The sequence below is a fragment of the Caulobacter sp. GW456-12-1-14-TSB4 genome, assembly GCF_059424195.1.
Map to the genome: position 1 here is coordinate 112468 of NZ_JBWKZF010000002.1, position 206877 is coordinate 319344.

Below are 206877 nucleotides of genomic sequence, written 5' to 3' on the forward strand. Positions count from 1 at the left end.
GATCGGTCCGAGGACCCTTTGGTGCGGGCGTTCTTCGCCTCGGCCCGCAAGGCGGTGGCGCGCTACATCGAGGACCTGGGTCCGGGCGACGATCCGATCCGCGCGCGCCGCTCGGCCGACTTCGACTTCGCTGGCGGCTGGTCGGTGCGACTGCGGTCCGACGGCTTCCACGCCGATCACGTCCATCCCAAGGGCTGGATCTCGTCGGCCTTCTATCTGGACCTGCCGGCGGCGGTCGATGACAGCGAGGCCCGCGAGGGCTGGCTGCAGTTCGGCCGGCCAGGAGCGCCGACATCCCCTGCCCTGGTCGCCCAGCACATGGTCAAGCCCGAGCGCGGAATGCTGGTGCTGTTCCCGTCGTGCTTCTGGCACGGCACGCGGCCGTTCTCCGATCCCGGCCATCGGCTGACCATGGCCTTCGACGTCGCGCCACGCTGAGCTGTCAGCAATAAAGCCCTGAAATAAATACAAAAAGGCCCGCCCCGAGCGATCGAGGCGGGCCTTTTCGTAAGAGGTCCCCCTCCCCGACGTCGAAACGCCGGAGAGGGTCGTATCTCCTAGTAGCGCAGGCGGGCGTTGATGAAGAACATCCGGCCCAGGACGTCGTAGGCGGCGGGATAGCCGCTGTTCGACGGCGAGGCGTTGCCGCCCAGGATCGGATAGGATTCTTGCGTCAGGTTGCGCACGCCGGCCGTGAAGGCGACGTGATCGTTGACGCTCCAGTCGCCCGACAGATCCCAGTAGTTCTTAGCGCCGATACGCTCGACGGTGTAGACCGTGGCCGGAGCGTCGTCGAGCACGTCGTCCAGGTGGCTCCAAACGATGTTCACGCCGAACTGATCCTTGGTCCAGTTCATCGTCGAACGCAGCTTGTGGCGCGGGGTCGGGTTGCCGCAACGCGTGCCGAACTTGTCGGCGCACTTGACCGGCGACGAGATTTCGTCCGGCGTCGTCGTCGAGTCCCAGGTGTTGGTGTACAGCGAGCGGAAGGTCAGCGCGCCCCAATCCGGCAGACCCAGGTTTTCCATGGTCGTGCGGTAGGTCACGCCAACGTCGAAGCCGGCCGTGGTGATCGTGGCGACGTTCTGCGCGGTGAGCGAGACGAAGTCGATCGAGCCGTTGGCGAGGCGACGGATCGCCTGGCAGTACGGCGAGTTCGGGTTGCCGTTGACCAGCGTGCCGTAGCAGACATTCATGACGTTCGAAGCGCTGCCGCCGAAGGAGGCGATGGCGTCGTTGATCTTGATGTCGAAGTAGTCGGCGGTCATCGAGAAGCCCGGCAGCCACGACGGCGTGTAGGCGAAGCCGGCCGTGAAGGTCTTGCCTTCTTCCGGACGCAGGTTCGGGTTGCCGCCCGACAGGGTCTGGGTCTGCTGGTTGGCGTTGATCAGGCCGACGACGCTGGCGGCGACGCCCGAGTTGATGCAGGCCTGACGGATGGCGGCCGTGGGCGCGGCGCGAGCCGAGCACGGGTCGGTGGCGGTCGGGAAGCCGTTCGACTGCGGCGCGTACAGGTCGCCGATCGACGGAGCGCGGATCGCCTTGTTGTACGAAGCGCGCAGCATCAGGTCGTCGAACACCTTCCACGAACCGGCGACCTTCCAGGTCTTAACCGGGTGCGGTTGGCCCGTGTAGTCCGAGGTACGGCCGGCCAGTTCCAGGTCCAGCGCCTTGATCAGCGGCAGGTCCTTCAGCAGCGGAACCAGGACTTCGGCGTAACCTTCGTAGACGTCGAAGCGACCCGAGACCGGCGGGCTGGCGTTGAAGCCCGTCAGGTTGCCGGTGGCCAGATCCTGGCTGGGCAGGAAGGCGAACTCTTCAGCACGGTATTCGGCGCCGACGGCGAAGCCGATCGGGCCGGCCGGCAGCGAGAACATGTTCGCCGTGTCGCCGTTGATGCTGAAGCCGCCGTACTGCTGCTCATAGTCTTGCGACGAGTTGATACGGGTCTTGATGAAGTCCGCGGCGGCCTTCGAGATGTTGCCTTGGCCGAACAGGTTGATCGGCACGCAGCCGCCCGACGGATCCAAGCAGCCGGTGCCGGCGGCGTTCAGCAGCAGGGCCTGCTGGATGCGAGCCAGGCTGGTGTCGCCGATCAGCGAGTTGCTGCCGTGGGTGTTGCCGTACTGGTAGTAGATGTCGAAGCCACCGTTGATGGCCGAGATATCGCCCTTCAGGCCCAGTTGCATCTGGTAGCCGAAGAAGTTGAACTTCGAGATACGCGGGCCGACTTCGCTCAGACGACGGTTGAACACGCCGGTGACGGTGTCGAAGATGCCGTTGCCGTTGGCGTCCTGGTCGGTGAACGTACCAGCCGTCCACGAGCTCGAGGCCGGGATGGTGTAGGCGGTCGACGAACCCAGGCTGTTCAGCGCGGCCTTGGCGGCCGGCGTCAGGAACGGGTTGTTGTCCAGCGAGAAGCGGAACGTACGGCTGCCGACCGGGGTCGCCGCCAGCTGGGTCACGACCTGGCTGTTGACGAAGTTACCCTTGGCGTAGGCCGTCAGGCCCGGCTTGATTTCGTAGCTGGCCATCGACGTGACCGAGAAGCGCTCTTGCGGCGTCTGGACGTAGTTGGTCGGCGCGAAGTTGTAGGTGTCGGTGGCCGAGTTGTAGAGGCGGACGTTGCCGTCCGTCAGGAACAGCGCGGCGTTCGCGGCGTTGTTGGCCACGCCCGGCAGGGTGATGAACTTGCCGGCGACGAAGGCGCCGACCTGGCCCGGTTCGTTCGAACCCGAACCCGACGGCACGAGGCCGGTCTTGGTCGCGTTGTCGCCCCAGGCCGTGCTCAGCATGCCGCCGCGCTTGGCTTGGGTCAGGGCTTCACGCTTGTTGTAGCCCAGGCTCAGGACGACGTTGCCCTTACGATCGGCGAAGTTGGCGCCGATGGTCAGGTCCGACGAATAGATCGGGGCTTCGCCCTTGTCGGTGTCCTGATAGCCGGCCGTGAATTCCATGCCTTCGAAGTCGTTCTTCAGCACGAAGTTCACGACGCCGGCGACGGCGTCCGAACCGTAAACGGCCGAGCCGCCGCCCGACACGACGTCGATGCGCTTGATCAGGGCCGGCGGGATCAGGTTCAGGTCGACGCTGCCGCCCTGGGTGGTCGGGGTCTGGCGCTTGCCATCCACCAGAACCAGGGTGCGGTTCGAGCCGAGGCCGCGCAGGTTGACCGTGGCCGTACCGTTGCTGCCGTTGTTGACCGTCGAGGTGATGCCCGGGACGGCCTGCGGCAGGGTGTTCAGCAGGTTTTCGGTGTTCACCACGCCCGATTGCTTGAGCTCCTGGGCGCCGACTTGGGCGACCGGGCTCGAGGAGGTCAGGTCAGGACGCGCGATGCGCGAACCCGTGACGACGATTTCCTCGACCTGGGCCGACTCATCCGGAGTCGCTTGTTGCGCCCAGGCGCCGGCGGCCGGCAGCATGAAACCGCAAAGGATCGAGGACGCCAGCAGGCGCTTTCTACGGGTCGCTACACTAAACAAATTCCACCTCCAAAACTTACACGCCGCGCCCTGCGGATGGGCATACGACGCTCCCCCCGTCCCCCCTGGAACCGGGCTTTGGGAGCAAGAGTGGAATTCGACGACCCTTGGTCAATTAGTCCCAAGGGCAAAATGCCCAGGAAATTTCCACCTGTGACCCAAATGTGACGCACCTGACACAGGCCCGAACGGCCGGTTGGTCAAGTTTGTGTATTTTCAACGAGATGGAGGTGGGCGACTTCGTTACGATTTTGCAATGTCGTATAACGTCTACGAAGTAATGGACCTTCGATCCATGTTTTCGCCTTAATCAAACGACGGTGCCGTTACAGATCATCCGCCATGAACAGGACGGAAAAAGTTACTTCCGAAACTCAATTCGAGGCGATGGTATGCTAGCCCGCGACGCTTGAGAACGTCGTTTTGCCGACAATATTCGCACTTCGACTTGAAGTGCGCGCATCCCTGCGACAACTCGCCCCAGGTCGTTGGCGATTGCGCCACAGGGGCAGTTGCGCGGGGACGAAAAGCACCTCTTGAATAAAATCCGAGCAAATCCATGCTCGCGAAGCTGTACCGACGAGTCCGACATGCCCACGCACCCTCCCCTCAGAATCAACGGCGATCTGCCGGTCGAGACGTTCGCGACGCGGTTCGCGCGGGATGGGTTCGTGCAGATCCCGCTCTTCCTGGTCCCGGCCGACGCCGACGACGTCGCCAAGACGATGGAGGGCCTGACCTGGAGCATCGTGGCGCCCGACGAGACCTCGGAAACGCTGGTGATCACGCCCGAGGTCATCAAGAAGTTCGGCGAGGCCCAGGTCCGCCAGTTCCTGCAAAGCGCGCTCAAGCGCGCCGCGAAGGGCTTTTCCTTCGTGCACATGTCCTATGCCCTGCAAGATGAGTATCTGCGCGGCAGTGAGGCCCCGATCCACCGCGCGACGCAGTTCCTGCAGAGCGAGGACTTCCTGGACTTCGGTCGCCGCGTGATCGGCGCGCCGGCCGTGGCGGGCGTCCGAGCCCAGGCGTCCTACTATCGCGCCGGCGACTTCCTGACCCTGCACGACGACAGCCATCGCAAGGACACGCGCCTGGCCGCCTTTACCCTGGGCTTTACCCGCCAGTGGCGCGCCGACTGGGGCGGCCAGCTGCTGTTCCATGACGCCGAAGGCAATGTGACGCGCGGCTTCAGGCCGGAGTTCAACGTGCTGACCCTGTTCAAGGTGCCCACGGCCCACTCGGTGGCGCAGGTCGCCTCCTATGCCGACGCCAAGCGACTGTCGCTGACGGGATGGCTGCTGGGCGACGCCGCAAAAGCCGCCTAAGCTTCGCCGCGTAAGGAGTTCCAATGACCAAGCTGCTGCTCGCCGCCGCCCTGACCCTGGCGGCCGCCCCCGCCTTCGCCGCCGAACCCGCCGAGCCGGCGGTTATCGCCGCGCTGAAGGCCTGCCGCGCCATCACCGCCGACGCCGACCGCTTGGCCTGTTACGACAAGGCCACGCAGTCGGTGACCAAGGCCCAGGAAAGCGGCGAGGTCATCATCATCGACAAGCAGACCGCTCGCGCCGCCCGGCGCCAGGCGTTCGGCCTGGAGCTGCCGACGCTTTCGATTTTCGAAAAGGGCGTCGACAAGGCCGAGACCGAGACGCTGCAGTCCGTGGTCAAGAGCGCCCGTATCGACGCCGAGCAGCGGCTGGTCGTCACCCTGGAGGACGGCGCGGTCTGGCGCCAGATCGACGACACGCCCGTGGGCAAGCCGCCCAAGGCCGGCGACACGATCGAGGTCCGCAAGGCGTCGATGGGCAGCTACATGATGAAGATCGGCAGCCAGCCGGCCATCCGCGTCCGCCGCAGCTAGGCCCCGTCGTCGACGAAGCGGTAGCCGACGCCCGGCTCGGTCTGCAGCAGCCTGGGGTTGGCCGGGTCGGCCTCCAGCTTCTGGCGTAGCTGGCCGACGAAGACGCGCAGATACTGGGTGTCGTGCGCGTGCGCGGGACCCCAGACCGCCGTCAGCAACTCCTTGTGGGTCAGCACCTTGCCGTGGCCTTGGGCCAGGCGAACCAGGACGTCGTATTCGCGCGGCGACAGCTTCACGGCCTCGCCGGCGCGGGTGACGCGGCGCTTCTCCAGGTCGATCTCGACATCGCCGGCGCGGATGGGGCCGCTGGGCGCCTGGGCGCGGCCGGCCTGGCGCATGGCGGCGCGCAGGCGGGCCAGCAGCTCGCCGACCCCGAACGGCTTTTCGACATAGTCGTTGGCGCCCCGATCCAGGGCCTCGATCTTCTCGATCTCGCGATCGCGGGCCGACAGGATCAGGATCGGGCCGTCATAGAACGCCCTCGCCTTCTCCAGCACCTCCTTGCCATCCATGTCGGGCAGGCCGAGATCGAGCACGACCGCGTCGGGCGACCACAGGGCGATGCCGCGCAGGCCTTCCTGGCCGCCGTCGGCGCGCAGCGGCTCGTAGCCGGCCGCGTCCAGGGCGGGACCCAGGAAGCGGTGGATTTGCGGCTCGTCGTCGATGACCAGGATGCGCTGTCGCGAACTCATGGGACCGGTCATAGCAGATCACGTGGCGTGGCGATGGCCTTGGGCAGGCTGATCAGCATCCGCGTACCGCGCCCATCGTGGATCGGACTGGCCGCGGCGATCCGACCGCCCATGGCGTCGACGAAGCCCTTGGCGATGGCCAGGCCCAGCCCAGCGCCTTGATGGCGGTCGCTGGGCTCCTCCATGCGGCGGAACTTGTCGAAGATCCGCTCCAGTTCGGCCGGCGGCACGCCCCTGCCCTCGTCCTCGATGCCGATCACGACATTGCCGCGGTCCTCGTAGGCCGCCAGCTCGATACGGCTGCCGGCTTCGCTATAGGTGATGGCGTTTTCCAGAATATTGACAATGACTTGTTCCAAAAGGCTCGCATCCGCCTGGACCAGGGTCAGCGTCGCCGGGTAGTCGCGCGTCAGGGTACGGCCACCCAGGCGACGAGTGACGCGCTCGGCGGCGGCGTTGAGCACGTCGCGCACGTCTGTCCAGTCGCTGCGCAGCTTCAGCCCGCCGCCCTCCAACCGGGTCATGTCCAGCAGATTGGCGACGTAACGGCTGAGCCGTTCGGCCTCCTCGCGGATGCTGACCAGCAGGTCGTCGCGCACGGCCTTCTTCATCTTGTCGCCGTAGTCGAGCAGCGTGCTGGAGGCGCCCAGCACCGTCGACAACGGCGTGCGCAGGTCGTGGCTGACGGAGTTCATCAGGGCCGAGCGGAAACGGTCGGCGCGGCGCAGGGTCTCGGTCTCCAACGCTTCGGAGGCCAGCTGCGAGCGCTCCAGCGCCACGGCGCCCTGCTCCAGCAAGGCCAGGACCAGTCGCTCCAGGTCCGAGCCCGGCGGGGCGACCCCGGCCTCGACCCCAGCCACGCCGGTGCGAGCGCGCACGCCCTGCAGCGGCCAGAAGGTCCAGCGGGCCTGAGGCAGGGTGCCGGTGCCAAAACCGGCCGCCTCCCCCTTCTCCCAGGCCCAACGTGCTGCGGCCATCTGGGCGGCGTCGAGGGCCTCCAGGCTGGGCGCGCCGGCGACGGGGGCGAGCTCCTCGCCTTGCGGCAGCAACACCAGCGATCGCCCGCCGGCCGCGGCGGCGACCTGCTCGGCCAGGGCGCGGGCGACGGCGTCCCTGCCCGAGGCCGCGGAGAGCGTCCGGCTGGCGGCCAGCAAGGTGGCGACGGCGGCGGCGCGGCGTTGCGAGCCCAGGGCCTGGTCGCGGACCCGGCCCGCCAGGCCGCCGGACGCCAAGGCCACGGCCCAGAACACCACCAGGGTGATGAAGTCCGTCGGCGCCCCGATCGCCAGGCTGTAGCGCGGCTCCAGGAACAGGTAGTTGTAGATGAAGAACGCCACGGTCGCGGCGACCAGCGCTGGCCTCAGGCCATGCAGCACGCCCGCAGCCAGCACGGCGGCCAGGAAGATCATCCCCAGATCCACGTGGTCGAAGACGACGTCCAGACCCCAGGCGCTCAGCGTCGCGGCCAGGACGAACAGCGCCCCGACGGCGTAGCCCTGCCAGGCGCCCAGCCCGAACGGCTTGGCGGGCTTGGGCTCGCGCTCGTGGCTGGCCTCGGTGACCACGTGCACCGCCACGCCGCGCGCCTCGCGCAGCAGGGCCGAGGCCAGCGACCGGCCCAGGCGCTCGCGCCAGTAGCTCTCGACCGTCTTGCCGATGACGATCTGGGTGACGTTGCTGCGCCGGGCATAGGCCATGACGGTCGCGACGATGTCGCCGCCGGTCAGGGCCACGGTCGTCCCGCCCAGCTGCTCGGCCAGGCGATAGGCTTCGCCGAGCCGCGCGGCGCTGCCCGCCCCGGCCACCGGCCGGTCGGTGCGCTCGACGTGGGCGACGATCCACGGCGCGTCCATCATCATGTCTGACAGCCGCCGTCCGGCGCGGACCAGCGAGCCGGCCATGGCGTCGCCGCTGACCAGGACGAGGATCCGCTCGCCCGCCGCCCAGGGGCCCTCGACACCCTTCTCGCGCATGGCGGCGACCAGCTGGTCGTCGACGGTCTGAGCGGCGCGGCGCAGGGCCAATTCGCGCAGGGCGGTGAGGTTCTCGACCTTGAAGAAGTTGTCCGCCGCCAGCCGCGCGGTCTCGGGGACATAGACCTTGCCGGCCGCCATCCGCTCGCGCAGTTCCTCGGGCGTGATGTCGACCAGCTCGATGGAGTCGGCGCGCGACAGGGCGCTGTCGGGCACCGTCTCGCGCTGGCGCACGCCGGTGATGCGCAGGATGACCTCGACCAGGCTCTCCAGGTGCTGGACGTTCAGGGTGGTCCAGACGTCGACGCCGGCGTCCAGCAACTCCTCGACGTCCTGCCAGCGCTTGGGGTGGCGCGAACCCGGCGCGTTGGAGTGGGCGTATTCGTCGACCAGCAGCACCTTGGGCTTGCGCGCCAGGGCCTCGTCGATGTCGAACTCCATCAGCACGTTGCCGCGATGCTCGATCGACTTGCGCGGCAGGACCTCCATGCCGCGCAGCAGGCTCTCGGTCTCGCGGCGGCCGTGGGTCTCGACCACGCCGATCAGGACGTCGACGCCCTCGGCCTTGCGACGGCGGGCGGCGCGCAGCATTTCGTAGGTCTTGCCCACGCCCGGGGCCATGCCCAGAAACACCTTGAGGCGCCCCCGGCGCGCCTTGTTGGCGGCGGCCAGGAGCGCTTCCGGGTCTGGACGGATCGGTTCGTCAGACGCCAACTAGCCGTCCTTCGGGAAACGCGCGTCGAGCGCCCGGTTGACGGCCAGGACGTTCACCGCCGGCTGGCCGATGAAGCCCAGTAGCGGCGCCTTGGTCTGGGCGTCAATCACGGCCTGGACCTCGCCCACAGACACGCTGCGCGCCTTGGCGATGCGCGGCGCCTGGAAGCGGGCATTGGCCGGCGAGACGTCCGGATCCAGGCCCGAGCCCGACGTGGTCACCGCGTCGGCCGGGATGGCTGCGCCGGGGTTTTCGGCCCGCAGCGCCTTGGCGTCGGTGGTCTCACGCTCGATCAGCTTGTCGTTCAGCGGACCCATGTTCGAGCCGCTGGAAGCGCTGGCGTCGTAGCCATTGCCGGCCGCCGACGGACGCGGGTGCAGGTATTCCGGCTTGCTGAAGCCCTGGGCGATCAGGGACGAGCCAATGACCGTCCCCTTGGCGTCGCGGACGAGGCTGCCATTAGCCTTCCCCGAGAACGCCGCCTGGGCGACCCCGGTGACGGCCAGCGGATAGGCCACGCCCAGGAGGGCGGTGAACAGACCCATGGAAACCAGGGCCGGACGAAGATGCGAAAGCATGGCGGCGTCTCCTTAGAAGGCGGCCTTGAGCGAGATGACGCCTCGGCTGCCGTACAGCTTGCCGAAGGCGTGCTCGCCGGTGTCGTGGTAGCGCAGGTCCAGGGTCAGCTTGTCGCTGAGGGCGTAGGCCGCGCCGAGGTTCCAGGTCGTGTAGTCGCCCGAGCCCGAATAGGTCTGGCGGCCGACGGCGGCGGAGACCGACAGCTTGTCGATCACGGGGTAGCTGCCGTTCAGCTCGTAATAGACGGCCTCGTCGGCGGCGCCAAAACTGTCGGGGCTGTAGAACACCGCGGCCCCCAGGGCGCCCTTGCCGGCCGGGATCGAGCCGGCGGCCTTGAACTCGACATTGCCGTAGTCGGCGCCCTTCGGCGCGTTGACATAGCCGTAGTAGATCACGCCGAAGTCCAGCGAGGCCGGGCCCAGGGTCGGCTTGTAGCCGGCATAGAAATCGATCTCGGCGTCGGTCTTGTCGCCGAAGTCGACGTTCGAGGCCCAGGTCCCGGCGTAGAATTTACCGGCGGCCAGATCGACGCCGCCGAACAGCTGGGCGTTCTCGTTGGTCTGCGAAACGCCACGGAAAACGTAGTCCGAAGCGACGCCGACATTGTAGCTCAGCTTCGGCCCGTCCTGCGCCTGGGCGACGCCGGCCGAAAGGGCCAGAGCCGAGGCGGCGGCGAGAACACGGAAAGCGAACTGGGAGGTCATTGGAGGGGTTCTTTCAGGAGAAGATAGTTAGGCGGACCAGGCCGCCAGGAAGAGGATCCCGATCGCCACGACGGCGAACACGGCGTCCTTGACGATCGGGGCCCGCATCAGGCCAGGCCCAGGGCCGAGATGATCATGTCGATCAGCTTGATGCCGACGAACGGGGCGATCAGGCCGCCCAGGCCGTAGACGGTCAGGTTGCGCGACAGCAGCTTGCCGGCGCCGATGGCGCGGTACTTCACGCCCTTCAGGGCCAGCGGGATCAGCGCCGCGATGATCAGGGCGTTGAAGATCACCGCCGACAGGATGGCGCTCTGCGGGCTGTGCAGACGCATCACGTTCAGGGCTCCCAGCGCCGGCAGAGCGACCACGAACATCGCCGGGATGATGGCGAAATACTTGGCCACGTCGTTGGCGATCGAGAAGGTCGTGAGAGCCCCACGGGTGATCAGCATCTGCTTGCCGACCTCGACGATCTCGATGACCTTGGTCGGGTCGCTGTCGAGATCGACCATGTTGCCGGCCTCGCGGGCGGCCTGGGCGCCGGTCTGCATGGCCACGCCGACATCGGCCTGAGCCAGCGCCGGCGCGTCGTTGGCGCCGTCGCCGCACATGGCCACCAGCCGGCCCTTGGCCTGCTCGTCGCGCATCAGGCGCAGCTTGTCCTCGGGCGTGGCTTCCGCGAGGAAGTCGTCGACGCCGGCTTCCGAAGCGATGGCCGCGGCGGTCACCGGGTTGTCGCCGGTGATCATCACGGTGCGCAGGCCCATGCGGCGCAGGTCGGCGAAGCGGGCCTTCACGCCGGGCTTCACGACGTCCTTCAGGTGGATGACGCCGACCAGGGCGCCGTTCTCGCTGACCGCCAGGGGCGTGCCGCCCGAGCGGGCGATACGGTCCACAGCGGCGGCGACCTCGGCCGGCACGGTCTTGGGATCGAGAGCCAGCGAGCGATAGACGGCGTCCACCGCGCCCTTGCGCCAGCTGTGACCATCGGCGTCCAGGCCCGACTGGCGGGTCGTGGCGCTGAAGGCGATGGCGGTGGCGCCGGCCGGAACCTCGACCACGACGCCCTGGTTGCGGCCCAGCTCGATGATCGAGCGGCCTTCCGGGGTCTCGTCGGCCATGGAGGCCATCAGGGCGGCGCGCAGGGCGACGTCGGGACGGACGCCCGGGGCTGGGATCACCTCGGTAGCCATGCGGTTGCCGAAGGTGATGGTGCCGGTCTTGTCGAGCAGCAGGGTGTCGACGTCGCCGGCCGCTTCCACGGCGCGGCCCGAGGTGGCCAGGACGTTGACCTTCAGCAGGCGGTCCATGCCGGCGATGCCGACGGCGGACAGAAGGCCGCCGATGGTCGTCGGGATCAGCGTGATGAACAGGGCGCCCAGCACGATCGGGTCGAGGTTGACGCCCGAGAACTTGCCCAGGCCCAGCAGGGTGACGACCGCGATCAGGAAGATCAGGGTCAGGCCCGCCAGCAGCACGGCGAGAGCGATCTCGTTCGGCGTCTTGCGACGGTCCGCGCCCTCGACCATGGCGATCATGCGGTCGAGGAAGGTCGAGCCCGGCGCGGCGGTGACGCGGATCTTCAGCCAATCCGAGACCACAGTCGTACCGCCGGTGACGGCCGAGCGGTCGCCGCCGCTCTCGCGGATGACGGGGGCGCTCTCACCGGTGATGGCGGCCTCGTTGACGCTGGCCACGCCCTCGATGATCTCGCCGTCGGTGGGGATGACGTCGCCGGCCTCGACCAGGACGATCTCCCCTACCCCCAGCTTGTGGGCCGGGGTCGGGACCCAGGTCCCGGTCTTGGGATCGACGATCAGCTTGGCCTTCGTCGTGACGCGGGCGGCGCGAAGGCTGTCGGCCGCGGCCTTGCCCCGCCCTTCGGCGACGCTTTCGGCCAGGTTGGCGAAGAGGACGGTCGCCCAGAGCCACAGGGCGACCTGGATGGCGAAGCCCGCCGGTTGGTGGGCGGCGACGGCCGCGACCGCCGAGACGGTCGACAGCAGGGCCACGATCCAGGTGGCGAAGATCACCGGATTGCCGGTCAGCTTGCGCGGATCCAGCTTCACGAAGCTGTCCTTGGCCGCGCGGGCCAGGACCGCCCCGGAGAGGCCGCCGGCGATGGCGCGCCCAGTCTTCTTGGGCCCCTCGCCGGCATGGGTTTCAACGGTTGTCATGTCTTGATCCCTTTGGATCAGTGGCCGGCCACGAAGGCGAGCGCTTGGAAGTGCTCGACGATCGGACCCAGGGCCAGAGCGGGGAAGAATTGCAGGCCGCCGAGGATCAGGATCACCCCGATCAGGAGGCCGACGAAGAGACCGCCGTGCGTGGGCAGCGTACCGGCCGACGGCGCCAGCTTGGGCTTGGCCGCGAGGGCGCCGGCGATGGCCAGCACCGCGACGATCGGCAGGAAGCGGCCCATGGCCATGGAGATGGCCAGGGTGGTGTCCCACCACGGTGCGTTGGCGGTCAGGCCGGCGAAGGCCGAGCCGTTGTTGGCCGTGGCCGAGGTGTAGGCGTAGAGGATTTCCGACAGGCCGTGCGGCCCGGCGTGCATCAGCCCCTTCAGCGCCTCGGGCAGCACCGCGGCGATCGCCGAGAAGCCCAGGACGCAGATCGGGATCGCCAGCACCGCCAGGATCGACAGCTTGACCTCGCGGGCCTCGATCTTCTTGCCCAGGTATTCGGGCGTGCGGCCCACCATCAGGCCGGCGACGAACACGGCCAGGATGGCCATGACCACCATCAGCGCGATGCCCGAGCCGATGCCACCAGGCAGGATCTCGCCCAGATGCATCAGGAACATCGTCATGGCGCCGCCGATCGGCATCAGGCTGGAGTGCATGCCGTTGACCGAACCGTTCGAGGCGCCGGTCGTGGCGGCGGCCCAGGCGGCGGTGGCGGGCGCGCCGAAGCGGACCTCCTTGCCTTCCATGTTCACGGCCGTCTCGACGCCGGCGACCTTCTGGGCCGGGGCGGTCATGGTCTCGGAGGCGTAGATGGTCGCCGCGCCGGCGAACAGCAGCACGAAGGCGGCCATGACCAAGGCGCGGACGTCCTTCTTGGCCAGGACCGAGCGGCCGAAGGCGAAGAAGGCGGCCCAGCCCAGCACGTTCAGCGACACGGCCGTGATCAGGTTGGTCAGGGCGGTCGGGTTCTCGAACGGGTGGGCGGAGTTGGCGTTGAAGATGCCGCCGCCGTTGATGCCCAGCATCTTGATGGCTTCCTGCGAGGCCACGGCGTAGAGCGAGATCTTCTGCTCGGCGCCTTCCATCGTGTGGGCGACGACGCCGGCCGACAGGGTCTGGGGCAGGCCCAGGGCGACCAGGACGACCGCGACCACGAACGACAGCGGGACCAGCACGTACAGGGTCGTGCGGATCAGGTCGGCCCAGAAGTTGCCCACGCCCTCGCCGCGATTGGCGGTGAAGCCGCGCGCCAGGGCGGCGGCGATCGTCGCGCCGGTCGACGCCGAGACGAAGTTCTGGGTGGTCAGCACCAGCATCTGGCTGAGCGTCGACATGGTCGTCTCGCCCGCATAGCTCTGCCAGTTGGTGTTGGTGATGAAGCTGATGGCGGTGTTGAACGCCAGGTGGCCCGACAGGCCCGGGAAGCCTTGCGGGTTCAACGGCAGCACGCCCTGCAGGCGCAGGACAGCGTAGGTGATCGCGAAACCGACCAGGTTGAAGGCCAGCAGCGCGAAGGCGTAGGCGTGCCAGCTCTGGCTCTTCTTGGGATCGACGCCGCAGGCCGCGTAGAAGAAGGCCTCGAACGGTTTCATCACCGGATCGAGCCAGGTGCGCTCGCCATTCCAGACGCGCGACATGAAGACGCCCAGCGGCCAGCCGATCGCGACCGCCAGGCCAAGCGTGAGGGCGATCTCCGCCCACCCTTGCCAATTCATAGGAGTATGTCCGTCAGAACTTGTCGGGTCGCAGCATCGCCGCGACCATGTAGCCGGCGACGACGATCGCCCCGGCGGCCCATAGGAAGTTCACGAGCATGGCTAGACGCGCCTCAGCGCGGCGGCGAAAGCGCCGAACAGGGCGAACAGGCCAAGCGCCAGCGCCCCAAAGATAAGATCAGCCATAAGGGCCTCCTTTGTTGGAGGCCTTGGACCATGCCCGCGCGTAAGGGCTCTATGTCGAAGCTGAGCCGCCACATAAGGGCGGCATAAAGACCGGAGCGCGCCGGCGAAAGCGCAGGCGGTTTCGCCCAGAAGCGCTCCGCCCTTAAGAGCTAGAGTTGGCCTCGGCCAACTTTAGGCGGCGACGCTCTTGGCGGCTGTCCGGGCGTCAAGCGCGGCCAGCTTGGTCAGGATACGATCCAGCGTCGAGCGCTTCACGGGCTTGCCGTCGCGCAGCTTGGTCCAGGTGGTTTCGCTGATGGCGTAGCAATCGAACAGATGCTCGCGCGTCACCGCCGGCAGGCGCGAGCGCAGGCTCTGGAAGATCTCTCGGGAAATGGTGACGGTTTCAGCCATGGGATGGTCTGGTCAGTGACGCTCGGGAAGGAGACCCTACCGCGCCCCTATGACGGTGTTGTTGAACAAGCTTATTTCAACGCTGTTACGTAGAGCCAAGTTTTCGCCAAACTCGGCAAAAGTTGCGACGAAGGGCACGCGTCGGCGCCCAAAAATGCGCAGGGGACTTCCAAGCGGCGCAGTGGAGAACTCCGGAGTGGTCCGGAAAGTTGCCTAGAGGGTGAAGCGCCGGCCGTCATAGGCCGCCTCGACGCCAGCCGGCAGCCGCGCGGTCAGGGCGTTGTAGTCCAGGTCGATGTGCAGGTTGGTCAAGATGGCGCGCCTGGGCTTGGCCTTGGCGATCCACTCCAGCGCCAGTTCGACATGGGCGTGGGTCGGGTGCGGCGTCCAGCGCAGGGCGTCGACGATCCAGACGTCGAGATCGGCAAGGTCCGCCCAGCTGCCATCGGGAATGGCGCGGACGTCGGGCGTGTAGGCCACGCCGCCGAAGCGGTAGCCGACCGCGCGGATTTCGCCGTGATCCACGTCGAAGGTGTGCACCGGGATCGATCCGCTGGGGCCGTCGATCTGGAAGTCCTCGCCCAGCGGCGGGATCAGGCGCGGCTCCATGATGGCCGGGTAGCCGCCCCGGGTCTTGAAGATGTATTCGAACCGCGTCAGCAGGCCATCGTGCGTGGCCTGGTCCATGTACGTCGGGATACGCTGGCGCTGGTTCAGGAAGAACGGCCGCAGGTCGTCGATGCCGTGGGCCTGGTCGGCGTGATCGTGGGTGTAGAGCGCCGCATCGACCCGCTTCACGCCGGCCGCGGCCGTCTGCAGGCGCAGGTCCGGCGACGTATCGACGACGACAGTGGTCTCGTTCAGAGCCCCCTGCCCCAATCTTCGTACCAGCATCGAACAGCGCGAGCGGTGGTTCTTGGGCTCCGCCGGATCGCAGTCGCCCCAGTTGCCATCGGCGCGCGGGACGCCGCCCGAGGAGCCGGAGCCCAGGATCGTGAACTCCAGCGGTCCGGTCATGGACGAGGGATCCGGTCGAACAGGTTGAAGAAGGCGTCCTCGGTCCGCTGTTCGGTATCGGCCCGGCTCCAGCCTCGAATCTCGGCCAGCTTGTCGTAGATATGCGGCAGATATGACGGCTCGTTGCGGCGGCCGCGCATCGGGATCGGGGCCAGGTACGGGCAATCGGTCTCGACGATGATCTTGTCGGCCGGCATGTCGCGGATCACTTCACGCACGTCCTCGGCCTGCTTGAACGTGGCGATGCCCGAGACCGAGAACCAGGCGCCCAGCGCCATGGCGCGGGCCGCCAGGGCCGGGCCACTGGTGTAGCAGTGCATCAGGATCTTGAACGGGCCCGCCGCATGCTCCTCCTCGAGGATCTGGCCCATGACGTCGTCGGCCTCGCGAGTGTGGACCACCAGCGGCAGGCCGCTCTCACGGGCGGCGATGCAGTGCTGGCGGAACACCTTGGCCTGCACGTCGCGCGGCGACAGGTCGTAGTGGAAGTCCAGGCCGCACTCGCCGATGCCGATGACGCGCGGACGCTGGGCCAGCTCGACCAGGCGAGCAGCGGTCAGCTCCGGGTCTTCCTTGGATTCGTGCGGGTGGGTGCCGACCGTGCACCAGATGTCGGGTTCGGCCATGGCGATGGCGTGCACCGCCTCGAAGGACGAGACCTTGTCGCAGATGGTGACCATCAGGCCGATGCCGGCCTCGCGAGCGCGGGCGATGACGGCGTCCTTGTCCTCGGCGAACTGGGGCGCGTGCAGATTCACATGGCTGTCGATGAGCATGCCGCTCAAATCGCCGTCTTGGCCGCCGCGCGCAAGTCCGAGATGACGCTCCAGAACACATCGGCGCGATCCAGGTTCACCGCCTCGGCCTCGCCGGGCACATTGGTGAGCCGCTCCCAGACCGCCGCCCAGCGATCCAGGCCCGGCGAGTTCTTGCCGTCGGCGACCACCTGGGTGGCGAAGATGCGCACCTGGTCGGCCATGCGCTCCATCAGGAGCTCGAACCGGGCCGCGCCCTCGGCGCCCCGGAAGGTGTCGGTCAGGGCCAGCAGCGCGCCTTCGTCCAGCTTGGGCAGCATCCGCAGGATGTCGTTGGCCGCGTCGTCCATCTCCAGGGCCTTGGCGGCGGCCAGTTGCAGCGCCTTGCCCGGCGCGCCGTGGGCCATGCGGGCCAGACGCTCGGCGTCGCGGCCGGAGACGTCCGCCACGCGCTCGACCATCTCGGCGGCGGCCGGCACGCCCGGCGCGGGTACGGAGAGGCGACGGCAACGCGAGCGGATGGTCGGCAGCAGCTTGCCCGGCGCGTGACTGATCAGCAGGATCACCCCGCGCGGCGGCGGCTCCTCCAGCGTCTTCAGCACGGCGTTGGCGGCGTTGACGTTCAGATCGTCGGCCGCGTCGATGATCGCCACGCGATAGGGCGAGACGGCCGGCGTCGTGGAGAAGAACTCCGGCAGCTGGCGGGCCTCGTCCACCGGAATCGACTTGCGGGCTTTGCCGTCGTCGGTCAGGCGCTCCAGCACCATCAGGTCCGGATGCGAACGGGCGGCGACCTGACGGCTGACGGGATCGGACGGCGCCGCGCCCAGCAGGCCCATCGACGGATCGGGCCGCGCGCCCAGCAGGCGACGCGCCATGCGGTAGGCCAGGGTCGCCTTGCCCACGCCCTCCGGGCCGGTCAGCAGCCAGGCATGGTGCAACCGGCCGCGATCCAGGGCGTCGAGGAACGAGGCCTCGGCGGCCGATTGCCCATCCAGGCCGTAGACGTCGCGTGGATGGGCCGGCATCAGAGCGCCAGCCGCTCGGCGACGGCCTCGATGATCGCGGCGGTCACGGCGTCCAGCTCGGCGTCGGCGTTGATGACGACGCAGCGCTCGGGCTCCTGGCGGGCGATCTCCAGATAACCGGCGCGCAGGCGCTGGTGGAAGTCCAGGCCCTTGGACTCGAACCGCGCCGCCCCGCCGCGCGCCTCGGCGCGGCTCAGGCCCACCTCGGCGGGCAGGTCCAGGATCAGGGTCAGGGTCGGGATCGTGCCGTTCAGCACGTGCTCTTCCATGGCCGCGATCAGGCTGGCCGGCGTGCCGCCGCCTGCGCCCTGATAGGCCCGGGTGGAATCGGCGAAGCGGTCGCACAGCACGACCTTGCCCTGCGCCAGCGCCGGACGGATCACCCGTTCCAGGTGGTCTCGGCGCGAGGCGTACATCAGCAAGGTCTCGGTGACCGGCGACCAGCGGTCGGCCGCACCGTTGACCAGCAGCTCGCGGATGGCCTCGGCTCCGGGACTGCCGCCCGGCTCGCGGGTGACGACGACGTCATGGCCGGCCGCGCTCAGGCGCTCGGCCAGGCGGCGGATCTGGGTGGACTTGCCCGCCCCCTCCCCGCCTTCGAAACTAATGAAAGAACCCTGGGTCACCCGGCCTCATTCGACCGGTTTACGCACCTTGTCTAGGGGGCCTTGTCTAGGGTCGAAGGACGGTCGCGCCCTGATAGCCCAGCGACTCGACCCGCTGGCGCAGGCTCCAGGCCTCGCCCTCGCTCTGGCCGGCCGAGACCGTGACGCGATACAGGGTCCCGCTGGCCCGCTCGATCACATCCATCTGGGCGTCACCGGCGCTACCAAGCTGGCGCACGGCCTTCTCGGCGTTCTCTCGGCTGGAGAACGAGCCGGCCTGGACCCGGAAGCCGGACTTGGCGGCCGAGGCGTACACGCGTTCGGGGACTCGGTCAGGCGGATTGATCGGCGGGGCCGAACCCCAGTCGGGAGCCGGCTCGCGCGACGGGATGATCTGCACCCGCTGGGTCGGTTCCTTGATGTCATCGAAGCTGCGCTCACGCGGCGGCGCGGGCGCAGGCGGCGGGACGGCCGTCTGCTGCACGGCGTACTGGCGCGGACCGTCGAAGGCGTTCTTCGGGGCCGGGCCGACATATTTCACCCGCACCCGGGCCACGCCCTGGCGGTAGTAGCCGAGCTGCTGGGCCGCGGCCTTGGACAGGTCGATGATACGGCTGTCGACGAACGGCCCGCGGTCGTTGACCCGCACGATCATCTTCTTGCCGTTGTCCAGGTTGGTCACCTCGACCAGGCTCGGCAGCGGCAAGGTCTTATGGGCCGCCGACGGGATGTCCATGTCGAAGACTTCGCCATTGGACGTGCGACGGTTGTGGAACTGCTCGCCGTACCACGAGCCGACGCCCACGACGTTGTAGTCCTTGTCGGCGCGCGGATAGTACCAGATGCCGTTGATCTGATAGGGTTTTTCGGTGCCGCGCAGCGCCTTGCCATCGCGGCCGACCGTCGAACCGGCGCGCGGGGCCGAGCCACGCGTGGTCTCGTTGCGGGCCGAGGCCGTGTAGCCGGACTTGCCGACGTCGTACTTGGGCGTGGCGCAGGCGGCCAGGCTCACGGTGGCCAGGGCCATGAGGCCGAGGTTGCGCGCAATCTTCCAAACCTGATCGATACGCTGGTTCATCCGATGGTCGTCCAGGCGGGCCCACACCCCTTCCGAGCTCACATCGTCGCCCCTTTGTTTTGAAGTCTGGTTAAGGACCTAGAGCACTGATATAGCCGCCTGCTCCGGGCAGGTGGCCGAGTGGTTTAAGGCAGCGGTCTTGAAAACCGCCGTAGGTGAAAGTCTACCGTGGGTTCGAATCCCACCCTGCCCGCCAGAGCTCTTGGCGACCGGAAAACCCTTTCAGGACAAGCATGTCGGCTTCCAATACCGCGATCTATGGCCAGGCCGATCATGACCTGGCGCCGTCCGCGGCGGACGCCGTGCAGCTGTCGCCGCTGATCGTCGGGTCCAGCGACATCGCCTCGGTTCCGGACGAATCCTTTAACGCCGTGACCGTCCGCGCCCCTGCCGGCGCGGTGGAGCGACGATTTGTCCTCGCCCAGGCGTTGCGGGTTCTGACGCCCGGCGGCCGCATGACCGCCTTCGCCCCGAAGGATCGCGGCGGCCTGCGCCTGAAGAAGGAGCTTGAGGCCCTGGGCTGCGAGGTCGGCGAGAGCGCCCGTCGCCACAACCGCATCTGCCTGGTCGTCCGCCCTGCCGTGATCAAGGGCCTGGACGAAGCGATCAAGGCCGGTGCACCGCGCCAGATTTCCGAGAACGGCCTGTGGACCCAGCCGGGCGTGTTCAGCTGGGACCGCCTGGACGCCGGCACCAACGCCCTGCTCCAGGTGCTGCCCGAGTTCGCGGGCGCGGGCGCCGACTTCGGCAGCGGCATCGGCCTGCTGGCGCTGAACGTGCTGGCCGCGCCCAAGGTCACCAAGCTGGCGCTCGTCGAGCTGGACCATCGCGCCCTCGAGGTCTCCAAGCGCAACGTCACCGATCCCCGCGCGGACTTCATCTGGGGCGATGCGCGCCAGACGGCGTTGAAGGACCTGGACTTTATCGTCAGCAACCCGCCGTTCCACGAGGGCGGCGGCGAGGACAAGACCCTGGGTCAGGCGTTCATCACCTCGGCCGCCGGCGCCCTGCGCAAGAGCGGCGTGCTGTGGATGGTCGCCAACCGTCACCTGCCCTACGAGGCGATCCTGGGCGAGAGCTTCAGCAAGGTGCGCCTGGTCGCCGAGGGCGGCGGCTACAAGGTGTTCGAGGCCCGCAAGTAATGGCCCCAATTCCATGACAAAGGCGCTGATGGCCCGGCTGGACCGGTTGCTGGCCAATCTCGGCTACGGCAGTCGCAAGGACGTCCAGGCCCTGGTCGCTGCTGGCAAGGTCGTGCTGGATGGCAAGGTCTTGAAAGACTCCGGGACCAAGGTCGCCGTCGACGCCACCTTGCCCGAGCGCATGACCATCCGAGGCGTCGCGGTCGATCCGCCGGCGCCGCTGGTGCTGCTGATGCACAAGCCGCTGGGCGTGACCTGCTCGCACAAGGAAGACGGCCAGAAGATCTACGACCTGCTGCCGCGTCGCTGGCAGATCCGGGATCCGGGCCTGTCGACGGTTGGCCGCCTGGACAAGGACACCAGCGGCCTGATCCTGATCACCGACGATGGCGACTACCTGCACCGGGTCATTTCGCCTAAGCGCCACGTGCCCAAGACCTATCTGGCCACGCTGGACCGCGCGCTGAAGGGTTCGGAAGGCGAGGTCTTCGCCGCCGGGACGCTGATGCTGGACGGCGAGGAAAAGCCGCTGCTTCCGGCTCGGCTGGACGTGGTCGATGAGAAGACCGCGCGCCTGACGATCACCGAGGGCCGCTACCATCAGGTCCGCCGGATGTTCGCCGCCGTCGGCAATCATGTGGTCACGCTGCATCGCGAGCGGATCGGCGGACTGGCCTTGCCCGCCGACCTCGAGCCCGGCCAGCATCGCATCCTGCCCGCCGCCGACGCCGAGAGGGTGTTCGATGCCTGAAACACCCCTCGAGCCGATCCTGGTCGATGCGCGTGGCCACCACTGCCCCGTCCCGACCCTGAAGCTGCGCAAGGCCCACGAGGCCGCGCCGGCCGGCGCCGAGCTCGTTTTGCTGGCCACCGACCCGATGGCCAGGATCGACGCCCCGCACTTCGCGGCTCAGGTCGGCGCGACCGTGCTGGACGTCTCCGACCTCGACGGCGGCGTGATCAGGCTTCGTATTCGGAAGGCGCTTTAAGCGGGATCGGTCGAGGCCCTTGCAGCAGGGCCTGAGGCCGCTCGTCCAGGGCGATCTCGACCTCGGTGGCCAGGGCGCCGCCGAAGAAGATGGCGTTCACGCTCCACGACAGCCAGATCAGGAAGATGATCACGGCCGAGATCGAGCCATAGGTCGCGCCCAGGTGGACGATGCGCTCGACATAGAAGGCGCTGGCCCACGACATGAACACGCACAGGGCCGCCGCCGCGACGCCGCCCGAGATCGAGGCGCGCCAGCCGACGATCTCGCGCGACATGGCGTAGCGGTAGATGAGGCTCATGCCGAACACGATGCCGAAGCTGGCCCAGGTCCATTCCGACTGGATCCACGACACCCCCGCCAACGGCTTCAGGTCCAGGGCCGAGCCCAGCAGGCGCAGGGTCAGGAACACGCCCGACATGAAGAACAACATGCCGAAGGCGGCGATCAGCACAAGCAGGGCCATCAGGTTGAAACCGAAGAAGCCGCGCTGATCCTCCTCGTCATGGATGAATGACAGTCCGGCCAGCAACGCCTTGAAGCCGCGATGGGCGGCGTAGGCGCCGACGATCAGCACCACGCCGCTTTGCAGAGAGATGGTCTGGCCGGATGCGTGGGCCAGGCGCGACAGCTCGTCCTGGAACATCGAGCGGGCCCCGGAGGGAATCAGCTCGGCCAGCTTGGTCGCCTGGCGAGCGGCGCTCTCGGGCGTCAGGAAGAAGCTGTAGAGGCCGATCAGAATCGCCAGGCCCGGGAACACCGCCAGCAGGGCGAAAAACGAGACGCCGCCGACGTAGAGCATGACATCGCGGCCCCACAGGCGCGACAGGGCCAGGCCCAGAACGCGGAGGATTTCGCGAGCCCAATGGATCGGATCAAGCTGAAGGTCGCGCCAACGAATGTGGTGCTGCGGGTCTTGCATCCGGCGGACCATGGCGACCGGAGCCCCCAGAGTCAAAGAAAGGGGCGGAGTCAAAGACGCGCCGCCTTTGGGAAGGCGACGCGTCTCCGCAGGAAGTACCTGTGAACCGGACGCCGCATCGAGGGACGGATGGCGCGACGGCCGGTCGACACACGCAACTTGAGGCCCGACGCCTGAACCGCACCTGAACGCGATCAGCAGGTTTCAGAGAGCTCCGGCCGTCTTCAATCCGGCGATCGCCTCGGCCGAGAAGCCCCAGTCGGCCAGGGCCTCGTCATTGTGCGCGCCGATCTTCGGCGGCGGCCCCTGGATGACGCCCGGCGTGGCCGAAAAGCGCGGCGCGGGCGCGGGCTGCACGACGCCGGCCACCTCGACGAAGGTCTCGCGGGCGGCGTTGTGGGCGTGCTTGGGGGCCTCGTCCATGGAGAGGACCGGCGCGAAGCAGACATCGGTGGCGTCCATGATCTCGCACCATTCGTCGCGGCTCTTGGTCTTGATGACGGCGGCCAGCTTCTCGCGCAGCTCCGGCCACTCCTCGCGGCTCATCTGATGCTGGAACTGCGGATCGGTGATGCCGGTCTTCTCCAGCAGCAGCAGATAGAACTGCGGCTCGATCGAGCCGATCGAGATCCACTCGCCATCGGCGCACTCGTAGGTGTCGTAGAAGTGCGCGCCGCCGTCGAGCAGGTTGGTCCGCCGCCGCTCGTTCCACATGCCGCCGGCCTTGAAGCCGTAGAACATGGCCATCAGCGAGGCCGCGCCGTCGCTCATGGCGCAGTCGATGACTTGGCCCTGCCCTGTTTCGCGGGCGTGGATCACCCCGGCCAGCAGGCCGAACGCCAGATAGAGCGCCCCGCCCCCGAAATCGCCGACCAGGTTCAGCGGCGGCGTCGGCTTGTCGTGGGCGCCGATCGCGTGCAACGCGCCGGTGATGGCGATGTAGTTCATGTCGTGACCGGCGGCCTTGGCGTAGGGCCCGGTCTGGCCCCAGCCGGTCATGCGGCCGTAGACCAGCTTGGGATTGCGGGCCAGGGCGACGTCGGGGCCCAGGCCCAGCCGCTCCATGACGCCGGGCCGGAAGCCCTCGATCAGGCCGTCGGCGCTTTCCAGCAGCTTCAGGCAGGTCTCGATCGCTTCAGGATGCTTGAGGTCCAGCGCCACCGAGCGGCGGCCGCGCGCGGTGACGTCGGCCGGCGAGCCCCGCCCCTGGCCCTTGCGGTCGATGCGCACCACGTCGGCCCCGAGGTCCGACAGCAACATGCCGCAGAATGGTCCTGGACCGATGCCGGCGAACTCGACGATCTTCAGTCCCGAAAGCGGCCCCTGGCCCATGACGCGTCTCCCATTCGGCGCTCTTTCGACACCGGTTTCGCCCACTAGAACGACCCTGACGTTCGGTCAGGCAAGCCCCAACGGGAGCGGTATCGAAAACACCCCCAGCCTGCGGCGTTCCGTACCTTTGACCGCGCAAAGCCTCTGCTATGTTGCAGCGTCGAATCTCAGGGTTGGTTGTGGGACTGGCCACACGGGATTTCGGGCGGAGGTTGGTTTGGCGGTTGACGCCCGGATCCTGATCGTGGCGCGCGACGATGTTCGCGCCGGACCGCTGGCCGAAGGGCTGGACCGGTTGGGCTGGCGTACGATCACCGCTCGCGGCCCCTATGCCGCCCTCGCCGCGCTTGGCGACCTGCCGATCGAAGCGGTTATCGTCGACCTGGCCAGCGCCGGTCCCGAGACCCAGACCCTGGCCCGTAGGCTGAAGGCCGCCGTGGCCCCGCGCCGCCTGCCGGTCATCGCCATCGGCGAGCCGGACGGCGACTATCGCAACCAGGCCTTCGACCTCACCCTGTCTCCGCCCCTGCACCCGTCCCAGGCCGCCCTGCGCCTGGAGAGCCTGGTGCGCACGGCCATCGCCGAGGAAGAGTTCGAGCTGCGGCTGGAGACCTTTGGCGAGCGCGGCCGACGCCTGGACCTGCCCGAGCCGCCGGACACCCCGTTCCGCATCCTGGCGGTCGGCGAGCCGGCCCCACAGTTCCTGGCCCTGTCCAACGCCCTGCAAGCCAGCGGCGCGGAAGTGGTCGGCGCCTTCACCGCCTATACGGCCTTCGACTACCTGCACGAGCGGGCCTTCGACTCCGTGGTGCTTTGGGCTGGCGACAGCCAGCAGGAAGCCCTGTCGATCGCCGCCGGCATGCGCCGCAACACCCGCCTGTTCCACATCCCGGCCCTGCTCTATCTGAAGGCCGAGAGCTATGTGACCATGTCCGAGGCGTTCCATCGCGGCGTGTCCGACGTGGCCTCGCCCGAGACGCCCGAGGTCGAGACGGCCATGCGCGTCATGGAGCTGGCCCGCAGCTTCCGGCGCGGCGAGTCGATTCGCGGTGCGCTGGAGAAGGCCCGCAGCTCGGGCCTGATGGACGCCGCCACCGGCCTCTTCACCCGCGACCTGTTCGCCGCCCACCTGGCCCGCCTGGCCAAGGCCGCCACCGAGCGCGCCCGGCCGCTGTCGATCTGCGTGCTGCGCGTCGCCGACAAACCCGAGACCGTCTGGGCGCGTCAGAACGGCTGGCTGGACCGCGCCATCCCGCAGATCGGCTCGATGATCGGCCGCCTGGTCCGCGTCGAGGACACCTCGGCCCGCCTGTCGACCGAGGTCTTCGCCCTGGCCCTGCCGGCGACCAACCTCGGCGCCGCCAAGGCCGCCGCCGAGCGGATCGCCGCCGTCATCGGCTGCACCGCCTTCGACGCCGGCGAGGATCGTCCGCCGTTCGTCTGCGAGTTCGACATCGGCGTGGCCGAGGTCCAGCGCGGCGAAGGCGCCGTCCGGGCCCTGGAACGCGCCGCCGCCAGCGCCCTGCGCCGCGACGCCAGCTAAGCTTCGAGCCCAAAAGCAAAGGTTGGGCGCCGTAACGGCACCTCCTATATGGAACATGTCCTGTAGCGGACATCAGTTGCCGAGGAGTACGCCGTGGCCCAGCCCCAGACCGCCCCGCTGATCATCGACGTCGTCGCCGACGTGGTCTGCCCCTGGTGCTATCTCGGCTGGCGACGCCTGAAGTCGGCCCTGGCCCTGCGCCCCGACGTCGAGGCCAAGTTGATCTGGCGTCCGTACCAGCTGGACCCGACGCTTCCCGAGGAAGGCGTCGATCGCAAGCAGTACATGGCCGCCAAGTTCAAGGACCCCGAGAAGCTGAAGACCGTCCACGCGGCCCTGGTCGAGGGCGGCGCCGAGGAAGGCATCAGCTTCGACTTCGACGCCATCGAATTCTCGCCCAACACCAACGCCGCCCATCGCCTGATCCGCTGGGCCCTGACCGCCGGCGCCCAGGACGAGGTCGTCGAGGCGCTGTTCAAGGCCTATTTCACCGACGGTCTCGACATCGGCGATCCTATGGTGCTGGGCGACATCGCCGAGGCCGCCGGCATGGAGCGCCTGGTGGTGCTGCAACTGCTCTCCGAAGGCGCCGACAAGGAAGCCGTGGCCCGCGAGCACGCCATGGCCGTCCAGGGCGGCGTCACCGGCGTGCCGTTCGCCATCTTCGCGGGCAAGGTCGCCGTGGTCGGCGCTGAGTCCCCGGAACGCATCACCCAGGCGATCGATCAGGCCCTGGCTTCGGTGAACTGACGCAAAGCTGCCTCTCTCAAAGAGAGAGGGACAAAAGCGTATTCCATCACCGCGCTTGCTTTTTGCAGCGCAACAAGCGCATAAGGGTCCTCGTCGAGCCCCCATCCCGTCGCGGAGGGGGCTATTTTCGTTGGAATTCGACCAATAAGCGGGTCCGAGGGAAGCGTTACTGGCTTCAGGGGTCCGATTTGGTCATTGGCGCGAGCCGCGCGTTTTTTGTGTGCGCGGCCGCAAATGAACTGGACCCATATGCCCTTCCCCGCCTCCCACCCCGCTCTCGAGCGGGCTCTCGCCGCTCAAGGTTATCTCGAGCCCACCCCCGTCCAGGCCGCCGTGCTGGAAGCCGACGCCGAAGGCCGCGACCTGCTGGTCAGCGCCCAGACCGGCTCGGGCAAGACCGTCGCCTTCGGCCTGGCCGCCGCCCCCACCCTGCTGGGTGAGGAAGAGATCTTCGGCCGCGCCGGCGCCCCGCTGGCCCTGGTGATCGCCCCGACCCGCGAACTGGCCATCCAGGTCAATCGCGAGCTGACCTGGCTGTACGCCCAGGCCATGGCCGTGGTCGTCAACTGCGTCGGCGGCATGGATGCTCGCCGCGAGCAGCGCGCCCTGAACTACGGCGCCCACATCGTCGTCGGCACCCCGGGCCGTCTGCGCGACCACATCGAACGCGGTCACCTGGACCTGTCGGAGCTGAAGGTCGCCGTCCTCGACGAGGCCGACGAGATGCTCGACATGGGCTTCCGCGAGGACCTGGAATTCATCCTCGACGCCGCCCCGGCCGAGCGCCGCACCCTGCTGTTCTCGGCCACCCTGGCGCGCGACATCGTGCAGCTGGCCAAGAGCTACCAGAACGACGCCATCCGCATCGACACGATCGGCCGCAACGAGCCGCACCGCGACATCGAATATCGCGCTGTCCGCGTCGCGCCGAACGAGGTCGAGCACGCGGTCGTCAACCTGCTGCGCTACTTCGAAAGCCCCGGCGCGCTGGTGTTCGCCAACACCCGTGAAAGCGTCCGGTCGCTACACTCCAAGCTGCGCGAGCGCGGCTTCGACGTCGTCGGCCTGTCGGGCGAGCTGTCGCAACGCGAACGCGCCGACGCCCTGCAAGCCCTGCGCGACGGCCACGCCCGCGTCTGCGTCGCCACCGACGTCGCCGCGCGTGGCCTCGACCTACCGGACCTGGGCCTGGTCATCCACGCCGAACTGCCGGTCAACAAGGCCACCCTCCTGCACCGTTCGGGCCGTACGGGCCGCGCGGGCAAGAAGGGCGTCTCGGCCCTCGTCGTCCCCTACACCCGCCGCCGCAAGGCCGAGCAGCTGCTGATGGCCGCTGGCGTCGAAGGCCAGTGGGGCGGCGCCCCGACCGCCGACGAGATCCGCGCCAAGGATCAGGAACGCCTGCTGGACGATCCGATCTTCTCCGAAGCCACCAACGAGGACGACGCCGGCCTGGTCGCCGCCATGCTGGAAAAGCGCACGCCGGAAGAGCTGGCCTCGGCCCTGATCCGCGCCCGCCGCGCCAAGCTGCCGGCTCCGGAAGAGATCTACGAAGACCCGCGCCACGGCGCCGATCCGGGCCCACGTTCGCGCGAGCCGCGTGACTTCGGTGATCGCGGCGACTTCGGCGGCGAGCGTCCGCCGCGCGAACCGCGCGCGGACATGGAAGGCTCGGAGTGGTTCCGCCTCAACACCGGCCGCCGCAACAACGCCGACCCCAAGTGGCTGATCCCGCTGATCTGCCGCCTGGGCCACATCACCAAGAAGGACATCGGGTCGATCCGGATCTTCGACTACGACACCAAGTTCGAGATCTCGGCCGAAGCGGCCGTGAAGTTCGGCGCGGCGGTCCAGCAGACGGTGCGCGACGACGTCTCGATCACCCCGACCACGGCTCCGGCTGCCCGTGAAGCCGGTCCGCGTCGCGAGTTCACCCCGCGTCCCCCTCGCGAACATGGGCCGCGTGGTGAGAACGACGGTCCGCGCGAGTTCAAGCCGCGCGCCCCGCGTGAAGATCGCCCCTACGCCCCGCGCGCCAACGCTCCGGGCTCGCGGGATCACACGCCGCGTCCGTCCAGCTACGGCGACGACGGCGTCAGCAACGCCAAGCCGTACGGCCGTGGCGAAGAGCCGAAGGCCGACTACAAGCCGCGCCGCGCCCCGCGTGACAACGATGCGCCGCGTGACTTCAAGCCGCGCGACGAAGCTCCGCGCCCGTACTCGCCGCAGGACTCCGAAGGCGCCCCCAAGCGCGCCTTCAAGCCGCGCCACGAGGCCGGCGCCGACGGTCCGAAGAAGCCCTTCAAGAAGGCCTTCGCCGACAACGCCGCCGGTCCGAAGCCTTACGCCAAGCCCTATGCCGGCAAGCGCGACGACGCCGGCCCCGGCAAGCCGTTCAAGGGCCCCAAGCCCTTCAAGGCCAAGAGCTTCGACGCCAAGCCCGGCGGCAAGCCGGCCGGTAAGCCGTTCAAGAAGAAGTAGTTAGACGAAGAGCCCCTCCCTCACCGGAGGGGCTTTTTTCTTAGGCGCCCATTCTAAGCGCTCTGTCCGGCCGACCAGCCCGACGCCCAGGCCCACTGGAAGTTATAGCCGCCCAGCCAGCCGGTGACGTCGACCACCTCGCCGATGAAGAAGAGGCCCGGTACGGCCTTGGCCTCCAGGGTGCGCGAGTCCAGGGCGTCGGTATCGACCCCGCCCAGCGTCACTTCCGCCGTGCGATAGCCTTCCGAGCCGACCGGCTTGAAGGTCCAGGCGTTGACCGCCGCGGCCAGCGGTCCCAGCACCTTGTCAGAACAGTCGGCGATGTTGCCCTTGCCCGGCGCTTCCTCGTCCGCGATCAGCTGGGCCACGCGCTTGGGCACCAGGGTCGACAACACCGTCGCCACCGCCTGGCGCGGCGAGGCCGTGCGGGCCGCTTTCAGCGCCGCCAGGGCGTCGACGCCCGGCGCCATGTCGACCCGGATTTCGTCGCCCTCGCGCCAGTAAGACGAAATCTGCAGGATCGAGGGGCCCGACAGGCCCCGGTGCGTAAACAGCATGCCTTCGCGGAACCTGGTCTTGCCATGGGCGACCACGGCGTCCAGCGCCACGCCCGACAGTGGCGTCAGGCGGGCGAGCATGCCGGCCTCGAAGGTCAGCGGCACGAGCGCCGGACGGGTCTCGACAAGACCGATGTCGAACTGCTTGGCGATCTCGTAGCCCAGACCTGTCGCGCCCATCTTCGGGATCGACTTGCCGCCGCTGGCCACCACGAGCGAGGCGCAGGTCACCTTGCCCGATGACAGTTCGACCTCGAAGCCGGCCTCGGTCTTGGCCACGTCCTGGAAGCTCGTCTCCAGCCGCAGCTTGACGCCAGCGGCCTTCATCTCGGTCAGCAGCATGTCGATGATCTGCTTGGCCGAGCCGTCGCAGAAAAGCTGCCCAAGAGTCTTCTCGTGATAGGCGATGCCGTACCGCTCGACGAGGGCGATGAAGTCCTTCGGCCGATAACGGCGCAGGGCCGACAGGGCGAACTTCGGGTTGGCCGACAGGAAGTTATGGATCGACGCGCCGGTGTTGGTGAAGTTGCATCGCCCGCCGCCGCTGATGCGGATCTTCTCGCCCGGGGCCTTGGCGTGATCGACGATCAGCACCGAGCGCCCGCGCTTGCCGGCCTCGATGGCGCACATCATGCCGGCCGCGCCCGCGCCGATCACCAGGACGTCGAAGTTTTCCAAGGTCTTCCTACGATTTGCTCAAGGCCTCTTCGACCGGAGCAGACCGTGGAAGTCAATCAGCCCGCGTGGCGATAGCCCGGCCGCGAAGCCGGCTGGCGCTGGGCCGGAGCCTTGGCGCTGACCTCGAAGCGGCCGATCATGCGCACCAGGCCGCTGATGTCCGACTTCAGGGCGTGGCTGACGGCCGTGGCCTGCTCGACCATGGCCGCGTTCTGCTGCACGCCCTGGTCCATCTGGTTGACGGCGGCGTTGACCTCGTTGAGGCCCGTTGCCTGCTCCTTGGCCGAGGCCGCCAGCTCCGACACCAGGGCGTCGATCTCGCCGACCTTCAGCACGATGCCGTCCAGGGCCTCGCCGGTCTGGCCGACCAGGCGCACGCCCTCGTCGACCTGGGCCGTCGAGGCGCTGATCAGGCCTTTGATCTCCTTGGCCGCTTCGGCCGAGCGCTGGGCCAGGGCCCGCACTTCCTGCGCCACGACCGCGAAGCCCTTGCCGCTCTCGCCCGCGCGCGCGGCCTCGACGCCGGCATTCAGCGCCAGGAGGTTGGTCTGGAACGCGATCTCGTCGATGACGCCGACGATGTTGCCGATCTTGGCCGAGGACTGTTCGATGCCGTTCATGGCCGCCACGGCGCCGCGCACGACCTCGCCCGAGCGCTCGGCGTCCGAGCGGGTCGAGGTGACGACGCGGCTGGCCTCGCCGGCGCCCTGGGAGGCGCGGCGGACGGTGGCGGTGATCTCGTCGAGCGCGGCGGCGGTCTCTTCCAGGCTGGCGGCCTGCTGTTCGCTGCGGCGAGCGGTGTTGTCGGCGGCGGCGGCGATCTCGTCGGCGCTGGAGCCCACGGTCCCGGCCACGGCGACGATGCCGCCCACGGCCTCGTCCAGCTGGGCGATGGCGGCGTTGAAGTCGTCGCGGATGGCCTCATAGCCGCGCGGGAAGGCGTCGGTCAGGCGCACGGTCAGGTCGCCGTTCGACAGGCGCGACAGGGCGTTGGCCAGCCGTTCCATGGCGAAGGCCTGATCCTTGGCGGCGGCCGAGGACGACGCCTCGTTGCGCGCCCGCTCGCTCTCATTGGCGGCCGAGGCGCGGGCCTGCTCGGTCTCGGCCGAGCGCAGGGCGACGGCGTTGTCCTTGAACACCTGGACGGCGCGGGCCATCAGCCCGACCTCGTCCTTGCGGCCGGCGCCGACCACGTCGACGTCCAACTTGCCGTCGGCCAGGTCGGTCATGCTGCGCGACAGCGACCGCACCGGGCGCGAGATCTTCGACGAGCCGATCCACAGGGCGAACAGCATGCCGCAGGCGGCCGCGCCCAGGCCGAACAGCAGAGTCAGCCACGAGCCGGCGGCGGCCGACTTGCTGGCGCTGGCGACCATGGCCGCCGTCTCCTTATTGTAGACGTCGCCCCAAGCCTTGCCTTCCTTGGCCATGGCGTCGATGGCCGGATCGACCTTGGTCAGGCCCGCGACGGCGCCGGGGTCGTCGTTCTTCAAGGCGAGGTCGGCGGCCGAGCGAGCGTCGGCATAGGCCGCGTCCAGCTTGGTCTTCATGCCGGCCGTGTAGTCGGCGGTGGCCGGGTCGGCGGCGGTGATCTTGTCGAGGCTCTCCTTGCCCTCGCCATAGACCTTGTCGAGCTCCTTGGAAGCCGATGCGGCCTGGTCAGACGCGCCTTCATAGGTCGCCGTGCGGTGGGCCGCGTAGCCCATCATGCTGATGCGGCGCAGGAAGCGGGCCGATTGGACCTCGGCGGGCGAGCGGTGCTTGACCAGCACCTCGGTCGCCGCGTCGGCGCGCTTCTGCTGCCAGACGCCCAGGCCCGCGCAGGCCACGGTGGCGACGGCCAGCACGGCGGCGGGCAGCAGGACCTTGGTCGAGACCTTCAGATCGTCGAGCTTCACGGCGTTCCCCCAAATGCACGCGGCGCCGGTACTGAGGCGCCCGCAGAGTGTTCCCGTTGGCGACACCGGTGTCAGACGAATCGTCATGCGCCGGGTTCAATTATGCGAGAGGGTCCGGCGCCGACCGTAAACGAGCACTTAAAAGTGGCCTGACCGCTTGACCTTCTCACAAGAGACGTTACGACGCACGCCCCTCCCCGTTCTTACATCCCGAGCCATATCATGACGGCCGCTTCCCCCGCGCCGAATGCTGGCGCGCCGACCATTGGCGTCGACTTCGGCACCACCAACACGGTCATCTCGCTGACGCACGGCGATGATCACGCGCATCTGGTCCGCTTCTCGATCGACAACCGCGACCTGTTCGCGTTCCGCTCGGCGCTCAGCTTCCATAGCGTGCAAGGCCAGAACGGCGCGGTGAACGAGCGCGTGGTCGAGGCCGGCCCGTGGGCGATCGAGTCCTATCTGGAAGACCCGCTGGAGACGCGGTTCATCCAGTCGTTCAAGACCTTCGCCGCCTCGCAGGCCTTCACCGAGACGCGGATCCTCAACAAGCGCTATCTGTTCGAGGACCTGCTGGCCGCCTTCCTGCTGCGCCTCCAGGAGCACGCCGCGGGCCAGCTGGACGTCCTGCCCCCGCGCGTCATCGTCGGCCGCCCGGTGACCTTCGCCGGCGGCTCGCCGAACGAGACCCTAGCCCTGACCCGCTATGAAGAAGCGTTCAAGCGTCTGGGCTTCACCGACATCCGCTACGCCTATGAGCCCGTTGGCGCGGCCTTCTTCTTCGCCCGCCAGCTGAAGCAGGACGCCACCGTGCTGGTGGCCGACTTCGGCGGCGGCACGAGTGACTTCTCGCTGGTCCGCTTCGAGCGCGATCCCGACGGCACGCTGCGCTCGACGCCGCTGTCGCGCTCGGGCGTCGGCATCGCCGGCGACGCCTTCGACTACCGGATCATCGACCAGCTGGTCTCGCCGGAGCTGGGCAAGGGCTCGGACTACAAGTCGTTCTCCAACAAGCTGCCGATCCCGCAGCGCTACTACGCCGCCTTCGCCCGCTGGGACCAGCTGGCCCTGCTGCGCGCCTCCAAGGACATGCGCGACATCCGCGCCCTGGAGCGCACGGCCGTCGAGCCCGAGAAGATCGCCGCGCTGATCGAGGTGCTGGACGGCAATCACGGCTACGCCCTCTACAAGTCGGTCTCGGCGCTGAAGGAAGCGCTGTCGAGCGAGACCCAGGCCAGGTTCCACTTCGCCGCCGGCTCGGTCGAGATCGAGAAGCAGGTCCAGCGCAGCGAGTTCGAGGCCTGGATCAATCCCGAACTGACCGCCATCGAGACCGCCGTCGGCGAGGCCTTGGAGCGCGCCAACCTGACCGAGGCCGGCGTCGACCGCGTCTTCCTCACTGGCGGCAGCTCGTTCGTGCCGGCCGTGCGCGAGATTTTCCTGCGTCGCTTCGGCGCTGAGAAGATCGAGAGCGGCGGCGAGTTCGAGTCCATCGCCTCGGGCCTGGCCTTGATCGGCCGCGAGAAGGACCTCGATCTCTGGACCATGCGCGCCCAATAGGGCGCCCGACGTAGGTCCTTTCGGTCGCATGGCCCCGTTCTGGGGTTTCGCTTAAGGTTAACGCGATCGATTCGCGTCGCCGCCGTGGGCGGGGCGACCATATGGGGCAACGAGTCCAGTGCCGATTTCGTACCTGTCCACCGCCCAGATCGCCGCGCTGACGCCGGAGACGATCACCAACCTCTCGGCGACCAAGCTGGCTACCCTGGCCAGCACCCAGGTCGGCGCCCTGTCCAACACGGCGCTGGGCAGCCTGTCGGCCACCCAGGTCTCGGCCCTGACCAACACCGCCGTGAAGGGGCTGACGGCCACCCAGATCCCGGCCTTCGCCCCGAACCTGATCTTCGACGCCACCCAGCTGTCGGCGTTCAGCGGCGGGCAACTGAACGCCCTGACCTCGACCCAACTGGCCAAGCTGGACGCCGATCGTCTCGAGAAGCTGACCGCCGCCCAGATCGGCGCGCTGGACGCCACCCACTTCACGGGCCTGACCGGGGCCCAGATCACGGCGCTGAGCACCACCCAGGTCAAGAGCCTGACGGCCGTCCAGATCGGGGCCATGAGCACCGAAGACCTGGGCGAGATGTGGCCCGAGCAGCTGCAGGTCCTGTCGCCGACCCAGCTGGCCGCCCTGCCCGCCACCCTGATCCCGGCCCTGGACGACCTGCAGTTCGCGGCGATCTCCACCACCCAGCTCAAGGGCCTGACCGCCACCCAGGTCGGGTCGCTGTCGCTGGATCAGCTGACCGATCTCGACACCGACTTCAACGTGTTCTCGGCCGCGCAGCTGGCCGGCCTGACCAGCACCCAGACCAACGGCCTGTCCGACACCCAGTTCAAGGCCCTGACGGCGACGCAGCTGGCCGGTCTTTCCAGCAGCGGCTTCGCCGGCCTGTCGGCCACCCGGGTCGCCAGCATGACCGCCACCCAGATCGGCGGCCTGAGCGCGGCCCAGGTCCGAACGCTGAGCTCGACCGACTTCGTCAAGCTGACCCCGACCCAGGTGGCGGGCTTCACCGCCACCCAGCTGTCGGCGCTGTCGACCGAGAACTTCAACGCCCTGTCGGCCACGCAGGTCGCGGCCCTGACCTCGACTCAGCTGGCGGGCCTGCCGGCGACGCAGATCGGCGGCCTGACTAAGACCGACTTCGCCGAGCTGTCGGCCACCCAGTTCAAGAGCCTGAGCTCCAGCCAGATCGGCGGCCTGTCGGTCGAGAACCTGTCGGGCCTGGACGCCACCGCCTTCCAGGCGCTGACCACCACCCAGATCACCGGCCTGACGGCCACGCAACTGGCCGGCCTGACGACCACGGACATGGCCGAGTTCTCCACGACCCAAATCGGCGCCCTGAGCAGCGCCCAGCTCGGCGCGATCTCGATCACGGACGTGGCCGCCCTGTCGGCGACCCAGGTCACCGCCTTGACCACCAGCGCCCTGCGGGGCCTGTCGCCCTACCAGATGCGCAGCTTCTCGCACGCCGAGTTCAGCCAGTTCACCGGCACGCAGATCCAGTCCTTGAGCGCGACCCAGCTTGGCTCGCTGGCCACATCGGTGATCGCCAGCCTGACCACGACCCAGGTCGGCTATCTGCTGCCGGCCCAGATTCCGGGCCTGACCGTGACCCAGCTGGACTGGCTGTCGACGACCAACCTCTCGGCCATGACCCCGCTGCAGGTCGGCGCCCTGACCCCGACCCAGGTCGCCAGCCTCTAGGTGAGAAAGCTTCTAGACGGCCCGGCCCAGGCGGGCGTCTGATAGCGTCGCCGCAAGGAGCCGCCGCATGATCCGATCCGCTCTCGTCGCCCTCTGCCTGCTGAGCGCCACGCCCGCCCTCGCCCAGAGTGGCCCGCTGGGCGCGATCGGCCTCTGGAAGATCGACTTGGCCGCCTCGCGCTTCAACGAGGCCCTGACCGGGCCCGCGCCGCTGAGCGCCGAGATCGACATCACCAAGGATGACGGCAAGGCGCTGGCCTGGACCCTGATCGAGGAGGACGGGAGCGGCCTCGCCGCCATCCAGTTCGCCGACGCGCCGCTGGACGGCTCCCCGACCAAGGCCGTGGTCAACACCCAGATCGTGATGATCAGCGTGCGCCGCGACGGGCCAAGCGGCATCACCGCCGTGACCAGCAACAAGACCGGCCGCAAGCAGTCGATGAAGGTCTGGCTGGCCGATGCCAACACGCTGAAGGTCGAGCAGGACGTCGACGGCCAGCCCGGCCCGCCGGACCAGAGCCTGGTCTTCAAGCGGGTGCGTTAGCGCCCGAGGGCCTTGGCCAGATAGTTGGCCAGCGCCTCGACCCGAGCCGGACGCGGGCCGCCGGGCGGCATGACCAGGTGCAGCGCGATCGGGGCGGCGGTCCAATCGACCAGGATCTCCTCCAGCCGACCATCGGCCACGGCCGGGCCGACGATGAAGTCCGGCAGCACCGCCACGCCGGAGCCGGCGATCAGCGACGGGACCAGCACGTCGCCGTTGTTGGCGCGGATCACAGAACGCGGCCGCACAGAGGCCTCTTCCGCGCCTTTCTGGAAGCGCCAGGTCTCCGGCGCGGCCTGGTGGCCATAGGTCAGGCCGCGATGCTCGGCCAGGCCCGCCGGGTGGCCGGGGCGGCCGTGCTTGTCCCAATAGGCCGGCGAGGCCACGACGTGGCGCTTCACCGCCCGCAGGCGGCGGGCGACCAGCGAGCTGTCCGGCAAGGAGGCCACGCGCAAGGCCAGATCGAAGCCCATGCCGACCAGGTCGACCGTGGCGTCCGACAGGTGCAGATCGACCGAGACGTCCGGATAGGCCTCGAAGAAGCCCGGCAGTACGGGGCCTAGGGTGGTGATGCCGAGCGACATCGGCACGGCCATGCGCACGACACCCCGCGGGGCTGCCGATTGGCTGGAGGTCTCTTCTTCAGCGGCCTCGGCCTCGGCCAGCATGCGGGCGGCGCGCTCGACCAGGGACTGGCCGGCGTCGGTCAAAGCGAGGCGTCGCGAGGTGCGGTTGAACAGGCGCGCGCCCAGGCGCTCCTCCAGCCGGGTGACGGCCTTGGAGACCGTGGCCTTGGACATGGCCAGTTCCTCGGCGGCGGCGGCGAACGAGCGCAGCTCCACCACCTTGGCGAACACGGCGAGGCCTTCGAGATCGGGCAGCTTGGACATGTCGAGAGCTTAGTTTTGGAAACGATGAGTTTCAACAGTTTCCATTTCGGATCCCGCCGAGAAGCCTATCTTCTCCTCAACAGGACGCGCCGACGCGGCGCACTCCAGAGGGTACAGAAAGGTTAGAGCCATGATCGACCGCAGACCGTTCGACAAGCTTGGCGGCGCCAACCACGGTTGGCTCAATGCCAAGCACCACTTCTCGTTCGCCAGCTACTACGACCCCAAGAACATGAACTGGGGTGCGCTGCGGGTCTGGAACGACGACGAGATCGCTCCGAACACCGGCTTCCCGCCGCACCCGCACAGCGACATGGAGATCATCACCTATGTCCGCGATGGCGCGATCACCCACCAGGACAACCTGGGCAACAAGGGCCGCACCGAGGCCGGCGACGTCCAGGTGATGAGCGCGGGCACCGGCATCCGTCACTCGGAATACAACCTCGAGCCGGAAACCACCCGGATCTTCCAGATCTGGATCGAGCCCAAGACCTTCGGCGCGGCTCCCTCGTGGGGCGCCAAGCCGTTCCCGAAGGGCGACCGCTCGGGCAAGTTCGTGACCCTGGCCTCGGGCTTCGCCGATGACGCCGACGCCCTGCCGATCCGCACCGACGCCCGCGTTCTGGGCGCGACGCTGAAGGCGGGCGAAAGCACCACCTACGCCCTGGGCAAGGACCGCAGCGGTTACCTGGTCCCGGCCGTCGGGGTCGTCGAGGTCAACGGCGTCAAGCTGAACGCCCGCGACGGCGCCGGCATCAAGGACGAGGACGTGATCACCGTCACGGCGCTCGAAGACGCCGAGCTGGTCCTGGTCGACGCCGCCTAACCGCGACGGGACCGTTCAAGAAACCGGCGCGAGGAACCGCGATACCTCGCGCCGACCTTCTTCACCGAAACACTTCTCCCAAGACACCCAAGCTCAAGGAGGCCGTGATGGCCAAGGTTCTCGTTCTCTACTACTCGTCGTACGGACATATCGAGACCATGGCCAAGGCCGTGGCCGAAGGCGCCCGCGAAGCCGGCGCGACCGTCGATATCAAGCGCGTGCCGGAAACCGTTCCGGAAGCGATCGCCAAGGGCGCGCACTTCAAGCTCGACCAGGAAGCCCCGGTCGCCAATATCGCCGACCTGGCCGACTACGACGCGATCATCGTCGGCACGGGCACGCGCTTTGGCCGCATGAGCTCGCAGCTGGCCGCGTTCCTCGACCAAGCCGGCGGCCTGTGGGCCCGCGGCGCGCTGCACGGCAAGGTCGGCGGGGCCTTCACCTCGACCGCCACCCAGCACGGCGGTCAGGAGACCACCCTGTTCTCGATCATCACCAACCTGCTGCACTTCGGCATGGTGATCGTCGGCATGGACTATGGCCACGCCGGTCAGATGACCCTGGATGAAGTCACCGGCGGCAGCCCCTACGGCGCCACCACCATCGCCGGCGGCGACGGCTCGCGTCAGCCCAGCGAGAACGAGTTGGTCGGCGCCCGCTACCAAGGCCGCAAGGTCGCCGAGACCGCCATCAAACTGCACGGCTAACTTCCCCCATTAGCCGCAGCCGGTCGCTCGCATCCCTCCCCCCAGGCGGGCGACCCACGAACCGCTCCGAGGCTCCCCTCCGCCTCGGGGCGGTTTTCGTTTGGGTCACCCCCCCAACATCCGTTTTCCCGGCGAAAGCCGGGACCCAGCTGGAAGAACGCTGGGGTGAATGCCTTGAACGCAGCACTAATCCCATCATCCCCAGCGCTTTGGGATCTGGGCCCCGGCTTTCGCCGGGGAGACGGGGTGAGTGACGTCAGTGCTTCGGATCGAAATCCGGAGCTTGCGACGTCACATACGCGTCCCACTCGGCCGGCGTATGGAAGTCCAGGCCCTTATCCCAGGCCGCGCCCATGTAGTAGACGAACGGCTTGCCGGGCTCGACCTTGATCAGGACGAGGTAGTTGTCGAAGTCCTGGCGCACCTCGACGACGGACTTGGGATCGACCATCAGGGCGATGGCCATCGAGCCCTTTTCCGGATCGGCCGGCTCCCAGAAGGTCACGCGGCCGGGGGCCAGGTCCTTCTTGAACACGCCCGAGCTGGCGCCGCGCTTGCGCTTGGTGATGCCGATGCCGACCACCAGCGGGCCCGGCTTGTCGGAGCTGATGGTCGAGACCATCCGCGTGAAGTTGGTGCCCAGCGGCAGGGTGAACGTCCGCGTCTCCCAGACCTTGCGATCCACATCGACCGGCCATGGCGCGTAGTCGACGCTGAACCTGGCCACGTCCGGGCCATTCTGGATCAGCTTCCAGCTGGACCAGTTGCGCGAGGTCCACAGCTTATTGTCCTGCCAGATCCCCAGGCCGCCGGCGCCACGGCCAGTGCCGACGTCGTAGAAGTCCAGGCCCTCGCCGTGGTTCTGGTGCTGGTCGCCGGTCTTCAGCTGGCGGTCCATATACGGCCAGCGCTCGCTCTTGCCCCAGGCGTCGATGCCCGAGGTCGAGGGCGGTTCGGCCTTCTCCAGGTCACGGCTGTAGATCCGGTGGGCCGTGCGGTCGTTCTCCCACAGGATGTCGTTGAAGCGATACGGGGCCAGGACGACGGCGGCCTTGGGCTTCTGGCCCTCGGCGTCGGGCTTGGGCAACGGCGTGGCCGGGCCGTGCTCTTGCGCATGGGCGGCGCCCAGCGACAGGGTCAGGGCGGCGGCGAGGGCCAGGGTCTTCTTCATGTCGGAAGCCTCAGTGGAACTGCGGGAACTTGGCCAAAGCAGCGCGAACGCACAGGTCGGCGGTCTCGTGCGTGGTGTCGGCGATCGCCAGGCCGCCGACGACAGCGGTCCCGACATGCAACGGCAGCGAGCCGGCGTGCGGGTTCAGGTGGTCGGGATCGGCCTTGATCTTGGCGGCGAAGTCCGGATCGGCCTTCTCGCGCGGCTCCATGACGCTGCCGGGCTGGTCGAAGACCACGGCGGCGTTGGCCTTGCGCGGAGCGGCGATCGGCGGCTTGGGGCTCTGCTCGTCGCGCAGGACCACGAGCGGGTTGCCCTGGGCGTCCACGACAGCGGCCGAAACATGCGCGCCCTTGGTGGCGCAGGCGTCGATCGCGGCCTTGGCCAGATCGATCGCCGTGGGAAGGCTCAAGGGCTGCGCCGCTACGCTCGCCGTGAAAGCCAGGATCGCCAGCATCGTGCTTCCTCCCAGAAGTCTGCCTTCCGGATATAGCGCGCGCCGAAAATTGGTCTAGCCAAAATATCAAATTGGATAATGCGGATTACGACCCCTTCGGCCGGACCACGGCGACCAGCCAGCCGCCGCCCCAGGGGGTGTTGATCACCGCCTCGTCCAGCACCTCGCCCATGGCTTTCAGGCGATGCCACAGCCGCAGCGGCTTCAGGGCGAGCCACATGGTCAGGCCAACCGCGCCGCCGACCTTCAGGTTCGGGGCGTAGTGGGCGACGAGGTCCTCGACTTCGCCCAGATGCTCGATGCACTCGGAAAACACCACGATGTCGAAGGTCTCGTCGGTCTGGAACGTGCGACCGTCGCCCAGCAGCATCTTGACCTCGCCGATGGCGATCTCGGGCGCCAGGCGCATCTCGCCGCGCTCGATCGCGGGCTTGGAGAAATCGACGCCGACATAGCGGGACGGCCGGTGGGCGCGCAGGGCCTCGTAGAACACCCCCTCGCCCGCCCCGATCTCCAGCACGCGCGGATTGGGCCAGCGGTCGGCGATCATGGCGGCCAGCAGGCGGTGATGGTGGCGCTGCTCGGAGCGGTTCAGGCGGTCATAGATTCCGTCCTGATACTCGGCGTCCCACTTCTCGACCGGCGCGGCGACGATCGGCTTGTGTCGCTTGCGCATGAAGAGCTCGCCCAGTGCGGGGCGATCGAGCGAAAGCAGCTCCGTGAACCGGCGCCAGCGCATATAGGCCATTATAGTCCCCCGAAGTCCCGAGACCCCGGATAGGAAAAGGGCCCGGCGCTGTCCAGCGCCGAGCCCCTCAAATCAGGCCTTATCGGCTGATCCCTACTTCTTGTTGGCGAGAGCAGCCTGGGCCGCCGCCAGTCGCGCGATCGGCACCCGGTAGGGCGAGCACGACACGTAGTCGAGGCCGACCGTCTCGCAGAAGCTGATCGAGGCCGGGTCGCCGCCGTGTTCGCCGCAGATGCCCAGCTTGACGTCCGGACGGGCCGCGCGGCCGCGCTCGGCGGCGATGCGGATCAGGTCGCCGACGCCTTCCTGGTCGAGGCTGACGAAGGGGTCCTTTTCGAAGATGCCCTTGTCGATATAGGCGCCCAGGAACTTGCCGGCGTCGTCGCGGCTGATGCCGAACGTCGTCTGGGTCAGGTCGTTGGTGCCGAAGCTGAAGAACTCGGCGTTGGCGGCCAGGTCACCGGCCCGCAGGGCGGCGCGCGGCAGCTCGATCATGGTGCCGACCGTGTACTTCAGGTCGACGCCCTGCTCTTCCAGCACCGCCTTGGCGACGCGGTCGGTCAGGTCGCGCAGATACTTCATCTCCTCGCCCTTGGCGACCAGCGGGTGCATGATCTCCGGCACGGGAGCGGCCTTGCCCGACTTGGCGATCTCGCAGGCGGCTTCCAGGATGGCGCGGACCTGCATCTCGTAGATCTCGGGATACGACACACCCAGGCGGCAGCCCCGGTGACCCAACATCGGGTTGGTCTCGTGCAGCTCCTTGGCGCGGCGCAGCAGCTTGGCGGCGTCCAGGCCGGTGGCCTCGGCCACCGCCTGCACGTCTTCCTCGGTGTGCGGCAGGAACTCGTGCAGCGGCGGATCCAGCAGGCGGATCGTGACCGGCAGGCCTTCCATGATCGTGAAGAGCTCGACGAAGTCGGCCTTCTGGAACGGTGCGATCTTGGCCAGGGCCGTGCGGCGGCCCTTCTCGTCGTCGGCCAGGATCATCTCGCGCACGGCGGCGATCCGGGTGTCGTCGAAGAACATGTGCTCGGTGCGGCACAGGCCGATGCCTTCCGCGCCGAACTGACGGGCGGTCTTGGCGTCCAGCGGCGTCTCGGCGTTGGCGCGCACTTTCAGGCGGCGGACCTGGTCGGCCCAGCCCATCAGGGTGGCGAAGTCGCCGGTCAGCTCGGGCTCGATCATCTTGGGCGAACCGGCCAGGATTTCACCGGTCGAGCCGTCGATGGTGATGATCTCACCGGCCTTGAACTCACGCCCACGGACCCGGAACAGGCCTTCCTTCGGGAAGATCGACACATCGCCCGCGCCGGAGACGCAGGGACGGCCCATGCCGCGCGCCACGACGGCGGCGTGGCTGGTCATGCCGCCCCGAGCGGTGATGATGCCGCGCGCGGCGTGCATGCCGTGGATGTCTTCCGGCGAGGTTTCCTCGCGCACCAGGATGACGCTCTCGCCGGCGGCATTGGCCTTTTCGGCCGCATCGCTGTCGAACACGATCTTGCCGGTGGCCGCGCCGGGCGAGGCCGGCAGGCCCGTGGTGATCACGTCGCGGTGGGCGGCCGGATCGATGGTCGGGTGCAGCAGCTGGTCCAGCGAGGCCGGCTCGACGCGGCCGACGGCCTCTTCCTTGCTGATCACGCCCTCGGCGGCCATGTCGACGGCCGTCTTCAGCGCGGCCTTGGCGGTGCGCTTGCCGTTGCGGGTCTGCAGCATGTAGAGCACGCCGCGCTCGACGGTGAACTCGATGTCCTGCATGTCGCGGTAGTGACGCTCCAGCGTCTCCACCACCGACTTGAACTGGGCGAACACCTCCGGCATCGCCTCTTCCATCGAGGGGGCGACGTCGCCCATCTCCTCGCGGGCGGCCAACGTCAGGGACTGCGGCGTGCGGATGCCCGCCACCACGTCCTCGCCCTGGGCGTTGATCAGGAACTCGCCATAGAGGCGGTTGTCGCCGTTCGACGGGTTGCGGGTGAAGGCCACGCCCGTCGCCGAGGTGTCGCCCATGTTGCCGAACACCATCGACTGGATGTTCACCGCCGTGCCCCAGCTCTCGGGGATGTCGTGCATGCGGCGATAGAACTTGGCGCGGTCGTTCATCCAGCTGGCGAACACGGCGCCGACGGCGCCCCACAGCTGTTCCTGGGCGTCCTGCGGGAACGGCTTGCCCAGCTGGTCGCTGACGGCGGCCTTGTAGTCCTTGATCACCGCGGCCCAGTCGTCGGCCGTCAGGCCGGTGTCGACATGGACGTCCAGGCGATCCTTGTGGTCGTCCAGGATCTCCTCGAACATGTGGTGCTCCAGATTGAGCACGACGTTCGAGTACATCTGGATGAAGCGGCGATAGCTGTCATAGGCGAAGCGCCGGTCGCCCGACAGCTTGGCCAGGCCCTCGACGGTCTGGTCGTTGAGGCCCAGGTTCAGCACCGTGTCCATCATGCCCGGCATCGAGGCCCGGGCGCCCGAGCGCACCGAGACCAGCAGCGGGTTGGCGACGTCGCCGAACTTTTTGCCGGTCAGCTCCTCGACCTTGGCCAGGCCCGTGGCGACCTGTTCGGTCAGCTCGGCGGGGTACTGCTTGCCGTTCGAATAGTAGTGGACGCACGCTTCCGTGGTGATCGTGAAGCCCGGCGGCACCGGCAGGCCCAGGGACGACATCTCCGCGAGATTGGCCCCCTTCCCGCCGAGCAGGTTCTTCATCGAAGCGTCGCCATCCGCGCCGCCCCCACCGAATGCGTACACCCAACGGGCCTTGGTCAAAGTATCAACCGGCATATGTTCTCACCCTGCGATCAGTGAAGAAGGTCGCGCCTCTCTTTGGAGGTCGTCTCACCCTGGAACAGCGCTGCTTTATCGTGATCCCGCAGTGCAATATCCGGGCGTCTCAGTAGCACTGTGTCCAAGAACGCGTCCACTGGCGCTTCGCGTTCCCGGCGCTAACAAGAGAATTCGGCAAATATTTCCAATGACAACGTTGTCCATCTGGGCGACTTGGCGAGGTTTCGGGCAATCGCGCCGCAAATCCGCGACTTGCGTCGAAACCGGATGATTGGAGCGGCTTGTCTTCGCGCCGCGAGATGTTTCCCTGTTGTGCATGGAACCGCACATCGTCCGACTCGGCCTCTCTCCGGGAATGTCCCAGAATGACGCGGACGCCATCGCCGATCTGCACACCCGCAGCCGCCAGGTCGCCTATCGCGGCCTCTATGGCGACGCCTATCTGGACCACGCGCTGTTCGCCGTCTCGCTGGCGACCTGGCGAGCGCGGTTCGAGGATTTCGACCCTGCCGCCGACCTGATCCTGGCGGCGATGGACGGCGGCGAGCCGATCGGACTGGCCTATGCCTCGTTCCGGCTGAACCCGGCGGTCGGCCTGCTGATCGACAACCTGCATGTCGCGCCCGAGCGCAAGGGCGGCGGCCTCGGCACGGCCCTGCTAGCCGAGGTGGCGCGATGGCTGGTCGATGAGCACGAGGGCGCGCCGCTGCACTTGGAGGTCTACGCCCCGAACGCGGACGCGCTGGAGTTCTACGAACGGAAAGGCGGCGTCGAGGTGGCGCGATACGCCGAGGTCGTGCCCGGCGGGCGCCAGGTGGATACGGTTCGCTACCGATGGGAGCGGCCGAGCGTGCTGCTGAGCTAGCCCACCTGGCGCGCCCTCAGAGTTGCGATTTATAAAAAGCAACTATTAGGTGCATTATCGCACATCCTCCCCCAGGTTGTGCAATTACACTCAAAATTGCTTCGAAAAGCGACGCAATCAAAGATTGCGCCCATAACGATATAGGGAGAAGGCAAATGGCTGCTCGTCCGCTCACCATCACCGTCGTCAATCAGACCGGGACCACGCTGCAATTTGGCAACGTCGTCACGATCCATGGCGAAGCGATCAAGATCACTTCGGGCCCCAACCCGCTGCCCAACCAGGGTCAGGACGTCCTCTACACGGAGAACAGCGGCCTGGTCGGTCCGCAAGGCAGCTTCAGCTACACCTTCCAGGATGGCTCGGGGAAGGCCTTCAACTTCGACTACAACCACCCCTACGGCACCGGCACGACCTATGTGAACGTGACCTCGCCCGGCGGCTACACCTCGAACATGTCGATCAACAACCTGCCGCACCACGACGCCTCCTGCACGATCAACCTGCAGAAACTGGCCTGATCACGCGGCCGGAGGGCCTTGATGGCCCTCCGGTTCTCTCGAGGAGAACGCCATGCCCGTCGTGCCGATCAATGCGGACTTCACGAACCTTCCGCAGTTCATCGACAGCCTGTTCGATACGGACGTCCGCTCGCCCAGCGTCATCACGAACGCCATCGCGGCCGGCGGCCTGACCGCCGCCTTCTCCGACCAGCTGCCGGTGATCCTGCCGGTCTGGCTGGCCGCCTGGCGACAGTCGCAAGGCCTGCCCTACGACCAGACCGATTTCGACCATTGCCCGCCCAGCGACGCGGCGGCGTTGGGTTTCCTGGCGGGCTATCTCGGCGACAACGCGCTGTCGCTCTACGTTCCGACGCTGAACGCGGTCAGCGCGCCGACCGGGCAGCCGCCGATCTACGGCGTCTCCGGCTATCAGCAAAGCGTGTTCAAGCCGAGCGACGCCTGGGACATGGACGTGGTCTCAGGCTTCCTGGAGTTGCTCTATCACGGGGCGCATTTCGTGGCCGTCCACGCGGCCTATGACCTGGCCTATGGGCAGTCGATCGGCGCTCTGTGGTCGCTGTTCAAGAGCAGCTCGGCGCTGGCGCCCTATCGACGGCACGATCCCGGCAATTCGCACTATACCAGCCTGACCAATATCTGCGGCCAATACGTGCCGGACATCACCAGCAACAGCGCGCCGCCGAACTGCCCGCTGCTGGTGGCGTTGCTGTGCTGCCCGACCGTGGCCGAGATCACCTGTAACCCCAGCATGTACAACTCCTTCCTGCAGTTGGAAGGCTGGGAGGCCACCTATGCCCGGCACAACGCCGACTACGCGGTCTACAAGCAGACGCTGTGGAACATCTCGACCTTCGGGGCCTGCGCCTACAGCGAGAAGCGGGGCACGGCGGTGTTCCTGGCGCCCGGCGACTGGGCGCCCCAGCCGTCGCTCGGCACCATCATGCCGCCCTACTATGGCGCCGAGCCGGCGCAGCCCTGGTTGAACACCTCGCTGGTCCAGCTGCCCGCCGGCTACCCGACCACGGTCGTGCGCGGCTCGACCACCAAGCTCGACAAGCGCAGCGGCCGCTACAGCGTGGCCTTCCCGCTGATCCAGCCCAACGCGAGCGGGACCCTGGCGTGGTCCATCCCGAACCCGCCGCCCGGCGCGGACATCGTGTTCGACTTGGTCAGCGGCTCGACGACGGTGATGCGCGGCGTCCGCAATGGCGCGATCACGCCCAGCGTGGCGGCCGGCGACGACTACGCCATCGCCAACGTCACGGGCGACAATGGCTATGCGGCCTATTTCGAGGTCTCGGTGACGTACCGTCCGCCGGACGCCTGATCCAGCCTAGCGCTCAAGCTCAGTGGCCATGCCCTCGGACAGAGCGACCACCTGGTCAGGCGCGAGCCGGTCCATCTTCAGCTTGTAGAGGGCGCGCAGATAGGCCCGGTCGGAGGCCGTCATCCGCTTGGGCCCGTCCGGTTCGGCGAACAGGTTCAGGATCGAGGCCTGGTCCACCTGGGTGACGTCGGGGCGAATGTCGGCCAGCGCGATCATGCTGACATAGTCCGCGAGGGCCCCGATCTCGACGCCCTCGGTCTTGCGCGCGTCGATCACCACCAGACTGTAGTACAGGCGGCTGGCGCTGGTCTGGACGATACGGCTGTCCGGCGCCCGCATCGACTGGACGCTGCTGCTGCTGTCCGAGAGCGCGCCATAGGCCGGGACGTCGTCGGTATAGCTCACCCAGCGCACGGGACTGGAAGTGGCCTTGAAGCGGTCGATGCGAGGCATCGCGATCCGGTCGTAGCGGATCTTGCCGCGACGGCGCGCCTGTTCGAGCATGGCCCTGGGCTCACGCGAGAACAGGATCATCAGGTTGGGATAGCAAGTCTCGGCCGCGAATTGCAGGCCGACCTCGCTCGCCACCTCGCGCAGGCGTGAGCGGACATAGCGGTCCACGTCCTTGCCGGCGCCGGCCACGATCGGACACAACACCTGCAAGCGTCGGCTGATCATGCCATCCGACAGCGCGGTCGCGGCGCGGACATAACTCAGCGTCCGGTCGCGGTTGGCGCCCTTGACCACCAAGGTTTCGGAAACCAGCGGCGGAACATCCTGCGCCACCGCTGGCGTCGTCATCGGGATCGACGCGGCCAGGATCAGACCGACAAGCCAGGACCGCATCGTATTCTGCCCCTATCGCACGCTGTAGACGGCGCGGAGATAGGCCCGGTCTGCCTCCGTCATCGTCTGGGGCGCGGCCTTGGCGTCATCGAACAGGTTCAGGATCGTGCCGTCGGCCGGGGCCGAACGGGTGTGGGTGTCGGCCAGCGAGACCATGGTCACATAGTCGGCCAGGGCCGAAACCTTGACGTTGGCGGCCTTGTTGGCGTCGATCACGACCAGCGAGTTGTAGGGCCGCGCGTCCCGCGTCTTCATGCTGGGCGCGGCCGTGCCGTGCATCCAGCGGACCGGCTGAGTGCTGGTCTTGAACGCCTCGGCCTTCTGGGGCGTGACGCCGCGATAGTTGAACCGCCCCGCGCGCGAGGCCTCATCGACCAGTTGCTGAGGCTCGGACGAGAACAGCACGACCATGTTGGGTTCGCACCGCGTGTGGGCGTATTGCGCGCCGACGTCGTTGGCGACCTGACGCAGGCGCGCGGAGACATAGGCGTTGACCTCGGCCGAAGCCCCTCGGACCAGAGGGCAGATGCCCTGCCGCGCGCCGCCGGTCGGGCGATCCCGCAGCCGCCCCATTTCGATCTGAAGGCCATTCTCGCGGGCCGCATCGCCCATCATGGTGCCGGTGAAGTTCCCGTACAGCGGCTGTGCGGAAACAGCCGACGCGCTCGCCAGCAGAGCCAGCACGCCCATACCCAGAAGCACTTGTCGCATCGCGCATCCTCCTAAGATGTGGGAAGGAGAACACAACCTCCGACTGAGGACAAGCTTGTAACATCGCCGAAAACGAAAGCGGCGGGCGACCGTCCCCGGATCGCCCGCCGCTGCCCCCGTGGAGGGGCCGTCGTCGGCTCTAGATGGCTCGTCGTACGGCCTTCCACATCGCTTGGCCTTTAGGCCTAGAACGGGATTTCGTCGTCCAGGTCGGCCGAGAAGCTCTCGCGCGGACCGCTGGGCTGGCTGCGCTGACCGCCGCCGCCGAAGTTGCCGCCGCCGCCCGAATAGCCGCCGCCACCGCCGTACTCGTCACCGCCGCCCGACGAAGCGCCGGCGCCGTCGCCGCGGCCGCCCAGCATGGTCAGCTCGCCGCGGAACTTCTGCAGCACGATTTCCGTCGAATACTTCTCGACGCCGGTGTTGTCGGTCCACTTGCGGGTCTGGATCGCGCCCTCGATGTAGACGGTCGAGCCCTTGCGCAGGTACTGCTCGGCGACCTTCACCAGGTTGTCGTTGAAGATCACGACGCGGTGCCACTCGGTCTTTTCCTTGCGCTCGCCGCTGGTGCGGTCGCGCCAGGTCTCGGACGTCGCGATGCGGAGATTGGCGACGCGGTCGCCCGAACCGAGGCTGCGGATCTCGGGATCGGCCCCGAGATTGCCCACCAGAATGACCTTGTTGACGCTGCCCGCCATCACTTGACCTTGCTCTCGCCCGGCGACCCTCGCGCCGGAATCTGGAGCGAGACGTTAACGACAGCTTACGATGCGCGCAAGTTTTGTTCTTGGAACGTTCTTGTGGACGGGAAAGACGGCTGTGGACGGAGGAACCGCCCTACCCGCCTCTCGCAAGTCTATTGCCGGCGGATGGCGCCCGGCACGGCCAGGCGGCCGTCGCCCGTGCGGACCAGCGACATGAAGCGCGGCCCCTCATAGGTCTGGCCGACATAGATGCCTTCCTTCTCGAGGAAGATGAACGAGCCCTGGTAGGCGCCGACCATGCCGACGCTGTTGGACTGACCCATGCGCACGAAGCGGATGCGCACGCCTTCCAGCGTGGCCGCGCACTCTTCCATCTGCGGCACGTTCCGGGCGACCGGATTGTAGCGCAGCGTGCCGTCCTTGTTGGTCGCCACCTGGAAGCAGACGCCCTGCTCGAACGGCGCCTTGGTCTGCTTCTCGCAGCCCGACAGGGCGAGGCTGGAAACGGCCAGGACGGCGGCGACGGCGAGGACGGTCTTGCTCATGGATTACACTTATAAACCTATCAGCCGTTCGGGATAGAGCAGTTGGGGCCCTGATCGAACGCGGTGTGGAAGCTGCGGTTGTCCGACGAGATCTCGACGCGGCCCGGCACCAGGCGCAGCGTCTCCTCGCCCCAGCGGCCATAGGTGGCGCCGCCGGTCTTCTCGCAACGGCCGCCGTACAGCTGCTGGGCGCAGGCGTTCAGGGTGATGTCGCCCGGCAGGCGGCGCCACTCGTTGCCGGCATAGCGCCAGCAGGCGGCCAGCGGCGTGTTGGTCGAGGCGCTGGTCGTCGCGCTGGGCGTCGTGGCCGGGGTCGGCGTCGTCGCGGCGGGCGCGGTGACGGTCGGGGTCGGCGGCAGCGGGGTCAGGACGGTGCCGGCCTGGTCGGCGGCGGCCAGGGCGCCCGTCTCGTCGACGCCGACGTCCAGGGCCCCGGTGGCGACGCCGTTCTTCTTGGCGCACTCGGCCAGGGTGATCTCGCCGACGAAGGTCCCGCTGACGAAGCAGCGCAGCGGCCGCGCGGGGTCCAGCTTGCTGTCGTCGTCGCGTCCGGTCTCGACGATCAGGCCGCCGCGCGAGGCCGGAGGAGCCTCGTCCGGCTTCTTGTCGTGGCCCGACATCAGGGCCACGGCGATGCCAAGACCCGCCAGCAACGCGAGCGCCGCGCCGCCGCCGAGGATGATCCGTCGATCTTTCAGAAAGTCCATGGCCCCTGGCTACGACGCGTCGATGACGCTTTCAAGCTCAGTGGGCCAGAAATGGGGCCGCAGCCTGCCTGTTCCAGATGAAACATCTGGAACAGAGAAGTAGGCTCGCGCCTCTAGGAAGTAGAGCGTGATGGCCGCCGAAACCGGCGACCACTTTCGGCTATCACGCTCTAGCCGCCCCCTGTCAGGCGGCTGAGGGCGGCCTGGTAGTTCGCCAGCTGGCTGGTCAGATAGGCCGGCACCGTGCCGTTGGTCTTGCCTGGCTTGCTCGGGTCGTCACTCTTGATGCCCATGGCCGTGTCGGCGATCTCGCGATAGGCGCTGCGCACCGACGACATGGCGCGCTGGATGACCATGGTGGCGTTCTTGCGCCCCGCCTCGGAGGTCAGGTCCAGCTCCGCCGGCAGGCTGAGGCCGTAGACCGGACCGCCGCCGTCGGCCGAGACCTGCTTGCCGTGGTCGTCCTTGGTGGCGCGCACGACGCCGCCGGCCAGGCCAAGGGCGCTCAGCACGTCGGTGCCGCCCTTGCCCGCCACGATCTCGATCGTCGAGGTGTTGGAGGCCGGGCTGATCTTCAGCACCCGGCTGTTGCCGCTGGTGGCGGTCTCGACCTTGGCGCGCGAGCCCGACGCCTTCTTGATCTTGTCGGCCAGGGTCTCGAGCGTGTCGTTGGCCTCGATGGTGATCGTGGTCAGGTTGCCGCGCTCGCGGGTGCGGATCTGGAAGGTGTCGCCGGCCCGGGCCGCCGTCGACGAGACGATACGGTCGGACTGGGTGAAGCTCATGGTTCCGGCTGGCAGGCCCAGGGCGTCCAGCGACGAGGCGCCGGTCTTGGCCACCGACACCGAGGTCGGGGTCGCATAGCCGTCCTTGCCGGTCAGGTGCTGGCTCCAGTCGACATTACCCGTGCCGACATTGACCTGGGCGACATAGCCGTCCTTGGTCCCGATCGTCGACACGCCGTCCAGGTTCTTGCCCGCCGAGCCGACCAGCCAGGCCGTGCCGTTCGAGACGTCGAACCCGGTCATCGTGTCGTCGCCCGCGCCGCCGTAGTAGGTCACCGCGTCATTGCTGTTGTTGGACAGATCCAGCGACATACGGCCGACGAAGGCGTCCATGCCGCCCGCGGCCGCACCCGTGGAACCGCCGATCGACAGGCCGCCATTGGCCGTGGAGCCGCCGACATAGAGCTGGCCGCCGTCGATCTTCAGGCCGACCAGGTCGCCGCCCCCCAGCGAGCCCAGGTCGCGCGCGGCCCCGGCCGTGACCGTGGCGTTCTTGGTGTAGGTCACCGGCACGTTCTGATAGGCGCCGTACTGGTCCATCTGCCGGACGGTCTCGGTCACGACATTGGACGAGACGTCGAAGCTGCGCAGCTTGGCCGCGCCGTTCTCCTTGGAACCGACGATGACCTGGGAACCGTTGACGACGATGTCCGAGACGCTGTCGTTCTCGGTCGTGCCGAATTTCTGGGTGAACAGCGCCTGGGGCTTGCCGGCCGAGTCTGTGGCGAAGGCCGTCAGATAGGCGTCGTAGCCGCCGCTGGGGTCGGTTCCGACCGCGCCAGGCAGGTCCGACTTGCTGCGGCCGCCGACATAGAGAACGCCGTCCGAGCCGAACGCCAGGGCCGTGGCCTCGTCGTCCTGCATGCCGCCGCGACGCACCGTCCACTGCTCGTCGCCCTTGGCGTCGTAGCGGGTGACGAAGCTGTCGCTGGTCGTGGCGGTGTCGCCGCTATTGATCGGGCCGTTGACCGCGCCGTTCAGGCGGCCGGTGACCGAACCGGCCACAGCGACGCTGCCGTCGTCGCCGACGGCCAGGGACAGGCCCTTGGCCTCGTCGGTCGCGCCCAGGGTGCGGGCGTAAAGCAGATGGCCAGCGCTGTCGTACTTCAGCAACGCGACGTCGCTCTCGCCCTTGATCGGCTGGCCGTTGAGGTCGAGCTTGCCGTCGACCTCGGTATCGACGTCGGCCAGCATGTAGACCGAGCCGTCCGCGCCGGTCACCGACTTGCGGACGCTGTTGATCGTGCCCTGCAGGGTCTCGCTGAACACCTTGCCGCCCGGCGCGCCGGCGTTGGCGCCGCCGCCGGTCCCGGCCGCGCTGTACTTGGTCAGGGTGTTTTCGTACTTGGCGTCGTCGGTCGCCGCGTTCTTGTCCGGGTCCGGATCGCCGGCCTTGGTCGTGACATAGACCGCCGGGGCCGTCGTCGGGGCGCTGAAGGTCACCTGCTCGGCGATGTCGCCGTTGACCTTCAGGGCGAAGTCGTCGCCGGTGGCCGGCAGGGTCACGGGCTTGCCGCCGACCTGGACCGTCTGGGCCTGCCCCGCCGTGCGTTGCACCTGGAAGCTGGTGCTCAGCCCAGCCGCCTTCATCTTGCCGTTCATGTAGGTGACGACATTGGACATGGTCCGGGGCGTCGAGCCCATCTCGGACAGGTCCATGGTGATGTTCGAGGTGACGCCGAAGCTCTTGACCGCGACATTGAACGACACGTCGCCCTTGAACTTCGGGACCTCGTCGTCGGCCTGGCCGGTATAGAGCTTGTCGGTCGTATAGGTGGTGGTGTTCTTCGGGACGCCGACCGTGGCCTTGTCGCTGGTCATCACCGCGCCGGTCGTAAGGCGCAACTGGTCCAGCGACAGCCCCTGGACATAGGTGCTGACCTCGCCCAGGCCGCGGGTCAGGGCGGTCTGCATGCGCTTGATCTCGCCGTCCGTCTCGCCCTTCTGCCCTGCCTGGGTGATCAGGGCCGACATGGTGGACAGCGCCTGGTACGAGGCGAACAGCTTCTTGTAGTCGGGGCTGACGCCCTTGAGGCTGGAGGCGCTGGCGTCTTCGTCGATGAACTTGCGGCCGTTCAGGGCGGTGCGGACCTGCTCGCTGGCCTTGGGCGCGTCGCCCAGCCAGGGCGCGTTCGGCACGACGGCCTTCTTGCCGCCCGAGGCCGTGGTCGCCGTTCCAGACGCAGCCGCTCCCGTCACGCCCGCGCGGGCCTGATAGTAGTTGAGCAAGAGGCTGGAATCGAAGCTGATCACGACCTGTTCCGATCGAGGCGCAAATGTCCCCTCCGGCACCTTTGCCAGAGGATCGCTGACGACTCGTTAATACTTGACCTTAAGCTGCGATAAGGTTTGCGTCGGACAGCGCCCGGCGAGCGCCTTCGCGCAGTTGCGCCCACTCCGAAGCCAGAATGCCCAGCAGCACGACGTCGCGCGCTTCGCCGCTCTTCAGCACGTGGCCGCGCAGATAGCCCTCGCGGCGGAAACCGGCTGTGGACTGCGCCTTCAGCGCCGCGTCGTTGTCGGCCATGACCTCGGCGAACACCTTGTGCAAGCCAAGCTCTCCGAAGGCGAGATCCAGGCCCAGCACCTGGGCGGCGCGACCAACGCCCCTGCCCCGCGCCTCGGCCGAGCCGAGGAACCAGTGCAGGCTGGCGCGGCGGTGATGGCTGGTCAGGCCCGTCAGGGTGATCAGGCCCATCGGCGCGTCGGCGCGGGTGATCATCCAGCCACGCATGTTGGGATTGGAACGCAAGGCCTCGAACCAGGCCGCGTGGGCCTCGCGGCTCGGCAGCTCGGCGTCCGACATCCAGCGGTCGACCTCCGGCTCGGAGCGCCACTGAAAGAGGATCGCTTCGTCCTCGTCCCGCAAGTCGCGAAGTTCGATCATGCCCGCCGCCGAATCCCCAATTTACCCCGCGTGAGCTTAGCCCGCGCGTACGACAGGACCTAGCGCCAGGACGGCGCTTAGCCGCCCTTGAACAGCGACAGGATGATCTGCGGCGCGCCGTTGGCGATCGACAGGGCCTGAGCGCCGAGCTGCTGCTTGACCTGCAAGGCCTGCAGGCGGGCGCTTTCCTTGGCGAGGTCGGCGTCCACCAGATTGCCCACGCCCGTCTCCAGCACATCGTTCAACCGGCCCACGAAGGTGTTGTGGGCGTCGATCTGCTTGGCCTGGGTGCCGATATTGCCGACGGCCTGGTTGATCGCCGTCATCGACGTCTCGAGGCGCTGGAACACCGCGTCGGCATTGGCCGGCGTCAGGATGTCGTCGCTGGTCGTCAGGGTGTTGATCGTGCCGCCCAGCGACAGGTTCTGCAGCGACAGCGTGATGGCCTGGGCCGCGTCGGCGTCGGCCAGGAACTGCATGTCGGCCGCCTGGCTGCCGTCCAGCAGATTGGCGCCGTCGAAGACCGCGCTCTTGACCACCTGGTCCAGGTTCTTCAGCAGCCCCTGGAAGTCGGCGTTCAGCGAGGTCCGCGAGCTGGTGGTCAGCGAGGTGTCCTTGGCGGCCACCACCTTTTCGCGCAGCAGCTTCAAGAGGTCCGAGATCGAGTCGCCAGCGGCCAGGGCCACGTCGGCGATCGAGGTCGCGCGATCCAGGCTCATCTTGACGGCGCCGAGCGCGCTCATGTCGCCGCGCTGTTCCTGCGCGATCGACCAGATGGCCGCGTTGTCCTTGGCGGTCGAGATCGCTTCACCCGTGTTGATACGGGTCTGCACCGACTGCATGTCGTCGTTGGTGCGGTTCAGGTTCTGCAGCGCGATCAGCGCGGGCTGGTTCGTGTTGACGCTCAGCGTCATGCGCGGCCTCCGGTCGGCTTTTGCCGTTGGTTGCGATCGCGCGTGATTCGACGAGCGATCTGGTCGCCGTCGAAATTGGGGTCAGAAGGTAAGATTATGGTTAACGCAAATAAACCATATCCATTTACACCTGCGACCCGCCGTCACACCCCACCCCAGAGGCTTAACTCCAGGGTGGTTCGGACTAGGCCTGGCCGTCGTAGACGTCGCCCGACGCGTAGGTGGCTTCCTGACGCAGCTTCAGGATCTGCTCGCGCGGATACTGATTCAGCGTCTCGCCGGTTCTGCGGTCCACGGTCTTGTAGACATAATCACCGGAGTCGTCGTCCTGCTCGATCACCAGGCGCAGATCGCCAGGTTGCGGGCCGTCGTCGACCGGCGGGGCCGGCGCGTGCTCGATCGGCTGAACAGCCGGAGCCACAACGACATTCGCGCCCTCGGACGGGTCCGGGGCGGGCGAAGCGGGAGCGGTTGAAGCGGCGAAATCTCTGATCGCCGACAATGCGGCCTTGGGTTCCATTTTTCTAACTACCGGCTTTGCGGGCCGGCCCTCCTCCTATGGTTCTTGTTGGCCCTCGATCATGAGGAAAGAAGGAGGCGGGCCACGCGGACCCGCCTCCTCCCTGTTCCTTAGCGGAACAGGCTCAGGATCGAGGACGACGATTGGTTCGCGATCGACAGCGCTTGCACGCCCAGTTGCTGCTTGGTTTGCAGCGACTGCAGCTTGGCGCTTTCCTTGGCCAGGTCGGCGTCCACCAGGTTGCCGACGCCGGCGTCCAGGCTGTCTTGCAGCTTGCCGATGAAGGTCAGGTGGGTGTCGAGGCCGGTCGCGGACGTACCCAGCGAAGCCAGCTTGTTGGTGGCCGTGCCGATGGCCTTATCGACCTCCGCGATCATCGTCTTGGCCGACGAGACCGAGGTGAAGGTGTTGTTGCCGGTTCCCAGGCCGAGACCGTCCAGGGTCAGGGTCTGAGAGTCCACGGTGAAGCCCGTACCGTCCGAGTTGGCCAGGAAGGTCATCTTGGTGGTGCTGCCGTTGGCGAGGCTGGCGCCATTGAACTTGGCGTTGTCGGCGGCCTTCTGGACTTGCTGGCGCAGCGAGTCGAAGTCCGACTTCAGCGCGTTGAACGAAGCCGTGTTCAGCGAGGTGTCGGAAGCGGCCAGGGCCTTTTCCTTCATCTTCGACAGCAGGTCGGTGATGGTGTCGCCGGCGGCCAGGGCCACGTCGATGGTCGACTGGCCGCGCTGCAGCGAGTCCTTCACCGAGTTCAGGGACGACGAGGTGGCGTTCTGGATCTTGGACATGGCCCAGATGGCGCCGTTGTCCTTGGCGTTACCGACCTTCTTGCCGGTATTGATGCGCTGCTGGACGACGCCCAGTTCGCTGTTCGTGGTGTTGAGGTTTTGCAGGGCGATCTGAGCGCCAGCGTTCGTATTGATGCTATTCAGCGGCATACGAGTAGGTTCCTTTTCAAGGTATCCGACGCCATTTTGGCTGCCGGGAGCGTTTTGCTCGAAAAGGTCTGTAGCAATTGCCGGGCCAAAACTTCCTAGCGGCAACGCTTAGCCTAAATCACTGAAATTACTGCGTTATAGGTCTGTTAATGACGAACGCCCCCGGCAATTTCTGCCGGGGGCGTTCGGTCATGGGCAATTGTTGCCGGGCACATAATGCGCACCCAGCAGAAAAGAGGCGCCGGACGGCTTTTGACGGCCGTCCGGCGTATCGGGCTCACCCCTTGAACAGCGACAGGATCGTCTGCGGGCTCTGATTGGCGATCGAGAGCGCTTGGACGCCCAGTTGCTGCTTGGTTTGCAGCGACTGCAGCTTGGCGCTTTCCTTCGCCAGGTCCGCGTCGACGAGGTTGCCCACGCCGGCGTCCAGGCTGTCCTGCAGCTTGCCCACGAAGGTCAGGTGAGTATCCAGACCGGTCGAGGCAGTGCCCAGGGAAGACAGTTTGTTCGTCGCCGTCTGCAACGCGTTGGTCATGACCGTGATCATGTCCTTCGCCGTTGAGGCCGACGTGAAGGTGTTGCTACCGGTCACCAGACCAAGACCCACGAGACCCAGGTTTTGCGCCTGGACCGTGAAGTTGCCCCCGTCCGCATTGGCCAGGAAGCTGATCTGGGCCGTCGAACCGTCTGCCAGGCTGACGCCGTTGAACTTCGCGTTTGCCGCAGCCTTTTCGATTTGGCCACGGAGAGACTCGAAGTCCGACTTCAGCGAGTTGAACGAGGCGGTGTTCAGCGAAGTGTCGGAAGCGGCCAGGGCCTTTTCCTTCATCTTCGAGAGCAGATCGGTGATGGTGTCGCCTGCCGCGAGAGCAACATCGATCGTCGACTGACCGCGTTGGAGCGAATCCTTCACGGCATTCAACGAGCTCGAGCTCGCGCTTTGCATCTTGGCCATCGACCAGATCGCGCCATTGTCCTTGGCGGTTCCAACCTTCTTGCCGGTGTTGATACGGCTCTGGGTGGTGGCGAGCTCCGTGTTGGTTGCGTTCAGGTTTTGGAGCGCGATCATCGCGCTCGGGTTCGTATTGATCGAGTTCAGCATTTGATACCTACCGTTTTGGTGGGATTTATCCGGCGTATTGCCAGGCGGGCGTTTTGCCCTGCGCGTGTCATCGCAAGCGGCGGGCCAACCGAACCGAACTCGGGGCCATACGCTATAGTGCTGATTTTATTGGATTTTGTTTGCCGCTAGGGCCAAAAACGAAACCGCCCGGCGAATGCAGGATTCGCCGGGCGGCAGGTTTTTCCGGAGCTGGTAGGCAAGACCTTCAGTCTTGCGAAAGCCGAAGAATCAGGCGGCGTCGGCGCGCCCGTCTTCAAGAGAACGTCAGGCCGCGTCGGCGCGGCTGGCCAGCCCCTGCATCATCATGCGGTTGATCTCGATCAGGGGCTCGAAGTCCTCCTCCTTGCGCATCACGGCGCTGGAGTGACGACCGACCCACAGGCTCAGCGAAATGATGCCGGCCCGGAGATCCTTGGGCAACTGGTTGTCAGGCAAGGAACAGTCGGTCGCCAAGGCCGACCAGACCTTGCGATTCCAATCCAATGCGTCGATCCGCGTGGAAATGTCGTCCGCCGGGGCCTGCGACGCGTCCATCAAGGCGCGCGTCACCTGACCGAACAGGCGGTACTCCATTTCACGGGGATTCTCAGCCCGCGTCGCCGCCTGCTGATACGCCCGAAGAGACATGCCCCAACCTCTCGTCTTCGTATTCAATCAACTTACGGCTCAACATCAGAGCCTTGTAGTACTCACGCGCCATCACGTGCTTCGAAATGGCGATGCAGTCCTGCAGAACCGCAGGATTGCGTACAACTCCCATGAATTCGTTAAGGCGGCCCGCGAAGTCCTCGAAGAACTTCTCGGCTACGGCCTCATCGAGGTACATCATCATCACCGGAAAATAGATCCGACGCGCGGGCGTCGTGACCTGGTCCGGCTGCATGATGTCCTTCTCGCGGAGGACAGAGGCCTTGTTCTGGAGCACCAGAACCCCGCGCCGATCCCCATTCTGGACCACGGCGCCGTTGAGAACGAATTTTTCGCCGGGCTTCAGCGACAACTTCAAAGGCACTTAAGGCCGCTCCTGGGTTGACGCCGCTTCGCCCGACTCCGTCATGACGACGGGTTGGACGCGAAGCTAGGCGAACATCTGTTAACGCCGTCTTGCCGCAATTCACGCCGCCTTGCGACCTTAAGACGCGGCTTAGGACTCAATTAAACTTAGCCCCTCAAAACATGGTTAATAGCAAAGTCCCAAGATCGGTCCGCCATGTCCAACGAAAGCGTCCTCGAAGCGTCCGCTAGCGCCGCCGGCCAGACCGATATCGGCGCCCTCCCCGTCCAGCCGGGCCAGATCGTCAGGGCCATGGGCGATTCGGCCTCGGCCGACTCCCTGGAGCGGTTGAAGCAGGCGGCGCAGCAACTGAAGAGCACCGAGAACGCCAAGGCTGTTAAGACGGCGATCCTGGCGGTGCATGCGCAGGACTACGCCAAGGCCGAGAAACTGGCCCTGAAGATGCTCAAGAAGGACGATCAGTTCGGCTTGGCGTGGCACATCCTGGCCATCTCGCGCGAGAAACAAGGCGACTTCGGTTCCTCGCTGCGCTGCTACGAGGCCGCGCTGACCCTGCTGACCGACCACGCCTCGGTCGCCGGCGATCTCGGGCGCCTGGCCTTCCGCATGAACATGGTCGACTTCGCGGCCAAGTTCTTCGCGCACTACCGCCTGGCCCGCCCCAACGACATCGAGGCGGCCAACAACTTGGCCTGCGCCCTGCGGGAGCTGAACCGCGAAACCGAAGCCATCGAGGTGCTGAAGGTCGCCCTCGCCATCAATCCCGAGGCCGCCGGCCTCTGGAACACCCTGGGCACGGTGCTCTGCAATCTGGGCGACCCCGGCGGCTCGATCGTCTTCTTCGACGAGGCCCTGCGCCTGATCCCCACGCACAGCAAGGCGCTCCACAACCGCGCCTACGCCAAGTCGGATCTCGGCGATATCGAAGACGCCCTGATCGACTGCGAGGCCGCGATGCGGTCATCCCAGGATGCCGCCGACCTGGTGCTCATGGAATTCGCCCGCGCCACGCTGCTGCTGGCTCTCGGCCGCGTCGCGGAGGGCTGGAAGGCGTACGAGACCCGTTTCTCGCCGGACGTCACCGACGCCCCGATGTTCCACATCCCCGCCACCCGCTGGGCGGGCGAGGACCTCAAGGGCAAGACCTTGATGGTCATCACCGAGCAGGGCCTGGGCGACGAGGTGATGCTCTCCAACATGCTGCCCGACATCCTCGAGATGCTGGGACCGGACGGCAAATTGACCCTGGTGGCCGAGCGCCGCCTGAGGCCGCTGTTCGAGCGCACCTATCCTGGCGTCGAGGTCAGCGCCCACCGGACGATGAAGCACGAAGGTCGCGTCTACCGCACCGCGCCGGAAATCGAGAATTGGGAGCGCTTCGATTGCTGGGCCGTGCTGGGCGATTTCCTGCGCGTCACCCGCAACTCGGTCGAGGCCTTCCCGAAGGACCGCAAGCCCTTCCTGACGCCTGATCCGGAACGGGTCGCCTACTGGAAGGCCGAGCTCGACAAGCTGGGCCCGGGCCTCAAGGTCGGCCTGCTGTGGAAGAGCCTGAGCCTGAAGGGCGACCGGGCCCGCCAGTTCTCGCCGTTCGAGCTGTGGGAACCGGTGCTGAAGACGCCGGGCGTCACGTTCATCAACCTGCAGTACGGCGACTGCGAGGAAGAGCTGGCCCTGGCCAAGGACAAGTTCGGCGTCGAGATCTGGCGGCCGCCGGGCCTGGACCTGAAGATGGACCTGGACGACCTGACCGCCCTGTGCGCCGCGGTCGACCTGATCATCGGCTTCTCCAACGCCACCACCAACCTGGCCGGCGCGGCGGGCGCGCCGCTCTGGATGCTGACCGCCCCGTCGGTGTGGACCAAGCTCGGGACCGACGCCTATCCCTGGTATCCGCAGGCGCGGGTGTTCTCGCCGCCGGAACTGGGCCAATGGGCGCCCGCGATGGCGGAAGTCGCCGAAGCCCTGGCTCAGAAGGTCGCCGGCTAGGCCATGGCCCTCGCCGTCCTGCAAGCCCGGATGTCCTCCACGCGCCTGCCCGGCAAGGTGCTGGCGCCGGTGGCGGGGGCGCCGATGATCCTGCGCCAGATCGAGCGTCTGCGCCGCGCCCGCAGGCTGGAGCGCATCGTGGTGGCGACCTCGATCCGGGCCGACGACGATCCTCTGGCGCAGGCGCTGGCGGCGGCGGGCGTGCCCGTCCATCGCGGCGATCTCGACGATGTGCTGGGCCGTTTCATCGGCACCCTGGACGCCTTTGAGCCAGCGCAGACCGTTGTCCGCCTGACAGCAGACTGCCCGCTGGCCGATCCCGAGGTGATCGACGCGACGATAGCCAAGTTCGAGGCCAGCGGCGCGGACTATGCCTCCAATGTCGCCGAGCCGCGCAGCTTTCCCAAGGGGCTGGACGTCGAGGTGATGACCTCTGCGGCGCTGCGCCGCGCCGCCGCCGAGACGGCCGATCCCTATGATCGCGAGCACGTGACGCCCTATCTCTACCGCAACCCCGACCGCTTCCGCCTGGCCCACCACGCCCAGGCGGCCGACGAGGGCGAGGTGCGCTGGACGGTCGATCGCCCCGACGATCTGGAGTTCGTCCGCGCGGTCTATGACGGGCTCTACGCCGACGATCCGGACTTCACCTCCGAGGCCATCCGCACCTTCGTCCGGGGGCGTCCTGACCTCCTGATGCTGGGAGGCGATCGTCGTGCCTGACGTCGCGCTCCGGCTGGTCGATGAAGGCGATCGCGACCGGCTGCTGGCCTGGCGCAACAGCCCCCAGGTCGCGGCCTTCATGTATTCCGACCACCTGATCGCGCGCGAGGAGCACGATCGCTGGTTCGACGGCCTGGTCGGCCATCCGCGTCGTCGCGACTGGATCGTGCTGCTGGACGGCGCGCCCGTGGGCCTGACCAGCCTGGTCGATATCGACGCCGGTCACGGACGCGGCACGATCGCCCGCTACCTGGCCGAGGAAGCCGCGCGGGGCCTCGGCCTGGGCGCCTTCACCGAGTTCAAGGTCGCCGACCACGCCTTCGGGGTCATGGGCCTGCGCAAGCTGTGGTCCGAGGTGCTGGCGACCAACCAGGCCGCCCTCGCCTCCCACCTCTCCAGCGGCTTCCAGCGCGAGGCCCTCTTCCGCGCCCATGTCGTCAAGCAGGGCCAGCCGACCGACGTCATCGGCCTGGGCCTGCTGGCCGAGGAGTGGCGCGACCATCGGCCACGCGTCCGCGCTCGTCTGGCCGCCAAGGGCTTCGCCGAAGCCGCCCTCGACGCCCCGCTCTGACAGGCTTCTGCCAGGGGCGCTTGCCAAACGCGTAAGCGCCGGTAGTTTGATCAGCTCGTTTTGAACAACTGTTCGAACCGGACTCGATTCCGGGCGGAGATGGGCATGAGCCAGCGCTTCGAAGGCACTTCCGATTACGTGGCCACCGACGACCTGAAGGTCGCGGTCAACGCCGCCGTGGCCCTGGAGCGTCCCCTGCTGATCAAGGGCGAACCCGGCACCGGCAAGACCGTGCTGGCCTACGAGGTCGCCAAGGCTATGGGCGCGCCGCTGATCACCTGGCACATCAAGTCGACGACCAAGGCCCAGCAGGGTCTCTACGAATACGACGCCGTCACCCGCCTGCGCGACAGCCAGCTGGGCGACGAGCGCGTCAAGGACGTCAAGAACTACATCAAGAAGGGCAAGCTCTGGGAGGCGTTCGAGAGCGAGCAGCGCCCGGTGTTGCTGATCGACGAGATCGACAAGGCCGACATCGAGTTCCCCAACGACCTGCTGCAGGAACTCGATCGCAACGAGTTCTACGTCTACGAGACCAACGAGACGATCAAGGCCAAGGTCCGGCCGATCATCATCATCACTTCGAACAACGAGAAGGAGCTGCCGGACGCCTTCCTGCGCCGCTGCTTCTTCCACTATATCCGCTTCCCCGAGGAAGCGACGATGCAGGCCATCGTCGATGTCCACTTCCCGGGCATCAAGCAGAAGCTGGTCTCCGAGGCGCTGCGCATCTTCTACGACATGCGCAAGGTCCCGGGCCTGAAGAAGAAGCCCTCGACGTCCGAGCTGTTGGACTGGCTGAAGCTGCTGCTGGTCGAGGACATCGATGACCAGGTGCTGCGCGAGAAGGACCCGACCAAGCTCATCCCGCCCCTGCACGGCGCCCTGCTCAAGAACGAACAGGACGTGCACCTCTTCGAACGCCTGGCCTTCCTGGCGCGTCGTGAGGGTTCGAGCACGCGTCCCGGCCAATAATACTTGGCCGCGCTTGCCCGCGACCAATTGGCCGTTACCTGGATTTCACTGGACGCGCGCCCGGCGCGCGCCCAACTTCCCGCCAAATCAGGGAAGACCCACAACCCATGCGTCATTCTAAATGGCTGGCCACGGCGCTGATGATCGGAATGGGCGCGACCGCCCTCACCGCTTGCCATCGCACCGAGGCCAACAAGACCGAGCACGCCGAGCGCAAGCTGGGCCGCCGTGAACCGATCCGCGTCATCGCCAATCTGGATTGCCCCGACAAGCAGGGCGAGCTGAAGCTGGTGTCCAAGGCCGCCGATGGCCAGTCCTGCGCCTATGCCTCGAACGAGGCCACGGTCGATCTGCGCCTGATCAAGCTGAACGGCGGCGACGCCGAGGCCGCCCTGGCGCCGATCGAGACCGAGCTGAAAGGCATCATGCCGCTGCCGCCGGCTCCGCCCAAGCCGCCCGAGCACAAGGGCGGCGGCAAGAACCGCACCAGCATCAACCTGCCGGGCGTGAAGATCGACGCCAGCGACAACGGCGCCGACATCCGCATCGGCCACCTGACCATCAACAGCGACGGCGGCGCCGCCGAGGTGAAGGTCAACAAGAACGTCAACTTCAAGGGCGACGACGCCCACGGCTCGGTCAATGTCCAGGCCGAGGACGAGCACGAGGGCGACGTCACCATCAAGGCTGACAATCATGGCGCCGAGATCCGCGCCAAGAAGGGCGGCAACGACTCCGTTCGCTCGACCCTGATCCTGGCCAACGACAAGGCGCCAAAGGGTTATCGCCTGGCCGGCTACGAGGCCCGCGGTCCCAAGGGCGGCCCGCTGGCCGTCGCCGTCGTCAAGGCCAAGACCCGCGACACCGACGACCATGACCTGTTCAAGGACATGAAGGCCCTCGTCCGTCACAACGTGGGGGGCTAGCGCCCCCTACTGCGTGAGCGGTTCGACCTGCATCACCTTGTAGGTCAGCGGCCGCCCGTCCTCGTCTGTAACGGTGACGTATTCGCCCAGCGCGAACCGGTGCTCGCCCAGGCGGTGCAGCGGTTCGTCGTCGGCGACATCCTCGTCGTCATAGTCGAAGAACCAGCGCGCGCCGCGCTTGTTCAGGCGACCATCCACCGCGTCCTCGTCCGGCGCGAAACGGCGCACACTGCATGAGCCCTTCACCTTGGCGTAGGCGCCTTCGTCGATGTGGCCGTCCTCGGTCAGCGGCGCGGTCAGGGCGTAGCCCCGGTGGTCGTCGCCACCGGCGAACTCAGTGCCCGGATTGCGCGCAAGGCGCATGACGATGCGGGACAGAGACATTCGAGGTCTCCCTTCTTCTTGAGTTTCAGCCTGTTAGTGCGACAGGAACAGGGAGGGACCGTCGCTGTTCAGCAGCGTTCGGGTCGTGCCCCCGAAGATGAATTCCTGCAGCCTGGGATGGCCAAACGCGCCGGCCACCAGGAGGTTCGCCCCGGTGTCCTTGGCGGCGCCCAGCAGCAGTCCGGCCGCGTCACCGCTACCGTCCAGCGTCTTCACCGTCGCTTTCACACCGCGCGCGGCCAGGAACTCGATCAGCCGCTCCAACTCGAAGGCCCGCGACGAAGCGGCGGGCGCGCCGGCCACGATCACCGAGCCGGCCTTCTGTAGCAACGGCAAGGCCGTGCGCATGGCGCGGCTGGCTTCCTTGCCGCCGTCCCAGGCCACCAGGGCCACGCCGTCCACTCGGAAGCCCGGACGGGCCACCAGGGTCGGTCGTTGCTCGTCGGCGACCAGTTGCTGGAACGACTCCGCCAACGGCCCCTTGCCGCGCGCCGAGGCGTCGTCGAACACGATGACGTCCGACAGGCGGCCTTCCATGGCCAGACCCGCCCAGACCGGCGAGTCCAGCGTGACCAGCCGTGTGCGCGTATAGCCCGTCTCGGCCGCCAGCTTGCCGCAGGCCCGCGCGCCTTCCTGAGCGGCTTCCTTCAGGCTTTCCAGAGCGGTGACCTGGACACCGCCCATGAATCCCTCGCCCATCCAGGGCATCAGGTCGGCCATGTCGGCCGGGGCGTGGACACAGGCCAGTTCGGCCTGGAACGCGCCCGCCAGGGCCGCGGCGGAGGTGATGACGCCCTTGTCGTTCGGGGTCCCGGCCAGCGGAACCATAATTCTCGCCCAACTCATGATCGAACTCCCTTTCAGGGCATTTCCACAGATGACGGCGACGGCCACATTGATCTTTCTCAATCGATGGGCCAGTCAACCACCTTCACCGTGAGGAACGATCTCGTGGCCAAAGGGCTGCATAGGGGCGCACCGCCCCGCGCGTGGCAAAGAATGCTCTCCGGACGTCGGCTCGACTTGCTCGATCCGTCGCCGATGGACATCGAGATCGAGGACATCGCCCACGGCCTTGCCCGCGTCGCGCGCTGGAATGGCCAGACGGTCGGCGATCACGGCTTCTCGGTCGCTCAGCACAGCATGGTAGTCGAGGAGATCGCCGCGCACATCAAGCCCGACCTGGAGCCGCGCTGGCGCCTGGCCGCGCTGCTGCACGACGCCAGCGAATATGTGATCGGCGACATGATCAGCCCGTTCAAGGCGGCGCTGGGCGTCAGCTACAAGGACTTCGAGGCCAGGCTGGAGGACGCGATCCACATCCGCTTCGGCTTGCCGGTCAAGACTCCTGCCCCGATCAAGAAGCTAATCAAGCAGGCGGACCGCGCCTGCGCCTTCTTCGAGGCCACCCAACTGGCGGGCTTCGAGCATGCCGAGTCACTGCAGATTTTCGGCGCGCCGCCGGCCGGCTACGACCTGAAGATCATCCCGCAGCCGCCGTTCGAGGCCCAGGCCCGCTACGTCCAGCGCTTCCACGTGCTGTCGAAGGCGGCGGGTTTCGAGTCGTCCCCCAGCGCTGCGTTCGAGACGGAATGAGCGCTTCCGTCGTCATCGGCCTGTCGGCGGTTGTCGTCGCGATCCGCGACGGCGAGGCCGTCGTGCTGACCGTGCGACCACACGATGCGATCACCGACATCGCCTCGCCCCTTTCCGGCTTGCCGTTCGGCCCGTTCGATCCCGAGGCGCACCGCACCTTCGAGCTGGGCCTGCGGGCGTTCGTGGCCGAGCAGACCCGGTTCCAGCTAGGCTATGTCGAGCAGCTCTACACCTTCGGCGACAAGGGCCGCGACGCACCGCGCGCCGAGGTCGGGGCTGGCGCGGCGCGCGTGGTCTCGGTCGGCTATCTGGGCCTGACGCCCAAGGCCGTCGACACCGACGCCCCCGACACCGCCTGGGCGCCGTGGACGCGGTTCTTCCCCTGGGAGGACTGGCGCGCCGGTCGCCCTGCTCTCCTCGACGAGGCCATCGCCCCGGCCCTCACGCGCTGGGCCGGCGACGACTCGGCCAAGTGGTCGCGCGCGCGCCTGGCCTTCGCCCTGGACGGCGCGCCGTGGAACGAGGAACGGGTGCTGGAGCGCTACGAGCTGCTCTACGAAGCCGGCCTAGCCCCAGAGGCCGCCCGTGACCGCGACCGCGCCGACGGGCATGACCCGGCCGAACCCGAGGCCCTGTCGGCGGCGCTGGGCGAGCCGATGATCTCCGACCACCGGCGGATCCTGGCCACGGGCCTGTCGCGCCTGCGCGGCAAGATCAAGTACCGCCCGGTGGTGTTCGAGCTGACGCCCGAGGAGTTCACCCTCTCGACCTTGCAGCGCACGGTCGAGGCCATCGCCGGCGTCCAGCTGCACAAGCAGAACTTCCGCCGCGTGGTCGAGCGCGAGGAACTGGTCGAGGGCCTGGGCCGCCTGGACGCCGAGACCGGCGGCCGCCCGGCCGAGCTGTTCCGCTTCCGCCGCGAGATGCTGGCCACGCGCCAGGCCACCGGGCTTTCGCTGCCACTCCTGCGGGATTGAACGTAGAGGGAAATCCCGCCTAAGCTCGCCTCAAGATGGCGAACAAGAAACTCATGATGATCGCGGGTGGCGTCGCCGCCCTCGTGCTGGCCGCCGTGGGCGTGGGCCTCAGCGTCTACGTCCTGCGCGACGCGGGCGCCGAGGAGAGCGGTCAGGCCCATGACGATCCTCTGCAGATCGCTGGCGCCAAGATCGCCCTGGAGAGCCACTTCCCCGACGCCCAGCTGAATTTCGGCGAGCAGTTCGTGCATTGGGACGGCGACATGCCCTCGGTCTGCGGCCATGTCGACATCGTCGAGCAGCAGGATTCGTTCGACGGCGAGGAGCGCTATGTCTTCTCGCAAGGCGCCCTGGTCGTCGAGGAGGTCGACGGCACCGACGTCGTGAACCAGAAGTGGTCCGACGTCTGCCAGTGAGGTTGCGGATCGCGCGGCGGGCGTCGATGGTGGCGCTGTCCTGAGGGGGAGCGTCGCGTGTCCAAGAACCTGTACCTGATCGCCAGCGCCACGGCGGCGCTGCTGGCCGCCGCCAGCGCAGGGGCTGAACCCCGCACCGCCGGCATCAAGGACGCCGACACCCGCGAATGGTGGAAGATCACCGAGGCCCTGAGCTCGGACGCCATGGAGGGCCGCGACATCGGCTCGCCGGGCCATGATCGCGCCAACCAGTGGGTCGCCGCCCGCCTGAAGACCGCGGGCCTGAAGCCGGCAGGCGACAACGGGACCTTCTTCCAGAGCTTCCCTGTGCACGAGTCGAAGGTCGAGAGCGCCGAGGTCTCGGTGGTCCGCGACGGCGCCAGCACGCCGCTGAAGTTCCTGCACCAATATACCGTCCGCGCGGCCGACGATCTGCCGGCCAGCCTGGACGCGCCGCTGATGTTCGGCGGCTATTGCCGGCCCGAGGATCTTGTCGCCGCCAAGGGCAAGGCGGTGATCTGCTTCGACACCCGACGCACGGGCATGACCAGCTCGGCCCAGCGCATCGCGGCGGTCCAGGCCGCTGGCGGCGTGGCGATCATCCAGGTGGCCGATCCCTACTTCACCATCGAGCCGGCGCGTTGGCCGTTCGCCTATGCCCGCTCGGTCAATATCGCCGACGCCCCGCCGCCCAAGACCGGCGGCCTCGTGGCCATGTCGCTGCACGCCGACGCCCTGGCGCTGCTGATCGCCGGCTCGGGCCAGGACGCGGCGTCCCTGCTGAAGGCCGGCGGGACCAAGGCCCCGCTGGCGGCGTTCGACGCGCCGGGTCGGCTGAAGGCGACGTTCAAGGCCTCGACCCGCGACTACAAGGCCACCAACGTCCTGGCGTTGCTTCCGGGCTCGGACCCGAAACTGGCGGCCGAGCACCTGGTGCTGTCGGCCCACCTGGACGGCTATGGGCCGGGAGAACCGGTCAAGGGCGACGGGCTCTACAACGGGACCCTGGACGACGCGGCCTATGTCGGCCTGCTGATCCGCTTCGCCGAGAACCATAAGGGCAAGCCGCTGAAGCGCAGCGTGCTGCTGGCCTCGTTCACCGGCGAGGAAAAGGGCTTGCTGGGCGCCAAGTGGTTCACCCGCCATCCCACCGTGGCCAAGAGCAGCATCGTGGCCAACATCAATCTCGACCAACTGCGGCCGCTGTTCCCGCTGAAGCTGATGACGGTGATGGGGATGGCCGAGAGCGACCTGGGCGCGACCGCCCACGATGTCGCCGCCGCGCAAGGCATCCGCGTCCAGGCAGATCCCGAACCCGAACGCCGCCTGCTCAGCCGCGCCGATAGCTGGGAGTTCATCCAGATCGGCGTGCCGGCCGTGGGCTTCGTGTTCGGCTACGAGCCCGGAACCGAGGCCGAGCGCCGCTATCGCGAATGGTACGAGGTCCGCTACCACCGGCCCCAGGACGACATCAACCAGCCGATGGACTTCGAGGCGGCGCGCGACTTCAACCGGTTCTTCTACACGCTGTCCGAGACGGTCGCGAACGCGCCGGAGCGGCCGCGCTGGAACCCGGCCAGCGCCTACGCACCCAAGCCCTAGGAGCCGCCCTTCTCCGCCTCCACCCGCGCGCGCCATTTGGCCTTCAGCGTGTGGGAGGTGTCGCGCGAACCGTCATGGCTCCAGCCCGGCGGGCCGAAGATGTAGCCCAGGGCGTGACGCGGCGAGGCGGCCACGTCCTTGGCGATGCCGATCCACTCGTGGAACACGTTGTGGAAGAGGTTGAAGCTGCCCAGGTTCTTGACCGTGCCATAGCGGCAGGGCTCCTCGTCGACCTCGGGGATGAAGGTGCCGAACAGCCGGTCCCAGATGATCAGGATGCCGGCGTAGTTGGCGTCCAGGTAGCGGGCGTTGCGGGCGTGGTGCACGCGGTGATGCGACGGCGTGTTGAACACCGCCTCGAACCAGCGCGGCATGCGCTTGATCGCCTCGGTGTGGATCCAGAACTGGTAGACGAGGCTGACGCCCTTCTGGATCGCCACCATGGCCGGCGGGAAGCCCAGGAACGACAACGGCAGCCACAGCAGCCAGGTGCCCGCGACGCCGCCGGTCCAGGTCTGACGCAGGGCGGTCGACAGGTTGTAGTGGGTCGAGGTGTGGTGGTTGACGTGGCTGGCCCACCAGACGCGGCGCTCATGCGCCAGGCGGTGGAACCAATAGTAGGTCAGGTCCTCCAGCAGGAAGACGGCGATCCAGGCCCAGACGGCGGTCATCGGGATCGTGAAGATGCGGTGATGCCAGACCCACACCGTCACGGCGAAGATCACCCCGCCCAGCAGCAGGCCGGCGATGGTGCTGCCGAAACCCATCGACAGCGACATGGCGGTGTCGCGGGTCTCGTAATTGGCCTTGGCCTTGCCGAAGCGGCCGATCAGGATTTCCAGGATGATGGCCAGCACGAAGAACGGGATGGCCATCTGGACGGGATCGAACGGGGCTTTCAGCATCAGGCGAGCTCTTTCGGCGGCCAGGCGTCGTCGTTGACGGCGAACACGGGACGGGCGTCGGACAGTTTCAGGGCCAGCCGGCCATTGGTCGGCTTCAAGGCGGCGACCGCGCTCCATGGCAGGTCGCGGGCGACATAGCTGTCGCCGCGCCGGTAGAGCACCAGGGCCAGCGCGCCTTCGCGGGCGATGATCCCCGCGCCATCGGCGGTGACCCAGACAGCGTCTGGTGTGTGATCCGGAAATTCGATCGCGAGCAGTGCGCGGGCGGTCGCCGGATCGAGCGGCGGGGTCGCTCTCGCCACCCCCATCCACGCCGCGAACGCCACAAGCAGAGCCACGGCGGCCACCGAGCCGCCCAACTGAATCAACAGCGTCTTGTCCAAGACCGACGCATCCCCCCGTAACTTATTGCTGTTCAGATTGCTGAACACGGGCCTGTCGTCAAGCGCCGCCGCTTTACGGTGGAGTACTCGCCTGCTTACTGTGCCGGAGGTTGAAGCGCGTCGTCGCGCCTGTGAGGGGAACTCCGCATGTCGTTGATGTTCGCGCCGTTGCGCAAATACGCCCAGTTCGAAGGCCGTGCGCGCCGCTCGGAGTACTGGCTGTTCTCGCTGTTCATTTTCCTGTCGGGCATCCCGGCCGGCATCCTGTTCTTGGTGGCGGGACTTGCCGGCGCAAGCGTGGGCTCGAGCAATTCCGACTCGGCCAATGCCGGCGCCGCTGGCTTCACCCTGCTGATCGTCCTGGCTCTGGGCGCGTTCTACCTGGCCATGTTCCTGCCGAGCCTGGCCGTCAGCGTTCGCCGCCTGCACGACAGCGACAAGTCCGGCTGGTTCCTGCTGCTGAGCCTGATCCCGTTCGGCGGCTTCGTGGTCTTCATCTTCACCGTGCTGGACGGCACGCCCGGCCCGAACCGCTACGGCGAGGATCCCAAGGGCCGCGCTGGCCCGCCCGGAACCGGTCCGGTGGTCCACAACCACTATTACGGGACGGAGCCGCCCAAGCCCGCGGCCAGCATCGTCGAGTAACCTCGACCTCTGAAACGACGAACGGCGCGCCCCGCGAGAGGCGCGCCGTTTTTCATGTCCGGAAGGCCGAACCTAGAACTTGCGGACGTAACCCACGGCCACAGTGTTCGAGCTCAGATCGCTCTTGGTGTATTCGGACTTCGTCCAGTCGGCGCGGATGCCGTTCTTGTCGTCGAACTTGTACTGGGCGCCGACGCCGTAGTTCCAGCTGTCATGGCTGCCGTCGAAGTTCGTGGCGGCCGGATTGTTGGTCTTGAACTTGGTCGTGCCGTAGCCGGCGCGGGCCAACAGGTCGATATTGGGGGTCACCGGCAGATAGCCAACGGCGTAGCCCGCGACCTGGTGCTCCATCTTCACGGTGGCCGGACCGCCCGGCGTGTAGACCTTGTCGCCATCGACGCCGCCAGCCGCCTCGGCCTCGACACCGAAATTAGGCGTAAGCTTGGCGCCGACGCGTCCTTGAATAGCGCCGGTGTCAGCGCCGCGCGTCCGAGTTTGACCATAGTTCAGCGAACCATAGACCTCGGTCGAATTCTGAGCCTGTGCGAACATCGGGATCGCGAGAACCGAACCGGCGATCAGGGTGGCGGTGATGAGAGTCTTCATTCTTGTACTCCAATTCTACTCGTAGTCTTCAGCTCCCACAGCCAGCTTGTGCTAGGCGGATAACGCGGCGGCCATGCGGCGGTTCACGGTCGCGTTCGAGACCATTCCGTGTCGTTGCCCAAAAGCCGCAGTGATGACGGCCGCGCCATCCGTGCTATCTACGAGTCAAACAAGCGTCAGAACGCGGCCCCGTCGCCATCCAGGACGAGGGCCGCGCGTATCATCGGGACCGCCGTCTTGCCGCAAGCCGTCATCGCCGCCACGGGGCTGTACACCCCGCCCTTCTCCATTTCGAACGCCGAGCTGGTCGAGGCCTTCAACACCTTCGTCGAGCGCTTCAACGCCGCCAACGCCGAGGCCATCGCGGCCGGCGACGTGGTCGCCCTGGCCCCGTCCTCGCCCGAATTCATCGAGAAGGCTTCCGGCATCAAGTCGCGCTTCGTGATGAACAAGGACGGCATCATCGATCCCGACCTGATGCGTCCGGTGCTGCCGGAGCGCGGCAATGACGAGCTGTCGATCCTGGCCGAGATGGCGGTCGAGGCCGCCAAGCAGGCGATCGCGCGCTGGGGCAAGCCGGTCAGCGAGATCGGCGCGGTGATCTGCGCCGCCTCGAACATGCAGCGCCCCTACCCGGCCATGGCCATCGAGATCCAGCAGGCCCTGGGCATCGAGGGCTTCGCCTTCGACATGAACGTGGCGTGCTCGTCGGCCACCTTCGGCATCAAGACCGCCGCCGACTTCGTGACGACCGGCAGCGCCAAGGCGGTGCTGATGGTCAATCCGGAGATCTGCTCGGGCCACCTGAACTTCAAGGACCGCGACAGCCACTTCATCTTCGGCGACGTGGCCACGGCCGTGATCGTCGAGGACGCGTCGCAGGCCTCGGGTGGCTGGGAGATCCTGGGCACGCGCCTGAAGACCCAGTTCTCCAACAACATCCGCAACAACTTCGGCTTCCTCAACCGCGCCGCCCCGGAAGGCGAAGGCGCGCGCGACAAGCTGTTCGTGCAGGAAGGCCGCAAGGTGTTCCGCGAGGTGGTGCCGATGGTCAGCGAGATGATTGTCGAACACGCCAGCGACCTGGGCATCGACCCGACAGGGCTAAAGCGCCTGTGGCTGCACCAGGCCAACATCAACATGAACGAGATGATCGGCCGCAAGGTGCTAGGCCGCGATCCGGCTCCGGGCGAGAACGTCATCATCCTGGACGAGTACGCCAACACCAGCTCGGCCGGCTCGATCATTGCCTTCCACACCGCCAATGACGACTTCGCGGCGGGCGAGACGGGCCTGATCTGCAGCTTCGGCGCAGGCTACTCGGCCGGCACGGTGTTCGTGCGGAAGCGTTGATCTAACACCCAAGCGAAAGCCGGCCCCGCGCCCGAAAGCGCGGGGCTTTTTCGTGCGCCCTACTTCGGATGCGTCGCCTTCCAGTCCATGGCGCGGCGGACGCGGACGCTGACCGCCGGGTGGTCGTAGAACAGCACCTCTTCCAGCTTCGACGGCGTGGCGGCGCGGTACTCGATCGTCTTGACGAGGGCCTTGGCCAGGCCGTCCGGCTCGTTGAAGTTCACCAGGCTGTAGCGGTCGGCGTCGCTCTCGACCTCGCGGACCAGGGTGTTGGTGATCGGCCCGCCGATGAGGCCCAGCACCGCCAGAATCACCGCCAGCACCGGCAGGCCGGCCGGATCGGCGATGCCCGTCACGCCCTTGGCGTTCAGCGCTTGCGCGAACCACGGGAACGTCCTGTCGACGATGAAGAAGGCGGCGACCGCCAGGACAGCGAAGATGCCGGTGATCCACAGGCTGTGCTGGTGGGCGTAGTGGCCCATCTCGTGACCGACGACGCCGCGCACCTCGGCGATGTCGGCGCCCTTCTTGAACATCACGTCGCTCATCGCCACGCGGGCCGAACCGCCCAGGCCCGAGACGTTGGCGGTATAGGCGTTGGACTGTTTGGAGCCGTTGTAGACGAAGATCTTGTCGCTCGGGATGCCGACCGACTTGGCCATGGCCACAACCTCGTCACGCACCGGTCCGGCCGGCGCGGGCGTGTACTTGTTGAACAGCGGCTCGATGAAGACCGGCGCGATCAGCATGCTGAAGACGATGAAGCCTGCCGTCAGGCCACCGGCCCACAGCCACCACAGGCGGCGCGCGCGGCGGATCAGCAGGTACAGCAGCGCCAGGAACAGCGAGGTGAACACCAGCGAGATCGCCGCGCCCATCAGGTTCTCGGTCAGCCAGCCGCCGAACGCCTGGCTGGTCAGGCCGTACTGCTTCTGCCGCCACCAGTTCGAATAGACCGCCCACGGCAGGCCCAGCACCCAGCTGATCGCCGTGAACACCGCGGCGACCAGGAAGCTGGCCAGGAACGGCCGGCCCTTCTTGCGCTCGACGCCCTGTTCCACCTTGGTCAGCACGCCCGAGCGGATGACGATCCACGAGATCAGCACCGAGACGATGAAGCCCCACAACAGCAGCCAGTGGCCACCTTGCGTGTAATGCTGCGCCTTGACGTGCGCTTCGGGCGGCAGCTGCGCCAGATAGGCGGCCGTGGCGGCCGCCGGATCGAATTGAGCCATGAGATCTCCCCTCCCAAGGATGAACCGAGCAGCAGGCCCCGAGTCCGCCCCGCCGTCAGCTTAATTCGCGGTCAGGTCGAGCCAGCTTCGCCATGTTCGGGCTGGCGAACCGCGTCCGCCCGTATAGAACTGCGACAGATTGTTTCGCCCAAAGGTTCGTCCGATGCGATTCCCTGCCCGCCGCGCCGTTCTTTCCGGCCTCGGCCTTGCCGCCCTGCTCGCCGCCTGCGGCAAGAAGCCGGAAGCCGGTACGAACGCCTGGGACAGGATCAAGGCGTCCGGGGCCCTGCGCGTGGGCCTGGAGGGCACCTATCCGCCCTTCAACTTCCAGGACAAGAGCGGCCAGTTGGCCGGCTTCGAGGTCGATTTCGCCAAGGCCCTGGCCGCCCAGCTGGGCCTTAAGCCGCAGTTCAGCCCCGCCCCGTTCGCGGGCCTGCTGGGCGCGCTGGAATCGGGCCGCGTCGATGTCGTGATCAACCAGATCACCATCACGCCCGAGCGCCAGGCCAAGTACGACTTCTCCGAGCCCTACACGGTCTCAGGCATCCAGATCATCAAGCTGAAGGCCACGCCGGGCCTGGAAAAGCCCGAGGACCTGGCCGGCAAGAAGGTCGGTGTGGGCCTGGGCACCAACTACGAGCAATGGGCGCGGGCCAACGTGCCCAAGGCCGACATCCGCACCTATGACGACGATCCGACCAAGTACCAGGACCTGCGCGCCGGCCGCATCGACGCGGTGCTGAACGACCGCCTCGTCGCCGCCGACTTCGTCAAGAGCTCGCCGGAGTTCGTCGCATCCGGCATGCCGTTCGCGGCCCAGGGCTCGGGCGTGGCCATGAAGAAAGATCCGGGCCTGAAGGTCGTCATCGACCAGGCCATCGACGCCCTGCGCGCCAGCGGCAAGCTGACGGCGATCTCGCAGCAGTGGTTCGCCATGGACGTGACGCACTAGGACCATGGACACCGGCCTGGATCTGCTGCGCCAGTCCGCGCCCCTGCTGCTGAAGGGCGCCGGCTATACCGTTCTGCTCAGCGTCATCGGCATGGGCATCGGCGTCGTGCTGGGCTTTGGCCTGGCCTTGATGCGCCTGTCGCGCTCGCCGCTGCTGCGCTGGCCGGCGGCGGTCTATGTCTCGGCGTTCCGGGGCACGCCGCTCTTGGTGCAGCTGTTCCTGATCTATTACGGCCTGCCGCAGTTCGGGATCGAGATGCCCGCCCTGGCCGCCGCCGGCATCGGCTTTTCGTTGAACGTCGCCGCCTATTCCTGCGAGATCCTGCGCAGCGCCATCGACGCCGTCGACAAGGGCCAGTGGGAGGCCGCCAGCGTGCTGGGCATGAGCCGGGGCCAGACCCTGCGTCGGGTGATCCTGCCGCAAGCCGCCCGCACCGCCGTGGCGCCGTTGTCCAACAGCTTCATCGGCCTCGTGAAGGACACCTCCCTGGCCGCCACGATCCAGGTGCCGGAGCTGTTCCGCCAGGCCCAGTTGATCACCGCCCGGACCTACGAGATCTTCACGATGTACCTGGCCGCGGCAGCCATCTACTGGATCCTGTCCACCGTGCTCGCCGCCGTGCAGAGCCGCCTCGAACGCCGTGCTTCGGAGGGCCGCCGATGAGCGCGATCGACGCCAAGGGCCTGAAGAAAAGCTTCGGCGACACATCCGTCCTGGCCGGCGTCGACCTGACCGTCTCGCCGGGCGAGGTCGTGGCCATCATTGGCCCCAGCGGCTCGGGCAAGAGCACCCTGCTCCGCTGCCTGGCCGGCCTGGAGCTGCTGAACGGCGGCGACCTGACCATCGCGGGGGTCACCAGCGGCGGCAAGGTCCCGCTGGCCAAGGCCCTGGACGGTCGTGTCGGCTTCGTCTTCCAGAGCTTCAACCTGTTCCCGCACAAGACGGCGCTGGAGAACGTGATCGAGGGCCCGGTGGTCGTCCGCAAGGAAGACCCCGCCAAGGCCCGCGCGCGCGGCTTGGCTTTGCTGGAGAAGGTCGGCCTCGGTGGCCGCGCCGACGCCTATCCCGCCGCGCTGTCGGGCGGTCAGCAGCAGCGCTGCGCCATCGCCCGGGCGCTGGCCATGGACCCCGAAGTGATTCTGTTCGACGAGCCGACCTCGGCCCTCGACCCCGAACTGGTCGGCGAGGTGCTGGCCGTGATCCGCGACCTGGCGGCTGAAAAACGCACCATGGTGATCGTCACCCACCAGATGGATTTCGCACGAGACGTCGCTGACCGGACGATTTTCATGGACGGCGGCGTCATCGTGGAGCAAGGACCGTCACGTCAGTTGCTTGCCTCCCCGCGCGAAGAGCGGACCCGCAAGTTCCTGGCCAGGTCGGGTGTTCTCCAGCCATAATTTGGCCCACGGGACGCTTCACGTCCTGCTAGCGCGTCAGGCGAATTGCGTAGGCGGCCTCGCTGCTCAGGCGCGCGTTTAACGATTGAATCCAAAGCCCTACGCCGGGTGGCTTTTATGGCGAGGACAGCGTGAAGCCTTATATCGAACTCAAGGGCGCCTCGGGCGCCGTCTATCGCTACAAGCTGGCCGAGAACGGCGACCCGGCGACCACGATCGCCGGCAACTACGTCTATGTCGACGCCAAGGGCGCGGTGGTTTTCGCCGGTGAGGCCAACAACCTGATCGACGCCAAGGCCCGCTGGTCGGAAGCCTATTCGCGCCACGGCGCGACCTGGCTCTACACGCGCCTGAACGTCTCGGGCGCCTCGCGCGCGGACGAGTACGCCGACATCGTGGTGGCCCTCACCCCGATCATGAATCAGGCCGACTAAGGCTGCGACCGGGCGCGGAGGCGGTTAAGCTCGCGCCAAATGCGCCCGGAGATTCTCTTCCCCCTGTTCAGCTCGGTGTCCACGCTCAAGGGCGTGGGCCCGCGCGTTGCGCCGCTGGTCGAAAAACTGGCTGGCCCGATCGTGCGCGACGTGCTGTTCACCGCGCCGGCCGGCCTGATCCGTCGGTCGGTGACCACGGTCGACCAGGCCGTCGAGGGCCAGGTCCAGACGTTCGTCGTCACCATCGACCAGCACCAGCAGCCGGGCCGCCTGGGCCAGCCCTGGAAGATCCGCGCCTGGGACGGCACGGGCTTTCTGACCCTGATCTGGTTCAAGGGCCACGGCCCGCACCTGGAGCGCCAGCATCCCAAGGGCGCCCAACGCGCCGTCAGCGGCAAGGTCGAACGGCCGGACGGCTACGCCTCCGAACTGCAGATCGCCCATCCGGACTACATCGTCGACGCCGAACGGGTCGGCGACATCCCCGAGATCGAGACCGTCTATCCGGCGACTCACGGCCTGCCCTCGCGCACCTTCCGCAAGTTCGCCCTGGAGGCTCTGGATCGCGCGCCCGAGCTGCAGGAATGGCAGGACCCCGCCTGGCAAGAGCGCGAGAAACTCCCAGGCTGGCGCGAGGCCTTTACCGCCCTACACGCCCCCGCCAGCGAGGCTGACCTTTCTCCCCTGGCCCGTCCCCGCCGGCGCCTGGCCTATGACGAACTGCTGGCTCACCAGCTGGCCCTGGCCCAGCGCAAGGCCTCGCGCCGCGCGACGCCGGGTCCGCGCATCCCGTCCAGTCCGCTGTCGGACGCGGCCGAGAAGGCCCTGCCCTTCAAGCTGACCGGCGCCCAGATCCGCAGCCTCTCGGAGATTCGCGGCGACCTGGCCTCGGGCGAACGGATGAGCCGGCTGCTGCAAGGCGACGTCGGCTCGGGCAAGACGGTGGTGGCCATGCTGGCCATGGCCGACGCCGCCAATGCCGGTTTGCAGTCGGCCCTCATGGCCCCCACCGAAATCCTGGCCCGCCAGCACTTCGAGACCATCGCCGCGCCGCTGCAGGCGCTGGGCCTGTCGGTGGTGCTGCTGACCGGCCGTGACAAGGGCGCCGGCCGCTCGGCCAAGCTGCTGGGCCTGGCGGACGGAACCCACCACGTCGCCGTCGGCACCCACGCGCTGTTCCAGGACGATGTCGTCTTCAACGCCCTCGCGCTGACGATCATCGACGAACAGCACCGCTTCGGCGTCAACGAGCGCCGACGCCTGCAAGACAAGGGCGAAGGCGTCCACCTGCTGGCCATGTCGGCCACGCCGATCCCGCGCACCCTGGAGCTGACCGTCTTCGGCGACCTTGACGTCTCGCGCATCGACGAGAAGCCGCCGGGCCGCACGCCGGTCGCCACCCGCGCCGCGCCGACCCCGCGCGTGCCCGAGATCGTCGAGCGCCTGCGCAGCGCCATCACCAGCGGCGCCCAGGCCTTCTGGATCTGCCCGCTGGTCTCGGAGTCCGACAAGATCGACCTGCGCGCCGCCGAGGATCGCGCCGCGGACCTCGCCAAGCACCTGCCCGGCGTCGGCCTGGTCCACGGCCAGATGCCACCGGCCGAGAAGGACGCGGTCATGCAGCGCTTCGTCGATGGCGAGGTCAGCGTGCTGGTCGCCACGACGGTGGTCGAGGTCGGGGTCAATGTCCCCAACGCCAGCATCATGGTCATCGAGCACGCCGACCGCTTCGGCCTGGCCCAGCTGCACCAACTGCGCGGCCGTGTCGGCCGAGGCACGCGCGAGAGCTCCTGCGTACTGCTCTACGACCCGCCGCTGTCGGAAGTGGCCCAGCAGCGCCTCGACATCCTGCGCCGCAGCGACGATGGCTTCGAGATCGCCGAGAAGGACCTTGAGCTGCGCGGCGGCGGCGACCCGCTTGGCCTCAAGCAGAGCGGCTTCCCGGCCTATCGCCTGGCCGATCCCGTCGCGCACCGCGACCTGATCGCGGTGGCGGCCGACGACGCCAGGCTGATCCTGGCCCGCGACCCGCAGCTGACCTCGCCGCGCGGCCAGGCCCTGCGGACGATGCAGGAACTCTTCGACTGGAAACCGGCCTCGCCGCTCAACGAGGCGGGCTGACAAGGAGCACCATGGCGATGGCGGATATCTATGACCCGGCCTTCGTCAAAGGCGTCTTCGACCGCTGCTCGGGCAAGTACATCACCTTCAGCGCGATATGCTCGTTCGGCTTCACCGAGCGCTGGCGCAAGCAATGCGTCGCCGCCCTGCCCGACACGCTGACGGCCAGCCAAACCGGCTATGACCTTATGGCCGGCACCGGCGAGGTCTGGCCGCACCTGTTACGCCGCTTTCCGAACCTGGCGTCGATCACCGCCGTCGACATCTCGTCGGGCATGCACCAGCGGGCCCTGGAACGCCTGCACCATCATCGCGCCCATCGGATCGCCTTCGTCGAGGACGATATCCTGGCCAGCGCCCTGCCGGACGCCAGCGCGGACTTCGTCGTCTCGACCTTCGGCCTGAAGACCTTCAATGCCGAGCAGCACGCCAAGCTGGCCAGGCTGATCGCCCGCAGCCTGCGCCCTGGCGGCGTGTTCTCGCTGATCGAGGCGTCGGATCCCAAGGGCTGGATCCTGCGCCCGCTCTACCTTTTCCACCTGAAGGTCGTGCTGCCGCTGATCGAGCGCCTGTTCCTGGCCGGCGCCCAGGACTTCACGATGATCGGGACGTACAGCACCAATTTCGGCGACGCCTCGGCCTTCGGCGACATGCTGCGCGCCGAAGGCCTGGAGGTCGAATTCAAGCGCTGCTTCTTCGGCTGCGCGACGCTGGTGGCGGGCCGCAAGCCTCGCTAGTGCGCCGCCGCGCCCTTGCGGTGATGCCAGAGGTGCATGAGGCCGGCCAGGACACCGCCGATCACCAGGCCGACCACGGCCGAGCCCAGGGCGAAAGCGAACCAGCCGGTCAGGGCGCCGACGCCCGGCGCCTGCTCGGCCCAGCGCTTGAAGCCCTCGACCCAGGTCGGGATCGGCGTCAGGTGGAAGTGCTCCAGGCCGTGGACGATGATGCCGCCGCCGACCCACAACATGGCCGCGGTGCCGATCACGGTCAGGGCCTCCATGGTCACCGGCATGGCCTTGACCAGGCCGCGGCCGAAGCTCTGCACGCCCTTGGCGTCGCGGCGCGACAGGTTCAGGCCGATGTCGTCCATCTTCACGATCAGCGCCACGGCGCCATAGACCACGACGGTCAGCAGGATGCCGACGATGGCCAAGGCTGCCGCCTGCATGCCCAGGTTCAGATGCGCGACCTCCGCCAGGGCGATGGCCATGATCTCGCCGGACAGGATCAGGTCGGTGCGGATCGCGCCGTCGACCTTCTGCTTCTCAAGCTCGGGGCCGCTGAGCGCCAACTCCTCGATCGCCTCGCCCTCGGCGTGAGGCGTGAAGGCCTCCAGGATTTTTTCGGTGGCCTCGAAGGCCAGATAGGCCCCGCCGACCATCAGGATCGGCGTCACGGCCCACGGCGCGAAGGCCGACAGCAGCAAGGCGCCGGGCAGCAGGAACAGCAGCTTGTTGCGCAAGCTGCCCATGGCGATCTTCCAGACGATCGGCAGCTCGCGGTCGGGCGTGAAGCCCATGGCGTAGCCCGGCGTCACCGCCGCGTCATCGACCACCACGCCCACGGCCTTGGTCCCGGCCTTGCCGGCGGCCGCGCCCACGTCGTCCAGCGAAGCGGCGGCGAGCTTGGTGATGGCCGCGACGTCATCGAGCAGCGCGGCGAGACCGGAGGGCATGGCAAGTCCTGGCGTTGGTTGAGGCTCCACGCCTAAGGCGCGCCGGGCTCGCCGTAAAGATGCGGACCTCTTGCGTGACGTAAGGTGAAAGCTGGAAGCTCGCTTCATGGACGTCGCCGCCGCTCTCGATCGCCTCGCCGCCCGCCTGTCGCCGACCGCGACGGGGGCCGTGAACGTCCGCCGCTTGTCGGGCGGCGCCAGCCTGGAGACCTGGGCCTTCGATCTGGACGACGGGACGCCGCTGATCCTACGCCGCCGGCCGGACGGCGCGGCGATGCGCGAGACCGCCCTGCCCCTGGCGGCTGAGGCCGGCCTGATCCGCGCGGCCGATCAGGCGGGCGCGCCAGCGCCCAGCGTGGTCCATGTCTGCGAACCGGCCGACGGCCTCCGCGAGGCCTATGTCATGCGCCGACTGGAGGGCGAGACCCTGGGCCGGCGGATCGTCCGCGACGAGGCCTTCGCCGGCGTCCGGCCCAGGCTCGCGCACCGTTGCGGTGAAGTGCTGGCGCGAATCCATGCCGTGTCGACCGACGGCCTACCGGAACTGGCCACATCCGATGCGCGGGGTGAACTGGCGCGCTACGAGGACATCTACCGCCAACTGGGCGCCCAGCGGCCGATCCTGGAAGCGGCGTTCCGCTGGCTGGAGGAGATCGCTCCGCCGCCGCCCGAACGGCCGGTGCTGGTGCACGGCGACTTCCGCAATGGCAACCTGATGATCCATCCGACGGGCGGCCTCGTCGGCGTTCTGGACTGGGAACTGGCCCATCTGGGCGACCCTGCCGAGGACCTGGGCTGGATCTGCGTCAACTCCTGGCGCTTCGGCGAGTGGCGCAGGCCCGTCGGCGGCTTTGGCGACTATGCCGACCTGCTGGCCGGCTATGGCGGCGGGATCGACCTGGAGCGCGTGAAGTTCTGGCAGGCCCTCGGCTCGCTGAAGTGGGGCGTCATGTGCCTGATGATGTATTCCAGCTTCGCCACCGGCCAGGACCGCTCGATCGAGCGCGCCATGATCGGCCGGCGGACCAGCGAAACCGAGATCGACCTCGTCAAGCTGATGGAGACGGTATGATCTCCCATCCGACCGCCGCCGAACTGGCCGAGGGCGTCGCCGCCTTCGACGCCGACCCCGTGATCCCGGGAGACGCCCGCCAGACCTTCCTGGCCCGTGTCGCCGACAACGCCCGCGCCACCCTCGCCCGCGAGGCCGAGCACGGAGCGCGACTGGAGGCCGAGGCGGTCGAGCGGCTCTCGAAGCTGATGGGCGAAACCGGCGACTTCGCCACGCTCAACGGCAAGCTCTGTCAGGCTCTGCGCGAGGGCGCGATCGACCCACGCGATCCGGCCCTGCTGGCGCACCTGCGCGCCACGGCCATCGGCCAGATCGCCATCGACCAGCCGACCTACGGCGGCCTAGCGGCTTTGCGGGATGGCTAGCGGCCGGCCAATCATGGTCACCGAGCGCGCCAGGGCGTCGGCCTCGAGATCGGCGTAGAACAGGTTGTAGGCGTCGACCTTGCGGCGGTCGGCCCAGGAACCGCTGTCGCGCAGGGCGCTGGACTTGGGCTTGCTGGTGCGCAGCAGACCGTTCTCGCAATGGGCCGAGACCTGCCGCTGCAGGAAGGCCGGGCGAGCGCCCCATTCCAGCCCCGTGGCGTTGGCCGCGCCCAGGTTCAGCTTGGCCGGCGCCCGCTCGGCGCTCACTCCGCCCAGCAGCGGATTGAAGCACAGCGGCGCGCGGTGCTCGAGATTGACCAGCTGGTCGGTCCCGTCCCAGACCAGCGAGCGGCCTAGCAGCTCCTGCACGGCCTGGAAGTCGCCCTCCTGAGCCGAGGCCCAGGCCGCGACACAGCTGGTCTCGCCCTTGTGCTCGCAGGCTGGGATCGTCGCCTTGGGCCCGTATTCGTCGGCCGGGGCCACAGTCTCGATCAGATAGGCGGCGACCAGGCGGCGCTTGAGATCGGGATCGGTGGCGATCTCCTCGCGCACCAGGCGCGCGGCGAGGGAGCCGCCCTGCTCCACCCCGACGACGATGAACGGCCGCGCCTCGCCGTAGCGCGACAGATAGGTCTTGAAGGCCTGGCGGACGTCGCCATAGGCGAAGCGTCGCGCGTCGCGGGCGTCGTCGCGCAGGGTCAGATAGGTGTAAAGGCTGGCCTGGCGGTAGCGCGGTGCGAACACCCGGCCGACGCGGTCGAACGGCCCGGCATAGTTGGGGATCACCACCCGCGACAGGAACCGCTGGGCCTTGGGCTGCTCGATGCCGCCGTTCCAGTCCCGCCCGCCGTCGAAGGTGGTCGGATGGACGAAGAACACGTCGACCGGCTGGTTGGCCCGGGCCGCGCCCGGCAGCAGCGCCCACGACGTCCGCTTGCCGTAGTCCGGAGCCGGCGGCGGGTGATAGGTCAGGAACGGGACCTTGGGGTCCAGAGCGTTGCTGAGGATGTCGTATCGGAAGACGAAGGCGGCCGCGAGGAACAGCGCGACGAACAGCGCCAGCCCTCCGAAAACCCAGCGCTTGAAGCCTTTGAACGAACCGCCCATGAGCCTGGGTTACACCAAGGCCAAGGCGGCTTTAAGCCTCTTTTCCGCTATGCCCCGTCTTGGCCGATGATCGCCACCGAACAGACATTGCTGGCCGGCGCGCCGCCCAGATTGTGGGTCATGCCGAACACCGGATTGGCCAGCTGCCGCTCGCCCGCGCGGCCCTGCAGTTGCAGGTACATCTCGTAGAGCATCCGCAAGCCCGAGGCCCCGATCGGGTGGCCGAAGCACTTGAGGCCGCCGTCGATCTGGCACGGCACCCCGCCGTCGGCGTCGTAGAAGCCGTCCAGCACGTCGCGCCAGCCCTGGCCCTCGGGCGAGATGAACAGGTCCTCCATCGTCACCAGCTCGGTGATCGAGAAGCAGTCATGCACCTCCATCATCGAGATCTGCTCGCGCGGCCGCTCGATGCCGGCCTCGCGATAGGCCTTGCCGGCAGCGATGCGGGCGGTGTGGAAGTGGCTGCCATCCCAGCCGTTGTACTGGCTCTCGTAGCCGTTCGAGACCGACAGCTGCAGGGCCTTCACGGTGACGAGGTCGTGCTTGCCCAGGCTGCGAGCGATCTCAGGCGTGGTGACGATCGCCGCGGCCGCGCCGTCCGAGACGCCGCAGCAGTCGAACAGGCCCAGCGGCTCGGCGATCATCGGCGCGGCCAGGGCCTGCTCGGCGGTGATCGGCTTGCGCAGGTGGGCCTTGGGGTTCTTGGCGCCGTTGGCGTGGCTCTTGACCGAGACATGGGCGATGGCGCGCTTCAGGTCGTCCTTGGAGACGCCGTGCTTGGCGCGATAGGCGCTGGCCAGCTGGGCAAAGTTGCCCGGCGCCGAGCCGTTCGGCATCACCTGCGGATTGAGCGTGCCGGGATTGGCGACCGGCAAACCGCCATAGCCGGTGTCCTTCAGCTTCTCGACGCCAACCGCAAGCGCGATATCGGCCGCCCCAGCCGCCACGGCGTAGACCGCGCCCCGGAAGGCCTCCGAACCCGAGGCGCAGAAGTTCTCGACCCGGGTGACGGCGATATTGGGCAGGCGCAGGGCGATAGACAGCGGCGTGCCGCCCTTGCCCGAACCGATCTCGTCGATGTGGGTCGAGAACCAGGCCGCGTCCAGCTGGGTCTGGTCGATGCCGGCGTCCTGCATGGCCTCCAGATAAGCCTCGACCATCAGGTCGTCGGGACCGGCGTCCCAGCGCTCGCCGAACTTCGAACAGCCCATCCCGAGGATGGCGACCTTGTCGCGGATGCCCTGAGGCATGACGATCTCCCTATTCGGCGGCTTGAGGGGTTTGGACGGAGATCGCCGCACGGTCCGGCGTGGCCTTCCAGAAGTAGCGGACGAAGCCGCGCTTCTCGTCGACCTCCTTGATGCGGAACACCATCCGCACCGGCAGGCCGGTCTCGACATCGCCGGGCGCGACGTCGGTGATGTCCATCATGATCCGCCCACCGCCCTCGAACACGATCATGCCGTAGTGGTTCGGCGGTGCCATGGAAAAGGTAAGGTAATCAGCCGAATAGCTCAGGACGTTCGCACGACGCTCGGCGAAGCGGTACGGCTCCTGGGTGTCGACGGCCGGGTTGTTCGGCGCGACCGAGATGCGGGTGCGCGGGAACTGCACGACGCCCGTCTCGCGACAGCGCCCACCGACCAGCCCTAGGATCATGTCCTCGTTGCGATAGAGCGTGGTCAGGGCCGTCTTGTTGTCCTTCTCGGCCCGCATGCCCTTGTCCCATCAATGAGGCCATTGAAGGTCAGGAATTTCAGGTAGTTGGTCTCGACTTCTCGATCAGCCAACGAGCCGGTGACGCCGCGCGCGGGGCGCTGGCCCTGGCCCTGGCCCGTGGCGCGGAACACCAGGGCCTCGGCGCCCTGGCCGAACTGGGCGACCAGGATGACCTCGCCCGCCTTGGCGTGTTCCAAGGCGTGGGCCAGCATGATCGGCCCGTGCGCGCAGCCGGCCTCGCCCATCACCGCGGCGAGGTTGTCGCGGACGGCCTCGGGCTTGATCCCGACGTTCTTGGCTACGGTAGCGGCCATGCCAGAGAAGGTCGATGGAAAGCAGAAATGATCGACATCAGAAGCGCTTAGGCCGGAAACCTCCAGCGCCTTGCGGATCGCCGGCGGGACCAGCTTGACGATACCCTCGTCGCGGATCCAGCGTTCTTCCCAATAGTAGTCGAAGCCGCCGTCGTCGCCGCGAAAGTGGTCGACGAAGTCGTCGGTGACGCTGCCGCGCCCCAGCAGCTCGGCGGCGCCGGGACCATCAGTGACCACGAAGGCCGCCGCCCCGTCGCCGAAGTCCAGCTCCTGGGCCGAGACCGCGCGGGCCTTGCGGTGCTCGCCGACAGCCACCAGCGCCGTCCCGCCAGCCGCCAAGGCCTGGCCCAGCGCCGTCAAGCCGCAGCGCTGCGAGCCGGTGACGTCGCTGGCGGCGATCGACTTCTCCAGGGTCAGGGCCGCCGAGACGATGCCCGCGTTCAGCCGATCGGCGAACGGCGCGGTCGTCGAGGCGAAGTAGAGGCTGTCGATGTGGCTGCGGTCGTCGCTGGGACCCAGGGCGTCGCGGGCCGCCTCGACCGCCATGGTCAGGGCGTCCTCGTCCCAGTTGGCCATCGAGCGCTCGCCCTTGCCCTTGGCCTTCAGGTTCGGGGCGACCCAGGCATTGGCCTCGGTCACCGCCTTGCGGCTCAGACGCAGACGCGGCGCATAGGCGCCCCAGGCGGCGATGCCGGCCATGACGTACTCCCTGACGTCGAGGTTCGAAGCCTCGATCTCAGGGGTCAGCCTACGCCGACGACACCGCCTCGCAACCGTGCCCTGACGTCAGCGGAAAGGGTCTTCGGTATTGAGATAGCCGGCCACGTAGTCGGCCACGCCATCCTCCAGCGCGGTCATCGGCGCGTTGTAGCCGGCGGCCCGCAGGCGGCTCATGTCGGCCTGGGTGTAGTACTGGTACTTGCCGCGCAGCACCTCGGGCATGTCGATATAGGTGATGTCCGGTTCGCGATTCACGGCCTCGAAGGTCGCCACGGCCAGGTCGCGGAACGAGCGCGCATGGCCCGAGCCCAGGTTGAAGACGCCGTTCACGGCCGGGCTCTTGCTCAGCCAGGCGATGACGTCGACCACGTCGCGGACATAGACGAAGTCGCGCAGCTGGCCGCCGTCCTCGTAGTCCGGATGGTGCGACTTGAAGAGCTTGACGCCCTCGCCGGCGGCGATGCGCGGCCAGATCTGGGCCACGACCGACTTCATGCCGCCCTTGTGGTCCTCGTTGGGGCCATAAACGTTGAAGAACTTCAGGCCCGCCCACTGGGCCGGAGCATGGCCGCGATGGGCCTCGCGCACGGCGTAGATGTCGAACAGCGCCTTGGACCAGCCATAGGCGTTCAAAGGCCGCAGGGCCCGCAAGGACTCCAGATCGTCCTTGCCCTCAAAGCCGAGCGTCCCGTCGCCATAGGTCGCCGCCGACGAGGCGTAGATCAACCGCTTGCCGGCTTGCGCGCACCAGTCCCACAGGTCGCGCGACAGCACGAAGTTGGACTGCACGATCTTGTCGGCGTCCTGCTCGGTCGTCGAGGACACCGCACCCATGTGGACGACAAGCTCGACCTCGGCGCCGCGCTTGGCCAGCCAGTCGTTGAGCTGCTCGGGCGCCACGAAGTCGGCGATCGGATGCTTGGCGATATTGCGCCACTTGCCGGAGGCCGCGTCGCGCAGACGATCGCAGACCACGACGTCGAGCGCCGGATCCTCGCAGAGGCGCGCGACGATATTAGACCCGATGAAACCCGCGCCGCCGGTGACCAGAACGATGCGACGGCTCATCGGGTGACTTTCAGGGCTACGGCTTTCGGCTGACTCAAGGCAACTCTTCCGGCGGACAGGGATTTCAGGCGCCCAAGAGGTGACCTTTCGGGCGGGACGAGGCAAGTGCGGACAGATCAGAACCAGGAACCCATCGTCGTCTGGTTCCGCAACGACCTGCGCTTAGCCGACAATCCGGCCCTGCGCCATGCCGCCGAAAGCGGCCGGCCGGTGATCGCGCTCTACATCCTCGACGAGACCAAGGGCGTCCGTCCCATGGGCGCGGCCTCGCTGTGGTGGCTGGACAAATCGCTCAAGAGCCTGGCCGAAAGCCTTGAGAAGCTTGGCAATAAGCTGGTGCTGCGCAAGGGCGTCGCCGCCGAGGTGCTGGACGACGTGCTGGCCCATAGCGGCGCGACCTGCGTGCTGTGGAACCGTCTCTACGACAAGGCCAGCATCGACCGCGACACCGAGATCAAGGCCCGATTGAAAGACGCCGGCGTCGATTGCCAGAGCTTCAACGCCGGCCTGCTGAACGAGCCCTGGACTGTGCAGAACGGCTCCAAACAGCCCTACAAGGTCTTCACGCCCTACTGGCGGGCGGTGCGCGAGCACCTGACCCACGTCACCGTAGAACCCGCGCCGAAGCATCTGAAATCGCCCGAACATTTCGCGCGCAGCGAAAGCTTGGCCGGCTGGAAACTGCACCCCAGCAAGCCCGATTGGTCGAAGGGCTTCAATGCATGGACACCGGGCGAAGCCGGAGCGCTGGAGCGGCTGGACGACTTCCTGTCGGGACCAGTCGATGGCTATGGCGATGCGCGCGACATCCCTGGCGTGGAGGCCACCTCGCGCCTGGCCCCGCACCTGCACTTCGGCGAGATCGGCCCGCGCCAGGTCTGGCTGGCCGCCCGCAACGCCGCCGAGCATGGCGATGCGCCCGCCGGCGAGGTCGAGAAGTTCCTGTCCGAGGTCGGCTGGCGCGAGTTCAACCATTCGATCCTGTTCCATTGGCCGGAGCTGCCGACCAAGAGCTTCCGGCCCGAATTCGACGCCTTCCCCTGGAAGAGCAACCACGCCTTCTTCGTGGCCTGGACCAAGGGCGAGACCGGCTATCCGATCGTCGACGCCGGGATGCGCGAGCTGTGGGTCACCGGCTTCATGCACAACCGCGTGCGCATGATCGTCGCCTCGTTCCTGATCAAGCACCTGCTGATCGACTGGCGCGAGGGCGAGGCCTGGTTCTGGGACACGCTGCTCGACGCCGACCTGCCCAACAATGTCGGCAACTGGCAGTGGGTGGCCGGCAGCGGCGCCGACGCCTCGCCCTACTTCCGGATCTTCAACCCCATCGCGCAGGGCGAGAAGTTCGACCCGAAAGGCGTCTATGTCCGCCACTGGGTGCCGGAGCTCAAGCACGTTCCCAACGAAGTTATCCACAAGCCGTGGGAGCGGGCCTTGCATCTTCCGGCCGAAGCCAAACGTCTCTATTCGAGACCAATCGTCGATCACGCCCAGGCGCGCGAGAAAGCCATGGAGGCCTATCGCAGCCTTTAGCCCAGGCGTGATTTTGCGATCCGGTCGCCAACGGCGTTAATAACGCGCAACCGGATGCGAGGCCTCGCCTTGGATACGACGCTCTGGAACCATCCCGATCTGAAGGCCGCTCCGGCCGCCTTCCGCACCGCGCTGCGCGTGGCGGCGACGAACTGGGAGCGTGGCTCCGTCACCTTCATCCTGCCCACCGGCAAGGCGCTGACCGTCACCGGCCGCCAGCTCGGTCCAAACGCGACGATCCGCATCCGCGACTACAATTTCGTCCGCCGCGCCTTCTCGTCCGGCGACATCGGTTTCGCAGAGGGCTTCATGGCCGGCGAGTGGGAGACGCCCGACCTGTCGGCGGTGCTGGAGGCGTTCTCGCTGAACTTCGACAAGCTGTCGGCGCTGGTCGATGGCAACCCGGTGATGCGGGTCGTCAACGTCCTCTACCACCTGTTCCACCGTAACAGCCGCGACGGCTCGAAGAAGAACATCCACGCCCACTACGATCTGGGCAATGCGTTCTATTCGCGCTGGCTGGACCCCAGCATGACCTATTCCTCGGCCCTGTATGAGCGGCCGAACCAGTCGCTGCCCGAGGCCCAGACCGCCAAGTACGCGGCCCTGGCCAGGACCATCGATCTGTCGCCCGGCAAGCACGTGCTGGAAATCGGCTGCGGCTGGGGCGGCTTCGCCGAGTTCGCCGCCAAGGAGGTCGGGGCCAAGGTCACCGGCATCACCATCTCCCAGGCCCAGTACGACTTCGCCAGGAAGCGCCTGTTCGAGCAGGGCCTGGCCGAGAAGGCCGACATCCAGCTGATCGACTATCGCGACGTCCAGGGCCAGTTCGACGCCGTGGCCTCGATCGAGATGTTCGAGGCGGTCGGCGAGGAATACTGGCCGTCCTATTTCGGCAAAATCCGCGAGGTGCTGGCGCCCGGCGGCCGCGCCGGGCTGCAGATCATCACCATCCGCGACGAGCTGTTCGCCGACTATCGCGGGCGCACGGACTTCATCCAGCGCTACATCTTCCCGGGCGGCATGCTGCCCAGCGAAGCGCGCCTGAAGGAAGAGACCGAGCGCGCGGCCCTTGAATGGAGCGATCTCAAGCGCTTCGGCCAAAATTATGCGGACACGCTGGCCGAATGGGCCCGACGGTTCGAGGCGGCTTGGAGCGACATCTGCAAGGACGGCTTCGACGAGCGCTTTCGGCGATTGTGGCGGTTCTATCTCAGCTATTGCGAAGCCGGCTTTCGCACCGAGCGGACCAATGTCATTCAGTTGGGCTTGAGCCGCAGCTAGCGAGGGCGCCGTGACGAACCTCTACACCCTGGTCCTCGACTTCCATGGCGGCACCTATATCAGCCAGTTCGATGCTGACTCGGCGGTCGACGCGGTGACAGCCTGGTGCGGCGAACTCCAGGAGGAACAGCTGCTTGGCGAGGTTTCCTCGGACGTCGCCGAAGGGATCATGATCGACGCGGTCGAAAACCGCCTGGTCGAGGTCGAGGGCCTGCACGGAGCCTGGTGCGCTGCGACCACCGTGTCGGGCGCCCTGGCGCTGCTGAACGTCATCATCACCCAGCGGCTGGACTAACGCCTTCTGGATCGCTGAAGCCGCCGGCAGGGTCTTCAGGAAAACTGGCCTTGCTTGTCGAGCCTGGGTCACGATCTAAGGCGCTCGAACACCGACCGGACCCTAGATCATGACCGCCCTGCCCAGCGTTTTAGACGCCATCGGAAACACCCCGCTGATCCGCCTGAACCAGGCCAGCGAGGCCACCGGCTGTGAGATCCTGGGCAAGGCCGAGTTCATGAACCCCGGCCAGTCGGTCAAGGACCGCGCGGCGCTGGGCATCATCCGCGACGCCGAAGCACGAGGATTGCTGAAGCCCGGCGGCCGCATCGTCGAGGGCACGGCCGGCAACACCGGCATCGGCCTGGCCATGGTCGCCTCGGCGCTGGGCTACAAGACGACGATCGTCATCCCGCGCACCCAGAGCCAGGAGAAGAAGGACGCCATCCGCCTGCTGGGCGCGGAACTGGTCGAGGTGGACGCCGCCCCCTATTCCAACCCCGACAATTACGTCCGCTATTCCGGGCGTTTGGCGCAGGAACTTGGCGCGGTGTGGGCCAACCAGTTCGACAATGTCGCCAACCGCGAAGCCCACTACCGCACCACGGGCCCGGAGATCTTCGAGCAGACCGGCGGCAAGGTCGACGGCTTCATCTGCGCGGTCGGCTCGGGCGGCACCCTGGCCGGCGTTGCAGCGGCCCTGCGCGAGCGCAAGCCCGGCGTGAAGATCGGCCTGGCCGACCCCTACGGCGCCTCGCTCTACGCCTGGTACAAGGACGGCGAGCTGAAGTCCGAAGGGACCTCGATCAGCGAGGGCATCGGCCAAGGCCGGGTCACCGCCAACCTCGAGGACTTGGCCGTCGACTTCCCGTTCCGCGTCACCGACGAGGAGATGCTGGACGTGCTCTATGACCTCGTGCAGCACGAGGGCCTGTGCCTGGGCGGCTCGTCGGGCATCAACATCGCCGGCGCCATCAAGCTGGCCCGCGAACTGGGCCCTGGCCACACGATCGTGACCATTCTGTGCGACCACGGCTCGCGCTATCAATCCAAGCTCTTCAACCCGGAATTCCTCGCGGAAAAGGGCTTGCCGACGCCGCCTTGGATGTAAGGTCCGGGCCAGTCAGATTCCGAGAGGCGCTCCCATGGCCACCCCGTCCGATCCCCTGGTCTCCACCGCCTGGCTGGCAGAGCATCTCGACGCGCCGGACGTGCGCGTGGTGGACGCCTCGTGGCACATGCCGGCCGCCCAGCGCGATCCTGGCGCGGAGTTCCTGAAGGTCCACATCCCCGGCGCGGTGTTCTTCGACATCGACGACATCTCCGACGAGACGTCCGACCTGCCGCACATGATCCCGACGGCGGTGAAGTTCGCCTCGCGGGTCAAGAAGCTGGGCCTGGGCGACGGTTCGCGGATCGTCGTCTACGACAGCAGCGGCATCCTGCCGGCGGCTCGCGCCTGGTGGCACTTCCGCGCCATGGGCCACGAGGACGTGGTGGTGCTGGACGGCGGCCTGCCCAAGTGGGTCGCCGAGGGCCGTCCGGTCGAAGACGGCCCGGCCGCGCCGCAGGAGCGCCACTTCACCCCGCGCTACCAGGCCGACATCTATCGCTCGCTGGAGCAGATGCGGAGCGTCGTCGAGACCGGCCGCGAGCAGATCATCGACGCCCGCGCCGCCGGCCGCTTCGAGGGTCGCGATCCCGAGCCCCGCGCTGGCCTACGCGGCGGCCACATGCCCGGCGCCCGCAACATCCCGCTGTCGGCCCTGCTGGGTCCCGACGCCACCATGCTGCCGACCGAGCAGTTGAAGACGGTGTTCGAGACCGCCGGCGTCGATATCGCCAAGCCGATCGTCTCGACCTGCGGCTCGGGGATCACCGCCTCGGTCGTGGCCTTGGCCCTGGCGCGCCTCGGCAAGCCGCGCTCGGCGGTCTATGATGGCTCGTGGACGGAATGGGGCGGCCTCGCGGACGTCCCTGTCGCGACGGGTCCGGCGACCTAACGCATCGGCGGGGCGTAAAGCAGGCCGGGCTTGGGCGCGTTCCACAGCGCGTTCAGGCCACGGTCCAGCTTCAGCGCCGAGCCGCCGCCGATCTCCTTGTCGAAGATTTCGCCGTAGTTGCCGCCGGCCGTGATGGCGCGCGCCGCCCAGTCGGCGTCCAGGCCCAGAATCGCACCGAAACCGCCCTCGCCCAACAGCCGGCGCGCCTCGGGATCGGCGCCGGTCGCCATCTCCTTGGCGTTGGCCTTGGTCACCCCGTGCTCCTCGGCCAGGATCAGGGCGTAGAGCGTCCAGCGGACGATGTCGGTCCAGGCCGGATCGTCCTGGCGCACCAGCGGGCCCAGCGGCTCCTTGGAGATGGCGTCGGGCAGGATGACATGGTCGCCGGGGCTGTTCAGCACCGATCGCGCCGCCGCCAGGGCCGAGATGTCGGCGGTGAAGGCGTCACACTTGTCGGCCTGGTAGGCGGCGCGAGCCTGCTCCTCGCTGTCGAACATCATGGCCGTGTAGGCGATGCCGCGCGCCCGGAAGAAGTCCTCCAGGTTCTGGGCCGAGGTCGCGCCGGTCTGGACACAGATCTTGGCCGTGTTCAGCTCGACCGCGCTGGTCAGGTTCAGGCTGCGGCGAACGAGAAAGCCCTGGCCGTCGAAATACGAGATCGCCGCCATGTCCAGCTGGTCGCCGGCGTCGCGCGAGAAGGTCCACGAGGTGTTGCGCCACAGGACGTCGACCTTGCCGGTTCGCAGGGCCGTGATCCGCTCCTCATTGCCGAGCGGGACAAAGGTCACCTGATCGGGCTTGCCCAGAACGGCGGCGGCCAAGGCGCGGCAGAAATCGACATTGAAGCCGCGCCAGCGCCCGCTGTTGTCCTGGAAGGCGAAGCCCGGCAGCTCAGGGTTCACCCCACAGCGCAGCTCGCCGCGCGCCTTGATCGCCTTCAAGGTCTTGCTGGGCGCGGCCGACTTGATCGCCAGCGGGGCGGCCGTGTCGGCCGGCTTGGGATCGGGCGCAGGCTTGCGCTGGCCGCACGCTGTGAGGGCCAGCACCGACAAGACCACTAAGCCAAAACGCACCGACAACCGATCGCTCCTTGAACCGCGCGCGTGGGGCCTTAAACCACAACCGTTAGGTCGCGTCGCGAGAGTCCCCCGCCATGGATGAAGAAACCCGTCTGGTCCGTACAGGCTCCGAGCCGACCGCGATGGCGCGTACGGTCAATCCGCCGATCCAGCGCGGTTCGACGGTGCTGCTGCCCAATGCCGCGTCACTGTATGACGACGACCAGATCACCTACGGCATCACCGGCCTCTCCTCGCCCGCCGCCTTGCAGAAGGCCCTGGCCGAGCTGGAGGGCTCGCCGGACGTCACACTCTATCCGTCGGGCCTGGCGGCGATCACAGGCGCCATGCTGGCGGTGCTGAAGGCCGGCGACGAAATCCTGGTGGTCGACAGCGCCTACAAGCCCACGCGGCGCTTCTGCGACCGCGTCCTGACCCGCTTTGGCGTGACGACCACCTACTATGATCCCGCCTTGGACGCCGACGCGCTGATGGCGCTGGTCACGCCAACGACCCGGATGATCCTGCTGGAGGCCCCGGGCTCCCTGACCTTCGAGATGCAGGACGTGCCGGCCATCGCCAAGGCGGCCAACGACCGGGGGATCATCACCCTGATCGACAACACCTGGGCGGCCGGTCTCTATTTCAAGCCGCTGGCCCATGGCGTGACCATCAGCGTCCAGGCCCTGACCAAATATGTCGGCGGCCACTCGGACTGTTTCATGGGCTCGGCCACGACCATGGATGTCGATATCGGCAACGAACTGGGCAACGCCATGTGGGACATCGGCTGGTCGGTATCGCCCGACGACGCCTACACCATGCTGCGGGGCCTGCGGACCCTGACCACCCGCCTGCCGCGCCACCACGAGAACGGCCTGGTCATCGCCCGCTGGCTGCAGGACCGGCCCGAGGTGGCCCGCGTGCTGCACCCCGCCCTGCCCGGCGATCCGGGCCACGCGCTCTGGAAGCGCGACTTCACCGGCGCCTGCGGCCTGTTCGGCGTGGTGCTGAAGCCTTGCAGCCAACGCGCCGTCCACGCCTTCCTCGACGCGCTGCGGTTGTTCGGCCTGGGCTTCTCATGGGGCGGCTATGAGAGCCTGGCCATCCACTGCGATCCGCAGCTGAAGAACCGCTCGGTCCCGGTCAGCCTGGAAGGCCCGCTGCTGCGCCTGCATATCGGCCTGGAGGCGATCGACGACCTGAAGGCGGACCTGGATCGCGGCTTCGACGCCCTGCGCGCGGCCTAGACGACCGCGCCGTCCTTCCAGTCGCGGGCCATGAACCGGCCCGGCGCGCCGCCTAGCACGGCCAGGGCCGCCTCGATGTTGCGGGCCTTGGCCGCGTCGGACTTGACGCTATCGAAGCGGCGCAGCGTCTCTTTCTGCAGGCTGGGCGTCAGCGCCTCCCAAGCCTTGGCGGCGGCCGGATCACGCTTGAGCCCCTCGGCGAAGGCGTCCGGCATCGGATGGGCCGGACCGCCGCGATAGGCCTCGTCGAAGACCACCGACACCTCGACCGTGTCACCCACCCCGACCCCGGCCGCCTCGCGCACCTCGCCATGCAGGTAGAGGCAGAAGCCGCCATCGCCGCGCGGCATCATGTTGATCCGCCAAGGCTCGGCGGGCGCGCCATTGACCTGCACGCAGACCGGCATCGGCTTGCGCCAGCCCTCCCGCAGGCGCGCGGCCTGCTCGGCGTCGATCGGCACGAACGGGTTGATGCCGTTGATCTCGATCCGGGCTGTGAAGCGAAGCTGGGTCATGAGGCTCGAATTCGCACGCTGAAGCTGGTCCGGAAATTGCGGCGGTCGCAGCCAGCGATCCCAATGCGAGACACCGCCATGACGTCGATGATCGATTTCCAAGGCCGCGACACCGCCAAGATCAAGGAAGAGATCGTCCTCTTCAATCATCGCCTGGCCGAGACGGGCCTGTTCACCGACGAAGCCCTGGCCCAACTGCTGGACGAATATCCGCGCGACCAGGTCACCATCTGCACCATGCGTGAGAACCCGCCGCCGGCCGAGCGCTGGACCGCCGGCGACGCCACCGGCCTCTCGGGCGCCGAACTGGTCGAGGCCACGCGTCGCGGCCGCCTGTGGGTCAGCCCGCGCACGGCGATGATCGATCACCCCAAGTACCGTCCGGTCTACGATCAGGTCATGGCCGACTTCACCAAAGCGACGGGCGTCCAGGTGCTGCGTGGCAGCGCCGCGATCCTGATCTCCAGCGCCCGCATGGGCGTCTTCCTGCATGTCGACGCGGCCGAAACCATGCTGTGGCACGTGCGCGGCAACAAGACGATGTACGTCTACCCAACCAAGGAAGAGCTGATCTCGGAGCGCTCGCTGGAGGCCATCCTGCTGAAGGAGACGCTCAGCGACCTGCCCTACCAGCCCTGGATGGAGGCCGAGGCCGTCGCCGTGCCGCTGGCCCCGGGCGAGGCCGTCTCGTGGCCGATCCATGCCCCGCATCGGGTGGTGAACGGCGACAACACCAATGTCTCGGTCTCGGTCGAGTACACTACCCGCCGCTCGATGCTGAAGAACGGCGTCCACTGCGTGAACGGCCGCCTGCGCCGTGAGCTGGGCCTGAACCCGAAGGCAGCGAACGTGCCCGAAGCCCTGAAACCGGCCTACTGGGCCGCCAGCAAGGCCTGGCAGAAGCTGTCGCCGCCCAAGCAGAACGCCCTGGCCAGCCATGGCCGTCAGTTCGACGTCGATCTCTCGGCGCCGAACTGCGTGCGCTGGCGCCCGGGCTTTGGTCCCGAAGCGATGAAGCAGGCCGCCTAGAGGTACTTCATCTCGGCCGCGCTGGGCTGCTCCCACCACAGATTGTCGCGGCCGTTGCCATAGTTGATGGGGACGGCCGCCAGTTCTTCCGGCGTGACGTCGTCCAGCGTCGCGACCTGGATCGAGACGACCTTGCCGCCCAGCTGCTCGACATCGGCCTCGCCATAGACCCGCACACCGCAGGTCGTGCAGAAGCGGTGATCGCCGCTCATCGTGCCGAACTGGTAGGCGCCCAGGCGGTCCTCGCCCGCCAGCAGCCGGAAGGCTTCGGGCTTCATCAGCATGCCCCAGCTGCGGGTCTTGGCGCAGATCGAGCAGTTGCAGCGGCCCGTGCCGGCGTCCAGATCGACATCGGCCTCGTAGCGGACGGCGCCGCAGTGGCAGCTGCCGGTGTGGGTCTTGAGCATGAGATGTTCCCTCTCGGTGTTTCGTTGGACACCGTTCTAGGGAACCCCTGCTGCCACCCTACTGTCAGTATGGATGCGCCGATCGCGCTAAAGACGATTGGAAGATGCAATAGCCGCGTTCGCTCTTGCGGTCTGGTTGCAAGGCAAGCCAGTGTCCCAGCCTCAATGTAAGGGGGAGTCTTCCATGTTGCTCTACGTGCTCGCGTTGCTGATCGGCGTGATCGCCGGCCTGCGCGCCATGACCGCGCCCGCCGCCGCCGCTTGGGCCGCCCGCCTGGGCTGGCTGCCGCTGGCGGGCTATCCGCTGGCCTGGCTGGGCGGCATGGTCTCGGTCCTGGTGTTCAGCGCCCTGGCCGCGCTGGAGCTGATCGCCGACCAGCATCCCAAGACGCCCAGCCGCAAGGTTCCGCACCAGTTCATCGCGCGCGTGATCAGCGGCGCCTTCGCCGGCGCGGCCCTGATGATGCCCGGCACCCACTGGCTGCGCGGCATGGTCGTCGGCGCGATCGGCGCGGTGATCGGCACCTTCGTCGGCGCCGAGTTCCGAGGTCGCCTGGCCGCCAAGTTCGGCAAGGACCAGCCCGCCGCGATCATCGAGGACGTCATCGCCGTTGGCGGCGCGTTCGCGATCTTCTTCCTGGCCAAGAGCGCGATCTGACCATGGCCGCCGCCGAAGCCTTTGACGCCATCATCATCGGGGCCGGCCAAGCCGGTCCCTCTCTCGCAGGCCGCCTCAGCGCCGCCGGCTGGACCGTGGCGATGGTCGAGCGCAAGGATTTCGGCGGCACCTGCGTCAACACCGGCTGCATGCCGACCAAGACCCTGGTCGCCAGCGCCTACGCCGCGCACCTTGCTCGCCGCGCGGCGGACTACGGCGTCGTCCTCCAGGGCGAGGTCGGCGTCGACATGAAGCGGGTCAAGGAGCGCCAGCAGACGGTGGTCCGCAACGCCCGCGGCAATGTCGAAAAATGGCTGCGCGGCATGAAGGGCGTCACGGTCATCCAGGGCCATGCCCGCTTCGAGAGCGCCGACACCGTGCGCGTCGGCGAGCGCCTGCTGACCGCGCCCAAGATCTTCCTGAACACCGGCGGCCGGGCCAACGTCCCGGACATGCCGGGCGTCAACGACATCGAATTCCTGACCAATGTCGGGATGATGCAGCTGGATACGCTGCCCGAGCACCTGGTCATCGTTGGCGGCAGCTACATCGGGCTGGAGTTCGCCCAAATGTTCCGCCGCTTCGGCAGCCAGGTCACCGTGGTCGAGATGGGCCCGCGCCTGATCGGCCGCGAGGACCCGGAGATCTCCGATACGGTCCGCGAGATCCTGGAGGCCGAGGGGATCACCGTCCGCCTCAACGCCGAATGCATCAGCTTCAGCACCTGCCCCGAGGGCTACTGCGTCCACGTCACCTGCGAGGCCGGCGCGCCGCAGGTCACCGGCTCGCACGTGCTGCTGGCCGTGGGCCGCAAACCCAATACCGACGACCTGGGCCTGGAGGCGGCCGGGATCGCCACCGACAAGCGCGGCTATGTCACGGTCGACGATCAGCTGAGGACCAATATCCCGGGCATCTGGGCGATGGGCGACTGCAACGGCAAGGGCGCCTTCACCCACACAGCCTATAACGACTTCGAGATCATCGCCGCCAACCTGCTCGACGATGATCCGCGCAAGGTCAGCGACCGCATCACCTGCTATGGCCTTTTCATCGACCCGCCGCTGGGCCGCGTGGGCATGACCGAAGCCGAGGCCAGAGCCACCGGCCGCAAGCTACTGGTCGGCCAGCGCCCGATGACCCGCGTCGGCCGCGCCGTCGAGAAGGGCGAGACCCAAGGCTTCATGAAGGCGATCATCGACGCCGAGACCCACGAGATCCTCGGCGCGGCGATCCTGGGCCTGAACGGCGACGAGGTCGTCCACGGCATGCTGGACGTCATGTACGCCAAGGCCCCCTACACGACGATTTCGCGGGCGGTGCACATCCACCCGACCGTGTCGGAGCTGGTTCCGACCATGCTCCAGGAGCTGAAGCCGCTTTAGATTTTCACCGCGTCGCTTTCAGACGAAATCGATCCTGTTGCGGTTGCGATACGAAACCCAGTCCCCACCTAGCTTCGCAGACGCCGACGGAGGGTCGGCGCCCGTACCTTACGGATACCGCGATGACCAACCTGTTCGACCCGCTGCGCGTCGGAGACCTGACCCTTCCCAATCGCGTCGTCATGGCGCCGCTGACCCGCCTGCGGGCCGGTTCGACCCACACCCCCAACGCCCTGATGGCCGAATATTACGGCCAGCGCGCTTCGGCGGGCCTGCTGATCACCGAGGGCGTGCCGGTCACGCCGCAAGGCGTCGGCTATGCCGGCGTCCCCGGCATCTGGTCGAAGGACCAGACCGAGGCCTGGAAGCAGGTGACCAAGGCCGTGCACGACAAGGGCGGCCGTATCTTCATGCAGATCTGGCACGTTGGCCGGATCTCCGATCCCGAGCACCTGAACGGCGACCTGCCGGTCGGTCCCAGCGAAATCGCCGCCAAGGGCCATGTCAGCCTGCTGCGCCCCGAGCGCCCCTACCCGACCCCGCGCGCCCTCACCACCGAGGAAGTCGCCGGCGTGGTCGAGGCCTTCCGCCAAGGCGCTCAGAACGCCAAGGACGCCGGCTTCGACGGCGTGCAGATCCACGGCGCCAATGGCTACCTGCTCGACCAGTTCCTGCAGGACGGCTCCAACCAGCGCACCGACCAGTACGGCGGCCCGATCGAGAACCGCGCCCGTCTGCTGCTGGAAGTCACCGACGCCGTGGTCTCGGTGTTCGGCGCCGGTCGCGTCGGCGTCCACCTGGCCCCGCGCGCCGACAGCCACGGCATCAGCGACAGCGACCTGCCCACCACCTTCGGCTACGTCGCCAAGGCCCTGGGCGAGCGCAAGATCGCCTTCATCTCGACCCGTGAACACGCGGCGACCGACAGCCTGGGTCCGGCGCTGAAGGCGGCCTTCGGCGGCGTCTATTTCGCCAATGAGAAGTTCGACCTGGCCAGCGCCAACGCCGCGATCGACGCCGGCACGGCAGACGCTGTGATGTTCGGCAAAGCCTATATCGCCAACCCGGACCTGGTGGAGCGCCTGCAACAGAACGCCCCGCTGAACGCCCCGGTCCCCGCGACCTTCTACGCCCCGGGCGCGGAAGGCTACACGGACTACCCGACGCTGGCCCAGGTCAGCGAACCGGCCGAGTAAGCGATGCGGTCCCCGTGATGGCTCAGGCCGTCGCGGGGATCAGCCCTTCGGCGATGTAGGCTTGGGCCACCGCCTCGGCGACCTTGATGCCATCCACCGCCGCCGAGAGGATGCCGCCGGCATAGCCCGCGCCTTCGCCGGCCGGGAACAGGCCGGCGGTGTTGAGGCTCTGGAAATCCTTGCCGCGGGTGATGCGGATCGGCGACGAGGTCCGGGTCTCGACCCCGGTCAGCAGCACGTCGGGATGGTCGTAGCCGGCGATCTGACGGCCGAAGACCGGCAGGGCCTCGCGCATGGCCTCGATCACGAAGTCCGGCAGGCAGGCCGACAGGTCCGTCAGGGTGACGCCCGGCTTGTAGGACGGCGCAACCTCGCCCAGCGCCGTCGAGGGCTTGCCGGCCATGAAGTCGCCGACCTTTTGGCCCGGCGCCTGGTAGGTCGAGCCGCCCGCCACATAGGCCAGGCTCTCCCACTTGCGCTGGAATTCGATGCCGGCCAGCGGGTGGCCCGGATAGTCGCGCTCGGGATCGATGCCGACCACGAAACCGGAATTGGCATTCCGCTCGTTGCGCGAATACTGGCTCATGCCGTTGGTCACGACCCGGCCGGGCTCCGACGTCGCCGCCACCACCGTGCCGCCTGGGCACATGCAGAAACTGTAGACCGTGCGGCCGTTCTTGCAGTGATGCGACAGGCTGTAATCGGCCGCGCCCAGGTCCGGATGGCCAGCGCAGGTCCCGAACCGCGCCTTGTCCATCCACGACTGCGGATGCTCGATCCGCACGCCGATCGAGAATGGCTTGGCCTCGATATGGACGCCGCGATCATAGAGAACCTCGAAGGTGTCGCGGGCGCTGTGGCCCAGGGCCATGACCACGTGGCTCGCCGGCAGATAGTCCTGGCCGGCGATGTGCAGGCCCTTCAGCCGGCGCGAACCATCGGTACGTACCTCGATGTCGAAGTCCTCGACCTTGTGCTGCCAGCGATACTCGCCGCCCAGGCTCTCGATCAGCGCGCGCATCTGCTCGACCATGTGGACGAGGCGGAAGGTGCCGATGTGCGGGTGAGCCTCGGTCAGGATCTCTTCCGGCGCGCCGGCCGCGACGAACTCCTCCAGCACCTTGCGACCCAGGAACCGCGGGTCCTTGATCTGGCTGTAGAGCTTGCCGTCCGAGAAGGTCCCCGCCCCGCCCTCGCCGAACTGGACGTTGGACTCCGGGTTCAGCTCGCTCTTGCGCCACAGGCCCCAGGTGTCCTTGGTCCGCTCGCGCACGACCTTGCCGCGATCGACGATGATGGGTTTCAGGCCCATCTGGGCCAGGATCAGGCCGGCGAACAGGCCGCAGGGCCCGGCGCCGATGACCACTGGACGCGGGCCATCGAAGCCCTCCGGCGCCTTGGCCACGAACTTGTAGTCGGTGTCGGGCGTGACGCGGACATGGTGGTCGCCCTGGAAGCGCGCCAGCACGGCGGCCTCGTCGCGCAGGACCACGTCGACCGAATACACCATCAGGATCGCCGCCTTGCGCCGCGCGTCGTGGGCGCGACGCGCGACCGCGAAGCTCACCAGGTCAGCCTCCGGGATTCCCAGGCGCTCGACGATGGCGGGCTTCATCGCTTCCGGCGGGTGGCCGAGCGGCAGCTTCAGTTCCGAAATACGCAGCATGGCGGGGGTCTTAGCCAAAACCACGCGCCCGCGCCATCGCGATGCGCATCGTCAGAGCGCCGAGAAAAGTCGTCCGTTCAAGGACATTGAACCCTAACCGTCGCAAACACTTCACAAAATCACCTGTCCCCGCGAAGGCCTTTCGCCGCCTCTCCCGCCTGACGACCGGCGGGGAAGCCTCCCCGCTCCGTCATCGCTCAAGCGGAAACCGCAAGGGATCGGGGCCATGCAAACCAAGTTCAAACTTCTGACCACGACGGCTCTGACCGTCGCAGCGCTTCTGGGCGCGGCCCAGGCGCACGCCGCCGAGACGCCGGCCGCCGATGCGGCCGCTCCCGTGGCTTCCGGCGACGTCTCGGAAGTCGACGCCATCGTCGTCACCGGCTTCCGCGACAGCCTGATGCACGCCCGCGACCTGAAGCGTAAGGCCGTCGGCGCCGTCGACGTCATCGTCTCGGAAGACATCGCCGCGTTCCCCGACCTGAACCTGGCGGAATCGCTGCAGCGCATCCCGGGCGTCACCATCGGCCGTGACAGCGGCGAAGGCCGCCAGATCACCCTGCGGGGCCTGGGTCCGGACTTCACCCGCACCCAGCTGAACGGCATGGAAGTACTGGGCAACACCGCCTCGGGCATGGACAATCGCGGTGGCGTCAGCCGCTCGCGCGCCTTCGACTTCAGCCTGTTCGCCTCGGAACTGTTCAACCGCGTGACGGTGCAGAAGTCCTATGCGGCCGAGCAGGACGAAGGCGGCATCGGCGGCACCGTGCAGCTGCAGACCGCCAAGCCGTTCGACTATGCCGGCTTCAAGGCCGTGCTGTCGGCCAAGGCCCAGCGCAACAGCAACGCCGACGACAAGGTCACCCCGCGCGTGGTCGGCCTGATCTCGAACCGCTGGGGCAATTTCGGCGCCCTGGCCTCGATCGCCTACGGTGAGAACGACTCCAACGAGTTCGGCTATCGCAGCTTCAACTGGGGCGCCATCCGCGGCAACGCCGCCAACATCGGCCCGGGCGTCAGCGCCGCCGACGCCGCCAAGCTGACGGCCGCCACCCCGACCATCTTCGCCCCGCAGGCCAACACCTATTCGACCTGGTTCGACCATCGCAAGCGCCTGGGCGCGACCGTGGCCCTGCAATACAAGGGCGACAAGCTGAACGTCGATTTCGACGGCCTGTACAGCCAGCTGGAAAACAGCCGCCAGAACTTCTCGCTGGCCACCTCGGGCATCAACAGCCTGACCGGCAACATCACCGGCACCCAGGTGATGCAGAGCGCCGTGATCCAGGGCAACACCATGGTCGCCGCCAGCTACACCGGCGTCGACATCCGCAGCGAATTCAATCGCGAGGAAGACAAGACCAAGTTCTACCAGCTGGGTCTGAGCGGCACCTACCAGGTCACCGACAAGCTGCTGCTGTCGGGCCTGATCGGCTATTCGAAGTCGGACTACGCCCTGCCGGTCTTCGACAAGGTGTTCCTGGAATCCAAGAACTACGCCTTCAGCTTCGACGATCGTCCGAGCATGCCGGTCAACACCTATGGTCCTGGCGTCACCGACCCGGCCAAGTGGGACCTGATGCGGATGGACACCCAGGAGAACAAGATCTCCTCGGAATACACCAACGCCAAGTTCGACGGCGAGTACGCTCTGAACGAGACCTCCAGCTTCAAGGGCGGTGTCTCGTACAAGAAGTTCGAGAACTTCGGCGCGCAGTGGGGCGACAAGCAGTTCAAGAACGTCCCGGCCAACACCGTCATCCCCAACGACCTGAAGATGACCGTGCCCTACAAGACGCTCGGCCAGTACGTCGTTGGCGACGTTGACCGCGTCTACGCCCTGATCGGCCAGACGCGCAACCTGGAAGCCCAGGGCGCCAAGTTCGCCACCCCGGGCACCAACTACACGGTGACCGAGGAAACAAAGGCCGCCTATCTGCAGTACAACCTGAACACCGAGATCCTCGGCAAGGGCGTCCGCGCCAATGCCGGCGTCCGCTACTACTCGACGGACCTGACCTCGGACGGCACCCTGAACACCGGGACCAGCCTCCAGCCGGTGTCGATCAAGCACAAGTACAACGGCTGGCTGCCGGCGTTTAACCTGGCCGTCGATGTCAACGAAGGCCTGGTCGCCCGCTTCAGCGCCAACCGCGACATCAGCCGCCCTGCCCTGGGCGACCTGGCCGCCGCCGGCTCGCTGACGACCGCCCCCTTCGGCGGCACGATCAGCACGGGCAATCCGAACCTGACGCCGTTCACCTCGGACTCGATCGAAGGTTCGCTGGAGTTCTACGACGGCAAGGTCGGCTCGTTCACGATCGGCCTGTTCTACAAGAACCTGAAGTCGTTCATCACGTCGCAGACCAGCATCATGCCGTACTCGCAGACGGGCTTCCCGCTGTCGTTCCTGCTGCCGGGCCAAGACGGTACGATCCTGTACAATGTCAGCCATCCGGTGAACGGCCCGGGCGCCGACATCCAGGGCGTCGAGATCGCGTTCCAGCGTGACTTCACGTTCCTGCCGGCCCCGTTCGACCACCTGGGCGTCGTGGCCAACGGCACCTATGCCGACGGTTCGACCCCGGTGATCATCAGCGGCCAGTCGATCACCCTGCCGCTGTCGCAACTCTCGAAGTACTCGGCCAACGCCACGATCTACTACGAGACCGACACCTGGGGCATGCGCCTTTCGACGGCCTATCGCGACCAGTTCCTGGACGGCGCTGGCGGCAACGGCAACATCGGCAGCGGCTACAAGGCGACCAACAACATCGACTTCGCCGCCCACTACAACGTCCTGCCGGGCCTGAAGCTGACCCTGGAAGGCATCAACCTCTCCAACCAGCACAGCGTCCAATGGACCGACATCGCCACCAAGCGGACGCAGGTGAACGTCAGCAGCGGTCGCACCTTCCTCGTCGGCGCGACCTACGAGTTCTAATCCTCCCTGTTTCTTGAGACCCCTTGAACTGGCCGCCGTTCTCTCCCGAACGGCGGCCTCTTTTTTGCGAGCCGCCCATGCGCCCCGATCGTCGAAACCTGCTGGTCGCCGGCGCGGCGGTCTTTGCCGCCCCAGCCTTCGCCGGGACCAAGCCTCCGCGCCTTGGCCTGATCGCCGACTGCCAGTACGCCGACGAGGACGACAACGGCCAGCGGATGTACCGCCTCTCGCCCGGCAAGCTGAAGGCAGCCGTGAACGACCTCAACGCCCGCAAGGTCGACGCCATCGTCCAGTTGGGCGACTTCATCGACAAGGACTGGAAAAGCCTCGACACCCTCCAGCCGATAATCGACACCGCCCATGCGCCCTGGCGCTTCGTGCTGGGAAATCACGACTTCGCTGTCGATGACGCGCTGAAGGCCAAGGTGGCCCCGCGTCTGAAGATGCCGGCTCGCTACTACGCCTTCGACCTGGGCGACTGGACCTTCCTGGCGATCGACGGCAACGACCTCTCCGAATACGGCTGGCCCGAAGGCAGTCCGGAGCTGACCGAGAGCCGGCGCGCGCATCGCGAACTCTATGCCGGCAAGCCCGACTGGGACGGCGGCGTCGGCCCCGCCCAGATGGCCTGGATCGACCAGCGCCTGACCGCCGCCGATCGCGCCGGCCGCAAGGTGGCGCTCTTCTGCCACTTCTCGGTCTGGCCGGTGAACCCGCACAATCTGTGGAATGCTCCCGATATGATCGCCCTCTTGGAGCGCCATCCTTGCGTGAAGGCCTGGATCAACGGCCACAATCACGACGGCGACCAGGGCTTCAAGGCCGGGATCCACTATCTGAACCTCAAGGCCATGCTGGATACGCCCCAGACCGCCTACGCGGTCGCCGATTTCCATCCCGACCGCATCGAAATCCAGGGCGTCGGCAAGCAAGCCAGCCAGACGTTGCGCCTGGGCCACGCTCCGGCGACGGAATAAATCCGTCCACAGCACCTTCAAATTACTGACATGCGCCGTTTGTAGGGGTTCGCCTAGGCGCCGGAAGCTTTGCCGGTCGCCGCTGTGAGGACCCTGATGGCGGTACGGCGCGCCTGGCTGTCGCGATCCGGCTCCGTGCTGAGCCTGGTCGCCGGCCTCTCGGCGACGGTGGCCATCGCCCCGGCGCGGGCCGAGGCGCCGCGCCGCTTCGAGATCCGGGGCGGCGATCTCTCCCAGGTCCTCAACACCTTTTCGCACCAGGCCGACGTGCCAGTCATGACCCTGGCCGACATCCGCCATCGCACCAGCCGGGGCGTGCGCGGCCTGCTGACCCCGCACGACGCGCTGAACCGGCTGATCGACGGCCAGAACCTGCGCGTGGTGGCGGCCGGCGGCGGTTATGTCCTGCGCGAGGCGGTGACCGCGCCCTCCCCGCCGCCCGCGGCCGCGCCCCACGTCGCGCCGACGCCTGACGTCCCGACCGAGGTCGACCAGGTCGTGGTCACCGGCTTTCGCGAGACCATGCTGCACGCCCGTGACCTGAAGCGCCACGTCGCCGGGAGCCAGGAGGTGATCCTGGCGGAAGACATCGCCGCCTTCCCCGACCTCAATCTGGCCGAGTCCCTGCAGCGCGTGCCCGGCATGACCATTTCGCGCGACACCGGCGAGGGCCGCCAGATCGCCTTGCGCGGCCTTGGCCCTGATTTCACCCGCGCCCAGCTGAACGGCATGGAGGTCTCGGCCTCGACCGCCTCGGGCATGGACAACCGGGGCTCGGTCAGTCGCACCCGGGCCTTCGACTATTCGATCTTCGCCAGCGAGTTGTTCAACAAGGTCACGGTCTGGAAGTCCTACGCCGTCGACCAGGACGAAGGCGGCATCGGCGGCACGGTCGAGCTGCGCACGGCCAAGCCGTTCGACTATGCCGACGACAAGCTGGCCTTTTCGGCCAAGGCGCTGACCAACAGCGCCACCGACGCGGTCAGCCCGCGCTTCGCCGCCCTGGCGTCGCATCGCAAAGGCGACTTCGGGGTTCTGGTCTCGGTGGCCTACAGCGAAAACGACGCCAACGAGTACGGCTATCGCAACTGGGGCTGGACGCCGGTCAATTTCGGCGTCGCCAATGTCGGGCCGGGCATCGATCCCAAGCTGGCCGATCGACTGATCAACGCCACCGGCGCCAAGCGGATCGTCGCGCCGATCGCCGAGAGCTACTCCACCTGGTTCGATCACCGCACGCGGCTGGGCGTGACCCTGGCCCTGCAATACGAACCCGGAAACCGGCTGAAGCTGGGCGCCGACATCCTCTATGGTCGCCTGTCGAACGGCCGCGACGAGTTCTCGCTGGCCTCCGCCGGCGACAACCCGCTGACCGGCGACGTCAAGGGAACCCAGCGCCTGCGGGCCGCAGAGGTACGAGGCTCCACGCTCGTCTATGCCGACTATTCCGGCGGGGTCGATCTGCGCAGCGAGCATAAGCGCTCGGAGGACACCACGGTCTTCCTGCAAGGCGCCATCAATGCCGAATGGCAGGCTGCCGATCGCCTGCGCCTGCGCGCCATGACGGGCTATTCGAAGTCCGACTTCGAGGGGCCGGTCTTCGACAAGATCTTCCTGCAGGCCAACAACAAGGCCTTCAGCTACGATCTGCGGGGCGGCGACGCGGCGGCCGGCAACACCTATGGCTTCGACCCGGCCGATCCGGCCCAATGGAACCTGATGCGGGCCGACACCCGCGAGGACCAGGTCGTCAACGAGTTCACCACCGGCCGGCTCGACTTCGATTATCAGGCCGCTCCCGCGCTCGTGATCGAGGGCGGCGCCCAGTACAAGGCGTTCCGCAACAACGGCTATTCCCGGCGCGGCCGCACCGACTATCCGACCGGCGGCCCCAACCCGGTGGCGGTCAAGCAACTGATCTTCGAGACCTCGCTAAGGCCCTATGTTGTCGGCGACATCGACGCCACCTTCGAGCGCCTGGGCGTGCCGCGCAACCTCAGCGCCGCCGACGACCAGCCCGGCACCGACTATTCGATCACCGAGAAGACCTGGGCCGCCTATCTGATGGCGCGGGCCAACGGGCTGATCGGCGAGCGGACCTGGCGCGGGGACCTGGGCCTGCGCTGGTACGCCACCGACCTGACCTCGGCCGGCATGGTCAATACCGGCGCCAAGCTGGAGCCGGCCACGATCCACAGCACCTATGACGGCGTGTTGCCCGCCGTGAACCTGGCGATCGACCTGTCGCCCAAGGTCGTCGCGCGCGTCTCGGCCAACCGCAACATCAGCCGGCCCAGCCTCTCGGACCTGCGCGCGGCTGGCAATGTCAACTCCGCGCCGTTCGGCGGCACCATCTCGGCCGGCAACCCGAACCTGCGACCGTTCCTGGCCGATGCCGTCGAGGGCGCGCTGGAGGTCTATCAGGGCCGCACGGGCTATTTCGCGCTCAGCCTGTTCTACAAGCGGATGGACTCGTTCATCACCACGGCGACCAACTCGGTGACCTACGGCTCGACGGGTTATCCGCTCGAGTTCCTGTCTCCGGGCAATGGTCCCAACACGATCTACAGTTTCGTGCGGCCGGTGAACGGAAACGGCGCCTCGATCCGCGGGGTCGAGCTGGCCATGCAGCGGGACTTCGACTTCCTGCCCGCGCCGTTCGACAAGCTGGGTTTCGTCGGCAACGTCACCCGCGCGTCAGGCCGATCCAACGTGCTGATCGACGACGCCTCGGTGATGCTGGACCTGTTCCAGCTGTCCAAATGGACCTCGAACGCCACGCTCTATTACGAGACGCCACGCTGGGGCGCCCGCGTCTCGTCGGCCTATCGCGCGGGCTATCTGGACGGCGCTGGCGGTCAGGGCTCGACGGGCTCGGGCTACAAGGCCAGCAACAATATCGACTTCGCCGCCCACTACAACACGGCCGGCGGTCTTCGGATCGTGGTGGAAGGCGTCAACCTGACCAACGCGCCGATCACCCAGTACAACGACATCACCGAGAAGCGCCTGACCGCCCGCACCGTCAGCGGCCGCACGTTCACCCTTGGCGTCACCTACGAGTTCTGACGCACGATGGCCAAAAACATAGATTTCCTGTCCCCGTTCGCGCGGTTCGCGCCTCTACCCACCATGGACGCGTGCACGACCATGCCGACTGGAAGCGCCATGAAGGACGTCCTCGCGGAGCTGCGGCCCCACGAGCGCAAGCTCGCGGCCTATATCGTGCGCCGGTCCAAGGACCCCGCACGGGCCGAGGATATCCTGCAGGAGACCTTGTTGACGGTGCTGCGCCAGGCGCGAAAGCAGGAGATCACCCAGCCGCTGGCCTATGCCTATCGGGTGGCGGACTCGCTGATCTACGCCCAGGCCCGCCGCGACCGGCGCGAGGAGCCGATCGGCGACGAGGACTTCGGCTGCGACATGCCGTTGCCCGACGCGGTCCTGGAGCACAAGCAACGCGCCGCGGTGTTCGAGAAGGCGTTGAAGCGTCTTTCGCCCCTGCGCCGCGACATCTTCATCCGCCGTCACATCGACGGCCAATCCAGACAAGCCATCGCCGACGATCTTCGGATCAATGTGGAGGCCGTCAAGAAACACCTCGTGCGGGCCATGACCGAACTGGCCGGCGTGATGCAGGACGCGGCGGTCAACGCCGCGCGAGAAGGGAGCCGCCAGGATGCGCGCTAACGACAACTGGCGACTGCCCTCCGACGAGGACCTGGAGATCGCCGCCGACTGGGCCGATCGTCTGGCCGAGCTGACCACCGACGAGCGCGCGGACCTGGAAGCCTGGCTGGCCGGCGCGCCCGGTCGCGCCGCCGCCTTCGCCCTGATGCGCGACACCCAGCGCGACGTCGCCCTGCTGGAGGCCGCCGAGCGCGTGCGCGCCATCCCGGCCGGCAAGCGCCAGCTGCGCATGGGCCTGATCGCCGCCGGCGTCGCCATGGTCGCGGGTCTGTCGGCCGCGGTCCTGGTGCGTCCGTACCTGACCGAGAAGCCGTTCGAGCTGGCGACCCCGGTGGGCGCGCGCGCCGAGCACCAGCTTAGCGACAAGTCCGTCATCACCCTGGCCGCCGACACCGGCGTCTCGGTGCGCTACAGCCGCGGCGCCCGCGACGTGGCCCTGAACAAGGGCGATGCGATGTTCGAGGTGGCCAAGGACAAGACCCGCCCCTTCCGCGTGCAGGCCGGCGACACCCAGGTCACCGCCGTCGGCACCACCTTCGAGGTCGAGCGCGTCAGCGACGCCGTGCAGGTCCGCGTCTTCGACGGCGTGGTCCGCGTCAATCGCGACGGGACCGAGCGCCGCCTGGGCAAGGGCGAGTGGCTGATGCTGGTCGCCGACCGCGCGCCGGTCCAGGGCCGCCTGGGCGCCGACAGCTATCAGGCCTGGCGCTCGGACTGGCTGGACGCCGACGCCCTGCCGCTGAAGTACGTGATCGCCCGCCTGAACCGCTACACGGCCCAGAGCGTGGCCCTGCACGATCCGTCGCTGGGCGAGCTGAAGGTCAGCGGTCGCTTCAAGCTGGACCGCCCCGCCGAGTCCCTGGCCATGATCGCCGCCCTGCTGGACATGCGGACCGATCCGGACGGCCGGAAGGTCTATCTCTCGCCCCGGCAGCAGGCGCGACGTCCAGCGGCCTAGCGCCGGACGGTCCCAAAGGTCCGTGCGTTCGTCGAGTTCGCCGCTCCGCGCCTGCGGGCCGTGTTCGAAGACTTGAGCTAAGTCAGCAGCACGGCGGCCTGCGCAGCGATCCGCCGGACCAGATCGCCCGCCGGCGGCAAGTCATGGATCAGCCCCACGGACTCGCCCGCGCCGATATTGGCGATGTCGAAATCGGCCGCGGCGACGGCGGCCTTGTAGATGGGTCGCAGCGCGGTCCTCTCAGCCTTCAGTCCCTGCGAGTCTCCCTCCCAACGATCGAGGAAGCCGTTGCGCAGGAACCGCGCCCGGTAGCCCGCAGGCCAATCGCGCTCGCGCAGGATGTCATAGACGCTGGTGCGGGCGGTTTCGTCGCCAGCAGCCGCGACCAGCCGCGCTTTGGCGGCGGGGTGGGTCAAGGCCTCCCGGGTAGCCGAGAAGCGTGTCCCCATCATCACTCCGTCCGCGCCCAGCATCAGGGCGGCGGCCAGGCCTCGGCCGTCGGCGATCCCGCCGGCCGCGAGCAGCAGGGCGTCGTAGCTGCCGCGCGAGATCAGATCGGCGACCTGGGGCGAGAAGGCCATCGTCCCCTGACCCGCGCCGCTGTGGCCGCCGGCCTCGGTCCCTTGCGCCACCAGGATGTCGGCGCCGAGATCGAGCACATGGCGCGCCTGGTCCAGCGTGTTGACCTGGGCGATCAGCATCGCGCCGGCCGCGTGAATCCGCTCCACGAACGGGGCCGGATCGCCGAACGACAGCATCACCGCCTTCGGCTCGTAGGACAGGGCGAGATCCAGCAGCCGCGGCTCTTTCGCCAGGCTCCAGGTGATGAAGCCCACGCCGATCGGAGCGCTGCCCACCTTCGGGAACTCCGCCTCCAGCCAGGCGCGATCGCCATAGCCGCCGCCCAACATGCCAAAACCGCCGGCGTCGCTGACCGCCTTGGCCAAGACGCCGCCGCCGATCTGGTCCAGTGGCGCCAGCACGACAGGATGCTCGATCCCGAGACGCCGGGTCAGTCTGCTTTCGAGAACCATCTGCGGCTCCTTATCCGTAGCCCGGACAGATAGATCCGGCCTCGAGATCGCTTAGGGACGCGGCGCGGCGGACACTGTTGCGCAAGACGTTGGAATGGCCGGGTGAATGGACCGGGCGACTATTGCGCCGAACGCAAGCCGGTCTTCCGGCTGGCGGGCGTTCGGTTGGGACGCGATTGGCGCTATCACTTCCGCGCCAGCGAACAGGACAGTGCGTCATGAATACCATCGTGCAGCGGATCGGCATGCAACTTCCGGTTATCCAAGCCCCCATGGCGGGTACGTCCACGCCGGCGCTCGCGGCGGCGGTGACGAACGCCGGCGCCCTCGGCTCGATCAGCGTCGGCGCGGTCGACGCGGCCAAGGCCGGCGAGATGATCGCCGCGCTGAAGGCGCTGACCGACGGCCCCTTCAACGTCAACGTCTTCACCCACCAGCCGGCCCGAGCCGATCCGACGCGCGAGCGTGGTTGGACCGAAGCCCTGCGACCGGTGTTCGCGGCCTATGACGCCGAACCGCCGGCGGCGCTGAGTGAGATCTACACCAGCTTCAATATCGACGAGGCGATGCTGGAGACCCTGCTGGCGGCAAAGCCAGCCGTGGTCAGCTTCCACTTCGGCCTGCCGCCCGCGCGCTTCATCCAGCGGCTGAATGCCGAGGGGATCGTGCTGCTGGCCAGCGCCACCAATCTCGACGAAGGCCGCGCGGTCGAGGCCGCCGGTATCGACGCCGTCGTCGCCCAGGGCTGGGAGGCGGGCGGCCATCGCGGTGTGTTCGATCCGGCCGCGCTCGATCAGCAGCTTGGAACCATGGCCTTGACGCGCCTGCTGGTTCGCGGGCTGTCGATCCCGGTCATCGCCGCCGGCGGCATCATGGACGGCGCCGGCATCGCCGCCGCGCTCGACCTCGGGGCGCAAGCCGCCCAGATGGGCACCGCCTTCATCGCTTCGCCGGAGTCCAGCGCGGATACCTATCACCGCGCATCACTGCTAGGCCCTGGCGCGGCGGCCACCGAAATGACGGCGCTGCTCTCCGGCCGACTGGCCCGGTCGCTGCCTAACCGCTTCACGGCCCTGAAGGACGCCGAACTAAAGGGCGTCGCCCTGCCCGACTATCCGATCGCATACGACGCCGGCAAAGCCCTGGCGGCCGCCGCTCGCGCCAAGGGCGAAGGCGGCTTCGGCGCTCAATGGGCCGGCCAAGGCGCGCCGCTGGCCCGCGCCCTGCCCGCCGCCGAGCTGATCGCCGTCTTGGCGGCCGAACTCGAAGCGGCGCATAGAGGGCGCTGACGCTTCGCCAAGGAACGGCGAGCAGCCTTACGCATAGCGGCGCAACCCAGCCTTACAGCTTCACGACGTCCAGGATGGCCTGGGCGAAGGCCTTGGGCGCCTCCTGTGGCAGGTTGTGACCGATGCCGCCGGTCAGGGTGCGGTGCGCGTACTTGCCCGTGAACTTCTTGGCGTAGTTGGCCGGGTCCGGGTGCGGTGCGCCGTTGGCGTCGCCTTCCATCGTGATGGTCGGGACGGTGATCACCGGCGCGGTGGCCAGTTTGGCCTCCAGGGCGTCGAAGCGCGGTTCGCCCTGCGCCAGGCCCAGGCGCCAACGGTAGTTGTGGACGGTGATCGCCACGTGGTCGGGATTCCGCAGCGAGGCCGCCGCGCGAGCGAAGGTCGCGTCGTCGAAGTTCCACTTCGGCGAGGCCAGCTTCCAGATCAGCTTGGCGAAGGCGTCGCGGTTCTGCTCGTAGCCCAGGCGGCCACGCTCGGTGGAGAAGTAGAACTGATACCACCATTGCAGCTCGGCCTCGGGCGACAGCGGCTTGGCGCCGGCGGCCTGGCTGCCGATCAGGTAGCCGCTGACCGCGACCAGCGCCCTCACCCGCTCGGGCCAAACGGCCGCGACGATGTCGGCGGTCCGCGCGCCCCAGTCGAAACCGCCCAGGATCGCGCTCTTGATGTTCAGCGCGTCCATCAGATCGACGACGTCGCTGGCTAGAGCGGCCGGCTGGCCGTTGCGGATGGTGTCGGGCTTGAGGAAGCGGGTCTCGCCATAGCCGCGCAGGTGCGGGGTGATCACACGATAGCCAGCGACGGCCAGGATCGGGACGACGTCCTCGAAGGCGTGCACGTCATAGGGCCAGCCGTGCAGCAGGATCACCACCTCGCCCTTGGCCGGACCGGCTTCGAAATAGGCGACGTCGAGATCGCCGGCGGCGACGTGGCGCGGCTCGCCGAGGCCGCGCGTCTGGGCTCGTGCGGGCGCGCTCAGAGCGGCGGCGCTGCTGACAGCGAGACCGGCGACCAGCAGGCCCCGGCGGGATGGGTTCGACGAAGGAGACATGATCGACCTCATGAAACACGGAAACGATTTGATCGGACCCGATATATATACCGACCAACTTTCCAGCAAGAACTTTCCGATTTAATCGGACGCGCTATATATGACCATAGATCAACGCCCGATGAGGTCAGCCATGCCGTCCGACACCCCCGACACCGCGAACCAGCCGCGCCTGGCCGACTTCCTGTGCTTTGCTGTCTACTCGGCGAACCTGGCCTATGGCCGCGCCTATCGTCCAATCCTGGACGCGCTGGGCCTGACCTACACCCAGTGGATCATCATCGTGGCGCTGTGGGAGCAGGACAACCAGACCGTCGGCGGCCTGGGCGAGCGCCTGTTCCTGGAATCCAACACCCTCACCCCGATCCTCAAGAAGCTGGAAGCCGAAGGCTATGTCACCCGCCGCCGCGATCCCAAGGACGAGCGCCAGGTGCTGGTCGGCCTGACCGACGCCGGCCGCGCCCTGCGCGAGAAGGGTGGTCAGAAAAACCTGGTCGCGGCCTCAGGCCTGACGCCTGAGGAGTTCGCGGTGGTGCAGAAGGCGGTGTCCAAGCTGCGCGACAACCTGGTCAGCCACGTCAAGGACGGCCATCCGGCCTAGGCTTCATCGCCCGCTGAGCGACGGCGCGCCGATTTTTCAACTTTCCCTTGCCCAATTGTGGCGCCTTCTTGGCGATCGCGCGTTGTCCAGTATCGACGACAACGTCGCCGCAGGGTGGCAATGCGCAGATTTCGCTTCGAGGTGATAGCGCCCGAGCACTTCCCCGATCAGGAAGGCGTCCTGCTGCGCAACCTCGACGAAGCCAAACGCGAGGCCGCACGACTGGGAGCGGCCCTGATACGCGACTATCCGGAAGCCTTCGACAAACCCGGCCCAAAGGTGATGGTCGTGCTCAACGAGGCCGGCCAGATGCTGGCCGAGATCGAGCTAGGATCGCAGGCGCGCCCGGGTATTCGCCTCTCGGGCCCGCTTCCCGCCCCGCTCAAGTCGGGGAAGCGCCTCGGGCCGTGGACCTTCAGCGGCGGCCAGCTTTACCTGCGCCAGCGAGCGCGCAAGAAGGACGGACAATAGGTCAATGTCCTGACGCGAGAAGCCGGCGAAGGCAGCCGCGTGGGTCGGCGCCAGGTCGGCGATGATCGCCTCGGTCAGCGCGCGTCCGGCCTCGGTCAGATCCACCACCACCAGCCGCCGGTCCTCGGCCGGCGTGCGGCGCTCCACATGGCCGGCGACCACCAGGCCGTCGATCGTGCGGGTCAAGGTCGTGCGATCGGCGCCGATGATCCCCGCCAGGGCGGTCATCGACGACAGCCCCTCCTTGTAGAGGGCGTCCAGCACCAGCCATTGACCGAAGATGATCCCGTGGCGCGCCAGGCGGTCGCCCACCAGCAGCCTTCGGGCCTGTTCGGTCTGGAAAAGCAGTCGGTTGAGATCGTCTATGTCGAGCGGCAAAGGCGAAGTCCGGCGTCCCTAGTGAACCTTCAACGCGGTAACCATAGTTTCAGATGACGTCGTTCGATCGGTTTGTCGACGATGTTGCAGATATGCCCAAGCTGTCAGAGGGCCCGCGCGGCCGTCTTGAACGCATTCGCGGGCCTCTTGCCAGACTCCGCGGCATCGCCGACAAAAGCCCATCGCCTTCGTAGAGTTTCGTGCATGGCTCGACCGCAAACGCCCGTCATCGCGGTCATCGGCGCGGGATTCAGCGGCGTGATGACGGCGCTGAACCTGCTGCGCCAGTCCCCCGATGTGAAGGTGATCCTGTTCGAGCGGCGCGTCCCTGTCGGCCTGGGCGCGGCGTATGCGACGCACAATCCGCATCACCGGCTGAACGTCCGGGCCGGAAACATGAGCGCCTGGCCCGATCGTCCTGGTCATTTCGTCGACTGGCTGACCGGCGAAGGCCTGGGTCTGGGCGCCGCTGACTTCGCCACCCGCGCCGACTATGGCCGCTACCTGCAGGGCCAGGTGGCCGAGATCGCCGAGGGTCAGGCCGGGGCCGGCCGATTGGTCGTCAATCCTGATGCTGTTGTGGGTCTGGAGCCCGGCGGCGACGGCTGGCGATTGCGCTGCGCCATGGGCCGCACCGTGGATGTCCACGCCGTCGCCCTGGCTTTGGGCAATCCTCCGCCGGCCCGGCCGCCGGGCATCGACGAGGCCTTCGCCGCCACCTCGGCCTATATCGCCGATCCCTGGCGATGGAATGCCGCCGAACTGCCGCCGGGTCCGATGCTGCTGATCGGTACGGGCCTGACCATGGTCGATGTCGCCCTGTCGCTGGACGACGCCCAGCGCGGCCGGCCGATCCTGGCGCTGTCGCGGCGCGGCCTGGCCCCGCTGGAACACGACGGCGCGCCGCCGGGCCAGCCTCTGCCCCCGCCGCCCGAGGACCTCTCGCCGCTGGCCGCCTTCTCGTGGCTGAAGGACATGGCGGCCGAGCACGGCTGGCGCACCGCGATCGACGCGGTTCGCGCCTCGACCCAGCCACTGTGGCGCAACTGGTCGGTCGCCGAAAAGCAGGCCTTCCTGCGCCACGCCCGGCCGTTCTGGGAGATCCACCGCCACCGCCTGGCCCCGCAGGTCGCGCGCCGGATCGCGGCCTTGCGCGCCACCGGCCAGCTGACCATCGCGGCCGGCAAGATCCGCGAGCTGGCTCTGAAGCCCGACGGCCTGGCGCTGTGTAAATGGCGCGGCCGGGGCGAGCGCGAGACCTACGTGGCCCGCGCTGTCACGGTCATCAACTGCACCGGTCCGACCAGCGACGTGCTGGCCTCGAGCGATCCGCTGATCCAGGACCTGACGCGGCGCGGCCTGGCGCGTCCCGACGCGCTGCGGTTGGGCTTCGACATCGACGAGGCCAACCGCCTGCGCGACGTCTCGGGCGCGCCCTCGCCCACCCTGTTCGCGGTCGGGCCAGCCACGCGCGGCGCCCACTGGGAGATCACCGCCGTGCCCGACATCCGGGGTCAGGCCGCCGCCGTCGCCCAAGCCATCGTCGCTTCTATTCGTCGCTGACCGGCTCGCCGATATTGATGAAGCCGTGGGCCTGGCTGCGCGTCGCCTCGCCGGTGGTGATCCGCATCAGCGGGTTGGGGCGCGGTTCAGCCACCTTGGTCAGGCCGTTGCGATCGACATGGCGGAACGGCGCCGTGCGGCCGCGCACCTGCAGCATGGTGGTGGAGGTGTAGGACCATCCGCCGTCAGCCTCGAAGCGAACATCCAGCTCGTAGGAGTCGGTGCGGAACGCCCACTCCAGGAAGTCGGTCGAGCAGATGCCGTAGCTGGGACTGCCTCGCTCGGCGCGGACCACCAGGCCCGAACCATCCTCGCTCGCCTTGCCGGCCGCCAGGGCCGTCTGGCCGCGCGGGATGGCCAGGGTCTGAAGGATCAGGCCCGTCGCCGGCTCGTACAGCCAATAGCCGGTCTGGTCATGGAAGGTGGTCTCCTCGTCCGAGGCGACGATGTGGACGTGGTAGCGCAGGCCGTAGAACAGCTGCGGGCCATTGGCCTGCGGGTCGATCGGCTGCATCTCGATACGCTCGAGGAAGTCGCGCCGCTCAGGGCCCTCGGCCTTGGGGTTCAGGTCAACGCCCTTGAGGCCTTCCCACACGCCGGCCAGCCGCCGCAGCGGGCCCAGATTGGCCAGAGTGTCGGGATCGACGTCGGAGGGCTCGGTGAAGATGTCGTCGGGGAAATTGATCATGCCGGCCTCTGGTGACGCTTGGCCCCGGCTCTAGCGGGCCAAGCGCGCCGGTCAAGCTCTAGAGAGTCCGCCGCCGAGCCAGCAATGCGGTGCAGACCAGCGAGATTAGGCACGTGATCGCCAGATAGATCGCGATCGCCAGGCTGCTGTGGAACTTGGCGAACAGCGCCGTGGCGATGATCGGCGCGAAGCCGCCGCCGAACACCGTGCCGATCTGATAGCCGAGCGAGGCGCCGGAATAGCGGATCTCGACCGGGAACAGCTCGGCGAACAGCGCCGCCTGCGGGCCGTACATCAGGCTGATCAGGATCAGGGCCACGCCGATCGCCAGAATGATCGGCAGGACCGCGCCGGTGTCAATCAGCGGGAACATCGCAAAGCCCCAGACACCGCACAGCACCGCGCCCAGCATGAACAGGCCGCGCCGGCCCAGGCGGTCGGAAGCCGCGCCGCAGGCGATCAGGGCCGGGATCATGGCCAGGCTGGCGATCGTCACCGCCTCCAGCATGGTCTCCTTGCCGGTCCTGACCACGGTCGCGCCGTAGGCCACGGCGTAGGTGATGGCGATGTAGAAGCAGGTGTTGTTGGCGATGAATGCGCCGCCGGCCAGCAGGACGTCGGCCTTGTGCTCGCGCAGGATGCGCCCCAACGGCGAGGCCTTGGCTTTGGTTTCCTTCTTGGAGGCCTCGAAGACCTCAGGTTCCTCCAAGGCCCAGTGGACGTAGACCCCGATCAGGACCAGCACCACGCTCAGCAGGAACGGAATGCGCCAGCCCCAGGCTTGGAAAAGTTCCGGCGAGACGACGCGACCCACGACCAGGAAAACCAGATTGGCCAGCACGACACCCAGCGGCACGCCGATCTGCACGAAGCTGCCATAGAAGCCCTGCCTGCCCGCCGGCGCGCTCTCGATGGCCAGCAGGGCCGCTCCGCCCCACTGGCCGCCGACAGCCAGGCCCTGGATGAAGCGCAACGCCACCAGCAGCAGCGGCGCGAAGACACCGATGGCTCCATAGGTCGGCAGCAGCCCAACGCACGTCGTGGCCGCGCCCATCACCAGCAGCGCCACGGCCAGCACCTTCTTTCGCCCGTAGAGATCGCCGAAGTGGCCGAACAACAGGCCGCCGATCGGCCGGGCGATGAAGCCGACCGCGAAGGTGCTGAAGGCGGCGATCTGGGCGACCAGCGGCGGCAGGTCGGGCGGGAAGAACAGCTTGGGAAAGACCAGCGCCGCCGCCGTGCCGTAGATGAAGAAGTCGTACCACTCGATCGCCGCACCGGCCGAGGCGGTGACGGCGGTCTTGATGATGGACGCGCCTGAAGACCGCGCATGGGTCATGGTTCCCCCTCCGCGCTCGCGCGCCGTGGACTTGAGATCGGTGGTGTGGAGACGCCCTAGAAGGTGGCGTCGATCGCCGTCCGGAACGCCTTGGCGACCGGCAAGACTAGGTCGCCCGACACGCAGCGCATGTCGTCGCCCGGCGTGTGGAAGTAGCGGTGGCCGCCATAGAGGCCGATGGCCGAGGCGTAGCCGGCCTCGATCACATTGACGAGCTCGCCGCCGGCATTGGCTTTGTTGGCCTCATAGGTGGCCTCCAGACCGCTGATGCCGTGGAAGGCCTTGCGGGTCCGCTCCAGGAGGTCCGGCGTCGCGGTCAGCACCCGCTGGGCGTCGGCGCTGGGCAGCGGCCGTAGGGTGGCCAACTCGTGCCAGTCGCGGGCGGCCGCGCTGGCGCCGATGTGGATCCAGGCGTGGGTGTCGGCGGGCTTGGGCGCGTGGTGCTCCAGGTACTGCTCGCCGCCCAGATAGATGTACTCGTGGCCGCTGGTGGCGACGAATTCCAGATTGGCCGGATGCTTGGCCGCCGCCAGGCCGTGGGCCAGCGACAACCAGACGGCCACCCCTGCCCCGCGCTCGGCCGCGCAGGTGAACCAGCCCGAGCGCGGCGTGGTGACGATCAGGGTCTTGGCCGCGCCGCGATCCAGGTGGCCGATCAGGTTGTAGGCCGGCCGGCGGCCGACCTCGGCGTCGACGGTCAGCGTCACGGTCGCGCCGGCCTTGGCGGCGACGACGAACGGCGCGGCGTCCTTGGGGGCCAGCAGGACGACCGGTTTCTGGAAGCCGGGCTCGGACGGGCTGACATTGAGGCCGATCACCTCGCCGGTCGGCCCGGTGGTCACGACCACGGCCGCCGCCGCGCCACGGTCGAAGGCGTCCTTCAGCGCTGCGCCGATCGCCGGCTGGGCCATGCTGACCCAGCGGCCGAACGGCAACACCACCAGGGCGATGGCGCCGTCGAGGCCGCCCGGCATGGCGGCCGACTTCAGGGGCGCGGTCAGACCGCCTGCTCCGGTCGTCTTGACGATCGCCTGCGGGAAGACCGTGGCCTTCTTGTCTCCGGCCACTAGCGTCGCCTGGCGGACCTCGGCGTACGGCACGTCGAACGCCTGCCGCTCGCAGCGGTAGCCGAGCGCCGTCAGGTCCTTCTCCAGCCACTCACCACTGGCTATATCGCCCGCCCCGCCCGAGGCCTTGACCCCGAAGTCGGCGAAGCGCTCCAGCACGGCCTGCAGCCAGGCGGCGTCGGGCTCGCCGACCGCCGCCTGCGCCCGAGGCGCGGCCGCCAAGGCCCCGACACCCAGGGCGCCCACCAGAAGATCCCGACGCGACGCGCCCATGCCGTCCTCCGTTCCTACCAGCGATAGATGATGTTGGCCCCGACCGTCCGGGGCTGGTTGTAGCGGTTGGCCAGGGGCGCATTGTTGCTGGTGAACTGCAGCAAGGCGATCTGCTTGTTCATCAGGTTCTGGACGAACACGGCGAACTGGATCCGCTTCACGTCAACGCCCGCGCGGAGGCTCATCTGGTCGACGGGCTTCAGGTAGATCGCCGGCGTGGCCAGGGTCACCGTGTCCTGCACGCCGCCGTCCTGGCCCTGGTACGAGATATTGCCAAAGCCCGTGACGTTCTCGGTGATGCGGTGGCGGTAGTCGATCGTGGCCGAGGCCGTCCATTTCGGGATCTGGGCGACCGACGAGCCGACGACCGGCAGGCCGGCATAGTTGGCCGGGGTCTCGACATAGCGGGCGCGTTGGCGGGCGCCGTTGACGCTGACCGACAGCAGGCCGCCGCCGACCTGGAAGCGACCGTCCAACGCCGCCGAGACGCCGCGCGCGTGCACCGTGCCGCCGTTGATGTTGAAGATCGTGCCCGCCTTCAGGCAGGCGTTCAGCACCGTGCAGCCGTCGGTGATCGAGGTGATCGCGTCGTCGGTCTTGGACCGGTAGGCGCTGAGCCGCAGATAGATGTTGCGCGCCAGGTTGCCCTTGAAGCCGGCCTCGTAGCTGGTGGTGTCCTCGTTGTCGTAGGTCGAGCGGAACGGGTTGGGCGCGGCCGGCGACGAGGTGCGGGCGTTGACGCCGCCGGCGCGATAGCCGGTGCCGATCTTGGCGTAGACCAGCGACTGCATCGGGCCCGGGATCTTGTAGCTGGCCGTGACCGTGTAGTTCAGCCGGTTGGCGCCGAACACATAGGCGGCGCGGGGCGAGGCCGGTGTGCTGGTGTAGAGCAGCACCGTCTCCTGGGCGGCCTTCTTCTTGTCGTCCGAGTAGCGCAGCTCGCCGGCCAGGGTGAAGCCGCCGGTGTGGTAGCGGACCAGGCCATAGGCCGACTTCGACTCGTTGCGCAGCGGCGCGCGGGCCGAGGTGCCGAAGGCGGCCGGGAACACGGCCGGACAGGCCGTCGAGGTCGGCAGCGGCAGGTAGCACAGCGGCGCGCTGGGCGTGCCGGCGCAGATGCCCGCGCCCAGGCGGAAGGTGCAGGGCGTGGTCGCCGAGTCCGTGCCGTTCAGGTCGTGCTGGATCAGGTAGTCGGCGCCGGCCAGCCAGTCGAGGCCGCCGTTCAGCGCCTGCCCGGCCAGGTGGAAGTCCTGGTAGAGGGTGCGGTCCTTGGCCACCGTCGAGGTCTGGCCGAACGGATAGAGGCCCAGCTGGCCCTGCTTCTGCAGCGCCGCCTCGGTGGCGAAGTCGACGCCGGCCGCGTAGTCCTGGCGCGAGATCCAGTGGCTGGCCATGGTCGTGGAGGTCAGCTTGCCCCAGCCCAGGTCGTAGTCGGCCAGGATCATGGCCCGCTGGGCCTGCTGGTGGACGCCGTCCTTGCCGTCATGCGGGATGACGAAGCGGTCCTGGGTGAAGCCTAGCGGCAGCGCCGCGTTGGCGCCGGGCGGGGCGACATAGGTGTTCAGGAACGTCGGCAGGTTCAGGTCCTGCGCGTCGACCAGGAAGTCGACGTCCAGCGGGCCCTTGCTGTAGCGCAGCTGGGCGCGGCCGATCCAGCCGTCGGTGTGGTCATAGTACTTGTTGCTGTTGGGGTTGAAGTAGAAGCCCTTGCCCTGCCCGATCGCCTGGACGCCCAGGCGCATGGCCACCGTGTCGCTGAGCGCCTGGTTGACCACGGCCGAGACCTTGGTCTGGGACAGCTTGTCGGTGTAGGTGGCGTTGACGTAGCCGCTGTCGTTGAACTTCGGCTTGGCCGAGACGATGTTGACGACGCCGTATTCGGAATTGCGCCCGTAGAGCGCGCCCTGCGGTCCCTCCAGCACCTCGACCCGCTCCAGGTCGAAGAAGTCCATGTGGCGGAAGTTGCGGCCGCCCAGGGTGCTGGAGCCGACATAGGCCCCGTTGACGAACAAACCCACGCCCGAGTCCGCGCCAGTGGCGCGCTGAGTGCCTGACCCCCGGATCGAGATTTCGCTGAGGTTGTTGCTCTGCAGGTCGTTGAACCGCACGCCCGGCATGGTGCGCAGCAGGTCGCCGACGCCCGCCACCGGGCCCATGGCCTCCAGCTGGGCGGCGGTCACCGCAGAGATGGTCGCCGGCACCTCGCGCAGGGTCTCCTCCTTGCGCTGCGCGGTGACCACCACTTCCTCGATGGCCTGGACGCCGTCGGTCTTCGCCTGAGTTTGCGCCAAGGCCGGCGTGGCGGACACGGCAAGTGCGACCGCCGCAGCGGACATGAACAGGTGTCGCATGATCCCTCCCTCGGCGCTGTCTGTGCGCGCCGTTGACGATGAGGACACACGCGCCATCCGACCGTGTCAATCAGATTGTTCAACAATTCATTCTTGATTATCGGGCAAGATAGGTTTCATCTCCCCACAATCGAGCGCGGTTTCCGCTTCCTCGATGTCGATTCCAACGCCAAGATGGCCATGCAGGACACACAACCTCTGAGGCTCACCCTCGTCATGCCGGATATCATCGCGTCGCCGTCGAGCACGGACCCGCTCGTGCAGGCGCTGCGCCGCCAGATCCAGGACGGCCTGCTGTCGCCCGGCGAATGGCTGCGCGAGGCGCGGCTGTGCAACGAGTTCGGCGTCGGCCGCACGATCGCCCGCAAGGCGCTGCGCACCCTGGCCGACGACGGCCTGGTGGTGATCGAAGAGAACCGTGGGGCCTATGTGGCCGCCACGACGGTGCAGGAGGTGTTCGACCTCTATGAGACGCGCGCCGCCCTCTACGGCCTGGCCGCCCGCTTCGCCTGCATCCGCGCCACGCCCAAACACATGGCCGAGACGCTGAAGCTGATCGACGCCCTGCTGGCCGCCGCCGACAATGGCGTCGCCGCCGAGGAGCTGATCCACCAGAGCGAGACGATCTTCAGCCGCCTCTCCAGCACGGCCAGCGCCGACGCCCAGAAGATGATCGAGTCCGTGCGCCGCAAGACGCGCTGGCACTATTCGTATGTCAGCCTGACCGAGAGCCCCGGCGGCCCGTTCGACCACTGGCGCGTGGTCCGCGAAGGCCTGGCCGCGCGCAACGCGGCCGTGGCGTCCGAGGGCGCGCGCAACATCCTCTACTACATGCAGAACGAAGCCATGCGCCTGATGATCTCGCGCGGCTACGGACTGGTCCCGACCGACGAGGTCAAGCCGGCGCGCTCGCGCAAGGCTTCGGCCTGACTTCAGACAAGGCCCGAACAACAAGGGCCGGACAAACCCAAGGGAGGCGGCTCATGCCGTTCGAGATTTCACGCCGGACCATCTTGGCCGGCGCAGGGCTTCTTACGTCTTCGGTTTGGGCGGCCTCGCCAGCCCTGGCGACCGCCACATCGAAGGACCTGCAGCCGGTCCTCGACTATGTCGGCAACCAGAACACCACCGGCTTCCTGGTGGTTCAGGACGGCAAGACCCTGGTCGAGAAGAACTGGCCCCTGCCCGCCGACGCCGCCCAGTTCCAGGCCACCTTCACCTACGGCAAGACCGCCGACGGCGAACTGCTGGAGGACGTCGCCTCGCAGCAGAAGAGCTTCGTCTCGATGCTGGTCGCCATCGCTATCGACAAGGGCCTGATCGATGTGGAGAAGTCGGTCTCGGCCTATATCGGCGCGGGCTGGTCGAAGGCTTCGCCCGAGCAGGAAGCCGCGATCCGCGTCATCCACATCCTGAACATGGCCTCGGGCCTGGACGAGAAGTTCGCTTTCGTCGCGCCGGCAGGCGCGCAGTTCTTCTACAACACGCCCGTCTATGCGGTGAACAAGCTGTTGCTGGCCGCCGCCGCCAAGCTGCCGCTGGACACGATCACCCGCGACTGGCTGACCGCGCCGGCCGGCATGACCAACACCGCCTGGCGCCAGCGCCCGGCCGCCTTCGCCAGCGTCGGCAATGCCACGGGCCTGGTCACCTGCCCGCGCGACGTCGCCAGGTTCGGCCAGATCGTGCTGGACGGCGGCAAGGCGGCTGACGGCAAGCGTATCGTCTCCGAGGCCAGCCTGCGCGCCATGTTCGCCCGCTCGGCGACCAATTCGGCCTATGGCCGGCTGTGGTGGCTGAACGGCGGGACCGAGACCATCCGCTCGGGCGGCCGCGCCACGCCTGGCCCGCTGATCCCCGCCGCGCCGGCCGACACGATCGCCGCGCTGGGGGCGATGGATCGCCGGCTCTACGTCGTGCCGAGCCGCAAGCTGGTCGTGGTCCGCATGGGCCAGGCCGTGGCCGACAAGGACTTCGACCAACAGCTGTGGCTGCGCCTGTCCAAGGCGCTAGGCTGACGCCGTGGCCTCCTGCGCCGCCTTGGCGGCCAGGAACGCTGGCCGGGCGGAGAGCCGCTCCCAATAGGCGGCGACCTCCGGGCTGAACTTGTGGTCCAGGCCCAGGGTGCGAGCCAGCAGCAGGGCGTAGGCGACCGAGATGTCGGCCGTGGTGAAGCGTCCGGCGCACAGCCATTCGCGATCGGCCAGGGCGCGGGTCACATGGCGCAAGCGCGACAGGAACCACTGCGCGTAGTCGTCGGCCGCCTGCTTCACCCGGCGCTCCTCGGGCTCCAGCTGGGTGTAGCGCAGCACGATCGTCTGAGGGAACGTGAGCGTGGCCTCGCCGCGATGCATCCAGTCCAGCCACAGGCCGTAGTCCGGCTCATCGACGGAGACCGCCAGGGGCGTCGGGCCATGGCGGGTCGCCAGATACTGCGGGATCGCCGCGGACTCGGTCATCCGCGTTTCGCCATCGACCAGCAGCGGGATGGTGCCCAGCGGGTTCTCCGCCAGATACTCCGGCGCCAGGAAGCGGGGTGGGAATGGCAGCAGGTGGAGGCGGTAGGCCAACCCCATCTCCTCCAGCGTCCATAGGGCCCGGAACGATCGCGCGTCGTGGCAGTGATAGAGTTCGATCATCCTGGTCCCCTCGCCTTTTCGCCCAGATCAGCCGTCCAAGGCGGCGCGGGCAATCTTGTTCTGAAAATTGTACAACAATAATCGAAATTTTGGACGACAAATGTCTTGTGAGCCACCGACGCCGCCCATAGGATCATGAGCAAGGGCAGCCCGGCGAGGCGGCTCAGGACCAGGGAGGGGCGACGATGGGATCACCCGAAAAGCACGGCTTCGACGGCGCGCGGCTGAACCGCATCGATGCGTTCGTCAAGGAACAGTACCTCGACACCGGCAAGCTGCCCCACGCCCAGCTCCTGATCAGCCGCGACGGCGAGATCGTCCATTTCAGCAGCCAGGGCGCGGCCCGCGCCGGTTCGGACAAGCCGATCAATGAGGCCTCGCTGTTCCGCATCGCCAGCATGACCAAGCCGGTCACCTCGGTGGCCTTCATGATGCTGGTCGAGCAAGGCAAGGTCGCGGTCGATACCCCGGTCAGCCACGTCCTGCCCGAGTTCAAGGACCTCGGCGTCCATGCCGGCGGTGGCGGCGACGCGCCGTTCATGACCAAGCCGACCACCGAGCCGATGCGCATGCTGGACTTGCTGCGCCACACCTCGGGCCTGACCTACGGCTTCCAGAACCGCACCAATGTCGACGCAGCCTATCGCAAGGGCAAGATCGAGGACTGGCACGACAATCTCGACCTGGACGGCTTCGTCGCCGCCCTGGGCAAGTTGCCGCTGGAATTCTCGCCGGGCGAGGCCTGGAACTATTCGGTATCCACCGACGTGCTGGGCGCGGTGATCCAGCGCGTCTCGGGCATGCCGCTGGACCGCTTCTTGGCCGAGAACATCTTCACGCCGCTGAAGATGCACGACACCGGCTTCGTCGTGCCGGCCGACAAGGCCGACCGCCTGACCGACTGCTTCGCCTGGGGCGGTCCGGGCAAGCCGCGCACCATCCTGGACGGCGCCGAGAACAGCGCCTGGCTGAAGCAGCCCAAGCTGCTGTCGGGCGGCGGCGGCCTGGTCTCGACGGCGCTGGACTATCACCGCTTCTGCCAGATGTGCGCCAATGGCGGCGAGCTGGACGGCGTGCGCCTGCTGGGCCGCAAGACGCTGGAGCAGATGACGCTGAACCACCTGCCCGGCAAGACGGACCTTTCGTCGATCTCGCGCTCGCTGTTCAGCGAGACCCAGAACGGCGGGGCGGGCTTTGGCCTCGGCTTCGCGGTCACCCAGGACGTCACCCGAGCGATGATCCCAGGCTCGGTCGGCGAATATTATTGGGGCGGGATGTTCTCGACCTCGTTCTTCATCGACCCGGTCGAGCGGCTGCATGTGGTGTTCATGACCCAGCTCAGTCCGTCGTGGATCTACCCGATCCGCCGCGAGCTAAAGACCCAGGTCTACGCCGCCCTCACCTGACTCCTTCGGGTTCTCGCAACATCACAACGGCGGCGCGGCGTGAGCCGCCCGCCGCCCGAGGGCGCGCGCCCTCGCCTCTTCAGACTGGATATCCGCCGATGATCGATGGCGTCATGCAAGACTTCCCGCTGACCCTGGACCGCATCCTCGACCATGCCGCCAAGTGGGCGGGCGACGTCGAGGTCGCCACCGCGCGCGAGCATGGGCCGTCGCAACGGATCGGCTACGCTGCCTTGCGCGAGCGGTCCTTGAAGGTGTCGAGCGTACTGGCTGGCCTGGGCGTCACGGTCGGCCAGCGGGTCGCCACCCTGGCCTGGAACAGCCAGGCCCATGTCGAGGCCTGGTACGCGATCATGGGCATGGGCGCGGTCTGCCATACGCTCAATCCGCGCCTGACCGCGACCCAGCTGGCCTGGATGATCGGCCAGTCGGGCGCGCGCATCCTGATCGTCAGCGCCGACCTGCTGGCGCTGGCCACGCAGATGGCCGCCGAAGCGCCGGGGCTGGAACGGGTGCTGGTCATCGACGGCGAGGTCGAGACGACCGCCGGCGGCCCCCGGGTCGAGGCGCTGGACCCGCTGATCGACCAGGCCGAGGCGACGGCCCGCTGGGGTGACTTTCCGGAGACCTCGCCGAGCGGCCTGTGCTTCACCTCCGGCTCGACCGGCGCGCCGAAGGGCGTGACCTACACCCATCGCTCCAGCTTCCTGCATACCCTGCGCCTGCTACAGGCTGACGCCCTGGCGCTGAGCGGTTCGGACGTGGTGCTGCCGGTAGTGCCGATGTTCCACGCCAGCGCCTGGGGCTTGCCCTTCGCCGCCCCGGCCACCGGGGCCAAGCTCGTCCTGCCCGGTCGCCACACCGATGGCGCCAGCCTCGCCCGGCTGATCGAGGCCGAGGGCGTGACGGTCGCCGTGGGCGTGCCGACGCTGTGGCTGGGCCTCTGCGATCACCTGGAAGCCACCGGCAAGACGCTGCCGTCGCTGAAGCGGATCACCGTCGGCGGCGCGGCCATGCCGCCCGCCTTGATGGAGCGCCTCGAACAGCGCCTGGGCGTCGTCGTCCAGACCAGTTGGGGCATGACCGAGCTCTCGCCCGTCGGCACGACCGGTGTGATGAGCGATGCGGTGCGTAGCGCCGGCCTCTCCGGCCGCCCGCAGCTGGGCGTCGATCTGATGGTCGCCGACGAGGACGGCAAGCCCTTGCCCGAGCAGCGCGAGACCGAAGGTCGGCTGCACGTGCGCGGCGCGGCGGTGATCGAGCGCTATTTCGGCCAGGAGCAGTCCGCCACCGACGCCGACGGCTGGTTCGACACCGGCGACCTCGCCTTGATCGACCGCCAGGGCAATCTGAAGATCACCGCCCGCGCCAAGGACCTGATCAAGTCCGGGGGCGAGTGGATCAACCCGGCGGAGATCGAGGCCCTGGTCTGCGCCCTGCCGCAGGTCGCCTTCGCGGCGGTGATCGGGCGGATAGATCCGAAGTGGGGCGAACGTCCCCTGCTCGTCGTCCAGCTCTGCGAGGGCCAGGAGATCGCCGACGAGGCGCTGCTGGGCTGCCTGCGCGGTCAAGTGGCCTCGTGGTGGATTCCCGACGCCGCGGTGCGCGTGCCGGAAATCCCCCTGGCCTCGACCGGCAAGATCGACAAGATCCGGCTGCGCGCGACCTATAGCGGCGCCTAGAGGCTCTGACTTACAGACCGGGCTTCTTGCGCGGATAGCTGCGGGTCGAGAGCGCCGGAACCTTGTAGTCGACCTCGAAGTGGCAGGCCTCGCCATAGGTCTTCACCGCCTCGGCGCAGCCGGCGGCCAGGGTCGCGGGGCTGGGCTTGGCCCCCTGCTCGATCCAGGCCGTCATCGCCCGCAACAGGGCGGCGTATTCCGGCGTGGCCAGCTTGGAGTGCTCGTGCTCGTCGGTGAACGACTGGACCAGCAGATCGCTCTTGCCGGCCTTGGCGACCGTGTCGTGCAACACCTGCTCCAGCTCGACGAAGGCCGTCGGGTCGTCGATGGCGTGCATGGTCAGGGTCGGGACCAGCAGCTGCCCGGTCAGGTCGCTGTCGTCGGCCAGCTTGCGCACGCCTTCGGGGGCGGCGGCGAAGCGCACGACGCCCTTGTTCAGCGCCTTGTCGTCGTCCGAACCTTTGTAGACCACGCCGACATTGGTGAAAGGGTTCTTCCCGTCCAGCCGCTTGTTGACCATGTCGGCGAAGGTGAAGGTCGCCCAGGAGAGATGGCTGCCCAGGGTGCGCTCGGGGATCTTAGTCACGGCCAGGATATTGGCCAGGTTGCGCTTCTGCTGGGCGGTGCGCTGGCCCGCCGGCAGATCGACGCCGGTGCAGGCGTTGACGCGCTCGTCCAGTTCCTTGTTGGTCAGCTTCGAGCCGACCGGCTGGCCCTGCCACAGCGGATACTGGGCCTCGCCCTTCTCCGGGTGGTTGCCGCAATAGTATTGGTAGACGGCCCGCAGGTCGGCGCGGAAGTCGTAGGCGCGCGTGCCGCCCGAGACCACGCCGCTGGTCAGGATGACGCCGTCATAGACCAGCTTGCCCTCAGCGTCCTTGCCGTAGAGCTCGGCGGTCTTGGCGGCGACATTGCCGCCATAGGACTGACCGTGGAGGATGGTGCGCTTGGGACGACCGAACTGATCCCAGAACAGCTTGCGAAGGTTGTCGCTATCCTCCGCGGCGCTGCGCGTGCCGTAACCTTCGCGGCGATAGTTCGAGCCGGCCCAGGCATATCCCTCGGCGACGGTGACGGCGAAACGCTGCAGGTCCTCGATCGCGTCGTCGGGCTTGGGCTTCTTCAGGCGCGGCCCGCCATGGGTGTGCAGGACGAGGGTCCCATTCCAAGCCTTTGGAATGGCGATCCAATAGTAGGCGCCGTTCGCGTCCTGGCCGGCCAGGCACTTGGTCTCGGCCGGCAGGCCTTCGGGACAGGTCTTCGCGGCGGGCGCTTCGGCATGGGCGGCCGACGCGGCCAGCGTCAGACCGAGAGCCAGAGCGGCGGAGGAGAACTTCATCACCGGCGAAACCTCGTCACGCGAACAGAAGGAAAGCCGGCCGCTCCAGAGGGAGGATGGAGCGGCCGGTCTGAGAGCTCAGCCTTAGAACGACTTGCTGACGCTCATGTACCAGTAGCGGGCATAGGGGTTGTAGAGAGAACCGATGAAGCCCGACGACGACAGCGGCGGATCCTTGTCGAACAGGTTCCGGGCGCCGACGCGGATGCGGGTGTCATTGGCCCAGCCCTTTTGCTCGAAGCGATACTGGGCATAGAGGTTGACCGTGGTCAGCGGCTCGACGCGCCAGGGTTGGCCCGTGGTCGACAGGAAGTCGGTGTCCAGCACCGCGCCGGTGTAGATCACCGAGGCGCCGATCTGGACCGGACCGCCGCGCCAGGTGGCCGTGCTGCTCCACTTCCACTTCGGCTTGCCGTTACGCTTCAGCAGATCGCCCGGATCGGTCAGCGGCGTGGCCGGATTGATCGTGCCCGCGGCGCGGGCGGCGAACAGGTCGGCGATCGGCGGGGCCAGTTCCTGCGAGAACTTGTCCATGAAGGTGCCGTCGACATTGGCGCTGAAGCGACCCAGCTTGTCGGTGCGCAGCGTCCAGTTCAGGCCGAAATCGATACCGCTGACGGTCTGGGGCTGCAGGTTCTTGAACTGGTCGCGGATCTCCGTGATCTGGCCGACCGGGGTCAGGCCCGTGCCGTTGAAGAACGCGACGTCGTCCACCGTCGGGGCGGCGCGGATGACGTTGGCGTTGGTCGTGCCCGTCAGGCGGAACAGGTAGTCCTGAATGGCCGCGTTGGTCGAACCCAGGGTGCCGACGATACCTTGCTGCTTGATCTGCCAGCGGTCGACCGTGACCGTGAAGCGGCCGAACTGCTCCGGGATGAAGGTCGGCTGCAGCACGACGCCCACCGAATAGCTCTCGCTCGTCTCGGCCTTCAGGTCCGGGTTGCCGGCGGTCGTGAAGCGGATGCCCACGCCACGCGTACAGGCGCTGAAGGTCGAGATGCGGCCGGCGCGCAGGTCGGCCTCGCAGCGATAGTAGTCGGTGACGGTGTTGGTCCGCGAATAGGCGAACGGATTGGTCGTCTCCAGGTTCGGAGCCCGGAAGCCCTTCTGCCAGGAGCCGCGGAAGCGGACGCCGTCCACCACGTCCCAGGCGAAGGCGATCTTCGGCTTCGCGACCGAACCGAAGTCGCTGTAGTGCTCGTAGCGGCCGGCCAGCTGGAGGTCGATGCGGCGGACCAGCGGGATGTTCATGTCCGGCGAGACCAGCGGCACGGCGAACTCGACGAAGGCCGAGCCGACGTTGCGCGAGCCCTTGGTGCTGGGCGTGTCGTTCACGCCGGTGACGTTGCTGTTCGACGTCGCGCCGGTCACCGGATCGGTGAAGGGCGTGCGGCCGTCCAGCTGCGGGTCGCGGCGGTCCTGCTGGGTCTCGTGGCGGAACTCGACGCCGGCGGCGACGCCGACATCGCCCGACCAGATGGTCAGCACGTCCGGCTTGGAGACCTTGAAGTCGGCCAGGGTCAGGGTGGTGGTCGAGTGGCGCTTCAGGCGGAAGCGGATGGCGTCCAGCGCGGCCTTGGAGCTGGGCGTGCAGTCACGACCGCCCGTACCGTCCAGGCAGCCGCCATTGAACGGATTGTAGGCGTCGGGAGTCGACAGGGCCAGCGAGGCGGCCAGCTTCTTGCTGTCGATGCCGTCGCTCTCGTCCTTGGCGTCGGCCTTCGAGTACAGCACCGCCGAGTCGAAGTTCCAGCCCCACTTCTCACCCTTCACACCGCCCAGGAACCGGGTCTGGTAGTTCTCGACCTCGACCTTGCTCGGGCCCAGGTCGTTGAAGCGATAGTTGGTGAAGGTCACCGGCAGGCCCGTGACGGGCACGTTGGTCAGGCCCGGCAGGCGGTTCGGATTGGCTTGGCCGTTGGCGAAGGTCACCGGGCCGAAGGGGTTCCAGTAGTTGCTGGCCGGCACGCCGATCGCCACCAGGCTGGTGCCCTGGGTGGTCAGGCCCTCGGACGTGGCGTGGTAGAAGCCCAGCTCGCCATAGGCCGTCAGGTTGTCGTTGATGTCGTAGTGGCCGTTCAGGAACAGGTTCTGGCGCTCGATCTCGGGCTGGACCGTCGTCGCGTCGTTCTGCACGGCGTTGTAGCGGTAGGCGTTGGCCGTGCTGCCGGTGGCCAGGTTGCCGGTGCCAAGGCACAGGCCGTTGCCCAGCTGGGCGGCGCAGCCGGCGATGGTGTTGGGCTGGACGTGGGTCGCGCCGGCCGCCGTGGTCAGGGCCGTCGTGCCCAGACGGATCGTGCCGGGACCGCCGAACACCGTGAAGTTGGCGAACGAGTTCTGGTTGCCGCGGTTGTCCGGCGTGGCGCTGGCGGCATAGTCCGGATAGCCGGCGAACAGCGAGCGCAGGTCCTGGGTCGCGGTATAGGGCCGGTCGCTGGGGCGCTGGGCCGTGCGCCAGGTGAAGTTGCCGTTCAGCGAGATGTTGCCCCGGCCGTCGGCGAAGTTGCGGCCGGCGAAGATGTTGCTGGTGTATTCCTTGCGGTGCGTGCCCTCGGCCCAGCCGTACTGGGCGTCGACGGTGAGGCCGTCGAAGTCGCTCTGCAGCACGGTATTGACCACGCCGGCCACGGCGTCGGCGCCGTAGATGGCGGCGGCGCCGTCGCGCAGCACTTCCAGGCGCTCCAGGTTCGAGGTCGGGATGGCGTTGGCGTTGTAGCCTAGCAGCGGCACGGTGCCCGACGACTGGCTGGTCGGGTGCGACACCAGGCGGCGGCCGTTCAGCAGCACCAGGGTGTTGCCGACGCCCAGGCTGCGCAGGTTGATCGAGTTGACGTCGCCGCGCGTCGAGTTGCTGGTCTGGGCCGCATTGCTGGGGTTGATGAAGACATCGCCCATGGCCGGGATCGAGCGGAACAGGTCATCGCCCGAGACCGCGCCGGTGGCGGCGATCTGGGTGTTGTCCAGCACGGTGACCGGCAGGGCGGCCGTGGTCTTGGCGCCCTTGATCTGGCTGCCGACGACGACGATCTCTTCGACCTTGGTGTTTTCGGCGGCTTCCTGGGCGGCGGCGCCCGTAGCGACCAGCAGGCTGGCCAAGGCCGCGCCCTGAATGAGACGGCGGCGATAGCCGCGGAGGGTTTGGTTCGTCACGTTTAGCTCCCCAAGTTTCTTTTTCTGAGCAGGCTTTGGTTAAGTCCGGCGCCCCTTAGGGACGCGCGGCGTCCGGGATAGGGCCGCCCGAGGACGGCGGGTGTTTCTTCGGATTGAGGGCCGACCTGAGCGCCGCGACGTCCAGACCCTTTTCCCAGCGCGAGACGACGATCGCCGCCACCGCGTTGCCGGTGAAGTTGGTCAGGGCTCGGCACTCGGACATGAAGCGGTCGACGCCCAGGATCAGGGCCATGCCAGCCACCGGAACCGAGGGCACGACCGACAGGGTGGCGGCCAGGGTGATGAAGCCCGCGCCGGTCACGCCCGCCGCGCCCTTGCTGCTCAGCATGGCCACGCCCAGCAACAGCGCCTGCTGCTCCCACGACAGGTGCACGCCGGTGGCCTGGGCGATGAACAGCGCCGCCAGGGTCATGTAGATGTTGGTGCCGTCCAGATTGAACGAGTAGCCCAGCGGGACCACGAGGCCGACCACCGACTTCGGGCAACCGGCCTTTTCCAGCTTCTCGATCAGGCTAGGCAGCGCGGCTTCCGACGAGCTGGTGCCAAGGACGAGCAGCAGTTCGGCCTTCAGATAGCGGATCAGGCTGAAGATCGAGAAGCCGTTGGCGATACCAACCGCGCCCAGCACCACGATCACGAACAGCGCCGAGGTCAGATAGAAGGTGCCGACCAGCAAAGCCAGGTTCGCCACCGAGGCGATGCCGTACTTGCCGATCGTGAAGGCGAAAGCCCCGAAGGCGCCGATCGGGGCGGCCTTCATCACGATGTGCACGAACTTGAAGAAGGCCTGAGCGATCAACTCGAGGAAGTCCACCACGGGGCGGGCTGGCTCGCCGACCAGGGTCAGCGACAGGCCAAACAGGATCGAGATCAGCAGCACCTGCAGGATCTCGCCCTCGGCGAAGGCGCCGACCACGGTGTCGGGAATGATGTGCATCAGGAAGCCGACGATGGTCTGGTCGTGCGCCTTGGCGGCGTATTCTGCGACCTTGTCGGTCTTCAGGGTGGCGGGATCGATGTTCATGCCCGCGCCTGGCTGGACGACGTTGGCGACGATCAGGCCGACGATGAGCGCCAGGGTCGAGAAGACCAGGAAATAGAGCAGCGCCTTGATCGCCACGCGGCCGACCTTCTCCAGGTCGCGCATGCCGGCGATGCCGGTCACCACGGTCAGGAAGATCACCGGGGCGATGACCATCTTCACCAGCTTGATGAAGGCGTCGCCCAGCGGCTTCAGCGATTGGCCGATCTCGGGATAGTAGTGGCCGATGGCCCCGCCCAGAGCGATGGCGAGCAGCACCTGGAAATAGAGGTGCTGGAAGAACGGCTTGGAGCCCTCAGCGGTCTGCGTCGGCGCAACCGGTTGGATCGTCTTCACTATGCGCCTCTCGGACGAGCCTGACGGCTCCGTTTCCACCCTGCGCCCCTTTGCCAGGACGCCTGGATAGACGATCCTTTCCTGCGGGAGATCGCACAAGCGGTCTCAGGAAAAGCTGTAAGACATTGCTTCGATTGAATTTCTCATTTTCGCGAACGGTACCATGCTCCGTGCCGACAGCGGGAATCCCCACACGAAATCCGGCATTTGTGCGAAAAACCGCACAAATTGTGGAAATCGCCCCATGACGACCCTGCGGCCGCCGAATCTCGCCGACCCGATCGTGCGCCGCTGGGGCGCCTACATCGCGGCGAGCGCGATCGTCCTGGCGGCGATCGTCGGCTTCGCCGGCGCGGTGGCCGAGCGCCGCGCCGAGGGCGACCTGTCGCGTCAGGCCCAGACCTCGGCCGCGCTGCACGCGGCGGTGCTGCGCAGCGAGCTGGCCAAGCACCGTTCCCTGCCCTTCGTGCTGGCCCAGGACCCGGACGTGGCCGAGACCCTGCGCTCGGCGAACCCGGCCGGCATCGACGCCCTGAACCACAAGCTGGAGACCCTGAGCGGCGGCACCCGCGCGGCCGTGATCTATGTGCTGAACGCCGACGGCATGACCATCGCCGCCAGCAACTGGCGCGAACCGACCAGCTTCGTGGGCTCGGACTACAGCTTCCGGCCCTATTTCAAGGAAGCCAGCGCCCACGGCGTCGCCGAACTCTTCGCCCTGGGCACGGTCAGCCGACGCCCCGGCCTCTTCATGTCGCGTCGCGTCGAGGAGCACGGGCGCATGCTGGGCGTCGTGGTGGTGAAGGTCGAATTCGAGACGCTGGAAGCCGAATGGTCCGAGGCCGAGCCCGCCTTCGTCGCCGATCCGCACGGCGTGATCCTGGTGACGTCCATTCCCACCTGGCGGTTCTCGACCCTGGGCCGCCTGCCCCGCGCCGAGCAGGACCAACTGCGCACCGAGCACCGCTTCGGCGACGCGCCGTTCTCGGTGTTGAAGGCCAATCCCACCCCGGTCCATGGCCGCCCGCCGGTCCTCACCAGCGCGACGACGCCAGAGGGCTCCGCGCGGTTCATGGCCGCCAGCGCCGACCTCGGCGTGGCCGGCTGGACGATCTTCACCTTCACCCCCGTGGGCGAGACCCTGCGCGCCGCCGTCGCCGGCGCCCGCGCCATCGCCCTGCTGATCGGCCTGATCGTCTGCGGCATCACCTTCGCCCTGCTGCGCTGGCGTGGCCAGGCCAGCATCCGCGCCGCCCGCCAGGAGGTCGCGCGCCTGGAGCTGGAAGCCCGCGTCGCCGAACGCACCACCGAGCTGCGAGAAACCAACCAGCGCCTGGTCGTCGAGATCGAAGAGCGCCGCCGCGCCGAGGCTCACGTCCACCTGATGCAGGACGAACTGGTCCAGTCGAACAAGCTGGCCACCCTGGGCCAGATCGCGGCCGGCGTGGCCCACGAGATCAACCAGCCGGTCGCCGCCATCCGCGCCTATGCCGACAACGCCGCCGCCTTCCTGGATCGCGCCGACGAGAAGACCGCCAAGGCCAATCTGGGCCTGATCGCCGGCCTGACCGAGCGCATCGGCCTGATCACCGACGAGCTGCGCGCCTTCGCCCGCAAGTCCAGCGCGCCGGCCGCGCCGGTGGTCGTGCGCGAGGCCATCGACGGCGCCCTGCTGCTGGTCGGCCCGCGTGTGCGCCAGCAACACGTCCGCATCGTCCGCGGCGAGGCCGACGAGGAGGCCGCCAAGGTGATGGCCGAGCGCTTCCGGCTGGAGCAGGTGCTGGTCAACCTGCTGCAGAACGCCCTGGAAGCCCTTGAAGGCACGGCCGATCCGGAGATCCGCGTCCAGGTCGTGGTCAAACGCTCACAGGTGCGGATCGTGGTCGCCGACAACGGTCCCGGCGTCGCCCCCGAGGCGGCCAAGAGCCTGTTCACGCCGTTCGCGACCACCAAACCGCGCGGCCTGGGCCTTGGCCTGGTGATCAGTCGCGACATCGTCGCCGAGTTCCGCGGCGAGCTTTCCCTGGAGCCCGCCCCCGGCGGCGCCCGCTTTGTCATGTCCCTCCCCAAGGCGCGTACCTGATGCTTGCTTCCGTCAACCAAGTGGCCTTCATCGACGACGACGACGTGCTGCGCGACGCCAACGTCCAGACCCTGCAACTGGCCGGGTTCGAGGTCCTGGCCTTCGCGGGAGGCGAGGAAGCCCTGGCCGCCCTGCCCGCCGGCTTCCCGGGCGTGGTGGTCAGCGACATCCGCATGCCGGGCCTGGACGGCCGCCAGCTGTTCCGTCGCCTCAAGGCCCAGGACGTGGACCTGCCCGTCATCCTGATCACCGGCCACGCCGACGTCACCGAGGCGGTCGAGGCGATGCACGACGGCGTCTACGACTTCGTGGCCAAGCCCTACGCCCCCGACCGCCTGGTCAGCAGCGTCCGCCGAGCCATGGAGAAGCGCCGGCTGGTGCTGGAGAACCGCAGCTTGCGCACCCTGGCCGTCGAGGCCCAGAGCGACTGGCCGCTGATCGGCCAGACGGCGGTCATGGAGCGCCTGCGCGCCACCTTGCGCCAGCTCGCCTCGGCCGATGTCGATGTGCTGCTGGAGGGCGAGACCGGGGTCGGCAAGGAACTGGCCGCCCGCGCCCTGCACGCCTGGGGCCGTCGCCGCGACCGCGAGTTCGTCGCCGTCGACTGCGCCGCCCTGCCCGCCGGCGCCCTGGACAGCGAGCTGTTCGGCCACGAGCTGGGCGCGTTCAGCGGCGCGGTGCGCCAGCGCGCCGGCCGCATCCAACAGGCCGATCGTGGCACCTTGTTCCTCGACGAGATCGAAACCCTGGCCCCCGAAGCTCAGGGCAAGTTCCTGCGGGTGCTGGAGGAGCGCGAGGTCACGCCGATGGGCTCCAACCGCCCCCAGACCCTGGACCTGCGCGTCGTCGCCGCCGCCAAGTCGGACCTGTCGGACGCCGTCGCCGCCGGAACCTTCCGCGAGGACCTGTTCCACCGCCTGGACGTCGTGCGCATCCGCATCCCGCCGCTACGTGAGCGCCGCGAGGACGTGCCGCTGTTGTTTGCCCACTTCCTGGCGAGGGCCTGCGAGCGGCTGGAGGGCGAGCCGCCAAAGATCGACGACCAGATCCGCTGGCGGCTCTACAACCACAACTGGCCCGGCAATGTCCGCGAGCTCAGCCACTATGCTCAACGTGTCGCGCTGGGCCTGAGCGACCAGCGCGCGGACGCCCAGGCCGAACTCCCGCCGCCGCTGCCCGCGCGGGTGGCGACCTACGAGGCGCACCTGATCGAGGAGGCCCTGACCGCCGGCGAAGGCGATGTGCGCCGGGCGCTGGAGGTCCTACGCATCCCGCGCAAGACCTTCTACGACAAGATCGAGCGCCACGGCATCGACCTCTCGCGCCACCGTCAGCGGTCGCGTTAGCAGCCTTTGCCGTAGACGAGCGCCCGGCAGACGCCGTCGATATCGGCCGGCGGCGTGATCCCCGTGACGGCGGCGATGGTCGGCGCGATGTCCACGGTATCCAGCGGCAGCACCCGCTCGTGCGGCGTCGCGCCCTTCCACCAGAACAGGATCGGCACGCGGCGGTCGTAGTCCCAGGGGCTGCCATGTGTCGAGACATAGGTCGGACCCGGCGTCGAGGGCACGCGATTGGGCTTGAAGGCGACCAGGATGTCGCCAACCCGGCCCGGATAGGCGCTGCGCCGCACGCGCTCGGCCACCGACAGCTCCTCGATCGCCGCATCGGCGGGCGCCGGAGCCATGGTCAGGATGGCGTTGGAGTCGAAGGCCTCGGCCACGGCCGGGTCGCGGTTGATCAGGACCAGCGCCGCGGCGGTGATCCGGGCGCGGTCGGCGACCGACGGCGTCTTGCGGTCGGCGTTGACGACATAGATCTGGTCGATGCCGCCGTCGGCGACCAGCGGGTCCCAGTCGAGGTTCAGGTCCTTGCGCAGCTGGGCGTTCAGGCCGGCGATCCACGGCTTGCCGATCACGCGCTCGCTGTCATAGCCCTCGTCGTGCAGGCGTTCGGCGAAGTCGGCGCCGCCATGGTCGGCGGCCAGCACGACCAGGACGCCGCCCTTGACCTTGTCCAGGCTCTTGAGGAACGCGCCCAGGCGGTCGTCGAGACGGGCGATCTGGTCGCACATCTCCGGCCCGCGCGTGCCCCAGCGGTGGCCGATGAAGTCGGTGGCCGACAGGCTGACGGTCAGCACGTCGATCTGCGGACCGTCGCCCAACGCATAGGTCTCACGCAGGCTCTGGGCCAACTCCAGGGTGACCTGGTCGGTATAGGGGCTGGCATAGAGGTCGCGCTGCTTGTCCGCCTCGCTGGTCGCCGCCGCGATCGGCAGCGCCGCGCGCCACTTGCGGCCGCCGGTCTCGTAGTCGGCCTCCAGCGCCTCGCAGCGCTTGGCCGAGGCCTTGTCGTAGTTCCAGACGTACGGATGCTTCTTCAGGTCCGCCGCCAGCGTGGCGTTGAACGCCGCGACCGGCTTCAGGCGCTCTTGCGCCGTCTGGCCCTGGCCGACCCAGGTCGTGAAGCCGAAGCCCGGCTGGTACCAGTACTGGCCGTCGGCCTGGTGACCCGACATGGTGATCGCCCCGCGATCCTTGCCCGAGACGCCGAACACTCGGCTCTTGGGCGATACCGCCTTCAGCCAGTCGCCATAGGTCGTGGCCAGCAGATTGGCCGGCGACACGGCGCGGCCTTTGGGATCATCCGCCGGCGTCGCGCTGGGATCGGCCAGGCAGTAGACCGTCTTGCCGGTCGACAGGTCGTACCAGTCGTTGGCGCTGATGCCGGTCTTGTTCGGATGCTTGCCCGTCAGCAGCGTCGAGTGACCCGGGCATGTCTCGGTGAAGGCGTGCGACTGGTAGCCGTTCGGATAGACGACGCCGCTGCTCAGCGTCTTCAGCCCGCCGGTGAACTCGGCCCGGTGCTGGGCGTAGAGATTGGCGCTGAACTGGTCGATCGAGATGACCACGACCAGCTTCGGATCCGGCTTGACCGAGATCGTGGAAGCCTGGGCGACGAAGCCCATCGACACGGCGGCGGCCGCGAGGCCGCAGGTAAGCATCTTCTTCATGGGCAGCGATCTCGCGCGATCGCGCCGCTCGCGCAAGGACGGAAAGCGCGCCGGCAGCCCACTTTTTCCGACTTTGTCCGCTATCGGATCATTCCCCGCCGGAAATTGGGTTTGACCTCCGAAACCGTTCATGGTTCCGGTGCGCCCCAACTCGATCCGCTTACGGACGATACGAGTATTTCTTCGCGCAAGGACGAGAACAAGATGCTGGGCCTGTTCAAGGCGGTCATGCCCAAGGAAGACGCCTTCTTTGAGCTCTTCTCGGCCCACGCGCGCACCCTGACGGCCGGCGCCGAGGCGCTGCACGACCTGACCCAGGGCGGCGACGCCATCGAAGACGCCAGCGCCCGCGTCAACCGCTACGAGGAAGAGGCCGACGAGATCACCCGCCAGGTGATGGTCGCCGTGCGCCGCAGCTTCATCACGCCCTTCGACCGCAGCGACATCCAGAGCCTGACCGCCTCGCTGGACGACGCCATCGACCAGATGCGCAAGACCGCCAAGGTGGTCAGCCTGTTCGAGGTCAAGACCTTCGAGCCGCAGATGCGCGAGATGACCCAGATCATCGTCCAGGCCGCAAAGCTGACCGAGGAAGCCGTCGCCCTGCTGCCGAAGATGCGCCTCAACGCCCAGAAGCTCAGCGAGATCGCGGTGAAGATCACCGAGATCGAGGAGCAGTCCGACCAGATGTACGACCAGGGCCGCAAGGATCTGTTCCTGGCGCACCGCACCGGCGACCCGATGGCCTTCATCGTCGGCATCGACATCTACAGCCACCTCGAGAAGGTCATGGACCGCTTCGAGGACGTGGCCAATCGCATCAGCGGCATCGTCGTCGAGCAGGTCTGAGCCCCGTGGATCCCACGCTCCTGATTTTGGTCTTTCTCGTGGTCGTCGCCCTGGCGTTCGACTTCCTGAATGGTCTGCACGACGCCGCCAACTCGATCGCCACGATTGTCTCCACCCGGGTGCTGTCGGCCCGCTGGGCGGTGATCTGGGCGGCGTTCTTCAACTTCATCGCCTTCCTGTTCTTCGGCACCAGCGTGGCCAAGATGGTCGGCTCGGGGATCGTCGATCCGCACATCATCAGCGACCGCCTGATCTTCGCGGCCCTGATGGGCGCGATCAGCTGGAACCTGCTGACCTGGTGGGCGGGCATCCCCTCGTCCAGCTCGCACGCCCTGATCGGCGGCCTGGTCGGCGCCTCGATCGCCAAGGTCGGCGGCATCGGCGCCATCCAGTGGGCGGGCCTTGGCAAGACCGCCGCCGGCATCATCGTCTCGCCGACCATGGGCTTCCTGCTGGCCCTCGTTCTGGTCCTGATCGTTTCCTGGACCTTCGTGAAGAGCTCGCCGTTCTTCGCCGACCGGGTGTTCCGCAAGCTGCAGTTCGTCTCGGCCGCGCTCTACAGCCTGGGCCACGGCGGCAACGATGCGCAGAAGACCATGGGCATCATCGCCGCCCTGCTGTTCGCCCACGGGGCCACGCACCAGCCGGGCCACATCCCGTTCTGGGTGGTGCTTGCGTGCCAGACGGCGATGGGTCTGGGGACCTTGTTCGGCGGCTGGCGCATCGTCCACACCATGGGCAGCAAGATCACCCGCCTGACGCCGATGCAGGGCTTCTGCGCCGAGACCGGCGGGGCGATCACGCTGTTCCTGGCCACTCATATCGGCGTGCCGGTCTCGACCACCCACACCATCACCGGCGCCATCGTCGGCGTCGGCGCCTCGCGCCGGGTCTCGGCCGTGCGCTGGGGCGTGGCCAAGGACATCGTCACCGCCTGGGTCGTCACCCTGCCAGCGGCGGCCCTGACAGCGGCGCTGTTCTACTTCGTCGGCTTCTGGATGAAGTGAGGCCTCAGCCGACGGCTCTGCGCGCAACGTCCAGCGTCCGCGAGATGGAAGCCGCCGCCGCGACCTCGCCGACCACGATCAGCAACGGGCCGTCCCCGGCGTCCGCGATGCGTTCGGCGAGCGTGGCCAAGGTCGCCGGATAGAGCCGCGCGTCCGCGCCACCTGCCTTCTCGATAGCAACAGCCGGGGTGTTGGCCGGACGTCCGGCGGCGATCATCCGCAGGGCCAGATCGCCGGCGACCTCACCCCCCATGTAAATGGCCAGGGTCGCCTCGGGATCGGCCGCGGCGCTCCAGTCGCCCGACAGCTGGCCAGCCTCTAGACGCGCGGTGGTGAACACCACCCGGCGCGCCTCGCCGCGATGGGTCAGCGGGAAACCGAACTGGGCGGCGGCGGCGCAGGCGGCGGTGACGCCGGGCACGACCTCTGTCTCGACACCGAAGCCGTTCAGGAACGCGGCCTCCTCACCCACGCGACCAAAAATTGAGGGATCACCGCCTTTTAGCCGGACAACCTTCAGCCCTTTTCGCGCCAGGCGCAGCATCAGGCGGTTGATCTCGTCCTGCTTCATGCTGGGCCTGCCGGCCCGCTTGCCGGTCTGGATGCGCACGCAGCCGGGCGGCGCCAGGGCGATGGCCTCCTCCGAGCACAGGGCGTCATAGAGCAGCGCCTGGGCGCCCTCGACGGCGCGGACCGCGCGGACGGTCATCAGGTCCACGGGTCCTGGACCCGCGCCGACCAGCAGGACCTTGCCGAGCTTAAGCGACATGAGCGGGCTCCTTAGGAGTTATGGCCAAACTTTTGATCATCCGAGCGATCTCGGGGCGACATGAACCGCAATTGGTCCCCGCACCCGTGGCCGCGCCGACGGCGTCAGGCGTGCGGGCTCCGGCGGTGATGGATGCCTCGACGGCCTTAGCCCCGACCTTCAGGCAGGCGCAGACCATCGGCCCCTTGTCGCCCTGAGCGCCCGGCGGACGGCCGAACAGCAGCGCCGCGCGGGCCTCGGCGGTCAGGGGCCCGGCAAACTGCTCGGCCAGCCAGTCGCGCGGCGGCAGGCGGCATTCGACGGTGGTGAACAGCACGGCGACCAGCCGCCCGTCCTCGATCCAGGCTTGCCTCCGTACGCCGGTCGCGACGTCCTCGTAGCTGACGAGCTCGCCGGCCAGACCCCTGGTCAGGACCTTGCGTAGGGCATCGCGCTCGGCGTCGTCGCCCCGACCGGCGAACTCATGCTGCTGGCAGGCGTCCTGAGGAATGCGCCGCCAGATGAGGTCCAGGCCGGCGGGCGCGGCCAAGCCGCATCGGGCGAGGAAAAAGCCTTTCCACGTCTCGCGATACGCCCGGATCCTCGCGGGTGTGTGCTTGAATTCCGGCTGGCCCGAGGTGGGATCGAGGTTCGGCGCGACCAGGGCGTTGGCGCGGCCCGACGGCGCGAAGGCGTCGGTCCAGTGCATCGGCATGAAGAGGCCGCCGCGCCGCTGGCGATCTGTGAGCTTGGCCACGGCCACGGCCTCGCCGCGCGCAGTGATCACCCGCGCAAGAGCGCCCTCCCTCAACCCCTGCGCCTTGGCGTCCTCGGGGTGGATCTCGACGAACGGCTCGGGCGCGTGACGGCAAAGATCGGGCGCCAGGCCCGTGCGGGTCATGGTGTGCCACTGATCGCGGATGCGGCCGGTGTTCAGCGACATCGGGAAGGCCGCGTCCACGGCGTCGGCCGGACCACGCGGCTTGACCGGGACCATGCGGGCGCGGCCGTCGGGGGTCTGGAAGCGACCGTCAACGAACAGGCGCGGCGTGCCCTGCCCGTCCGCCTTCACCGGCCATTGGATCGGTAGGAGATCGTCGTAAGCTTCTGGCGTCAAAGCCGAAAGTCCCGAGAGATTCAGCAGACGGTTTTCGTTCTCATAGGCGGTCAGGCGCGCCCATTCGCGGAAGACGCCGGCGTTGCTGGCCCAGCCGAAGCCGTCGAAACCCATGGCCGTGGCGACGTCGGCCATGATCTTCCAGTCGGCGCGAGCACTGCCGGGCGCCGGGAACAGCGCCCGCTGGCGCGAGATACGGCGCTCGGAATTGGTCACCGTGCCGTCCTTCTCGCCCCAGCCCAGGGCCGGCAGCTTGACGTTGGCGAAGGCGGTGGTGTCGGTCTCGACGCAGTCGGAGACCACCACGAACGGGCACTTGGCCAGGGCCTCCCGCACCGCGCCGCTGTCGGGCAGGCTGACGGCGGGATTGGTGGCCATCACCCAGATCGCCTTGATCCGCCCGTCGCGGACCGCCTCGAACATCTCGACAGCCTTCAGGCCCGGCGCGCGGGCGGTGTCGGGCGCGCCCCAGAAGCGCGCGATCCGGTCGCGATCGGCGGGCGCGAAATCCATGTGGCCGGCCAGGGTGTTGGCCATGCAGCCGGTCTCGCGCCCACCCATGGCGTTGGGCTGGCCGGTGATCGAGAACGGACACGCGCCCGGCTTGCCGATCCGCCCGGTGGCGAGGTGCGCATTGATGACCGACAGCCCCTTGGCCACGCCCTGGGCCGACTGGTTGGCGCCCATCGAGAACAGGCTGACCGTGCGCTCATGGGCGGCGAACAGGTCGTAGAAGGCCTGGAGATCCTCGATCGCCACGCCGCAATCGACGGCGACGGCGCTCAAGGACTGATCCATTTCCAGAAGCGCGGCAATGGCTTGCTCGAAGCCGTTCACGTGCTCGGCGATGTAGTGGCGATCGATCGCGCCGCGCCGGATCAGGTCGGCCAGCAGGCCATTCCACAGGCGCACGTCGCTCTGCGGGGCTATGGCCAGGTGCAGGTCCGCGCCCTCGGCAGTGTCGGTGCGGCGCGGGTCGATGACCACGTGCTTCTGGCCACGCGCCTTGGCGGCCTCCATGCGGCGGAAGAGGACCGGGTGGGTCCAGGCGGCATTGTGGCCGCTGAACACCACGAGGTCGGCGAGGTCGAGGTCCTCATAGCAGCCGGGCACCAGGTCGGCGCCGAACGCCTGCTTGTGCGCCGCCACGGCCGAGGCCATGCAGAGGCGGCTGTTGGTGTCGATATTGCCCGAGCCGATGAAGCCCTTCATCAGCTTGTTGGCGACGTAGTAGTCCTCGGTCAGCAGTTGGCCCGAGACGTAGAAGGCGACGCTGTCGCGGCCGTGGCGGGCGATCGCATCCTTGAAGCGCTTGGCGACCAGGGCCTTAGCTTCGTTCCAGGTCGCGACCTTGCCGTTGATCGTCGGCTCCAGCAGGCGGCCTTCCAGCCCGACCGTCGCGCCCAGGGCCGAACCCTTCGAGCACAGGCGGCCGAAGTTGGCGGGGTGGACGGCGTCGCCCGCGACCGACACCGAACGCCCCTCGCCCACCACGCCCGCGACACCGCAACCGACGCCGCAGTAGGCACAGGTGGTCTTGATCGTCGGGAGCGTGGCGGATCCGTCGGCCATCAGTCGGCCATCGCCGGCTGGGCCAGCAGGATGCGGCCGTCCTTGACCAGCACCGGCACCACGGGCGTGCAGCCTTTGCCGGCATCGGCGCCCGTCGGCTGGCCCGTCGCCAGGTCGATGACCCAGCTGTGCAGCGGACAGGTCACGCCGTGGCCGTGGACGATGCCTTGGCTCAGAGGACCGTGCTTGTGCGGGCAGCGGTCGACCAGGGCGAAGACCTGGCCATCGCCGGTGCGGAACACGGCGACGTCGCCCTGGGCCGTGGCTACCCGACGCGCGCCGCGCTCGGGGATGTCGGTCACGGCGCCGACGTCGCGCCAATCCGGATCGATATGAGCTTGCAGGGTCATTCGGCCGCCATCTCCAGGGTAAGGCTTGCCATCGGCTTGAACTCGCCGGCCGCCACGCGACCGGAGGCGCGCTCGGCCCACGGGTCGATCTGGGCGGTCTCCTGCGAGACCACGAAGCGGGCGAACAGCGCCGCGCGGTTGTCGAGGTCGTCCACGGTCTGGGCGCGGATCGTGTCCAGGCCGACGCGGGCCATCCACTTGTAGATCCGCTCCAGGTACCAGCCGCCCTCGCGGTACATCTGCATGACCGCCGAGATCAGCTGGATCGCCTCGTCCTCGGTCGCGACCTTGGTCAGCAGCTGTGTGCCCTGGATGTGCAGGCCCGCCGCGCCGCCGACATGGATCTCGTAGCCGCTGTCGACGCAGATCACGCCGATGTCCTTGCAGGTCGATTCCGCGCAGTTGCGGGGACAACCCGACACGGCCAGCTTGACCTTCGCCGGCGCCCACGAGCCCCACATGAACTTCTCGAGCTTGATCCCCAGACCCGTGGAGTCCTGGGTGCCGAATCGGCACCAGTCGCTGCCGACGCAGGTCTTTACCGTGCGCAGGCCCTTGGCGTAGGCGTGGCCGCTGACCATGCCCGCCGCGTTGAGGTCGGCCCACACCGCCGGCAGGTCGTCCTTCTGGACACCCAGCAGGTCGATGCGCTGCCCGCCTGTCACTTTCACCGCCGGGATGTCGTACTTGTCGGCGACGTCGGCGATGGCCCGCAGTTCGTCGGGCGTCGTCATGCCGCCCCACATGCGCGGCACGACCGAATAGGTCCCGTCCTTCTGGATGTTGGCGTGGACGCGCTCGTTGATGTAGCGCGACTGACTGTCGTCCACATATTCGCCCGGCCAAGCGCACAGCAGGTAGTAGTTCAGGGCCGGACGGCACGAGGCGCAGCCGTCGGGCGTGGTCCATTCCGTCGTCTGGAAGACGGCGTGCATGGACTTCAGCTCAAGCTCGACAATCGCCTTGCGGACGTCGCCGTGCGGATGGTGCGTGCACTTGCACATCGGCTTGGGGCCGGTCTGGGCCTTGAAGCCATCACCGAGGGTCAGGCGGATAACCTGCTCGACCAGCGGCGTGCACGACCCGCACGAGGCCGAGGCCTTGGTCACCGCGCGGACATCGTCCAGCGTGGTCAGGCCCTGGGCCGTGATCGCGCCGGTGATCGCACCCTTGCAGACGCCGTTGCAGCCGCAGATCTCCTGCGTGTCGGGCATGGCCGCAACGGCCGCGCTAGGGTCCAGGCCCGAGAGGCCCTCCGTGATCGCTTGCCCGAAGATCAGGGTCTCGCGGATGTCGGCGACGTCGGTCCCCGCCCGCATCAGGTCGAAGTACCAGCCGCCATCGGCCGCGTCGCCGAACAGCACCGCGCCGGCCACCTTGCCGTCCTCGATGACCACCCGCTTGTAGACACCCCGCGCGGCGTCGCGGAACACGATGTCCTCGCAGCCGTCGCCGCCGGCGAACTTGCCGGCCGAGAACACGTCGACGCCCGAGACCTTCAGGCGGGTCGACAGCACCGAGCCGGCATAGGCCCCCTCGCCGTCCGTCACGGACTCGGCGAGCGACCGGCACATGTCCCAGATGGGCGCGACCAGGCCGTAGCAATTGCCGCGGTGCTCGGCGCATTCGCCGACCGCGAACACCGCCGGATCGGAGGTGCGCATGGCGTCGTCGACGATCACCCCGCGATTGACCTGCAGGCCGGCGGCCTTGCCCAGGGACGCGTTCGGACGGATGCCGACGGCCATGACCAGAAGGTCGCAAGGCAAAACACGGCCGTCCTTCAGCTTCAGGCCGGCGACCTTGCCGTCCTGGCCGACGATCTCTTCCGAGTGGGCGCCCAGCACCGTCTCGACGCCGCGCTCGGCCAGGGCCTCTCGCAACAGGTAGCCGGCGCTTTCGTCCAGCTGGCGCTCCATCAAGACGTCCATCAGGTGGACGACCGTCGCCCCCATGCCGCGACGGGCCAAGCCATAGGCGGCTTCCAGGCCCAGCAAGCCACCGCCGATGACCACGGCGCGCGCGCCGGGCTTGCCAGAGGCCTCGACCATGGCCTCGACGTCGTCCAGGTCGCGGAAGGTGACGACGCCCCTCAGGTCCGAGCCCGGCAGCGGCAGGCGGAACGGGTCCGAGCCGGTGGCCAGGATCAGCTTGTCGTAGGCGACCTCCAGCCCGCCCTCGGCGACCACCTTGCGGCCTTCCAGGTCCACCGCCGTGACGGCGCGGCCGGCATGCAAGGTGATGGCGTTGTCGCGGTACCAGGCCTCGTCGTTGATGACGATGTCGGCGAAGCTCTTCTCGCCCGCCAGCACCGGCGACAGCATGATGCGGTTGTAGTTCACCCGCGGCTCGGCGCCGAAGATGGTGACGTCGTAGCGGCTCGGATCGCGCTTGAGCACTTCCTCGACCGCCCGGCAGCCGGCCATGCCGTTGCCGATGACGACCAGACGTTCTCTAGTCATGGCTATCTCGTTCTTTGAGGAAGATCAGACGCGGACGGTCGCGGCGTCGCCGTGCAGGGTCGGCCAGATCGCCCGCCAGCGGGCCTTGAGGCCGAACAGGGCGACAAGGGCGAACAGGGCCAGGATCGAAAAGCCCAGGAAGCCGGACTGGTAGGAACCGGTCATCTTCTTGGCCAGACCCAGGGTCGAGGCCAGGTAGAACCCGCCGATGCCGCCGGTCATGCCGATCAGGCCGGTCATGACGCCGATCTCCTTGCGGAACCGCTGCGGGGCCAGCTGGAACACCGCGCCATTGCCCGCGCCCAGGGCCAGCATCGAGAACATCAGCACCGCCAGGGCCGTCCAGGCGCTGGGCAGCTGGAAGCTGGCCGTGGCCAGGCCGGCGGCGGCCAGGGCGTAGACGAAGCTCAGGGTCCGCACGCCGCCGAACTTGTCGGCCAGCGCCCCGCCGACCGGGCGGATGAACGAGCCGGCGAACACGCAGGCGGCGGTGAAGAAGCCGGCCACGACCGGGTCCAGGCCGTACTCGGAGTTGAAGTACATGGTCAGCGACGAGGCCAGACCCACGAACCCGCCGAAGGTCACGCCGTACAGCAGCATCAGCCACCAGGCGTCCGGGACCTTCAGCACGTCCATATATTCGGACAGTTTCTTGGGCGCGGGCTGCTCAGGCGCGTCCTTGGCCAGCAGCATGTAGACGACGAAGGCGATGGCCAGCGGGATCGCAGCCAGGCCGATCACGGTCTGCCAGCCGAACGCCTTGGCCAGGAGCGGCGCGAACAGGGCCGCAAGCGCCGTGCCCGAGTTGCCGGCCCCCGCGATGCCCAAGGCCAGGCCTTGATGCTCCTGCGGATACCAGCGCGAGGCCAGCGGCAGGGCCACGGCGAACGAGGCGCCGGCCACGCCCAGGATCACGCCCAAGGCCAGCACCTGATGGTAATTGTGGATGCCGATGGCCCAGGCCAGGACGAGACCCGTCAGCACGATCATCTGGCCGATCATGCCCGTCTTCTTGGGCCCGATCCGGTCGACCAGCACGCCGTTGACCAGGCGCAGCATCGCGCCGGCCAGCACGGGGATGGCGACCATCAGGCCTTTCTGGGCGGGATCGAGGTGGAAGTCCTTGGCGATGGCGACGCCCAGCGGGCCCAGGATCACCCAGACCATGAAGCTGAGATCGAAATACAGGAACGCTGCGAACAGGGTCGGCGCATGGCCGGCCTTCAGGAAGTCGCGGGAGATCATGACGGCCTCGGATGTTTGCGTGTCTGCGAGAGCGGGACGTCATCGTCCCGGACGGTTGACCGCATCCGAGCGGTCCTCTGGCAGCCGCGAACGTCGTTGTCCGGTGGCCTTGAGACTATGGGAGACCCGAGTTCACGCAGCTGTCACGGAGATGCCGCGCCGCGATGGTCAGGTTTGTTGCGGCGCACGCTTGCTGAGCGGCCAGGCACGATCGGTGCCCAGGAAGCGTACAGATCAGGCGGGATAGAGGTCAGGCCGGTAGACCCGGGTCACGAGGCCGTCGAGATCGACGCTGGCGTCGAGCTGTCCCCAACGAACCATCTGGGCGGCCATCCACAGGCCGTCCTCGCGGCGCGGCAGGCTGGTCCCGTCACGGTGGAAGACGATCTCGCTCTCCAAGGCGCGGGCGATGGCGGCCGGCGGGGCATCGACGCGGCCGGGATGCGCCAGGATCGCGATCAGGTCCTGGCGATTGGCGGGGTCGTCAGCCCAGGCCGCGCCGCGGATCACCGCCCGCAAGCAGGCGCGCAGATCGTCCGGCCGCGTCTCGGCCAAGCTCGCTGACACGCCCAGAACCTTGTCAGGACCGCCCGGCAGCAGCTGCGAGGCCGTAACCTGGATGCGGCCCAATCCATCGGCCTCGGCGACCGCGTTCCAGGGCGCGCCGACGCAGAAGCCGTCGATCTCCCCAGCCCGCATCCGCTCGACCATGCGCGGCGGCGGGATGACCACGATGCGGACATCTTGGTCGGGATCGACACCCTGGCCCGCCAGCCAGCCGCGCAGCAGGTAGTTGTGCATCGACTCCGGGAAGACCACGGCGAAGGTCAGCGGCCCCTTCCCGCCCGCCTTCCGCGCCGCGACGACCTCGGCCAAGTTCGCACCGGCCAGCGCCGTCGAGACCGTGATGGCGCTGCCGTTCCGGTTCAGCGCCATCGGCACGAGGATCGCACCGTCCGCCGCCAGCGCCATCGGGGCCAGCATGTGCGCCCCGTCCAACGCCCCGACGGCGACCTTGTCGCGGATCGTCGCCCACGAGGCCTCGCGGACCAGCTCGACCGCCAGGCCTTCCTCCTCGAAGAAACCGAGATCATGGGCGACCGCCAGCGGCGCGCAGTCGGTCAGCGGGATGAAGCCCAGCCGAAGTTCGGACAACCCGCTCACGAGGCGTCACCCCGCAGCACGCCGGCAAAGGCCAGCAAGTCGGCCGCCACCACGCCGATCGGCTTGCCCCGATCCATGGCCAGCTTGCGCAACAGGCGATAGGCGCCGTCCTCGTCCAGGCCGCGCTCCTTCATCAGCAGGCCCTTGGCGCGATCGACGACCTTGCGGGATTCCAGATCGGCCTTGGCCTTGGCCAGGTCGCCGCGCAGCTGCTGGGTCAAAGCAAAGCGGCTCATGGCCACGTCGAGGATCGAGCGCACTCGCCCCGGCGCCAGCCCATCGACCACATAGGCCGCCACACCGGCCCGCACGGCCTGTTCGGCCAGCCCCGGCTCGGAGCGGTCGACGAACATCACGACCGGACGCGGCGCGCCTTCGGCAGCCTCGCGCAGGCTTTCCAGTGTGTCGCGATCAGGGCTCTCGGCCGCGATCACCACCACGTCCGGCGCGAAGGCCAGGACCTCGGCCTCGTCATAGAGGGTCGCATGGCGCACCTCCAACGGCTCGACGCCCTGGAGCCCGGCGGCCACGAGGGCCGCCCGGGCGTGATCGGGGTCGATGACGAGGACGCGCATGCAGACGGCCTAGGCGCATACCGAAGGCTTGAGGAGCCTTGTCGATGCGCCTGACCGTCTTGCGAGCAAACTGCCTAAATCGCAGGCGCCCTTCCCACGCGCCGCCGGGCTAGCCAGACGTAGAAGCAGGGCAGCACCAGAAGGGTCAGCACGGTCGAAGTCAGCAGGCCGCCGACCACCACCGTGGCCAGGGGTTTCTGGACCTCGGCCCCGGGACCGATCGCCAAGGCCATCGGGATGAAGCCCAGGATCGCCACCAGCGCCGTGGTCAGCACCGCCCGCAGCCGGCCGACCGTGCCGTCGATCACGGCGACGGCGATATCGTCCGCGCCCTCCATCCGCTGCTTGATGCTCTGCATCAGCACCAGCCCGTTCAGGGTCGCCACGCCCGAGACCGCGATGAAGCCGACCGCCGCCGAGATCGAGAACGGCATCCCCCGCAGCAGCAGGGCCAAAGCCCCTCCGACCAGGGCCAGCGGCACGCAGCCGAAGACCAGCGCCGCCTCCGTCACCGAGCCCAAGGCGAAGAACAGCAGCACGGCGATGACCAGGAACACCGCCGGCACGATGATCGCCAGCCGTGCGCTGGCCCGCTCCAGGTTCTGGAACTGACCACCCCACTCGAGCCAGGAGCCCGGCGTCGGCTTGACCTCCCGCGCCACGGCGGCCTGGGCGTCGGCGACGAAACCGCCCAGGTCGCGCCCCCTGACATTGGCCTGGACCACGATCCGCCGCTTGCCGTTCTCGCGGCTGACCTGGTTGGGGCCCTCGGCGGTGTCGAAGCGAGCGATGCTGGACAGAGGGATGGCGCTCGCGCCCTCGCCGCTCTCCGAGACCACGGGTAGTTGGCCCATGGCCGCCGGATCGGCCCGCGAGGTGTCGTCCAGGCGCACGACCACGTCGAAGCGGCGATCGCCCTCCAGGATGTGGCCGGCCTCGCGTCCGCCCAGGCCGATCGCCAGGGCGTCGGCCGCGTCGCTGGCGTGGACGCCGAGCGCTGCGGCGGCCGTGCGATCGACACTGGCGGTGATGGTCGGCTGACCGGAAATCTGCTCGACCTTCACATCGGCCGCGCCGGAAACCTTGCGCAGCGTGGCGGCGACCTGGTCGGCGGTCTTGCTCATGGCCGCGAAGTCGTCGCCATAGACCTTTACCGCCACGTCGGAGCGCACACCGGCGATCAGCTCGTTGAAGCGCATCTGGATCGGCTGGGTGAACTCGTAGGCGTTGCCGATCAGCTTGCCGAGATCACCCTCCATCCGTTCTACCAGCTTTGCTTTCGAGAGGCCCGGATCCGGCCAGTCCTTGCGCGGCTTGAGGATCACGAAGGTGTCCGAGGCGCTGGGCGGCATGGGATCCGAGGCGATCTCGGCCGTGCCGGTGCGGGTGAAAACCAGGGCGACCTCAGGCTGGGCCGAGAGCGCCTTCTCGACCTCGAACTGCATGGCCTGGCTCTCTTCCAGCGAGATCGAGGGCACGCGGCTGGCCTGGACCAGCAGGTCGCCCTCGTCCAGCGTCGGCGCGAACTCGCGGCCCAGCGCGAAGAAGGCGACGACGCCGAGCACCAGCGCCAAGACCGCCCCGCCGGCGACCGCCGCCGGACGGACGACGGCGGCCCGCAGCACCGGCTCGAAGCGCGTACGGACGGCGATCATCGCCTTGGTCTCGCCGTGACCTTGAGGCTCGCGCACCGCCAGGGCGGTCAGGGCCGGAACCAGGGTCAGGGACAGCACAAACGCCCCGGCCAGAGCGAACATCACCGTGGCGGCCATCGGCGTGAACATCTTGCCCTCGACGCCCTCGAAGGTCAGCAGCGGGGCGTAGACCAACAGGATGATCGCTTGGCCAAAGGCGGCGGGGCGGGCCATCTCCTTGGCCGCGTCGATAGCGATCGATAGGCGCTCGCCGCCGGTCAGCGGCCGGCCCTCGGCGTCGCGACGCTGGGCCAGGCGTCCAAGCGTGTTCTCGATCACCACCACAGCGCCGTCGACGATCAGGCCGAAGTCCAGCGCCCCCAGGCTCATCAGATTGCCGCTGATCCCGAACCGCCGCATGGCGGTGGCGGCGATCAGGAACGACAGCGGGATGACCAGGGCCGTGATCAGGGCGGCGCGGAAGTTGCCCAGGGCCAGGAACAGCACAGCGATGACCAGCAAGGCGCCGACCGTCAGATTGTGCTCCACCGTGCGGATGGTGGCGTCGACCAGTCGGGTGCGGTCCAGCACCGGCTTGATGATCACCTGCGGCGGCAGGCTAGGCGCGATGGCCTTCAGGCGCTCGTCGACGCGGGCGGCGACGGTGCGGCTGTTCTCACCGACCAGCATCAGGGCCGTGCCGATCACAACCTCGCGGCCGTTCTCGCTGGCCGAGCCCAGGCGCGGCGCGTGGCCGATCGCGACCGTGGCGACGTCCGAGACCTTGACGACAGCCCCGTTGCGCCGGCCGATCGGAGTGTCGGCCAGCTCGGCCAGGCTTTTGACCCGTGCATCGGTGCGGACGATATAGGCCTCGCCGCCGCGCTGGACGTAGCCGGCCCCGGCGATGCGGTTGGAGTGCTCCAGCGCCTCGACCAGCTGCGGCAGACTGATGCCCCGCGCCGCCAGCTTCGCCGGATCGGGATGGACGGCATATTCCTTGACGTAGCCGCCCAGCACATCGACGCCGGCCACGCCGTTCAGGGTCTTCAGTTGCGGCGCGACGATCCAGTCCTGGACCGTGCGCAGATAGGTGGCTTTCTCGATGTCGGTCCGCAGGATCTCGCCCTCGGGCGTGACATAGGGGACGTCCGTGCGAGCGGCCGCGCCCTTGAACTCTACGGTCCAGATATAGACCTCGCCCAAGCCGGTGACCGGCGGCCCCATGCTGGGCTCCAGGCCATCCGGCAGGTTCGCGCGAGCGGCTTGCAGGCGCTCGTTGATCAGGGTGCGGGCGAAATAGAGGTCGGTCTTGTCGGTGAAGACGGCAGTGATCTGCGAGAAGCCGTGGCGCGACAGCGACCGGGTCTCGACGAGCCCAGGCGTGCCGGCCAGCGCCGTTTCCAACGGGAAGGTCACCTGCCGCTCGACCTCTTCCGGGCCGAGGGCGGGGGCGATGGTGTTGATCTGCACCTGACGGTTGGTGATGTCGGGCACGGCGTCGATCGGCAGGCGCGACAGTTGCTGCAGGCCGAACGCAAACAGCGCCACGGCCAGCAAGACGACGATCCACCGGAAGCGGACCGAAAGGTCGATGAGGCGATTGAGCATGATCAGTCCTCGTGCCCCGCTTCGCCCTTGCCGAGCTCGGCCTTCAGTCGAAAGGCGCCCTTGCCGGCGATGGTCTCGCCGCCGGTCAGGCCCTTGAGGATCTCGATTGAACCCGCGGCGGTGCGGCCGGCGACGACCGGCGTCGCGCGGAAGCCCTTGGGTTCGGCGACGAACACCACGGCGCGGCCCTCCAGGGTCTGGACGGCCTCGGCCGGGACGGTCAGGCCGCCCTGCCCCTTGGCCAGGATCACCCGGGCCGAGACGATCGCGCCGATCTGCGGCGCGGTCGCGGTCGGCCTGGCGCGCACGACCGCCGCGCCGGCCCCGAGCGCGGTGGGCGCGACGCCAACGATGCGGGCGCTGGCCTCGCCGCCATCCGACCGCTGGACCATGATCGCGTCACCGACACGGATTGCGTCGGCCGAGGCCGGCGGTGCGTCGAAGACGTATTCCACCTGCCCCTGATCGGCGATCTCGGCGACAAGAACGCCTTGCGTGAGAAAGCCACCGACGCGCGCGTCGATGCGGGTGACGATCCCGCCGATCGGCGCGTGCAGGACAGCGAGGCCGCCGGCGCTCGGCGCGCCTTGAGCCGCCACCTGGGCGCGGGCGGCGCGCAGCTCGGCCTGGGCCTTGTCGGCGGCGGCCTGGCTGGCTTCCCAGTCCTGGCGGGCGACGACCCCAGCCTCGAACAGGCGGCGATCCCGCGCGGCGGCGGCCTGGGCGGCGCGCCCCCCCGCGGCGGCGGCGTCGACGGAGGCCCGCGCAACCGCGCCCTCGGCGCTGCGCAGAGTGGCGATGGCCGCGCCGGCCGCCACGCGGTCACCGGCGGCGACGTGGACACGCTCGACCGTTCCCGACACCGGTGCGCCCAGGCCGGCCGAGGCGTTGACGGCCAGGGTGACGCGGCCTGGCAGGACAAGCTCTGAGCCGCCGCCACGTCCGACCATGGTGGTCAGCACGCCGGCCTTGACGGCGTCGGCTGCGGACAGCGCCACGAAGCCCTCCTCGTGTGGAACCTCCGCCTCGGCATGCTCTTCAGCGGCGACCGGCGCCTTGTCGGTCAGGCGACCCAGGCCAAAGCCCAGGCCAGCGGTGGCGACCAGCGCGGTCGCGGCGCCGGCGAAAATCCATTTGCGCTGGGTCATCGGGCGTCTCCGAAAGCGATCTGTCCGTTGGCCTGGGCGAGGTCGGCCAGGGCCTTGGCGCGCGTCAGGCGCGCCTCGATATTGCGTTGGCGGGCGGCGACCAGATCGCGGCGCGCGGCGAGGAGTTCGATCAACGGCAGCTTGCCGGCCTCGTAGCCCAGGCGGGCCAGGCGATAAGCCTCGCGCGCGGCGGTTTCGCCTTCCTGAGCGGCGGCAGTGGAACGCTCGGCCGCCCTCGCTTCGCCCTCGGCGCTGCGGCGATCGGCGACCGCATCGGCCTGGGCCATCAGCAGTCGAGCGCGCGCGGCGTCGGCCTCGGCCTGCGCCGACTTCACCGCGCCCCGGTTGCGGTCGAACAGCGGCAGGGGCAACGAGAACCCAGCCACGGCGGCCGTGGCGTCGTCGCCCGCCAACCGGCGGACGCCGAAGTTGACGGTGAGATCGGGCGTGGCGCGACGGCGCTCCAGATCGAGCTTGCGCGTGGCCACCCGCTGCTCGGCTTCGGCGACAGCGACGGTCGGCGCCTGGGCCGGCGTCGAGGAGGGATGCCAGACGCTGTCGAGCGCACCGGGCGTGACGCCGGTGAAGGTCCGCTCGCCGCCGATAAGGGCCGACAGCCGCGCCAGGGCCGCGCCGGACTCGGCCTCGGCGCACGAGACCTCGGCCTGAGCCGCCGAGACCGCCGCACGGGCTTGCAGGGCGCGCAGTTCAGCTTCCTTGCCATTATCGACGAGCAGCCGCGCCGCGCGGGCGTCGGCCTCGGCCAGATCGTTGGCCTCTCGGACGACGCTCAGCCGCTCGCCGGCCGCCTCGGCGGCGGCATAGGCCACGACGAGATCGCGCGCATAGGCGATACGGCTCAAGCCGGCGCGTGATCGCGCCGTGTCGAGCTCGGCCTGGGCGGTGGTGATGCGCGCGCCGCGCTTGCCGCCCAGCTCCAGGGCCTGACCAACCGACAAGGTCGTCTCGGCGCTCTGGAAGTCGCGGTAAGGCCCTTCGCCACCGACGTTTTCGACTTGAAGCTCTACTATTGGATTAGGCCGGGCCCGTGCTTGCAGGGCGCGGCCCTCGGCGGCGCGGGTCTCGGCCTCGCCGACGGCCAGTCGCGGCGCGACGGCCTCCTTCAACAGGGTTTCAAGAGGCGGCGCGGTCTGGGCCGCTGCGACGCCGTAAAGCGCGCCGCACAGGGTGGACGCCAAGGCCGCGCGCAGCGGCCATCGGTTCGATGACATGAAGATTCCTCGCTAAGACATGACGATGGCGCGCAAAAAGCGCGCGGACCGTCAGCCGCGAGGGGGGCGATCGAGGGCGGAGATCGTCAGCGACGGCAGTACATGGCCGGGCTTGATCGCGTGACGAGCGGCAACGTGGGTCGGCGTGCCGACGGTCGAGATCAGCGCGCCCAGCGCTGGACCGGCGTGATGGCAGTGACCACCCAGGCAACAGGCCGCCTTGCAAGGCGCGCTGTCCTGCTGGTGATCAGACTGCACCATCTGGCTGGCGGCCGGCGCGTCGTCGGCGCAGAGGCAGGCGGCGGCGCTGACAGCCGGCGCGGCGACGAGCAGGGTCAGGACGCAGGCGACCAGAAGGCCTCCCAGGTTCCGCCACCATGTCGTCTTGCGCCGCATGACCGCTCTCATAGCGTCGCGCCGCCCACTTGAGAACGCGTTACATAATCACACGGCTCTGGCGTGCCGCTCGGTCGCCTTGGGCAGGCGCGTGTCGAAGGCGGCGGCGACCACGCGCATCAGCCGTCGCGCCGTCTCGGGGATCGAGATCACCGCCCCGTCGCGATGGCAAAGACCCGCTAGCGCCAAGGCGTCGATAGTCTCGAAGCTCTCGGCCAGCACATCGCTGGACATCCCCTGCCCATCGCAGACGGCCTCGATATCGACGGCCATGTCGCACATCAGCCGCTCGATCACGAGGGCGCGCAGGCGATCCTCGTCGCCGATGACCAAGGCCCGGTTCAGCGGCAGTTCGCCTTGCGCGACCTTCGCCGTCCATTGGTCGCTGGGGACGTGGTTCTGGACAAAGCCTTGGCGGAACTGGCCGATCGAGGACGACCCGATAGGCACGAGCACGGCGGCCACGTCGTCGGTATAGCCCTGGAAATTCCGCCGCATCCGCCCCTCCGCCGCCGCGCGGCTCAGAGCGTCATCCGGCAAGGCGTAGTGGTCGAGGCCGACCCGTGCATAGCCGGCCTCAACCAGGGCCGCGTCGGCCGCCTCGGCCTGCAGCCAGCGCCCGTCGAGATCGGCCAGATCGGCCTCGCGGATCATGGTCTGGTGCTTCTTCATCCACGGCACGTGGGCGTAGCCGAACACCGCGATGCGGTCGGGCCGGAGGGCGACAGCTTCTCGCGCCGAGGCATACACATTGTCCGGAGTCTGGCCCGGCAGGCCGTACATCAGGTCGAAGTTCAGGCCGCCGACGCCGCCCCCGCGCAGGCCCTCGACCGCTCGCGCCACCTGATCGTAGGGCTGCACGCGATTGACCCGGGATTGGACCGCGGGATCAAAGGTTTGAACGCCCAGGCTAACGCGGGTGACGCCCGCCTCACCGACCGCCTCGACGAAGGCTGGCGACAGCATGCCAGGGTCCAGCTCGGCGGCGATCTCCGCGCCCGGCCGCAAGCGAAACGCGCGGGCCAGTCGGCCTGTCAGGTCTATGAAGTCGGCGGGCCGCAGGGCGTTGGGGCTGCCGCCACCGAAGTGCAGGTGCGCCAAGCCGGCGTGCTCGCCCAGGCGCGCGGCGACCAGATCGATCTCGCGCCGGAGCACCTCAAGATAGGTCCCGACCCGATCATAGGTCGGCGCGATCGAGGTGTGGCAGCCGCAGTACCAGCACAGGCGCCTGCAGAACGGCACGTGGACGTAGGCCGACAGCGTGTCATCCGGCCGGGTCGCGCCATACCAGCTTTCAGCCTTGCCGGCCTGGGCGGTATCGAAGGCCACGGCCGTCGGATAGCTGGTGTAGCGTGGCAGGTTGCGCTCGGCGTGAGCGCGCTGGGCGGCGGACAGGATCGCGGCGGTCATGAGCGGGAGTCCTCGAAAGCCTTGAGACGGCGACGCTCGCGATCGGCCTGGCCCGGGCGCGCGGCGTCGAAGGCGGCGTGGTTGTCGATCGCGACGTCCGGGCTGGCCAGCTGCATCAGCGCGCTCGGCCGCTTCAGGGTCACGATCGGGCCGTCGACCTCGACGCCCAGCGGCGCCAAGCTGGCGAAGCCGCGCGACAGGTTCTCGGGCGTCATGCCCAGCAGCGAGGCCAGCACCCGTTTACGGCTGGGAAGCGTCAGGCGGGTCCCGCCCTCCTGGCGGCGATGCCGGGTCAGCAGGTAGTTGGCCAGGCGCTCCAGCGTGCCGCGCAGCCGCTGGTTCTTCAGGGCCCGCACCACGCCGCTGTAGCAGCCGGACAGCTCCTCGGAGACCGCGAAGGCCAGGGCCGGATCGGTCCGGGCGGCCTGGCGCAGCGCCTCGCCGGGGATCAGCAGCACTTCGCTGCTGGGCGCGGCCCAGGCGGTGACCAGGGCGGGCGCGTCCAGCACGACCGAGGCCAGCATCACCGTGGCCGGCGCTTCCAGCAGGGCCAGGGTCGCGCCCTGCCCGCTCTCCAGCGTGATCGCGCCCTCGATCAGGATCGGCAGGTCGGCGCTGACCTCGCCCTCGACCGTCAGGGCGGTCCGCCGCGAGACGCGTTGCAATACAGCGTCGCGGGTCAGCCGGGCGAAGCTGTCGGCCGAGGCGGACGCCAGCAAGGGCAGCTTACGAAGATCGATGGTGTCGAACGGCATGGGCCGAGTCATGCCGCGTTCGGCGAACTCGAACCTTGATCGGCGTCAATCCTGGGCCGGAGGCTTCTCGTCCAGATGGTCGTAGAGGATGCGCTCGGCGTCGCCCTTGGGATCCTCGTACTGACCCGAGCGCATGGTCCAGAAGAAGGCCAGCAGGCCCAGCGCGCCGAGACCGATCGAGGCTGGAGCCAGAAAAAGGACGATGTTCATCGGCGCATCCACAACCGGGGCCGCGCCGCGTTCAGCAGCACCACGATCGAGGAGCCCGACATGGCCAAGGCCGCGATGAACGGATTGACCAGGCCCGCCATCGCCGCCGGCATGGCCACGAGGTTATAGAGCGCCGAGAAGCCGAAGTTTTCCAGCGCCCGGCGGTGGGCCGAACGGGCGGTGTCGATCGCCTCGGCCACCGCGCCAAGGTCCTCGCCGGTGAAGACCAGGTCGGCGGCGTTCTGGGCGGCGTCGACCGCCGCGCCGGGAGCCATGGAGGCGTGGGCCTTGGCCAGGGCGGCGGCGTCGTTGAGGCCGTCGCCGACCATCAGCACCTTGCGGCCCTGAGCCTTGAGGCCGTCGACGATGGCGGCCTTGTCGAACGGCGTCAGGCCCCCGCGCCAGTGATCGACCCCGACCGCCTGGGCGATGTCGCGCACCGGACCGGCGAGATCGCCCGACAGCACCTCGACCGACAGACCCATGCGGCGCAGGCGCGCGATGGCCTCGCCGGCGTCAGGACGGGGCCGGTCCTCGAATACGAAGCGGATCTTCACGTCGCCTTCGAAGCCGAACCACAGCTCGGTCTCACGATCGTCGCCGTCCTTGATCCCGACGAAGGCGGCGCGGCCCAGGCGCGCGCGGCGGCCATCGACCACGCCCTCGACGCCCTGCCCGACCGTCTCGACGGCGTCAGCGGCGATGGGACCGGCGCCGGCTTGGGCGCCTAGGGCCTTGGCCAGCGGGTGGCGCGAGGCGCGGGCCAGCGGCGCTGCCAGAGCGACCAGATGGGCCGGGGCGTCGACCAGGCGCGGACGGCCTTCGGTCAGCACGCCAGTCTTGTCGAAGACCACGTGATCGACCTCGGCCAGCCGCTCCAGGGCCGCGCCGGACTTGACCAGCACGCCCTTGCGGAAGAGCCGGCTGCTCGCGGCGATCTGCACGGCGGGCGCGGCCAGGCCCAGGGCGCAGGGACAGGTGACGATCAGCACCGCCGCCGCCCGCAACAGCGCCTCGCGCGGCCCCAGGCCCAGCGCCCAGCCGCCGACGAAGGTCACGGCCGCGGCGGTATGGACGATGGGGACGTAGAGCGCGGCGGCCTTGTCAGCCAGGCGGACATAGGCCGAGCGAGTCTGGGCCCCAGCCTCCATCAGCCGGGCGATGGCGGCCACGGTGGAGTCTTCGCTACGCGCCGTGGCGGTCATGACCAGCCGGCCGGAGAGGTTCAGGGCGCCGGCGTGCAGCCGCGCGCCGACCGCGACCGGCGCCAGGGCCGTCTCGCCGGTGATCAGGGCGTTGTCGATCTCCGAGCGCCCCGCCTCGACCACGCCATCGACGGGGACGCGATCGCCAGGCGCGACGACCAGGCGGTCGCCGACGACGATCTCGGCGACGGGGACGCCCTGTTCGCCCTCACCGGAGAGGCGCACGGCCACGGGGGTTTGCAAGGCCAGCAGATCGCGCGCCGCCGAGCGTGCGTTGGCGCGCAGGCGATGATCCAGGTAGCGGCCGATCAGCAACAGGAACAGCAGGGTGACGGCGGCGTCGAAATAGGCGTGCCGGCCGCGCAGCATGGTCTCGGAGAAGCTGACGATCAGCGTCAGGATGACGCCGATCGAGATCGGCACGTCCATATTGGCCTTGCCGCGCTTCAGCGACGCCCAGGCCGAGCGGAAGAACGGCCGGCCGGCGAACAGCGCGCAGGGCGTCGCGACGATCGCCGCCATCCAGTACATCAGGGTCAGGGTCGCCGACGTCAGCTCCTGGCCGAACAGTCCCGCCCAGGCCGGGACGGTGAACATCATGACGTTGCCGGCTCCGAAGCCGGCCACGCCTAGCGCCACGGCCAGCTCGCGGCCTTCGCGATCGATCGCGGACACCGCCTCGGCCGGGTCGAACAGGCAGGCGCGGTAGCCCAGGCCCTCGACGGTCTCGACGACGCGTTCGGGATGGGCCTCCTGACCCGAGAGCTCGACGGCCAGCTTGCCCGTCGTCAGGTTCAGCCGCGCGCTCGCCACACCCGGAAGGCCAGCGACGGCGGTCTCGATCTTGCGGATGCAGGCGGCGCAGCGGGCGCCGGTGACCAGCAGCTCGAGCCGCCCTCGCCCGGCTTCGTCGCGGCGGACGAAGGCTTCGAGATCGCGCTCCAGGGTCAGGCTGGCGCTCATCTGGCCGGCTCCACCAGGCGGGTCTCCAGTTCGAAGACGTCACGGCTGTTGCGCGCGGTGGCCCGCAGGTCCCAGGCCCCGTCCAGACGCCCGCGAGCCTGGTAGCGACCATCGCCCAGCGGCTTGAAATCGAGGACCTGGCGGCCGGTCTCGGTGGCCGGACGCTCCAGCACACCGGTCAGGGAGAGCCGGTCCAGCGGAGCGCCGCTCTTGTCGACGAGGCGAACTACGACCGAATCCTCATCGACCTTCAGGACCGACGCCGTCCAGCCCAGGGCCGCCTCGCGTCGGCGCTGGGCCAGGGTCTGGTTGAAGGCCAGGCCCGCTTCGTAAGGATTGGAGGCCACTTGGCCCGAGAAGGTGCCGTAGGCCTTGATCATGAAAAACGTGTCAACACCGATGACCACGGCGAAGAACGCCACGACGGCGATCAGGACGTGCCAGCCGGTGATGGGCTTGGCGTGGGATGAAGCGACGGTCATTGCGGGTTCGCGGCTCCAGAGAGGAAGACGGTCTTGGCGGCGGCCTCGACGTCGCCGTTGCGGGCGATGAAGCGGACCGGCGTGCTGGCGGCGAGGTCAGTCCCGGCGGGCGCGGTGACGAAGACCCGCACCGAAGCGACCTGGTCGGCCGGCACGGTGACGCTGACAGGTCTGGCTGCGCCCGGCTGGCTGAGATGCGCCCCAGGCACGCCGTCGAAAGCCACCTCGAACCTGCGCGCGAAGAAGGTGCGATTGGTGATCTTCAGCGTATAGCCGTCACGCACCGCGCCATCGTGCATCCGCACGAAGATCGGGTTGCGATCGCGGATGACGTGGAGATCGGCCTTGGGCCGACTGACCAGCGACCACAGGGTCAGGCCGCTGACCACCGCCAGGGCCAGGGCGTAATAGACGGTCCGCGAACGCACAGGCTTATAGGTCGCCTTGCTCCCGCACGCGCGTTGGGCGACGGCTGCATCGGTGTCATAGGCGATCAAGCCGGTAGGCCGACCGAGCTTGAGCATGATCTCGTCACAGGCGTCGACGCAGAGGCCGCAGTTGATGCATTCCATCTGCGCGCCGTCTCGGATGTCGATGCCCATCGGGCAGACCACCACGCACTGGCGGCAGTCGATGCAGTCGCCGCGCCCGGCCCAGTCCTGGCCCTTCTTGTGGGGGCCACGCGGCTCGCCGCGATCATGCAGGTAGGTCACCTGCAGCGAGTGCTGGTCCAGCATGGCCCCCTGGATGCGCGGCCACGGGCACATGTAGGTGCAGACCTGCTCGCGCATCCAGCCGGCGAAGACATAGGTGGTCGCCGTCAGCAGGGCGCAGGAGACATAGGCCGTCACCGGCGCCTGGCCGGTCCAGAAGTCGCGGATCAGGGTCGGCGCATCGTGGAAGTAGAAGATCCACGCGCCGCCGGTGCCGAAGGCGATGGCTAGCCAGACCAGGTGCTTGCCGGCCTTGCGCCACAGCTTGTCGAACGACAGCGGCGCTGCGTCCAGGCGCATGCGGGCGTTGCGGTCGCCCTCGAACAAGCGCTCGACCACGATGTAGAGGTCGGTCCACACCGTCTGCGGGCAGGCGTAGCCGCACCACAGCCGACCAAACAGCGCCGTGACCAGGAACAGCGCCAGGGCGCCGGCGATCATCAGACCGGTGATGATGTGCACGTCCTGCGGCCACAGCTGGATGTCGAAGAAGTAGAAGCGCCCGCCGGTGAAATCGATGAGCGCAGCCTGCTGCGGGAAGCCTTCGGGACGCTTCCAGCGGATCCAGGGCGTGACATAGTAGATCGCCAGGGTCGCGATCAGCAGCGCCCACTTCACCCGCCGCCAGGTCCCGTGGACCAGCTTGGGATAGATCGGCTCGCGCGGCCTGTAGAGGCCGCTGCCCTTGGGCGCGCCCTTCCCCTTGGCGTGGGCGGCGGCCGAGACCGCAGTCCGCTCCTTGGGCTTGGTGTTGTCGATGACCGTGGGCATGGCCCGCTATTGCCCGCCTGCGTTGGCGTGGACGTAGACGGCGATGGCCTTGATGGTCTCGGGGCTGAGGCGGCCGCCCCAGGTCGGCATCACCCCACCGTTGCCGGCGAAGATCTGGCCGCGGATGGCGGTCCTGTCAGCGCCATAGAGCCACTCGCCGTCAGTCAGGTTAGGCGCGCCGACGGACTGGTCGCCCTTGCCCTCCACGCCGTGGCAGGCCGCGCATTGGGTCTCGAAGATCGGCTTGGCGCGGGCGATGGCCCCGGCGTCGGCCGGACGGTTCGACAGGTGGACGACATATTCGGTCAGGTCGTCGATCTGCTCGGGCTTGAGCAGCTCGTCGCGGCCGAAGGCGGGCATCTGGGACATCCGCGCGCCGGGGGCACCGGTCCGCACGCCATGGGTGATGGTGTAGTGGATGCCCTCCAGCTTGCCGCCCCACAGCCAGACGTCGTCGCGCAGGTTGGGATAGCCCTTGCTCCCCGTACCGCCGATGCCGTGGCAGGTGGCGCAGTTGTCGCCGAAGACGGACTGGCCGACCTGCTGGGCGTAGGCCTGGAGCTTGGGGTCCTTCTCGATCTGTTCCAGGCTGGCGGTGCGTAACTGGGCCGCGCCCGCTCCGCGCTGGACGTCGAGGGCGGTCAGCTGCTTGCCGATCTCCACGCGGTCGGACTGGTGCAACAGGCCCTTGGTGTAGCCATGAATCCCCGGCCAGGCCGGCATCATCACCCAGTAGCCGATGGCGAAGGCGATCGAGCCATACCAGACCCACAGCCACCAGCGCGGCAGCGGGTTGTCCAGTTCGCGGATGCCGTCCCACTCGTGGCCGGTGGTCTCGACGCCGGTAACGTCGTCGGTCTTGCGTTCGGAAGCCATCAGGAGAGCTCCTCGTCATCCAGCGGCATGCGCGCGGCGTGTTGGAATTCGGCCTTCTTGGAAGGCCGCAGGGCGTAGAGGACGCCGGCCAGGAAGATCAGGCCGAAGTAGATCAGCCCGCCCTGCTGGGCGAAGCGCGCCACGGTCTCGTAGGACAGGTCGCTCATCGCTGGTTCTCCGGCGACTGGGCCTTGTAGGACTTGAAGTCGACCTGGGTCCCCAGCATCTGGAGATAGGCCACCAGGGCGTCCATCTCGGTGATCCGGTTCGGATCACCGTCGAAATCGCGGTTGACGACCTTGGCCCCGTAGCGGCCGCGCAGGGCGACGGCGTCCGTGGAGTAAGGATCGGCCTGGGCCTCCAGGTCCTTCTTGGCGTTGGTCAGCTGGTCGGCCGTGTAGGGCACGCCCTCGGTGCGCAGCACCTTCATGCGGTCGACGATGTCGCCATAGTCCAGCTCGTGCTCGGCCAGGAACCTGTAGGGCGGCATCACCGACTCCGGCACGACGGAGCGCGGATCGATCAGGTGGTCGCGGTGCCAGGCGTCGGAGTACTTGCCGCCCACGCGGGCCAGGTCCGGCCCCGTGCGCTTGGACCCCCACTGGAATGGGTGGTCGTACATGCTCTCGGCGGCCAGGCTGTAGTGGCCGTAGCGCTCGACCTCGTCGCGCAGCGGGCGGATCATCTGCGAGTGGCAGAGATAGCAGCCTTCGCGGACATAGATGTCGCGGCCGGTCAGCTCCAGCGGGGTGTAGGGTCGCACGCCCTGCACCTTCTCGATGGTGCCCTGCAGCCAGAACAAGGGGGCGATCTCGACCAAGCCGCCGATCGAGACGACCACGAGGATGCCGATGATGAGCAGCAGCGAATGCCGCTCGAACTTGGCGTGATGCTTCCAGACGGACATGGGCGGCCTCAGGCGATCGCGGTGGCGGGAGCGGCCGCAGCGTCGGCCGGTTCAGCGGAGGGCGAGGCGATCGTCTTCCAGACATTGACGACCATGATCAGCGCGCCGGCCAGGTACATCAGGCCCCCGACAGTGCGGATGACGTTCTCGATGTGCTTGGCCGAGACGGTCTCGATGAAGCTGTAGGCGAGGAAGCCTTGGGGCGTGTATTCGCGCCACATCAGGCCTTCCATGATGCCCGAGACCCACATCGCGGCGATGTAGAGCAGGATGCCCGTGGTCGCGATCCAGAAGTGCCACTCGATCAGCTTGGTCGAGTACATCTCCTTCTTCTTCCACAGCCACGGCACCAGGCAGTAGACCGCGCCGAAGCTGATGAAGCCGACCCAGCCCAGCGCGCCGGAGTGCACGTGCCCGATGGTCCAGTCGGTGTAGTGGCTCAGCGCGTTGACGGCGCGGATCGACATCACCGGGCCTTCGAAGGTGCTCATGCCGTAGAAGGCGATCGAGACGACCATCATCCGGACCACAGGGTCGGTGCGCAGCTTGTCCCACGCGCCCGACAGGGTCATCAGGCCGTTGATCATGCCGCCCCAGGACGGCATCCACAGCATGATCGAGAAGGTCATGCCCAGGGTCTGGGCCCACTGCGGCAGGGCCGTGTAGTGCAGGTGGTGCGGGCCGGCCCAGATGTAGATGAAGATCAGCGCCCAGAAGTGCACGATCGACAGGCGATAGCTGTAGACCGGCCGCTCCACGCGCTTGGGCACGAAATAGTACATCATGGCCAGGAAGCCGGCGGTCAGGAAGAAGCCGACGGCGTTGTGGCCGTACCACCATTGCACCAGCGCATCCTGGACGCCCGAAAAGACGCCGTACGAGCGGTGGTTCAGCAGGCCGACCGGGATGGCGGCGTTGTTGACCAGGTGCAGCAGGGCGATCGTGACGATGAACGCCAGGTAGAACCAGTTTGCCACATAGATGTGGGGTTCCTTGCGCTTCCAGATCGTGCCCAGGAAGACCAGCAGGTAGGCGACCCAGACGATGGTCAACCACAGGTCGGTGTACCACTCGGGCTCGGCGTATTCCTTGCCCTGGGTCGCGCCCATCAGGTAGCCGGTCGCGGCCAGCACGATGAACAGCTGGTAGCCCCAGAACACGAACCACGGGGCGATGCCGCCGGCCAGCTTGGCCTTGCAGGTGCGCTGCACGACCCAGAAGGACGTGGCGATCAGGGCGTTGCCCCCGAAGGCGAAGATCACCGCCGAGGTGTGCAGCGGCCTAAGGCGTCCAAAGTTCAGCCACCCGGCGTCCGGGAAATAGAAGATCGTCGGCCAGGACAGCTGGGCGGCGATGACCACGCCGGCCAGCAGGCCTGCGGCCGCCCAGAACATCGTGGCGATGACGCCGGCCTTGATGACGTTGTCGCTATAGCGGTCGGGATGCTCGACCAGCGTGCCGCCGGAGAGGCCTCCGTTCAGCACAAAGGCGGCGATCACCCCGGCCAGGGCGATCGTCTCGGCCTGCAGCCGGAAGATCGGATCCTGGGTCAGGCCCGCGCCGAGGATCGCCAGGAATGCCCCGACGACCGAGATGATGAGGAGCGCTGCTGATCCCGCTGGGGGACTTAATCCCAGGGAAGGACTGGCGCTGGTGGAGGACGGGGCGGACATGCAGACTCCCTGCGGCGAACCTGCCCCGTGGTGTCATGCGTCCATCCGGCCGGCTTTGATGCGCGTCAAAGCCAGCAACGCGATCCGGGACGACTGTCGCTCCATGCTTCCGGAGAGCTTCATGTCGGCCAAGTTTCGCCTCATCGCCCCGCTCATGGGCGCGACCGCCCTGGTCGCCTGGACGATCGCCTTGGGCCAGGCCCTGCCCCGACTGATGGCGGGTCCGCTGTGCAGCAGCCAGCAGGACGCCTGGTCGCTGGCGGGTCACTGCCCGGCCTGCTTCGTCGCGGCGGGGCTGACCGTCGCATTCGGGATCAGCCTGGCTCTGGCGCGCCATCAGGTCGCCCCCGTCAGGCTTCCGACGCGCCCCTGACAGATACGCTTGAGGGTCCGGGCCGGAGGGAGTAGTGCGATCCGCAGATGCCCAAGATCCTCACGATCGAAGACGACCCCGGCACCGGCCAGGAAATCGTCGCCGAGCTGGAACAGCACGGCTTCGAGGTCGAGCTGGTCGCCGACGGGCGCGAGGGCCTGATCCGCGCGGTCAGCGGCGACTTCGACGCCATCACCCTGGATCGCATGCTGCCCAGCCTGGACGGCCTGGCGATCATCACCGTCATGCGCGGCGCGGGCGTCGAGACGCCGGTACTGATGATCAGCGCCCTCAGCGATGTCGACGAGCGGGTGAAAGGCCTGCGGGCCGGCGGCGACGACTACATGACCAAGCCCTTCGCGTCGGAGGAACTGGCCGCGCGGCTGGAAGTGCTGCTGCGCCGCCGGGCCAGCGCCCCGCGCCAGACCACCTTGACCGTCGCCGACCTGGAGATCGACCTGCTGGCGCGTACGGTCCAGCGCGGCGGGACCGAGATCCGGCTGATGCCGACCGAGTACAAGCTGCTGGAATTCATGGCCCGCAACTCCGGTCAGATCGTCACCCGAACGATGATCTTCGAGGCGGTGTGGGGCTATCACTTCGATCCCGGCACCAACCTGATCGACGTGCATATGGGCCGCCTGCGCAAGAAGATCGACCGGGCCGGCCTGCCGGCGCTGCTGCACACGGTCCGTGGCGCGGGGTACGCTCTCCATGCGCCTGCGTGAGCTCTGGCGGGCCAGCCCGTTCCGCCTGACCCTGCTGAACGGCGCGGTGTTCGCCGTGGCCGTGGTCTTCCTGCTGGGCATGATCTACTGGCGCACGGCCGGCTATATCACCCGCCAGCTGGACGCGATCATCGTCAGCGAGGGTACGGTCCTGGCCAACGGACCAGCCGACACCCTGCCCCAGCGGGTCCGGGCCGCCGTCGCCGCCGACGGCCGGGCTATCGCCTATTACGGCCTGTTCTCGGAAGACGGCGTCTACATCACCGGCAATGTCCGCGCCCTGCCCGCCGACGCCCAGGCCGACGGCGAGCCGCGCACGCTGAATGAGCCCGGCCTGCAGTTTGGCGCGCGCGGCCTGGTGCGCCGCCTGCCCTGGGGCGAGCAGCTGTTCGTGGTCCACGACGCCAAGGTGCTGACCGGGCTGCGCGACATCCTGATCAACGCCCTGGCGGTCAGCGGCGCGGTGGCCCTGCTGCTGGGCCTGGGCGTCGCGGCCCTGCTCAGCGTCGCGCCCCTGCTGCGCATCGAGCAGCTCCAGGCCGCCAGTCGGGCGGCGCGGTCGGGCGAACTGGGCGTGCGCCTGCCGGTCTCGCATCGCCGTGACGAGATCGACATGCTGGCCGCCCTGGCCAACGCCATGATGGACGAGACCGAGCGCCTGCTGTGGGAGGTGAAAAGCGTCGGCGACAATGTCGCCCACGACCTGCGTACGCCGCTGAACCGCCTGCGCGCGGCGCTCTATCGCGCCACCCAGGAGAACTGCCAGCAGGATCGCGGCGAGATGGTCGAGCGCGCCCTGGCCGACACCGATGAGCTCTTGGTCCGCTTCCGCGCCCTGACCCGCATCGGCGAGATCGAGCGCCGCGACCGCCAGGCCAATTTCGAGACCGTCCGCCTGCAGGACGTGCTGGAGCATGTGCTGGAGCTGCACGATCCGGTCGCCGAGGACCTGGGCGTCACGCTGGTGTCCAGCTTCGATGTCGATGCCCCGACCGTCTTCGCCGACCCGGCCCTGCTGTTCGAGGCGGTCAGCAACCTCGTCGATAACGCCTTGAAATTCACCCCGCGCGACGGCGCCGTGCAGGTGCGGCTGCGAACCCGCGACGAGGGTCCGCGTATCGAGGTGGTCGACAACGGTCCCGGCGTGCCGGAGGACGAGCGTGAAGTGGTGCTGAACCGCTTCTACCGCTCGCAACGCACCCGCGATCTGCCGGGCTCGGGCCTGGGCCTCAGCATCGTCGTGGCCGTCGCTCGCCTGCACCACTTCACCCTGTCGCTGGACGACGCCCAGCCGGGCCTGCGGGTGTCGCTGGACTGCTGGCCGCGCGGACTGGAGGCTTAAGGGTGCGGCTGCTGCACGCCAGCCACCGGCCGCGCGACCTCTATCTGGCCAGGGCCCTGATCCAGGCCGGCCACGTGGTCGAAACCTTGACCAGCCCCGGCGACGCGGCCGTCGCCAGCGCCGGTGACGACTATGACGCCGTGCTGCTGGAGGTCGCCGACCTGGCCGACGCGCCCTTGGCGGCCCTCTCCCGCTGCGCCGACCGCGCCATCGTGGTGCTGATCGCCGACCGGGCCGAACCCGCCGCCCGCGCCGCCGCCCTGCGCGCCGGCGCCGACGCCTGCCTGATCCGGCCCGTCCATGTCGTCGAGCTGGAGGCGCGCCTGGCCGCCCTCGCCCGCTTCGCGCCCGCCGCCGCGCCCATCACCGGGAACGAGACACCGCTAAGCCTGAACCCCAATGCTCGCACCGCCAGCCTGGACGGTCAGGTCCTGTCCCTGCCCGCCCGCGACTATGCTCTACTGGCCTATATGGTCGATCACGCGGGCGAGGTGCTGAGCGCCGAACGCATCCTCAAGCACGTCTGGGGCGAGAGCGACGATCCCCGTCCCGAGCGCGTGCGCATGGCCGTCGCCCGCCTGCGCCAGAAGCTGGAAGCGGCTTTCGGACGCCCCCTGCTCGAAACCGTGCGCGGCCATGGCTATCGGTTCGGCGGCAACATGAAAGAAGTTTCATCCGGCTGAGACGGCGGGTTTAGGCGAACGGGCGCATCTCCCCCTGGCGCAGCTTCTGTACGCGCCGATCCCGCGAGTCCTTTCCCCCCACCCGAACGGGGCTCGCGGGATCCCCCACCTGCAAGTCCGGAGCAGGCCGCTTGAACGCCATCGTCCGCATCGCCCTGCTACGCCCGCTGACCTTCATCGTCATGGCGATGTTGATCCTGATCTTCGGCGTCCTGGCGGCCCTCGGCACACCCACCGACATTTTCCCCGAAATCCGCGTGCCGGTGATCGGCGTGGCCTGGAACTATGCCGGCCTGTCGCCGCAGGAGATGGCCGGCCGCATCGTCACGCCCTACGAGCGGGTGCTGTCGACCACGGTCAACGACATCGACCACATTGAGAGCCAATCACTGCCCGGCATCGGCATCGTGAAGATCTACTTCCAGCCCGGCGTCGACATCCGCACGGCCACCGCCCAGGTGACCTCGATCTCGCAATCGGCCGTGCGCCAGATGCCGGCCGGCACGACCCCGCCGCTGATCATCAACTACAGCGCCGCCACGGTGCCGATCCTGCAGCTGGCCCAGGCCGGCAAGTCGCAGTCCGAGCAGAAGCTGTTCGACCTGTCGCAGACCATCGTCCGCCCCGCCCTGATCAGCGTGCCCGGCGCGGCCATTCCCTATCCCTACGGCGGCAAGGTCCGGCAGATTCAGATCGACCTCGACCCCGTCGCCCTGCAGTCCAAGGGCCTGTCGGCGCAGGACGTCTCCAACGCCCTGGCCGCCCAGAACCAGATCCTGCCCGCCGGCACGATCAAGATCGGCGCCTTCCAGTACAATGTCCGCCTGAACGACGCGGCCGAGACGATCGAGGAGCTGAACGCCCTGCCGATCAAGACGGTCGACGGCGCGACCATCTACATCCGCGACGTCGGCCAGGTGCGCGACGGCTCGGCCCAGCAGACCAACGTGGTGCACGTGGACGGCGCCCGGGCGGTGCTGTCGACCATCCTGAAGAACGGCTCGGCCTCGACCCTGGCCATCGTCGACGGCGTCAAGGCGCGCCTGCCGATTCTGAAGGAGACCCTGCCGGAAGACTTCAAGATCACCCCGCTGAACGACCAGTCGCTGTTCGTGAAGGGCGCGATCGGCGGCGTCATCAAGGAAGGCGTCATCGCCGCGGCCCTGACCAGCGTCATGATCCTGTTGTTCCTGGGCAGCTGGCGCTCGACCGTGATCATCGCGGTGTCGATCCCGCTGGCCATCCTGGCCGCCATCGCCGCCCTGTCGGCGATCGGCCAGACGATGAACATCATGACCCTGGGCGGCCTGGCCCTGGCCGTCGGCATCCTGGTCGACGACGCCACGGTGACCATCGAGAACATCAACTGGCACCTGGAGCACGGCAAGGACGTCAAGACGGCGATCCTGGACGGCGCGGCTCAGATCGTGACCCCGGCCTTCGTCTCCCTGCTCTGCATCTGCATCGTCTTCGTGCCGATGTTCATGCTGAAGGGCGTGGCCGGCTTCCTGTTCGTGCCGATGGCCGAGGCCGTGGTCTTCGCGATGATCGCCTCGTTCGTCCTGTCGCGGACCCTGGTCCCGACCCTGGCGATGTATCTGCTCAAGCCGCATGACACCGAGCGGCTGGACTACGAGCACGCCTCGGAGCACGGCCATGCCGGCGCGCCGTCGCGCAATCCGCTGGTCCGCTTCCAGCGCGGCTTCGAGACCCGCTTCGGCAAGCTGCGCGAGGGCTATCGCGACCTGCTGGTCATGGCGATGAAGTCGGGCCGCGTGTTCATCATCGGCTTCATGGTGGTGGTGCTCGCCTCGTTCGGCCTGGCGCCGTTCCTGGGCAGCAACTTCTTCCCAACCGTCGACGCCGGCCAGATCACCCTGCACGTCCGCGCCCCCGTGGGCACGCGCCTGGACGACGCCTCGCTGCTGTTCGGCCAGGTCGAGAACGCCATCCGCAAGATCGTGCCGGCCGACGAGATCGCCTCGGTGGTCGACAACATCGGCATCCCGAACAGCTCGATCAACATGGTCTACAGCAACTCGGGCCTGATCGGCCCGCAGGACGGCGACATCTTCGTGGCCTTGAAGGCCGAGCACGGTCCGACCGCCGACTACGTGAAGACGTTGCGCGAAGAACTGCCCCGGCAGTTTCCGGGCGCGACCTTCTCGTTCCTGCCGGCCGACATCATCAGCCAGATCCTGAACTTCGGCGCGCCGTCCCCGATCGACCTGCAGGTCGCCGGTCCCAACGCCGCCGCCAACCGCGCCTACGCCAACAAGATCCTGGCTCGCCTGAAGACCATCCGCGGCCTGGTGGACGTGCGCATGCAGCAGCCCGAGGGCGCGCCTCAGCTACGCGTCGACGTGGACCGCTCGCGCATGGCCCAGCTGGGCCTGACCGAGCGCGACGTGACCAACAGCGTCGTGGCCTCGCTGGCCGGCAGCTCGCAGGTCTCGCCGACCTTCTGGCTGAACCCCAAGAACGGCGTCTCCTACCCGATCGTGGCCCAGGTGCCGGACTATCGCGTCAAGTCGATGTCCGACCTGGCCGGCATCCCGATCACCGGGACCAGTGGGACGCGCGAGGCCCAGATCCTGGGCGGCCTCGGCACCATCAAGCGCGACAGCGCCCCGGCCGTGGTCAGCCACTACGACATCCAGCCGGTGCTCGACATCTACGCCACCACCCAAGGCCGCGACCTGGGCGCGGTGACCGCCGACATCAACAAGGTGCTGAAGGACCTGGCCAAGGAGCGTCCGAAGGGCGCGACGGTCACCCTGCGCGGCCAGATGGTGACGATGAACGCCGCCTTCACCGGCCTGGGCTTTGGCCTGATCGCCGCCATCGTGCTGATCTACCTGCTGATCGTCGTGAACTTCCAGTCGTGGCTGGACCCGTTCGTGATCATAACCGCCCTGCCCGCCGCCCTGGCCGGCATCGTCTGGATCCTGTTCGCCACCGGCACCACGCTCTCGGTGCCGGCCTTGACCGGAGCGATCATGTGCATGGGCGTGGCGACGGCCAACTCGATCCTGGTGGTCAGCTTCGCCCGTGAGCGCCTCAACGCCACCGGCGATGCGATCACCGCCTCGATCGAAGCCGGCTTCACCCGCTTCCGTCCGGTGCTGATGACCGCCCTGGCCATGATCATCGGCATGGCCCCGATGGCGCTGGGCCTCGGCGAAGGCGGCGAGCAGAACGCCCCCTTGGGCCGCGCCGTGATCGGTGGCCTGATCTTCGCCACGACCGCCACCCTGCTGTTCGTCCCCGTCGTCTTCAGCCTCGTCCACGGCCGCAAGAAGACCTCGGAGGACGCCCCCAACACCGCCCCGATCGCCGGAGCTTCCCATGCCTGATCAACACTTCGCCGCCCAAGGCGGGATCTCCACGCGTAGCCTGAAGCTGGCCGGGACCGCGGCCCTCGTCCTGGCCGCCGTCGTGGTGGTCGGTGGTGTCGCCGCCCGCGTCCACGCCGACCAATCGCTGAAGACCTGGACCCACGAGCAGGCCATCCCGACCGTCAGCCTGGCCAAGGTGACGGGTGGCGGCCATGCCGACCTCGTCCTGCCCGGCGACGTCCAGGCCTTCTACACCGCGCCGATCCACGCCCGGACCAGCGGCTACCTCAAGCGCTGGTACGCCGACATCGGCCAGCGCGTGAAGGCCGGCCAGGTCCTGGCCGAGATCGACACGCCCGACCTCGACCAGCAGGTTCTGCAGGTCCGCGCCAACCTCGCCACCGCCCAGGCCAATCAGCGCCTGTCGGCGATCACGGCCAAGCGTTGGGAAGGCCTGGTCGCCCAGGACGCCGTGTCGCGCCAGGAAGCCGACGAGAAGACCGGCGATCTGGCCGCTCGCAACTCGGCGGTCAACGCTGCCCAGGCCGACCTCAACCGCCTGCTGGCCCAACAGGCCTTCAAGCGCATCACCGCCCCGTTCGACGGCGTGGTCACCGCCCGCAACACCGATATCGGCCAGTTGATCTCGGTCGGCGGCTCGGCCGACAACGCCCTGTTCACGGTCGCCGACCAGCATCGCATGCGCATCTATGTCAGCGTGCCGCAGAACTATTCGTCGCTGGTCCATCGCGGCCTGACCGCTCAGGTCGAGGTGCCGGAATATGCGGGCCAGACCTTCACCGCCTCGGTGGTCAATGACGCCCAGTCGGTCGGTCGCGGCGGGGCCATGCTGGTCGAACTGCAGATCGACAACCCTGACGGTCGCCTCAAGCCCGGCGCCTACGCCCAGGTATCGTTCAAGCTGCCGTCGGCCGCGACGACGACCAAGGTCGCCTCGACCGCCCTGCTCTTCAAGCACGACGGCCCGACCGTCGCGGTTGTCGGCGCCGACGGCCACGTGAAAATCCGCCCGGTGACCATCGTCCGTGACCTGGGCACCGAGGTCGAGATCGGCGCGGGCCTGCAATCGGGCGAGCGCGTGGTCGACAACCCGCCCGAAGCCCTGGCCAACGGCGATCTCGTGCGCGTGGCCGGCGTCGCGGCGCCTGGAGCGGCCCATGCCAAAGGCTAAGACTCTGCTGTTGGTCGCGGCGGCGGCCTCGGTCCTGGCCGCCTGCGCTAGCGCCCCGCCCTATGTTCCGCCGGCGGTGACCACGCCGGTCGCGTTCAAGGAGACCGGCCCCTGGACCCCGGCCGCTCCCGCCGATGCGCAAGCGCGCGGCGACTGGTGGATGGTCTATAGCGACACCACGCTGAACGACCTAGAGGCCCGCGCCGCCAAGGCCAATCCCAGCCTCGCCGCCGCCGTCGCCGCCCATGACCAAGCCTCGGCCCTGGCCGCCCAGGCCCGCGCTGGCCTCTTCCCGTCGCTCGACGGCTCGGCCGTGGCCAGCCGCCAGCGCCGCTCGGACAACGCGCCGCTGCGCAATGGCGGCGTGGACGAGTATTCGACCCGCCAGGTCGTCGCGACGGCCTCCTACGAGGTCGACCTGTGGGGCCGCGTGCGCAGCCAGGTCGCCGCCGGAGCCGCCCAGGCCCAAGCCACGGCAGCCGACCTGGAGTCGGTGCGCCTGGCCCTGCAAGCCGAACTGGCCGACAGCTACCTGGCCCTGCGCGGCCTCGACGCCCAGACCAAGCTGCTGGTCGACACGGTCTCGGCCTATCAGCGGGCCCTGGACCTGACCCAGATCCGCCACAGCGGCGGCGCAGCCACCGGCCTTGACGTCGGCCGGGCCCAGACCCAGCTGTCGACCGCCAAGGCCCAGCTCAGCGACGTCGCCGCCCAGCGCGCGCTCTATGAGCACGCCATCGCCGCCCTGGTCGGCGAGACGGCCTCGACGTTCAACCTGCCGGCCGCAGAGATCGCCTTCGCCCAGCCCAAGGTTCCGGTCGGCGTGCCGTCGGCGATCCTGCAACGGCGTCCCGACATCGCCGCCGCCGAGCGCCGCGCCGCCGCCGCCAACGCCCAGATCGGCGTGGCCCAGGCCGCCCGCTTCCCGGCCCTGACCATCGCTGGCCAGGCCGGCTGGCAGTCGGCCGGCGGCGTCGATCTGTTCGAGGCCCCCAACGCCTTGTGGCTGCTGGCCCCGCAGATCGCCGGCTCGATCTTCGACGGCGGCCGCCGCAAGGCCGGGGTCGAGGCCGCCAAGGCCGCCCATGCCCAGGCTGCGGAAAACTATCGCGGCGTGGTGCTGGCGGCGTTCCGTAATGTCGAGGACCAGCTGGCCCTGGCCAACCGTCTGGCAGATCAAGCCAAGGACCAGGACGACGCGGTGGCCTCGGCCAAGCGCACCGAGGACCTGGCCATGATCCGCTACCGCCAGGGCGCGGCCACCTATCTGGACGTGGTCACGGCCCAGACGGCGGCGCTGACGGCCGAGCGCGCGTCGCTGGTGCTGCAGACCCGTCGCCTGCAAGCCTCCGTCGATCTCGTCCGCGCGCTGGGCGGCAGCGCCTCCTAGCCCGCCGGCGGCTTGGCCGGCTGGCCGTTGATCTTGACGTTGTCGAAGGTCAGGCCGTCCACGTAGCGGACGATGTCCTGGCCCGAAACGTCGTTGAACTCGCAGTCGATCAGCCGCACGTCGCGGATCGGCGCGTTGGCGAAGCCTTGCAGGTCCAGCGCGCGCGGGCTGTGGCCGCTGACCAGCCGCTCGACCACAAGGTTCCGGAACACCGGCGCATACGGCCCGTTGGCGCCTTCCTGGTAGTTGTAGTCAACGGTGATCACCGCCTTGGCTACTTCGCCGACGGCGATATCGCGCACGTGGATGTTCTCCAACGTGCCGCCACGCATGGCGTTGTTCTTGAAGCGGATGGCGATGTCCAGGCGCGGGCTGTCCATCCTGCAGCGCTCGACGAAGACGTTGCGCACGCCGCCGGTGATCTCGCTGCTCAGGGTGACGCCCCCGTGGCCGTCCTTCATCTGGCAGTCGCGGATAATCACGTTCTCGGTCGGCTTGTTCAGCCGCCGGCCGTCGGCGTTGCGGCCGGACTTGATGGCGATGCAGTCGTCGCCGGTGTCGAACACGCAGCCCTCGATCAGCACGTCGCGGCAGGATTCCGGATCGCAGCCGTCGTTGTTGGGGCCGTGGCTGTGGATGTTGAGCTTGCGGACGATGACGTTCTCGCACTCGACCGGATGCACCTCCCACATCGGCGAGCCGATGATCGTCAGGCCCTCGATCAGGACGTTCCGGCAGCGATAGGGCTGGATGAACATCGGCCGGATGGTCGTACCCGCGCCGAACACGCGCTGGGCGACCGGGACGCCGGCCTCGGCCATTTCCGTCAGGCGCTTGCGGTCGTCGACCACGCCCGGCGGCTTGCGCCGAATCCAGTTCCACCAGTGCTCGGCGTCGGCCTGGCCATCCAGCACGCCCTCGCCGGTCAGCGCGATATCGTGCTGCTCCAGGGCGTAGATGAACGGCGAATAGTTGATCAGTTCCACGCCTTCATGACGGGTCAGCACGGCTGGCAGATAGGCGGCGGGGTCCTGCAGGAACTTCAACGTCGCGCCCTTGGCGACGTGCAGTTCGGTCCGGCTCTTCAGATGGACCGCCCCGGTCAGCCAGATTCCCGCCGGCACGACCACGCGGCCACCGCCGGCCTTGGCGGCCGCCTCCAGCGCGGCGGCGATCGCCTTCGTGCAGTCGGAGTCGGGCTTGGCTCCGAACCTGGTGATCGGGAAGTCGCGACGCGGGATCGACGGCGGCCTGATCCGGGCCAGGATGACGTCGGCCTCCTTCCAGGCGTCGTCGCGACCAGGCGCGGCCGAGGCGAGCGTTGGCGCGCCGGCCAGCGCGGCCGTCGAGGCGATCAGGGCGCGGCGGGTGGTGTTCATCGGCTCGGTCCTCACGGCAGCGGCAGGGGATCGCGGCCGCCGCGCCAGGTCCAGCGCACCTGGTCGGGCTGGCCCAGCTTGCGGTCGGCGGCGCGGACGAAGGCCAGTTCCTTGTCGAACTCGGCTTCCTTGAGCGGCACGCCCACGGCGTCGATAGGATTGACGAAGGTCACCGGACGCGGGAACGCAGCCAAAGCGAGGTCCGCCAGCTCGTAGCGACGCAGCACGCCGGGTGGCAGCACCTCGGGCAGCTCGCGCTGGATCGGCTGGTCCACCGCCATGTGGAAGGCGGCCAGGCTGTTGTCGGCATAGATCGCCGCCACACGGTCATCTACCGCGCCCAGGTGCAGCGCAACCGGTCCCAACGGCCCCAGTCCGTAGACACGGATCGCCTTGGGATCGACATCCGAGCGCGCCGCCAGCCAGTCCATGGCCCGCAAGGCGTCGTCCAGCCGCAGGCCCAGCGGTGTCTTGTTCACCAGCAGGGCGCGGGTGGCCAGCAGGTTCCAGTCGCCCAGCACCGTGGCCTTGATCTCCTCGGTCCCGCCAGCGCCGCGCGCCACCAGAGTCAGGACCAGATTGCCGGCCTTGGCCAGGCGCGCGGCCTCGGCCTTCACGGCCTGCGGCTGGCTGGTCAGCAGCAGCACAGCTGGATGGTGCCCCTCGCCTTCCGGCAAGGTGAGCATGGCGTCGGCGAACTGACCATCGGCGACCTTCAGGCGCAGGGCGCCGTTCGCACCCTCCACCGCCTCGGGCGGCGCGGCGCCGGGCTGGATCGCCGCGAAGGTCACGGTTTGGATGTCGCTCTTCAGTCTCGCACGCAGGGATGCGACGTCGGCGGTCGAGGCCACGACTGGGCGCTTGGCCGACACCTGCTTGGCGCGCGCCGCATTGAGGGTCTGGATCGTCTCGCCACCGATCGAGGTCGAGATCTGCCCCGTGGGCGTGACCAGCAGCTTATCCGGCGACAGCCTCGGCGGCGCGACGAACGGGCGCTTGTCGGGCGCGTCCTTCAGCCACCGCGTGAAGAAAGCGACGATGTCGGACGAGATCGGCGCCAGGGCCCCGTGACCGCCAGGGCCGTAGATCCAGCTCAGCCGGTCGTCGGCACCATAGAGCTTGTAGACGCCCTTGATCTCCTCGACGGCCGCCTTGGCGCCGGCGAACGGGAACATGTCCTCGGTCGTGGAGACCACGGCATAGGCGCGCGGCGCGGCCATCTCGACGAAGTCGGCGATGTCCAGGCCGGCGGCCAGGAAGCCCGGGATCGACTGCTCGCCGTCCTGCGGGCCGACGGTGGACAGCAGGTGGTCGAAGTCGGTGACGTAGCAGGCCGTGGCGGTGGCCTTCACCCGCTCGTCCAGGGCCGAGAGGAACGCGGTGATCGTGCCGCCGCCCGAACAGCCGAACGCCCCCAGCCGCTGGGCGTCGACGTCCGGCCGCGCGGCCAGGTAGTCCAGCCCCCGCACGGCGTCCCAGATGAAATAGCGCGAGACGTGGTCGCCTACCGGCGCGGTCTGCCAGGCGGCCAGGCTGTGCTCGCCGGTGGGACGGCCAACCTTGGAGGCGCCCAGCTCGGAATCATAGTGCTGCAGCCGTTCGCCCTCGGAGACGATGTCGTAGGCCAGCACGATCATGCCGGCCCGCGCCAGGTTCACCGCGAAACCGCGATTGCCGATCTTGCCGTCCAAGCCATGGCCCGGCGCGACGATGATCGCCGGAAAGGGCCCCTTGCCGGTCGGCACATAGACATTGGCCGTGACGTGATAGCCCGGCAGGCTGTCATAGGTGATCTTCTCGACCCGGAAGCCATCCTCCTGGATCACCCCGAAGGTCTTGGCGACCAGCGGCGTGCGGACCTGCGGCAGACCGCCGATCAGCTCCAACACCTTGGCCTTGTTGCGGGCGCGGCGCGCTTCCGCCTCGGCCTGGGTCTTCAGGCTGGCGATCTCGCCCTGGCGGGCCTTCAGGTGTTCGCGGGCCAGGCCGTCGACATAGGCGGTGAGTTCTGCGCGGCCGGTCGCGGCGCTCTGGGCTTGGGCCGAGCCGGCGAACGCCAGCAAGATCGTGGCGGCCGCCACGGCGGCGCATCGGCTGTTCCTGGTCATCCACTTCCCCAAACTGACACCGGTGTCACGCACTATGCGGCGCGCCCGACGTTCCTGATCCCTGGTCTTGCATATGGGATTTCAGAGGGATGCTTGGACCAGCCCGGTGGACTGTCAATCCACTCTTGCGCCCGCCCCTGCCAAGGAGCAGGCGCAATGGATCACCTCGCGCGATCGACAATGATCTCGACGAGATCGGCGCCAGGCGTTCATAGAGCGTGACATGCGGTCCCCGATCCATCTGAACGCCCTGCGGGCCTTCGAGGCCAGCGCGCGGCACGGCAGCTTCTCGCTGGCGGCGGCCGAGCTGAACGTGACGCCGGCCGCGGTCGGCCAGTTGGTCCGGACACTGGAGGACTGGCTGGGCGCGCCGCTCTTCCATCGCGGCGCCACCGGCCGCGCCCGGCTGGTCCTGACCGAGGCGGCCGAGCGCGCCTTGCCGGACATCCGCGCCGGGTTCGACAGCCTCAGCCTGGGTCTCGCACGCCTGCGTGAGGCCAGTTCCAACGGCGTGCTGACGGTCACGGTCAGTCCAGCCTTCGCCGCCAAGTGGCTGCTGCCGCGCCTCGACCGGTTCCAGGCCGCCTGGCCGGATATCGACGTGCGGCTGGACACCAGCCTCAAGCTTCTCGACTTCGTCGCCCAGGGCGTCGACATCGGCGTGCGTTATGGACGCGGGACGTGGTCGGGCCTCGTCGCCGAGAAGCTGATGGAGGAAGAGGTCTATCCCGTCTGCTCGCCAGTGATGGCGGCTACTTTCCGGTCCGTGGCGGACCTGGCCGGGCACACCCTGATCCACGATCTGTCGGTGGACGCCGCCGCCGGCTTCGCGACGTGGGAGACCTGGCTACGGAACGCCGGCGCCCCCGAAGTCCCGACCGCCCGAGGCCTGCGGATCAACAACTCGGCGGCCGTACTGCAGGCGGCCATCGACGGTCACGGTGTGGCGCTGGCCCGCAGCATCATGGCCCACGACGACCTGGCGGCCGGACGGCTGGTCCGGCTGTTCCCGGAGATCACCGCCCCCTCGGCCCTCGCCTACTACGTGGTCCATCGCGCCGAGTGTGGAAGCCTGCCCAAGCTGGCCGCCTTCCGGGCGTGGCTCATCACGGAAGCCAACAGCCCGCGCTAAAGTTTTCCTTTATCGGACAGCAAGATCTTCCCGTTTGTCGGCATCCGCCCGCCGGCCGATGATCCCTTCGACATCAACACAGGCCTGACGGTCCAGCCGGGAGCGCGATACGCTTTCCGGCGCGTGGCCACACGCCTCGAACGGAAAGAAAAACCATGCGCTTTGCAGGCAAGATCGCCGCGATCACCGGCGGCGGCTCAGGGATCGGCAAGGAAACCGCCGCGCGGTTCGTGGCCGAAGGCGGCAGCGTCGCCCTCAATGGTCGCGACCGGGCCAAGCTGGAGGCCGCCGCGCGCGAGATCGACCCGACGGGTCAGCGCGTCGTCGTCTCGGCCGGCGACATCGCCGATCTGGCCACGGGCGCGGCGCTGGTCGAGACCGCCGTCGCGAGGTTCGGCAGGCTGGACGTGCTGGTCAACAACGCCGGCGTCTTCAATCCCAAGCCGTTCCTGGAGCTGACCGAGGCCGACTACGACTGGTACCTGGACACTATCCTGAAGGGGAAGTTCTTCACCGCCCAGGCCGCCGCCAAGGCGATGACGAACGGCGGCGCGATCGTCCAGACCGGCTCGATGTGGGCCATCCAGGCGATCGGCGCGACGCCTTCGGCGGCCTATTCGGCCGCCAATGCCGGCGTCCACGCCATGGTCCGCAACCTGGCCATCGAGCTGGCTCCGCTGAAGATCCGCATCAACGCCGTGGCCCCGGCCGTGGTCGAGACGCCGGTCTACAACACCTTCCTGTCGGACGAGCAGGTCAAGGAAGTCCTGCCGACCTTCGACGCCTTCCACCCGCTGGGCCGCAACGGCCAGCCCGGCGACGTCGCCGAGGCCATCCTGTTCCTGGCCTCGGACCAAGCCGCCTGGATCACCGGCGCGGTGCTGCCGGTCGATGGCGGCGTCACCGCTGGTCGCCAGTAGGCGTCAGGCGGGCGCGCCCTTGCGGCGCACCGCCTTGGCCAGCGCGGCGAAGACCTCGGCGATCTGTTCGGTCAGCCAGCTGACGGGGTTCTCGCCGGGACGCCGGCGGCTGACGACGAAGGTGGCGATGCAGGCGGTCGCGAACAGCGCGGCGGGCAAGCCGATTGTCACCAGCGCCGTCAGCCGGACGGCCGTGGCCTGGCCCAGGATCATCGAGGTCTCGAAGGCGAACAACAGCAGGCCGCCCGTCACCACCGCCGAGCCCGATCCCGACCGCTTGGCGCTGAGCCCGAACGGTACGGCCAACAGCGGCAGGAGGGGCAGGATCATCGCCCTGGACAAGCGAGAATAGAACTCGGCCAGCAAAGCCTGCCGAGGCAGGAGCGGTGACGGGCGGCCAAAGCCCTGCTGGGCCAGTTCGATCAGTGTCAGCTCGCTGACCTCGTCGCCACGAAGACGCAGCAGCTTGGCGGCCTGGGACAGCGGCAGATCGAACATGAAGCGCGAAAAGTTGGCGACATAGACCCGCCCTTCCTGCGTCGTGCTGATCTGCCGGCCCTGGTTCAGCTCCAGCGAGACGTTGCGGTCGCCCGGCTCCTTGTGGACCACCGCCGAGGCGGACGTCAGGATATCCTCGCGTCCGTCCGGCTGGATCAGGCGAATGAAGACGCGCTCCAGATGACGTCCGCTGGCGTCGGCGCGATCGGCGGTCAGGAAGACGCCGGCGCCGCTGGAGAACAGGGCCTTGGGCCGTACATCGCCGTTCCATCCGGCGTTCTCGGCCGCGTGCAGCACGGCGTGATAGGCGTAGCGGCTATAGGGCTGGATGAAGCCGAACAGCAGCACGCTCAGGAACATCAGCAACACGCCCAGCCCCACGAAGGGCGTGGCGAACCGGCCGAGCGACATGCCGCTGGCCAGGATCGCGTCGATCTCGGAGCTGCGGTTCAAGCCGTTGACGACGACGAACAGCCCGATGAAGAAGCCGCCCGGCAAGGTCAGCCCCACATAGTGCGGCACCAGGTTCACCAGCAGTTCGGTCAGGAACTTGAAGCCCTCCGTCGTCTGCGACAGCAGGTGGAAGGAGCGCATCAGGCGCTCCATCAGGAACGCCACCATCGTGCTGATCAGCACGGCCGACATCGGCGTCAGGGTCCGCCGCAGCAGATATCGGTCGAGTATGGACAGGACCATCTAGGAAACGGCCGGCTGGGGCTCGACCATGCCGGCGTTTCTCCCAATCCGGATGCGAGGCTCCTGCGCGACCGGCTCGAGCCGCCCCGCGACCAGCGGACGCCGCTCCAGGGCCTCGGCATAGATTTCCACGACCTCGTCTAGGATCTCCGTCCAGCGATAGGCGGCGCTGCGCTCCAGAGCCTCGGCGGCCAAACGCAGTCGTTCCTCGCGATCGACGAGCAACCCCGACAGAGCGTCGGCATAGGCTGACGGCTGATCCGCGCACAGCAGGCCGTTGCGCCCATGGCGCAGCAGCGCGCGGGTGTTGGGCGCATCGGCGCAGACCATGGCCAGGCCGCTGGCCATCGCCTCCAGATTGACGTTGCCGAAGGTCTCGGTGGTGCTGGGGTTGAGGAAGATGTCGCCGCTGGCCAGGGCCGTGGCAAGCGCATCGCCCGACAGGAAGCCGGCGAACACCGCCTTCGGCAGCCGCTCCTCGAACCACGCGCGGGCGGGACCGTCGCCGATCACCAGCACCTGGGGCGACTGGCCGGCGGCCTCCAGTCGTCCGATCGTCTCGGCGAACGCTCCCAGCCCCTTTTCCATGACCAGTCGGCCCAGGAACACGATCACCGGGCGGTCTGGCGCGAAGCCCTGGCTCGCGCGCCACGCCTCGCAGCGGCGTCCGGGATTGAAGAGTTCGGGATCGACGCCCCGCGCCCAGGTGCGGACGCGCGTGGAGAGGTTGTGGGCCCGAAGCTCGTCGCCGATGGCCTCGGTCGGGGTCATGACGTAGTCGCAGGCGCCGTAGAACTTCCAGAGCTGGTCGCGGACCAGCGGACGCAGCCGGCCCAGGCCATAGTAGTCGAGATAGGTGTCGAACAGGGTGTGCAGGCTGGCCACCACCGGAACGTTCAGCTTGCGTCCCAGCTTCATCGCCGCCGAGCCCAGCAGGTCCGGCGCCGACAGGTGGACGAGGTCCGGCGCGAACGTCTCCACGTCCCGCCGCACGGCGCCCGGCAAACCCAGCGCCAGACGGTAGTCGCCGCGGAACGGGACCTTCACCGACGGCACCGAGACGAGATCGCCCATCGGGGCGAACGCCGGATTCGGTCCGGTCGGCGAATAGACCCGCACCTGCGCGCCCATCGTGCTCTGCAGATGGCCTACCAGTCGATTCAGTGACTTGTTGGCCCCGTCCAGCGTGTAGTTGTAATTGCCCGAAAACAGGGCGATCCGCAGTGGCCTTACGCCATCGACGGAGGTCAAGGCCTTGAAATCCATGACAGTCCTTCCCCTTGCGGTCCCTAGTCCCCCGACCAGGGCATCGCGCTTCCCCCGAAGCGACATGCAATGGGACTTACAGCAGGCCACGCCGTCGTTTTTATGAAGGCCGGCGCCGCATCACCGTCATGGTACTGATTTAGCGGTGATGACGGGGTCTTTTGGGGGAAACCGCCGGATGCGGATTGTCGATGTCGCCGAGTTCTATTCGCCTACCGGTGGGGGCGTACGGACCTATATCGACCGCAAATTCGAGGCCGCGGCCCAGCTGGGCCACGAGTTCTTCGTCATCGCGCCGGGGCCGGAGGATCGATTCGAACCGCGTAGCTCCGGCGGCGTGATCTGGGTCCGCTCCCCTCGCCTGCCGTTCGACGCCAACTATTACATGTTCTGGGACGCCGCCCCGGTGCACCGCCATCTTGATTCGCTGTCGCCGGACCTGGTCGAGGCCTCCTCGCCTTGGCGCGGGGCCTGGATCGTCGCCGATTGGCAGGCGGCCACCTCGCGCGCCATGTTCATGCACGCCGACCCGGTGGCGATCTATCCGCAACGATGGCTGGCCCCCGTCGCCAGCCCCGAGCGGATCGACCAGATGTTCGAGTGGTTCTGGAACTACCTCCGTAAGCTGACGGGCCGGTTCGGATCCGTCGTCGCCGGCGGACAGTGGTTGGCCAAGCGCTTCGAGCAGCATGGCGTGGCGTCCGTGGCGGGCATCCCGCTGGGCGTCGATCGCGCCGCGTTCTCCCCGCGTCTGCGGGACGAGCGCTTGCGCGCGGAGCTGCTCAAGGCCTGCGGTTGTCCGGATGACGCCAAGCTGGCCTTGGCCGTCGGGCGCTTCCATCCCGAAAAGCGCTGGCCGATGGTGATCGAGGCCACGTCCAGGGCCAGTATCGATATCCCGATCGGCCTGGTGGTGGTGGGCGACGGCATCGACCGCGCCCGGGTGCTGCGCGCGGCGGCCGGGAAGCCGAATGTCCACCTGATCCCGCCGATCCGCGACCGGCCGCTGCTGGCCGCTCACCTGGCCAGCGCCGACGTCCTGGTGCACGGCTGCGACTCCGAAACCTTCGGCTTGCTTCCCGCCGAGGCGATGGCCAGCGGCCTTCCCCTTGTGGGGCCGGATCGTGGCGGCTTCGCCGACCTGGCCCAGCCGTCGAGCTCGGAAACCTATCGCTCCGGCGACATTGACGCCGCCGCGGCCGCCATCCGCCGGCTCTTCGCCCGCGATCCCGGCGCCCTGAAGGCCGCCGCGCTGGAGGCCGCGCTCAAGGTCCGGCACGACACAGACCATTTCGCCGAGCTGTTCGAGCACTATCAAGCGGTCGCGGGCGTCGCGAGGTCTCGCGCGGCGTGACGCAATCCATCGATCCTGTCACCGACGAAGCGCCGCCCGTGAAGGCGAAGAACGCGCTCTGGTGGAACCTGCTGGGCGTCGCCGTCTCGATCGGCCTGGTCGCCGCGATCCTGGTCCAGCTGGGCGGCGCGACCTCGGACGCCCTGAAGATGGTCGTCCGGCTGCCGCTCGGCGTCTGGCCGGTCCTGGTGCTGCTCTATCTTACCCAGCCCATCTGCGATTTCGCGGTCTATCACCGGCTCTGGAACCTGCCCGCGCGCGCCTTCGAGACCTTGTTGCGCAAGAACGTGATGAACGAGGTCGTCCTCAACTATAGCGGCCAGGCCTATCTCTATGTTTGGGCGCGACGCGCGGGCGGCGCGGTGGTCGCCCCCTTCGGCGCCGTCAAGGACGCGAGCATCATCTCGGCGCTCCTGGGCAACCTCATGACCCTGGTCCTGGCGGCGATCAGCGCCACGCAGCTGCGGGACCTTGGCCTCGTCCGACAGCTTGGGCCGACGCTGTGGCTGGGGCTGATCCCGATCGCGATCTCGATCGGCCTGCTGGTCTTCGGACGCCAGGTCTTCTCGCTGCGCCCTGGCCAACTCGCCTATGTCAGCGCCGCTCACGGCCTGCGGCTGGTGGTCGCGACCGCCCTCACCGTCCTGGTCTGGCAGATGGCGCTTCCGGACGTCGCGCCCGCCGTTTGGTTGGTGTTGATGGCGATGCGTTACCTGGTTTCCCGCATCCCCTTGCTGCCAAACAAGGACCTGATCCTTGGCAATCTGATGCTGCTGCTGATGGGCGCGCACGCGCCCGTCGCGCTGTTGCTGGCGGCTTTGGCGCTGACGACGCTGTTCATGCATCTGAGCGTCATCGTCGGGCTGGGCGCCATCGACCTCGTGCGCGGCCTCGGACGGCCAGCGCGTGGCCGCCTAAGCGACCACCACCTCGGCATGTGAGAAGGCCTCCTCGAACGCGGGGCTCAGCGCCGCGTCGGTGATCAGGACGTCGACATCCTTGAGCGAGGCGGTGTGGACCAGGCCCACGCGGTCGAACTTGCCCTGGTCCACGGCCAGCAACACGCGGGTGGCCGTCGAATAGGCGATGCGGCTCATGATCGCTTCACTGGGCGAGTGGTCCATCAGGCCATGCTCCAGGTTCACCGCGCCGACGGTCAGGACCGACAGGCTGGGCCGGAAGCCCGCCAGGAAGTCCTGGGCGTGGCGGTCGGAGAACGACTGATAGGCCTCGTTCAGCTCGCCGCCAGCCAGGAACAGGGTGTGGCCCCGGTCCTTGCGGATCGCCTGGGCCACGGCCAGCGAGTTGGTGATGAGCTTCAGCTGGCGATGCTCGCCCAGGGCCTTGGCCACGAAGCAGGAGGTCGAACCGCTGTCGAGGAATACGGTGTCGCCGTCGGCGATGAACTTGACCACCGCCTCGGCGATGCGGGTCTTGCCGGCGACGTTCTTCTGCATGCGCAGGTCGAACGGGCCTTCGATCTCCTGGGGCGGCAGGCGGACCGCGCCGTGCAGGCGCACGATCGTCCCGGCTTCTTCCATCACGCGCAGCTCGCGCCGGATCGTCTCTTCCGAGACCGACAGCGCCTTGGCGATGTCGGCGATGGCGCGCGTCTGGCTGGGCTCGAGCAGGTTCAGGATATCGCGCTGACGATCGTAGCGTTTGAGCATTCTCTGTCCGTCTCTGGCGGGCCTTACGACACTATGACGTGAGTCCCGATACATGAAGTGCGTCCCCGACCGGCAGGGGAACAGCGCCGGCCGGGGACGAGCGCGTCCTAGAAGGCGACGCGCAGCTGGATCCGCGCATAGCGCGGGGTCTGGTACTCGACCGGCTGGCCGAAGTGAGTGTCCGGCACGCCGCTGCCGCCGACGTCGCCAAATTCGTGGTAGGCCGTGACCGCGTGAGCGTTGAACAGGTTGAACACGTCCAGGCGCAGGGTCGCGTCCAGGCGGTCGCCCGGGGTCGGCAGGGTGACCACGGCGCTGGCGTTGAACTGGGTCACCCAGTCGCCGTCGAAGGCCGAGCCGCGATCGACGACCTTGCCCTGGCAGTAGAAGCCATAGCCCTGGTAGCCGTAGGCGGTCTCGTCGACCGACTTGGGCACGATGCCGATGCAGCTGTACTTGCGCGGCGACTGCACGAGGCCGTTACCGCCCAGGGTCAGCCAGTTGTTCACCTGATAGCTGCCATAGGCCTTGAAGGTATGGCGACGGTGATTGGGCAGGTAGCCGTCGGCGCCGTTCAGGAAGCCCGGGCTATCGAAGTCGGCGGTGGTGTTGATCGCCGTCTGGCCGTTCTCCGAGCGCACGCCGCCCTCGTAGTTACCCTTCAGGCTGGCCCAGGTGTAGGAGCCCGACAGCGACCACTTGCCGTCGAACGCCCGGTCGAAGGTGGCGGTCAGGGCGTTGTAGTCGCGCTTGGGCTTGGGATAGGTCAGGTCCTTGGCCGACAGGGTGACGATCGGCTTGGAGCCGTCCGGCAGGCTGTTCAGGCGGATGGTGACATCCTCGCCCGGATTGACGATCACCCACTGGCGGCCGCCGCCGAAGCTGGACTGGCACTGGGCGGCGCTGAAGCCGGCCCTCACGCAATAGGCGCGCGCGCCGGTGTCGATGGCCACGTCCTCGACGATGCTGTTCAGCTCGCGGTGCGTGAAGTACGCGCCGACCTTGATCAGGTCGCCGAAGCGACGCTCGTAGCCCAGCACATATTCGTCGGCCGATTGCGGCTTCAGGTTATGGGCGATGGACTCGGCGGTGTCGGCCACCAGGCCCGAGGCCGAGACCAGGCAGTTGGAGATCTTGGTGTCCGGGCAGGTCGTGACGCCATTGGCCCCGGTGATCGCCGCGCCGATGGCCGGATCGCCGTTGGCGCCGACGCCGTCCAGGCGGTTGTAGCGGGTGTAGGTGACCAGCGAGCCGGCGAACTTCAGCGACAGATCGCTGGGCAGCGGCAGGTAGTAGCGGCCGAAGAAGCCGTAGAGCTTGGACTTGCCGTCGCCGAAGGGGTCGCCGGAGATCGACAGGCGCGGAGCCCACTGGTTGCCCGGATCGTAGAAGGTCTTGTTCTCGGCGTTGCGGTTGTCGAAGCGGTCGTTGCGGATGCCGGCCTCGAACTGCAGGCGGTCATTGAACAGCGACCACTGGTCTTGGGCGTAGAAGGCCTGGTTGACGGTGCCGAAGCTGCCGCTGTTGCGATAGACGCGGGTCGTCACGTACTCGACGCCGGCCGGCAGGTTGCTCTGGTCCGAGCCGGTCGAGCGATACAGCTTGAAGGCGCCGCGGCCGATCGTTTCGAAGAACTGGGTCGCGGTGTTCTCTTCGTGGTCGTAACCGACCCGCAGGTGGTGGGCGCCGAACAGGTCGAAGTTGAAGTCGGCGTCGGCGCGATAGAAAGTCCGCTTGTCATCATTGAACGACTGGGCGTCGGTGACCTTGTTCAGGCCGATGTTCACGCCGGCGGTGTCGGTGCGATAGTCGACGACCTGCTCGTGGGTGATGTCCAGCGGCAGTTGGCCGTCGCGGAACTTGTTGACGCCATAGGCCGCCGACAGGGTGAACCAGGGCGTGAAGGCGCCGGTGTAGCGCGCGATGTAGTTCTCGCCGCCCGCACGCTGGTTGGTGCCGCCCGTCTCGGCCCCGACCGTCTTGGTCGTCGGGTTGTAGTTCAGGCTGCGATTGCGGACGTCCTTGGTGGTGTCGAAATAGGTGAACTCAAGGTGCTGCTTGCTGGTCAGGTAGCCGTCCAGCTTGCCGCCCCAGAACGGCGCGTCGTCGCTCATCCGCGTGGCGTTGCCGCCCGTGGCCTGGGGCGTGAAGGTCTTCAGCTTGCGCTGGTTGTAGAGGCCGTAGAAGAACAGGCGATCCTTGATGATCGGCCCGCCCAGCTCGGCCACCCACTCCTCGCGCTCGGCCGTGGCGTCCTGGTAGTTGTTGCGGAAGGTGTTGGGCGCGCTGTCGCGCAGGTCGCCCGGCTCCCAGGTCGCGGTCACGCCGCCGTGGAAGACGTTGGTGCCCGACTTGGTGATGGCGTTGACGAAGCCGCCGGTCGAGCGGCCGAATTCGGCCGGATAGCCACCAGTCTTCACTTCCACCGACTTGTAGAAGTCGAACGGCACTTCCACGGGCAGCAGGCCCATGCGGAAGTTGGTGATGTTCAGGCCGTTCACGAAGAAGGCGTTCTCGATGAAGCTGGCGCCCGAGATCGAGATCTGGTTGGCGAAGTTGCCGTTGGCCGAGGACGAGCCCTGGACCACGCCCGGGGACATCAGGGCGATGTCGCGCAGCGAGCGGCCGACCGGCACGCGTTCGGCCAGCTCGCCGATCTCGATGGCCGCGCCGGTGGTGGTGATCTCGAAGTCCGGCGTGCGCATGCGGCCGGCCTTGACCACGATGGCCTCGACCGAGCCGACCGGCGCCAGGGTGAACTGGTTCGACGCGCCCGAACGGCTGATCAGCACGCCGGCTTCGGTATAGGCGTCATAGCCCTCGGCGCTGACCGAGACGGCGTAGGCGCCCGGCGTCAGTTGCGGGACGACATAGGCGCCGCTGGCGTTGGTGGTCGCCGAGCGCTTCACGCCCAGGGCTTCCGAGGTCAGCAGCACCGTCGCGCCGGCGATCGGCTTGCCGTCGGCCGACTGCACGCGCCCCGAGGCCTGGACGTTGGTGTAGTCCTCGGCGAAGGCCGGCGCCGTCATCAGCGCGACCGCCGTAATGCTGGTGCTGACCAGGGCCAGCGCCCGCAGCGCCATGACGCCGTTCAGGCGCCGCCTGGCTCGAGTTTGATGACTCACGACCGACTCTCCCAAGAGAAATTTGTGCCCGACGAGTGTTGCGACCCGTCCTGCCGGTCACTGCCCCCTCGCCACGGTCTCCTCTAGGCGTAGTTTGTGGATGTGATGTGACATTTGTTGGTTTTATGTTGATGTCACGGGAGATTGGCTTGCGCTTCGTGAGCATTTTGACCACAAAACCCGCGAAACCCACACAGAAGCCCTCCGCCGGCGGTCAAATCGTCACCAGCGCGCGCGGCTTCATCGGGGTGTGTCAGACGTCCGTCAAAGAAGGACGTCTTCAAGCGAAGAGGCCCGTGGTGACCAAGACTTCCCTGCTGATCGCCCTGCTGTGCGCGACGATTCTCGGCGGCTGCGCCAGCGCCGCCCTGGCCGCCGCGCCGGATCCGACCGCGCCCTATTTCGCCGACATCGACGTGCGCCGCGACGCGCGAGCAGACGACAAGACCATCGCCGGCGTGGTGTTCGACGATACGAACCACAACGGCCGCCTGGATGCGGGCGAGCGCGGCGTGCCGGGCGTGAAGGTCTCCAACAGCCGCGAAGTGGAGCTGACCGACAAGGCCGGCCGCTACGCCCTGCCCGTCCGTCCGGACATGGCGGTGTTCGTGATCCAGCCCAGCGGCTGGCGTGTGCCCACCGATACGCGCTGGGTCCCGCGCTTCGCCTATCAGCACAAGCCGGCCGGCACGCCCAAGGAACTGCGCTATGGCGGCCTGCCGCCGACCGGCCCTTTGCCGTCGGCGATCAACTTTCCGATCATTCCCACAAAAACCGGTCAGAACTTCGATTGCGCGGTCCTGGGCGATGTGCAGCCGGCGTCGAACATCGAGGTCGGCTATGTCCGCGACTCGCTGGTCCGCGAACTGGTCAACGCGCCGAAGAAGCCGGCCTGCCTGCTGGCGCTGGGCGACATCGTCAGCGACGACCTGCACCTGATCCCGCGCACGGCCGAGGTGATGGGCTCCATCGGCGTTCCGCAGTGGTGGGTGCAGGGCAATCACGACTACGACCACGACGCCGACCACGATATCGACAGCTCCGACACCTGGCGGCGGCTGTACGGTCCTAACAACTACGCGTTCGAGATGGGCCAGGCGGTGTTCATCGTGCTGGACAACGTCTCGTTCCCCTGTGGCGAGGACCCGCGCGAGGCCCGCGAGCGGCCGTTCTGCAAGCAGTACTGGAAGACCTATGCCGGTCGCCTGCTGCCCGACCAGATGGCCTTCATCGAGAACGTGCTGAAGACCACCGATCCGAGGAAGCTGGTGGTGTTCGCCGCCCACATCCCGTTCGTCGGCTTCGACAACTCAGAGTCCCAGCCGCACCAGACGGCCAATCTCGACGAGCTCTACGCCCTGGTGAAGGGCCGCCCGGCGCTATCGCTGACCGGCCACAGCCACACGCTGGAGAACATGGCCCCTGGCGACTCGATGGCCGGCTGGAAGGAAAATGTCGGCGTCTCGACCATCCCGTTCCGCCACCTGGTGGCCGGCGCGGTGGCCGGCGACTGGTGGGGCGGCGACTACGATATCGACGGCACGCCGATGAGCATCCAGGGCGACGGCTCGCCACGCGGCTATGTCGAGTTCGACGTGAAGGGTACGAACTACACGCTCGACTACCGCGCCAGCGGCCTGCCGCGCGATCGGGCCATGTGGCTATCGGTCAGCACGCCGGCCTTCCGCGACTGGGCCGACAAGATCTTCGCCTGGCGCGACGCGCCGGAGGACAAGCGCGATCCGGTGCCGCCGCTCAGCGTCCAGGACCTGCCCGATGTGAAGATGCTGACCCCGAGCGACCTGGCTGGCCAGAGCTGGCTGACCGCCGACGTCTGGATGGGCGACTCGACGACCAAGGTGATGGTCGCCGTCGATGGCGCCGCGCCCGTCCCGATGACCCGCACCCAGGAGATGAAGGGCGAAGCCGTCCGCAGCGGCTCGACCTGGTCGGACCCGTTCGCCCTGCAGCGTCAGCTGACCATGGCCCGCGCCGCGATCCAGAGCCGCTCGGGCGATCCTGAGACCCAAGGCTATGTCCAAGGCCGCCAGAAACGCCTGCCGCCGATGCCGCCGCAGCCGCGCGGCTCACGCGCCGACCACTCGCCGCACATCTGGCGCTACGACCTGCCCAAGGACCTGGCCGAAGGCATGCACACGGCGGTCGTCACCATCACCCGCGACCAGGGCGAACCGTCGCGCGACACCCTGGTGTTCGAGGTCCGCCCCTCGCGCCCGAAGCCGACCTTCGACTTCGAGCACTGGGACAGGTTCAAGAACCAGTAGGCGCGGCCAACATATACCGCGCCAGCCGGGCCTGGATCCGCTCCCAGGTCTTGAGCTTGACCGGCTCGCCCTTGCGCAGCTTGGTCCAGGTCGTCTCGCTGATGCCGTAGACGTCGGTCAGGTGCTCGCGCGTGATCGCCGGCAAGGCGGCCTTGAGCGCCTCGAAACGCTCCAGGCTGACGGTGATGGTCTGAACCACGCGGAACTCCAATACGCTTAGAAAGGTGCGGCCGACGCACAGGGGGTATGGCGCCGGCCGCTGACGATCGCCGGGGAAGGACGCGATCGTTATTCCTTGCCCGAGGCGGGCTTGCGGTAATCCAGCGCCGGCGGACGGTCACCCAGCATGGCCTTGTAGGCGAAGTTGGGGCCGCGACGCTCGTTCAGCTCGGCCTTGGCCTTCTTGACCACGTCGGGGTTGGAGAACAGGTCCGCGCCCGTCAGGGCCAGGGTCTTGGCGGCGTTGACCGCGCCCTTGACGCCGATCGACGAGCCGGCGGCGGCCACGTTCTGCCAGCTGTGGCCCGCCGAGCCCGGCACGAAGGTGGCGGTGCCCAGGCCCACGGTCGGGGTGACCCAGCTGATGTCAGAGACATCGGTCGAACCGCCGCCGCCCTCCAGTTCGACCTTGTAGGGCTCGATGGTCTTGACGGTGTCGATCGACGGCGCGCTGGGGAAGCTGGTCTGGATCTTCTTGGCGAAGGCGATCTCTTCCGGCGTCCAGGTGATGCCGCCGACCTTGCGCAGGTTGGCGTCCATCACGCGGCCCAGGGTGTCGTTGGGCAGCAGGGCGTAGACGCCGCCGGTGATCTCGGTCTCGACCGTCGTGCCGGTGGCCAGGGCCGCGCCCTTGGCGGCGTTCTCGACGCGCGACCAGACGTCCTTGACGACGGCCGGATCCGGATGGCGGACGTAGTAATAGACCTCGGCGAAGTCCGGCACGACGTTCGGCGCGGTGCCGCCGGCGGTGATCACGTAGTGGATGCGGGTCTTGTCGGGGGTGTGCTCGCGCAGGAAGTTGGTGGCGACGTCCATCACCTCGACGCCGTCCAGCGCCGAGCGGCCCTTCTCAGGCGCGCCGGCGGCGTGGGCCGAGATGCCGTGGAAGCGGAACTTGCCGCTGATATTGGCCATCGACACGCCCTGGACGGCCGAGTTCTCATTGGCCGGGTGCCAGTGCAGCGTGGCGTCGACGTCGTTGAACAGGCCGTCGCGGACCAGATAGACCTTGCCCGAGCCGCCTTCCTCGGCGGGCGTGCCGAACACGCGCAGCTCGCCCTTGATGTTGTTCTTGACCATCCAGTCCTTGATGGCGACGGCCGCGCCTACCGAGGCGGCGCCGAACAGGTTGTGGCCGCAGCCATGGCCGGCGACTTGGCCGGGGATGCCGGTCTTCGTCGGCTCGGCCGTCTGGGCCAGGCCCGGCAGGGCGTCGAACTCGGCCAGGATGGCGATGACCGGGCCCGCGCCGTTCTTGAAGCTGGCCACGAAGGCGGTCGGCTCACCGGCGACGCCGGCCTTCACGTCGAAACCGGCGGTCTTCAGCTGGCCTTGCAGCAGGGCCGAGCTCTTGACCTCCTGGTAGCCGACCTCGGCGAAGCCCCAGATCTTCAGGGCCGCGTCCTGGATCTGCGGGGCGTCGGCGTCGACGGCCTTCAGGATCTGGGTGCGGCCGGCGTCGGTCAGCGGCGCGGCGTGGGCCTGGGTCGCGAGCACGCCCGTCGCCATGCTGGCGGACAGGAGGGCGAGCTTCAGAGCGGACAGCTTCATTGGAACGGTTTCCCCGGTGGCGAAGGTCGGCGCCGACGGGCGCCCACCTATACGACGTAGGGCGATCGCCGCCCCTCACCTGGGGTGGATAAATTTTATTCGGCCGCGCCGCGTGTCGGGCGCGGGCGCACCAGCTCGACCTGCTGATCGTCGGCGTGGCCGACATCGGCCAGGCCATAGGTCTTGAGCGCGGCCACGAAGGCGTCGATCTGGCCGGTCTTGAACACGCCGCTGACCGGCGTGGCCCCGAGGGCGGGGTCGGACAGCGACAGCTTGCGCTCGGAGAAGCGGTTCATCTCGGCGATGACGGCCGACAGCGGCTCGCCGTCGAACACCAGCCGGCCTTTCAGCCAGGCGGATTCCTTGGCGGTGTCGACGCTGGAGATCGCCCAGTCGGCGGGCTCGGCGGCCACGAAGCGCGAGCCAGCCGACATCTCGACGCGGCGCTCGCCCTTCGGTTCATCAGCGGCGATGCGCACGCGACCTTCGACCAAGGTCACCGACAGCTTGCCCGGCTCCATGCGCACGTCGAAGGCGGTGCCGACGGCGGTCACCCGCTTGTCGCCGGCCGCGACCACGAACGGACGCGAGGCGTCCTTGGCGACCTGGAAAAAGGCCTGGCCGCGCAGCAGCGTCAGACGGCGCTCCTCGGCCCAGTGGTTCACCCGCACGGAAGAGTCCGTGCTGAGCGTCACGACCGAATTATCGGCGAGACGGAAGGTCGAGCTTTCGCCGACGGCGGTGCTGAACACCGGCTCCTCCGGAGGCGAAGCCGGCGTGGCGTCGCCGCCCAGCCAGCGCTTGCCGACCACGGCCCCGCCGACGGCGGCGACCAGACCGGCGGCGGCCAGGCCCAGGGTCCGGCGGTTCAGGTGCGGGCGCGTGTCGCCGGCGTTCAGCGCGTCGGCGCGCAGAGCCGCGAAGCCCGGATCATTCTCGAGGTCGGAAAAGCTGTTCCAGGTGCCGTTGAGATCGTCCCAGGCCATGGCGTTACGCGCGTCGGCCTTTAGCCAGCGCTCGAACTCCCGTCGCACGCGCGGGGCCACGTCGTCACCTTGCAGTCGCGCGAACCATTGAGCGGCGGCGCTATCCGGGTCGTCGTGTATCTCTTTGCCCGACGTGGTCGACGTCATCCTGGTCTCGCAGACGCGCGTGCAGATGACGCAGCGCCTTCATCACATGTTTCTCGACAGCGCTGACGGAAACCCCCAGGCGCTGGGCGACGCGCTTGTAGCTCATCTCCTCGAAGCGCACGAGGATGAAAACCTGACGCGTGCGTTCCGGCAGCTCGTTGAGAGCCGCCATGGCGCGCGCCATCTTCTCACGTCCCTGTAAGACGCGTTCGGGCGACATATCATCAACGGGGTGATGAATTTCTTGCAGTTCGCAGTGATCGGAGCGCCTGCGGGTGCGGTCGCGGCGTCCGCGATCGATCAGCACATTGGCCGCGACCTCGAAGAGATAACCCTCGACATTGGTCACGACAGCACCCGGCTGGCGCTTCTGGATACGGAGAAGAACCTCCTGCACCAGGTCCTCGACGTCGTTGGCGTTGGCCCGACGGGAGAAGAACGCCCGCAGCGCCGGCGTAAAACGCGCGCCGCAGTCCGACAGGTCGGCGACCTGCTCGGGAAGCTTGGAAGGCTTAGCGCCCCATATCACTGTGTCGGCCCCAACATGACAGTCAGGTGAAATTGCGTTCCCGCCTGTGTCAAGGGACGCGATCAGGGTGAAGGAACCGCGACGCAACCCGTGGCCTGTTGCCTATTGCCTATGCAACACGCGATCTTGGGGCGTCAGGGCGCGCTGCGAAGCATGGCCGTCCGGCGAAATGCGGCATGGTGCGCGCCTTCGACGGCGTGATGTCCAGGTCGTTGGGGAGGTCGGGATTCGTTGTTGCCCAGGTCCAGAGGCTCGGAAGCGTCCATGAGGCGCGGCGCCGTCATGGCCCTGCTCTGCGCCACGGCCCTGACGGCGTCGCCCGTGGCGGCGGAGGCCAGGGCCCCTCGACGGCCTGACTCGACCTACCGCTTCGACATCGCCGCCCAACCGCTGGGTCAGGCCCTGAACCAGCTGGCCCTGCGCAGCGACCGCGAGATCCTGTTCTCCACCGCCCTGACCCAGGGCAAGCGCAGCCCCGGCCTGAACGGCGTGTTCACGGCCGAAGCGGCGCTGCAGCGCCTGCTCTCGGGATCGGGGCTGGCCGTGCGCCTGGAAGGCCGCAGCTTCCTCATCGTGCCGGCCGCCAAGCCTGTCGAGGCCGCTACGCCCGATGCGCCCCCTGCCCCGCCCTCGCCGCCGGTCGCGATCGAGTCGGTCGTCGTCACGGCGTTGAAGCGCTCCAGCCTGATCCAGCAGACGCCGATCAGCATGACTGTGATCTCCGGCGAACAGGTATCGCGCCTGGGCGTCCTCGATCTGGAGAAGGCCGCGCCGCTGCTGCCGGGGCTGAAACTTGTCTCCACGGCCTTTGGCCGCCGCCTGGTGCTGCGCGGCGTCTATGGCGCCGGCGAAGCGACGACGGGGCTCTATTACGACGAGACGCCAATGACCGGGCCGGTCGGCACCACGGCCGATCCCGGGGTGATGGCGCCGGAGCTTGCCCTGGTCGACGTCGACCGCATCGAGCTTCTGCGAGGACCGCAGGGCACGCTCTACGGCTCAGGCGCGATGGGCGGGGCGTTGCGGATCCTGTTCAAGCGTCCGGACCTTTCGGACGATGCGGCCTCGATCGGCGCTTCGCTGTCGTCCGCCGCCCACGGCGGGCAAGGCGGCGGGGCGAACGCGGCGCTGAACGCCGTCATCATCCCCGAAACTCTGGCCGTGCGCCTGACGGCGTATGATCAGAGGCAGCCCGGCGTGATCGACAATGTCCGGCTAGGCCTGAAGGATGTCGACGCCTCCCGCGTGCGCGGCGTGCGGCTGGCGACGCTGTGGGCGCCGGGGCCGCGGTTCTCGGCCCTGGTATCGGCCACGCATCAGAATAGCCATCGCGATGACATCTCGGCCTGGAACGACACCGCCGGCCCGTGGCGGACCGTCCACGCCGCCCGCGCGCCGTTCGACGGCGATATCGACCTGGCGGCGGCGACCCTGAAGTGGCGCGGCGACGCGGTGGACATCACGGCGGTGTCGTCCTGGTACCGCTGGCGGCTGACCCGCCGCTCCGACTACAGCGGCGTGCTGATCGGCGAGCGGACCAACGCGGCCGGCTGCCTGCGGATGTTCTCCGTGGCCTGCGACGCCACGCAGATGGCCAGCTATTCGGCCTATGTCGACAGCGTCTATCCGGCGATCCTCAACCAGCCGGCGGAGCTGACCGCGCAGATCCACGAGATCCGCGCCTCGTCCGTCGGCGACGGCCCGCTGACCTGGACGCTGGGCGCCTATCGCGAGGTGCGGGGCGACTCCATCGACAGCCAGGTCCGGCACGTCGATCCCCTGACCGGCGCCCTGACCGAACCGCCGGCGCTGATCGGCCGACGCAGTATCGAGAACCACCTCTCCCAGAGCGCTGTCTTCGGCGAGGTCTCCTACGCCATCGCGCCGGAAACGCAGCTGACCCTGGGGGCGCGACGGTTCGACTACGTCAAGCGCGACCGGGGCGCGGTGCAGATCGCCAATGTCATCTCCGGCACCTGGGCCGACTACGCGATCGACGCCCGGACCCATGAGCGGGGCTGGAGCCTGAAGGCCCTGGCCAGCCGGCAGTTCGCGCCGGGCCTGTTCGGCTACGCCCAGATTTCGCAAGGCTTCCGTCCCGGCGGCGTCAATGTGGTGCCCGGCCTGCCGGAGGGTTTGGCGGTCTATCGCTCGGATCGCCTGAACAACTACGAGCTGGGCCTGAAGGCCCAGAGCACCGACCGGCGCTTCACGGCCAACGTGGCGCTCTATCATATCGACTGGCGCGACATGCAGTACGCCGCCCAGACCCAGAACCGCGCCTTCAACTACGTCACCAATGTCGGCGCCGCGCGGATTCACGGGCTGGAGTTCGAGGCCGCCGCGCAACGCGTGCTGGGCTGGGACCTGGCCGGCGCCCTGACCTTGACCGACGCGCGCCTGACCGCCGACCAGCTGACCAACACCGCGATCGGCCTGGGCCTTGAGGGCGACCGGCTGCCCACGGTGCCCCGCAAGACCGCCTCGGCCTCGATGCAGCGCCGCTGGGTGTTGTCCAGCGACCTGACGGGGCGGCTGCGGTTCGACGGCTCCTATGCGGGCACGGCGCGATCGGCGTTCAACGCGGGCAACAGCGACTATCTGAAGATGGGCGGCTACGCCGTCTTCGGCGCCAGCTTCAGCCTGGAGCACCCCGCCTGGACCCTCGACCTGTCGGTCGACAACCTGCTGGACCGAGCCGGCCGCGCCAACGCCGCGCGCAACACCTCGGGGCCGGTCGAGTACTTCGGCGCGGCGCCGCGCACCCTCCGTGTGAGCATCGAACGACGCTTTTGATCAGGCGTCGCCTTTTTCGCATGCGCCAGGTGAGGAAGCCCTCCGACCTTGCGTCTGATCCTACAGGCCGCCGTCGAGCGCGCCGTCAAAAGGGGATCAACAATGATGCAGTTTCGCGGCCTTCGCGCCCTGGCCCTGAGCGCCAGCGCGCTGACCAGCCTGGTGGCGGGCCAGGCCTTCGCCCAGCAGGCGCCCGAAAGCGCCCAGATCGAGGAAGTGGTCGTCACGGCGCTGAAGCGCTCCACCACCGTCCAGACCACCCCGATCAGCGTCAGCGCGGTCACCGAGAAGTCGCTGCAGGCGCTGGGCGCACAAGGCATCCAGGACTATTTCCGCACCGTCCCGAACCTGCAGGTCGACGGCAACTCGCCGACCAGCCGCCGTCTGACCCTGCGCGGCGTGCGCAGCGCCGGTGAAGCCACCGTCGGCCTCTATTACGACGAAACCCCGCTGACCGGTCCGGCCGGCACCACCGCCGACGCCAGCTCGACCAGCGCCGACGTCAACCTGTTCGACGCCGAGCGCATCGAGGTCCTGCGCGGTCCGCAAGGCACGCTGTACGGCTCGGGCTCGATGGGCGGCACCCTGCGCGTGATCCTCAACAAGCCCGACACCAGCCGCTACGCCGGCGCGGTCGAGGCCCAAGGCACCAGCACCAAGGGCGGCAGCAACGGCTATTCGGTGAAGGGCATGGTCAATGTGCCCCTGATCGAAGACAAGCTGGCCGCGCGCCTGGTGCTCTACAAGACCGAGGGCGGCGGCTATGTCGACGACGTCCTGCTGAACAAGAAGGACATCAACGATCAGCACTCCAGCGGCGGTCGCCTGATGCTGGGCTTCACGCCCACCGAGAACCTGACGATCAACGCCTCCGGCCTCTATCAGAAGACCACCCTGGACGGGCAGAACAGCTGGTATCCGGCGCTGGGCAAGGACGCCTATTCGACCAACGCCCGCGTCATCGCCCCGACCAGCGATAACCTGCGGATGTACAACGTCACGGGCAAGTGGGACCTGGACTTCGCCACGGTCACGGCGACCTCGTCCTACTACAAGTGGACCCTGCTGCGGAACTCGGACTACAGCCCCACCCTGTCGGGCAGCCGCGCCAACGCCACCTCGTGCCGCAACTATATCGCCGGCGGTCCGGCCGCGACGGGCGCGACGAACCCGGCCTGTACGGCGGCGCAGCTGGCCCAGTACACCGCCTATGCCGACAGCCGCACCCCGGGCGCGCTCTACCAGCCGATGGGCCTGACCTCGTGGAACCACGAACTGCGCATGACCGGCTCGCTGTTCGAGGACAAGGTCGACTGGACGGCCGGCGTCTATCTCGAAAAGCGTGAAGACTACATCGAGAGCAAGGTGGCCAAGGGCGACGCCACGACCGGCATCATCAACCCCAACGACCTGACCGCCTGGCGCCACGTCGGCACCGACACCAAGCAGACCGCCTTCTTCGGCGAAGTGTCCTGGAAGCCGATCGACAAGCTGACCCTGACCGGCGGCCTGCGTCGCTTCAAGTACGACAAGACCGTCTCGGGCCAGGTCCTGATCAGCAACTTCATCACCCAGTCCTATGTCGGTCCGGCCGCCCAGGTCGACGCCGGCGCGGACGGTTGGGTCAGCAAGCTGAACGCCTCTTACCAGGTCACCTCCGACGTCATGGTCTACGCGGTGGCGGCCAAGGGCTTCCGTCCGGGCGGCGCCAACAACGTGCCGGGCCTGGCCAGCGCGCTCTTGGGCTACGCGCCCGACAGCCTGTGGAACTACGAAGGTGGCGTGAAGAGCCAGTGGTTCGACCGACGCCTGACCCTGAATGCGGCCGTCTACCAGATCGACTGGTCGAACATGCAAATCTCGGCGACCAGCGCCAACGGCGCCTTCAGCTACCTGACCAACGCCGGCAAGGCTCGGATCAAGGGCTTCGAGGTCGAGGCCACGGCGCGTCCGATCACCGGCCTGACGATCAGCGGCACCGCCGCCATCGTCGACGCCAAGCTGACGGAAGACCAGGCCAACTCGACCATCCTGATCACCGGCTCGACGGGCCTGCGCGGCGACGAATTCCCGAACGTCGCCAAGTACAGCGGCTCGGCGGCGGTCGAGTACACCTGGCCGCTGAAGGGTGATCTGAACGGCCTGCTGCGCGCCGACTACGCCTATGTCGGCCAATCGGCCTCGCAGTTCCGCCCGACCTACGTCTACTACGAAAAGCAGGGCGACTACGGCTATGCCAACCTCCGCGCCGGCGTCGAAGGCGCCGACTGGGGCGCCTATGTCTTCGTCAACAACGTCACTGACGAAGTTGGCCTGATGAGCGTCACCTCGGCGGTGAACAACGCCAAGCAGGTCGTCAGCATCAACCCGCGCACCGCCGGCTTCCAAGTCCGCAAGCGCTTCTAACCCCTGAGCGACGGGCGGGCGTCCAGCCTCGCCCGTCGCCTTCAATTCACGGTGGGCATGACCGATCCAGCGCGCCGGGCGACGTGCTGGCCACAAGGCATTTTCGGCTGAAACCAACTTTATCGTGTCGAGGGTTGAACCATTTCGGCCCCAAGTCTCCTTTATCCGCGCGCCGAGTCGGTATCCGCCCGAGGTTTCTATTGTCCCTGCTTGATCGCCGCGCCGCCCTGACGCTTCTGGCTGGAGGCGCGGTCGCCTCCAGTCTGCCGTCCGGTCCGGCCGACGCTCGCTCCGCGAGCTTCTCGTTCGACGTCGTCCAACGCCGCGCCCGCGCCCTGGCCAGCCGCGCCTATGTCGCGCCGCCCCCGCCACCGCCTCAAGTCCAGGCCATGGACTACGACGCCGCTCAGGCGGTCGGTTTCTATCGGACGAAGGTGCCGCTGTGGGGCGGCGACTGGGGTATCGAGCTCTTCCCGCTCAGCCGAGGCGTCTCCAAGACCGTGGCCATCAACCTGGTCGAGAACGGCCGCGCCCGGCCGCTGGCCTATGACCCGACCATGTTCTCCTCGCGGGTAGACAGCCCATTGCGCGCCCTGCCCGCCAAGGCCGGCTTCTCGGGCTTCCGGGCCATCAGTCGCGACGACCGGGGCGAATGGCTGGTCTTCCACGGCGCCTCGTACTTCCGCTCCCCGGCCCCGTTCGGCCAGTACGGCCTGTCGGCCCGCGCGATCGCCGCCGACACCTACGCCGTCCAGCCCGAGGAATTCCCCGACTGGCGCGAGGTCTGGCTGGAGCGCGACAACGCCGGCCGCCTGGTCATCCACGCCCTGATGGAAAGTCCCGGCATCGTCGGAGCCTACAAGTTCGTCAATGAACGCGACGGCCTGGCCCTGACCCAGACCGTCCAGGCCAGCGTCTATTTCCGCCGCGCGTTCGACCAGCCTGGCTTCGCGCCGCTGACCAGCATGTTCTGGTATGGCGAAGACCGCGCCAACCCGGCGGTCGACTGGCGGCCCGAAATCCACGATTCCGACGGCCTGGCGATCTGGACCGGCGCGGGCGAACGCATCTGGCGGCCGCTCTCCAGTCCCAAGCGCGTGGTCACCAGCGTGTTCAGCGACGAGAACCCCAAGGGCTTCGGCCTGATCCAGCGCGACCGCGACTTCGAGCACTATCACGACGAGCAGGCCGCTTCCGAACGCCGGCCCAGTGTCTGGGTCGAGCCGATCGGCGACTGGGGCAAGGGCTCGGTCCGCCTGGTCGAAATCCCCACCGACAGCGAGACCAACGACAACATCGTCGCCTTCTGGACGCCGGCCGCGCCGGTCAAGGCCGGGAGCCATGTCGCGCTGAACTACCGCCTGCGCTGGACGAGCGACGCGCCCGACACGGACCTCGCCACGGTCGTGGCCACCCGCTCGGGCCGACCAGGTCAGCCGGGGGGCGAACTGGTGACCGAGGGCCGCAGGATCGCCATCGAGTTCCGGGGCGCCAACTTGCTTGCTCTGCGCACGGCGATCGACATCGAGGCCGACGTCACGGCCCGCAACGGCAAGATCAGCCAGCTCTCCCACTATCCGGGCGCGCGCCACGAGGCCGAGAACGACGCTTTGTGGCGGGTGACCTTCGATGTGGTCTGCGATGGCGCGGAACCCGCCGATGTCCGCGTAATCTTGCGGCAACATGGGCGTCCAATAAGCGAAACGTGGACGGCGCTGATTTTTCCGACCTCTCCATGAAACCAACCTGGCCGTCGAGAACTTGGCCTTCTCGAGAGCAACCGCGCCCCGCCGCCCCCGAACCAAGAGTATAGTGGCTTTGTTGTCTTCCCCGCGGCGCAGGAGCGCCCGTCCCCTCCCCGCGCTGAAACTGGCCCCTACGCCGGCCAGGCCCGCGCCCGTTTCGTTCGCCGAGTTCATCCCGGCCGAGAAGCCCGTGGCCATGCCTCCGCAAGACTTGCGCAAGGGCCGGCTGACCCCGGTGACCAGCACGGACATCTCCGGACGCCGCTGGGTCCTGCTGGCCGGATCGGGCGTCCTGACCGCGGCGACGGCGGCGATCACCGCGATGCTGTTCTCGCCCGGCGGCCTGACACTGGTCGATGGGATCGCCTTCAGCCTGTTCGTCCTGCTGTTCGCCTGGGTGGCCTTCGCCTTCATGAGCGCCGTCGGCGGCTTCTGGACCTGCTGGCGCGGCGCCGAAGGCCGCGAGCAGCCGCAGCCGGTGATCATGACCCGCACCGCCCTGCTGGCCCCGACCTATAACGAGGATCCCGGCCGCATCCTGGCCGCCATCCAGGCCATGTACGAGGAGCTCGATCAGCGCGAGGTAGCCGAGCTCTACGACTTCTTCGTGCTCAGCGACACGCGGGTCGAAAGCGTCGCGCGCGAAGAGGCCGTCGGCGTCCTGCGGCTGCGCGCGCGGCTGGGCTCCAAGGCTCGGATCTTCTACCGCCGCCGGGTCAAGAACACCGACCGCAAGGCCGGCAACATCGCCGAGTGGGTCGAGCGCTTTGGCGGATCCTACGAGCAGTTCCTGATCCTGGACGCCGACAGCCTGATGACCGGCGACACCATCATCCGCCTGACCCACCGCATGGAGCGCGATCCGAAGCTGGGCCTCCTGCAGACCTCGCCCTCGATCATTAACGGCGAGACGCCTTTCGCCCGCCTGCAGCAGTTCGCCTCGCGCGCCTATGGCTCGATGCTGGCGGCCGGCCAGGACTGGTGGTCGGGCGCCGAAGGCAACTATTGGGGCCACAACGCCATCATCCGCACGCGCGCCTTCGCCGAGCAGGCGGGCCTGCCGCACCTGCCAGGTCGCCGTCCGTTCGGCGGCCACATCATGAGCCACGATTTCGTCGAGGCGGCCCTGATGCGCCGGGGCGGCTGGAAGATCGGTCTGGCGACCGACCTGCACGGCTCCTACGAGGAGACCCCGCCCACGATCCTTGACATGGCCATCCGTGACCGCCGCTGGTGCCAGGGCAACCTGCAGCACCTGGGCGTGATCGGCGCCAAGGGCCTGCACTGGGTCAGCCGCCTGCACCTGCTGCGGGGCGTGCTGTCCTACGCCACCTCGCCGCTGTGGCTGTTCCTGCTGATCGCCGGCGCCGGGGTCTGGATGGAGCAAGGCGGCGCTTCGGCGTTGATCCGCGCCGACGCCGCCGCCTGGCTGTGGGGCCTGACCATGGCCCTGCTGATCGCGCCCAAGCTGATGGCGGCGGCGCTGATCCTGCGCAGCGGCGCTCAGCGTCAGGCGTTCGGCGGCGGCTATCGCTTCGTCGCCAGCATGCTGATGGAGATCGTCCTGTCGGCCCTGGTCGCCCCCGTGCTGATGCTGATGCAGAGCGTCTCGGTGCTGCAGGTGCTGATCGGCCGCGACGCCGGCTGGGCGACACAGCAGCGCGACCCCGGCCGCCTGACCAAGCGCGAGGCCTGGCGAGTACACCGCGCCCACATGGGCATCGGCGTCGCCGCCGCGGCTCTGGTCTTCGCCCTGGACCCGGTGATGTTCTGGTGGTCCAGCCCGGTCTATCTGGGCCTGATCCTCTCGGCCCCGCTGGCGCTTTTCTTGTCGCAGCCGCACATCGGCGACTTCCTGGGCTTGTTCCAGACCCCCGAGGAGCGCCGCCCGCCCCGCGTGGCCCTGCGCGCCGCCGAACTGCGCGCCGCCTATGACCGAGAGACCCCGGTCCGCCGGACGATCGAGAAGCTCTTGGGCCAACCGGCCCTGGTCTATGGCTCCGACGCCATCCTGACGCGGGCACGGGCCAATGTGGTCACGCGGCGACGGAACCACACCTCGACCTAGCCTCACGACCAAGTGCGTTCAGGCCGAGGACAGGCCCGCCCGGCCGGGCTCGACGGCGAAGCGGGCGATCGTCGACAGCGACCCGCCGGGGCTCGTGACCCGATCGACCACCTTGACGTCGGTGCGCCAGACGTCGCGGCCGATATCGAACAGCTGATAGCCGCGTCGGGCGTCGAACAGCTTGCAGTGCGGGTTATCGGCGGGCGCGCCTTTCCACTCGTCCGACAGGACGACGCCGTCGCCACCCGAGCTGATCGAGGTCGAGACGAACTCGGTCGCGACGGCTGGGCTGTCCCACGCCCCTTCCCGGGCCGGCACCACGCCGGCGTGATGCTGATGCACATCGCCGGTGGCGATGACGACATTGGTCAGCTTGCGGGCCTGGATGGCTGAAACCAGACGCTCACGGCTGGCGGCATAGCCACTCCAGCTGTCGAGATTGGTGCGGCCCGCGCCGCGCGCGGCGGGATAAAGGAACGGCATGACCATCACCTGTTGGGCCAGCAGGTTCCAGCGCTGGCCACCGCTCAAACCTTGCTCCAGCCAGGCCGCCTGGGTCTCACCCAGGATGGTCGGGCGCGGGTTCGATCCCACCGGCAAGCAGCGGTCCAGCGCCTTTGCCCCGCAAATCTGGCCGCTGCGGAACTGGCGGGTGTCCAGCACCTGGACACGCAACAGGTCGCCCCAGTCGATCCGGCGATGCATGCGCAGGGCGCCGGCGACCGGGAACGACGACCGCCGCACCGGCATGTTCTCATACCAGGCCTGCATGGCCGCCGCCCGGCGCAGGCGGAAGATTTCCTGCGGTGTGGCGTCCTGATCGTCGTCTCCGGCCCAGTTGTTGTCGACCTCGTGGTCGTCATACGAGGACAGGAAGGCGGCGGCCGCGTGAGCGGCCTGCAGGTCCGGGTCGGTCTTGTACTGGGCGTAGCGGCGGCGGTAGTCGTCCAGCGAATAGATTTCGCCGCCGGCGTGCTCGCGGAAGCAGACCCTCCCCTTGGCGGCCGCGTCCTTGCTGACCGGACAGCCCTTCCCGCCCGCGCCTTCGTAGATGTAGTCGCCATAGTGGAAGACGACGTCGAGGTCTGGCTCCTGGCTCAGATGCTTGTAGGCCGTGAACAGCCCCGCCTCGTAGTGCTGGCAACCGGCCACGCCGATCCGCAGACGGTCGGCGCGGGCGCCAGCGGCGGGCGTTGTGCGTACCGTACCGACCCGGCTGGTCTCGCCGGCGGCCGAGAAGCGGTACCAGTAGCGCGCACCTGACTTCAGGCCCTCGACCTCAACATGGACCGAATGACCCAACTCCGGCCGCGCCGTGGCCTTGCCGGTGGCGACGATGCGGGTGAATCCCTCGTCCTCGGCGACTTCCCAGCCCACGGGCACGATGCGCGAGGGCATGCCGCCCCCCAGCTCCAGCGGCCGGGTCGCCAGCCGCGTCCAGATGACGAAGCCGTCGGGCGCGGGATCGCCCGAGGCCACGCCCAGCGTGAACGGATAGGCGCCCAGGCTCTGCGACCAGACGGGACCGGAGGCGGCGCTCGCCAGCAGCGCGAGGCCGCCGGCCTGGATCAGGCGCCTGCGTTGCATCGTCATGTCGGCGCTCACGGACGGTAGATCACGTTGAGGAAGAAGGACTGCCCCTTCTTCATCTCGGCCCGGCGTTCCTTCAGGTTCGCGTCGTAGCCCAGGTAGAGGTCCTCGTTGAGGATGTTCTTGGCCTGCAGCTTGACGATCCAGTCGCCGGCGATGCGATAGCGCACCGTGGCGTCCATCTGCCCGCGGGCTTCAGGACCTCGGTTCAGCCAGGGATTGGCGCCGATACCGTCGTAGTAGGCGTCGCCCCAGTTATAGCCGACCCGCGCCTCGCCATCGTGCGGAAGCTTGTAGAACACCGCCGCGTTGGCCATCCAGTTGCGCTGGTACAGCAGTCGGTCGATGTGCAGCACCTTGCCGTCGACGATGTAGTCCATGTCGCCCCAGGTGCGCGTGGCGTTCAGCGCGACGCCGACCTTGTCCTTCAGCGGACCGGGCAGACCCGGCAGGGCGTTGTTGATGTACTGGACCTCGATCCCACGCAGCGTCGACTTGTTGGCGTTCATCGGGGTGCTGATCGTGTAGCGGAAGCCGTCGATCAGCTCCTCCTCCTTCAGCGCATAGATGTCGTCCTTCACCGACTTGGCGAAGCCGCCGATGCTGGCCAATCCCTTGGAGCCATTGAAATAGGTCTCCAGCGTCAGGTCGAAGTTGTCGGCCCGGCGCGGCTTCAGGTCGGGATTGCCGCGCGAGATCGTGAAGCTCACGTCATTGCGAGTCTCGGCCTGGGCGATGTCCTCGGGCGCGGGGCGGCCCAGGGTGCGGCTGTAACCGGCCTTCAGGCGCAGATTGTCGCTGAAGTCGTGGACCATGTTGAACGACGGCAGCAGGTGCGTGTAGTCGCCCTTATAGCGGGTCGCGCCTGGCTTGAAGACGCCGCCCACCGACACCGGCACGTCGGCCGAATAGTCGGCCGCGTCCAGGCGCAGGCCGCCGATGAAGCGTGTGCGAGCCAGGGCGTAGAGCGCCGAGACGTAGCCGTACGAGATCGTCTCATCATAGCGGTAGTCCGAGGCCAGCGAGGCGCTGGCCGACGAGGCGGCGTTGGTCGCCAGGGTCGGCAGGATGTCCTGGCGGAACTTGGCGTAGTTCACCCACACCACCGGATAGTTCCACAGCCACGGCCGATAGCCGCTCGGCGTGTAGTCATAGCCGACCAGGGTCGATTTGCCCGGCGTGTAGACGGTCTGATCCAGGTTGCGATCGATCTCGAACCGGCGAGACCCGACCCCGGCCTTGTAGCCGAAGCCCAGGCTGTCGGCGTCGAAGTTGCGGGTGAAGTCGAGCTTGAACTCGGTGGCCGTGCCCTTGGCCTTGGTCAGGGTGTCCCCGGCGGTGAGCAGCGAATACTTGGCCGGATCGGTCAGCCCCTCCGTACCGTCCAGCGTGAACCGCACCGACGGATGGCCCATGTCGTAGTTGATCGACAGGTTCGTCGGCTTGGCCTGGTAGGCGTTGGCCCATTCCAGGTCGTAGAAGGTGTTGGTGTTGTAGCCGGCGCGGAACTCGATATTGGTCCGCTCATCGATGTCGTAGCGGGTCTTGAACAGCGCGCCCCGGGCCTCGTTCTCGAAGCGGTCGTAATTGAAGGCCGTCCGGACGTCGGGGACCTTCAGCGTGCCGGTGTGCTGGGTCTGGTTGGACAGGTTGGCGAAGGCGCGCAGGGTGAAGACGTTGTTCGTCTGGTCCTCGGTCTGCTTGTAGTCATAGACCATCAGCGAGCTGTACCAGCGGTCCGACGGCTTGAACTCAAACGTCGCCGAGCCGCCGTAGGTCTTGATGAAGCTGGTGAATTCGTAGTCGACCATCGCCTGGGGCGCGGGGTCGAAGCCGTTCCAGTTGGGTTGGTCGGGCGTCGTGGCCGCCCCGCTCGCGGTATAGTAGGTGCGGGCGTTGGGGTTGCGCTTGACGTCGTCGTACGAGCGCTGCTGGTAGGTGCCGCTGAGCACCAGGCCGAACTTGTCGTCAGGGCCCAGGCGGTGGCTCCACAGCGCCTTGATCCCGCCGCTCCACGGCGAGTCCTTGTAGCCGCCCAGGCTGTTGCCGCCGGGCACGTCATTGTTGGTGACGTAGTTGACGAAGGTGTCGATGTAGAACTTGTCCTTGCCCCGGCCATAGGCGCTGTAGGGCACGATGTTGATCACGCCGCCGATCGCGCCCGCGTCCTGGTCGGCCGTGAAGGTCTTGAAGATCTCGGTCGTGCGGGCCGCCTGGCTGGGGATCAGGGCCAGGTCCACTCGGCGCTGGCCCGCGCCCTGGTTGGCGACCGAGATCATGCCGATGCCGTCGACCGAGACGTAGTTCAGGTCGGGCGTGATGCCCCGCACGGCGACGTACTGGCTCTCCTGCTCGCCGTAGAGCACCTGCATGGTGCTGACGGCGGGAACGCGGCTCAGCGCCTCGGCCAGCGACTGGTCGGCCAGGTCGCCGGTGTCGTCCTGAGTCAGGGTGTCGACGACGGTCAGAGAGTTGCGCCGGGTGGCGATGGCTTCCTGGTTCTGGAGCGCCGTGCCGGTAACAACGAGGGCGTCGACGGCGTTGGTGTCCTCGCCTTGGCCGGCGGGAAATCGCGCGCCGCCGGCGTCCAGCGTGAACACCGCGCCGTCCTGCGAGGCGATGCGAAGACCCGTGCCGGCCAATAGCTTTTCAAGCGCCGCGCGTGGCTCGAAGGCGCCCGAGACCGCCTGGGTCTGCACGCCCCGGGTCAGCGGCGCGGGCGCCAGGATCTGCAGACCCGCTTGGCGCGCGAACTGCGGCAGACTGTTAGAGGCCGGCTGAGCGGGAATGTCGAAACGCCGAGTTTCGGCGTGAGCGCTCAGTGGAAGAACGATCGCGGTAGACGCAACCAAGGATAGAATGAAATTCTTACCGCGATGACCAAGCACTGTCGCACCCCTTTTGTCGACTTGTGCAGGGAAGATGCTTGGCGACCGCGTTTTCCTTCTCCGAAGGCCTCGCTTTTATTGTGAATTTTCGATGACGATGCGCTGACCATCCTCGCGCACCGCACCGCCGGTCATGCGCGAAGCGGCCAGGGCGAACTTCTCCGGCTGGTCGATCAGGAAGTAGCCGACGATGGTCCGCTGCCCGATCTCCGGATCGGCCAGTTCGATCTTGCGCTCGTTGTAGCGGTTGAACTCGGCCACGGCCGACGCGACCGTATCGCCGTCGAAGACGATCTCGCCCCGCCGCCAGGCCAGCACATCTTCGGTGCGCGCGGCCTTGGCGCGGACGGCCTGGGCGACGCTCTCGGCGACGAAAGCCGACTGGCCAGCCGAGATCGCTACCGGCGTCCCGCCCTGCCCGTCCCGCCAGGCC

At 68.1% G+C, this 206877-nt stretch carries 173 protein-coding genes, 1 tRNA gene and 2 pseudogenes (1 of these 176 only partly in view); 80 read left to right on the forward strand and 96 right to left on the reverse strand.

Features of this window, described 5'->3' with window-relative positions; all coding sequences use genetic code 11:
- A protein-coding gene (locus AC07YH_RS02505; RefSeq protein ID WP_494745435.1) for a putative 2OG-Fe(II) oxygenase crosses the window boundary here: on the forward strand, positions 1-438 show its final stretch. Its footprint begins 1056 nt before the window's first position; the window shows 438 of its 1494 coding nt (coding positions 1057-1494); the start codon falls outside the window, past its left edge; it ends in the stop codon at positions 436-438.
- Positions 439-557: 119 nt separating this feature from the next.
- Here AC07YH_RS02505 and AC07YH_RS02510 read toward each other — a convergent pair whose 3' ends face one another.
- Entirely contained in the window at positions 558-3425 is a 2868-nt protein-coding gene (locus AC07YH_RS02510) for a TonB-dependent receptor domain-containing protein (RefSeq protein WP_494745436.1), read from the reverse strand.
- A 650-nt stretch (positions 3426-4075) separates the two neighbouring features.
- Between AC07YH_RS02510 and AC07YH_RS02515 the strand changes: the two genes are divergently transcribed.
- Together AC07YH_RS02515 and AC07YH_RS02520 are read left to right on the forward strand one after the other, a co-directional pair.
- Entirely contained in the window at positions 4076-4810 is a 735-nt protein-coding gene (locus tag AC07YH_RS02515) for a 2OG-Fe(II) oxygenase family protein (protein WP_494745437.1), read from the forward strand.
- Between the two features lie 23 nt (positions 4811-4833).
- The gene (locus AC07YH_RS02520; RefSeq protein ID WP_494745438.1) at positions 4834-5343 is read left to right on the forward strand and encodes a hypothetical protein; all 510 of its coding nucleotides are present in this window, start codon (positions 4834-4836) and stop codon (positions 5341-5343) included.
- Here AC07YH_RS02520 and AC07YH_RS02525 read toward each other — a convergent pair.
- The 12 genes from AC07YH_RS02525 to AC07YH_RS02580 form a co-directional block, all read right to left on the reverse strand.
- Positions 5340-6035, reverse strand: a complete 696-nt coding sequence (locus AC07YH_RS02525) for a winged helix-turn-helix domain-containing protein (protein WP_494745439.1) — start codon at positions 6033-6035, stop codon at positions 5340-5342. The two genes, AC07YH_RS02520 and AC07YH_RS02525, sit on opposite strands and share 4 nt — an antisense overlap.
- A gap of 8 nt (positions 6036-6043) precedes the next feature.
- Complete coding sequence (locus tag AC07YH_RS02530) at positions 6044-8722, reverse strand: DUF4118 domain-containing protein (protein WP_494745440.1); 2679 nt, start codon at positions 8720-8722, stop codon at positions 6044-6046.
- Positions 8723-9301: a potassium-transporting ATPase subunit KdpC gene (gene kdpC, locus AC07YH_RS02535; RefSeq protein WP_494745441.1), complete on the reverse strand. Its 579-nt coding sequence runs from the start codon at positions 9299-9301 to the stop codon at positions 8723-8725.
- A 12-nt stretch (positions 9302-9313) separates the two neighbouring features.
- Entirely contained in the window at positions 9314-10006 is a 693-nt protein-coding gene (locus AC07YH_RS02540; protein WP_494745442.1) for a TorF family putative porin, read from the reverse strand.
- 107 nt (positions 10007-10113) lie between these two features.
- Complete coding sequence (kdpB, locus tag AC07YH_RS02545) at positions 10114-12186, reverse strand: potassium-transporting ATPase subunit KdpB (RefSeq protein ID WP_494745443.1); 2073 nt, start codon at positions 12184-12186, stop codon at positions 10114-10116.
- A gap of 17 nt (positions 12187-12203) precedes the next feature.
- Positions 12204-13913, reverse strand: coding sequence for a potassium-transporting ATPase subunit KdpA (gene kdpA / locus AC07YH_RS02550; protein ID WP_494745444.1), 1710 nt, complete (start codon positions 13911-13913; stop codon positions 12204-12206).
- A 357-nt stretch (positions 13914-14270) separates the two neighbouring features.
- Complete coding sequence (locus tag AC07YH_RS02555) at positions 14271-14492, reverse strand: hypothetical protein (protein ID WP_494745445.1); 222 nt, start codon at positions 14490-14492, stop codon at positions 14271-14273.
- 213 nt (positions 14493-14705) lie between these two features.
- The gene (locus AC07YH_RS02560; protein ID WP_494745446.1) at positions 14706-15509 is read right to left on the reverse strand and encodes an MBL fold metallo-hydrolase; all 804 of its coding nucleotides are present in this window, start codon (positions 15507-15509) and stop codon (positions 14706-14708) included.
- Complete coding sequence (locus tag AC07YH_RS02565) at positions 15506-16294, reverse strand: TatD family hydrolase (protein WP_494745447.1); 789 nt, start codon at positions 16292-16294, stop codon at positions 15506-15508. Before AC07YH_RS02565 ends, AC07YH_RS02560 begins: the two co-directional genes overlap by 4 nt.
- Positions 16291-17292, reverse strand: coding sequence for a DNA polymerase III subunit delta' (locus AC07YH_RS02570; RefSeq protein ID WP_494745448.1), 1002 nt, complete (start codon positions 17290-17292; stop codon positions 16291-16293). The genes AC07YH_RS02565 and AC07YH_RS02570 overlap by 4 nt, the downstream gene beginning before the upstream one ends.
- Positions 17292-17918 carry a dTMP kinase gene (gene tmk / locus AC07YH_RS02575; RefSeq protein ID WP_494745449.1) on the reverse strand — a complete coding sequence of 209 codons (627 nt, stop codon included), beginning with the start codon at positions 17916-17918 and terminating at the stop codon, positions 17292-17294. The genes AC07YH_RS02570 and tmk overlap by 1 nt, the downstream gene beginning before the upstream one ends.
- 46 nt (positions 17919-17964) lie before the next feature.
- Positions 17965-19017 carry a septal ring lytic transglycosylase RlpA family protein gene (locus AC07YH_RS02580; protein ID WP_494745450.1) on the reverse strand — a complete coding sequence of 351 codons (1053 nt, stop codon included), beginning with the start codon at positions 19015-19017 and terminating at the stop codon, positions 17965-17967.
- Between the two features lie 64 nt (positions 19018-19081).
- Here AC07YH_RS02580 and AC07YH_RS02585 point away from each other — a divergent pair.
- From AC07YH_RS02585 to AC07YH_RS02600, 4 genes are all read left to right on the forward strand, one after another.
- A tRNA-Ser gene (locus AC07YH_RS02585) sits at positions 19082-19171 on the forward strand.
- A gap of 37 nt (positions 19172-19208) precedes the next feature.
- Positions 19209-20117: a class I SAM-dependent methyltransferase gene (locus tag AC07YH_RS02590; RefSeq protein ID WP_494745451.1), complete on the forward strand. Its 909-nt coding sequence runs from the start codon at positions 19209-19211 to the stop codon at positions 20115-20117.
- A gap of 13 nt (positions 20118-20130) precedes the next feature.
- Positions 20131-20868, forward strand: coding sequence for a pseudouridine synthase (locus AC07YH_RS02595; protein WP_494745452.1), 738 nt, complete (start codon positions 20131-20133; stop codon positions 20866-20868).
- Positions 20861-21106, forward strand: a complete 246-nt coding sequence (locus AC07YH_RS02600; RefSeq protein WP_494745453.1) for a sulfurtransferase TusA family protein — start codon at positions 20861-20863, stop codon at positions 21104-21106. The genes AC07YH_RS02595 and AC07YH_RS02600 overlap by 8 nt, the downstream gene beginning before the upstream one ends.
- Here the strand turns inward: AC07YH_RS02600 and AC07YH_RS02605 are convergent.
- Complete coding sequence (locus AC07YH_RS02605; RefSeq protein WP_494745454.1) at positions 21078-22040, reverse strand: YihY/virulence factor BrkB family protein; 963 nt, start codon at positions 22038-22040, stop codon at positions 21078-21080. The two genes, AC07YH_RS02600 and AC07YH_RS02605, sit on opposite strands and share 29 nt — an antisense overlap.
- A 192-nt stretch (positions 22041-22232) precedes the next feature.
- The gene (locus AC07YH_RS02610) at positions 22233-23360 is read right to left on the reverse strand and encodes a CaiB/BaiF CoA transferase family protein (protein WP_494745455.1); all 1128 of its coding nucleotides are present in this window, start codon (positions 23358-23360) and stop codon (positions 22233-22235) included.
- Positions 23361-23577: 217 nt separating this feature from the next.
- On the opposite strand from AC07YH_RS02610, the gene AC07YH_RS02615 reads away from it, so the two are divergent.
- From AC07YH_RS02615 to AC07YH_RS02625, 3 genes are all read left to right on the forward strand, one after another.
- On the forward strand, positions 23578-24903 hold the full coding sequence (locus AC07YH_RS02615; RefSeq protein WP_494745456.1) for a diguanylate cyclase domain-containing protein: 1326 nt from the start codon (positions 23578-23580) through the stop codon (positions 24901-24903).
- A gap of 93 nt (positions 24904-24996) precedes the next feature.
- The gene (locus AC07YH_RS02620) at positions 24997-25653 is read left to right on the forward strand and encodes a DsbA family oxidoreductase (protein WP_494745457.1); all 657 of its coding nucleotides are present in this window, start codon (positions 24997-24999) and stop codon (positions 25651-25653) included.
- Between the two features lie 249 nt (positions 25654-25902).
- Entirely contained in the window at positions 25903-28134 is a 2232-nt protein-coding gene (locus AC07YH_RS02625) for a DEAD/DEAH box helicase (RefSeq protein WP_494745602.1), read from the forward strand.
- A gap of 53 nt (positions 28135-28187) precedes the next feature.
- Here the strand turns inward: AC07YH_RS02625 and AC07YH_RS02630 are convergent, their stop codons facing one another.
- Entirely contained in the window at positions 28188-29369 is a 1182-nt protein-coding gene (locus AC07YH_RS02630; protein WP_494745458.1) for a BaiN/RdsA family NAD(P)/FAD-dependent oxidoreductase, read from the reverse strand.
- A gap of 56 nt (positions 29370-29425) precedes the next feature.
- Positions 29426-31267, reverse strand: a complete 1842-nt coding sequence (locus AC07YH_RS02635; protein WP_494745459.1) for a methyl-accepting chemotaxis protein — start codon at positions 31265-31267, stop codon at positions 29426-29428.
- A 222-nt stretch (positions 31268-31489) separates the two neighbouring features.
- On the opposite strand from AC07YH_RS02635, the gene AC07YH_RS02640 reads away from it, so the two are divergent.
- From AC07YH_RS02640 to AC07YH_RS02650, 3 genes are all read left to right on the forward strand, one after another.
- The gene (locus AC07YH_RS02640; RefSeq protein ID WP_494745460.1) at positions 31490-32830 is read left to right on the forward strand and encodes an Hsp70 family protein; all 1341 of its coding nucleotides are present in this window, start codon (positions 31490-31492) and stop codon (positions 32828-32830) included.
- Positions 32831-32948: 118 nt separating this feature from the next.
- Entirely contained in the window at positions 32949-34544 is a 1596-nt protein-coding gene (locus AC07YH_RS02645; RefSeq protein WP_494745461.1) for an ice nucleation protein, read from the forward strand.
- 67 nt (positions 34545-34611) lie between these two features.
- Complete coding sequence (locus AC07YH_RS02650; RefSeq protein WP_494745462.1) at positions 34612-35088, forward strand: hypothetical protein; 477 nt, start codon at positions 34612-34614, stop codon at positions 35086-35088.
- Here AC07YH_RS02650 and AC07YH_RS02655 read toward each other — a convergent pair.
- Entirely contained in the window at positions 35085-35978 is an 894-nt protein-coding gene (locus AC07YH_RS02655; RefSeq protein ID WP_494745463.1) for a LysR family transcriptional regulator, read from the reverse strand. The two genes, AC07YH_RS02650 and AC07YH_RS02655, sit on opposite strands and share 4 nt — an antisense overlap.
- A gap of 130 nt (positions 35979-36108) precedes the next feature.
- Between AC07YH_RS02655 and AC07YH_RS02660 the strand changes: the two genes are divergently transcribed.
- On the forward strand, positions 36109-36807 hold the full coding sequence (locus AC07YH_RS02660; RefSeq protein ID WP_494745464.1) for a pirin family protein: 699 nt from the start codon (positions 36109-36111) through the stop codon (positions 36805-36807).
- A gap of 107 nt (positions 36808-36914) precedes the next feature.
- Entirely contained in the window at positions 36915-37514 is a 600-nt protein-coding gene (gene wrbA / locus AC07YH_RS02665) for an NAD(P)H:quinone oxidoreductase (protein ID WP_494745465.1), read from the forward strand.
- A 256-nt stretch (positions 37515-37770) separates the two neighbouring features.
- Here the strand turns inward: wrbA and AC07YH_RS02670 are convergent, their stop codons facing one another.
- From AC07YH_RS02670 to ppdK, 4 genes are all read right to left on the reverse strand, one after another.
- Complete coding sequence (locus AC07YH_RS02670) at positions 37771-38685, reverse strand: DUF4861 family protein (RefSeq protein WP_494745466.1); 915 nt, start codon at positions 38683-38685, stop codon at positions 37771-37773.
- A 10-nt stretch (positions 38686-38695) separates the two neighbouring features.
- Positions 38696-39142, reverse strand: coding sequence for a GlcG/HbpS family heme-binding protein (locus tag AC07YH_RS02675; protein WP_494745467.1), 447 nt, complete (start codon positions 39140-39142; stop codon positions 38696-38698).
- Between the two features lie 85 nt (positions 39143-39227).
- A complete protein-coding gene (locus AC07YH_RS02680; protein ID WP_494745468.1) occupies positions 39228-39818 on the reverse strand; it encodes a class I SAM-dependent methyltransferase in 591 nt (196 codons plus the stop codon).
- Positions 39819-39983: 165 nt separating this feature from the next.
- Positions 39984-42671 (reverse strand): pyruvate, phosphate dikinase, encoded by a 2688-nt coding sequence (gene ppdK / locus AC07YH_RS02685; RefSeq protein ID WP_494745469.1) that lies wholly within the window; start codon positions 42669-42671, stop codon positions 39984-39986.
- 358 nt (positions 42672-43029) lie between these two features.
- On the opposite strand from ppdK, the gene AC07YH_RS02690 reads away from it, so the two are divergent.
- The 3 genes from AC07YH_RS02690 to AC07YH_RS02700 all read left to right on the forward strand — a co-directional run bounded on the left by AC07YH_RS02690 (position 43030) and on the right by AC07YH_RS02700 (position 45390).
- A complete protein-coding gene (locus tag AC07YH_RS02690) occupies positions 43030-43539 on the forward strand; it encodes a GNAT family N-acetyltransferase (protein WP_494745470.1) in 510 nt (169 codons plus the stop codon).
- 155 nt (positions 43540-43694) lie between these two features.
- Positions 43695-44060 (forward strand): hypothetical protein, encoded by a 366-nt coding sequence (locus AC07YH_RS02695; RefSeq protein WP_494745471.1) that lies wholly within the window; start codon positions 43695-43697, stop codon positions 44058-44060.
- A 52-nt stretch (positions 44061-44112) separates the two neighbouring features.
- A complete protein-coding gene (locus AC07YH_RS02700; RefSeq protein WP_494745472.1) occupies positions 44113-45390 on the forward strand; it encodes a hypothetical protein in 1278 nt (425 codons plus the stop codon).
- Positions 45391-45396: 6 nt separating this feature from the next.
- Here the strand turns inward: AC07YH_RS02700 and AC07YH_RS02705 are convergent, their stop codons facing one another.
- The 13 genes from AC07YH_RS02705 to flbT form a co-directional block, all read right to left on the reverse strand.
- Positions 45397-46236 (reverse strand): hypothetical protein, encoded by an 840-nt coding sequence (locus AC07YH_RS02705; RefSeq protein WP_494745473.1) that lies wholly within the window; start codon positions 46234-46236, stop codon positions 45397-45399.
- Positions 46237-46248: 12 nt separating this feature from the next.
- Positions 46249-46947 (reverse strand): hypothetical protein, encoded by a 699-nt coding sequence (locus AC07YH_RS02710; RefSeq protein ID WP_494745474.1) that lies wholly within the window; start codon positions 46945-46947, stop codon positions 46249-46251.
- A 185-nt stretch (positions 46948-47132) separates the two neighbouring features.
- Complete coding sequence (ssb, locus tag AC07YH_RS02715; RefSeq protein ID WP_494745475.1) at positions 47133-47645, reverse strand: single-stranded DNA-binding protein; 513 nt, start codon at positions 47643-47645, stop codon at positions 47133-47135.
- A 158-nt stretch (positions 47646-47803) separates the two neighbouring features.
- A complete protein-coding gene (locus AC07YH_RS02720) occupies positions 47804-48196 on the reverse strand; it encodes a hypothetical protein (RefSeq protein WP_494616995.1) in 393 nt (130 codons plus the stop codon).
- A gap of 20 nt (positions 48197-48216) precedes the next feature.
- Positions 48217-48903, reverse strand: coding sequence for a hypothetical protein (locus tag AC07YH_RS02725; protein ID WP_494745476.1), 687 nt, complete (start codon positions 48901-48903; stop codon positions 48217-48219).
- Between the two features lie 170 nt (positions 48904-49073).
- Positions 49074-51941, reverse strand: a complete 2868-nt coding sequence (locus AC07YH_RS02730; RefSeq protein ID WP_494745477.1) for an autotransporter outer membrane beta-barrel domain-containing protein — start codon at positions 51939-51941, stop codon at positions 49074-49076.
- Between the two features lie 79 nt (positions 51942-52020).
- Positions 52021-52575 (reverse strand): UDP-4-amino-4,6-dideoxy-N-acetyl-beta-L-altrosamine N-acetyltransferase, encoded by a 555-nt coding sequence (gene pseH, locus AC07YH_RS02735; RefSeq protein ID WP_494745478.1) that lies wholly within the window; start codon positions 52573-52575, stop codon positions 52021-52023.
- Positions 52576-52652: 77 nt separating this feature from the next.
- Positions 52653-53489, reverse strand: a complete 837-nt coding sequence (locus AC07YH_RS02740; protein WP_494745479.1) for a flagellin N-terminal helical domain-containing protein — start codon at positions 53487-53489, stop codon at positions 52653-52655.
- 184 nt (positions 53490-53673) lie between these two features.
- Positions 53674-53910, reverse strand: a complete 237-nt coding sequence (locus AC07YH_RS02745; RefSeq protein WP_494745480.1) for a hypothetical protein — start codon at positions 53908-53910, stop codon at positions 53674-53676.
- Positions 53911-54119: 209 nt separating this feature from the next.
- Complete coding sequence (locus AC07YH_RS02750; protein WP_494745481.1) at positions 54120-54944, reverse strand: flagellin; 825 nt, start codon at positions 54942-54944, stop codon at positions 54120-54122.
- 277 nt (positions 54945-55221) lie between these two features.
- Complete coding sequence (locus tag AC07YH_RS02755) at positions 55222-56046, reverse strand: flagellin (RefSeq protein ID WP_494745482.1); 825 nt, start codon at positions 56044-56046, stop codon at positions 55222-55224.
- Positions 56047-56331: 285 nt separating this feature from the next.
- Complete coding sequence (gene flaF, locus AC07YH_RS02760; protein WP_494745483.1) at positions 56332-56694, reverse strand: flagellar biosynthesis regulator FlaF; 363 nt, start codon at positions 56692-56694, stop codon at positions 56332-56334.
- Entirely contained in the window at positions 56654-57079 is a 426-nt protein-coding gene (gene flbT, locus AC07YH_RS02765; RefSeq protein ID WP_494745484.1) for a flagellar biosynthesis repressor FlbT, read from the reverse strand. The genes flaF and flbT overlap by 41 nt, the downstream gene beginning before the upstream one ends.
- A 198-nt stretch (positions 57080-57277) precedes the next feature.
- On the opposite strand from flbT, the gene AC07YH_RS02770 reads away from it, so the two are divergent.
- The 5 genes from AC07YH_RS02770 to AC07YH_RS02790 all read left to right on the forward strand — a co-directional run bounded on the left by AC07YH_RS02770 (position 57278) and on the right by AC07YH_RS02790 (position 62266).
- Positions 57278-59071, forward strand: coding sequence for a tetratricopeptide repeat protein (locus AC07YH_RS02770; protein ID WP_494745485.1), 1794 nt, complete (start codon positions 57278-57280; stop codon positions 59069-59071).
- A 3-nt stretch (positions 59072-59074) separates the two neighbouring features.
- Positions 59075-59794 carry a cytidylyltransferase domain-containing protein gene (locus tag AC07YH_RS02775; RefSeq protein ID WP_494745486.1) on the forward strand — a complete coding sequence of 240 codons (720 nt, stop codon included), beginning with the start codon at positions 59075-59077 and terminating at the stop codon, positions 59792-59794.
- The gene (gene pseH / locus AC07YH_RS02780) at positions 59787-60365 is read left to right on the forward strand and encodes a UDP-4-amino-4,6-dideoxy-N-acetyl-beta-L-altrosamine N-acetyltransferase (protein ID WP_494745487.1); all 579 of its coding nucleotides are present in this window, start codon (positions 59787-59789) and stop codon (positions 60363-60365) included. Before AC07YH_RS02775 ends, pseH (AC07YH_RS02780) begins: the two co-directional genes overlap by 8 nt.
- 105 nt (positions 60366-60470) lie before the next feature.
- Complete coding sequence (locus tag AC07YH_RS02785; protein ID WP_494745488.1) at positions 60471-61340, forward strand: AAA family ATPase; 870 nt, start codon at positions 60471-60473, stop codon at positions 61338-61340.
- A 107-nt stretch (positions 61341-61447) separates the two neighbouring features.
- A complete protein-coding gene (locus tag AC07YH_RS02790) occupies positions 61448-62266 on the forward strand; it encodes a hypothetical protein (RefSeq protein ID WP_494745489.1) in 819 nt (272 codons plus the stop codon).
- A gap of 6 nt (positions 62267-62272) precedes the next feature.
- On the opposite strand, the gene AC07YH_RS02795 is transcribed toward AC07YH_RS02790, so the two are convergent.
- Together AC07YH_RS02795 and AC07YH_RS02800 are read right to left on the reverse strand one after the other, a co-directional pair.
- Positions 62273-62650 carry a hypothetical protein gene (locus AC07YH_RS02795; protein ID WP_494745490.1) on the reverse strand — a complete coding sequence of 126 codons (378 nt, stop codon included), beginning with the start codon at positions 62648-62650 and terminating at the stop codon, positions 62273-62275.
- Between the two features lie 33 nt (positions 62651-62683).
- Entirely contained in the window at positions 62684-63496 is an 813-nt protein-coding gene (locus tag AC07YH_RS02800) for a universal stress protein (RefSeq protein WP_494745491.1), read from the reverse strand.
- Between the two features lie 105 nt (positions 63497-63601).
- Between AC07YH_RS02800 and AC07YH_RS02805 the strand changes: the two genes are divergently transcribed.
- From AC07YH_RS02805 to AC07YH_RS02820, 4 genes are read left to right on the forward strand one after another with little or no spacing between them, the layout of a single operon-like run.
- A complete protein-coding gene (locus tag AC07YH_RS02805; protein ID WP_494745492.1) occupies positions 63602-64246 on the forward strand; it encodes a YfbR-like 5'-deoxynucleotidase in 645 nt (214 codons plus the stop codon).
- Entirely contained in the window at positions 64243-65223 is a 981-nt protein-coding gene (locus tag AC07YH_RS02810; protein ID WP_494745493.1) for an NUDIX hydrolase, read from the forward strand. The genes AC07YH_RS02805 and AC07YH_RS02810 overlap by 4 nt, the downstream gene beginning before the upstream one ends.
- A gap of 53 nt (positions 65224-65276) precedes the next feature.
- Positions 65277-65639, forward strand: a complete 363-nt coding sequence (locus tag AC07YH_RS02815) for a hypothetical protein (RefSeq protein ID WP_494745494.1) — start codon at positions 65277-65279, stop codon at positions 65637-65639.
- Between the two features lie 57 nt (positions 65640-65696).
- Positions 65697-67241 (forward strand): M28 family peptidase, encoded by a 1545-nt coding sequence (locus AC07YH_RS02820; RefSeq protein ID WP_494745495.1) that lies wholly within the window; start codon positions 65697-65699, stop codon positions 67239-67241.
- Here AC07YH_RS02820 and AC07YH_RS02825 read toward each other — a convergent pair.
- Both AC07YH_RS02825 and AC07YH_RS02830 read right to left on the reverse strand, forming a co-directional pair.
- Positions 67238-68146 (reverse strand): sterol desaturase family protein, encoded by a 909-nt coding sequence (locus tag AC07YH_RS02825; protein ID WP_494745496.1) that lies wholly within the window; start codon positions 68144-68146, stop codon positions 67238-67240. The genes AC07YH_RS02820 and AC07YH_RS02825 overlap by 4 nt on opposite strands.
- The gene (locus AC07YH_RS02830; RefSeq protein ID WP_494745497.1) at positions 68146-68529 is read right to left on the reverse strand and encodes a hypothetical protein; all 384 of its coding nucleotides are present in this window, start codon (positions 68527-68529) and stop codon (positions 68146-68148) included. Before AC07YH_RS02830 ends, AC07YH_RS02825 begins: the two co-directional genes overlap by 1 nt.
- Positions 68530-68676: 147 nt before the next feature.
- Between AC07YH_RS02830 and AC07YH_RS02835 the strand changes: the two genes are divergently transcribed.
- A complete protein-coding gene (locus tag AC07YH_RS02835) occupies positions 68677-69174 on the forward strand; it encodes a DUF805 domain-containing protein (protein ID WP_494745498.1) in 498 nt (165 codons plus the stop codon).
- Positions 69175-69246: 72 nt separating this feature from the next.
- On the opposite strand, the gene AC07YH_RS02840 is transcribed toward AC07YH_RS02835, so the two are convergent.
- The gene (locus AC07YH_RS02840) at positions 69247-69780 is read right to left on the reverse strand and encodes a porin family protein (RefSeq protein WP_494745499.1); all 534 of its coding nucleotides are present in this window, start codon (positions 69778-69780) and stop codon (positions 69247-69249) included.
- A gap of 237 nt (positions 69781-70017) precedes the next feature.
- Here AC07YH_RS02840 and AC07YH_RS02845 point away from each other — a divergent pair, with 237 nt between their 5' ends.
- A complete protein-coding gene (locus tag AC07YH_RS02845; RefSeq protein ID WP_494745500.1) occupies positions 70018-71133 on the forward strand; it encodes a beta-ketoacyl-ACP synthase III in 1116 nt (371 codons plus the stop codon).
- A 59-nt stretch (positions 71134-71192) separates the two neighbouring features.
- Here AC07YH_RS02845 and AC07YH_RS02850 read toward each other — a convergent pair whose 3' ends face one another.
- Positions 71193-72368, reverse strand: a complete 1176-nt coding sequence (locus tag AC07YH_RS02850) for a M48 family metallopeptidase (RefSeq protein ID WP_494745501.1) — start codon at positions 72366-72368, stop codon at positions 71193-71195.
- A 163-nt stretch (positions 72369-72531) separates the two neighbouring features.
- On the opposite strand from AC07YH_RS02850, the gene tcyJ reads away from it, so the two are divergent.
- The 6 genes from tcyJ to AC07YH_RS02880 all read left to right on the forward strand — a co-directional run bounded on the left by tcyJ (position 72532) and on the right by AC07YH_RS02880 (position 78013).
- Positions 72532-73320 (forward strand): cystine ABC transporter substrate-binding protein, encoded by a 789-nt coding sequence (tcyJ, locus tag AC07YH_RS02855; protein WP_494745502.1) that lies wholly within the window; start codon positions 72532-72534, stop codon positions 73318-73320.
- 4 nt (positions 73321-73324) lie between these two features.
- On the forward strand, positions 73325-73984 hold the full coding sequence (gene tcyL / locus AC07YH_RS02860) for a cystine ABC transporter permease (RefSeq protein ID WP_494745503.1): 660 nt from the start codon (positions 73325-73327) through the stop codon (positions 73982-73984).
- The gene (locus tag AC07YH_RS02865; RefSeq protein ID WP_494745504.1) at positions 73981-74721 is read left to right on the forward strand and encodes an amino acid ABC transporter ATP-binding protein; all 741 of its coding nucleotides are present in this window, start codon (positions 73981-73983) and stop codon (positions 74719-74721) included. Before tcyL ends, AC07YH_RS02865 begins: the two co-directional genes overlap by 4 nt.
- 131 nt (positions 74722-74852) lie before the next feature.
- On the forward strand, positions 74853-75155 hold the full coding sequence (locus tag AC07YH_RS02870; protein WP_494617066.1) for a hypothetical protein: 303 nt from the start codon (positions 74853-74855) through the stop codon (positions 75153-75155).
- Between the two features lie 39 nt (positions 75156-75194).
- On the forward strand, positions 75195-77276 hold the full coding sequence (gene recG / locus AC07YH_RS02875; RefSeq protein WP_494745505.1) for an ATP-dependent DNA helicase RecG: 2082 nt from the start codon (positions 75195-75197) through the stop codon (positions 77274-77276).
- Between the two features lie 17 nt (positions 77277-77293).
- Positions 77294-78013 carry a class I SAM-dependent methyltransferase gene (locus AC07YH_RS02880; RefSeq protein WP_494745506.1) on the forward strand — a complete coding sequence of 240 codons (720 nt, stop codon included), beginning with the start codon at positions 77294-77296 and terminating at the stop codon, positions 78011-78013.
- Here the strand turns inward: AC07YH_RS02880 and AC07YH_RS02885 are convergent.
- Positions 78010-78954 (reverse strand): DUF808 domain-containing protein, encoded by a 945-nt coding sequence (locus tag AC07YH_RS02885; protein WP_494745507.1) that lies wholly within the window; start codon positions 78952-78954, stop codon positions 78010-78012. The genes AC07YH_RS02880 and AC07YH_RS02885 overlap by 4 nt on opposite strands.
- A 106-nt stretch (positions 78955-79060) precedes the next feature.
- Here AC07YH_RS02885 and AC07YH_RS02890 point away from each other — a divergent pair, with 106 nt between their 5' ends.
- Entirely contained in the window at positions 79061-80026 is a 966-nt protein-coding gene (locus tag AC07YH_RS02890; protein WP_494745508.1) for a phosphotransferase family protein, read from the forward strand.
- On the forward strand, positions 80023-80391 hold the full coding sequence (locus AC07YH_RS02895) for a DUF6285 domain-containing protein (RefSeq protein ID WP_494745509.1): 369 nt from the start codon (positions 80023-80025) through the stop codon (positions 80389-80391). Before AC07YH_RS02890 ends, AC07YH_RS02895 begins: the two co-directional genes overlap by 4 nt.
- Here AC07YH_RS02895 and AC07YH_RS02900 read toward each other — a convergent pair.
- The 4 genes and pseudogenes from AC07YH_RS02900 to rfaD all read right to left on the reverse strand — a co-directional run bounded on the left by AC07YH_RS02900 (position 80368) and on the right by rfaD (position 85319).
- Positions 80368-81498: a DUF3089 domain-containing protein gene (locus tag AC07YH_RS02900; RefSeq protein WP_494745510.1), complete on the reverse strand. Its 1131-nt coding sequence runs from the start codon at positions 81496-81498 to the stop codon at positions 80368-80370. The genes AC07YH_RS02895 and AC07YH_RS02900 overlap by 24 nt on opposite strands.
- A 47-nt stretch (positions 81499-81545) precedes the next feature.
- Positions 81546-82748 (reverse strand): acetyl-CoA acetyltransferase, encoded by a 1203-nt coding sequence (locus AC07YH_RS02905; RefSeq protein WP_494745511.1) that lies wholly within the window; start codon positions 82746-82748, stop codon positions 81546-81548.
- A gap of 10 nt (positions 82749-82758) precedes the next feature.
- Positions 82759-84230 (reverse strand): annotated as a pseudogene (locus AC07YH_RS02910) (hydroxymethylglutaryl-CoA synthase family protein).
- A gap of 87 nt (positions 84231-84317) precedes the next feature.
- The gene (gene rfaD / locus AC07YH_RS02915; RefSeq protein WP_494745512.1) at positions 84318-85319 is read right to left on the reverse strand and encodes an ADP-glyceromanno-heptose 6-epimerase; all 1002 of its coding nucleotides are present in this window, start codon (positions 85317-85319) and stop codon (positions 84318-84320) included.
- A 105-nt stretch (positions 85320-85424) separates the two neighbouring features.
- Here rfaD and AC07YH_RS02920 point away from each other — a divergent pair, with 105 nt between their 5' ends.
- The 5 genes from AC07YH_RS02920 to sseA all read left to right on the forward strand — a co-directional run bounded on the left by AC07YH_RS02920 (position 85425) and on the right by sseA (position 90416).
- Positions 85425-86855 carry a cryptochrome/photolyase family protein gene (locus AC07YH_RS02920; RefSeq protein WP_494745513.1) on the forward strand — a complete coding sequence of 477 codons (1431 nt, stop codon included), beginning with the start codon at positions 85425-85427 and terminating at the stop codon, positions 86853-86855.
- 54 nt (positions 86856-86909) lie between these two features.
- Positions 86910-88139 carry a class I SAM-dependent methyltransferase gene (locus AC07YH_RS02925; RefSeq protein ID WP_494745514.1) on the forward strand — a complete coding sequence of 410 codons (1230 nt, stop codon included), beginning with the start codon at positions 86910-86912 and terminating at the stop codon, positions 88137-88139.
- A gap of 10 nt (positions 88140-88149) precedes the next feature.
- Complete coding sequence (locus tag AC07YH_RS02930; RefSeq protein WP_494745515.1) at positions 88150-88434, forward strand: hypothetical protein; 285 nt, start codon at positions 88150-88152, stop codon at positions 88432-88434.
- Between the two features lie 109 nt (positions 88435-88543).
- Entirely contained in the window at positions 88544-89524 is a 981-nt protein-coding gene (locus tag AC07YH_RS02935; RefSeq protein ID WP_494745516.1) for a cysteine synthase A, read from the forward strand.
- A 34-nt stretch (positions 89525-89558) separates the two neighbouring features.
- Positions 89559-90416: a 3-mercaptopyruvate sulfurtransferase gene (sseA, locus tag AC07YH_RS02940; RefSeq protein ID WP_494745517.1), complete on the forward strand. Its 858-nt coding sequence runs from the start codon at positions 89559-89561 to the stop codon at positions 90414-90416.
- Here the strand turns inward: sseA and AC07YH_RS02945 are convergent.
- Positions 90413-91489, reverse strand: coding sequence for an amino acid ABC transporter substrate-binding protein (locus AC07YH_RS02945; RefSeq protein ID WP_494745518.1), 1077 nt, complete (start codon positions 91487-91489; stop codon positions 90413-90415). The two genes, sseA and AC07YH_RS02945, sit on opposite strands and share 4 nt — an antisense overlap.
- 80 nt (positions 91490-91569) lie before the next feature.
- On the opposite strand from AC07YH_RS02945, the gene metC reads away from it, so the two are divergent.
- Positions 91570-92724: a cystathionine beta-lyase gene (gene metC, locus AC07YH_RS02950; protein ID WP_494745519.1), complete on the forward strand. Its 1155-nt coding sequence runs from the start codon at positions 91570-91572 to the stop codon at positions 92722-92724.
- On the opposite strand, the gene AC07YH_RS02955 is transcribed toward metC, so the two are convergent.
- Complete coding sequence (locus AC07YH_RS02955; RefSeq protein WP_494745520.1) at positions 92721-93239, reverse strand: YdeI/OmpD-associated family protein; 519 nt, start codon at positions 93237-93239, stop codon at positions 92721-92723. The genes metC and AC07YH_RS02955 overlap by 4 nt on opposite strands.
- A gap of 78 nt (positions 93240-93317) precedes the next feature.
- Between AC07YH_RS02955 and AC07YH_RS02960 the strand changes: the two genes are divergently transcribed.
- Complete coding sequence (locus tag AC07YH_RS02960; protein WP_494745521.1) at positions 93318-94268, forward strand: hypothetical protein; 951 nt, start codon at positions 93318-93320, stop codon at positions 94266-94268.
- Here AC07YH_RS02960 and AC07YH_RS02965 read toward each other — a convergent pair.
- On the reverse strand, positions 94265-94675 hold the full coding sequence (locus AC07YH_RS02965) for a GFA family protein (RefSeq protein WP_494745522.1): 411 nt from the start codon (positions 94673-94675) through the stop codon (positions 94265-94267). The two genes, AC07YH_RS02960 and AC07YH_RS02965, sit on opposite strands and share 4 nt — an antisense overlap.
- Positions 94676-94859: 184 nt before the next feature.
- Between AC07YH_RS02965 and AC07YH_RS02970 the strand changes: the two genes are divergently transcribed.
- From AC07YH_RS02970 to AC07YH_RS02980, 3 genes are all read left to right on the forward strand, one after another.
- Positions 94860-95333, forward strand: a complete 474-nt coding sequence (locus AC07YH_RS02970; RefSeq protein WP_494745523.1) for a DUF4126 family protein — start codon at positions 94860-94862, stop codon at positions 95331-95333.
- A gap of 2 nt (positions 95334-95335) precedes the next feature.
- Positions 95336-96718, forward strand: a complete 1383-nt coding sequence (locus AC07YH_RS02975; protein ID WP_494745524.1) for an FAD-containing oxidoreductase — start codon at positions 95336-95338, stop codon at positions 96716-96718.
- Positions 96719-96840: 122 nt separating this feature from the next.
- Complete coding sequence (locus AC07YH_RS02980) at positions 96841-97914, forward strand: alkene reductase (protein WP_494745525.1); 1074 nt, start codon at positions 96841-96843, stop codon at positions 97912-97914.
- 22 nt (positions 97915-97936) lie between these two features.
- Here AC07YH_RS02980 and AC07YH_RS02985 read toward each other — a convergent pair whose 3' ends face one another.
- Positions 97937-99580: an NAD(P)/FAD-dependent oxidoreductase gene (locus AC07YH_RS02985; RefSeq protein ID WP_494745526.1), complete on the reverse strand. Its 1644-nt coding sequence runs from the start codon at positions 99578-99580 to the stop codon at positions 97937-97939.
- Between the two features lie 226 nt (positions 99581-99806).
- Here AC07YH_RS02985 and AC07YH_RS02990 point away from each other — a divergent pair, with 226 nt between their 5' ends.
- From AC07YH_RS02990 to AC07YH_RS03010, 5 genes are all read left to right on the forward strand, one after another.
- The gene (locus AC07YH_RS02990) at positions 99807-102524 is read left to right on the forward strand and encodes a TonB-dependent receptor (protein ID WP_494745527.1); all 2718 of its coding nucleotides are present in this window, start codon (positions 99807-99809) and stop codon (positions 102522-102524) included.
- Between the two features lie 77 nt (positions 102525-102601).
- On the forward strand, positions 102602-103501 hold the full coding sequence (locus AC07YH_RS02995; RefSeq protein WP_494745528.1) for a metallophosphoesterase: 900 nt from the start codon (positions 102602-102604) through the stop codon (positions 103499-103501).
- Positions 103502-103597: 96 nt separating this feature from the next.
- The gene (locus AC07YH_RS03000; RefSeq protein WP_494745529.1) at positions 103598-106570 is read left to right on the forward strand and encodes a TonB-dependent receptor; all 2973 of its coding nucleotides are present in this window, start codon (positions 103598-103600) and stop codon (positions 106568-106570) included.
- 99 nt (positions 106571-106669) lie between these two features.
- Entirely contained in the window at positions 106670-107191 is a 522-nt protein-coding gene (locus tag AC07YH_RS03005) for an RNA polymerase sigma factor (RefSeq protein WP_494745530.1), read from the forward strand.
- Positions 107181-108149 carry a FecR family protein gene (locus tag AC07YH_RS03010; RefSeq protein WP_494745531.1) on the forward strand — a complete coding sequence of 323 codons (969 nt, stop codon included), beginning with the start codon at positions 107181-107183 and terminating at the stop codon, positions 108147-108149. The genes AC07YH_RS03005 and AC07YH_RS03010 overlap by 11 nt, the downstream gene beginning before the upstream one ends.
- Before the next feature lie 77 nt (positions 108150-108226).
- On the opposite strand, the gene AC07YH_RS03015 is transcribed toward AC07YH_RS03010, so the two are convergent.
- A complete protein-coding gene (locus AC07YH_RS03015; RefSeq protein WP_494745532.1) occupies positions 108227-109183 on the reverse strand; it encodes an NAD(P)H-dependent flavin oxidoreductase in 957 nt (318 codons plus the stop codon).
- A 218-nt stretch (positions 109184-109401) separates the two neighbouring features.
- On the opposite strand from AC07YH_RS03015, the gene AC07YH_RS03020 reads away from it, so the two are divergent.
- Entirely contained in the window at positions 109402-110472 is a 1071-nt protein-coding gene (locus AC07YH_RS03020) for an NAD(P)H-dependent flavin oxidoreductase (protein ID WP_494745533.1), read from the forward strand.
- A 52-nt stretch (positions 110473-110524) separates the two neighbouring features.
- On the opposite strand, the gene AC07YH_RS03025 is transcribed toward AC07YH_RS03020, so the two are convergent.
- Positions 110525-111523: an alpha/beta fold hydrolase gene (locus tag AC07YH_RS03025; RefSeq protein ID WP_494745534.1), complete on the reverse strand. Its 999-nt coding sequence runs from the start codon at positions 111521-111523 to the stop codon at positions 110525-110527.
- Between the two features lie 133 nt (positions 111524-111656).
- Between AC07YH_RS03025 and AC07YH_RS03030 the strand changes: the two genes are divergently transcribed.
- Complete coding sequence (locus AC07YH_RS03030; protein WP_494745535.1) at positions 111657-112124, forward strand: MarR family winged helix-turn-helix transcriptional regulator; 468 nt, start codon at positions 111657-111659, stop codon at positions 112122-112124.
- Positions 112125-112244: 120 nt separating this feature from the next.
- Positions 112245-112442, forward strand: a pseudogene (locus AC07YH_RS03035) (DUF6894 family protein); the annotation flags it as partial.
- Between the two features lie 9 nt (positions 112443-112451).
- Here the strand turns inward: AC07YH_RS03035 and AC07YH_RS03040 are convergent.
- Complete coding sequence (locus tag AC07YH_RS03040; RefSeq protein ID WP_494745536.1) at positions 112452-112973, reverse strand: MarR family winged helix-turn-helix transcriptional regulator; 522 nt, start codon at positions 112971-112973, stop codon at positions 112452-112454.
- Between the two features lie 204 nt (positions 112974-113177).
- Here AC07YH_RS03040 and AC07YH_RS03045 point away from each other — a divergent pair, with 204 nt between their 5' ends.
- A complete protein-coding gene (locus AC07YH_RS03045) occupies positions 113178-114536 on the forward strand; it encodes an FAD/NAD(P)-binding protein (RefSeq protein ID WP_494745537.1) in 1359 nt (452 codons plus the stop codon).
- On the opposite strand, the gene AC07YH_RS03050 is transcribed toward AC07YH_RS03045, so the two are convergent.
- The 4 genes from AC07YH_RS03050 to AC07YH_RS03065 are packed head-to-tail and all read right to left on the reverse strand — an operon-like array spanning position 114523 to position 120254.
- Complete coding sequence (locus AC07YH_RS03050; RefSeq protein ID WP_494745538.1) at positions 114523-115224, reverse strand: FABP family protein; 702 nt, start codon at positions 115222-115224, stop codon at positions 114523-114525. The genes AC07YH_RS03045 and AC07YH_RS03050 overlap by 14 nt on opposite strands.
- Positions 115225-115282: 58 nt before the next feature.
- The gene (locus AC07YH_RS03055) at positions 115283-116563 is read right to left on the reverse strand and encodes an MFS transporter (RefSeq protein WP_494745539.1); all 1281 of its coding nucleotides are present in this window, start codon (positions 116561-116563) and stop codon (positions 115283-115285) included.
- A gap of 56 nt (positions 116564-116619) precedes the next feature.
- Positions 116620-117903 (reverse strand): M28 family peptidase, encoded by a 1284-nt coding sequence (locus tag AC07YH_RS03060; protein ID WP_494745540.1) that lies wholly within the window; start codon positions 117901-117903, stop codon positions 116620-116622.
- Between the two features lie 14 nt (positions 117904-117917).
- On the reverse strand, positions 117918-120254 hold the full coding sequence (locus AC07YH_RS03065; protein WP_494745541.1) for a TonB-dependent receptor: 2337 nt from the start codon (positions 120252-120254) through the stop codon (positions 117918-117920).
- A 216-nt stretch (positions 120255-120470) separates the two neighbouring features.
- Here AC07YH_RS03065 and AC07YH_RS03070 point away from each other — a divergent pair, with 216 nt between their 5' ends.
- Together AC07YH_RS03070 and AC07YH_RS03075 are read left to right on the forward strand one after the other, a co-directional pair.
- Positions 120471-121184: a GntR family transcriptional regulator gene (locus AC07YH_RS03070; RefSeq protein ID WP_494745542.1), complete on the forward strand. Its 714-nt coding sequence runs from the start codon at positions 120471-120473 to the stop codon at positions 121182-121184.
- A 53-nt stretch (positions 121185-121237) separates the two neighbouring features.
- Entirely contained in the window at positions 121238-122272 is a 1035-nt protein-coding gene (locus AC07YH_RS03075; protein ID WP_494745543.1) for a serine hydrolase domain-containing protein, read from the forward strand.
- Here the strand turns inward: AC07YH_RS03075 and AC07YH_RS03080 are convergent.
- Positions 122264-122893 carry a glutathione S-transferase family protein gene (locus tag AC07YH_RS03080; protein ID WP_494745544.1) on the reverse strand — a complete coding sequence of 210 codons (630 nt, stop codon included), beginning with the start codon at positions 122891-122893 and terminating at the stop codon, positions 122264-122266. The two genes, AC07YH_RS03075 and AC07YH_RS03080, sit on opposite strands and share 9 nt — an antisense overlap.
- A 185-nt stretch (positions 122894-123078) precedes the next feature.
- Here AC07YH_RS03080 and AC07YH_RS03085 point away from each other — a divergent pair, with 185 nt between their 5' ends.
- A complete protein-coding gene (locus AC07YH_RS03085; protein ID WP_494745545.1) occupies positions 123079-124299 on the forward strand; it encodes a serine hydrolase domain-containing protein in 1221 nt (406 codons plus the stop codon).
- Between the two features lie 98 nt (positions 124300-124397).
- Complete coding sequence (locus AC07YH_RS03090) at positions 124398-125981, forward strand: long-chain-fatty-acid--CoA ligase (protein WP_494745546.1); 1584 nt, start codon at positions 124398-124400, stop codon at positions 125979-125981.
- Positions 125982-125991: 10 nt separating this feature from the next.
- Here AC07YH_RS03090 and AC07YH_RS03095 read toward each other — a convergent pair whose 3' ends face one another.
- From AC07YH_RS03095 to AC07YH_RS03105, 3 genes are all read right to left on the reverse strand, one after another.
- The gene (locus AC07YH_RS03095) at positions 125992-127320 is read right to left on the reverse strand and encodes an alpha/beta hydrolase (RefSeq protein ID WP_494745547.1); all 1329 of its coding nucleotides are present in this window, start codon (positions 127318-127320) and stop codon (positions 125992-125994) included.
- A gap of 84 nt (positions 127321-127404) precedes the next feature.
- Entirely contained in the window at positions 127405-130470 is a 3066-nt protein-coding gene (locus tag AC07YH_RS03100; protein ID WP_494745548.1) for a TonB-dependent receptor plug domain-containing protein, read from the reverse strand.
- 55 nt (positions 130471-130525) lie between these two features.
- Entirely contained in the window at positions 130526-131860 is a 1335-nt protein-coding gene (locus AC07YH_RS03105; protein ID WP_494745603.1) for a dicarboxylate/amino acid:cation symporter, read from the reverse strand.
- Positions 131861-132113: 253 nt separating this feature from the next.
- Here AC07YH_RS03105 and AC07YH_RS03110 point away from each other — a divergent pair, with 253 nt between their 5' ends.
- Entirely contained in the window at positions 132114-133952 is a 1839-nt protein-coding gene (locus AC07YH_RS03110; protein ID WP_494745549.1) for a sensor histidine kinase, read from the forward strand.
- Positions 133952-135298 carry a sigma-54-dependent transcriptional regulator gene (locus AC07YH_RS03115; protein ID WP_494745550.1) on the forward strand — a complete coding sequence of 449 codons (1347 nt, stop codon included), beginning with the start codon at positions 133952-133954 and terminating at the stop codon, positions 135296-135298. The genes AC07YH_RS03110 and AC07YH_RS03115 overlap by 1 nt, the downstream gene beginning before the upstream one ends.
- Here the strand turns inward: AC07YH_RS03115 and phoY are convergent.
- On the reverse strand, positions 135295-136956 hold the full coding sequence (gene phoY / locus AC07YH_RS03120; protein WP_494745604.1) for an alkaline phosphatase PhoY: 1662 nt from the start codon (positions 136954-136956) through the stop codon (positions 135295-135297). The two genes, AC07YH_RS03115 and phoY, sit on opposite strands and share 4 nt — an antisense overlap.
- Before the next feature lie 213 nt (positions 136957-137169).
- Here phoY and AC07YH_RS03125 point away from each other — a divergent pair, with 213 nt between their 5' ends.
- Both AC07YH_RS03125 and AC07YH_RS03130 read left to right on the forward strand, forming a co-directional pair.
- Positions 137170-137814: a DUF47 domain-containing protein gene (locus AC07YH_RS03125; protein WP_494745551.1), complete on the forward strand. Its 645-nt coding sequence runs from the start codon at positions 137170-137172 to the stop codon at positions 137812-137814.
- Between the two features lie 5 nt (positions 137815-137819).
- Positions 137820-138821, forward strand: coding sequence for an inorganic phosphate transporter (locus AC07YH_RS03130; protein WP_494745552.1), 1002 nt, complete (start codon positions 137820-137822; stop codon positions 138819-138821).
- A 4-nt stretch (positions 138822-138825) separates the two neighbouring features.
- On the opposite strand, the gene cobA is transcribed toward AC07YH_RS03130, so the two are convergent.
- The 21 genes from cobA to ccoN all read right to left on the reverse strand — a co-directional run bounded on the left by cobA (position 138826) and on the right by ccoN (position 164040).
- Complete coding sequence (cobA, locus tag AC07YH_RS03135; RefSeq protein WP_494745553.1) at positions 138826-139590, reverse strand: uroporphyrinogen-III C-methyltransferase; 765 nt, start codon at positions 139588-139590, stop codon at positions 138826-138828.
- Positions 139580-142258, reverse strand: coding sequence for a nitrate reductase (locus tag AC07YH_RS03140; RefSeq protein WP_494745554.1), 2679 nt, complete (start codon positions 142256-142258; stop codon positions 139580-139582). Before AC07YH_RS03140 ends, cobA begins: the two co-directional genes overlap by 11 nt.
- Complete coding sequence (nirD, locus tag AC07YH_RS03145) at positions 142258-142608, reverse strand: nitrite reductase small subunit NirD (RefSeq protein WP_494745555.1); 351 nt, start codon at positions 142606-142608, stop codon at positions 142258-142260. Before nirD ends, AC07YH_RS03140 begins: the two co-directional genes overlap by 1 nt.
- Complete coding sequence (gene nirB / locus AC07YH_RS03150; RefSeq protein WP_494745556.1) at positions 142605-145070, reverse strand: nitrite reductase large subunit NirB; 2466 nt, start codon at positions 145068-145070, stop codon at positions 142605-142607. Before nirB ends, nirD begins: the two co-directional genes overlap by 4 nt.
- A 24-nt stretch (positions 145071-145094) precedes the next feature.
- On the reverse strand, positions 145095-146315 hold the full coding sequence (locus tag AC07YH_RS03155) for a nitrate/nitrite transporter (RefSeq protein WP_494745557.1): 1221 nt from the start codon (positions 146313-146315) through the stop codon (positions 145095-145097).
- Between the two features lie 234 nt (positions 146316-146549).
- Positions 146550-147479 carry a CmpA/NrtA family ABC transporter substrate-binding protein gene (locus AC07YH_RS03160; RefSeq protein ID WP_494745558.1) on the reverse strand — a complete coding sequence of 310 codons (930 nt, stop codon included), beginning with the start codon at positions 147477-147479 and terminating at the stop codon, positions 146550-146552.
- A complete protein-coding gene (locus tag AC07YH_RS03165) occupies positions 147476-148054 on the reverse strand; it encodes an ANTAR domain-containing response regulator (RefSeq protein ID WP_494745559.1) in 579 nt (192 codons plus the stop codon). The genes AC07YH_RS03160 and AC07YH_RS03165 overlap by 4 nt, the downstream gene beginning before the upstream one ends.
- A gap of 74 nt (positions 148055-148128) precedes the next feature.
- Positions 148129-151299 (reverse strand): efflux RND transporter permease subunit, encoded by a 3171-nt coding sequence (locus AC07YH_RS03170; protein WP_494745560.1) that lies wholly within the window; start codon positions 151297-151299, stop codon positions 148129-148131.
- Positions 151300-151301: 2 nt separating this feature from the next.
- The gene (locus AC07YH_RS03175) at positions 151302-152447 is read right to left on the reverse strand and encodes an efflux RND transporter periplasmic adaptor subunit (RefSeq protein ID WP_494745561.1); all 1146 of its coding nucleotides are present in this window, start codon (positions 152445-152447) and stop codon (positions 151302-151304) included.
- Positions 152444-153679 (reverse strand): TolC family protein, encoded by a 1236-nt coding sequence (locus AC07YH_RS03180; protein ID WP_494745562.1) that lies wholly within the window; start codon positions 153677-153679, stop codon positions 152444-152446. Before AC07YH_RS03180 ends, AC07YH_RS03175 begins: the two co-directional genes overlap by 4 nt.
- Positions 153680-153730: 51 nt before the next feature.
- The gene (locus AC07YH_RS03185) at positions 153731-154075 is read right to left on the reverse strand and encodes a hypothetical protein (RefSeq protein WP_494745563.1); all 345 of its coding nucleotides are present in this window, start codon (positions 154073-154075) and stop codon (positions 153731-153733) included.
- A gap of 48 nt (positions 154076-154123) precedes the next feature.
- A complete protein-coding gene (hemN, locus tag AC07YH_RS03190; protein WP_494745564.1) occupies positions 154124-155485 on the reverse strand; it encodes an oxygen-independent coproporphyrinogen III oxidase in 1362 nt (453 codons plus the stop codon).
- Positions 155482-156252: a transcriptional activator FtrB gene (ftrB, locus tag AC07YH_RS03195; protein WP_494745565.1), complete on the reverse strand. Its 771-nt coding sequence runs from the start codon at positions 156250-156252 to the stop codon at positions 155482-155484. Before ftrB ends, hemN begins: the two co-directional genes overlap by 4 nt.
- 33 nt (positions 156253-156285) lie before the next feature.
- Complete coding sequence (ccoS, locus tag AC07YH_RS03200) at positions 156286-156450, reverse strand: cbb3-type cytochrome oxidase assembly protein CcoS (protein WP_494745566.1); 165 nt, start codon at positions 156448-156450, stop codon at positions 156286-156288.
- A complete protein-coding gene (locus AC07YH_RS03205; RefSeq protein ID WP_494745567.1) occupies positions 156447-158618 on the reverse strand; it encodes a heavy metal translocating P-type ATPase in 2172 nt (723 codons plus the stop codon). Before AC07YH_RS03205 ends, ccoS begins: the two co-directional genes overlap by 4 nt.
- Positions 158615-159100, reverse strand: a complete 486-nt coding sequence (locus AC07YH_RS03210; RefSeq protein ID WP_494745568.1) for a FixH family protein — start codon at positions 159098-159100, stop codon at positions 158615-158617. The genes AC07YH_RS03205 and AC07YH_RS03210 overlap by 4 nt, the downstream gene beginning before the upstream one ends.
- Positions 159097-160584 (reverse strand): cytochrome c oxidase accessory protein CcoG, encoded by a 1488-nt coding sequence (gene ccoG / locus AC07YH_RS03215; protein ID WP_494745569.1) that lies wholly within the window; start codon positions 160582-160584, stop codon positions 159097-159099. Before ccoG ends, AC07YH_RS03210 begins: the two co-directional genes overlap by 4 nt.
- A gap of 6 nt (positions 160585-160590) precedes the next feature.
- Positions 160591-161460 (reverse strand): cytochrome-c oxidase, cbb3-type subunit III, encoded by an 870-nt coding sequence (ccoP, locus tag AC07YH_RS03220; protein WP_494745570.1) that lies wholly within the window; start codon positions 161458-161460, stop codon positions 160591-160593.
- Positions 161460-161627, reverse strand: coding sequence for a cbb3-type cytochrome c oxidase subunit 3 (locus AC07YH_RS03225; protein WP_494617272.1), 168 nt, complete (start codon positions 161625-161627; stop codon positions 161460-161462). Before AC07YH_RS03225 ends, ccoP begins: the two co-directional genes overlap by 1 nt.
- Positions 161624-162367 (reverse strand): cytochrome-c oxidase, cbb3-type subunit II, encoded by a 744-nt coding sequence (gene ccoO, locus AC07YH_RS03230; RefSeq protein ID WP_494617276.1) that lies wholly within the window; start codon positions 162365-162367, stop codon positions 161624-161626. The genes AC07YH_RS03225 and ccoO overlap by 4 nt, the downstream gene beginning before the upstream one ends.
- A gap of 8 nt (positions 162368-162375) precedes the next feature.
- Entirely contained in the window at positions 162376-164040 is a 1665-nt protein-coding gene (gene ccoN / locus AC07YH_RS03235) for a cytochrome-c oxidase, cbb3-type subunit I (protein ID WP_494745571.1), read from the reverse strand.
- 121 nt (positions 164041-164161) lie between these two features.
- On the opposite strand from ccoN, the gene AC07YH_RS03240 reads away from it, so the two are divergent.
- The 7 genes from AC07YH_RS03240 (at position 164162) to AC07YH_RS03270 (ending at position 173086) form a co-directional block, all read left to right on the forward strand.
- Entirely contained in the window at positions 164162-164413 is a 252-nt protein-coding gene (locus tag AC07YH_RS03240; RefSeq protein ID WP_494745572.1) for a hypothetical protein, read from the forward strand.
- Between the two features lie 47 nt (positions 164414-164460).
- A complete protein-coding gene (locus tag AC07YH_RS03245; RefSeq protein WP_494745573.1) occupies positions 164461-165141 on the forward strand; it encodes a response regulator transcription factor in 681 nt (226 codons plus the stop codon).
- Positions 165128-166483: a sensor histidine kinase gene (locus AC07YH_RS03250; RefSeq protein WP_494745574.1), complete on the forward strand. Its 1356-nt coding sequence runs from the start codon at positions 165128-165130 to the stop codon at positions 166481-166483. Before AC07YH_RS03245 ends, AC07YH_RS03250 begins: the two co-directional genes overlap by 14 nt.
- Positions 166484-166485: 2 nt before the next feature.
- On the forward strand, positions 166486-167166 hold the full coding sequence (locus tag AC07YH_RS03255; RefSeq protein WP_494745575.1) for a winged helix-turn-helix domain-containing protein: 681 nt from the start codon (positions 166486-166488) through the stop codon (positions 167164-167166).
- Positions 167167-167297: 131 nt separating this feature from the next.
- Positions 167298-170522, forward strand: a complete 3225-nt coding sequence (locus AC07YH_RS03260; protein ID WP_494745576.1) for an efflux RND transporter permease subunit — start codon at positions 167298-167300, stop codon at positions 170520-170522.
- Positions 170515-171696, forward strand: a complete 1182-nt coding sequence (locus AC07YH_RS03265; protein WP_494745577.1) for an efflux RND transporter periplasmic adaptor subunit — start codon at positions 170515-170517, stop codon at positions 171694-171696. The genes AC07YH_RS03260 and AC07YH_RS03265 overlap by 8 nt, the downstream gene beginning before the upstream one ends.
- A complete protein-coding gene (locus AC07YH_RS03270) occupies positions 171683-173086 on the forward strand; it encodes an efflux transporter outer membrane subunit (protein ID WP_494745578.1) in 1404 nt (467 codons plus the stop codon). The genes AC07YH_RS03265 and AC07YH_RS03270 overlap by 14 nt, the downstream gene beginning before the upstream one ends.
- On the opposite strand, the gene AC07YH_RS03275 is transcribed toward AC07YH_RS03270, so the two are convergent.
- The gene (locus tag AC07YH_RS03275) at positions 173083-174465 is read right to left on the reverse strand and encodes a glycoside hydrolase family 28 protein (protein WP_494745579.1); all 1383 of its coding nucleotides are present in this window, start codon (positions 174463-174465) and stop codon (positions 173083-173085) included. The genes AC07YH_RS03270 and AC07YH_RS03275 overlap by 4 nt on opposite strands.
- Positions 174466-174476: 11 nt before the next feature.
- Positions 174477-176573 (reverse strand): alpha/beta hydrolase family protein, encoded by a 2097-nt coding sequence (locus AC07YH_RS03280; protein WP_494745580.1) that lies wholly within the window; start codon positions 176571-176573, stop codon positions 174477-174479.
- Between the two features lie 223 nt (positions 176574-176796).
- On the opposite strand from AC07YH_RS03280, the gene gcvA reads away from it, so the two are divergent.
- The gene (gene gcvA / locus AC07YH_RS03285) at positions 176797-177705 is read left to right on the forward strand and encodes a transcriptional regulator GcvA (RefSeq protein WP_494745581.1); all 909 of its coding nucleotides are present in this window, start codon (positions 176797-176799) and stop codon (positions 177703-177705) included.
- A gap of 155 nt (positions 177706-177860) precedes the next feature.
- Positions 177861-178625, forward strand: a complete 765-nt coding sequence (locus AC07YH_RS03290; RefSeq protein WP_494745582.1) for an SDR family NAD(P)-dependent oxidoreductase — start codon at positions 177861-177863, stop codon at positions 178623-178625.
- Positions 178626-178628: 3 nt separating this feature from the next.
- On the opposite strand, the gene AC07YH_RS03295 is transcribed toward AC07YH_RS03290, so the two are convergent.
- Together AC07YH_RS03295 and AC07YH_RS03300 are read right to left on the reverse strand one after the other, a co-directional pair.
- On the reverse strand, positions 178629-179819 hold the full coding sequence (locus AC07YH_RS03295; RefSeq protein ID WP_494745583.1) for an LptF/LptG family permease: 1191 nt from the start codon (positions 179817-179819) through the stop codon (positions 178629-178631).
- Entirely contained in the window at positions 179820-181085 is a 1266-nt protein-coding gene (locus AC07YH_RS03300) for a glycosyltransferase family 4 protein (protein WP_494745584.1), read from the reverse strand.
- Positions 181086-181263: 178 nt separating this feature from the next.
- Between AC07YH_RS03300 and AC07YH_RS03305 the strand changes: the two genes are divergently transcribed.
- Together AC07YH_RS03305 and AC07YH_RS03310 are read left to right on the forward strand one after the other, a co-directional pair.
- On the forward strand, positions 181264-182439 hold the full coding sequence (locus AC07YH_RS03305; protein WP_494745585.1) for a glycosyltransferase: 1176 nt from the start codon (positions 181264-181266) through the stop codon (positions 182437-182439).
- Entirely contained in the window at positions 182436-183380 is a 945-nt protein-coding gene (locus AC07YH_RS03310) for a hypothetical protein (protein ID WP_494745586.1), read from the forward strand. The genes AC07YH_RS03305 and AC07YH_RS03310 overlap by 4 nt, the downstream gene beginning before the upstream one ends.
- Here AC07YH_RS03310 and AC07YH_RS03315 read toward each other — a convergent pair.
- Both AC07YH_RS03315 and AC07YH_RS03320 read right to left on the reverse strand, forming a co-directional pair.
- A complete protein-coding gene (locus AC07YH_RS03315; protein ID WP_494745587.1) occupies positions 183354-184109 on the reverse strand; it encodes a DeoR/GlpR family DNA-binding transcription regulator in 756 nt (251 codons plus the stop codon). The two genes, AC07YH_RS03310 and AC07YH_RS03315, sit on opposite strands and share 27 nt — an antisense overlap.
- Positions 184110-184216: 107 nt before the next feature.
- Positions 184217-187234 carry a TonB-dependent receptor gene (locus AC07YH_RS03320; protein ID WP_494745588.1) on the reverse strand — a complete coding sequence of 1006 codons (3018 nt, stop codon included), beginning with the start codon at positions 187232-187234 and terminating at the stop codon, positions 184217-184219.
- A gap of 299 nt (positions 187235-187533) precedes the next feature.
- Here AC07YH_RS03320 and AC07YH_RS03325 point away from each other — a divergent pair, with 299 nt between their 5' ends.
- Positions 187534-189519 (forward strand): calcineurin-like phosphoesterase C-terminal domain-containing protein, encoded by a 1986-nt coding sequence (locus tag AC07YH_RS03325; RefSeq protein WP_494745589.1) that lies wholly within the window; start codon positions 187534-187536, stop codon positions 189517-189519.
- Here the strand turns inward: AC07YH_RS03325 and AC07YH_RS03330 are convergent.
- The 4 genes from AC07YH_RS03330 to AC07YH_RS03345 all read right to left on the reverse strand — a co-directional run bounded on the left by AC07YH_RS03330 (position 189506) and on the right by AC07YH_RS03345 (position 192951).
- Positions 189506-189718: a hypothetical protein gene (locus AC07YH_RS03330; protein WP_494617384.1), complete on the reverse strand. Its 213-nt coding sequence runs from the start codon at positions 189716-189718 to the stop codon at positions 189506-189508. The two genes, AC07YH_RS03325 and AC07YH_RS03330, sit on opposite strands and share 14 nt — an antisense overlap.
- Before the next feature lie 89 nt (positions 189719-189807).
- A complete protein-coding gene (locus AC07YH_RS03335) occupies positions 189808-191289 on the reverse strand; it encodes an amidohydrolase (RefSeq protein ID WP_494745590.1) in 1482 nt (493 codons plus the stop codon).
- A 95-nt stretch (positions 191290-191384) separates the two neighbouring features.
- Positions 191385-192422 carry a FecR family protein gene (locus AC07YH_RS03340; RefSeq protein WP_494745591.1) on the reverse strand — a complete coding sequence of 346 codons (1038 nt, stop codon included), beginning with the start codon at positions 192420-192422 and terminating at the stop codon, positions 191385-191387.
- On the reverse strand, positions 192376-192951 hold the full coding sequence (locus AC07YH_RS03345) for an RNA polymerase sigma factor (protein ID WP_494617399.1): 576 nt from the start codon (positions 192949-192951) through the stop codon (positions 192376-192378). The genes AC07YH_RS03340 and AC07YH_RS03345 overlap by 47 nt, the downstream gene beginning before the upstream one ends.
- A 264-nt stretch (positions 192952-193215) precedes the next feature.
- Here AC07YH_RS03345 and AC07YH_RS03350 point away from each other — a divergent pair, with 264 nt between their 5' ends.
- The 4 genes from AC07YH_RS03350 to mdoH all read left to right on the forward strand — a co-directional run bounded on the left by AC07YH_RS03350 (position 193216) and on the right by mdoH (position 201966).
- Positions 193216-195747, forward strand: a complete 2532-nt coding sequence (locus AC07YH_RS03350; protein ID WP_494745592.1) for a TonB-dependent receptor — start codon at positions 193216-193218, stop codon at positions 195745-195747.
- 102 nt (positions 195748-195849) lie between these two features.
- On the forward strand, positions 195850-198153 hold the full coding sequence (locus tag AC07YH_RS03355) for a TonB-dependent receptor (protein ID WP_494745593.1): 2304 nt from the start codon (positions 195850-195852) through the stop codon (positions 198151-198153).
- A gap of 200 nt (positions 198154-198353) precedes the next feature.
- Positions 198354-199892 carry an OpgD/OpgG family glucan biosynthesis protein gene (locus AC07YH_RS03360; protein WP_494745594.1) on the forward strand — a complete coding sequence of 513 codons (1539 nt, stop codon included), beginning with the start codon at positions 198354-198356 and terminating at the stop codon, positions 199890-199892.
- A 202-nt stretch (positions 199893-200094) separates the two neighbouring features.
- Entirely contained in the window at positions 200095-201966 is a 1872-nt protein-coding gene (mdoH, locus tag AC07YH_RS03365) for a glucans biosynthesis glucosyltransferase MdoH (RefSeq protein ID WP_494745595.1), read from the forward strand.
- An 18-nt stretch (positions 201967-201984) separates the two neighbouring features.
- On the opposite strand, the gene AC07YH_RS03370 is transcribed toward mdoH, so the two are convergent.
- The 3 genes from AC07YH_RS03370 to AC07YH_RS03380 all read right to left on the reverse strand — a co-directional run.
- Entirely contained in the window at positions 201985-203559 is a 1575-nt protein-coding gene (locus tag AC07YH_RS03370) for an alkaline phosphatase D family protein (protein ID WP_494745596.1), read from the reverse strand.
- 8 nt (positions 203560-203567) lie between these two features.
- Positions 203568-206408, reverse strand: a complete 2841-nt coding sequence (locus AC07YH_RS03375; RefSeq protein WP_494745597.1) for a TonB-dependent receptor — start codon at positions 206406-206408, stop codon at positions 203568-203570.
- Positions 206409-206519: 111 nt separating this feature from the next.
- Positions 206520-206877: FecR family protein (locus tag AC07YH_RS03380; RefSeq protein ID WP_494745598.1), on the reverse strand; the 358-nt coding region annotated here is incomplete at its 5' end.

Coding starts and splice junctions, on each gene's coding strand:
- AC07YH_RS02710 (WP_494745474.1), bottom strand. CDS start 46,947: ATGCGACAAGTGCTTCTGGGTATGGGCGTGCTGGCTCTGCTGGCGAGC.
- pseH (WP_494745478.1), bottom strand. CDS start 52,575: ATGATCGAACTTCGCGACTTGCGGGACGAGGACGAAGCGATCCTCTTT.
- AC07YH_RS02590 (WP_494745451.1), top strand. CDS start 19,209: ATGTCGGCTTCCAATACCGCGATCTATGGCCAGGCCGATCATGACCTG.
- cobA (WP_494745553.1), bottom strand. CDS start 139,590: ATGTCGCTTAAGCTCGGCAAGGTCCTGCTGGTCGGCGCGGGTCCAGGA.
- mdoH (WP_494745595.1), top strand. CDS start 200,095: ATGCCTCCGCAAGACTTGCGCAAGGGCCGGCTGACCCCGGTGACCAGC.
- AC07YH_RS02660 (WP_494745464.1), top strand. CDS start 36,109: ATGATCGACCGCAGACCGTTCGACAAGCTTGGCGGCGCCAACCACGGT.
- AC07YH_RS02955 (WP_494745520.1), bottom strand. CDS start 93,239: ATGACCCAGCTTCGCTTCACAGCCCGGATCGAGATCAACGGCATCAAC.
- hemN (WP_494745564.1), bottom strand. CDS start 155,485: ATGACCGCCGCGATCCTGTCCGCCGCCCAGCGCGCTCACGCCGAGCGC.
- AC07YH_RS02850 (WP_494745501.1), bottom strand. CDS start 72,368: ATGGCTCAATTCGATCCGGCGGCCGCCACGGCCGCCTATCTGGCGCAG.
- AC07YH_RS02905 (WP_494745511.1), bottom strand. CDS start 82,748: ATGCCTCAGGGCATCCGCGACAAGGTCGCCATCCTCGGGATGGGCTGT.
- AC07YH_RS02600 (WP_494745453.1), top strand. CDS start 20,861: ATGCCTGAAACACCCCTCGAGCCGATCCTGGTCGATGCGCGTGGCCAC.
- AC07YH_RS02605 (WP_494745454.1), bottom strand. CDS start 22,040: ATGGTCCGCCGGATGCAAGACCCGCAGCACCACATTCGTTGGCGCGAC.
- AC07YH_RS02555 (WP_494745445.1), bottom strand. CDS start 14,492: ATGGCTGAAACCGTCACCATTTCCCGAGAGATCTTCCAGAGCCTGCGC.
- AC07YH_RS02980 (WP_494745525.1), top strand. CDS start 96,841: ATGACCAACCTGTTCGACCCGCTGCGCGTCGGAGACCTGACCCTTCCC.
- AC07YH_RS03295 (WP_494745583.1), bottom strand. CDS start 179,819: ATGGTCCTGTCCATACTCGACCGATATCTGCTGCGGCGGACCCTGACG.
- AC07YH_RS03020 (WP_494745533.1), top strand. CDS start 109,402: ATGAATACCATCGTGCAGCGGATCGGCATGCAACTTCCGGTTATCCAA.
- AC07YH_RS03280 (WP_494745580.1), bottom strand. CDS start 176,573: ATGACCAGGAACAGCCGATGCGCCGCCGTGGCGGCCGCCACGATCTTG.
- AC07YH_RS03075 (WP_494745543.1), top strand. CDS start 121,238: ATGCCGTTCGAGATTTCACGCCGGACCATCTTGGCCGGCGCAGGGCTT.
- AC07YH_RS03125 (WP_494745551.1), top strand. CDS start 137,170: ATGCTGGGCCTGTTCAAGGCGGTCATGCCCAAGGAAGACGCCTTCTTT.
- sseA (WP_494745517.1), top strand. CDS start 89,559: ATGGCCACCCCGTCCGATCCCCTGGTCTCCACCGCCTGGCTGGCAGAG.
- AC07YH_RS03250 (WP_494745574.1), top strand. CDS start 165,128: ATGCGCCTGCGTGAGCTCTGGCGGGCCAGCCCGTTCCGCCTGACCCTG.
- AC07YH_RS02790 (WP_494745489.1), top strand. CDS start 61,448: ATGCGTCATTCTAAATGGCTGGCCACGGCGCTGATGATCGGAATGGGC.
- AC07YH_RS02750 (WP_494745481.1), bottom strand. CDS start 54,944: ATGCCGCTGAATAGCATCAATACGAACGCTGGCGCTCAGATCGCCCTG.
- AC07YH_RS02925 (WP_494745514.1), top strand. CDS start 86,910: ATGCGAGGCCTCGCCTTGGATACGACGCTCTGGAACCATCCCGATCTG.
- AC07YH_RS03305 (WP_494745585.1), top strand. CDS start 181,264: ATGCGGATTGTCGATGTCGCCGAGTTCTATTCGCCTACCGGTGGGGGC.
- AC07YH_RS02690 (WP_494745470.1), top strand. CDS start 43,030: ATGTCCCAGAATGACGCGGACGCCATCGCCGATCTGCACACCCGCAGC.
- AC07YH_RS02785 (WP_494745488.1), top strand. CDS start 60,471: ATGAGCCAGCGCTTCGAAGGCACTTCCGATTACGTGGCCACCGACGAC.
- phoY (WP_494745604.1), bottom strand. CDS start 136,956: ATGCTTACCTGCGGCCTCGCGGCCGCCGCCGTGTCGATGGGCTTCGTC.
- AC07YH_RS02795 (WP_494745490.1), bottom strand. CDS start 62,650: ATGTCTCTGTCCCGCATCGTCATGCGCCTTGCGCGCAATCCGGGCACT.
- AC07YH_RS02890 (WP_494745508.1), top strand. CDS start 79,061: ATGGACGTCGCCGCCGCTCTCGATCGCCTCGCCGCCCGCCTGTCGCCG.
- AC07YH_RS02525 (WP_494745439.1), bottom strand. CDS start 6,035: ATGAGTTCGCGACAGCGCATCCTGGTCATCGACGACGAGCCGCAAATC.
- AC07YH_RS02840 (WP_494745499.1), bottom strand. CDS start 69,780: ATGAAGACTCTCATCACCGCCACCCTGATCGCCGGTTCGGTTCTCGCG.
- tcyJ (WP_494745502.1), top strand. CDS start 72,532: ATGCGATTCCCTGCCCGCCGCGCCGTTCTTTCCGGCCTCGGCCTTGCC.
- AC07YH_RS02800 (WP_494745491.1), bottom strand. CDS start 63,496: ATGAGTTGGGCGAGAATTATGGTTCCGCTGGCCGGGACCCCGAACGAC.
- flaF (WP_494745483.1), bottom strand. CDS start 56,694: ATGTCTCTTCGGGCGTATCAGCAGGCGGCGACGCGGGCTGAGAATCCC.
- AC07YH_RS02770 (WP_494745485.1), top strand. CDS start 57,278: ATGTCCAACGAAAGCGTCCTCGAAGCGTCCGCTAGCGCCGCCGGCCAG.
- AC07YH_RS03315 (WP_494745587.1), bottom strand. CDS start 184,109: ATGCTCAAACGCTACGATCGTCAGCGCGATATCCTGAACCTGCTCGAG.
- AC07YH_RS03355 (WP_494745593.1), top strand. CDS start 195,850: ATGATGCAGTTTCGCGGCCTTCGCGCCCTGGCCCTGAGCGCCAGCGCG.
- AC07YH_RS02540 (WP_494745442.1), bottom strand. CDS start 10,006: ATGACCTCCCAGTTCGCTTTCCGTGTTCTCGCCGCCGCCTCGGCTCTG.
- AC07YH_RS02625 (WP_494745602.1), top strand. CDS start 25,903: ATGCCCTTCCCCGCCTCCCACCCCGCTCTCGAGCGGGCTCTCGCCGCT.
- AC07YH_RS02670 (WP_494745466.1), bottom strand. CDS start 38,685: ATGAAGAAGACCCTGGCCCTCGCCGCCGCCCTGACCCTGTCGCTGGGC.
- AC07YH_RS02775 (WP_494745486.1), top strand. CDS start 59,075: ATGGCCCTCGCCGTCCTGCAAGCCCGGATGTCCTCCACGCGCCTGCCC.
- AC07YH_RS02725 (WP_494745476.1), bottom strand. CDS start 48,903: ATGGACTTTCTGAAAGATCGACGGATCATCCTCGGCGGCGGCGCGGCG.
- ccoS (WP_494745566.1), bottom strand. CDS start 156,450: ATGAACATCGTCCTTTTTCTGGCTCCAGCCTCGATCGGTCTCGGCGCG.
- AC07YH_RS02655 (WP_494745463.1), bottom strand. CDS start 35,978: ATGTCCAAGCTGCCCGATCTCGAAGGCCTCGCCGTGTTCGCCAAGGTG.
- AC07YH_RS03005 (WP_494745530.1), top strand. CDS start 106,670: ATGAAGGACGTCCTCGCGGAGCTGCGGCCCCACGAGCGCAAGCTCGCG.
- AC07YH_RS03155 (WP_494745557.1), bottom strand. CDS start 146,315: ATGATCTCCCGCGACTTCCTGAAGGCCGGCCATGCGCCGACCCTGTTC.
- ppdK (WP_494745469.1), bottom strand. CDS start 42,671: ATGCCGGTTGATACTTTGACCAAGGCCCGTTGGGTGTACGCATTCGGT.
- AC07YH_RS02640 (WP_494745460.1), top strand. CDS start 31,490: ATGACGGCCGCTTCCCCCGCGCCGAATGCTGGCGCGCCGACCATTGGC.
- AC07YH_RS02835 (WP_494745498.1), top strand. CDS start 68,677: ATGTCGTTGATGTTCGCGCCGTTGCGCAAATACGCCCAGTTCGAAGGC.
- kdpC (WP_494745441.1), bottom strand. CDS start 9,301: ATGCTTTCGCATCTTCGTCCGGCCCTGGTTTCCATGGGTCTGTTCACC.
- AC07YH_RS03245 (WP_494745573.1), top strand. CDS start 164,461: ATGCCCAAGATCCTCACGATCGAAGACGACCCCGGCACCGGCCAGGAA.
- AC07YH_RS03290 (WP_494745582.1), top strand. CDS start 177,861: ATGCGCTTTGCAGGCAAGATCGCCGCGATCACCGGCGGCGGCTCAGGG.
- AC07YH_RS03045 (WP_494745537.1), top strand. CDS start 113,178: ATGGCTCGACCGCAAACGCCCGTCATCGCGGTCATCGGCGCGGGATTC.
- kdpA (WP_494745444.1), bottom strand. CDS start 13,913: ATGAATTGGCAAGGGTGGGCGGAGATCGCCCTCACGCTTGGCCTGGCG.
- AC07YH_RS03030 (WP_494745535.1), top strand. CDS start 111,657: ATGCCGTCCGACACCCCCGACACCGCGAACCAGCCGCGCCTGGCCGAC.
- tcyL (WP_494745503.1), top strand. CDS start 73,325: ATGGACACCGGCCTGGATCTGCTGCGCCAGTCCGCGCCCCTGCTGCTG.
- AC07YH_RS02880 (WP_494745506.1), top strand. CDS start 77,294: ATGGCGGATATCTATGACCCGGCCTTCGTCAAAGGCGTCTTCGACCGC.
- AC07YH_RS02995 (WP_494745528.1), top strand. CDS start 102,602: ATGCGCCCCGATCGTCGAAACCTGCTGGTCGCCGGCGCGGCGGTCTTT.
- AC07YH_RS02895 (WP_494745509.1), top strand. CDS start 80,023: ATGATCTCCCATCCGACCGCCGCCGAACTGGCCGAGGGCGTCGCCGCC.
- ccoP (WP_494745570.1), bottom strand. CDS start 161,460: ATGGCTTCCGAACGCAAGACCGACGACGTTACCGGCGTCGAGACCACC.
- kdpB (WP_494745443.1), bottom strand. CDS start 12,186: ATGACAACCGTTGAAACCCATGCCGGCGAGGGGCCCAAGAAGACTGGG.
- AC07YH_RS03165 (WP_494745559.1), bottom strand. CDS start 148,054: ATGCGCGTCCTCGTCATCGACCCCGATCACGCCCGGGCGGCCCTCGTG.
- AC07YH_RS03085 (WP_494745545.1), top strand. CDS start 123,079: ATGGGATCACCCGAAAAGCACGGCTTCGACGGCGCGCGGCTGAACCGC.
- AC07YH_RS03065 (WP_494745541.1), bottom strand. CDS start 120,254: ATGCGACACCTGTTCATGTCCGCTGCGGCGGTCGCACTTGCCGTGTCC.
- AC07YH_RS02595 (WP_494745452.1), top strand. CDS start 20,131: ATGACAAAGGCGCTGATGGCCCGGCTGGACCGGTTGCTGGCCAATCTC.
- AC07YH_RS02675 (WP_494745467.1), bottom strand. CDS start 39,142: ATGCTGGCGATCCTGGCTTTCACGGCGAGCGTAGCGGCGCAGCCCTTG.
- AC07YH_RS02985 (WP_494745526.1), bottom strand. CDS start 99,580: ATGCTGCGTATTTCGGAACTGAAGCTGCCGCTCGGCCACCCGCCGGAA.
- AC07YH_RS02700 (WP_494745472.1), top strand. CDS start 44,113: ATGCCCGTCGTGCCGATCAATGCGGACTTCACGAACCTTCCGCAGTTC.
- AC07YH_RS03080 (WP_494745544.1), bottom strand. CDS start 122,893: ATGATCGAACTCTATCACTGCCACGACGCGCGATCGTTCCGGGCCCTA.
- AC07YH_RS03335 (WP_494745590.1), bottom strand. CDS start 191,289: ATGAAGCTGTCCGCTCTGAAGCTCGCCCTCCTGTCCGCCAGCATGGCG.
- wrbA (WP_494745465.1), top strand. CDS start 36,915: ATGGCCAAGGTTCTCGTTCTCTACTACTCGTCGTACGGACATATCGAG.
- gcvA (WP_494745581.1), top strand. CDS start 176,797: ATGCGGTCCCCGATCCATCTGAACGCCCTGCGGGCCTTCGAGGCCAGC.
- AC07YH_RS03055 (WP_494745539.1), bottom strand. CDS start 116,563: ATGACCCATGCGCGGTCTTCAGGCGCGTCCATCATCAAGACCGCCGTC.
- AC07YH_RS02825 (WP_494745496.1), bottom strand. CDS start 68,146: ATGCTGAAAGCCCCGTTCGATCCCGTCCAGATGGCCATCCCGTTCTTC.
- AC07YH_RS03060 (WP_494745540.1), bottom strand. CDS start 117,903: ATGGGCGCGTCGCGTCGGGATCTTCTGGTGGGCGCCCTGGGTGTCGGG.
- AC07YH_RS03090 (WP_494745546.1), top strand. CDS start 124,398: ATGATCGATGGCGTCATGCAAGACTTCCCGCTGACCCTGGACCGCATC.
- AC07YH_RS03140 (WP_494745554.1), bottom strand. CDS start 142,258: ATGGCCGACGGATCCGCCACGCTCCCGACGATCAAGACCACCTGTGCC.
- rfaD (WP_494745512.1), bottom strand. CDS start 85,319: ATGAGCCGTCGCATCGTTCTGGTCACCGGCGGCGCGGGTTTCATCGGG.
- AC07YH_RS02680 (WP_494745468.1), bottom strand. CDS start 39,818: ATGCGCAAGCGACACAAGCCGATCGTCGCCGCGCCGGTCGAGAAGTGG.
- AC07YH_RS02810 (WP_494745493.1), top strand. CDS start 64,243: ATGAGCGCTTCCGTCGTCATCGGCCTGTCGGCGGTTGTCGTCGCGATC.
- AC07YH_RS03000 (WP_494745529.1), top strand. CDS start 103,598: ATGGCGGTACGGCGCGCCTGGCTGTCGCGATCCGGCTCCGTGCTGAGC.
- AC07YH_RS02695 (WP_494745471.1), top strand. CDS start 43,695: ATGGCTGCTCGTCCGCTCACCATCACCGTCGTCAATCAGACCGGGACC.
- AC07YH_RS02990 (WP_494745527.1), top strand. CDS start 99,807: ATGCAAACCAAGTTCAAACTTCTGACCACGACGGCTCTGACCGTCGCA.
- AC07YH_RS03170 (WP_494745560.1), bottom strand. CDS start 151,299: ATGCTCAATCGCCTCATCGACCTTTCGGTCCGCTTCCGGTGGATCGTC.
- AC07YH_RS03015 (WP_494745532.1), bottom strand. CDS start 109,183: ATGGTTCTCGAAAGCAGACTGACCCGGCGTCTCGGGATCGAGCATCCT.
- AC07YH_RS03070 (WP_494745542.1), top strand. CDS start 120,471: ATGCCGGATATCATCGCGTCGCCGTCGAGCACGGACCCGCTCGTGCAG.
- ccoN (WP_494745571.1), bottom strand. CDS start 164,040: ATGTCCGCCCCGTCCTCCACCAGCGCCAGTCCTTCCCTGGGATTAAGT.
- AC07YH_RS03175 (WP_494745561.1), bottom strand. CDS start 152,447: ATGACCCAGCGCAAATGGATTTTCGCCGGCGCCGCGACCGCGCTGGTC.
- AC07YH_RS02935 (WP_494745516.1), top strand. CDS start 88,544: ATGACCGCCCTGCCCAGCGTTTTAGACGCCATCGGAAACACCCCGCTG.
- AC07YH_RS03025 (WP_494745534.1), bottom strand. CDS start 111,523: ATGTCTCCTTCGTCGAACCCATCCCGCCGGGGCCTGCTGGTCGCCGGT.
- AC07YH_RS02560 (WP_494745446.1), bottom strand. CDS start 15,509: ATGACCGGACCGCTGGAGTTCACGATCCTGGGCTCCGGCTCCTCGGGC.
- ccoO (WP_494617276.1), bottom strand. CDS start 162,367: ATGTCCGTCTGGAAGCATCACGCCAAGTTCGAGCGGCATTCGCTGCTG.
- AC07YH_RS03225 (WP_494617272.1), bottom strand. CDS start 161,627: ATGAGCGACCTGTCCTACGAGACCGTGGCGCGCTTCGCCCAGCAGGGC.
- AC07YH_RS02900 (WP_494745510.1), bottom strand. CDS start 81,498: ATGGGCGGTTCGTTCAAAGGCTTCAAGCGCTGGGTTTTCGGAGGGCTG.
- AC07YH_RS02865 (WP_494745504.1), top strand. CDS start 73,981: ATGAGCGCGATCGACGCCAAGGGCCTGAAGAAAAGCTTCGGCGACACA.
- AC07YH_RS03340 (WP_494745591.1), bottom strand. CDS start 192,422: ATGACGTCGACCACGTCGGGCAAAGAGATACACGACGACCCGGATAGC.
- AC07YH_RS03210 (WP_494745568.1), bottom strand. CDS start 159,100: ATGACCGTCGCTTCATCCCACGCCAAGCCCATCACCGGCTGGCACGTC.
- AC07YH_RS02755 (WP_494745482.1), bottom strand. CDS start 56,046: ATGCTGAACTCGATCAATACGAACCCGAGCGCGATGATCGCGCTCCAA.
- AC07YH_RS02740 (WP_494745479.1), bottom strand. CDS start 53,489: ATGACGCTGAGCGTCAACACGAACCAGCCCGCGCTGATCGCGCTGCAG.
- AC07YH_RS03010 (WP_494745531.1), top strand. CDS start 107,181: ATGCGCGCTAACGACAACTGGCGACTGCCCTCCGACGAGGACCTGGAG.
- AC07YH_RS02570 (WP_494745448.1), bottom strand. CDS start 17,292: ATGCCGGCCCATCCACGCGACGTCTACGGCCTGGATGGGCAATCGGCC.
- AC07YH_RS02815 (WP_494745494.1), top strand. CDS start 65,277: ATGATGATCGCGGGTGGCGTCGCCGCCCTCGTGCTGGCCGCCGTGGGC.
- AC07YH_RS02975 (WP_494745524.1), top strand. CDS start 95,336: ATGGCCGCCGCCGAAGCCTTTGACGCCATCATCATCGGGGCCGGCCAA.
- AC07YH_RS02970 (WP_494745523.1), top strand. CDS start 94,860: ATGTTGCTCTACGTGCTCGCGTTGCTGATCGGCGTGATCGCCGGCCTG.
- AC07YH_RS02610 (WP_494745455.1), bottom strand. CDS start 23,360: ATGGGCCAGGGGCCGCTTTCGGGACTGAAGATCGTCGAGTTCGCCGGC.
- ssb (WP_494745475.1), bottom strand. CDS start 47,645: ATGGCGGGCAGCGTCAACAAGGTCATTCTGGTGGGCAATCTCGGGGCC.
- nirD (WP_494745555.1), bottom strand. CDS start 142,608: ATGACCCTGCAAGCTCATATCGATCCGGATTGGCGCGACGTCGGCGCC.
- AC07YH_RS03180 (WP_494745562.1), bottom strand. CDS start 153,679: ATGTCATCGAACCGATGGCCGCTGCGCGCGGCCTTGGCGTCCACCCTG.
- AC07YH_RS03110 (WP_494745549.1), top strand. CDS start 132,114: ATGACGACCCTGCGGCCGCCGAATCTCGCCGACCCGATCGTGCGCCGC.
- recG (WP_494745505.1), top strand. CDS start 75,195: ATGCGCCCGGAGATTCTCTTCCCCCTGTTCAGCTCGGTGTCCACGCTC.
- AC07YH_RS03265 (WP_494745577.1), top strand. CDS start 170,515: ATGCCTGATCAACACTTCGCCGCCCAAGGCGGGATCTCCACGCGTAGC.
- AC07YH_RS03350 (WP_494745592.1), top strand. CDS start 193,216: ATGAGGCGCGGCGCCGTCATGGCCCTGCTCTGCGCCACGGCCCTGACG.
- nirB (WP_494745556.1), bottom strand. CDS start 145,070: ATGACTAGAGAACGTCTGGTCGTCATCGGCAACGGCATGGCCGGCTGC.
- AC07YH_RS02510 (WP_494745436.1), bottom strand. CDS start 3,425: ATGCTGCCGGCCGCCGGCGCCTGGGCGCAACAAGCGACTCCGGATGAG.
- AC07YH_RS03115 (WP_494745550.1), top strand. CDS start 133,952: ATGCTTGCTTCCGTCAACCAAGTGGCCTTCATCGACGACGACGACGTG.
- AC07YH_RS03370 (WP_494745596.1), bottom strand. CDS start 203,559: ATGACGATGCAACGCAGGCGCCTGATCCAGGCCGGCGGCCTCGCGCTG.
- AC07YH_RS03095 (WP_494745547.1), bottom strand. CDS start 127,320: ATGAAGTTCTCCTCCGCCGCTCTGGCTCTCGGTCTGACGCTGGCCGCG.
- AC07YH_RS02960 (WP_494745521.1), top strand. CDS start 93,318: ATGACGTCGATGATCGATTTCCAAGGCCGCGACACCGCCAAGATCAAG.
- AC07YH_RS02520 (WP_494745438.1), top strand. CDS start 4,834: ATGACCAAGCTGCTGCTCGCCGCCGCCCTGACCCTGGCGGCCGCCCCC.
- AC07YH_RS03050 (WP_494745538.1), bottom strand. CDS start 115,224: ATGATCAATTTCCCCGACGACATCTTCACCGAGCCCTCCGACGTCGAT.
- AC07YH_RS03275 (WP_494745579.1), bottom strand. CDS start 174,465: ATGAACACCACCCGCCGCGCCCTGATCGCCTCGACGGCCGCGCTGGCC.
- AC07YH_RS02885 (WP_494745507.1), bottom strand. CDS start 78,954: ATGCCCTCCGGTCTCGCCGCGCTGCTCGATGACGTCGCGGCCATCACC.
- AC07YH_RS03205 (WP_494745567.1), bottom strand. CDS start 158,618: ATGAGCGCCAGCCTGACCCTGGAGCGCGATCTCGAAGCCTTCGTCCGC.
- AC07YH_RS02720 (WP_494616995.1), bottom strand. CDS start 48,196: ATGAGCAAGACCGTCCTCGCCGTCGCCGCCGTCCTGGCCGTTTCCAGC.
- AC07YH_RS03185 (WP_494745563.1), bottom strand. CDS start 154,075: ATGCGGCGCAAGACGACATGGTGGCGGAACCTGGGAGGCCTTCTGGTC.
- AC07YH_RS03300 (WP_494745584.1), bottom strand. CDS start 181,085: ATGGATTTCAAGGCCTTGACCTCCGTCGATGGCGTAAGGCCACTGCGG.
- AC07YH_RS02515 (WP_494745437.1), top strand. CDS start 4,076: ATGCCCACGCACCCTCCCCTCAGAATCAACGGCGATCTGCCGGTCGAG.
- AC07YH_RS03240 (WP_494745572.1), top strand. CDS start 164,162: ATGTCGGCCAAGTTTCGCCTCATCGCCCCGCTCATGGGCGCGACCGCC.
- metC (WP_494745519.1), top strand. CDS start 91,570: ATGGATGAAGAAACCCGTCTGGTCCGTACAGGCTCCGAGCCGACCGCG.
- ftrB (WP_494745565.1), bottom strand. CDS start 156,252: ATGACTCGGCCCATGCCGTTCGACACCATCGATCTTCGTAAGCTGCCC.
- AC07YH_RS02650 (WP_494745462.1), top strand. CDS start 34,612: ATGATCCGATCCGCTCTCGTCGCCCTCTGCCTGCTGAGCGCCACGCCC.
- AC07YH_RS02965 (WP_494745522.1), bottom strand. CDS start 94,675: ATGCTCAAGACCCACACCGGCAGCTGCCACTGCGGCGCCGTCCGCTAC.
- AC07YH_RS03270 (WP_494745578.1), top strand. CDS start 171,683: ATGCCAAAGGCTAAGACTCTGCTGTTGGTCGCGGCGGCGGCCTCGGTC.
- ccoG (WP_494745569.1), bottom strand. CDS start 160,584: ATGCCCACGGTCATCGACAACACCAAGCCCAAGGAGCGGACTGCGGTC.
- AC07YH_RS02705 (WP_494745473.1), bottom strand. CDS start 46,236: ATGCGGTCCTGGCTTGTCGGTCTGATCCTGGCCGCGTCGATCCCGATG.